200 protein-coding genes (1 of these 200 cut by a window edge) are annotated in these 228,621 nt (G+C 69.9%); 104 read left to right on the top strand and 96 right to left on the bottom strand.

Features of this window, described 5'->3' with window-relative positions:
* Nucleotides 1–298: 298 nt before the first annotated feature.
* Together HNQ07_RS10590 and HNQ07_RS10585 are read right to left on the bottom strand one after the other, a co-directional pair.
* A complete protein-coding gene (locus tag HNQ07_RS10590; protein WP_184111483.1) occupies nt 299–586 on the bottom strand; it encodes a hypothetical protein in 288 nt (95 codons plus the stop codon).
* Nucleotides 583–1,194 (bottom strand): ParA family protein, encoded by a 612-nt coding sequence (locus HNQ07_RS10585; RefSeq protein ID WP_184111481.1) that lies wholly within the window; start codon nt 1,192–1,194, stop codon nt 583–585. The genes HNQ07_RS10590 and HNQ07_RS10585 overlap by 4 nt, the downstream gene beginning before the upstream one ends.
* Before the next feature lie 305 nt (nt 1,195–1,499).
* On the opposite strand from HNQ07_RS10585, the gene HNQ07_RS10580 reads away from it, so the two are divergent.
* Nucleotides 1,500–2,306 (top strand): ABC transporter substrate-binding protein, encoded by an 807-nt coding sequence (locus HNQ07_RS10580; protein WP_184111605.1) that lies wholly within the window; start codon nt 1,500–1,502, stop codon nt 2,304–2,306.
* A 35-nt stretch (nt 2,307–2,341) separates the two neighbouring features.
* On the opposite strand, the gene HNQ07_RS10575 is transcribed toward HNQ07_RS10580, so the two are convergent.
* The 3 genes from HNQ07_RS10575 to HNQ07_RS10565 all read right to left on the bottom strand — a co-directional run bounded on the left by HNQ07_RS10575 (nt 2,342) and on the right by HNQ07_RS10565 (nt 9,182).
* A complete protein-coding gene (locus tag HNQ07_RS10575) occupies nt 2,342–5,281 on the bottom strand; it encodes a sensor domain-containing protein (protein ID WP_184111479.1) in 2,940 nt (979 codons plus the stop codon).
* 261 nt (nt 5,282–5,542) lie between these two features.
* Nucleotides 5,543–6,541 (bottom strand): glycoside hydrolase family 5 protein, encoded by a 999-nt coding sequence (locus tag HNQ07_RS10570; protein WP_184111477.1) that lies wholly within the window; start codon nt 6,539–6,541, stop codon nt 5,543–5,545.
* A 124-nt stretch (nt 6,542–6,665) separates the two neighbouring features.
* On the bottom strand, nt 6,666–9,182 hold the full coding sequence (locus HNQ07_RS10565; protein WP_184111475.1) for a beta-mannosidase: 2,517 nt from the start codon (nt 9,180–9,182) through the stop codon (nt 6,666–6,668).
* A 201-nt stretch (nt 9,183–9,383) separates the two neighbouring features.
* On the opposite strand from HNQ07_RS10565, the gene HNQ07_RS10560 reads away from it, so the two are divergent.
* The 5 genes from HNQ07_RS10560 to HNQ07_RS10540 all read left to right on the top strand — a co-directional run bounded on the left by HNQ07_RS10560 (nt 9,384) and on the right by HNQ07_RS10540 (nt 15,628).
* Nucleotides 9,384–10,394, top strand: a complete 1,011-nt coding sequence (locus HNQ07_RS10560; RefSeq protein WP_221274915.1) for a LacI family DNA-binding transcriptional regulator — start codon at nt 9,384–9,386, stop codon at nt 10,392–10,394.
* A gap of 225 nt (nt 10,395–10,619) precedes the next feature.
* The gene (locus HNQ07_RS10555) at nt 10,620–11,849 is read left to right on the top strand and encodes an extracellular solute-binding protein (RefSeq protein ID WP_184111473.1); all 1,230 of its coding nucleotides are present in this window, start codon (nt 10,620–10,622) and stop codon (nt 11,847–11,849) included.
* A 49-nt stretch (nt 11,850–11,898) separates the two neighbouring features.
* Complete coding sequence (locus HNQ07_RS10550; RefSeq protein WP_184111463.1) at nt 11,899–12,858, top strand: carbohydrate ABC transporter permease; 960 nt, start codon at nt 11,899–11,901, stop codon at nt 12,856–12,858.
* Between the two features lie 19 nt (nt 12,859–12,877).
* The gene (locus HNQ07_RS10545) at nt 12,878–13,777 is read left to right on the top strand and encodes a carbohydrate ABC transporter permease (protein WP_184111460.1); all 900 of its coding nucleotides are present in this window, start codon (nt 12,878–12,880) and stop codon (nt 13,775–13,777) included.
* 66 nt (nt 13,778–13,843) lie between these two features.
* Nucleotides 13,844–15,628 carry a DUF5060 domain-containing protein gene (locus HNQ07_RS10540; RefSeq protein ID WP_184111459.1) on the top strand — a complete coding sequence of 595 codons (1,785 nt, stop codon included), beginning with the start codon at nt 13,844–13,846 and terminating at the stop codon, nt 15,626–15,628.
* 227 nt (nt 15,629–15,855) lie between these two features.
* On the opposite strand, the gene HNQ07_RS10535 is transcribed toward HNQ07_RS10540, so the two are convergent.
* From HNQ07_RS10535 to HNQ07_RS10520, 4 genes are all read right to left on the bottom strand, one after another.
* Nucleotides 15,856–16,734: a ParB/RepB/Spo0J family partition protein gene (locus HNQ07_RS10535; RefSeq protein WP_184111457.1), complete on the bottom strand. Its 879-nt coding sequence runs from the start codon at nt 16,732–16,734 to the stop codon at nt 15,856–15,858.
* On the bottom strand, nt 16,731–17,549 hold the full coding sequence (locus HNQ07_RS10530) for a ParA family protein (RefSeq protein ID WP_184111455.1): 819 nt from the start codon (nt 17,547–17,549) through the stop codon (nt 16,731–16,733). The genes HNQ07_RS10535 and HNQ07_RS10530 overlap by 4 nt, the downstream gene beginning before the upstream one ends.
* Before the next feature lie 309 nt (nt 17,550–17,858).
* The gene (locus HNQ07_RS10525) at nt 17,859–18,905 is read right to left on the bottom strand and encodes a YncE family protein (RefSeq protein WP_221274914.1); all 1,047 of its coding nucleotides are present in this window, start codon (nt 18,903–18,905) and stop codon (nt 17,859–17,861) included.
* Nucleotides 18,902–19,390, bottom strand: a complete 489-nt coding sequence (locus HNQ07_RS10520; RefSeq protein ID WP_184111453.1) for a YbhB/YbcL family Raf kinase inhibitor-like protein — start codon at nt 19,388–19,390, stop codon at nt 18,902–18,904. Before HNQ07_RS10520 ends, HNQ07_RS10525 begins: the two co-directional genes overlap by 4 nt.
* A gap of 110 nt (nt 19,391–19,500) precedes the next feature.
* On the opposite strand from HNQ07_RS10520, the gene HNQ07_RS10515 reads away from it, so the two are divergent.
* The gene (locus HNQ07_RS10515) at nt 19,501–19,692 is read left to right on the top strand and encodes a hypothetical protein (RefSeq protein ID WP_184111451.1); all 192 of its coding nucleotides are present in this window, start codon (nt 19,501–19,503) and stop codon (nt 19,690–19,692) included.
* A 145-nt stretch (nt 19,693–19,837) separates the two neighbouring features.
* Here the strand turns inward: HNQ07_RS10515 and cydB are convergent, their stop codons facing one another.
* From cydB to HNQ07_RS10490, 5 genes are all read right to left on the bottom strand, one after another.
* A complete protein-coding gene (cydB, locus tag HNQ07_RS10510; RefSeq protein ID WP_184111449.1) occupies nt 19,838–20,878 on the bottom strand; it encodes a cytochrome d ubiquinol oxidase subunit II in 1,041 nt (346 codons plus the stop codon).
* On the bottom strand, nt 20,875–22,290 hold the full coding sequence (locus tag HNQ07_RS10505; RefSeq protein WP_184111447.1) for a cytochrome ubiquinol oxidase subunit I: 1,416 nt from the start codon (nt 22,288–22,290) through the stop codon (nt 20,875–20,877). The genes cydB and HNQ07_RS10505 overlap by 4 nt, the downstream gene beginning before the upstream one ends.
* Nucleotides 22,287–23,876 (bottom strand): amino acid ABC transporter ATP-binding/permease protein, encoded by a 1,590-nt coding sequence (locus HNQ07_RS10500; protein WP_184111445.1) that lies wholly within the window; start codon nt 23,874–23,876, stop codon nt 22,287–22,289. Before HNQ07_RS10500 ends, HNQ07_RS10505 begins: the two co-directional genes overlap by 4 nt.
* Nucleotides 23,873–25,516 carry an ATP-binding cassette domain-containing protein gene (locus HNQ07_RS10495; RefSeq protein WP_229831913.1) on the bottom strand — a complete coding sequence of 548 codons (1,644 nt, stop codon included), beginning with the start codon at nt 25,514–25,516 and terminating at the stop codon, nt 23,873–23,875. Before HNQ07_RS10495 ends, HNQ07_RS10500 begins: the two co-directional genes overlap by 4 nt.
* Nucleotides 25,517–25,632: 116 nt before the next feature.
* Nucleotides 25,633–26,952: a CehA/McbA family metallohydrolase gene (locus HNQ07_RS10490; RefSeq protein ID WP_184111437.1), complete on the bottom strand. Its 1,320-nt coding sequence runs from the start codon at nt 26,950–26,952 to the stop codon at nt 25,633–25,635.
* A gap of 94 nt (nt 26,953–27,046) precedes the next feature.
* On the opposite strand from HNQ07_RS10490, the gene HNQ07_RS10485 reads away from it, so the two are divergent.
* The 8 genes from HNQ07_RS10485 to HNQ07_RS10450 all read left to right on the top strand — a co-directional run bounded on the left by HNQ07_RS10485 (nt 27,047) and on the right by HNQ07_RS10450 (nt 35,207).
* A complete protein-coding gene (locus HNQ07_RS10485) occupies nt 27,047–28,165 on the top strand; it encodes an extracellular solute-binding protein (protein WP_184111435.1) in 1,119 nt (372 codons plus the stop codon).
* A 58-nt stretch (nt 28,166–28,223) separates the two neighbouring features.
* On the top strand, nt 28,224–29,066 hold the full coding sequence (locus HNQ07_RS10480; RefSeq protein WP_184111433.1) for an ABC transporter permease: 843 nt from the start codon (nt 28,224–28,226) through the stop codon (nt 29,064–29,066).
* Complete coding sequence (locus tag HNQ07_RS10475; protein WP_221274913.1) at nt 29,063–29,923, top strand: ABC transporter permease; 861 nt, start codon at nt 29,063–29,065, stop codon at nt 29,921–29,923. The genes HNQ07_RS10480 and HNQ07_RS10475 overlap by 4 nt, the downstream gene beginning before the upstream one ends.
* The gene (locus HNQ07_RS10470; protein WP_184111431.1) at nt 29,924–30,955 is read left to right on the top strand and encodes an ABC transporter ATP-binding protein; all 1,032 of its coding nucleotides are present in this window, start codon (nt 29,924–29,926) and stop codon (nt 30,953–30,955) included.
* Nucleotides 30,952–31,740 carry a glycerophosphodiester phosphodiesterase gene (locus tag HNQ07_RS10465; RefSeq protein WP_184111429.1) on the top strand — a complete coding sequence of 263 codons (789 nt, stop codon included), beginning with the start codon at nt 30,952–30,954 and terminating at the stop codon, nt 31,738–31,740. The genes HNQ07_RS10470 and HNQ07_RS10465 overlap by 4 nt, the downstream gene beginning before the upstream one ends.
* 595 nt (nt 31,741–32,335) lie before the next feature.
* Nucleotides 32,336–34,282 carry an HD domain-containing phosphohydrolase gene (locus HNQ07_RS10460; protein ID WP_184111426.1) on the top strand — a complete coding sequence of 649 codons (1,947 nt, stop codon included), beginning with the start codon at nt 32,336–32,338 and terminating at the stop codon, nt 34,280–34,282.
* Between the two features lie 261 nt (nt 34,283–34,543).
* Nucleotides 34,544–34,834, top strand: coding sequence for a hypothetical protein (locus tag HNQ07_RS10455; RefSeq protein WP_184111417.1), 291 nt, complete (start codon nt 34,544–34,546; stop codon nt 34,832–34,834).
* A gap of 136 nt (nt 34,835–34,970) precedes the next feature.
* Nucleotides 34,971–35,207: a hypothetical protein gene (locus HNQ07_RS10450; RefSeq protein ID WP_184111415.1), complete on the top strand. Its 237-nt coding sequence runs from the start codon at nt 34,971–34,973 to the stop codon at nt 35,205–35,207.
* Nucleotides 35,208–35,548: 341 nt separating this feature from the next.
* On the opposite strand, the gene HNQ07_RS10445 is transcribed toward HNQ07_RS10450, so the two are convergent.
* From HNQ07_RS10445 to pxpB, 3 genes are read right to left on the bottom strand one after another with little or no spacing between them, the layout of a single operon-like run.
* Nucleotides 35,549–36,670, bottom strand: a complete 1,122-nt coding sequence (locus HNQ07_RS10445; protein ID WP_184111413.1) for an NAD(P)/FAD-dependent oxidoreductase — start codon at nt 36,668–36,670, stop codon at nt 35,549–35,551.
* Nucleotides 36,667–37,488: an SDR family NAD(P)-dependent oxidoreductase gene (locus HNQ07_RS10440; protein WP_184111411.1), complete on the bottom strand. Its 822-nt coding sequence runs from the start codon at nt 37,486–37,488 to the stop codon at nt 36,667–36,669. Before HNQ07_RS10440 ends, HNQ07_RS10445 begins: the two co-directional genes overlap by 4 nt.
* Nucleotides 37,485–39,080 (bottom strand): 5-oxoprolinase subunit PxpB, encoded by a 1,596-nt coding sequence (gene pxpB / locus HNQ07_RS10435; protein ID WP_184111409.1) that lies wholly within the window; start codon nt 39,078–39,080, stop codon nt 37,485–37,487. The genes HNQ07_RS10440 and pxpB overlap by 4 nt, the downstream gene beginning before the upstream one ends.
* A 154-nt stretch (nt 39,081–39,234) precedes the next feature.
* On the opposite strand from pxpB, the gene HNQ07_RS10430 reads away from it, so the two are divergent.
* The gene (locus HNQ07_RS10430) at nt 39,235–39,972 is read left to right on the top strand and encodes a phosphotransferase (protein ID WP_221274912.1); all 738 of its coding nucleotides are present in this window, start codon (nt 39,235–39,237) and stop codon (nt 39,970–39,972) included.
* Nucleotides 39,973–40,326: 354 nt separating this feature from the next.
* A complete protein-coding gene (locus HNQ07_RS10425; protein ID WP_184111402.1) occupies nt 40,327–41,649 on the top strand; it encodes a nucleotide sugar dehydrogenase in 1,323 nt (440 codons plus the stop codon).
* 39 nt (nt 41,650–41,688) lie between these two features.
* Here HNQ07_RS10425 and HNQ07_RS10420 read toward each other — a convergent pair whose 3' ends face one another.
* Nucleotides 41,689–43,311, bottom strand: a complete 1,623-nt coding sequence (locus HNQ07_RS10420; protein WP_184111394.1) for a BY-kinase domain-containing protein — start codon at nt 43,309–43,311, stop codon at nt 41,689–41,691.
* Between the two features lie 196 nt (nt 43,312–43,507).
* On the opposite strand from HNQ07_RS10420, the gene HNQ07_RS10415 reads away from it, so the two are divergent.
* The 3 genes from HNQ07_RS10415 to HNQ07_RS24370 are packed head-to-tail and all read left to right on the top strand — an operon-like array spanning nt 43,508 to nt 45,865.
* Nucleotides 43,508–43,972, top strand: coding sequence for a hypothetical protein (locus HNQ07_RS10415; RefSeq protein WP_184111392.1), 465 nt, complete (start codon nt 43,508–43,510; stop codon nt 43,970–43,972).
* A 31-nt stretch (nt 43,973–44,003) separates the two neighbouring features.
* Nucleotides 44,004–44,588 carry a hypothetical protein gene (locus HNQ07_RS10410; protein WP_184111390.1) on the top strand — a complete coding sequence of 195 codons (585 nt, stop codon included), beginning with the start codon at nt 44,004–44,006 and terminating at the stop codon, nt 44,586–44,588.
* Complete coding sequence (locus HNQ07_RS24370; protein WP_184111388.1) at nt 44,549–45,865, top strand: O-antigen ligase family protein; 1,317 nt, start codon at nt 44,549–44,551, stop codon at nt 45,863–45,865. Before HNQ07_RS10410 ends, HNQ07_RS24370 begins: the two co-directional genes overlap by 40 nt.
* On the opposite strand, the gene HNQ07_RS10400 is transcribed toward HNQ07_RS24370, so the two are convergent.
* From HNQ07_RS10400 to HNQ07_RS10365, 8 genes are all read right to left on the bottom strand, one after another.
* The gene (locus HNQ07_RS10400) at nt 45,862–46,872 is read right to left on the bottom strand and encodes a glycosyltransferase (RefSeq protein ID WP_184111386.1); all 1,011 of its coding nucleotides are present in this window, start codon (nt 46,870–46,872) and stop codon (nt 45,862–45,864) included. The two genes, HNQ07_RS24370 and HNQ07_RS10400, sit on opposite strands and share 4 nt — an antisense overlap.
* Nucleotides 46,869–48,014, bottom strand: coding sequence for a glycosyltransferase family 4 protein (locus HNQ07_RS10395; RefSeq protein ID WP_184111384.1), 1,146 nt, complete (start codon nt 48,012–48,014; stop codon nt 46,869–46,871). Before HNQ07_RS10395 ends, HNQ07_RS10400 begins: the two co-directional genes overlap by 4 nt.
* Entirely contained in the window at nt 48,011–49,240 is a 1,230-nt protein-coding gene (locus tag HNQ07_RS24365) for an O-antigen ligase family protein (RefSeq protein WP_184111382.1), read from the bottom strand. Before HNQ07_RS24365 ends, HNQ07_RS10395 begins: the two co-directional genes overlap by 4 nt.
* Nucleotides 49,237–50,490, bottom strand: a complete 1,254-nt coding sequence (locus HNQ07_RS10385) for a lipopolysaccharide biosynthesis protein (protein ID WP_184111380.1) — start codon at nt 50,488–50,490, stop codon at nt 49,237–49,239. Before HNQ07_RS10385 ends, HNQ07_RS24365 begins: the two co-directional genes overlap by 4 nt.
* Before the next feature lie 4 nt (nt 50,491–50,494).
* Complete coding sequence (locus tag HNQ07_RS24040) at nt 50,495–51,766, bottom strand: sugar transferase (protein WP_184111378.1); 1,272 nt, start codon at nt 51,764–51,766, stop codon at nt 50,495–50,497.
* Between the two features lie 246 nt (nt 51,767–52,012).
* A complete protein-coding gene (locus HNQ07_RS10375) occupies nt 52,013–52,441 on the bottom strand; it encodes a hypothetical protein (RefSeq protein ID WP_184111376.1) in 429 nt (142 codons plus the stop codon).
* Nucleotides 52,442–52,483: 42 nt separating this feature from the next.
* Nucleotides 52,484–53,935, bottom strand: coding sequence for a PAS domain-containing sensor histidine kinase (locus HNQ07_RS10370; RefSeq protein ID WP_184111374.1), 1,452 nt, complete (start codon nt 53,933–53,935; stop codon nt 52,484–52,486).
* 697 nt (nt 53,936–54,632) lie between these two features.
* On the bottom strand, nt 54,633–55,127 hold the full coding sequence (locus HNQ07_RS10365) for a YciE/YciF ferroxidase family protein (RefSeq protein WP_184111372.1): 495 nt from the start codon (nt 55,125–55,127) through the stop codon (nt 54,633–54,635).
* A 244-nt stretch (nt 55,128–55,371) separates the two neighbouring features.
* Between HNQ07_RS10365 and HNQ07_RS10360 the strand changes: the two genes are divergently transcribed.
* Nucleotides 55,372–58,050, top strand: a complete 2,679-nt coding sequence (locus HNQ07_RS10360) for an EAL domain-containing protein (RefSeq protein ID WP_184111369.1) — start codon at nt 55,372–55,374, stop codon at nt 58,048–58,050.
* A 10-nt stretch (nt 58,051–58,060) separates the two neighbouring features.
* Here HNQ07_RS10360 and HNQ07_RS10355 read toward each other — a convergent pair whose 3' ends face one another.
* Entirely contained in the window at nt 58,061–59,227 is a 1,167-nt protein-coding gene (locus HNQ07_RS10355) for an anhydro-N-acetylmuramic acid kinase (protein WP_229831915.1), read from the bottom strand.
* Between the two features lie 232 nt (nt 59,228–59,459).
* Between HNQ07_RS10355 and HNQ07_RS10350 the strand changes: the two genes are divergently transcribed.
* From HNQ07_RS10350 to HNQ07_RS10335, 4 genes are read left to right on the top strand one after another with little or no spacing between them, the layout of a single operon-like run.
* Entirely contained in the window at nt 59,460–60,974 is a 1,515-nt protein-coding gene (locus tag HNQ07_RS10350; protein ID WP_184111367.1) for an ABC transporter substrate-binding protein, read from the top strand.
* Nucleotides 60,975–60,993: 19 nt separating this feature from the next.
* Nucleotides 60,994–61,944: an ABC transporter permease gene (locus HNQ07_RS10345; RefSeq protein WP_184111365.1), complete on the top strand. Its 951-nt coding sequence runs from the start codon at nt 60,994–60,996 to the stop codon at nt 61,942–61,944.
* The gene (locus tag HNQ07_RS10340) at nt 61,941–62,822 is read left to right on the top strand and encodes an ABC transporter permease (RefSeq protein ID WP_229831916.1); all 882 of its coding nucleotides are present in this window, start codon (nt 61,941–61,943) and stop codon (nt 62,820–62,822) included. The genes HNQ07_RS10345 and HNQ07_RS10340 overlap by 4 nt, the downstream gene beginning before the upstream one ends.
* On the top strand, nt 62,797–63,972 hold the full coding sequence (locus tag HNQ07_RS10335; protein WP_311733222.1) for an MFS transporter: 1,176 nt from the start codon (nt 62,797–62,799) through the stop codon (nt 63,970–63,972). The genes HNQ07_RS10340 and HNQ07_RS10335 overlap by 26 nt, the downstream gene beginning before the upstream one ends.
* 64 nt (nt 63,973–64,036) lie before the next feature.
* Here HNQ07_RS10335 and HNQ07_RS10330 read toward each other — a convergent pair whose 3' ends face one another.
* Genes HNQ07_RS10330 through HNQ07_RS10295 form a run of 8 tightly spaced genes read right to left on the bottom strand, consistent with a single transcriptional unit; the run spans nt 64,037 to nt 72,980 of the window.
* Complete coding sequence (locus HNQ07_RS10330; RefSeq protein WP_229831918.1) at nt 64,037–65,140, bottom strand: M24 family metallopeptidase; 1,104 nt, start codon at nt 65,138–65,140, stop codon at nt 64,037–64,039.
* On the bottom strand, nt 65,062–66,084 hold the full coding sequence (locus HNQ07_RS10325; protein ID WP_229831919.1) for an alpha/beta fold hydrolase: 1,023 nt from the start codon (nt 66,082–66,084) through the stop codon (nt 65,062–65,064). Before HNQ07_RS10325 ends, HNQ07_RS10330 begins: the two co-directional genes overlap by 79 nt.
* Entirely contained in the window at nt 66,081–67,325 is a 1,245-nt protein-coding gene (locus HNQ07_RS10320) for a dipeptidase (protein WP_221274911.1), read from the bottom strand. Before HNQ07_RS10320 ends, HNQ07_RS10325 begins: the two co-directional genes overlap by 4 nt.
* Nucleotides 67,318–68,721: a BPL-N domain-containing protein gene (locus HNQ07_RS10315; protein WP_221274910.1), complete on the bottom strand. Its 1,404-nt coding sequence runs from the start codon at nt 68,719–68,721 to the stop codon at nt 67,318–67,320. Before HNQ07_RS10315 ends, HNQ07_RS10320 begins: the two co-directional genes overlap by 8 nt.
* Entirely contained in the window at nt 68,718–69,602 is an 885-nt protein-coding gene (locus tag HNQ07_RS10310) for an ABC transporter permease (protein WP_184111363.1), read from the bottom strand. The genes HNQ07_RS10315 and HNQ07_RS10310 overlap by 4 nt, the downstream gene beginning before the upstream one ends.
* The gene (locus tag HNQ07_RS10305; protein ID WP_184111361.1) at nt 69,595–70,542 is read right to left on the bottom strand and encodes an ABC transporter permease; all 948 of its coding nucleotides are present in this window, start codon (nt 70,540–70,542) and stop codon (nt 69,595–69,597) included. The genes HNQ07_RS10310 and HNQ07_RS10305 overlap by 8 nt, the downstream gene beginning before the upstream one ends.
* A 46-nt stretch (nt 70,543–70,588) precedes the next feature.
* A complete protein-coding gene (locus tag HNQ07_RS10300; protein ID WP_184111359.1) occupies nt 70,589–72,163 on the bottom strand; it encodes an ABC transporter substrate-binding protein in 1,575 nt (524 codons plus the stop codon).
* A gap of 10 nt (nt 72,164–72,173) precedes the next feature.
* Nucleotides 72,174–72,980, bottom strand: coding sequence for an IclR family transcriptional regulator (locus HNQ07_RS10295; RefSeq protein WP_184111357.1), 807 nt, complete (start codon nt 72,978–72,980; stop codon nt 72,174–72,176).
* A 347-nt stretch (nt 72,981–73,327) separates the two neighbouring features.
* Here HNQ07_RS10295 and HNQ07_RS10290 point away from each other — a divergent pair, with 347 nt between their 5' ends.
* From HNQ07_RS10290 to HNQ07_RS10265, 6 genes are all read left to right on the top strand, one after another.
* Nucleotides 73,328–73,828: an Lrp/AsnC family transcriptional regulator gene (locus tag HNQ07_RS10290; protein ID WP_184111355.1), complete on the top strand. Its 501-nt coding sequence runs from the start codon at nt 73,328–73,330 to the stop codon at nt 73,826–73,828.
* Nucleotides 73,825–75,330 carry an ABC transporter substrate-binding protein gene (locus HNQ07_RS10285; protein ID WP_184111353.1) on the top strand — a complete coding sequence of 502 codons (1,506 nt, stop codon included), beginning with the start codon at nt 73,825–73,827 and terminating at the stop codon, nt 75,328–75,330. The genes HNQ07_RS10290 and HNQ07_RS10285 overlap by 4 nt, the downstream gene beginning before the upstream one ends.
* Before the next feature lie 52 nt (nt 75,331–75,382).
* Entirely contained in the window at nt 75,383–76,366 is a 984-nt protein-coding gene (locus HNQ07_RS10280; protein WP_221274909.1) for an ABC transporter permease, read from the top strand.
* Nucleotides 76,359–77,231 (top strand): ABC transporter permease, encoded by an 873-nt coding sequence (locus HNQ07_RS10275; protein ID WP_221274908.1) that lies wholly within the window; start codon nt 76,359–76,361, stop codon nt 77,229–77,231. The genes HNQ07_RS10280 and HNQ07_RS10275 overlap by 8 nt, the downstream gene beginning before the upstream one ends.
* A gap of 37 nt (nt 77,232–77,268) precedes the next feature.
* Complete coding sequence (locus tag HNQ07_RS10270) at nt 77,269–78,036, top strand: hydroxypyruvate isomerase family protein (RefSeq protein ID WP_184111351.1); 768 nt, start codon at nt 77,269–77,271, stop codon at nt 78,034–78,036.
* 276 nt (nt 78,037–78,312) lie between these two features.
* Entirely contained in the window at nt 78,313–78,540 is a 228-nt protein-coding gene (locus tag HNQ07_RS10265; protein ID WP_184111349.1) for a hypothetical protein, read from the top strand.
* Between the two features lie 27 nt (nt 78,541–78,567).
* On the opposite strand, the gene HNQ07_RS10260 is transcribed toward HNQ07_RS10265, so the two are convergent.
* The 3 genes from HNQ07_RS10260 to HNQ07_RS10250 form a co-directional block, all read right to left on the bottom strand.
* The gene (locus tag HNQ07_RS10260; RefSeq protein ID WP_184111347.1) at nt 78,568–79,881 is read right to left on the bottom strand and encodes an erythromycin esterase family protein; all 1,314 of its coding nucleotides are present in this window, start codon (nt 79,879–79,881) and stop codon (nt 78,568–78,570) included.
* Entirely contained in the window at nt 79,874–80,521 is a 648-nt protein-coding gene (locus tag HNQ07_RS10255; protein WP_184111345.1) for a phosphoribosyltransferase, read from the bottom strand. Before HNQ07_RS10255 ends, HNQ07_RS10260 begins: the two co-directional genes overlap by 8 nt.
* 202 nt (nt 80,522–80,723) lie before the next feature.
* Nucleotides 80,724–83,666, bottom strand: coding sequence for a CheR family methyltransferase (locus tag HNQ07_RS10250; RefSeq protein WP_184111343.1), 2,943 nt, complete (start codon nt 83,664–83,666; stop codon nt 80,724–80,726).
* Nucleotides 83,667–84,119: 453 nt separating this feature from the next.
* Here HNQ07_RS10250 and HNQ07_RS10245 point away from each other — a divergent pair, with 453 nt between their 5' ends.
* On the top strand, nt 84,120–85,406 hold the full coding sequence (locus HNQ07_RS10245; protein ID WP_184111341.1) for a sensor histidine kinase: 1,287 nt from the start codon (nt 84,120–84,122) through the stop codon (nt 85,404–85,406).
* A 100-nt stretch (nt 85,407–85,506) separates the two neighbouring features.
* On the opposite strand, the gene HNQ07_RS10240 is transcribed toward HNQ07_RS10245, so the two are convergent.
* Complete coding sequence (locus HNQ07_RS10240; RefSeq protein WP_184111339.1) at nt 85,507–86,523, bottom strand: chemotaxis protein CheB; 1,017 nt, start codon at nt 86,521–86,523, stop codon at nt 85,507–85,509.
* A gap of 24 nt (nt 86,524–86,547) precedes the next feature.
* Nucleotides 86,548–86,967, bottom strand: a complete 420-nt coding sequence (locus HNQ07_RS10235) for a four-helix bundle copper-binding protein (RefSeq protein ID WP_184111337.1) — start codon at nt 86,965–86,967, stop codon at nt 86,548–86,550.
* A 424-nt stretch (nt 86,968–87,391) separates the two neighbouring features.
* Between HNQ07_RS10235 and HNQ07_RS10230 the strand changes: the two genes are divergently transcribed.
* From HNQ07_RS10230 to HNQ07_RS10220, 3 genes are all read left to right on the top strand, one after another.
* Complete coding sequence (locus tag HNQ07_RS10230) at nt 87,392–87,682, top strand: hypothetical protein (protein WP_184111335.1); 291 nt, start codon at nt 87,392–87,394, stop codon at nt 87,680–87,682.
* A gap of 118 nt (nt 87,683–87,800) precedes the next feature.
* Nucleotides 87,801–88,460: a PAS domain-containing protein gene (locus HNQ07_RS10225; RefSeq protein WP_184111333.1), complete on the top strand. Its 660-nt coding sequence runs from the start codon at nt 87,801–87,803 to the stop codon at nt 88,458–88,460.
* A gap of 178 nt (nt 88,461–88,638) precedes the next feature.
* Nucleotides 88,639–90,069, top strand: a complete 1,431-nt coding sequence (locus HNQ07_RS10220) for a GGDEF domain-containing protein (RefSeq protein WP_184111331.1) — start codon at nt 88,639–88,641, stop codon at nt 90,067–90,069.
* A gap of 42 nt (nt 90,070–90,111) precedes the next feature.
* On the opposite strand, the gene HNQ07_RS10215 is transcribed toward HNQ07_RS10220, so the two are convergent.
* The 3 genes from HNQ07_RS10215 to HNQ07_RS10205 are packed head-to-tail and all read right to left on the bottom strand — an operon-like array spanning nt 90,112 to nt 93,318.
* Nucleotides 90,112–91,323 (bottom strand): M24 family metallopeptidase, encoded by a 1,212-nt coding sequence (locus HNQ07_RS10215; protein WP_184111329.1) that lies wholly within the window; start codon nt 91,321–91,323, stop codon nt 90,112–90,114.
* On the bottom strand, nt 91,320–92,108 hold the full coding sequence (locus HNQ07_RS10210) for an IclR family transcriptional regulator (RefSeq protein WP_184111328.1): 789 nt from the start codon (nt 92,106–92,108) through the stop codon (nt 91,320–91,322). Before HNQ07_RS10210 ends, HNQ07_RS10215 begins: the two co-directional genes overlap by 4 nt.
* Before the next feature lie 13 nt (nt 92,109–92,121).
* Nucleotides 92,122–93,318, bottom strand: coding sequence for a hypothetical protein (locus HNQ07_RS10205; RefSeq protein ID WP_229831920.1), 1,197 nt, complete (start codon nt 93,316–93,318; stop codon nt 92,122–92,124).
* A gap of 196 nt (nt 93,319–93,514) precedes the next feature.
* On the opposite strand from HNQ07_RS10205, the gene HNQ07_RS10200 reads away from it, so the two are divergent.
* The 13 genes from HNQ07_RS10200 to HNQ07_RS10140 all read left to right on the top strand — a co-directional run bounded on the left by HNQ07_RS10200 (nt 93,515) and on the right by HNQ07_RS10140 (nt 108,129).
* Nucleotides 93,515–95,134 carry a peptide ABC transporter substrate-binding protein gene (locus HNQ07_RS10200; protein ID WP_229831921.1) on the top strand — a complete coding sequence of 540 codons (1,620 nt, stop codon included), beginning with the start codon at nt 93,515–93,517 and terminating at the stop codon, nt 95,132–95,134.
* Between the two features lie 48 nt (nt 95,135–95,182).
* Entirely contained in the window at nt 95,183–96,136 is a 954-nt protein-coding gene (locus HNQ07_RS10195) for an ABC transporter permease (RefSeq protein ID WP_184111327.1), read from the top strand.
* Entirely contained in the window at nt 96,129–97,010 is an 882-nt protein-coding gene (opp4C, locus tag HNQ07_RS10190; RefSeq protein ID WP_184111326.1) for an oligopeptide ABC transporter permease, read from the top strand. Before HNQ07_RS10195 ends, opp4C begins: the two co-directional genes overlap by 8 nt.
* Nucleotides 97,011–97,042: 32 nt before the next feature.
* Nucleotides 97,043–98,122, top strand: a complete 1,080-nt coding sequence (locus tag HNQ07_RS10185) for a ketopantoate reductase family protein (RefSeq protein WP_184111325.1) — start codon at nt 97,043–97,045, stop codon at nt 98,120–98,122.
* Nucleotides 98,119–99,279, top strand: coding sequence for a Gfo/Idh/MocA family protein (locus HNQ07_RS10180; protein ID WP_184111324.1), 1,161 nt, complete (start codon nt 98,119–98,121; stop codon nt 99,277–99,279). The genes HNQ07_RS10185 and HNQ07_RS10180 overlap by 4 nt, the downstream gene beginning before the upstream one ends.
* Nucleotides 99,276–100,901 (top strand): DUF885 family protein, encoded by a 1,626-nt coding sequence (locus HNQ07_RS10175; protein ID WP_184111323.1) that lies wholly within the window; start codon nt 99,276–99,278, stop codon nt 100,899–100,901. The genes HNQ07_RS10180 and HNQ07_RS10175 overlap by 4 nt, the downstream gene beginning before the upstream one ends.
* Nucleotides 100,898–101,581, top strand: a complete 684-nt coding sequence (locus HNQ07_RS10170) for an RraA family protein (protein WP_184111321.1) — start codon at nt 100,898–100,900, stop codon at nt 101,579–101,581. Before HNQ07_RS10175 ends, HNQ07_RS10170 begins: the two co-directional genes overlap by 4 nt.
* Nucleotide 101,582: 1 nt before the next feature.
* Entirely contained in the window at nt 101,583–102,371 is a 789-nt protein-coding gene (locus HNQ07_RS10165; protein WP_184111319.1) for an SDR family oxidoreductase, read from the top strand.
* 25 nt (nt 102,372–102,396) lie between these two features.
* Complete coding sequence (locus tag HNQ07_RS10160; protein WP_184111317.1) at nt 102,397–103,473, top strand: aminopeptidase; 1,077 nt, start codon at nt 102,397–102,399, stop codon at nt 103,471–103,473.
* A 168-nt stretch (nt 103,474–103,641) separates the two neighbouring features.
* Nucleotides 103,642–104,196 carry a 2Fe-2S iron-sulfur cluster-binding protein gene (locus tag HNQ07_RS10155; RefSeq protein ID WP_184111315.1) on the top strand — a complete coding sequence of 185 codons (555 nt, stop codon included), beginning with the start codon at nt 103,642–103,644 and terminating at the stop codon, nt 104,194–104,196.
* Nucleotides 104,193–105,164 (top strand): FAD binding domain-containing protein, encoded by a 972-nt coding sequence (locus HNQ07_RS10150; protein WP_184111313.1) that lies wholly within the window; start codon nt 104,193–104,195, stop codon nt 105,162–105,164. Before HNQ07_RS10155 ends, HNQ07_RS10150 begins: the two co-directional genes overlap by 4 nt.
* Nucleotides 105,161–107,374: a molybdopterin cofactor-binding domain-containing protein gene (locus tag HNQ07_RS10145; protein WP_184111311.1), complete on the top strand. Its 2,214-nt coding sequence runs from the start codon at nt 105,161–105,163 to the stop codon at nt 107,372–107,374. The genes HNQ07_RS10150 and HNQ07_RS10145 overlap by 4 nt, the downstream gene beginning before the upstream one ends.
* A gap of 62 nt (nt 107,375–107,436) precedes the next feature.
* On the top strand, nt 107,437–108,129 hold the full coding sequence (locus HNQ07_RS10140) for a hypothetical protein (protein WP_184111309.1): 693 nt from the start codon (nt 107,437–107,439) through the stop codon (nt 108,127–108,129).
* A gap of 16 nt (nt 108,130–108,145) precedes the next feature.
* On the opposite strand, the gene HNQ07_RS10135 is transcribed toward HNQ07_RS10140, so the two are convergent.
* Entirely contained in the window at nt 108,146–109,060 is a 915-nt protein-coding gene (locus HNQ07_RS10135) for an MBL fold metallo-hydrolase (RefSeq protein ID WP_184111307.1), read from the bottom strand.
* Nucleotides 109,061–109,139: 79 nt separating this feature from the next.
* On the bottom strand, nt 109,140–109,358 hold the full coding sequence (locus HNQ07_RS10130) for a hypothetical protein (protein WP_184111305.1): 219 nt from the start codon (nt 109,356–109,358) through the stop codon (nt 109,140–109,142).
* Nucleotides 109,359–109,664: 306 nt separating this feature from the next.
* Here HNQ07_RS10130 and HNQ07_RS10125 point away from each other — a divergent pair, with 306 nt between their 5' ends.
* The 3 genes from HNQ07_RS10125 to HNQ07_RS10115 all read left to right on the top strand — a co-directional run bounded on the left by HNQ07_RS10125 (nt 109,665) and on the right by HNQ07_RS10115 (nt 112,626).
* A complete protein-coding gene (locus tag HNQ07_RS10125) occupies nt 109,665–111,791 on the top strand; it encodes a bifunctional alpha,alpha-trehalose-phosphate synthase (UDP-forming)/trehalose-phosphatase (protein ID WP_184111303.1) in 2,127 nt (708 codons plus the stop codon).
* A gap of 63 nt (nt 111,792–111,854) precedes the next feature.
* Nucleotides 111,855–112,025, top strand: coding sequence for a hypothetical protein (locus HNQ07_RS10120; RefSeq protein ID WP_184111301.1), 171 nt, complete (start codon nt 111,855–111,857; stop codon nt 112,023–112,025).
* A 106-nt stretch (nt 112,026–112,131) separates the two neighbouring features.
* A complete protein-coding gene (locus HNQ07_RS10115) occupies nt 112,132–112,626 on the top strand; it encodes a trypco2 family protein (protein WP_184111300.1) in 495 nt (164 codons plus the stop codon).
* A gap of 9 nt (nt 112,627–112,635) precedes the next feature.
* On the opposite strand, the gene HNQ07_RS10110 is transcribed toward HNQ07_RS10115, so the two are convergent.
* Entirely contained in the window at nt 112,636–113,481 is an 846-nt protein-coding gene (locus HNQ07_RS10110; protein WP_229831922.1) for an ABC transporter permease, read from the bottom strand.
* A 62-nt stretch (nt 113,482–113,543) separates the two neighbouring features.
* On the opposite strand from HNQ07_RS10110, the gene HNQ07_RS10105 reads away from it, so the two are divergent.
* Entirely contained in the window at nt 113,544–113,711 is a 168-nt protein-coding gene (locus tag HNQ07_RS10105) for a hypothetical protein (protein WP_184111299.1), read from the top strand.
* Nucleotides 113,712–113,847: 136 nt separating this feature from the next.
* On the opposite strand, the gene HNQ07_RS10100 is transcribed toward HNQ07_RS10105, so the two are convergent.
* The 6 genes from HNQ07_RS10100 to HNQ07_RS10075 form a co-directional block, all read right to left on the bottom strand.
* Nucleotides 113,848–114,057, bottom strand: coding sequence for a TOBE domain-containing protein (locus tag HNQ07_RS10100; protein WP_184111298.1), 210 nt, complete (start codon nt 114,055–114,057; stop codon nt 113,848–113,850).
* 45 nt (nt 114,058–114,102) lie between these two features.
* A complete protein-coding gene (gene modA, locus HNQ07_RS10095; RefSeq protein ID WP_184111297.1) occupies nt 114,103–114,864 on the bottom strand; it encodes a molybdate ABC transporter substrate-binding protein in 762 nt (253 codons plus the stop codon).
* 41 nt (nt 114,865–114,905) lie between these two features.
* Nucleotides 114,906–116,048, bottom strand: a complete 1,143-nt coding sequence (locus HNQ07_RS10090; protein ID WP_184111296.1) for an XRE family transcriptional regulator — start codon at nt 116,046–116,048, stop codon at nt 114,906–114,908.
* Between the two features lie 155 nt (nt 116,049–116,203).
* A complete protein-coding gene (locus HNQ07_RS10085) occupies nt 116,204–117,016 on the bottom strand; it encodes an MOSC domain-containing protein (protein ID WP_184111295.1) in 813 nt (270 codons plus the stop codon).
* Nucleotides 117,017–117,321: 305 nt separating this feature from the next.
* On the bottom strand, nt 117,322–117,504 hold the full coding sequence (locus tag HNQ07_RS10080; RefSeq protein ID WP_184111293.1) for an EAL domain-containing protein: 183 nt from the start codon (nt 117,502–117,504) through the stop codon (nt 117,322–117,324).
* Between the two features lie 16 nt (nt 117,505–117,520).
* Complete coding sequence (locus HNQ07_RS10075) at nt 117,521–118,234, bottom strand: B3/B4 domain-containing protein (protein WP_184111291.1); 714 nt, start codon at nt 118,232–118,234, stop codon at nt 117,521–117,523.
* Nucleotides 118,235–118,519: 285 nt separating this feature from the next.
* Here HNQ07_RS10075 and HNQ07_RS10070 point away from each other — a divergent pair, with 285 nt between their 5' ends.
* Nucleotides 118,520–119,032, top strand: a complete 513-nt coding sequence (locus HNQ07_RS10070; protein WP_184111289.1) for a GNAT family N-acetyltransferase — start codon at nt 118,520–118,522, stop codon at nt 119,030–119,032.
* 15 nt (nt 119,033–119,047) lie between these two features.
* Here the strand turns inward: HNQ07_RS10070 and HNQ07_RS10065 are convergent, their stop codons facing one another.
* Both HNQ07_RS10065 and HNQ07_RS10060 read right to left on the bottom strand, forming a co-directional pair.
* Nucleotides 119,048–119,308 carry a hypothetical protein gene (locus tag HNQ07_RS10065; protein ID WP_184111286.1) on the bottom strand — a complete coding sequence of 87 codons (261 nt, stop codon included), beginning with the start codon at nt 119,306–119,308 and terminating at the stop codon, nt 119,048–119,050.
* Nucleotides 119,309–119,439: 131 nt separating this feature from the next.
* The gene (locus HNQ07_RS10060; protein WP_184111284.1) at nt 119,440–119,604 is read right to left on the bottom strand and encodes a hypothetical protein; all 165 of its coding nucleotides are present in this window, start codon (nt 119,602–119,604) and stop codon (nt 119,440–119,442) included.
* A gap of 179 nt (nt 119,605–119,783) precedes the next feature.
* Between HNQ07_RS10060 and HNQ07_RS10055 the strand changes: the two genes are divergently transcribed.
* The 4 genes from HNQ07_RS10055 to HNQ07_RS10040 all read left to right on the top strand — a co-directional run bounded on the left by HNQ07_RS10055 (nt 119,784) and on the right by HNQ07_RS10040 (nt 123,789).
* Complete coding sequence (locus tag HNQ07_RS10055) at nt 119,784–120,320, top strand: helix-turn-helix domain-containing protein (protein WP_184111282.1); 537 nt, start codon at nt 119,784–119,786, stop codon at nt 120,318–120,320.
* Nucleotides 120,321–120,396: 76 nt separating this feature from the next.
* Entirely contained in the window at nt 120,397–121,350 is a 954-nt protein-coding gene (locus tag HNQ07_RS10050) for an ABC transporter permease (RefSeq protein WP_184111280.1), read from the top strand.
* Nucleotides 121,347–122,213, top strand: a complete 867-nt coding sequence (locus HNQ07_RS10045) for an ABC transporter permease (RefSeq protein ID WP_184111278.1) — start codon at nt 121,347–121,349, stop codon at nt 122,211–122,213. The genes HNQ07_RS10050 and HNQ07_RS10045 overlap by 4 nt, the downstream gene beginning before the upstream one ends.
* A 43-nt stretch (nt 122,214–122,256) precedes the next feature.
* The gene (locus HNQ07_RS10040; RefSeq protein ID WP_184111276.1) at nt 122,257–123,789 is read left to right on the top strand and encodes an ABC transporter substrate-binding protein; all 1,533 of its coding nucleotides are present in this window, start codon (nt 122,257–122,259) and stop codon (nt 123,787–123,789) included.
* Nucleotides 123,790–123,952: 163 nt separating this feature from the next.
* Here the strand turns inward: HNQ07_RS10040 and HNQ07_RS10035 are convergent, their stop codons facing one another.
* Nucleotides 123,953–125,062, bottom strand: coding sequence for an HD-GYP domain-containing protein (locus HNQ07_RS10035; protein WP_184111274.1), 1,110 nt, complete (start codon nt 125,060–125,062; stop codon nt 123,953–123,955).
* Nucleotides 125,063–125,247: 185 nt separating this feature from the next.
* Between HNQ07_RS10035 and map the strand changes: the two genes are divergently transcribed.
* Nucleotides 125,248–125,991 carry a type I methionyl aminopeptidase gene (map, locus tag HNQ07_RS10030; protein WP_184111272.1) on the top strand — a complete coding sequence of 248 codons (744 nt, stop codon included), beginning with the start codon at nt 125,248–125,250 and terminating at the stop codon, nt 125,989–125,991.
* Nucleotides 125,992–126,466: 475 nt separating this feature from the next.
* Here map and HNQ07_RS10025 read toward each other — a convergent pair whose 3' ends face one another.
* Nucleotides 126,467–126,865: a (R)-mandelonitrile lyase gene (locus HNQ07_RS10025; protein ID WP_184111270.1), complete on the bottom strand. Its 399-nt coding sequence runs from the start codon at nt 126,863–126,865 to the stop codon at nt 126,467–126,469.
* Between the two features lie 513 nt (nt 126,866–127,378).
* Here HNQ07_RS10025 and HNQ07_RS10020 point away from each other — a divergent pair.
* The gene (locus tag HNQ07_RS10020) at nt 127,379–128,293 is read left to right on the top strand and encodes an MBL fold metallo-hydrolase (protein WP_184111268.1); all 915 of its coding nucleotides are present in this window, start codon (nt 127,379–127,381) and stop codon (nt 128,291–128,293) included.
* Between the two features lie 88 nt (nt 128,294–128,381).
* Here HNQ07_RS10020 and HNQ07_RS10015 read toward each other — a convergent pair whose 3' ends face one another.
* The gene (locus HNQ07_RS10015) at nt 128,382–128,897 is read right to left on the bottom strand and encodes a DUF1453 domain-containing protein (RefSeq protein ID WP_184111266.1); all 516 of its coding nucleotides are present in this window, start codon (nt 128,895–128,897) and stop codon (nt 128,382–128,384) included.
* An 84-nt stretch (nt 128,898–128,981) separates the two neighbouring features.
* Between HNQ07_RS10015 and HNQ07_RS10010 the strand changes: the two genes are divergently transcribed.
* Both HNQ07_RS10010 and HNQ07_RS10005 read left to right on the top strand, forming a co-directional pair.
* Nucleotides 128,982–129,404, top strand: a complete 423-nt coding sequence (locus HNQ07_RS10010) for a MarR family winged helix-turn-helix transcriptional regulator (RefSeq protein WP_184111264.1) — start codon at nt 128,982–128,984, stop codon at nt 129,402–129,404.
* A 131-nt stretch (nt 129,405–129,535) separates the two neighbouring features.
* Nucleotides 129,536–130,153, top strand: a complete 618-nt coding sequence (locus HNQ07_RS10005; protein ID WP_184111261.1) for an NADPH-dependent FMN reductase — start codon at nt 129,536–129,538, stop codon at nt 130,151–130,153.
* A 660-nt stretch (nt 130,154–130,813) separates the two neighbouring features.
* Here the strand turns inward: HNQ07_RS10005 and HNQ07_RS10000 are convergent.
* Nucleotides 130,814–132,973 carry an ATP-binding protein gene (locus HNQ07_RS10000; protein ID WP_184111259.1) on the bottom strand — a complete coding sequence of 720 codons (2,160 nt, stop codon included), beginning with the start codon at nt 132,971–132,973 and terminating at the stop codon, nt 130,814–130,816.
* Between the two features lie 537 nt (nt 132,974–133,510).
* Between HNQ07_RS10000 and HNQ07_RS09995 the strand changes: the two genes are divergently transcribed.
* Together HNQ07_RS09995 and HNQ07_RS09990 are read left to right on the top strand one after the other, a co-directional pair.
* Nucleotides 133,511–135,112: a carboxylesterase/lipase family protein gene (locus tag HNQ07_RS09995; protein ID WP_184111257.1), complete on the top strand. Its 1,602-nt coding sequence runs from the start codon at nt 133,511–133,513 to the stop codon at nt 135,110–135,112.
* 35 nt (nt 135,113–135,147) lie between these two features.
* Complete coding sequence (locus HNQ07_RS09990) at nt 135,148–135,918, top strand: META domain-containing protein (protein ID WP_184111255.1); 771 nt, start codon at nt 135,148–135,150, stop codon at nt 135,916–135,918.
* 405 nt (nt 135,919–136,323) lie between these two features.
* On the opposite strand, the gene HNQ07_RS09985 is transcribed toward HNQ07_RS09990, so the two are convergent.
* The 3 genes from HNQ07_RS09985 to HNQ07_RS09970 form a co-directional block, all read right to left on the bottom strand.
* Complete coding sequence (locus tag HNQ07_RS09985) at nt 136,324–137,670, bottom strand: deoxyribodipyrimidine photo-lyase (protein ID WP_184111253.1); 1,347 nt, start codon at nt 137,668–137,670, stop codon at nt 136,324–136,326.
* A 735-nt stretch (nt 137,671–138,405) separates the two neighbouring features.
* A complete protein-coding gene (locus HNQ07_RS09975) occupies nt 138,406–139,554 on the bottom strand; it encodes a diaminopropionate ammonia-lyase (protein WP_184111251.1) in 1,149 nt (382 codons plus the stop codon).
* A gap of 12 nt (nt 139,555–139,566) precedes the next feature.
* Nucleotides 139,567–140,700, bottom strand: coding sequence for an ArgE/DapE family deacylase (locus tag HNQ07_RS09970; protein WP_184111249.1), 1,134 nt, complete (start codon nt 140,698–140,700; stop codon nt 139,567–139,569).
* Nucleotides 140,701–140,737: 37 nt separating this feature from the next.
* Between HNQ07_RS09970 and HNQ07_RS09965 the strand changes: the two genes are divergently transcribed.
* The 3 genes from HNQ07_RS09965 (at nt 140,738) to HNQ07_RS09955 (ending at nt 142,320) form a co-directional block, all read left to right on the top strand.
* The gene (locus tag HNQ07_RS09965) at nt 140,738–141,412 is read left to right on the top strand and encodes a GntR family transcriptional regulator (RefSeq protein ID WP_184111247.1); all 675 of its coding nucleotides are present in this window, start codon (nt 140,738–140,740) and stop codon (nt 141,410–141,412) included.
* Between the two features lie 97 nt (nt 141,413–141,509).
* Nucleotides 141,510–141,710, top strand: a complete 201-nt coding sequence (locus HNQ07_RS09960) for a hypothetical protein (protein ID WP_184111245.1) — start codon at nt 141,510–141,512, stop codon at nt 141,708–141,710.
* Between the two features lie 247 nt (nt 141,711–141,957).
* Entirely contained in the window at nt 141,958–142,320 is a 363-nt protein-coding gene (locus HNQ07_RS09955; RefSeq protein WP_184111243.1) for an SPW repeat domain-containing protein, read from the top strand.
* A gap of 3 nt (nt 142,321–142,323) precedes the next feature.
* Here the strand turns inward: HNQ07_RS09955 and HNQ07_RS09950 are convergent, their stop codons facing one another.
* From HNQ07_RS09950 to HNQ07_RS09930, 5 genes are read right to left on the bottom strand one after another with little or no spacing between them, the layout of a single operon-like run.
* Nucleotides 142,324–143,151: a hypothetical protein gene (locus HNQ07_RS09950; RefSeq protein WP_184111241.1), complete on the bottom strand. Its 828-nt coding sequence runs from the start codon at nt 143,149–143,151 to the stop codon at nt 142,324–142,326.
* A gap of 30 nt (nt 143,152–143,181) precedes the next feature.
* Entirely contained in the window at nt 143,182–144,492 is a 1,311-nt protein-coding gene (locus tag HNQ07_RS09945; RefSeq protein WP_184111240.1) for a CHASE2 domain-containing protein, read from the bottom strand.
* A gap of 26 nt (nt 144,493–144,518) precedes the next feature.
* Entirely contained in the window at nt 144,519–146,120 is a 1,602-nt protein-coding gene (locus tag HNQ07_RS09940; protein WP_184111239.1) for a S1 family peptidase, read from the bottom strand.
* On the bottom strand, nt 146,117–146,698 hold the full coding sequence (locus HNQ07_RS09935) for a hypothetical protein (protein ID WP_184111238.1): 582 nt from the start codon (nt 146,696–146,698) through the stop codon (nt 146,117–146,119). Before HNQ07_RS09935 ends, HNQ07_RS09940 begins: the two co-directional genes overlap by 4 nt.
* Nucleotides 146,695–147,555 (bottom strand): PrsW family intramembrane metalloprotease, encoded by an 861-nt coding sequence (locus HNQ07_RS09930; protein ID WP_184111237.1) that lies wholly within the window; start codon nt 147,553–147,555, stop codon nt 146,695–146,697. Before HNQ07_RS09930 ends, HNQ07_RS09935 begins: the two co-directional genes overlap by 4 nt.
* Nucleotides 147,556–147,780: 225 nt before the next feature.
* Between HNQ07_RS09930 and HNQ07_RS09925 the strand changes: the two genes are divergently transcribed.
* On the top strand, nt 147,781–150,225 hold the full coding sequence (locus tag HNQ07_RS09925; RefSeq protein WP_184111236.1) for a CHAT domain-containing protein: 2,445 nt from the start codon (nt 147,781–147,783) through the stop codon (nt 150,223–150,225).
* Between the two features lie 54 nt (nt 150,226–150,279).
* Here the strand turns inward: HNQ07_RS09925 and HNQ07_RS09920 are convergent, their stop codons facing one another.
* Complete coding sequence (locus HNQ07_RS09920; protein WP_184111235.1) at nt 150,280–150,570, bottom strand: hypothetical protein; 291 nt, start codon at nt 150,568–150,570, stop codon at nt 150,280–150,282.
* A gap of 124 nt (nt 150,571–150,694) precedes the next feature.
* Here HNQ07_RS09920 and HNQ07_RS09915 point away from each other — a divergent pair, with 124 nt between their 5' ends.
* Nucleotides 150,695–152,260, top strand: coding sequence for a choice-of-anchor I family protein (locus tag HNQ07_RS09915; protein WP_184111233.1), 1,566 nt, complete (start codon nt 150,695–150,697; stop codon nt 152,258–152,260).
* A 706-nt stretch (nt 152,261–152,966) separates the two neighbouring features.
* Here the strand turns inward: HNQ07_RS09915 and HNQ07_RS09910 are convergent.
* On the bottom strand, nt 152,967–153,731 hold the full coding sequence (locus HNQ07_RS09910) for a PIG-L deacetylase family protein (RefSeq protein WP_229831942.1): 765 nt from the start codon (nt 153,729–153,731) through the stop codon (nt 152,967–152,969).
* 14 nt (nt 153,732–153,745) lie between these two features.
* On the bottom strand, nt 153,746–154,225 hold the full coding sequence (locus HNQ07_RS09905) for a MarR family winged helix-turn-helix transcriptional regulator (RefSeq protein ID WP_184111229.1): 480 nt from the start codon (nt 154,223–154,225) through the stop codon (nt 153,746–153,748).
* Nucleotides 154,226–154,317: 92 nt separating this feature from the next.
* On the opposite strand from HNQ07_RS09905, the gene HNQ07_RS09900 reads away from it, so the two are divergent.
* On the top strand, nt 154,318–154,827 hold the full coding sequence (locus tag HNQ07_RS09900) for a quercetin 2,3-dioxygenase (RefSeq protein WP_184111227.1): 510 nt from the start codon (nt 154,318–154,320) through the stop codon (nt 154,825–154,827).
* 310 nt (nt 154,828–155,137) lie between these two features.
* A complete protein-coding gene (locus HNQ07_RS09895) occupies nt 155,138–155,611 on the top strand; it encodes a hypothetical protein (protein WP_184111225.1) in 474 nt (157 codons plus the stop codon).
* Between the two features lie 515 nt (nt 155,612–156,126).
* On the opposite strand, the gene HNQ07_RS09890 is transcribed toward HNQ07_RS09895, so the two are convergent.
* Nucleotides 156,127–157,146 (bottom strand): aldo/keto reductase, encoded by a 1,020-nt coding sequence (locus HNQ07_RS09890; RefSeq protein WP_184111223.1) that lies wholly within the window; start codon nt 157,144–157,146, stop codon nt 156,127–156,129.
* Nucleotides 157,147–157,288: 142 nt separating this feature from the next.
* Here HNQ07_RS09890 and HNQ07_RS09885 point away from each other — a divergent pair, with 142 nt between their 5' ends.
* Nucleotides 157,289–157,870: a TetR/AcrR family transcriptional regulator gene (locus HNQ07_RS09885; RefSeq protein ID WP_229831923.1), complete on the top strand. Its 582-nt coding sequence runs from the start codon at nt 157,289–157,291 to the stop codon at nt 157,868–157,870.
* A 301-nt stretch (nt 157,871–158,171) separates the two neighbouring features.
* Here the strand turns inward: HNQ07_RS09885 and HNQ07_RS09880 are convergent, their stop codons facing one another.
* Both HNQ07_RS09880 and HNQ07_RS09875 read right to left on the bottom strand, forming a co-directional pair.
* On the bottom strand, nt 158,172–158,405 hold the full coding sequence (locus HNQ07_RS09880; protein WP_221274933.1) for an ATP-binding protein: 234 nt from the start codon (nt 158,403–158,405) through the stop codon (nt 158,172–158,174).
* A 422-nt stretch (nt 158,406–158,827) separates the two neighbouring features.
* Complete coding sequence (locus tag HNQ07_RS09875; RefSeq protein WP_184111219.1) at nt 158,828–160,897, bottom strand: ATP-binding protein; 2,070 nt, start codon at nt 160,895–160,897, stop codon at nt 158,828–158,830.
* 336 nt (nt 160,898–161,233) lie between these two features.
* Here HNQ07_RS09875 and HNQ07_RS09870 point away from each other — a divergent pair, with 336 nt between their 5' ends.
* The 15 genes from HNQ07_RS09870 to HNQ07_RS09800 all read left to right on the top strand — a co-directional run bounded on the left by HNQ07_RS09870 (nt 161,234) and on the right by HNQ07_RS09800 (nt 180,515).
* A complete protein-coding gene (locus tag HNQ07_RS09870) occupies nt 161,234–162,568 on the top strand; it encodes an FAD-binding domain-containing protein (protein WP_184111217.1) in 1,335 nt (444 codons plus the stop codon).
* 360 nt (nt 162,569–162,928) lie between these two features.
* Nucleotides 162,929–164,200: an ABC transporter substrate-binding protein gene (locus HNQ07_RS09865; RefSeq protein ID WP_229831924.1), complete on the top strand. Its 1,272-nt coding sequence runs from the start codon at nt 162,929–162,931 to the stop codon at nt 164,198–164,200.
* On the top strand, nt 164,201–165,763 hold the full coding sequence (locus tag HNQ07_RS09860; protein WP_184111215.1) for a glycoside hydrolase family 76 protein: 1,563 nt from the start codon (nt 164,201–164,203) through the stop codon (nt 165,761–165,763). It begins immediately after the preceding gene.
* Nucleotides 165,760–166,842: a glycoside hydrolase family 76 protein gene (locus HNQ07_RS09855; RefSeq protein WP_184111213.1), complete on the top strand. Its 1,083-nt coding sequence runs from the start codon at nt 165,760–165,762 to the stop codon at nt 166,840–166,842. The genes HNQ07_RS09860 and HNQ07_RS09855 overlap by 4 nt, the downstream gene beginning before the upstream one ends.
* 37 nt (nt 166,843–166,879) lie before the next feature.
* Nucleotides 166,880–168,049, top strand: a complete 1,170-nt coding sequence (locus tag HNQ07_RS09850; RefSeq protein WP_184111211.1) for a GntR family transcriptional regulator — start codon at nt 166,880–166,882, stop codon at nt 168,047–168,049.
* 51 nt (nt 168,050–168,100) lie between these two features.
* Nucleotides 168,101–169,030, top strand: a complete 930-nt coding sequence (locus HNQ07_RS09845) for a carbohydrate ABC transporter permease (protein WP_184111209.1) — start codon at nt 168,101–168,103, stop codon at nt 169,028–169,030.
* 12 nt (nt 169,031–169,042) lie between these two features.
* A complete protein-coding gene (locus HNQ07_RS09840) occupies nt 169,043–169,927 on the top strand; it encodes a carbohydrate ABC transporter permease (RefSeq protein WP_184111208.1) in 885 nt (294 codons plus the stop codon).
* A gap of 101 nt (nt 169,928–170,028) precedes the next feature.
* Complete coding sequence (locus HNQ07_RS09835) at nt 170,029–171,978, top strand: glycoside hydrolase family 76 protein (RefSeq protein ID WP_184111207.1); 1,950 nt, start codon at nt 170,029–170,031, stop codon at nt 171,976–171,978.
* Nucleotides 171,979–171,997: 19 nt separating this feature from the next.
* Nucleotides 171,998–173,071 (top strand): glycoside hydrolase family 76 protein, encoded by a 1,074-nt coding sequence (locus tag HNQ07_RS09830; protein WP_184111206.1) that lies wholly within the window; start codon nt 171,998–172,000, stop codon nt 173,069–173,071.
* 62 nt (nt 173,072–173,133) lie between these two features.
* Nucleotides 173,134–174,423, top strand: coding sequence for a glycoside hydrolase family 125 protein (locus HNQ07_RS09825; protein WP_184111205.1), 1,290 nt, complete (start codon nt 173,134–173,136; stop codon nt 174,421–174,423).
* 317 nt (nt 174,424–174,740) lie between these two features.
* Nucleotides 174,741–175,649: a cobalamin-binding protein gene (locus HNQ07_RS09820; protein ID WP_184111204.1), complete on the top strand. Its 909-nt coding sequence runs from the start codon at nt 174,741–174,743 to the stop codon at nt 175,647–175,649.
* A 503-nt stretch (nt 175,650–176,152) separates the two neighbouring features.
* Nucleotides 176,153–177,184, top strand: a complete 1,032-nt coding sequence (locus HNQ07_RS09815) for a LacI family DNA-binding transcriptional regulator (protein WP_184111203.1) — start codon at nt 176,153–176,155, stop codon at nt 177,182–177,184.
* Between the two features lie 216 nt (nt 177,185–177,400).
* Nucleotides 177,401–178,447 carry a D-xylose ABC transporter substrate-binding protein gene (gene xylF / locus HNQ07_RS09810; protein WP_184111202.1) on the top strand — a complete coding sequence of 349 codons (1,047 nt, stop codon included), beginning with the start codon at nt 177,401–177,403 and terminating at the stop codon, nt 178,445–178,447.
* Between the two features lie 83 nt (nt 178,448–178,530).
* On the top strand, nt 178,531–179,745 hold the full coding sequence (locus HNQ07_RS09805) for a sugar ABC transporter permease (RefSeq protein WP_184111200.1): 1,215 nt from the start codon (nt 178,531–178,533) through the stop codon (nt 179,743–179,745).
* The gene (locus tag HNQ07_RS09800; protein WP_184111198.1) at nt 179,742–180,515 is read left to right on the top strand and encodes an ATP-binding cassette domain-containing protein; all 774 of its coding nucleotides are present in this window, start codon (nt 179,742–179,744) and stop codon (nt 180,513–180,515) included. The genes HNQ07_RS09805 and HNQ07_RS09800 overlap by 4 nt, the downstream gene beginning before the upstream one ends.
* 266 nt (nt 180,516–180,781) lie before the next feature.
* On the opposite strand, the gene HNQ07_RS09795 is transcribed toward HNQ07_RS09800, so the two are convergent.
* From HNQ07_RS09795 to HNQ07_RS09755, 9 genes are all read right to left on the bottom strand, one after another.
* Nucleotides 180,782–181,825, bottom strand: a complete 1,044-nt coding sequence (locus tag HNQ07_RS09795) for a LacI family DNA-binding transcriptional regulator (RefSeq protein ID WP_184111196.1) — start codon at nt 181,823–181,825, stop codon at nt 180,782–180,784.
* Nucleotides 181,826–181,831: 6 nt separating this feature from the next.
* On the bottom strand, nt 181,832–182,689 hold the full coding sequence (locus tag HNQ07_RS09790; RefSeq protein WP_184111194.1) for an alpha/beta hydrolase: 858 nt from the start codon (nt 182,687–182,689) through the stop codon (nt 181,832–181,834).
* A 5-nt stretch (nt 182,690–182,694) separates the two neighbouring features.
* A complete protein-coding gene (locus tag HNQ07_RS09785) occupies nt 182,695–183,723 on the bottom strand; it encodes an alpha/beta hydrolase (protein WP_184111192.1) in 1,029 nt (342 codons plus the stop codon).
* A gap of 82 nt (nt 183,724–183,805) precedes the next feature.
* A complete protein-coding gene (locus HNQ07_RS09780) occupies nt 183,806–184,675 on the bottom strand; it encodes a Nif3-like dinuclear metal center hexameric protein (RefSeq protein WP_184111190.1) in 870 nt (289 codons plus the stop codon).
* The gene (locus tag HNQ07_RS09775) at nt 184,668–185,738 is read right to left on the bottom strand and encodes an oligopeptide/dipeptide ABC transporter ATP-binding protein (RefSeq protein ID WP_184111188.1); all 1,071 of its coding nucleotides are present in this window, start codon (nt 185,736–185,738) and stop codon (nt 184,668–184,670) included. Before HNQ07_RS09775 ends, HNQ07_RS09780 begins: the two co-directional genes overlap by 8 nt.
* Nucleotides 185,735–187,720, bottom strand: coding sequence for a dipeptide/oligopeptide/nickel ABC transporter permease/ATP-binding protein (locus HNQ07_RS09770; protein ID WP_229831926.1), 1,986 nt, complete (start codon nt 187,718–187,720; stop codon nt 185,735–185,737). Before HNQ07_RS09770 ends, HNQ07_RS09775 begins: the two co-directional genes overlap by 4 nt.
* Nucleotides 187,717–188,658 carry an ABC transporter permease gene (locus tag HNQ07_RS09765; protein ID WP_184111186.1) on the bottom strand — a complete coding sequence of 314 codons (942 nt, stop codon included), beginning with the start codon at nt 188,656–188,658 and terminating at the stop codon, nt 187,717–187,719. Before HNQ07_RS09765 ends, HNQ07_RS09770 begins: the two co-directional genes overlap by 4 nt.
* A 406-nt stretch (nt 188,659–189,064) precedes the next feature.
* Entirely contained in the window at nt 189,065–190,612 is a 1,548-nt protein-coding gene (locus HNQ07_RS09760) for an ABC transporter substrate-binding protein (protein WP_229831928.1), read from the bottom strand.
* Nucleotides 190,613–190,723: 111 nt separating this feature from the next.
* Nucleotides 190,724–191,779 (bottom strand): LacI family DNA-binding transcriptional regulator, encoded by a 1,056-nt coding sequence (locus HNQ07_RS09755; RefSeq protein WP_184111184.1) that lies wholly within the window; start codon nt 191,777–191,779, stop codon nt 190,724–190,726.
* A gap of 374 nt (nt 191,780–192,153) precedes the next feature.
* On the opposite strand from HNQ07_RS09755, the gene HNQ07_RS09750 reads away from it, so the two are divergent.
* On the top strand, nt 192,154–193,185 hold the full coding sequence (locus HNQ07_RS09750; protein WP_184111182.1) for a tyrosine-type recombinase/integrase: 1,032 nt from the start codon (nt 192,154–192,156) through the stop codon (nt 193,183–193,185).
* 21 nt (nt 193,186–193,206) lie between these two features.
* On the opposite strand, the gene HNQ07_RS09745 is transcribed toward HNQ07_RS09750, so the two are convergent.
* Both HNQ07_RS09745 and HNQ07_RS09740 read right to left on the bottom strand, forming a co-directional pair.
* Nucleotides 193,207–194,139 (bottom strand): Kelch repeat-containing protein, encoded by a 933-nt coding sequence (locus HNQ07_RS09745; RefSeq protein WP_184111180.1) that lies wholly within the window; start codon nt 194,137–194,139, stop codon nt 193,207–193,209.
* Between the two features lie 275 nt (nt 194,140–194,414).
* Nucleotides 194,415–194,723: a hypothetical protein gene (locus HNQ07_RS09740; RefSeq protein ID WP_184111178.1), complete on the bottom strand. Its 309-nt coding sequence runs from the start codon at nt 194,721–194,723 to the stop codon at nt 194,415–194,417.
* A gap of 367 nt (nt 194,724–195,090) precedes the next feature.
* Here HNQ07_RS09740 and HNQ07_RS09735 point away from each other — a divergent pair, with 367 nt between their 5' ends.
* The 5 genes from HNQ07_RS09735 to ilvD all read left to right on the top strand — a co-directional run bounded on the left by HNQ07_RS09735 (nt 195,091) and on the right by ilvD (nt 201,252).
* Nucleotides 195,091–196,026: a DUF4388 domain-containing protein gene (locus tag HNQ07_RS09735; RefSeq protein ID WP_184111176.1), complete on the top strand. Its 936-nt coding sequence runs from the start codon at nt 195,091–195,093 to the stop codon at nt 196,024–196,026.
* Nucleotides 196,027–196,078: 52 nt separating this feature from the next.
* Complete coding sequence (locus HNQ07_RS09730) at nt 196,079–196,522, top strand: helix-turn-helix transcriptional regulator (RefSeq protein WP_229831929.1); 444 nt, start codon at nt 196,079–196,081, stop codon at nt 196,520–196,522.
* Between the two features lie 7 nt (nt 196,523–196,529).
* Nucleotides 196,530–196,940: a VOC family protein gene (locus tag HNQ07_RS09725; RefSeq protein WP_184111172.1), complete on the top strand. Its 411-nt coding sequence runs from the start codon at nt 196,530–196,532 to the stop codon at nt 196,938–196,940.
* A gap of 34 nt (nt 196,941–196,974) precedes the next feature.
* Nucleotides 196,975–199,359, top strand: a complete 2,385-nt coding sequence (locus HNQ07_RS09720; protein WP_229831930.1) for an ATP-binding cassette domain-containing protein — start codon at nt 196,975–196,977, stop codon at nt 199,357–199,359.
* 63 nt (nt 199,360–199,422) lie between these two features.
* Nucleotides 199,423–201,252 (top strand): dihydroxy-acid dehydratase, encoded by a 1,830-nt coding sequence (ilvD, locus tag HNQ07_RS09715; RefSeq protein WP_184111170.1) that lies wholly within the window; start codon nt 199,423–199,425, stop codon nt 201,250–201,252.
* Between the two features lie 70 nt (nt 201,253–201,322).
* Here ilvD and HNQ07_RS09710 read toward each other — a convergent pair whose 3' ends face one another.
* From HNQ07_RS09710 to HNQ07_RS09700, 3 genes are read right to left on the bottom strand one after another with little or no spacing between them, the layout of a single operon-like run.
* Complete coding sequence (locus HNQ07_RS09710; protein ID WP_221274907.1) at nt 201,323–202,837, bottom strand: ATP-binding cassette domain-containing protein; 1,515 nt, start codon at nt 202,835–202,837, stop codon at nt 201,323–201,325.
* Nucleotides 202,810–203,733, bottom strand: coding sequence for a branched-chain amino acid ABC transporter permease (locus tag HNQ07_RS09705; protein ID WP_184111168.1), 924 nt, complete (start codon nt 203,731–203,733; stop codon nt 202,810–202,812). The genes HNQ07_RS09710 and HNQ07_RS09705 overlap by 28 nt, the downstream gene beginning before the upstream one ends.
* On the bottom strand, nt 203,730–204,593 hold the full coding sequence (locus HNQ07_RS09700) for a branched-chain amino acid ABC transporter permease (RefSeq protein WP_229831944.1): 864 nt from the start codon (nt 204,591–204,593) through the stop codon (nt 203,730–203,732). The genes HNQ07_RS09705 and HNQ07_RS09700 overlap by 4 nt, the downstream gene beginning before the upstream one ends.
* A 597-nt stretch (nt 204,594–205,190) precedes the next feature.
* On the opposite strand from HNQ07_RS09700, the gene HNQ07_RS09695 reads away from it, so the two are divergent.
* The 5 genes from HNQ07_RS09695 to HNQ07_RS09675 all read left to right on the top strand — a co-directional run bounded on the left by HNQ07_RS09695 (nt 205,191) and on the right by HNQ07_RS09675 (nt 209,929).
* The gene (locus HNQ07_RS09695; protein WP_184111164.1) at nt 205,191–205,616 is read left to right on the top strand and encodes a class Ib ribonucleoside-diphosphate reductase assembly flavoprotein NrdI; all 426 of its coding nucleotides are present in this window, start codon (nt 205,191–205,193) and stop codon (nt 205,614–205,616) included.
* The gene (gene nrdE, locus HNQ07_RS09690) at nt 205,595–207,682 is read left to right on the top strand and encodes a class 1b ribonucleoside-diphosphate reductase subunit alpha (protein ID WP_184111162.1); all 2,088 of its coding nucleotides are present in this window, start codon (nt 205,595–205,597) and stop codon (nt 207,680–207,682) included. Before HNQ07_RS09695 ends, nrdE begins: the two co-directional genes overlap by 22 nt.
* A 34-nt stretch (nt 207,683–207,716) precedes the next feature.
* Complete coding sequence (locus HNQ07_RS09685) at nt 207,717–208,736, top strand: ribonucleotide-diphosphate reductase subunit beta (RefSeq protein ID WP_184111160.1); 1,020 nt, start codon at nt 207,717–207,719, stop codon at nt 208,734–208,736.
* The gene (locus tag HNQ07_RS09680; protein WP_184111158.1) at nt 208,729–208,995 is read left to right on the top strand and encodes a thioredoxin; all 267 of its coding nucleotides are present in this window, start codon (nt 208,729–208,731) and stop codon (nt 208,993–208,995) included. Before HNQ07_RS09685 ends, HNQ07_RS09680 begins: the two co-directional genes overlap by 8 nt.
* A 160-nt stretch (nt 208,996–209,155) precedes the next feature.
* Nucleotides 209,156–209,929 (top strand): LamB/YcsF family protein, encoded by a 774-nt coding sequence (locus tag HNQ07_RS09675; protein ID WP_184111156.1) that lies wholly within the window; start codon nt 209,156–209,158, stop codon nt 209,927–209,929.
* A 13-nt stretch (nt 209,930–209,942) separates the two neighbouring features.
* On the opposite strand, the gene HNQ07_RS09670 is transcribed toward HNQ07_RS09675, so the two are convergent.
* From HNQ07_RS09670 to HNQ07_RS09660, 3 genes are read right to left on the bottom strand one after another with little or no spacing between them, the layout of a single operon-like run.
* Complete coding sequence (locus tag HNQ07_RS09670) at nt 209,943–210,668, bottom strand: 4'-phosphopantetheinyl transferase family protein (RefSeq protein ID WP_184111154.1); 726 nt, start codon at nt 210,666–210,668, stop codon at nt 209,943–209,945.
* On the bottom strand, nt 210,665–214,990 hold the full coding sequence (locus HNQ07_RS09665) for a non-ribosomal peptide synthetase (protein WP_184111152.1): 4,326 nt from the start codon (nt 214,988–214,990) through the stop codon (nt 210,665–210,667). Before HNQ07_RS09665 ends, HNQ07_RS09670 begins: the two co-directional genes overlap by 4 nt.
* Before the next feature lie 25 nt (nt 214,991–215,015).
* Nucleotides 215,016–216,755, bottom strand: coding sequence for a fatty acyl-AMP ligase (locus HNQ07_RS09660; RefSeq protein WP_184111150.1), 1,740 nt, complete (start codon nt 216,753–216,755; stop codon nt 215,016–215,018).
* Nucleotides 216,756–217,809: 1,054 nt separating this feature from the next.
* Here HNQ07_RS09660 and HNQ07_RS09655 point away from each other — a divergent pair.
* From HNQ07_RS09655 to HNQ07_RS09640, 4 genes are all read left to right on the top strand, one after another.
* Nucleotides 217,810–218,436 (top strand): class I SAM-dependent methyltransferase, encoded by a 627-nt coding sequence (locus HNQ07_RS09655; RefSeq protein ID WP_184111148.1) that lies wholly within the window; start codon nt 217,810–217,812, stop codon nt 218,434–218,436.
* 82 nt (nt 218,437–218,518) lie between these two features.
* Nucleotides 218,519–218,731 (top strand): hypothetical protein, encoded by a 213-nt coding sequence (locus HNQ07_RS09650; protein ID WP_184111146.1) that lies wholly within the window; start codon nt 218,519–218,521, stop codon nt 218,729–218,731.
* A gap of 391 nt (nt 218,732–219,122) precedes the next feature.
* A complete protein-coding gene (locus HNQ07_RS09645) occupies nt 219,123–219,290 on the top strand; it encodes a hypothetical protein (protein WP_184111144.1) in 168 nt (55 codons plus the stop codon).
* Nucleotides 219,291–219,336: 46 nt separating this feature from the next.
* Nucleotides 219,337–219,789 (top strand): DUF7452 domain-containing protein, encoded by a 453-nt coding sequence (locus tag HNQ07_RS09640; protein ID WP_184111142.1) that lies wholly within the window; start codon nt 219,337–219,339, stop codon nt 219,787–219,789.
* Between the two features lie 174 nt (nt 219,790–219,963).
* On the opposite strand, the gene HNQ07_RS09635 is transcribed toward HNQ07_RS09640, so the two are convergent.
* Both HNQ07_RS09635 and HNQ07_RS09630 read right to left on the bottom strand, forming a co-directional pair.
* Nucleotides 219,964–220,479 carry a hypothetical protein gene (locus HNQ07_RS09635; protein ID WP_184111140.1) on the bottom strand — a complete coding sequence of 172 codons (516 nt, stop codon included), beginning with the start codon at nt 220,477–220,479 and terminating at the stop codon, nt 219,964–219,966.
* Between the two features lie 93 nt (nt 220,480–220,572).
* On the bottom strand, nt 220,573–220,749 hold the full coding sequence (locus tag HNQ07_RS09630; RefSeq protein WP_184111138.1) for a DUF1540 domain-containing protein: 177 nt from the start codon (nt 220,747–220,749) through the stop codon (nt 220,573–220,575).
* Between the two features lie 300 nt (nt 220,750–221,049).
* Between HNQ07_RS09630 and HNQ07_RS09625 the strand changes: the two genes are divergently transcribed.
* A complete protein-coding gene (locus tag HNQ07_RS09625; RefSeq protein WP_184111136.1) occupies nt 221,050–221,487 on the top strand; it encodes an RrF2 family transcriptional regulator in 438 nt (145 codons plus the stop codon).
* Nucleotides 221,488–221,612: 125 nt separating this feature from the next.
* Here the strand turns inward: HNQ07_RS09625 and HNQ07_RS09620 are convergent, their stop codons facing one another.
* The 5 genes from HNQ07_RS09620 to HNQ07_RS09600 all read right to left on the bottom strand — a co-directional run bounded on the left by HNQ07_RS09620 (nt 221,613) and on the right by HNQ07_RS09600 (nt 228,065).
* A complete protein-coding gene (locus HNQ07_RS09620) occupies nt 221,613–222,425 on the bottom strand; it encodes a nucleotidyltransferase domain-containing protein (protein WP_184111134.1) in 813 nt (270 codons plus the stop codon).
* A gap of 185 nt (nt 222,426–222,610) precedes the next feature.
* Nucleotides 222,611–224,167, bottom strand: a complete 1,557-nt coding sequence (locus HNQ07_RS09615; protein ID WP_184111132.1) for a cation:proton antiporter — start codon at nt 224,165–224,167, stop codon at nt 222,611–222,613.
* Between the two features lie 385 nt (nt 224,168–224,552).
* Complete coding sequence (locus tag HNQ07_RS09610) at nt 224,553–225,566, bottom strand: SDR family NAD(P)-dependent oxidoreductase (RefSeq protein WP_184111130.1); 1,014 nt, start codon at nt 225,564–225,566, stop codon at nt 224,553–224,555.
* A 112-nt stretch (nt 225,567–225,678) separates the two neighbouring features.
* Nucleotides 225,679–226,962: an FAD-binding protein gene (locus tag HNQ07_RS24360; protein WP_229831931.1), complete on the bottom strand. Its 1,284-nt coding sequence runs from the start codon at nt 226,960–226,962 to the stop codon at nt 225,679–225,681.
* Nucleotides 226,963–227,135: 173 nt separating this feature from the next.
* Entirely contained in the window at nt 227,136–228,065 is a 930-nt protein-coding gene (locus HNQ07_RS09600) for a succinylglutamate desuccinylase/aspartoacylase family protein (RefSeq protein WP_184111128.1), read from the bottom strand.
* A gap of 18 nt (nt 228,066–228,083) precedes the next feature.
* On the opposite strand from HNQ07_RS09600, the gene HNQ07_RS09595 reads away from it, so the two are divergent.
* Nucleotides 228,084–228,233 (top strand): hypothetical protein, encoded by a 150-nt coding sequence (locus HNQ07_RS09595; protein ID WP_184111126.1) that lies wholly within the window; start codon nt 228,084–228,086, stop codon nt 228,231–228,233.
* A gap of 12 nt (nt 228,234–228,245) precedes the next feature.
* Nucleotides 228,246–228,621, top strand: partial view of a VOC family protein gene (locus HNQ07_RS09590; RefSeq protein ID WP_184111124.1) — the 5' portion only. It continues 74 nt past the right edge of the window; only the first 376 of its 450 coding nucleotides appear in the window; the start codon lies at nt 228,246–228,248; its stop codon lies beyond the right edge, outside the window.

The following is a 228,621-nucleotide window of genomic DNA, read 5'->3' as shown; positions in this document are numbered from 1 at the left end:
TGGACTCGCCTACCCGTGCATGGTCATGCGGCGTTGATCTGGGACCGACGACGTCCATTCCCAGGCGAGTGTGCGAACTGACGTGGCCGGCGCGGTTCACAGATACAGGAGCCGCAGGGTAGTTCTCTGCGCAGTCTGGCGCCTAGCGTGGGAGCTGTCTTGTGCGTCAGGATGGTCGGTCGCCCTGTCTTCGCCGTACCAACCGTCAACTCCGCAAGCAGCAAAGGATAATTTTGTATGTGCAAAACTATAAATCTACAAAATTCGAACCTGCTGCATGGCTGGCAGGGCCAGTCCCTTAGCGGTTCAGCCAGTCGTTCAAGAGATCATTGATGAGATCGCTGACCTCTGTTCGCTGATCCAGCAGGCGCTTGCGCACCTCCAGGTAGGTCTGTCCGTGCAGCAGGACCGTGACCTGCTGGTACTCCGGGTTCGAGCGCTTGCCCGGTGGCCGTCCAACTTTCCGCTTGGGTGGTTCGGACACTGGCGTGACGTCGGGAGCGGCTTCAGGTACAGATGGTGCCTCCGTCTCCTGGTGACGCTTCTCGCGCATGGCCTTCAGGCCCGAGAACTTGCTGCCGGTCATGCGCTTCCGCCTGCGGCTGTCACGATTTCTGCGGCTGCCCGTTCGTAGTCCAGCCATGCCAGCTTGGCCGACTTCGAGCCCTTGACGTCGTACACCGGCACCCCCTGAGCGCTGGCGTGGCGGAAAGCCGACGTATGCCGGATAGAGGCCCGCATGACCGGCAACCGCTCCGCGGTCAATAGCGCGCGCGCCTCCTCGCCTTCGCGCGAGGGTACTGGGGGAACCAGCGTGAGCAGGATGCGGTAGGTCCCGCCCAGGTTCTGGAGGGCTTCGGTGGTCTGTAGCAGCGCGTCCAGGCTCATCGCCTCCGGATTGGTGGGTAACACGAGCAGGTCGCACCCGCCGACAAGGTCCCGCAGCTCGTCGGCGGTGGGTCGGGCTCCGGTATCGATCACGATGTGGTCGAACTGCCGGGAGTACTTCATGGCCTGCGTTTCCGGCACCACCGTGAACGGCAGGCCGCCCTGCGAGGCCCACAGCGACGCGCTGCGGTTGGTATCTCCGTCCACCAGCAGCGTCGGAGCAAGCCGGTTCAGAAATGCGGCCAGATGCACGGCCGTGGTCGTCTTCGCCACGCCGCCCTTGAATCCCGCGACAGTGATGATCATCATTTCAACTGTACAGCAGGACGCACCGCCATATCGCCGAAAGTCTGAAATTTTGTCTGTGCAGAATTATGAAATTGGGTTGGCTCGAAGATGGTTCGTTGTGGCCTGTGGTGGTTCTGACCGCCGCTCTGCCGTGGTGTAGCGCCGCACTTGTCGGCACTGGCAGCGCTTCAAGACGTTGCCCTGCGGTTCGAGGCGGCATCGACCACAGCCACGGTCGATCTTGCCCACTGGTATGTCAGATCGTGGCGTCCTCGCTAGCCACACGGAGAGCGCGGAATCTGCCGGTCGTCTGAACCGTCAGGCTGTGGCCGTCGCGCAACTGGCTGTGGGAAGCCGCGCAGCTCCCAGGTTACCAGCAGTGCGCCAGGGATTTCACGGCGAAAAATCCCAGCATCACCGTCAAGATCGAGCAGACCGCGTGGGACACCTACTGGCCCAGCCTGCAGACGCGCATGGTCGCGGGCAACGCGCCGGATGTTTTCGCCGACCACCTCGCCAAGTACCCGACCTTCGCCGCCAACAACCAGCTCGTGGACATCGCTCCACTCGTGGCCCGCGATAAGGTGTCCACCAGCGGCTATTACAAGGGCCTGGCTGAATTGTGGACGCATGGCGGCGCGCGGTACGGCCTGCCCAAGGACTGGGACACCATCGCGCTGTTCTACAACAAAGACGCCCTCAAGGCTGCTGGCGTCAGCGAGGCCAGCCTGGCGAACCTGACGTGGAATCCGCAGGATGGCGGCACCTTCGGCAAACTGATCGCGCAACTGAGCGTCGATACCAAGGGCAACCGGGGCACATCGAGCAGCTTCGATGCCAGGAACGTCAAGCGGTACGGCTTCCTCGCCAACTACACCGAAGGCTCCGACCCCTACGGTCAGCACACTTGGAGCGCCCTGGCCGTGTCGACCGGATGGACGTTCAACAACGGCCTGTGGGGCAACACCTACTACTATGATGACGCCCGTCTGGCCAACACCCTGCAGTGGTATGCCGACCTGAGCCTGAAACAGGGTTTCGCGCCGCCCTACGCCTCAGTGCCCACCACCGGCCCCGAGAGCCTGCTGAGCAGGTCAACGCCCTGTTGCAGACGGTCCTGCCACCACTAAGCGGCGCCGGGCGCGTTTTGCAACCGCTCAGGGCGTTACCTCACCCGCTGGTCGGCGGTGTGCAGCCACGTCACCAGGGCGTCGTATGGCAGCGCGCGGCTGATCAGCCAGCCCTGGAGCGCGCCGGCTCCCAGGTCGCGCAGGAGGTCGGCCTGCACCGGGGTCTCCACGCCCTCAGCGGTCAGCGTGAGGTTCAGCGCGGTACCCAGGCCCACCACGGTCCGGATGATCTGCGCGTCCACGCCGTCCGGTTCGGCGCCCAGCAGGGTGACGAAACTGCGGTCGATCTTGAGTTCCTGTACCGGCAGCCACTTCAGGTAGCTCAGCGAGCTGTAGCCGGTGCCGAAGTCGTCGATGCTCAGGCGGACGCCCAGGTCGCGCAGCGCGGACAGCCGGGCCGCCGCGTCCGGCTCCATCAGGACGCCCTCGGTGAGTTCCAGCGTCAGCAGGTCTGGCGAGCACGCTGCGTCGGCCAGGGCGCGCTGAACGGCGGCGCTGAGGTGCGGGTAGTGGAACTGCCGCGCGCTCAGGTTGACGTTCATGCGCAGGCCCGGACTGACCTCCTGAAGCCGCACCACGTCCCGGCACGCCTGCGCCAGCACCCATTCTCCGATGCTGGAGATCAGGCCGCTCTCCTCGGCCACCGGGATCAGTTCTGCTGGAGACACCGGACCGAACTCGGCGCTGGTCCAGCGCAGCAGCGCCTCGACCCCGATCGGCTGCCCATCGGCCGCGTCCACGATCGGCTGGTAGTGCACGCTGAGTTCCGAGCGCTCCAGGGCGCGGTGCAGCGCCGCCTCCAGCGCCACCCCACGCGCCGCCGGCGTGGTGCCCCCGACCTCGCAGAAGGCCCAGCCCAGGTGCCGGTGCTTGGCCTGATACATGCCCGTGTCGGCCAGTCGCAGCAGGTCGCCGGGCAGCGCCGCGTCCTCTGGGTACACCGCCAGGCCCAGGCTGCCGTGCACGAACAGCTCCTGGCTCCCCACCAGGAACGGCTCACCGAAGGCGGCCAGCACCGCCTCGGCCAGCGTGCCGATGGTCTCGCGGTCGGGTTGCGGTGCGAAGATCATCGTGAATTCGTCGCCGCCCATGCGCGCCACGCGACCCCAGCCCACCAGCGCGGTCTGAAGCCGGCGGGCGACCAGCTGCAGCAATTCGTCGCCGACCGCGTGCCCCAGCGAGTCGTTGACCGTCTTGAAGCGGTCGAGGTCCAGCACGCCCACGGCCACCAGCTGCTCCGGCGGGCAGTGGGCGATGGCGTCTTGCAGGTGCCGCGCGAACAGCGCACGGTTGGGCAGTGTGGTGAGCGGGTCGTGCAGCGCCTGCCGCTGCATGTCGTCCAGCGCGCGGTGCCGCTCCAGGATCACGGCGGCCAGCCGCGCGGTGTCCTCGATCAGCAGCACCTCCTCCGGCGTGGCGCGGCGCGGCTGCGGAGCGTAGACCGCGAAGGTGCCCAGCACGCTCCGGTCCTGGCTGAGGATCGGGGTACTCCAGCACGCCAGCAGCCCGTTCGGCAGGGCCAGGTGGCGGTAGGCGGTCCAAAGCGGGTCCGTGCGAATATCCTCGACCACCACGGAACGCCGGTGATACGCCGCGGTGCCGCAGGAGCCCGCGGCGGCACCGATCTCCAGGCCCTCGGTGGCCCGTACGTAGGACGGTGGCAGCTGGTTGGGCGCCCCCTGGTACAGCCGGCCTCCGCGCAGCAGGTGCAGACTGGCCGTGACGTCGCCCAGCTGCCGCTCGATCAGGCTCACGATCGCGCCCAGGATCTCCGGCAGGGGCCGGCCGGCGGCAGCGAGTTCCAGCACGTCCCGGCGGTCGTGTTCCAGCAGGAGCTGTCGGCGCGCCCGCGTGACGTCGCGCAGCACGCCGATCCAGTGGGTCAATTGCCCGGCAGCGTCCGTGACGGGCGTGAGGGCCAGGTCCACCCACAGCGCCCGGCCGGCGCGGTCCGTGGCGAGGTAGACCGCGTCGGTCTGCTCGCCGGCCGCCAGGCCCGCCTGGATGCGCTGCACGGTCGCAGCATCGCTGCGCTCGCCCAGCAGCAGGCCCTGTTGCTGGGTGCGCAGTTCGCTCGCAGAGTATCCGCTGAGCTGCGTGAAGCCCTGGTTGACGTACAGCACCGGAGCGTCCTCCCCCGCGCGCTCGGGCACGCCGCAGATCACGATGGCGTCGCTGGCGTTCAGCATGGCCGACTCCAGCACCCGCAGCCGCTCGTCCTGGGCGCGCTGCTCGCTGATCTCGCGGCTGAGGGTCAGCACGTACTGCACCTCGCCGTCGGTCCCGAACACGGGTGTGGCGCGCGTCTCCATCCATGCCATCGGGTGCCCCGGCTCGCTGCGGCGCCACTCGGTCCGGCCCACCTCGCCGCGCAGCGCGCGGTCGTGCACCTCGCGGCGGAACATGTCCCGGTCGTCCGGGTGGATGAGGTCGTAGCCGCTGCGGTCGCGCAGGTCCGCGAGCTCGGCGGTGTCGGCGCGGATCTCCGGCCGGTTGGTGTACAGCATCTGCCCGTCCCGCGCGTGCAGGGTCACGATCTCGCGCAGGTGGTGCACCACGAGCTGCATCAGGCGCTCGTCCTTGTGCAGCGCCGTGATGTCGCGGACGAACCCGAGCGTGCCGCTGCGGGCTCCGTGCGCGTCATACGTGGCGCTGACGTGGATCTCGACGCGCAGGGTCCGGCCGTCCGGCAGCCGCTGCTGGACGTGCCCCGACCAGCTGTGTCCGGCCTGCAGGGCGGCCGCCGACGCCGCCTCGTCGCCCGGCGCGAGCCACGTGTAGGTGAACAGCGACGACCCCGGCGCCCCGATGATGTCAGGCCCCACGCCGTACAGCTCTCGGGCCGCCCGGTTGATGAACACCAGCCGCTGCGCGTTGTCGAAGGCCAGCAGTGCCAGCCCGCTGTCCTCGAATCCCATCAGCAGCCGGCGCTGCCGGGCGGCCACCCCCTCGAAGTCGTCGGCCACTGGGGTCACGTGGCCATCCGCGCCAGGGGGCGAGCGTGCTGTGCCGTCCAGCGGCGGCGTGCGCTGCCGGCCAGCTCGCCGGCGTGACCGGCGACACCTTTACCTGCCGGGAGCACGTCCGGATGGCCCGCCACCGGCCGTCACTCCGCCGGCCCGGCCGGCGATGGAGCTGAACTCGGGCGCGGGGCAGGGCACATGGCTCCAGTGTATACACCGTCCGGTCGAGTCGGCGTCAGAAACCGGTGGAGGCCGTCAGGGGCGCCGGCCTGGTCACGCCGTCTCCCGCGCGGCCTTCAGGAGGTCGAGGAGCTCCACATCCACGTCGTAGCCGTCCACGCGCTCGATCCGGGCGTCCGGGCGCCCGTGCCCGATGATGCCGAAGTTCCCCGTGAATTCCCACAGGCCGTACCCCCACCCGAACTCGCGGTACACGCCGAGCAGGTCGGCCAGCCAGCGCAGCGCGTCCCCGTTGGGGGTCTCGCGGTAACAGCCGAACTCGCCGATGTGCACCGGCACGCCGAGGGCCTGGACATCGCGCCACGGGGCATAGAAGTCGCGCAGGGCCTGCCGGTCCCAGGTGACGCCGCCATACACGGTGCCGGGGTAGTGCGGTCCGCTGCCCTGCCGCCAGCCGTCCCACCACGTCGCGCCCCAGTGGCTGACGCACATGGGCTGATAGCCCCGGCCCGAGTGCGTGACGCCCAGGTCCGCGAGTTCCGGCATGGCGAGGTGACCGCCGCCCAGACCGTCGATGACGATGGGCCGCGCCGGGTCGATGCCCCGGATGCCGGCGACGACGCTGCGCATCAGGGCGGCGTGGGACTCGCGGGTCATGCCGTACTGGCCGACCTCGGGCGGCTCGTTCAGCAGGTCAAAGGACAGCGCCGCCGGCGTCACGCCCCGGTACCGCTGCGCGAAGGTGCGCCAGATGTGCCGGAACCCGTCCTGCGCGACGTCGTCCGCCCACAGGTTGTGCCGTTCGAGGTCGTTGCGGTTGATGCAGTAGCCCGGCGCGCGGTGGAGGTTCAGACTCAGGTGCAGGCCGCGGGACTGGCACGCGGCGAGGTACGCGTCGATGCACTCAAGCACCCGCTCGTCCAGCTGCGTGTACGCGTGGTCCTTTGTCCAGAAGCGGTAGTCGGTGGGCAGCCGCACGAAGTTGAAGCCGTGCGCGGCCATGAAGTCCAGTGCGCGCTCGTCCGGGGGCAGCGGCGCGGCCATGGAGTCGCTGGAGTACAGCCACTGAACGTTGAAACCGTAGTGGGTCATGGTGGCCTCGGGGCGGCAGAGAGCGTGGTCGGGCAGCGTCCAGCCGGTCGGGTCGACGGGCGTGGTTGCTGGTGCACTGGTGGTGCCCGCGTCGCCGGACGCTGCGCAGGTGCTTGCCGCCGGCTCAGCGGCGCAGGGCCGCCACCGGGGCGGTCGCGCGCACCACCTCCGAGCCGACCGCCCACACGCTCACGTTGCTGGCGGCGACGTCCCGGTCGAGGACCACGCGGACGCGCTCGCCGGGCAGCAGGTCGAGATGGTTGTCGCTCGGGACCGCACTGCCGGCATCCACCCACACCCCCCGGGCCGGGCGGGCCGCGTGGAGGCTCACGCTGCGGTGCTCCACGGTGACGCTCAGACCGGGGTCGGGCACGTCGAACTGCTTGAGCGGTTCGGGCCACAGGGCCGCTCGGCCGAGGTCCTGGCCGGTGCCTAGGAGCCGCAGGACCACGACCGCGTCCGCCGGGAAGCGGTGATCACGCAGGTCGAGGGGTGTCACAGCGTTGGCCGCCGCGTGGCACTCGTGCCGTTCGCTGAGGAGGAGGTCGCCGCCCAGCGCATGGACGTCGAGCTGCACCGTCACGTCGTGGTCGTGCAGCGCCGAACTGACCACCCACCCGTGCACACCGTCGCCCTCTCGCCGCGCCTGGACGGCCAGCGGAGCGAGCTCCCGGCGGATGGCGTGGTACGCCGGTTTCGGCACGCCGTCGACATCGACGATCGCCCAGCTGGTGGCCGGCCAGCAGTCGTTGAGCTGCCACACCAGCGCGCCGGACACGGCCCGCGCGCCGTCGTGACCCCAGCGGCCGCGGAATGCGCGGTAGGCGCTCGCCATCGCGTCGGCCTGCACCAGCCGCGCGTGGTACACGTACTCCTCGAAGGTCCGGGCGGGCTGGAAGGTGTCGGAGAGGTACGCGGCGAGCCGGCGCGAGCCGTCCGGGCGCCCACGTGGGTCCGCAGCCTTGTTGTGGTGTTCGAAGACGCGTCCGTGCGCCCGGCGGTCCTGCGGACGCGTGAAGGACGCGATGGTGTGCAGGCTGGGCGGCGACTGCAGGCCGAACTCGCTCACGAAGCGGCCCTCGTAGCGGCCGTAATCCTGGTGAGGCGCCATGACGCCGTGCCACACCTCCCAGGTGTGCCGGTCACCGATGGTCGGGTCTGACGACGACGCGCCGCCGCTGGGACTGCCGGGCCAGTACGGCACCTCCGGGTTGAACTGCCGGACCACCTCGGGCAACATGCGCTCGTAGATCGACCGGGCGGCGAAGGCGCTGGGATCGGCCCCCGGTCCGGCCGCACCCACGGACTCCGCGATCTGGTAGTCCTCGTTGTTGCCGCACCACAGCGCCAGGCACGCGTGGTGGCGCAGCCGCGTGACGGCGGCGATGGCCTCGGCCCGCACCGAGTCGAGGAAGGCCGGGTGTGCCGGGTACAGCCCGCACGCGAACAGGAAGTCCTGCCACACGAGCAGCCCCAGCTCGTCGCACACGTCGTAGAACACGTCCGGCTCGTAGATGCCGCCGCCCCACACGCGGATCATGACCATGTGCGCGTCGGCCGCCTGTTGCAGGCGGGCGCGGTAGCGATCGGGCGTCACCCGGTTCAGCAGCAGGTCCTCTGGAATCCAGTTGGCGCCGCCCGCAAACACGGGCACGCCGTTCACGACGAAGGTGAAGGACGTGCCGGGCTCGCCGGCGACGCCCTCCTGCACCAGCTCCAGGCGGCGGGCACCCACACGTCGCTGCACGCGGTCGAGTACCGCGTCCTCGCGGCGCAGCGTGACCGTCACCGTATACAGGGGCTGCTCGCCGTAACCGCGTGGCCACCACAGCGCGGGCGCCGGGAGGTCCAGCGTGCCCGCAGCAGCCAGCGCCGGCATGCTGAGCTGCGCGACTGGCCGTCCGTCCGGGGCCACCACATGGACGTCCACGGTGTCGCCGGGAGCCGGGGTGCCGCCCACGGTGGCCTCCACCGTCAGCGTGGCGCGTTGCAGGTCATCGGCGACCGTCAGGGCGGTGCGGACGTCGTCCAGGCGGGCCGCGTAGGCGTGGAGCGTGACGTCCTGCCACGGTCCGGCGGTGAGCAGCGTGGGGCCCCAGTCCCAGCCGTAGTGGTACTGGGCCTTGCGGACATACACGCGGCTGGCGTCGCCGTTCCACACGGCCCGCTTGCCGTGCTCGGCCTCCAGCGCCCGGCCGTACGGCATCACCGGATCAAAGTGCAGGCTCAGAGAGTTCCGGCCGCGCTGCACGTACGGGCGCACGTCGATGCGGTGCGGCACAAACATGTTCTCCGAGCGCAGGACGACCGTGCCGTTCACGCTCGCCGTGCATACGGTGTCCAGGCCGTCCAGGCACAGGTCGAGGTGCGGGGCGTCCAGTTCGGCGTCGCCAAGCTCGAAGGTCGCGGCGTACTCCCACGCGGTCTCGCCCACCCACTGCACCTCAAGCTCGTTCAGGCCGTCGTAGGGGTCCGGGATCACGCCGTGCCGGAGCAGGTCCATGTGCACGGTGCCGGGCACGGTCGCGGGCAGCGGGTCAACGGGCGCGCGGGTGGGCCGGGCGCCCGTGGCGTCGGGACGGGCCTGGACGGTCCAGCCGGCCAGGGGAAAACGGTGGGGAGCGCGGGTGGGCTGGGTCATGGAACTCCTGGGCCGTGGAGGGACTGTCGGGTGGTCACGCGGTGAACGCCAGTGTATTGTTTAGTAAACGTGAGCGAGCTTAACACCTCCCCCTGCGTCTGTCAAAAGGCTCCACCCACGGGCGCACCCGTGCCCACCCGGGTGCTGCCCGGCGCGCCCGGCCGTTCCACGCCGCCGCAGACAGGACCTACACTGGACGCAGTGTCCAAGGCCGACTCCAGCGTGCCCTCCTCCCCCACGATCCGCGACATCGCGGCGCGCGCCGGCGTCTCGACCGGCACCGTCTCCCGGGCGCTCAAGGGCCAGGCCGGCCTGACCCGCGAGACCCGCGAACACGTGCTTGCTGTCGCGGCCGCGCTGGGCTACAACCACACCAAGCTGCGGCCTGTCAAGGCGCGCCGTCTGGGCTTTTTGCTGCACGAATCGCACTCCAATCTGGCCAGCAACCCCTTCTATTTTCCCGTGCTGCACGGCGTCGAGGTCGCGTGCCGCAACTCCGGGATCGCGTTCACGTACTCGTCGGTGGGTTCGCCGCAGGAGGTCAAGGAACTGATCGCCCTGCTGGAGGTCGACGGCCTGGTGTGCGCCGGGTACTGGGAACACGCGACCCTCGCGGAGATCGTGCGCGCCGGCAAGCCGGTGGTGCTGGTCGACCACGACGCGGCGGGCCTGCCGTCGGTGAACATCGACAACGTGTCCGGTGCATACCAGGCGACGCAGCACCTCATCGCCATGGGACGCCAGCGGATCGCCATGATCACCGGCCCCGACGAGCACTACTCGATCCGGCAGCGCGTTGAGGGCTACCACCACGCCCTGCTCGACGCCGGCCGCACGCCAGAACCGCGCCTGCTGGTGCGCCGGACCGTGGATACCGACGAGGGCAACCAGGCGGCCGTGGCGCAGGTCCTGGACCTGTCGCCGCAGCCGGACGCGATCTTCGCCTACAACGACCGCACCGCGCTGGCGGCGCTCCAGGAGTGTGCCCGGCAGGGCCTGCGCGTGCCGGAGGACCTCGCCGTGGTGGGCTTCGATGACATCACCGCCGCGCGGTACAGCCAGCCGGACCTGACGACCATCGCAGTCGACAAGGAGGGCCTGGGCCGCGAGGCGGTGCGTCTGCTGCTGCATCCCCGCCCCCTGGAGCGCGCGCACGTGACGGTGCCGGTGCGCCTGGTGATCCGGGGCAGTTCCCGTGCCCGCCGCGCCTGAGCACAGGTTAGGACCTTTTAGCGCCGCGCTGCTCAGGTGTGGCGGAGCGGCCTGGGCCATGACTGCCGTGCCCGCCGTGTGACGGGATCGACTGACCGCGTGACGAGTTGACACGCGGATTGTTGCTCAGTACACTCATTCCGTTTACTAAACACAGCTGTGTCCGGGGCCACGCAGGTGGACCACCACGGACATCGTCACGTCGCCCCCTACCCAGGAGGAAGCATGCGTCATCTGATCCCGACCGCCCTCACCACCGGTCTGCTGCTGTGCAGCGTCGCCAGCGCCGAGAAACTCACCATCTGGGTGGTCGGCGACGAGACCAGCCCCAAGATCATCCAGCCGGCCGTGGACCTGTACCGGGCTGCCCATCCGGACGTGACCTTCGAGGTGCGCGCCGTGCCCGGCGACCAGGCCTTCACCAAGTATCTCGCGGCGCTGGCCAGCAGGAGCGGCCCAGACATCATCACCGGCTACCTGTCCTACGGCATTGAGATCGGCAAGAAGGGCGGCCTGATCAACCTCAAGCAGAAGTACCCTGCGCTGGTCGCCAGCGTCGCCAAGACGGCAAACAAGGGCATCATGAACGCCATTACCTCCATCGACGGCAGCCTGTACGCCCTGCCGTACGACGTGACGGTGCAGCTCCTGTACTACCGCACGGACCTCGTCAAGTCGCCCCCGGCCACTTGGAGCGACCTGACCGCCACCATGGACAAACTCCGTGCCAGCGGCAACAAGGGCATGATCCAGCAGTGGGGCAACGCCGGGTGGGTCGGGTACTTCCCGTACTTCAAGCAGGCGGGCGGCAGCCTGTACGACGCCAAGTGCACCCAGGCGACCATCAACTCGGCGGCCGGCGTGACCGCCCTGAACTACTACGCGCAGTTCTACACGAAGTACAAGGCGCCCACCGACGGCTGGCCCGACATGGAACAGGGTCTGGAGAATGGGGACTACGCGCTGGGCATGACCGGCAACTGGAGCCTGCAGAGCATCCGTACCGGCCGCCCCAAGCTGGCGGGTAAGTGGGGCATCGCCGCCATGCCCAAGGGTCCGGCCGGGAACACCACAGCCTTCGAGGGCGGCAGCCTGATCGGCATCATGTCGTACACCAAGGTGCCGGATCTCGCTGCGGACTTCATCAAGCAGATGTACACCACGCGCACCACGGTCGCCATGATCAAGGCCGCCAACGACCTGGGCGCCCTGTGGCTCCCGGCGGGCCGTCAGGACCTCGTGCGCCAGGCCAACGTGCCGGCGTCCCTCAAGACGGTGCTGATGAAGCAGCTCGACGCCTCTGCTGGCCCGCCCAACTGCCCCGGCTGGGAGCAGAGCGGTGACTCCGTGCAGAAAGCCATCCAGCAGGTCATCTTCAACGGCCAGGACGCCAAGGCCGCGCTGGACGACGCTGCGAAGACCATGAACGCCAACCTCAGCAAGTACGGCAACTGAACTCTGGCGGCGCCGCGCAGTGCAGAGCGGCGCCGCGCTCCGAGGCCGCATGACGAAATCCCCACCCACCCCGGCCCTGCCGGCCGCCCGCCCCGCCGCGCCCAGGAGCGCGGTGGGCGTGCGCCGGTTTCTGCGCCAGCACGGCACCGCTCTGACCCTGCTCGCTCCCTTCCTGCTGCTGTTCGCGGTGTTCACGCTGTGGCCGGTGCTGCGCTCGCTGTACCTGAGCTTCACGGACTACGACGCGATCAGCGACCCCAAAGTGGTGGGGCTGCAGAACTACCAGACGCTATTGGGAGACCCGCGCTTCCGCAAGGCCCTAGCAAACACGGCCGTGTACATGCTCGGCACGTCGCTGTGCAGCACGGTCCTGGGGCTGATGCTCGCCCTGGTGTTCGGCGGGCAGCGGCTGTTCGACCAGATCATGCGCGCGTGCTTCTTTCTGCCGTCCGTGGCGGGCGGGGTGGGGCTGATCAGCGTGTTCAAGTGGCTGTTCAGCAGCGAGGACTTCGGTCTGATCAACAGCATCCGGCTGTGGCTGCACCTAGACGCCGTGCGCTTCCTGGGCATGCCGAAGTACGCGGTCCCCGTGCTGATCGTGCTGGCCGTGTGGGGCCTGATGGGCTACAACATGATCATGTTCGTGGCGGGCCTGCGTTCGATCCCGCACGACATCTACGAGGCGGCCGCCATCGACGGGGCCACGCCGGCGCAGCGCTTCTGGCGGATCACCCTGCCGCTGCTACGGCCCGTGCTGCTGTTCGTCTTGGTCACCAGCATGATCGGCGCGTTCCAGGAATTCTTCTCGTTCTACTTCCTGTTCAGCGACACCTCCAACGTGGGCGGCATCCTGGACTCTGGCCTGTCGCTGGTCGTGTACCTCTACGACCTGGGCTTCCGGCACCTGCAGATGGGCATGGCGTCCGCCCTGGCGTGGATCCTGTTCATCATGCTGTTCCTGCTGACCGCCCTGAACCTCAAGCTCGGGCGCATCAACGACATCGACTGAGTTCCCCCGGAGGTCTTCCATGGTCGGCGAACGCCCCCATCCCCTGCTGCTGTGGCTCCTGCGCCTGCCGTTCCTGGCGCTGGCGGTCAGCGTGATGATCCCGTACTACTGGATGGCCACCAACGCCTTCAAAACCATTCCGGAGATCATCCGCAACCCGCCCACGTGGTGGATTCACACCTTCACGCTCGACAACTTCTTCAACCCCGACACGGTGCCGGGCGCCGCGCGCAGGAGTGACGAGTTCCAGGGTGTCTTCCAGATCTTCGCGAATACCGGTTTCGCGCAGTTCTACGTAAACAGCGTGGTGATCACGGCACTGACCGTCACCATCAGCCTGCTGCTGGCGTCGCTGGTCGCGTACGTGCTCGTCAAGCACCCCTTCCCCGGCTCGCAGGCGCTGTTCCTGGTGCTCCTGGGCAGCATGATGATTCCCTGGGAAGTCACGATCATCCCGAACTTCCTGACAGTCCGCGACCTCGGCTGGATCAACTCGTACCAGGCGCTGTTGTTCCCGGGGTTGGCGAAGGCCTTCGCGGTGTTCTTCTTCCGTCAGGCCATCCTGGCGATTCCGGACGACCTGGTGGACGCCGCCCGCATCGACGGCGCCGGCGAACTGCGGATCTGGTGGAGCATCGTGCTGCCCATGCTGCGCCCGGCGCTGGCCGCCATCGCCATTCCCGTGATGCTGGGCGAGTGGAACAACTACCTCTGGCCGCTGCTGGTGATCAATGACGACGCGCACCAGACGCTGCCACTCGCGCTGGGCAAGCTTGCCGGCAACCTCACCTACGATCCACGCGGTGCGGGTCCAATGATGGCCGCCTCGCTGCTGGTCTCGCTACCCATGGTGATCATCTTCCTGCTGTTCCAGCGCCAGTTCGTGCAGGGCCTGGCGGCCGGCGCCACCAAAGGCTAAGTCTGGTGCCCGCTCCGGGCGCCTGTCCTCACGCGGGCGCCCATCTCGATGCACTCCGAGGTGTCGATGCGCCGACAGTTCCTGTACTCCGTGCTCGTGACCGCAACCCTGATCGGCGTCATAGATCATGCCGGTGTGGTCGCTGCGCAGCGGCCCCCGCCCATTATTCCTGCCACGCCGCTGAACGCCTCCACCACCGCGGAGCTCACGGGTCTGCCCGCGACATCGGCGCAGTTCACGCGGCTTGACCTGCGCGTGGTCACGGATGGGCGGGCCCTCAACCCCTACGATCCAGCACACGCTGACCTCACGCTGGACGTGACCCTGCCCTCCGGGACGACGCTGAGCGTCCCCGCCTTCTGGATGGTGGACTACGCGGCGGACGGCACACCTGCAGACGCGGGGGGCTGGCATGTACGCTTCACGCCGACCGAACCTGGCACGTATTCGATGATGCCCCGGATCGGAGCTGTGAGGGGCCGGGAGCGCACGCTGACGGTGACGGCCAGCGACGCGCCGGGCTTCATCACCCGCTCGCGCACCTCGCCGCGGTTCTTCGCGGATAGCCGGGGCCGCACGTTCATTCCCATCGGCCCGAACATTGCGTGGAGTACGGGGAATGTCCTGGCCGACTACGAGCGCTGGTTCGACCGGCTGGCGGCCAGCGGCGGCACTTACGCGCGGGTGTGGATGGCGTCGTGGGCCTTCGGCATCGAGTGGAGGGACACCGGCCTGGGCGACTACTCGGCGCGGCAACGGCAGGCGTGGCTGCTCGACCGGGTGCTCGAGCTGGCGCAGGCGCGTGGCATCCACCTCGAGCTGTGTCTGATCAACCACGGAGCGTTCAGCGAGACCACCAATCCCGAGTGGAAGGACAACCCGTACAACGCCGCTAATGGCGGCCCGCTGGCCAAGCCCGGCCAGTTCGTCACGGACGCCCGCGCCCGCGCGCTGTTTCGACAGCGCGTCCGCTACATTGCGGCCCGCTACGCTGCGTTCACGAGCGTGTTCGCGTGGGAATGGTGGAACGAGGAGAACTTCACCCCGATCCCCGAGGCCGAGTTGCGGCCGTGGCTGACCGAGATGAGTACCTATATGAAGTCCCTCGATCCCTACGGCCATCCGATCAGTACCAGCTTCAGCGGCGGCGCGGCCGCGGCGACGTGGCGGGACGGCAGCGTGGACTTCGCTCAGGCACACCTGTACACCGCGCGTGACCTCTCGCTCGAACTGGTATCACTGGCACGGCAATTTCAGGAGTCTGCGCCTGATAAGCCCGTACTGCTGGCCGAACTGGGCTTTTCCGCTGGGAGTGGCGGCGACCCGCTGCTGGAGAGAATCCATTTCCATACTGGGTTGTGGGCGCCGCTGTTCGTGGGTTTTGCTGGGCCAGGTTCTTACTGGTGGTGGGACTCGCTGATCGACCCTCAGAACTTCTGGCCGGACTACGCGCCCCTTGCCGCGTTCCTGAAGGACTCGGCCATTGCCACGCTGCGCCCCGTGACCGCCCGCAGCAGCCGACCGGACGTGACGGCGCGCGTGCTGCGTTCGGACACGTACGCGCTGGCATGGCTGGTCAGCGACGTGTACTCAACGAGTGGAGTGCAGCGCATGCAGACTGACGCTCTGCTGGACGGCACTTTCAAGGAGGGGGAGCCGCCTGTGTTCCCACAGCGGCGAACAGACCTCTCCATCCGCGGCCTGCGCGATGGCCCCTACACCGCCCGCTGGTTCGATCCGCAGACCGGGCACTGGCTGGCTGGTCAAGCGGTGACGGTCATCGGCGGCGGACTCACTCTTCCCTCGCCCACCTTCACGCGCGACTTGGCGCTGCGGGTCGATCCCCGGTAACGGCCGCCTCAGCTGGAGGTGTGAGCCGCCGGCCTAAGGTTGGCAGTCGGCCGACCCACCATGCGTTAGATGACATGCAATAGGTGTCGCGAACGCGATGGTCGGCCTCGACAGAGCTGGCGATGGGCGAATGTCCGAATCTGAAGTACACGTCGGTGACTCACCTTAGGTGTGTCTATGCCACTGCCTCGGCCAACCCGCGTCGGCTGCCACACCTGCTCATAACGTTATGAGCGAAATGCAGCGTCCGACGTCAGGATCTCTTCCAGCTCGCGCAGCAGTTTGTCCACGCGTGCCCTGTCTTTCTTGCCGAGCTGCTCAATGCGTCGCGGCTCGATCAGGCCTTTGATCGTCTGGTAGGGCATTGGGCTTAGCGTGGCCGGCTTGGCGAGCTCGTTGATTTCACGCACGCTGAGCTTGTCGCTGAGTGCTTGCTGTGTGAGCTGATGACGGCGCTCGGCGTCTTTCACCTTGGCCAGGGCCGCAGCACGGGTGTACTCCAGGCGCCCAGTCCTCATCAGGTCTAGGAGTTCTGTAGGAAATTTGAGGACTCCCGTCTTGTTGGCTGTGAACGACTGCCATCCCCCACGACCCAGGCGCCGGAAGACCTGCTCTATGCGGTCGGTGGTCTCCGTATGAGGCTTCCGCCGTTGAGCATGGAGGAGAGGTACGACCTGCTCCGTTGCCACGTCCAGCTCGCGGGCGAGGATCGTCACCGTCGCCTCTACCTCATCCAGAGGGTTGAGATCCTGACGCTGTAGGTTCTCCAGGGCCGCCACCAGAAGCACGTCATCGTCCGGTACCTCCCGTATCACGACCGGAATCTGTGTCAACCCTGCGGCTGTCGCGGCCCGGAGGCGGCGTTCGCCAGCAATCAGCTCGAAGCCGCCGCTCGCCGGGCGTACCAGCACGGGTTGCAACACGCCCTGTTCGCGGATGCTCTCGGTGAGTGACTCCATGGCCTCGACATCGAACACACGGCGCGGTTGGCCCGGCAGCACCCGGATCCGGTCAATCTCCACCGTCTGTCCGGTCTCCCCTGCCACTGGCAGCGCGCCCAGCAGCGATGAGAAGGCGTCGGCGCGGCTTCGTTTGGCTCTGGTCATGCAGGTCTCCCCTGTGGCTTCACTCCGATAGCGTCCAGCAATTGGCGCGTGACGTTCATGATCTCCTCGCTGACCGGATTGCGCCGCGCGAACTCGGGAAGCGGAGCACCGTGAAGCTGGGAGTCTGGGTACAACGCCGGACGGTAGGTCAGCGGACTGCTAATCGGCGCGAGGTGACCGAACTGGGCACGCATCTGGCTCAGGCTCTCGCGGCTGTGGTTCGTGGTGTCGTTGTACTGCGTAACCAGAATTAGAGACAGTTTCAGGGAAGGGTTGGCCTTCTGGAAGCGCGACAACATCACGTTGGCCGTCTGCAGCCCCTTGAGTCCCTTGCCGCTTGCCGGAACGGGAACGACCACGTGGTCAGCCGCGATCACGGCCAGGGCGCTGAGCTGTCCCAGGCTGGGTGGAGGATCGATGAGCACGAAATCGTAGCGGGAGGCCAGCGGTTTCAGGGCTTCCTTCAGGCGCAGGACACCCATCAGCTGGCCTGGCAGCATGGGCTCAATGGTGGCCACGTCGAGGTGGCCGGGGATCAGATCCATGCCATGCACGCGGATGGGCTCTGGGAGCGTCAGGTCTTCGTTGTCATCGCCCAGCACAGCCGGGTAGAGCGTGTCATCCAACTCGATCTCTCGCCGCTCTCCGTCCCGCTCGATGGCCCTCACGCCGAGCCAGTCGGTGAGGTTCGCCTGTGGGTCGGCGTCGATGAGGAGCACCCGGTAACCGAGCTGCCCAAGCGTGAAGCCGATATCACGCACGGAGCTGGATTTGCCAACGCCGCCCGCATGGTTGAAGAAGGTCAGCACGTTCATCAGTGCTGCCATGCTACCCCCACAGCTTGGCCAGGCTACGGCACGCCTCGCTTGACAGGGCTCGCATTCCAAGTCATTTGCATTCTGGGTCAGCTGGTACGTTTTATCGACGCCACCTTCTGGCTCGCTGGATGAGGTCACGGAGTTTGGTGTGCCCTCTGGTCAGGAGCAGGGAAGGGCAGACCGTGCAACTGTTCTAAGCTCAACGCGTGCCCGCTCCTGTTGTGAGCTGGTCCGAGCTCCAATTCACTTGCGGGGCCGACGGATCGTCGACATCGGTGAGCCCACTTACCATGCGGATTGGCAGAGTCAGCGGTAGTTGCCGGTGTGGCCAAGGGAGTATCTGCCGGGCTGAGGGAAGTACGTCAGACCGTGTGGCCCTTTGCCCACGCGGATACGATGCATGATCCTGCCGCTGCGGGTGTCGAACACGTACACCTCGTCGCTGTAACGGCCGGACAGCCACAGTTGTGTGCCATCAGCGGACACACTGCCCATGTCCGGGCTTCCTCCGCCAGGAATGCGCCAGGTGGCGACCACGTGCCGGGTCTGGAAGTCCATCACGCTGATCGAGCCCTCATCGCGGTTCGTGACAAATAGGCGGGTGGCATCCCGGCTCGGGTACAGGCCGTGGGCACCCTTTCCGGTGTGCACGAAGCCCACCTCGCGCGGCTGCGGGCCGGTGGCGTTGATGACGTGCACGCCGTCCCGCTCCATGTCGGCCACGAAGTAGTATGCGCCGTCAGGGGCGATCCGCACGTCCTGTGGCATGCCGCCGATGTGAAGCTCGCCCGTGATCTTCCGCGCCGACAGGTCGATTTTGAGGAGGTCGCCGCTGAACTCGCAGGCAGCCAGCACATGCTGACCGTCCGGACTGAAATCCATGTGGTTGATGCCCTTGCACGGTACCGTGAGGTGGAAGGCCGGCGTCATGGTCCTGGCGTCGAGAAAATCGAGCCGACGCGCATTCTCGGCGACCACTATGGCGTACTTGCCGTCGGGCGTGAAGTACAGGTTGTACGGGTCCGGAGTCGGGATGGGTGTGCCGGGCTTGCCGGTGAGCGGGTCAATAGGGGTCAGCGACTGGCGGCCCTCGTCGCTCGCCACGTACAGCGCGCCCAGCGCGTGGGACGGCACGACATGTTGGGGCTCCTGATCGACCTTGAAGGTCGAGATGACGGAGAAGCTGGCCGGGTCGATCACGCTCACGGTCGCGTCCTTGCCGTTGGGGACATACACGCGGGGTGCCAGATTGCGCACGTTGGGGGCGAGCATGCCGGCGTGCGTGTAGCGGTAGATGTCGGTGGCGTGAGCAGCGCCAGCCGCCATGCACAGCAGGGCCATCAGCCGTTTCACCGCACCACCCACGGCAGATGGGCCTTGGCCTCGAATAGACGGTGCCGTTTGATCAGCGCGTGAACCCGTTGCAGGGAAGAGCCGGCCGCGATGTTCAGGCTGTGGACATCGATGGCATACAGGTCCACGTAGATGTCGTGCGCGCCACGCAGGCACACCGGGCTGTACCCGGGACGTCCGGCCTCATTTGTCGCAGCGTATCCGCCGGCGACGGCCAGCGTCGCGGCCGGCACGCTCGTCAGGGTGCGGGTGGTCGGCGGCAGATCGTAGACCAGCCAGCGGCCACTCAGCGCGTGCGGCTGCTGATCCCAGACGATCAGTGCGAGGCTTTTCGTGCCGGCCGGCGGCGTGCCGGTCACGGTGAGGGCCGGCGTCGTGGTCGCCCCGCAGGGCAGCGCGGGATCGTGCGCGCCCAGCGCCACCTGAAGGGGGCTGGCAACGGCTGTACTGAGCAGGACAAGCGCGGGCAGGGCGAGATGACGCATCCCCGAAGTTATGATCCCCGCGGGTCAATACGGCATGAAAGGGCCGCTACATTCTGGGCGGCGCGGCACATGCGTCACGCTTGCGGAAATGGAGGGTGTACGGTGGCGGGATGGACAGCGAGCCGGACCCCCGGGAGCAACGCTCCCACCAGCAGGCCAACACCGATCTGGTCGGACTGTTGCTCGAGCATCTGTTCATGGTGACCAGTCGCACGTCGGATGACCGGACGCGTGCGGAGCCGACTCTCTCCACACCAAACGACGAGGGCGACCTCCCGGCCGTCCTGATTCCTCCACGCTGATCTGGCATCACGGGCCGTTCGGGCCCAATGCTCGATGGTGCAGGCACGGCATGTCAACAGCATGGTTGCTGGTAGGGGAGAGGACGTGGGCGGCCGGTGAGTGGTCACTCGACCCCCGACCCGAGCGTCCCCTCATTGCCTTATCTCAGTCGTTTGCTCCGCCGGGAATGGCCTCGTCCTGGTCGCGGATGCGCTGCCGGAATACGTAGTAGCTCCACGCCTGGTACGCGATGATCAGCGGCAGGAAGACCACACCCACCCAGCTCAGCAGCCGCAGGGTGTACGGTTCGCTCGCGCTGCCCTGGACCGTGAGGGTGTACTGGGCGTTCAGGGTGCTGGGCAGGACGTTCGGAAACAGACTGACGAAGATGGTGGCGGTGGAGAATACGATGGTCAGGGCCGTGGCGGTGAAGGCCAGCCCATCGCGCCGGAGGGTAAGGGCGAGCCAGATCAGGCCGAGGTTCACGGCAGCGGCGGCGGGAAACAGCCACTCGGCAAATCCGAGGGTCTTGAACAGGTTGACCCGCACAAAGCCCATCACCACGAAAGACAGCACCAGCACCGTCGCCACGGCGCCCCATGACAGCGCCGCACGCCGGGCCCGCGCGTACAGGACGCTGCCGGTGTCGAGCCGCAGCAGCAGGAACGTCGCGCCGTGCAGGACGAACAGACTGAGCGTAGCGAGGCCGCCCAGCACGCTGAATACGTCAAAGGCGACCAGCGGGTTTCCCTGCAGGTGGGCATCCACTCCCAGCGGCAGGCCGCGCACCAGATTGGCCATGATCACGCCCCACAGGAAGGCGGGCAGGACATTGGTGATGAAGGCCGTGACGTCCCAGAAGGTGCGCCAGCGGACGTGGTCCACCTCGGCGCGGTACTCGAAGGCGACGCCGCGGCCGATCATGGCGAGCAGGATCAGGGTGAACAGGGGATACAGGCCGCTCAGCAGGGCGCCGTACCACAGCGGGAAGGCCGCGAAGATCGCGCTGGCCGCCAGGATCACCCACACCTCGTTCGCTGCCCAGAACGGCCCCACGGTGCTGATCAAGGCGCGGCGCTGGGCCTCGTTGCGGGCCAGGAAGGGTTGCAGCATGCCCACCCCGAAGTCGAAGCCGTCCAGGAAGAAGTAGATGGTGAACACGGCGGCTGTCAGGATGAACCACACGGTCGGGAGGTCGAGGGTCACGGGGCCGCTCCTTCCGGCAGGTAGACCGGTGCCGGGACCGACGGGGTTTCCACGTCCGGGTCGTGCATGCCGGCGCGGGCGGTGCGGGTCAGCAGAAATACGTCCAGGCCGATCAGGGTGAGATACACGAGCCAGAACGCGACCAGCGACAGCAGCACGGTGAGGGGGCTGAGGGCACTGACCGCGTCGGCGGTGCGCAGCAGCCCCTGCACCACCCATGGCTGGCGGCCCATCTCCGTGGCGATCCAACCGCTAAAATTCGCCAGGTGCGGCGCGAGCGGCATCACCAGCAGCAGCGGGTACAGGCGGCCGGGGCGGTCCAGCCGACCCATGCGCCAGCGCCACATGTAGTAGAGGCTCACCAGTAGCATCACGCCGCCCAGTCCGACCATCACGCGGAACGCCCAGTACACCGGCCACACGTAGGGGATGTAATTGCCGGGGCCGTATCTGGCGGTGTACTCGGCCTGCAACTGGTTGAGGCCACGGGCCTTCTCGTGGAGGTTGTTGAACGCCAGGAACGACCCGAGGTACGGCACGCTGATCTCGAAGCGGTTGTCACGCTCGGCGTTGCTCGGCAGGGCGACCAGGCTCTCGGGCATGGTGGAGCCCTCGGGGGTGTTCCACAGGGCGCTGAAGGCCGCGTACTTCATGGGCTGGTCCCGCACGGCGCTCTGGCCCTGCACGTGGCCGGCGGCCGTCACGCCGACCGAGCCGACCAGGGCGGCGACCAGCGCGACCTTGAAACTGATGGTGAACGCAGAGACGTTGTGCCGGCGGCGCAGGTGGTAGGCGCTGACGGCCAGTACGAAGAACGCGGCGACCGTCAGGCTCCCGGTCCACAGGTGCGCGAACCACTCCAGTCCCTTGGGATTCGTGACGACCGCCCACGCGTCCGTCATGATGGCCCGGCCGTTCTTCAGGGTGTACCCGACGGGGTGTTGCATCCACGCATTGGCGATGATGATCCAGAACGCGCTGATGGTGGTGCCCACCGCGACGATCCAGATGCTCGCCAGGGACGCCCACGCGGGCAGACGGCCCTTGCCGAACCACCACAGGCCCAGGAAGGTGCTCTCCAGAAAAAAGGCCATCAGCACCTCCAGCGCCAGCGGCACGCCGAAGATGTTGCCCACGAAGTTGGAGAAGCTCTGCCAGTTCATGCCGAACTGGAATTCCTGCACGATGCCGGTCACCACTCCGACCGCGAAGTTGATGAAGAACAGGTGGCCGAAAAACCGCGTGAGGTTCTCGAGTTTCGGGTCGCCCGACCGGTGGGCGAGCGTCTGCAATACCGCGATGATCAGCGAGAAACCCACCGTGAACGCCACGAAGAAGTAGTGGAAGATGCTCGTCGTGGCGAACTGGAACCGTGACAGGTCCAGGGTGCTGAGGCCAAAGATCTCGTTCATATCGCCGTCCTTGTCCCGGCCGCTCCGGCCGTGAGCTGGCCGCCGCGCAGGGTGAGGTGACGCATGACGAGGCCCAGTGGCGCCTCGCGGTGCGTGATCAGGAGCAGGGTGCGTCCGCCGAGTTCCCGCCGGATGACGTCCAGGACGCGCGTCTCGGTGGTCCCGTCAAGGTGGGCGGTCGGTTCGTCGAGGATCAGCACCTCAGACGGCCGCAGCAGCGCACGCGCGACACTGACCCGAGCCCGCTCGCCGCCGGAGAGCCGCGTGCCGCCCTCGCCGACCCAGACGTCCAGCGGCAGGTGCCCCAGGTCGAGCGCGTCCAGCAGTGTGCGAAGCCGGGCGTCCGGGGCGTGGTGGTCGCCGAGCAGCACGTTCTCGCGCAGCGTGCCGTCCAGCAGCGGCGCGTCCTGCTCATGCACGCTGATGCGCGCGCGGACCGCGTCCGGGTCGAGGTCCCGGAGGTCCACACCGCCCAGCGTCACCCGCCCTCCATCCGGATCGACGTCCCGGGTGAGGAGGCGCGCCAGCGTGGTCTTGCCGCCGCCGCTCGGGCCGCTCAGGGACACGCGGTCGCCGGGATGCAGGGTCACTGTCGCGCCCTGCACGACCGTCCGACCGGCCCGGACCACGGAGACGTCCACCAGGGCCAGCGGGCCGCCGCGCACGGGAACCGGCATGGCCGGCGCCCGGACGGCGGGCTGTACCGCATCCAGCATGGCGGCCCGTTCACGTGCCCGGCGGTCGAGGGCGCTCGCTGCGGGCACGGCCGCGAGCGGCGTCAGGGCGTCGAAGGCGGCGGCCGTGCCGAGCGTGACGGCCGCGAGCAGCGGGCCGGGCACCTCGCCGCCGGCGACCAGGGTCGCGCCGCGCCACAGCACGCCGCACACGGCCACCCCGAACGCGAGTTCCCGCAGCAGCGTGACGCGCCAAGCCACGGCGCCCAGCCGCAGGCTCAGGTCCTCCAGGGTGGCCGTCATGACGCCGAGTGCGGGCGCATATACCCGGCCCGCTCCGTCACTGCTAGACGCCAGCGCGTCGAGGAGCGCGGACGCGTGGCGCCGGGTCACGTCGCTCTCCTCCCGGGCCAGCGCCGCGACGTGGGCGCGGGCGAGCCATGTCGGGACGGCTGCCACGACCAGCGGCACGCCGGCCAGTCCGGCCAGGAGGGGATCGAGGTGCAGGAGGACCGCCACGACCATCACCACGACGGCGACCAGCGCCCACAGCGGCAGGGTGACGCGCAGGGCATGGAACATCCGGGCGTCCACGTCCGCGCCGGAGCGCGCGAGCACGTCTCCGCTGCGCTCGAAGGCGAGCAGGTCCCGGCCGAAGCGGGCCACGGTGTCGAACAGCGCGAGCCGCAGCCGCTGGGCGCCGCGCAGGGCCTCGGCGTGCCCGACCACGCGCTCTGCATACCGCAGCGCGGCGCGGCCCAGCCCCAGCGCCCGGACGGTCGTGACCAGCAGCGTGAGGCTCAGGAAATCCTCCGGCCGCAACGCCGCGCGTGAGATCAGCAGGCCGGAGCTGAACGCCAGCCCCACCCCGGCGAGCGCGGCGAGCAGGCCCAGCAGCGCGGCGCCCGTCACGCGCCGGCCTCCAGGCGCGCTTCACGCCAGCCGGCCGGCACCGCGCGGTGCGTGGCCATCAGCACGCTGCGGCCGGCAAACGCTCGCCGGACGACCTCCAGCACGGCCGCCTCGCTGTCCGCGTCGAGGTGGGCGGTCACCTCGTCGAGCAAGATCACGTCCGCGCCCGCCAGCAGCGCCCGCGCCAGGGCCACGCGGGCCGTCTCGCCGCCCGACAGTCCGGTCCCCCCCTCCCCGAGGGGCGTGTCCAGCCCCAGCGGCAGCTGCGCGGGCAACCGTGCCAGGCCCACAGCCGCCAGCGCCCGTCCCAGCGCCGCGTCGTCCGCGTCGGGCTGCGCCGCGCGCAGGTTCTCGCGCAGCGTCGTGGCCATCAGCCGTGGGTGTTGCGGCACGAAGGCCACCCGCGCCTGCCACGCCGTCCGGTCGAGCGCGTCCAGCGGTACGCCGCCCACCTCGATCACGCCATCGTGTGGCACGTGCTTGTGCAGGGCATGCAGGAGGGTCGTCTTGCCGCTTCCGGACGGTCCGCGCAGCGCCACCAGCGCGCCGGGTGCCACCGTCACGCTCAGCGGCGCCATCGGCGTCGTCAGCCGGGCGTGCGCCGCGTGCAGGCGGATTTCCGGGACGCCGGGCGGCACGCGAACCGCGCCGGTCGGGGCCAGCGGCCGGGCCAGCAGCGCCCCGAGCTGCGCGAGCAGGGGCTGGGCGTCCAGCGCCGCGTGCCGGTCCGCGCCGAGCTGCCGCAAAGGTCCGAAAAACTCCGGCACCAGCATCAGCGCCGCAAGCGTCGGGGCGAGCGCCGCCTCGCCGGCGAACAGCCGCACGCCGATCCACACCGCGACCAGCGCCGTGGCCATCGTCGCGGCGAAGTCCAGCACGAAGCCGTTCAGGAAGGCGATTCTGAGCACCCGCATGGTCGCTTCGCGGTGCCGGAGTGCCGAGTCGCTCAGCACAGCCCGGTAGGGCGCCACCGCTCCGTAGGCGTGCAGGGTCGGCAGGGCGCGCGTGAGCGTGAGCAGCCGCGCGGACAGCCGGGTGTGCGCGTGCCACTGCTGCGCGCTCGCCGCGTTCGTGGCCAGCCCCACCAGGACCAGGAAGCCAAGGGCGAGCGGCCCCGTCACCAGCAGGAGCAGCGCCGTCGAGGGGTCCAGCCACAGGGCCGCGCCCAGCGTCACCGCGAATGCCAGACCGGCATGCAGCGCGCCCGGCAGGTACCGGGCGTAATACGGCGTCAGGCGCGGGCCCAGCTCCGAGTCCAGGGTGGCGAGGTCGGCGCCGTGCAGGTCAGCCAGGGCGACCGGGCCGAGGTCCAGCGCCCGGGACGTGAGCCGACCTCGCCACGTGCGCAGCGCCCGCGCGGCCAGCCGGACGCCCAGCCGCTCCCGCGCGGCGGACGCCACTGCGCGCAGGCCCAGCAGCGCGGCGATCCAGCCCAGGTCCGGCCAGCCCGCGTCCGGCACGCTGACGCCCGGGATGCCGTGCAGCAGCGTACCGGCGATGACGCGCGCCAGCACGACATAGGCGCCCACCGTCGCTCCCAGGCCCACAGCGCTCCACACGGCGGTGAGCACCAGCCGGGCGCGGAGGCCAGGCACGTCCATGACCTGGGCGCGCACGGACAGGGCGGGATGCCGGCTCACGTGACCATGGTGGGCGGCCGGCCAGCCACCCACAAGGCCACCTGTCCTCACGGCTCAAGCAGACCGGCCACGGTGAGCGTGTCTGGAGTGCGTCTGAGACGCCGCTGCGCCGAAGGTCACCCGCCCGCGTACACCGGGTTGCTCAGGGTGTGCAGCGCGCCGTCCGGCGAGCGGACCTCGACGTTCAGCCAGCGGCGCACGTCCACCGTGCGTTCGATGGGTTCCAGGCCGCGAACCGGTTCCTCTTCACGCCGGCCGTCGATCACCCACACCAGCGTTCCGGTGACAGGCCGCGTCCATTCCAGGCGCACGTCGAGCGGCCCGCCGGGAAAGGTGCCGCCCAGCCGGATGTCGTGTCCGCCCGCGCGCAGCGAGGGCTTCAGGGCCGCGTCGGTGGACAGGTAGGTCTCGCCGGCGGCGAGCTGCGCGGCCAGCCGGGCAGGATCGGCGGTGGCGGGCGTGCAGGTCAGGCCGTGGTCCGGGCGGTACGTGGGGCCGTGGTTGTCGGTGCCCGCAGTGGCGACGACCCGCCGCCCCGCCGCGACCAGCCCGTACCAGTGCTCCAGCGCGAGGGCGTTGTGGGTGCCGGACCGCTGCCCGTTCCAGACCTCCAGGTGTGTGGCGTCGCCGGGCCGCAGGTCGAAGTACGTCCAGTTGCACCCGGTGCAGAAGGGATCGCCCGGCGCGAAGGGGTGGGCGATGGTCACGTACGCGCCCGCGTCCGCCCACAGCGTGTCCGACAGGGGGCGCATGCCGGACTGCTGGGTGTAGGCGGTCCAGTCGGCGTACTCCGGGTGGCCGATGATGACCCCGTGCCCGTAATACGTGGTGAGTTCCAGGCCAGGCAGCAGGACGCCGGGGTAGTTCCGGGCCAGCTCGCCGCGCCCGCTGACGGTGTTGTGGTCGGTCAGCGCCAGGAACCGCAGGCCGCGCGCGAGGGCCGCCGCCGCCAGGTCCCGGGCCGACCAGCGGCCGTCCGAGTGCGTGGTGTGACAGTGCAGGTCACCCATCATCCACTCGCCAGCCTGGAGCGGCGGCAGGGCCGGCAGGGGGGTGTCGGCCGTGTGCGGGAGCGGGGCAGGGGAGGGGAGGGTCTCGACCACGACCTCCGCGTCCAGGGCCGTCAGCGCCAGGTGCGTATGCACGCCCACCGTCCACGTCCCGGCCTCGATCTCGCCGGGCACGTACCCGGGCGTGGCGTGGTCCGCCGCGATCAGGACCTCCACCGCGTTGCCGTGCCGGTGCCCAGCGCCGCGGAAGCCGCGCGGTCCGGTGATGCTGAGGGTCACGAGGTTCTTGAGGTCGCCGAGCGTCCACGGCGTGAAGGTCAGCGTGACGCGCAGCGCTCCGGCGCCGGCCGGGAGGTCCACCGGAATGCGGCGGTGCGTCTTGGTGTCGGTCGGGACGAGGGTGAACGCGGAGCGGTGCCATTCCATGACACGAGGGTAGGGCAGGGCGGTCAGCCGACTGACAGGGTGATGACCACGCGCAGACCCGCCCGTCACACACCCGGCCTACGTTCAGGGCGCCATGAAAGCCACTCTGCTGTGCGGACTCCTCCTGCTGGGCACGGGCTCGACCGTCGCCTCGGCGCAAGCCCCGACCACGCTGAACCTGTACTCCGAGGGCGACGTGAACGTCAAGGACCTGTGGGAGAAGGACCTGATTCCCATGTTCCAGAAGGCCAACCCGGGCATCCGGGTGAACCTGGTCTTCAGCGCGCACGGCGCCAACTCGCAGTCCACCCTCGACCGCATGGCCGCCGCCAAACAGGCCGGCAAGGTCAGCGGCGTGGACATCCTGGAAGGCCCCGTCGAGGACGCGGCGCAAAAGGGCCTGCTCGACAAGCTGAGCGCGCAGAAGGTGCCGCTGCTCGCCCGCGTGAGCCCCAACGTCGTGGCGCGCGCCGGCTCGTACGGCGTTCCGTACCGCGCGAGCTCGGTGGTGCTGGCGTACGACTCCACCAAGGTCAAGAACCCGCCCAAGACCCTCAGCGCCCTGATCGAGTGGATCGGCAAGAACCCCGGCCAGTTCACGTACAACGCGCCGGACACCGGCGGCAGCGGCAACGCGCTGGTCACGCGCATCCTGAAGCTCGGCATCCCGGCGGCCGAGGCCGGCACCTTCGAGACGGACTACGACGCCAGCAAGGAAAAGTACTGGGAGCAGGGCTTCACGACCCTGAAAAAGCTCGCCCCCAACCTGTACCAGAACGGCCAGTACTCGCAGAACAACGTCGGTACGCTGCAACTGCTCGGCAAGGGCGCCATCAGCATGGGCCCGGTGTGGTCCGACATGGGCCTGAGCTACCTCGCGCAGGGCCTGCTGCCCGCGAACATCAAGCTCACGCAGATCGACCCGCCGCTGTCGGGCGGTGCCGCGTACATCGGCGTGGCCGCCGACAGCGCCAACAAGGCCGCCGCGTACACCTTCCTGAACTGGCTGCTCACGCCGGACGTGCAGGCGGTCGTGGCGAACAAGATGAACGGCTACCCCGGCGTGCAGCTCAAGTACATGCCGGCCGCGGTGCAGGACAAGTTCGGAGACATGGCCGGCGACTACTCCTTCGGCTTTTCCAGCAAGTTCAACGCGGACATGACCCGCATGTGGTACGAGCGCGTCGCCGGCACTCCGCAGCCCCAGAAGTAAGGTGCTCGGTCAGTTCTCAAGGCACACGAACGGGAAGTCCCTGCTGGGGCTTCTCTTCGTGCTTCCGCCGCTGCTCGTGCTGACGCTGCTGGTGCTGTGGCCGGCCGTCGACGCCCTGAGGTTTTCCCTGGGCCTGGTGCCCGCGGGAAATGTCAACTACACGACCGGGCTCGACCTGATCCGCAGCGACCACCCGACGCTGGCGGTGTTCGGGAAACTCTTCGCCAACGCGGCCTTCGCGCGGGACCTGCGCCTGACGCTGTTCGTGAGCGTCACGGCCACGCTGCTGCTGAGTGCGCTCGCGTACGCGCTGGCGCTGTACGGCCGCTTCCACCGGGGCCGCAGCACCGAACTCGTGCGCACTCTGTATCTGCTGCCCATGTTCATTCCCACCATCATCGCGGCGTACGCCCTCACCACCTTCTACGGCGACAACGGGCTGTTCGAGGCCATGCTGGCAAGGGTCAGCATCGGCTACACCTCGCCGATCCGGCAGGCGTGGGGGATCGTGCTGGGGCAGGTCTGGGTCGGCATCCCCTTCGCGGTGCTGATGCTCTCCAGCGGCCTGGACGGCATTCCAGAGGAGCAGATCGACGCGGCCCGTGACCAGGGCGCGCCGTTCTGGACGATCCTCACGCGGCTGGTGCTGCCGCTGAACGTCGTGCCTCTGCTGATCGTGCTGACCTTCTCGTTCATCGGAATCTTCGGGAGTTTCACTGTGCCGTACCTGCTGGGTCCCACCGCGCCGAACATGCTGGGCGTGAGCATGCAGCTGAACTTCGGTTCCTTCCGGCAGCCGCAGCTGGCCGTGGCGCTGGCCGTGTTCAGCTTCGCAGTGTGCGCGGTGGTGGGTTACCTGTACGTGGCCGCGACGCTGCGGCAGAACCGGCGGGCCGCGTGAGCCGCGCCGTCACGCCCGCTGCCCCCACCGGCGCCGGGTGGTTCCTGGGCGTGCCCGCCCTGCGCCGGGCCGTGGTCCGTATCCTGATCCTGGCCTTCGGGGCTTTCCTGCTGCTGCCGATCTGGACGCTGCTGCTGTGGGCCGTCACGCAGCGGTGGCTGTACCCGGGCCTGCTGCCACAGGAGTTCGGGCTGCGCTGGTGGCAGTGGGTGTTCACGAACGCCGATGTCGGCAAGGCCGCGTACTGGAGCTTCACGACCGCGCCGACCGTCACGCTGCTCTCGGCGGTGGTATGCCTGCCGGCCGCGTACGCCTTCGCGCGCTTCGACTTCCCGCTCAAGCGCCTGTTCTACGTGTCGCTGCTCGCGTCGAACGCCTTCCCGAAACTGGGCCTGTACATCGCCATCGCGGCGCTGTTCTTCCGCCTGAACCTGATCGGCACGTTCTGGGGCGTGGTGTTCGTGCAGCTGGTGAACTCGCTGGTCACGATGGTCTGGATTCCCGCTGCCGCCTTTGCCGCCGTGCCGCGCGAACTCGAGGAGGCTGCGCGCGACGTGGGCGCCAGCCCCCTGCGGGTGTTCTTCAGCGTGACGCTGCCGGTGGCGCTGCCGGGCATCATCGTGGCCCTGATCCTGACCTTCCTGGGCTCGCTCGACGAGGCGCAGGCGACCCTGATCATCGGCACACCGGAGATCACCACGCTGCCGGTGCAGATGTACTCGCTGGTGTCCAGCTACCCGGAACCGGTCGGGGCGGTATTCAGCGTCCTGCTGGCCGCGCCGTCCGTGATCCTGCTGCTGCTCGCCCGCCGGTACCTGCTGTCCGGCTACCTCGCCGCCGGCTTCAAGGGAGGCTGAATGTCCGAGATCGATTTTGACCACGTGAGCAAGGTCTATGCCGGGCGCCCCGCCGTGTCGGCGCTGAACCTCAGCATCCACAGCGGAGAACTGGTGTGCCTGCTCGGCCCGTCGGGCTGCGGCAAGACCACCACCCTGCGCCTGCTGGCCGGCTTTCTGACGCCCGATGCCGGGGATGTCCGCATCGCCGGGCACTCGGTCGTGCGCCTCGGCCCGGAGGCGCGGCCGACCGCGATGGTCTTCCAGCGCTACACCCTGTGGCCGCACATGAACGTGTTCCACAACGTCGCCTTCGGGCTCAAACTGCGGCGCCTGCCGCCGGCGCAGATCGTGCAGAAGGTGCAGCGGGCGCTGGAACTGGTCGGCCTGCCGGGGATGGAGCGCCGCAGTCCCGCGCAGCTGTCGGGCGGGCAGCAGCAGCGCGTGGCGCTGGCCCGCGCGCTGGTTCTGGAACCCCAGGTGCTGCTGCTCGACGAGCCGCTCTCCAGCCTGGACGCCCGGCTGCGCGTCACGCTGCGCGACGAGATCCGCGCGATCCAGCGGAACCTGGGCATCACCACCGTGTTCGTCACGCATGACCAGGAGGAAGCGCTGGCGGTCTCGGACCGGATCGCGGTGATGGATCAGGGCGTGCTCCAGCAGCTCGACGATCCCGGCACGCTGTACGCGCGCCCCGCGACGCGCTTCGTGGCGGAGTTCATCGGCCGCATGAACTTTCTGCCGGCCAGCGCCGGCCCGCTGCTGGGCCTCGACGTCCCGGACGGCGCGGAACTCGCCGTGCGTCCCGAGGACCTGCACTTCGGCGCCGTGGGCGCGCCCTTCCGCGCGGAGCACGTGCTCGACCTCGGCCCGGTGCGCGAGGTGCGCGGCCGCCTGACGCTGCCCGGTGCCGCCGGTGAGGTGCCCCTGACCGTGCAACTCGCGCGCGGCGAGGCGCCGGATATGACCGCCGTGCGCGTGCGCCGCGCCCTGACCTACCGCGACGGTGCGCTGCTGGGCGACGCGGCCCCGGTCATGGGGGTGGGCGCGTGACGCGCTGGCGCAGCACGAACGGGGCCCTGCTGGAGCGCCGCGCGGCGGGCGTCCTGCGGACCGCTCACGGGGGGGCGGCGTGGGCGGCCGGGCCGAACACGGCCGAGGCGCTGCGCGCCGCGCTGGCGGTCCGTCCGGACTATGTGGAACTCGACGTGCACGTCACGCGTGACGGCGAACTGCTGCTGTGGCACGACGAGCACATCGTCACGCCGGCCGGCGCGTTCGCCATCGCCGCGCACCCGCTGGCCGATCTGCTCGCGCTGCCCACGCCGGACGGCACGCTCATGACCCTGCCACAGGCCCTGGAGGAAGCGCGCGGAAGATCCGGCGTGATGATCGACCTCAAGGCGCCGGACCTGTACGCCCCGCTGATCGCGACACTGGACACGCTGGACGTGCACGACGCGCTGGTATGCGGCGGGTACGTGGACACGCTGCTGGCCCTCAAGGCGCGCCGCCCGGACCTGCCCGTCTCGCTGACGCCGGACGCGGCCGCGTACGCGTCGTTCGGCGTCACCCTGCGGCGCCTCGGGTCGTTGGACGCCGTGACCGTGTACTGGCGCACCGTGGACGCGGCGATGGTCGAGGCGGCGCACGCGCTGGGCGTGATGGTGCTCGCGTGGACGGTGGACCATCCGCCCGTCGCGGCGCACCTGCTGGCGCTGGGCGTGGATGGCCTGACGAGCAACTCGCCCGCTGTGCTCAGCGCCCTCAGGCGCCACCCGGCCCCCGGCCCAGGCACCGATCCGCGCCTTCTGGTGCCCGGTTACCTGGAGTCGTGAGCGTGGCTGCGCGTCGTGCCACGGTCCAGACAGGGCCGGAGCTTGAGAGCGCGGTGTCGACGATTCCGCGGGCTGCGGGCAGCGTACTCGCTGGACTCGCGCCGGGCGGCTGCCCCACCACTCCGCACGGTAGGGGCGTGGACGCCAGCCAGACCATCCCCTCCAGCGACCTGAGGGTCAAAACCGTCACGCGGTTCGGCAGGACCTCCACACACCTCGAGATGTCCGCAGCCGGCGCCGTCACCTGGACGTAGGCTTTTGCCAACGTGCAGGGCGCCGCGCCACTGCTGGAGTCCTGCTCCCGGTTACCGGTCAGGCCGTACGCCGCACCGAACTGCCTCTCACCCCTGCCCTTGACGGCGAGGTCCGGGACCAGCGCCGGAACGTGCCCGGCCGTGTGGCATAAACCGCGCACCCCACAGACCCGTACTGGCTGGCAGTTTTCACGGACCGCCGAAGTGCGTTGCCTCTGCTCGACCCGGTGACGCTGACCCGCCTCCCCGACACGCCCGTCGCCAGACACGTCAGGCCGCGGCACATCCTCCACGGTCCTGTCAGGGCGCTGCGAGAGCGTGGTGACTATGCTCCGGGCACTGTGACCCTCCACGCCTCCACCGGCGGTTCCAAACCGTACAACTGGCCGACGCTGGTGGTGACCTTCACGGGATACGCGCTGACCCTCCTGGGCATCGTCTTTCTGGTGCGTGCCGATCCCCTGGCGCACTGGCATCCGTCAATGCCCGGTCTCCTGAGCATGGCGGGCGGTGCCGGCGTGGTGCTGTGCACGCTGTGGACGATCAGCCTCGCCAACGGGTTCCGCGCGCAGATGGCGGTGGGGCTGTCCATCAGCATGGGCATGCTCGCCGATCTGCTGTTCCTGCGCGGAATCACGATGGCGTATCAGGTGCCGCACTTTGGCCAGATCGAACTGGTGTTCACTGCGTGCGCCGCCCTGACCCTGCTGTGGGTGGCCATCGGCGGCAACGCGGACGGTCTGCGCCGGCTACAACACGAACGGCATCTGCACGAGACCGATCCCCTGACCGGCACGCTGAACCGGCGCGGCCTGACCCGCCGCTATCTCGAGCTGCGGCTCACGGAGCGGGTGTCGGTCGCCATGATCGACGTCAACGACCTCAAGGCCGTCAACGACCGCGGGGGCCACAGCGAGGGGGACACGTACCTGCAGCACATCGCCGCCACGCTGCGCCAGCACCTCCCGGCGGGTGCCCAGCTCAGCCGCTGGGGAGGCGACGAGTTCGTGGTGCTGGTGCCCGGTGACGTCGACCTCCAGGCGCTCCTTGCGCCCGCCGCCCTGACCGTGCCGCGCCCGGACCCGGCCCTCCCCGCCTACGCCGTCGGCACGGTCAGCATGCTGGCCAGTGAGCCGCTGGAGCGGGCGCTCGTCCTGGCCGACGAGGGCATGTATGGGCAGAAGGCCGGGCACTACGCGGCGCGTTCCGCCCAGCGCGACGACCCCTACGTCGGCCTGGCGTCGTTTCCGCACTTCCTGCAGTCGCTGGCGACGCTGGACGCCATCCTCGACCTGGGTCTGCGCAAGGCCGCCGATCTGGCCGACTTCCGGACGTGGCTGTACATCCCGGTGGCCGACCCCCTGGTCGTCACGTACCACGAACGGTCCGACCGCCACCCGGCGCAGGGCCGCCGGACCCTCACGTTGCCCTCCAACCGCGTCGTCGAGGCCGTGGTCCGCGAGCAGGCCACCGTGTGGTCGTCGGACTACGAGCACAGCAGGTACGCCGAGCCCTCGCTGGCCGACCTGAAGATCAAGAGTTTCGTCGCCGCTCCGGTGAAGGTCGATGGTGTGGTGACGGCCGTCGTCGCCTTCACGTCGTCCGACCGCTGGCGCACCATCTCCCCGGAGGTGCGCCAGGTGCTCGACGGCGTGGCCGCCCACCTCGGCCACCACATGGAGCGCCAGAATGTCTACCGCAAGTTGCAGGCGTCGGTGGAGGCGGGCATCACGGGCATGGGCGTGCTGCTGGAGATGCGCGACATGGAAACTGCCGGGCACACGCGGCGGGTGGTCGACCTCGCACTGGCCCTGGGCCGCGCCGCCGGACTCGATGACGACGCCCTGAACGCCCTGCGGATGGGCGCGTACCTCCATGACATCGGCAAGCTGGCGATCCCGGACGCGGTGCTCCTGAAACCCGGCCCACTGGACGCCGCCGAGTGGGCCCTGATGCAGACGCACGCGCGGGTGGGAGCGGACATGGCCGCGCGCGTGCCCAGCCTGCCGCAGGCGGCACTGGATGTGGTGCTGAGCCACCACGAACGCTGGGACGGCGGCGGGTACCCGCATGGCCTGTCGGGTGAGGGCATTCCGCTGCTGGCACGGATCTTCGGCCTGTGCGACGTGTACGACGCCCTGACGCACGCGCGGCCCTATAAGGAGGCGTGGAGCGTGGACCGCGCGTGGCGGGAACTCGAGACCCAGGCCGGCCGGCAGTTTGATCCTCACCTCACCGCCCTATTCCTGCGCCTCGTGGCCGCGCCGGAGCGGCTGAAGGTCGGCTGAGCCCTGGCCGGGCGTGGGCCATCCGGCGCCGTTCCGAACACGACTTCAAACCAGTGTGCCTTGATCACGTCTCTCTCGATGCAGTGCATTGCTGCCGTGCTGCGACAGGCGCGCGTGGCTTCGGGCGGGATCTGCCCCTCGCGTGCTACGGCTTTGATGACGGGGTCTTGATCTGACCCGGAGACGACACCCAGGAGTTGACATCGAAATGTTGGCCGCCGTCGTGTCCTGGCCGGAGGGTGCTGGCGTACCCTCGGGGGTGTGGTCACCCTCTATGACGTCTGGGACAGAGAATCGATGATCGTCTCGGTCCTGCAAGTTGCTGTGGCCCACGCAATTGCCGGCGCCGAAGCGGATCTGTACGGAAGCGCCTCCATGGTCAAGCGCCTGCACCGGGCCGTGCGCGACGGTCACCTGGAAGCGACTGACCGCCTCCTTGCCCTCGGCTTCGAGCAGCAACAGATCGACACCGTGCTGGGCCGCTGTGATGCCCTTCCATGTGGCACTGCGCCTCTGGGACCGCACCTGCCGCCCATCAAACCCTGCGCGTGATGTGGGCCAAGGCGGAAATGAATGTACACAGGTGCACACTCCGTCATGAGACCGATGCCCAGCGTCCGTAGGGGGTTCCCTTTGCATGCCTTGATGAACCGCCGGGCACCAGATGAACCGGCGTACAGTTGACGACGTGGTCGGAGATTATGGCTCCTGGGGCAGCAAAATCGTGATCATCTCGGCCTTCCGGGAGGCCGAGGAGCAGGCGGTGGCCGCCGCATCGAGCCATCCGGACGTGCAGACCCTGGCTGCCCGCACCGACGTGGCAATCAGAGATGCGCGCACCCGAACGCGCATGCAGTTGCACGCCCGCGGCTACACAGACACGGAGATCGACGACGCCCTGATCGAATTTTCCAGGCTCCAATAGGGGCAAAACTTGCTGCCTGAGTTGGGAGCTGTGTGCTTGCAGGCGATTAAGACCATGCAGACGGCTTGAGCAATGTCTCGTGGACCGTCGGGTTCAAGGATCCCTGGTACGGCACAGGCTGCTCAGCGGGATACTTGCGAAACGCGCTTCAGGAGGTTTGGTCTGTCTCAAAGGGCTGCTCCAGAAGATGTCTACGGCAGAGTTCGCCTATAGAGGCTTTGAGGAATGAAGCTGCTGTTCTGGTCGTGAACTAGACCGACGGGCGATTCGCAGGGACTGTCCAGAATGAGCGAGTTGCAGCAACCAGGCCTGGGGACGGATCAGGACGTGTGGTCGGCGGATCACACCTGGATATCCCGCGCTTTCCCTGTGGGCCCCAGGAAACGCTCGTACCGGAGAGGCCGAATGTCGATGAAGGGCTCCTCGCCGCACGCCACCTGCGCCATGACACGCGCGGTGGCGGCAGCGTGCATCACGCCGTGACCGGAGAAGCCGCAGGCGTTGAGCCAGCCGTCCACGCCGGGCATTCGCCCCAGGATCGCCTGGTGGTCCGGCGTGACCTCGTAGTAGCCCCACCAGCTTGCCCGGCGGTCCAGTCCTGCTGTGTCCAGCCACGGAAAGCGGGCCAGCGCGGCTTCCAGGGTGGGGTCCAGCCACTCCCAGTTCAGGCCCTCGCGCCAGCCCTCGTCGGCGGGATCGGCGCGGCCGAAGATCAGCCGCTCGCCCTCAGAACGCAGCCACACGCCGCTCTCCAGGTCGAAGGTCATGGGCAGTCGGCGCGGCGGGTCCAGCGGACCGGTGGTGAACACCATCCGGCGCGCGGGCCGGACCGGGATGTCCAGCCCGGCCAGCGCGCCGACCTCGCCGGACCACGCGCCGGCCGCGTTCAGGACCTGGCCGGCGCGCACCTCACCCCGGGTGGTGTCCAGATGCCACTCCGTTCCCGCGCGCCGGATGGCCGTGACGGCCGTGCCGGTCTGCACGGCAGCCCCGGCCTCGCGCGCCAGGCGGACATAATCGAAGGTCAGCGAGTGGGCGTCCACGAACCCGTCCGTGGGGCAGTAGCTGCACCCGCCGAGGCCCGTGGGGTCGAAGGCCGCGTACTGCTGCGCTCCCTGCGGCGTCAGGAGTTCGCTGGGCACGCCGAGACGCTGCTGCAGGGCCACGCCCTCACGGTGCTCCGCCCACTGCTGTTCAGGCACCAGCATGAGGTAGCCGTCCGCGTGGTAGCCCGAGCGGGGCATGGCGGCGTACTCGGCGATGCTCTCCTGCGACAGCCGGATGTTCGTCTCGCCGGTGAACTGTGCCCGCACGCCCGCGGCGCTGCGGCCCGTACTGCCGCCCGCCGGCTGGTCGCGTTCCAGCACCCGGACCGTCAGGCCGCGCTGCGCCAGCCGCCACGCGCACGCTGCGCCGACGATGCCTGCGCCGATCACGGCGACGTCTGCGGTGGTGGCGCTCACGCGAGGTCTGCCGGGATCACCGGGAAGCCCTCGACCGGGAAGGTGTCCACGTTCGCGCTGCGCTGCTGCGCCAGCACGCCGCCGTCCACCGCGATGAACTGCCCCGTGATGTATGCCGCGTCGTCCGACGCGAGAAACAGCGCCGCGCCGACCATGTCCGCCGCCACACCGTAGCGGCCGAGCGGCACAGTCTTCTCGCGCACGCGCAGCTGCTCCTCGGTCAGGCCGTAGGTGTTGATGAAGCCCGGCACCACGCCGTTGACGCGGATGCCGTACGGCGCCAGGTCCAGGGCCATCGAGCGGGTCATGGCCTCGATCCCGCCCTTGGTGGCGTCGTAGGCCACGTTGCCGCGGTGGGCACGGGTCGCCCCACCCGACGACGTACTGATGATGACGCCCCGTCTGCGCCGGGCCATCACCGTCGCGGCGCGGTGCGAGCACAGGAACACGCTCTTCAGGTTGACGCGCTGGATGCGGTCCCACCACGCCTCGTCGGCTTCCAGGAAGTGGCGGGCGGTGTCGATCAGGGCCGCGTTGTTGTACAGCACGTCCACGTGGCCGAGCGCGGCTTCGGTGCGGGCAAACATCGCCTCGACCTGCGCGGCGTCCGAGACGTCGGCGGGGACGGCCAGAGCTGTGCCGCCCGCGGCGGTGATGCCCGCGACGACGGCTTCCACCGTGTGCGGGTGTAGATCGTTCACGGCGACGCGGGCACCCTCGGCCGCGAAGCCCTCGGCGACCGCGCGGCCGATCCCGCCGCCCGCGCCGGTGACCAGGACCACGCGGTTCTCAAAACGCTGTGTCGTGTTGCTTGTCATTGGGAACTCCCTTCGGGTGAATGGGGGAGAGCGGGCAGGAACCACGGTGCCGCCCAGGTGTCGGGCGGTCCGGAGACGAAGGGCTGGAAGCGCACCCGCTGGTTGGGGCGCAACTGCGCGGCGCGTGGCAGGTCGTCCGGATGCAGCACGGCCGGCTTGTGGTACCCGCCGATTCGCCCCCGGTCGTTCAGCAGCAAGATGGGTTGCCCGGCGGGCGTGACCTGCACCGCGCCGTGCGGTGTGCCCTCGCTGACCACCTGCCCACCCGGTACGGGCGGTCCCTCGAAGCGAACGCCCATGCGGTCCTGGGTGCCGACCGTGAATACTCCGTCCGCCAGGGCACGCAGCGCCTCCAGGCTGGCCTGTGGCCCTGGCCTCAGCCGCAGGGTGACCACGCCTGAGCGACCCTCTGCGCGGTCGCCAGGTTCCGGCGCTGACGGCCGCAACGGAGCGCCGGCGTCCAGCCCCGCCGCGCCCAGCACGTCACCGCGCGCCAGGGGCCGCCCGATCAGGCCGGTGCGGTCCACGCTGCTGCTGCCCAGGAAGGGCACGGTCTGCACGCCGCCCGCCACCGCCAGGTACGCCCGCACGCCGACGGGGGACGGCGCGAAGGACAGCACCTGACCCTCCCGCAGGCGCACGCGGCCCGCCTCTGGCACGGGCTGGCCGTCCACCAGCGGCGTCATGCCCTGGCCGGCAATCCCCACGGTCACACTCCGCAGGGCGCGCAGCACCGGTCCCAGTAGCGTGAGTTCCAGCAGCGGCGTTCCTGGCGGGTTGCCAGCAGACCTGTTTGCGTTGTCCGCGGCCGGCGCGTCCAGCGGACCGCTGCGCGCCATGCCCGTGTGCGCCTGGTGGAACCGGCCGCCATCGACCAGCACGTCGAGCAGCCCGGGCCTCACCACCTCAAGGATGGGCGTGTGCGGCCGGGCGGGCCACAGCTCGCGCACGGCGGGCAGGGTGGGCGTGGCACCCTCCGCAGGTACGAAGCGCACCCGGTCGCCCGGCGCGAGCAGGAAGGGGCCGGCGCGGTTGGGGTCGTAGAGCAGCGTCAGCGCCGTGCCCAGCAGGTTCCACCCGCCCGGGGAGGGCAGCGCGTACACGCAGGACTGCGCCTGCGCGATCGCCACGGCGTTGAACGGCACCTGAGCGCGTGGCGTGTCCCGCCGCGGCAGGCGCAGGGCAGGGTCGACCTCACCCAGGAAGGGAAAACCCGGCGTGAAGCCCAGGGCGTACACGTGGTAATCCGCACCGCTGTGCCGCCGGATCACCTCGGCTGGGGTCAGGCCGGTGCGCGTGGCCACGTCCGGCAGGTCCTCGCCGTCGTAGCGCACGGGGATCTCGACCTGTCGCCCCTCTGCGCCGGCGGTGGCCGGCAGGCTTGCCAGCGCCCGGCGCACCCACTCCTGCACCTCTTCTCGGCGCAGGCGCTCGGCGTCAAATTCCACGTACAGGTTCCCGTACCCCGGTTGCAGCTCGGTGACGCCGTCCGGAATCTGCTCGCGCAGCCGGCGGTGGAGGGCGTGCAGCCGCAGGTTCTGCGCACTGTCGATCACCGGCGAGAACTGCACGTAGAAGCCTTCCAGACGCATGACGATCAGCCTAGGGCAACGGGGCCATGGGCGGTACCGGTTCATGCGGGCGGTGTGGCACGCTGACGGCATGGCGGACTCCCCGGGTGAACACGCGCTCGTCACCGCTGGCAGCGGAACAGCGCCCTCGAGTGCGCGGCGTAGAGGCGACGTCGTGCTGAAGGAAGCTGGGCCGTGGTCAGGCGCGGTGCTCGGGCTGCTGCGGCACCTGGAGAGCGTGGGCTTCGGCGGTGCGCCCCGGGTGGTCGGCAACGGGTACGCGCCGGACGGCCGCATGACCGTGACGTTCATGCCGGGGGTCAGCGCGCATCCCGGTCCGTGGCCGGAGGACGTCATGGAACGGATCGGCGGCCTGCTCCGGAGCGTCCATGAGGCCACCGCGTCGTATGTTCCACCACCGGACGCGGTCTGGCGGGAGACCTGGCTCAGAACGGTCGGGGACGGCATTCGGGTGTTCGGGCACGGCGACGCCGCGCCGTGGAACCTGGTGGGGCCAGGGCCGGGACCGTCGGCGCTGATCGACTGGGATTTTGCCGGGCCAATCGATCCGCTGACAGACCTGGCGTACGCGGTGTGGCTCAACGCCCAGCTTCACGATGACGACGTGGCCGAACGCCATGGCCTGCCCGACGCCGTCACGCGGGCGCGGCACGCCCACCGGATCATGGACGGGTATGGACTGCCGGCCGACGGCCGGGCCGACCTCGTGGACCGCATGATCGACGTGGCCGTGCAGAGCGCCCGCGCGGAGGCGATTCTGGGCGGGGTCACCCCGGACAGCACCGAGGCGGTATCGGCCGAGGGCTATCCGACGCTGTGGGCCATCGCGTGGCGGGCGCGCAGCGCATCGTGGATGTTGCGCCACCGGCGCGTGCTCTGCCGCCCGGCATAGGGCTGCAGATCACGCCGGGTGGGAACCGGGGAACGGACGGCCGGACGGTCAGGACCCGCCAGTTCAGTCATCCTGCATCTCGACTAAGAGTTTGATTTAAATACACTCGAGCCTTGCAAATACCTTACAAGACGGCAGCAGTAGCTATTTTGGAGGACTGAAAACGACTTACAACTCTCTTACTTCAGTGTAAACCCACCTGATTGGGTTGAAACGGCCCGTGTGTGTTAAATTTTCGCTCCACCACGTCTCCAGCGGTTCCGTAAGGTAACCCGGTACCCGAGCACGTCATTGTCCAGAGCAATGGCGTCCCACTCGCCGCCGGAGCACACGCGGCAGGAGGCCCACACCGTGATGACCCTGACCACCACCGCCGCCGCCCTCGACGTGAAACTCGCGCAGCGCACCGCCAGAATCGCCGTGCTCGGCCTGGGGTATGTGGGCACCCCGCTGGCGGTGCACCTGGCACGCAGCGGCTTCGCCGTCACCGGTTTCGATCCGCAGGCGAGGAAGGTCGACGAGATCAACGCCGGCCGCAGTCCCGTGCAGGACGTGGCGCACACCGATGTCGCTGAACTTCTGGGTCTGGACACGCTGCGCGCCACCAGCCGCGGCGCCGACCTGGCTGGACACGACGTGTACATCCTGTGCGTGCCCACGCCGCTCGACGAGTCCAAGCAGCCGGACATGAAGTACATCGAGCGCGCGGCCAGCCTGGTCGCCGAGCACGTGCGACCCGGCACCCTGGTCGTGCTGGAGAGCACCACGTACCCCGGCACCACCGACGAGATGCTGGTGCCCATGCTCGCGCAGGGCGGCCTGATCCCCGACGAGGACCTCTTTGTGGCGTTCAGCCCGGAACGCGTCGATCCCGGCAACGCGAAGTTCAACACCGGCAACATCCCCAAACTGGTCGGCGGGATCGGTCCGCGCAGCACCGAGTTGGCGACCGCGCTGTACCGCGCGTTCCTGCCGAGCGTCCACCCGGTCAGCTCCGCGCGCGTGGCCGAGATGGCCAAGCTGCACGAGAACACCTTCCGGGCCGTAAACATCGGCTACGCGAACGAACTCGCCATGATCTGCCAGGCCCTGGGCGTGAACGTGTGGGAGGTCGTGGACGCCGCCGCCACCAAACCCTTCGGCTTCATGCCCTTCTACCCCGGCCCCGGCATCGGCGGGCACTGCATTCCGCTTGACCCGCACTACCTCGCGTGGCGCGCCCGCAAGGAGGGCTTCGCGACCCGCTTCATCGATCTGGCCGACCAGGTGAACAGCGGCATGCCCCGCTACATCGTGGGCCGCCTGATGAACGTGCTCAACGCGCGGGCCAAGGCGCTGCGCGGCAGCCACGTGCTCGTGCTGGGCGTGACCTACAAGCCCGACGTGGACGACGCCCGCGAGAGCCCCGCGATGGACGTCATCCGGGAACTGGAGCGCCACGGCGCGCAGGTGCGCTACGTCGATCCCTATGTGGAGGAACTGCCGCACCACCACGGCCCGCACCTCCAGGCCGTGAGGGCCGAGCTGGACGACGAGACCTGCGCGTGGACGGACGTCGCCGTGATCCTCACGCACCACTCGTGCTTCGACTTCAACGCGCTGAGCCTGCGCGTGCCGCAGATCTTCGACACGCGCGGAGCAGCCCGCCACGCGCCGGGTGCGGTGGAACTGCTGTAACCACGGAGCCCGCACTCACGCCATGCCACCTGAGACTGCTCAGGTGGCGCGCGTGTACCGGTACGCCGAGTAGAAGTACGACTGACCGCCGCGCCGGACCTTGTTCAGCACCGCGCCGATCACCGGGGCGCCGCTGGACTGGGCGGCGCGCAGGACCTGCTCCACCTCCGGCACAGAGGTTTCCTGGCTCTCCACGACCAGCACCAGGCCGTCGGCGTTGCGGGCGATCACGTAGCCGTCGGACAGGGCCAGCAGGGGCGGCGTGTCGATCAGGACCACGTCGTATGCCGTGGCCCACTCCCGCAGGATCTGGCCGAAGCCCTCGGCGCTGAGGAGCGACGCGGCGCGCCGCCCGGTCTCGCCGGCCGGCAGCAGGTGGACGCCGCCGCCCAGGTCGACCACGCTGGCCGCGTACGGGTTCTCGAGGGCCTGCACCACCGTCGTCTGCCGCGAGTCGTGGCTGCCCGGCAGGGCCACGCTGGGCCGGCCCATCACCTGCCAGAACTCGTGCTGCGTGGGCCGGTGCAGGTCCAGGTCGATGATCAGCACGCGTTTCCCGGCGACCGACAACGAACTCGCGGTGGCGGCGGTCACGCTGCTCTTGCCCTCACCGGGCCGGGAACTGCTCACGGCGATGATCGAGCCGCGTTCCCCGGCCGCCATGCTCAGGTTCACCCGCACGAAGCCGGCCGATTCGTACAGTTCACCGCTGCGCGCCGCGCCCACCACCTCGTTGCGCTTGATGCGCCGCAACCGGGGCAGTTCGCCCAGCACCGGCACGCCCACGGCCAGCAGGTCGCCGGCGTGCTGGATGCGGCGGCGCAGCGCGTCTCCGATCAGGATGGCGGCGGCCGTGAGGAGCAGCGCCACCAGCGCAGCCAGCCCCGCGGTCCGGACCGGCCGGGGGTACACCGGCACCCGCGGCGCGTTCGCTTCGGCCAGCAGCGTCAGGTTGCCGCGCGCGCCCTCCTCGAAGGCGGCCGTCTGCGACAGATTCAGCAATAGTTGACCACGCGCGGCGATCAGGCTCTGGTGCTCCACGGAGCCGGCGGTCGTCGCGGCCAGCCGCTGGTTGATGTTGTCGAGCTGCTGCTGCAACGTGCGCCGCGCGCGCGTCACGCCTTCCTGAGCGCGGCGCAGGTCCCACTCCAGCAGCGCCTGAGCCGCGCTGGACGCGAGCAGCTGGGCCGCATCGGGCGTACCCGCGCTGGCGCGCAGCTCATACACGCCGCGCTGGTTGGTGTCGAGCTTGGACCGCACGGTGATGCGCTTGAAGCGCTCCATCGCCAGCTCGTTGTCCAGGTCGCTGCGGATGGTCTCGACCGTGGCGGGCGACAGGTCCGAATCGCTGAGCAGTTCGTCGATCCGCGTGACGGTGCCGCGGCTGTGGATCACCTCGTCCACCGCGCCCTGCGGCAATTGCGACGCAGTGAGCGACGCGCCGCTCACTATGGCGTTGCTGCTGTCGGGCATCGAGGACATCAGGCTGGTCGAGGCCTCGAAGACCGGCGCCTGCCGTCGCGCGAGGGCAAAAGTCAGGCCACCGACCAGCAGCGGGATCAGCAGCAGCGCCGGCCAGCGGCGACGCAGCGCCGCGTACACCTGCACGAGGTCGATGTCTGCCGGCGAGCGCGGAGCCGAGTCGGCTCCCAGGGCGGTCACGAGGAGTTCTCCTGCATCCGAGGTTCGGTCACGCCCGGCATTATCTACCATAAGTGGGGGGAGGCCCCCCCCAGTTCGGGCGGTCAGGACGTGAAAAAACCCTCCGCCTCGGGGGCCGCGACTTGCTACGGTGAACACCTGGTCACGCCTCTCTGGTCCGTGATCGTCACGCGGCTGGCCGCGGCAAGGAGAGCGCATGAACTTCACCCCCCTGCTACTGACCACGGCGGCGCTGGTCACCACCGTGGCCGCCGCCCAGACGTCCACCATCAGCGGCTTCGCGGCGCTGGCGCTGATCGGCAAGGCCCGCGGCGTCGCGCTGAACCCCGCCGCTCTGCAGGCTGTCAAGGCCGGCACGCCCGCCTACGACGCGCTGCTCAAGAGCCTGCGGGTGTCGCCGGCGGTGCTCAGCAACCTCCTGACGTACGGGAACAAGCCCGCGCCGACGCTCCTGCTCACGCGCGCGGTGCTGGAGTCGGCCAGCGGCAAGGTCCTGACCGATGCCCAGGTGGGCGCCCTGATCGCGGCCAATCCGGACATGGCCGTGACCTCTGCCGAGAGCCTGACGTCCGCGATCAGCAACCCGACCACCCTGGCCCTCGCCAACTCCGCCGCGAAGAACGCCACCTCCCCGGTCACGCCGCGCGGCGCGGGCGACTGAAGTCCGCCGGCCCCGGGTCCGGTCCACTGCCGTGACCGCGCGCGCCGCCGTCTCCCCCCTGCATGTACTGGTGCGCGTGTGGGTGGCAATGCTCGGCGCCCTGCTGGCGTGCGTGCCGCTGGTGGTGGCCGTGACCGACTGGCGCGGCCAGAGCCGGGCGGCCGCCGCCGACGCCGCGCAGCGCCGCGGCGATTTCGACGCGGCGCTCGCCCTGCGCCGGCAGGCCACGCTGGTCAGTCCCCGCGACGCCGCGCTGCAGCTCAGCTACGCCACGGCCGCCCGGAGCCTGTGGTTCTTCCGCGACACGCCCGCCCTCCAGCACGCTGCCGACGTGGCGTACACGCGGGCCGCGCAGCTCAGTCCGCACTGGGCGGCGGTGCCCTTCGAGCATGCGCGCATGTACGCCTTCAAGGAGCGCTATGGTCGCGCCGTGGCGCTGCTCGACCCGGCCCTGACCCTCGATCCGGCCAACGCGGGCCTGTGGCTGGAGCGCGCGGGGTACCTCGAGCAACTCTCTCGCTTCGCCGAGGCGCGCGCTGCCTACGAGCGCTGCTGGGCCATCGACGTGGTGTGGCCGTGCGACGCCGGCCTGCGTCGCGTGCGGGGTCGCTCCTGAGCGCCGTGCGCGGCCTGCCCGACGTCCTGACACTGCTGCTGGCCGGGGTGACTGTGGCGTGGGCAGTGCTCGCCCAGGGCAGCACCGGGGGCTGGGGGCTGGACGGCCTGGCGGCGCTGGGGAGCGTGACCGTGCTCAGCGCGGTCCTGGCGGCCTCGGTGCGCGGGCGGTGGCCCACGACCCATCCGGCGTGGACCCTCGCCGCGGCGGCGCTGCTGGTGTGGATCTGGCTCAGCACCACGTGGGGGCCGGACCACTGGCAGGCGCTGCGCTGGGCGGGTGCGTGGACGGCCATCGTGGGCGCCGCCGTGTGCGTGCACGGGTTCGCGGACACCCCCACACGCCGCCGCGCGGTTCTGGGCGGCGTGATCGCCACCGGGGCCGCCGCACTGCTGCTGGCGGGGCTGCAACTCCGCGGCGTGGGCGTACCGGGCTTCGCGTACTATCCCGGCGCCGGGCCCGCGCTGCTGACCGGCCCTTACTTCAATCCCAGCCACTTCAGCGGCCTGCTGATTCCCGTGGCGGCTCTGTTGAGCAGCGCCCTGCTGTTCACGCGCCCTGGGTGGTTTACTCCGCTGCTGCTCGCGCTGCTGGTCGCCCTGCATGTGGCCGATTTCCGGACGGATTCCAGCAGCATCCCGGCCGTACTGCTCGCCACGGTGCTGCCCGGCGTGGTGTGGCTGTGGCGGCGCTCTCCCCGCGGCGGCGCGCTGCTGACTGCGGCGCTGCTCACGGCCGCGCTGGGCACCGGCACGTACTTCCTGAGTCCGGCCGGACAGGCGCAGTTCGCGGCCCGCCAGTCGGCGATCGGGCTGTCGAACTCCTGGACGCGTTTCCTAACGGGCCGGCAGGCGGTATGGCGCTACGGCCGCGAGATGTGGGCCGCGTCCCCGGTGACCGGCGTGGGCGTGGGGCAGTTCGTGCGGGAGGCGCCCCGGTTCCGCGCGGAGGAGCGCAGGGTCGGCGCCAACATCGACCGACAGCTCGTGAACTACGCCCACAACGACACCCTGCAGATGGCGGCCGAGACCGGCGCGGTGGGCGCGGCCCTGTACTGGCTGACGCTGCTGCTTCCCCTGACATCCCGCTCGGGCCGGCTCGCAGCCCTGACGTGGTGGTCGGCCCTGCCGGCCCTGGCCTTCGCCGGGCTGTACGACGCGCACCTCACGGCCATTCCCGGCACGGCCGCCGTCGCGTTCACGCTGCTCGGCCTGGCCGCCCAGCGTCAGGAGCGCGCTTCATCGGACGCCGCGGCGCCCCCGGTGCACGCGTCCTAGACGGACGTCACCCGCCGCCCACGCAGCAGCGACGCCACCACGTAGTGGACGTTTCCTGCCAGATACGCGGCGTGCACGACGAGGTACACCAGAAAGACCTTCAGCAGCGGCGCGCCCTCGCCGCCCCGTTTCAGTGAGGCCCGCCACAGGAAAACGGCGCAGTAGCCCAGCACGGCGCCCAGCAGCGCCGGCCACGACCACGGCGCTGTCACGGCCAGGGCGAGCAGCGCCGCGAAGCCCGCCAGGGGAGCCTTCTGCCGGATGGTCAGGGGCATGCCGTGCTTGCGGATGAAGGCGTAGCGGTAGTACGCGTACCCGTGAAACTGCTTGAACGCGTCGTGGTAGCTGCGGCGCACGAAATACGTGGCGGCGGCCTGCGGCACCAGCACGATCGTGTGGCCCAGCGCGCGGATGCGGTGGTTGTAGTCGGTGTCCTCGCTACGCAGCAGCCGCTCGTCGAAGGCGCCGACCTGCCGGATCACGGCGGTGCGGTACACGCCCAGGTACACGGTGTCGATGAACTGTTCCTCCTGGGCATAGCGGTAGCGGGCCGGCCCGACCAGCCACGGGTCGTTGAACACCCGTGCCCACGAACGGCTGTCGGTGCTGTCTCCACTGGGTTCGAAGCGCCCGCCCGCCACGGCCGCCCCGGGATGACGGGCCAGCGCGTCCATCAGCACCCGGAAGTACCCCGGCCCAATGCGCGACTGCGCGTCCACCTTCGCCATGAACTGCCCGCGCAGGTGTGGGATGGCCTCGTTGAACGCCGCCGCCAGGGTCAGCCGCTCGTTGTCGATCACGCGCAGGTTGGTGATGCCGCGTTCGCGCACGTACGCGCCGATCTCGGCCACGGTGCCGTCGCTGGAGCGGCCGTCGGCGACGATCACCTCGAACTCCTCGGGGCGCAGACCCTGGTCGTAGATCTGGTCGAGGCAGCCCGTGATGTGCTGCCGGCCGTTGCGCACACCGATGACGACACTCAGGACAGGCGGAACGGTCGTGGTCATGCGGACACCTCGCGGGTGGGGGGGGTGAGCTGCATGGCGGCGGCGGTGTGCAGCGCGGCCCGGTCCCATGTGCGGTGGGTGGCGATCCAGTCCCGGGCCAGGGGCGCCGGGAGCGGCCGGGCGGCTCGCTCCTCGATCGCCTGCGCGAGCGCTTCGCTGGTGGCGGGTACGATCGTCACGAAGTCGCCCAGCACGTCCATGAGTTCGGGGTCCTTGAACAGCGGCGTCGTGATGACCGGCAGGTCGAAGGCCAGGTATTCGTAGATCTTCAGCGGAGAGAACCCGACCATCAGGTTGCGTTCGTTCGGCACGAAGGGCGCCAGCGCCACGTGCGCGTCACGCAGTGCGGCGTGCACCTCGGCCCGGCCGACGTGGCCGCACAGCTCGACGTGCTCCCCCAGCCCCAGGTCCTCGACCCGCGCCTGCAATGCCGCGCGTTCCGGGCCGTCGCCCAGGACCTTCAGGTGCACCGCCGCGCCGCGCTGCGTGGCCAGATGCACGGCCTCGATGGCCAGGTCCACGCCCTGCCACGCGTGCAGCGCGCCGATGAACACCAGGCGGTGCGGACCGCTGGGTGCCGGGCGCCGCGTCGGGGTGGGCGGCAGGTCGTCGTCGCCCACCCCGTTGATCACCTGGAGGACGCGGGGCTGGCCCAGCGCCGTCACGAGCTGTCGCAGCTCGGCGGACACGACCGCGCACAGGGCCGCGCGGCGCACCTGCCACGCGAACAGGCGCCGGATCAGCTGCTCCAGCGCTTTCGGGAAGCGGCCCTCCAGGTACGGCAGGCCGTTGATCTCCGTGGCGACCGGCGCCCGCGCCAGCCACGCGTACAGGGGAGAGAGCATGAACGACCCGGCCCTCACGTAGATCCAGTCGTACTGCCCGCGGCGGCGCCACAGGTGGGTCAGCACGCGCAGCTGGTAGCGCAGGTGGTCGGCCGGCGTGCGCGGCTGCGCGTCCGCCAGGGCCGTGAGGGTGCCGCCGAAGTCGGGGCGGCGGCCGGACGCGCTGGCGAGCAGCTCGACGTCCACGTCCAGCCGCGAGAACCCGGTGGCGATGCCGAGCATGTGCTTGGTGGGGCCGTTGACCGCGCTGACGTCCAGGTGGGTCACGGAACACACGCGCTGTGGGCTGGGGCTCATATGGCCTCCTTGCTCAGGGCGCCGCGCATGGCGGGCGCGGCGTGGCTGACGGCGGCAATGGCCAGCATCAGCAGGACGAAGCGGTTACTGGAGATGTCCCCGCTGAACTGGCTGTTCACCAGGAAGTACGTGAGCGTGACGGGCACCAGCACCTGGGTGCCGCCCACCGCCCGGCGGCTGGTGCGGTACGCGACCGCGATGGCCAGCACCAGCAGCGCCGTGACGGCCACGCCGCCCTCGAGCTGCACCTCCAGGAAGAGGTTGTGCGGGTACTTCAGGTCGTAGGCGGTGTACACCTGCGACGCCGCCTGCCCCAGGCCGAGCAGGTGCTGTGGGATGGCCTGGAGCACGTCGAGGTACATCTGGCTGCGGATCTCGGCGCTGCGGTCCACGTTCAGGTCGCCCTGCAGGAACGACAGCACCCGCCCGGTGGAGGCCACGTCGTTCTGGAGCAGGTAGCTCACGCCGACGACGCCCAGCAGCAGGGCCAGCGCCGCGAAGCTCAGCACCCGGAGGCGGTAGCGCACCGTGCGGATCAGCACCGCGCTGCTGAAGAACGCCACGGCCAGCGCGATCAGCGGACCGCGCGACCCCGACGCGAACATCACGCTGCCGCAGAACATCAGCGCGGGCACGTACATCGCGGCGTGCCGGCGGCGCATGTCGGACGTGGTGGCCATCTTGACCAGCGCGTACAGCGTGCAGAAGCCCGCTGCGCGCCCCAGGCTGATGGGGTCGATCCCGAACGACTCGTCGCGCGACACGTAGCTGGCGCCGCGCAGCAGCTGGTACGATCCGTCCGCCAGCACCACCAGCAGCATCGCGTTGAAAAACCCGAAGGTCCGCCCGGCCAGCGCAGGGGTCCAGCGGACATAGTTGAGCGCCAGGATGGACGGCACGCTGATCAGCAGCAGCTTGCTGATCTTGCCGGCGTAGAACTGCGGCAGATCGGTGTACGGCGTGAAGACCAGCGCCACCACATACGCCAGCACGAAGCCCAGCACCGGCAGCAGCCGCAGGTCGAAGCGCAGCGGTGAGCCGCTCTGTGCGCGGAGCAGCGACAGCACCGCCACCACGGCCAGCAGGACAATCGAGACCGCGTTCTTGACGCCGTCGTTCATGAATGGGAGCAGCGCGCTCGCATCGAAGTAGAACAGCACCTGCATGATGACGAGGCCGTACATCACCACGAGGTCCGTGCGGGCGGGGCGGGCCTCGGCGGTCACGGGCGGGCCCCACGCAGCACGCGGTCGATTACCCGCAGCAGCACCACGTACGACACGGTCATGACCACCGTGTACGCCGTCAGCACGTGCATCAGCGGCGCGTGCATCCACGCGGCCCCCGCGAACACCGCCGCGATCAGCAGCAGCCGGCCGCCGTCCCACAGCAGCTGGGTGCGCTCGCCACGGTAGAGGTTCAGGGCCTGCGACACCGGGTTGACCAGCAACTGCGCCGCGTATCCGCACGCCAGCGCCGCGTAGACCTGCCCGGCGGGCGCCCACGCGGGGCCCAGCAGCGCCGTGAACAGTGCCGGGGCGACCGGAATGAGTGCCACGAGCAGCACCGCCAGCGCGCCCAGCACCCGCAGCTGCCGCACGAACAGCCGGTGCGCGTGCCCGGGCTCGGCCGAGGGTCGCAGCAGCTGGGCGGTGAACACCTGCCCCACTGCCTGGCCGACCAGCGCCAGCGGCAGCCCCAGGACCTTCTGGGTCATGGTCACGTACCCGACCTGCGACGCCGGGTACGCCACGCTGAGCAGCACCGGCAGGGCGTACACCACGGCGCTGTTCAGCAGGGCGGCGGGCGTGGCGAACCACACCAGCGCCCGGTCCTGCCGGAAGATCCGGGCGTAGCTGCCCAGACCGGCCGGCCGCCACCCGGCGTGCGCGCCCGCCTGCCGCAGCGCGAAGCCCAGCGCGAGCGCCCGCGCCACGACGTCCGCCACGATCAGCCCGGCAGCGGTCGGCGCGGCGTGCCCCACACCCACCTGCGCGGCGACGATCAGCGCGGCCACCGCCACGCGGTTCGAGCTGATGGCGCGGTGGTCCTGCTCGCGCAGCAGCACGGCCGTCACGACCTGCTGTCCCGCCATGACCATGCAGTACCCCGGCACCAGCCACCACAGCTGCTCCAGGTGCAGCGGCCCCCGCAGTGCCCACGCCGCGGCGGTGGCCACAGCGGTCGCGGCGGCCGTGTTGCCCAGGGCCGCCGCGACGGTGGCCGGCAGGTCCTGCGGCGCGGCGCGCTGCACGGCCACGTCGAACTTCAGGGACGCGACGCTCGCGAGGATCAGGCACAGCGACAACACCGCCACGTACGCGCCGATCGCGGCGGGTGAGTACAGCCGGGCCAGCAGCGGCGTGGCCAGCAGCGTCAGCCCCTGGCCGAGCACCGTGCCCAGCACGGCCTGTGTCAGCGGGCGGCGCGCGTGGCGGCCCAGCGCCCGGCCCGCGTGGGCGACGGCGTGACTCACGGCCTCACCGCGCGCCGAAGCCGGTGGCCATCGTCCACAGCGTTCTCGCGACGATGCGGGCGTCCAGCCAGAAGGAGAAATGCTTGATGTAGTACACGTCGTAGCGCAGCTTCAGGTAGGTCTCGTCGGCGTCCGCCGCGTATCCCTGCGTGACCTGGGCCCAGCCGGTGATGCCCGGCTTGACCCAGTGCCGCACCGGGTACAGGTGGAGCTTCTCGTTGAACTGCTCCACGAACGCCTGCTGTTCGGGCCGCGGCCCGATGATGCTCATCTCGCCGCGCAGCACGTTCCAGAACTGCGGCAGTTCGTCCAGGCGGAACTTGCGCAGGAAGCGGCCCACCCGCGTGATGCGGGCGTCCCCGGCCGTGGCGAAGACCTGACCGTGCCGCTCCGAGTCCGGGCGCATGGTGCGGAATTTGGCGATGCGGAAGGGCGCGCCGTTCTGCCCCACGCGTGTCTGCCAGAACAGCACCGGCCGCCCGGCGTCCAGCAGCACCACCAGCGCCACGGCGGCCATGATCGGCAGCAGCAGTGGGCTGAGCAGCGCCACCGCCGCCACGTCCAGGATGCGCTTGAGTGGCGCGTACGGCGCAACGAACTGCCGGCGCGTCATCTGCCCGCTGTTCAGGTACTCCAGCGACACGCGCCCCCTCAGCTCCTCCAGCAGGGTGGCCGGCATCCACACGTGCATGCCGCTGGCCTGGGCGTGCATCATGACCTCCATCCACCCCCTGTCCGGCAGGCGCGACGGCTCGAGCAGCAGCGCGTCAATGGTGTTCAGGCTGGTGTCCGTGGCCCGGTCCAGCGGCACGTAGCGGATCAGGTCGTGCTCCACCACGGACGCCTCCGCGCCGGGCAGCACGCCGACCAGCAGTGGCGGACTCTGTCGCCGGTAGAACACGCGGGCCAGCATCATGCACACGGACCACAGCGCGGCGAGCCCGCACGTGAAGCCCAGTGTGATTGGCGTGCCGGTGATCACGTGTAGCAGCGTGAACACGGCCGCCGCGAGGACCGGCACCCTCAGGGCGCGCGAGTACGGCTCCAGAGGAATGATGTGCGCCGGCGCCTTCGTCAGCGTCCACGCCAGGCCGGCGGACATGCACCACAGGCCGGTGTTGATCGTGAAGTCCGCCGGCTGAAGCACCGCCCCGACGACCACGCTGCTGACCAGCGCGCCGGCCGCGTCGGTCAGGCCGAGCGCGAACCGCAGCTGGTCCCGCAGCAGCCCGAACGGATTGGCGTGGAAGTGGTTAACGTACATGGCGACGGTCATGGCGGGGAGATGGAGGAAAGGTGGTGGCCATACCTCCATCTTGGAAGCGTCACTCTGACGAAACTATGAACGTGCAAAATTCGTCTGAGACGGCAAAATCGTGCAGAGCGACGTGGGATTTGTCACGTCAGTTGCTGCGGGCGGCGCGTCTATTGCAGGCGACAGCAGACAGGGTCGGCTGGGGCTGAACCCGCGTGTCCATGTCCAGGCGGCAGGAAGGCCGCACACCCGTGCTCCGGACCGGCCTCACGTCAGGGCCACAGACAGCCACCAGCCCACCAGCACGCCCCGCGCCAGCCAGAGCACGGTGCGCGCCCAGTTGGACGTGACCAGGCGCGTGTGCAGGGCCGCATCGAAGCCGTGGGAGAGCCGTCCGTGAACCGGCGCCTGCACCGCGGCGGTCGAGAGCCAGATCATGACGATCAGTGCCAGTCCCAGCGCGGCGGACGCGGCAGGCACGGTAGGAGGGGGCCGCAACGCCAGGGCGGCCCCGGTGGCGAGTTCGGCCAGCATCAGCGGCGCGACCAGCCACGTGATGCGTGTGACATGCTCGCGCTGATACTCGGCGTACCCGGCCGCTCCGACCCGCGCGAACAGGGGGTAATGGACGACCTGGATCGTCAGGATGAGCCCCACCAGGACCCACGTCACCGCGGCGTGCAGGACGAGCAGCATGGACCGAGTGTGACAGCCAGGGTCAGCCGTGGTGCGGCGAGCTCACGCGCCCGGCAGGCCCAGGTAGAAGGTCGCGCCCCGGTCTACGGCCCCCTCGGCCCATACCCGGCCGCCATGGCGCGTCACGATCCGCGCCACGGTCGCCAGCCCGATGCCGAGGCCCTCGAACTCGTCAGCGTGGTGCAGGCGCTGGAACACCCGGAAGAGTTGGTCGGCGTAGCGCTCGTCGAAGCCCACGCCATTGTCCCGGACCCACAGCGTGACGGCGCCGTCGTGCTGCGTGGCGCCCACCTCGATCCGGGCCACGTTGCGGGTCGAGGTGTATTTCAGCGCGTTGGACAGCACATTGATCAGGGCGAACTTCAGGAGTTGCCGGTCGCCGCGCACGGCGGGAAGCGGCGCGACCTGCCACTCCACGTCGCGGTCCTCGTGCTCGGGATGCAGCGCGGTGCGCACCTCGTCCACCAGCTGGTCGAGCGGCACCTCTGCCGTCTTGAGCGGCGCCTGCGAGAGCTTGGCAAAGGAGAGTAGACCGTCGATCAGGCTGCCCATGTGCTGCGCGGCCGTCTCCACCCGGCCGAGCAGGGTCTGTTCGGCCGGGTCGAGCTTATCCTGTGCCCTGCGGCGCAACAGTTGCGTGAAGCCGAGCACGTGGCGCACCGGCGCGCGCAGGTCGTGCGAGACGCTGTAGCTGAAGGCGTCCAGTTCGGCGTTCGCCTCGCGCAGCGCCCGGGTGCTGTCCGCGACGCGCCGGTCGAGGTCCTCGTTCCAGCGGCGCAGTTCCTGCTCGGCCCGCCGCAGTTCGGTCACGTCGCTGTGCAACCCCACCCACTCGCGGATACGTCCGTCGTCGTGCAGCAGCGGCACCCCGCACACCAGAAAGTGGCGGTAGGTGCCGTCGCCCACCTGCACGCGCTGCTCGACCTCGTACCGGTCCCGGCGGGCCACGGCGTCGTTCCACGCTCTCACGGCGTGGTCGCGGTCGTCCGGATGCACCCGGTCCGACCATCCGAAGCCCTGGTATTCCGCCGGTGACTGACCAGTGAGGGCGGCCCAGCCGGGCTGCTCGCCGCGCATCTCGCCTTCCGGGGAGTTGGTCCACACGTACTGGCGGGTCGCCTCGGTCAGAGCCCGGTACCGCGCCTCGCTGGCCCACGTCGCGGCGAGCAGCGTGTCGTACGCCGAGTCGCGCCACGTCACGGCGCTCCAGCCGTCCAGCTGCACCACCGTCGCGTTCACGGACGCGCCACCCACGGGATCGGTCCATGACACGGGGCCGGGCACCACGCCCGCGCCCTCCACGAGGTCCAGGCCGGGCAGCACGCGGTGCAGCGGCCGGCCGTGCAGGGTCTGTGGGTCCGTCACCAGTGCCCGCCCGGCCGCCGCGTTCGCGTGCCACACGTGACCATCCCGGCCGATCAGCAGCATCGGGGTATCGGTCGCCTCGCTGAGTGTGACGAGCGGCGGTGGTGGCACGGCGGGCCGGGCGCTCATGCCCAGGCTCGGCCAGTGGAGGCCCGCGTTCCGGCGCGGGGAGCGACGCGATAAGTCAACACGCCGAAGGATAGCCCGGCCGTGCCGAACCACCTCCACGGCCGTGTAATTGAGACAATCTTGATCTATGCGCGGCGCGGGTCCGGCGATCGGGGCGTGAAGCCGGGTGAGCCTTCGCCGGATCTTGCCCGTGTCCTCAGTCGCCTCGGCGCGAGGGTACATGCCGCATCAACGTTCTGGGAGTAGAGCCAGCGTCGGACTCAAGTCCAATGGGATAAAGATCGTCGTCTGTGAAGCGGTGATCGGGGTACGTCTGATGGGAACGTGGCCGGGGCGTGGGTCTGATCCGGGGAGGGGCTTTTTCACGCCGCCGTCGAATACCCCCGCAGGCATTCGCCTGGAGATGATCGACACCAAGCTGTTCTGGTGTAATCGTCGGATTCAGCCCGTCCCAATCGGGGATGGGGACAGCCTTGACACGAGATGCCATGTGGACAGCATGACGCCCCACCCCAGGCGTCTGGAGTGAGGCGGACTGTGACGTCACGTCGGCTGGCAGTGTGTTTAGTGGTGGCGATGACGACGTACCGAAGTGTTCAGGCACAGCGCGAGGCTGTACCTGCTGACACAACGTCATGCGCCGTGTGGAGGCAATCTCCCAGCTGGTTTAAATGACGCTCTGCCGAAGGCTCGCGCGTCAGGCGTTGAGCGCCGAAGTGTTGATCGTGCCGGCGAGGTCCGTGAGGAGGGCGTCGGTTTTCTTCTCCTCGCTCTCGGTCATACGCAGGGTTTCCACATGCTGTGACTTGCCGAGCACCTCGGCGTAGCGCGCGACGGTGCCGTACCCAGCGATTTCGTAGTGTTCCACCCGCTGCGCGCACGCGATCAGGCCGGCGTCCTTCACGGCGTCGGCGGCCTGCTGTTCGATCATCTCGCTGCCCTCGGCGATCAGGCCTTTCATGGCCTTGCAGGTGTGTCCGCCGGGCTGCTCACCCAGGTCCGCGAACACACTTTCCAGGCGGCTGACGTGCTGGCGGGTCTGTTCCAGGTGCGTGCGGAAGCCGTCCTTGAGTTTGGGGTCGGTGGCCGCCTGCTCCATCTTGGGCAGGGCCTCGACGAGCTGGGTTTCGGCGGAGTACAGATCCTTGAGCTGTTCGAGGTACAGGTCCTGAAGGTTCTTCAGTTGGGTCATACGTCCTCCTGTGTGGGTGCTCCCAGCATGCCGACGCCACCTTCACAGGCCACAGGAATCACGTGAACCGGAGTTCATGGGGGGTGGCTCAAGGCCGAGCTGTCCTGTCCGGGGGAAGGCGACACAAACGCGGGACTTCTCACATCGTCGCCGCTCGCGGAAAGGGGCCTGACAGAAGAGCTGCTCTACCGTGAGCTCGTTCATGACGGCCCACTCCACCAGTCCTCCGCCATTGAATGACGCTGTGACCGGTCAGAACGAGGTCAACGTGCATCCCGTGCCCACCGGGTCACCGGACGCCCGCACCGCGGAAGCGGCGACCGTCGCGGACCGGCGGGAACTGGCGCTGCTCAACCGGGCGCTGCGGGCGCTAGACGTCGCGCTCGACCGGGACGCGCTGTTTCAGGAGGTGATCGACGCGGTCCACGACCTGCTGGAGGTCGAGCACGTCGGGATTGGCCTGGTGAACGGTGATTGCCTCTCGCTGCGCGAGGTCGCCGGAAACGGAGAGTGGATCCAGCACTTCCCGCTGGGCTCCGGCGTGGCCGGGCAGTCGATTCGCAGCGCCCAGGCCGTTCTGGTCGAGGATGTGGCAACGGACCCGCATTACTACCCCATGCACCCGGGGGTGGTCAGCGAGATCTGTGTGCCGCTGCTGGACGCCGGGCGAGTGGTGGCGCTGCTCAACGTGGAGAGCGTCGCCCGGCGCTTGAACGAGCGGGACCTGCGCCCGCTGGTGACGCTGGGCACGTGGCTGGGCCGCGCCCTGGAACGCCGCCGGGTGCAGGTGGAAACCGAGCGTCAGCGCCGGGCGCTGGACCTGCTGCACGAGCTGCGCAACGGATTCGATGCCGCGCCGGACCAGGGCGCGGCCATCCGGGTGGTCGTGGACGGCCTGAGCCGCACCTTCGGATACCCGCATGTGAGCGTGTACATGCTGGAGGGGGACGTGGCCACGTTGCAGCATCAGGTGGGCTACACGCGGGTCATCGAGCACATCGCGCTGACGCAGGGCGTGCTGGGCCGATGTTGCCGCAGCGGAGAGGTGCAGTGGCTCCAGGACGCCGTGCACGATCCGGTGGTGCTGCGCGCTGAGGACATGGTCACGTCGGAACTGTGCGTGCCGCTGGTGCGGGACGGTGAGGTGATCGGAGCGCTGAACGTGGAGACCCTGCGCGACGCCCCGCCCCTGCAGGACTGGGACTATCAGGTCATCGTGTCCGTGGCGGGGTACCTGCAGCAGGCGCTGGAACGGCACCACCTGCACGAGCGGGCGCGGCAGCAGGAGGCCACGTACCGCCTGCTGGCCGAACACATGACGGACCTGGTGTGCCTGCACGAGCCGGACGGCACCCTGACATACCTCAGCCCGAGCGTGCAGTCCCTGCTGGGTTACGCGCCCCACGAACTGCTGGGCCGCTCGCCGTGGCCGGTGCTGCCCCGGGATGCGCGCCGCAGCCTGGCGAACCTGCAGCCCGGCGCCCCGGAGACCCGGCGCTGGCGGGCGTGGCACCGGGACGGCCACGAGGTGTGGCTGGACACGACCGTGTCCCGCATCGCCAGCGACGATTCCGGCGTGTTCCTGTCGTGCTCGCGCGACGTGACCGAGCGCCAGCGCGCCAAGGAGCGGCTGGAGTGGGAGGCGACGCACGACAGCCTGACCCGCCTGACCAACCGCGCGCAGCTCTACGCCAGCCTGGAACTCGAGATGGCCCGCGCCCGGCGCTCCGGGCGACCGGCGTACGCGGTGCTGTACCTGGACCTCAACCGCTTCAAGGTGGTGAACGACAGCCTGGGCCACAGCGCCGGCGACGAACTGCTCAAGGCCTTCGCCGGCCGCCTGCGGGCCACCATGCGGCCCGACGACCTGGTGTGCCGCCTGGGCGGGGACGAGTTCGCCGTCCTGATGACCGGGCTGCCCCTGCCGTGTCTGGAGGAGGTGCAGGCGGCGGCGGGCCGGCTGCTGCGCGCCCTGGAGTCGCCGTTCAGCCTCCACGGGCACGCGGTGCGCGTGACGGTCAGTATCGGGATCGCGCCGGGAGAACTGCACCACGCCACGCCGGCCGACATCCTGCGCGACGCCGACCTGAGCATGTACCGCGCCAAACGCGATCCGCACCACGCGGTAGCGACCTTCAGCGCCGACATGCACGACCACGCCGTGCGCCAGCTGACCCTGGAGGGCGACCTGCCGCACGCGGCCCAGCGCGGCGAGCTGGAGGTGCTGTACCAGCCGATCGTGTGCCTGGACACCGGCGAGACGTCCGCCATGGAGGCCCTGGTGCGGTGGCGGCACCCGGTGCTCGGCATGGTGTCGCCGCTGGACTTCATTCCGCTGGCGGAGGAACTGGAGATCATCTCGGGTCTGGGCGCCTTCGTGCTGGAGGACGCGTGCCGCACCTTCGCGCGCGTGCCGGGGACCTGCCGCGTGCAGGTGAACGTCTCGCCGCGCCAGTTCCGGGGATCGTTCGTGCGGACCGTGCAGGACGTGCTGGCCCGCACCGGCCTGGCGCCTGCCCGGCTGGGGCTGGAGATCACAGAGAGCGCCCTGGTCGAGGACGTCGAGGAGGCCGCCCGCACCCTGGGCGAGCTGCGGCACATGGGAATCAACGTGCAGATCGACGATTTCGGCACCGGGCACTCCAGCCTGGCCTTCCTGCACCGCTTTCCCGTGGACGCCCTGAAGATCGACCGGGCGTTCATAGCCAAGCTCGGTGAGGACGACGTCAGCGCGGACCTGGTGCGGACCGTGCTGCTGCTGGGGCAGGCCCTGCGGGTGCCGGTGATCGCCGAGGGCATCGAGACCGCCGCGCAGCGCGACCAGCTGATCGCCCTGGGCTGCCGGCGCGGCCAGGGCTACCTGTTCTCGCGGCCGCTGGACCGCCGGGCGGCGCTGGCGTGGGCCGGCGCTCTGCCGGGCTGAGCCCCGCGCCTCAGCGCCCGGCTGGGGCGGGCCGCGACAGTTTGCCGGCGATCACCGCGTGACGGGCGCCGGTGGTGCCGGGCAGGGTGTTGGGCCAGCCCTGGTAGGCGTGGTAGCCCAGCACCGCGAAGGCGGCGGCCTCGCGCGCGCCGGAGTTCCAGCCGCGTTCCTCGAAGGTCAGCACCGGAACCGGCGCCAGGGCGGCGCGCAACTGCGCCATCAGGGTGGGGTTCAGCGCGCCGCCCCCGGCCACGACCACTTCATCCAGGCCCAGCGGCAGCACGAACTGCTGGTACGCGCGGGCGATGGTCTGGGCGCTGAAGGCCGTGACGGTCGCCGCGACGTCCTCGGGGTTCAGCTCGAACACGCCGGGCAGGCCCTGGAGATTCCAGCGTTCGCGCCCGGTGGACTTCGGCGGGGGCGCGAGCAGGTACGGGTCGTCCAGCCACGTGCCGATCAGGGAGTCCGCGACGTAGCCGCGCGCGCCCAGGCGGCCGCCGTCGTCGTAGCGGCGGTGAAAGAGCCCGGCGGCCTCGTCGATCAGGGCGTTGGCGGGGCCGGTGTCGAAGGCGATCACGCCGCGCTCGTCCAGGCCAGGCAGGTACGTCAGGTTGCTGATGCCACCCAGGTTGTGCACCGCGCGGCGCACGCCGTCCTCGGCGTACATGATGCGGTCGGCGAAGGGCACCAGCGGCGCGCCCTGCCCGCCGGCGGCCATGTCCGGTGGCCGGAAGTCCGAGATCACCGGTTTGCCGGTGCGCTCGACCAGCACAGAAGCCTCGCCGATCTGGAGGGTCGAGCGCGTGTGCCACCCGCGCGCGGCGTCCGGTGCAGGGATGTGGTGCACCGTCTGCCCGTGGCTGGCGATCAGGTCAGCGTCCGCAGCAAGGTCCGCGGCGGCGTCCGCGAGGACCTCGCCCAGCCAGAAGTGCGCCTGGGTGATGTCGCTGGTGCGCGCCTCGTCCCGGCCGGCAGCGAGCAGCGCGGTCCGCAGGTCGTCGCGGAAGGGCGTGTAGCGGTGCTCCAGCACCGTGACGCGCGGCACGGGCGCGGTCAGAAGGGGCGGCCCTCCGGAGTCGCCGAGGGCGGGCCAGCCGGGCAGCTCCACCAGCACGGCGTCAATGCCGTCCACGCTGGTGCCGGTCATCAGGCCCAGCACGCGCGGCGCGCGGCTCACGCGGCCGCCCGGGTGGAGAGGGGAGCAGGGAACGGGTCGTCGTGGAGCACAGCGCCTTGGGTCACGGTGGAGTACCTTCCTGATGGAGCCGTCCGGGTGGGGCACGGCGAAGCGTCCTGATACCACGACTATACCAGTTGAATACCAGAATGGAACCTACTACACTCCTCTCGTCGCACCAATCGCACCAGTGGTCTATGCCCGTGTCACCCCTGCGGGCAGGAGGAAGGACATGAAAACGTTCCTGAGAGCCGCCCTCGTCAGCAGCATGCTCCTGGTCACCGCCTCGGCGCAGCAGGTCACGCGCGGGGGCACCCTCCAGCTCGCCGTGGACCAGTCGCCGGTGGGCCTCGACCCGCACGTCGCCACCGCGTTCTCGACCTTCGTGGTGACCGGCCAGATCTACGAGGGCCTGCTCGACATCGACCCGGCGCTCAAGATCCGCCCGCTGCTCGCCAGCAAGTACACCCGCAGCGACGACGGCCTGACCTACACCTTCACGCTGCGCTCCGGCGTGAAGTTCCACAACGGCGATCCCTTCACGGCCGCCGACGTCGTGTACTCCATGAACCGCGTCAAGGACTCCAAGACGGCCTCGCCGCTGGCCAGCCGCCTCGCGTCCGTCACGTCCGTGAAGGCGAGCAGTCCCACGCAGGTCACGTTCACCCTCAGCAAGCCCTACGCGCCCTTCCTGAGCGAGGTGGCGACCATCGCCATCGTGGATCAGAAGTACGTCGAGGGCGGCGGCAACCTCCAGCGCGCGGCGGTCGGCACCGGGCCCTTCGTGCTCAAGCAGTGGATTCCCGATACCGCGCTGCTGCTCGACAAGAACCCCAGCTACTGGGCCAAGGGCCAGCCGTATCTCGACGGCCTGAAGTTCAACATCGTCCCGGACGCCTCGACCAGGCAGCTCGGTCTGCAGAGCGGCACGTATCAGTTCCTGCCCAACATCGACGCCAGCGTCGCCGTGACCCTCAAGGGCGCCCGCAGCGTGCAGCTGCTGCGCTCGCAGGACCTCGCGTACAGCCTGCTCGGCATGAACGTGACCCGCAAGCCCTTCGACGACCCGCGCGTGCGCGAGGCGCTGAACTACGCGATCAACCGCCCGGAGATCGTGCAGGGCGTGTACTTCGGGGATGCCCAGCCCGGCGGCCCGATCCCGCCGGCGCTCAAGGCCTACGCCACGCCGGTCAACAACTTCCCGTGCTACAGCTACAACCCCGCCAAGGCCAGAGACCTGCTCCGGCAGGCCGGCTACCCGAACGGCGTGGACTTCTCGATCCTGACGTTCTCGACCATCAAGACGGTGGCCGACACCGCGCAGGTGTTGCAGGCCGAACTCGCCCCGGCCGGCTTCCGCGCGAAGATCGACATCCAGGAGTTCGGCTCCTTCGTCCAGAACTGGCGCAACTCCAACTTCGACGCCTTCGTGTCGCAGAACGGCGGCTCCATCGACCCCGACGGCCAGCTGTACCGCACGGTCGTGTCGGGCGGCTCCACCAACGTCTTCAAGTACAAGGACCCGGCGGTGGACGCGCTGCTCGAACAGGGCCGCTCGACCACCTCGAACGGCAGCCGCGTCCGCACCTACGCGCAGCTCCAGAAGACCCTGGCGTGCCGCGGGCCGCTGGCCTTCCTCGCCTACGGCGCGCTGTACTCGGCCGCCCGCAGCGAGGTCAGGGGCTTCACGCCCAATCCCACCCGCTCGCTCGCGGCGCTGAAGACCACGTGGATCAGCAAGGAATGACTGCCGGATCTGTGCGGCCATGCTGAGCTACGCCGCCAGACGGCTGGTCGATCTGCTGGTCATCCTGCTGGGCGTGTCCGTGCTGGTGTTCCTGATGATCCGCCTGATCCCGGGCGACGCGGTGCAGATCCTGCTCGGCGCGAACACCGAGGTCACGCCCGAGCAGATCGCCCAGATGCGCCACACCCTGGGCCTGGACCAGCCGCTGCTCACGCAGTACGGCGGCTGGCTGGCCGGGGTGCTGCGCGGCGACCTGGGCAAGAGCGTGTGGACCGGCGCGCCGATCAGCCAGGAGATCCTGGCGCGGCTCCCGGTCACGCTGGAGCTCACGGTGCTGCCGCTGCTGCTCGCCAGCGTCCTGGCCGTGCCGCTGGGCCTGCTGACCGCGTCGTGGCGCAACTCCGGCGTGGAACGCACCATCCGCTTTTTCACCATCGCCGGGATCACCACGCCCGCGTTCTGGCTCGGCACGCTGTTCATCTACGTGGCGTTCGTGGTCGCGCCGGACTGGGCGACCATCGGCTACGTGCCCTTCACCACCGATCCGCTGGGCCACGTGTCGCGGCTGGTGCTGCCGGTCATCGCGCTCGCCCTGCCGCTGCTCGCGGGCCTGATCCGCATCCTGCGCTCGTCGCTGCTGGAGGTGCTGGGCCAGGATTTCATCCGCACCGCGCGCTCCAAGGGCCTGTCCGAGCGCCGGGTGCTGTACCGCCACGCCCTGCGTAACGCCATGGTGCCGCTGCTGACGGTGCTGGGCATCCAGGCCGGCTACCTGTTCGGCGGGGCCATCGTGGTCGAGCAGGTCTTCGCCATCCCCGGCTTCGGGCGCCTGATCGTGGGCGCCATCAATGAACGCAACTACGCGCTGGTGCAGGGCGCCATCCTGGTCGTCACCGCCGGCTTCGTGCTGATCAACTTCGTGGTGGACCTGCTGTACGCGGCCGTCGATCCCCGCGTGGAGTATCGGTGAGCGCCGCGACGCAGCCGGAGACGGTCCCCATTCGGCGTGTCTCAAACGGCCTGCTGGCCCGGCTGTGGCGCGACCCGCTGGGGCGCCTGGGCTTCGTGCTGAGCGTGCTGGTGCTCGTGCTGGGCGTGTTCGCCGGTCCTCTGGCGCCGGTCGATCCCTTCCGGCAGGACATCCTGCACCGCCTCAGCGGCCCGTCGGCGGGGCACCTGCTCGGCACGGATCAATTCGGCCGCGACACCCTGGCCCGGCTGCTGTACGGCTACCGCTCGTCGCTGGGCGTGGCCTTCGGAGCGGTGGGGATCGCGCTGCTGATCGGCGGCACGCTGGGCATCCTGGCCGCGTACGTGGGCGGGTTGCTCGACCGCGTGGTGATGCGCGTAATGGACGTGCTGCTGGCCTTCCCGGTGATCCTGCTCGCCATCGGCATCGTCGCGGTGATCGGGCCGGGGCCGGCAAATTCGGCGCTCGCCATCGGCATCGTGTACATCCCGACCTTCGCCCGGCTGCTGCGCGCCCCGGCGCTGGTGCTCAAGTCCAGCGAATATGTCAGCGCCGCGCAGGCCCTGGGTGCCAGCGACGGCCGCGTGATCTTCCGGCACATCCTGCCGAACATCGTGGCCGTGCTGCTGGTGCAGACGTCGCTGGCCCTCTCGACCGCCATCCTGGTCGAGGCGTCCTTGTCCTTTCTCGGCCTGGGCACCCGCCCACCCACCCCCAGCCTGGGCCTGATGCTGTCCGAGGCCCGCTCGTACCTGACGCTGCAACCGTGGCCGGCGGTGTTCAGCGGCCTAGCCATTCTGGTCGCGTCGCTCGGCTTCAACCTGCTCGGCGACAGCCTGCGCGACGTCCTCGATCCCCGGCTGCGCGGGCAGGACTGACCTGAACACCCCGGCCTTCACCCGCGACCGTCAGGCCGGGCTCGGGTACGCCGGCTTCGCGCTGTACACCTATGCCGTCGCCCTGCTGGGGCCGGCCGTGCCGTTCCTGCGTGCAGAACTGCACCTCGACTACGCGCTGGCGGGCCTGCACGCGACCATGTTCGCTGCCGGAGCAGTGGCCGTTGGTGCCGCGGGCGAGCGCCTCACCGCCCGGGTGGGCCGCGCCGGCAGTGTCCGGCTGGGCGCGCTGGGTACCGGGCTGGCGCTCGCGCTGCTCGCGGCCGCGCACAGCCCGGTGCTGAGCCTGCTGGCCGCCGCCGTGCTGGGCGTGGGCGCCACGGTGCTGGTCACCACCGCGCAGACGCTGCTGGCCGACCGGGACGCGGCCCACCAGCGCACCGCGCTCGTCGAGGCGGGCATCGTGTCCAGCGTCAGCGGCAGCGCCGCCGGCTGGCTGATCGGCACCCTTCAGCAGGCCGGCGCCGGCTGGCGGGCCGCTCTGCTGCTGCCGGTGCTCGCGGCCGTGGCGCTGTCGGTGTGGAGACCGGGCACACGACCGGAGGTCGCGGCCGCTCCTGCTTCCGGCCGTCCATCGCAGCCCCTGCCACGCGCCTTCTGGCGAAGCTGGGGTCTGGTGTTCGCCATCGTGACGGTCGAGTGGGGGCTGTCCTTCTGGGGCGCCGCCTACCTGACCACCCGCGGCCTCGCGCCGGAGGCGGCGGCCCGGACCTTCAGCGCGTACCTGCTCGCCCTGCTGGCCGGTCGGCTGCTGGGAGGCGTGGTGATCCGCCGGGTGCGGGCCTCAACGCCCCAGGTGATCGGCGCGGCGCTGGCCGTCACGGCCGCCGGCTTCACCGTGTTCTGGCTGGCCCCGGTGTCCGGGTGGCGGGCGGCGGGTCTGATCGTCACGGGACTGGGCGTGGCGAACCTGTATCCGCTGGGCCTGTCGCTGGCGCTGGCAGCCGCGCCGGACGCGCAGGACCTCGCCAGCACGCGGATCACGCTGGCGGTCGGCGTGGCGATCCTGCTCGCTCCGCTGGCGCTGGGGGCGCTGGCCGACCGGTTGGACCTGCAGGTGGCGTACGGTCTGGTGCCGGCCGCGCTGCTGGGCGCTGCCCTGCTGCTGGACCGCCGCCCGCCGCCGGGCTGATTTCACGACACAGGGCACGGCGGCCGGAGGATGCTCCCCTCGGCCGCCGTGCCCCCATTCCCGCTCAGCCGATGATCAGGTCGTCGAGCTGTCTCGGGTAGAACGTCAGGATCTCCATACCGCTGTCCGTGATCAGGATGGTGTCCGAGTGCCGGAAGCCGCCCAGGCCCGGCACGTACAGCCCCGGCTCGACGCTCAGCACCATGCCGGGCCGCAGCACGCGCGCGTCGCCCCGGTCGAGGAACGGGGCCTCGTGGATGCGCTGCTCCAGCCCGTGCCCCACGTGGTGCCGCCAGTACGCCTGGAGGCCCTCGCGGTCGATGTACGCCTGCACCGCGACGTCCACGCTGGCACATGTCGCGCCGGGCTTCAGGGCCTCGAAGGCGATGTCCTGGAGCGCCAGCATGTGCGCGAAGAAGGTGCGCTGCTCGGCCGTGGGCTCGCCCATGAACATGGTGCGTTCGAGTTCGCTGAGGTAGCCCCCGACCCCCGCTCCGGCACCGGTCACCAGGGTGTCGCCGGCCTGGAAGCGCACGCCGCTGGTCATGGCGTGCGGCAACGCGCTGGCCGCTCCGATCTGCCCGCGGTACAGCGCGACCGCGCCGCTCAGCCAGCGGTTGGGGGTGCGGCGCTGCTCGCCGATGGCCGCCACCATGGCGGCGGTCGCCTCGCGGGTCGCGCGCGCTTCCACATCGGTCTCGCTCGCGCCGATCTCGGTGTACTTCTGGAGCAGGCGGTGGGCGTGGTCGCCCCAGCGCACGCTCTCGCGGATCAGCGCGAGTTCCGCCGGCGATTTGAGCGCCATCTGCTCGTCGATCCCCGGCGAGACCCGCAGCACCGTCGCGTCCGGCAGCACCTCGCTGACGGGCGGCCCGCTGTAGCCCATCACGGCCGGGTAGCCGTCGTGGTCCACGCCGATCCGGCCGCGATCCAGCCCCAGGGCTTTCAGGTGTACGGCGAGGCGCTGCATGGGGTGGACGTCGCCGGGGTACTCGGGGTAGTCCACCACGCGCTCGGCCTGCGCGAAGGTCTGCGCGTGCTCCCGTTCCAGACGGGGCACGAACAGGTGCCGCTCCCCGCCGGGCAGGATCAGCAGGGCGATAGGCCGCTCGGTCGCGTGGAACGCGAAGCTGGCAAAGTACTGGATGAACTGGTCGTCGAACAGCACGGCCGCGTCCGTGCCCGCCGGCAGGTGCTCGAAGACGGTCCGGGCGCGCTGGGCGCGTTCCTCCGGCGTGATCGGCTGAACGACCGGGTCCGCCGTCGTGCGGGCGCGGGGGCCGGCACGTGCCGCGCCAGGAAGTCCCGCACCACGCCCAGGTAACGCTCGCGTTCCTCGATGTGCGGCGAGTGCCCGCTGTGCTCGAACACCACGAACTCATTGTTCGGCAGGCCTGCCGCCAGCTCTTCTGAGGCCTCCAGCGGCGTGATCCAGTCCTCGCGCCCGACCGTGACCAGCACCGGCACCCCGATCTCGTGCAGGCGGCCGGTCAGGTCGTAGTCCGGCTGGTTGCGGCTGAAGGCCCAGTTGTGCGTCTCGTACCGGAAGGGAATGCGCGCCAGGCGCTCGGCCTCGGCGGCCGGGTCGCGCTCCACGGTGTACAGCGGCTGGATCATGGCGAAGCTCTCGCGGAACTCGTCGTCGCTGGCGACCTTGCCGGCGAACAGGCGCTCCAGCCGCTCCTGATCCATCGGGAAGCCGCTGCTCATGGCGCGGTCCATGCTGGTGCCCTGGAAGCGGTTGCTGGCGGCGGTGTCGCGCAGGATCACCGCGTGGACGTGCTCCTGGTGGGCCAGCGCGTACTCCAGCGCCAGAAAGCCGCCGTAGCTGCCGCCCAGCACCACGATCTTGCCGAGCTTCAGTTCCACGCGCAGGGCCTCCAGATCGGACACGAACTGCGCGTGCGAGTACGGCTCGCCGGCCCCCGACTCGCCGTTGCCGCGCTGGTCGTAAGAGACCAGACGGTAGGAGTCGGTCAGCGGCTGGAACGCGGCCCAGTCGCCGGCGCGGCTGCCCATGCCGGGCCCGCCGTGCAGGGTCACGATGGCCGTGCCCTGGCCGCCGTCCTCGTACACGAGTTCCACGCCGTTCACGGTGACGCGGCGGCTCACTTGTACCACGCCTCCTTCAGCACGCGCATGATGTTTCCGCCCACCGCCTTGCCGATGTCCTCGTCGCTGTAGCCGTGCGCCACCAGCCAGCGGACGATGTTCGGGAAGGCCTCGGCGGGGTTCTCGATACCGTCCACGAACGGCACCTTGTCGTAGCTCAGGTGCCCGCGCGACGCGCCGATGGACAGCGCCTCGGTCAGGGCGTCGTGCAGACCGACGTGGTCACCGAACAGCACGTCGGGGCCGAAGGCCACGTGGTCGATGCCGACGAGGTTCACGCAGTACTCGAAGTGCTCCATGAACGACTCGATGGTGTGCCGCGAGTGCTTCTCGGTCAGGGTGGTGTGCGGCGCGGCCTCGATGCCGATCACGCCGCCCTTCGCGGCGCAGGCCCGGATCACGTCGTCGGGCTTCAGGCGGTTGGAGTTCCACAGCGCCCGAGCGCCTGCGTGCGTGATGAAGATCGGCTTGTCGCTCACCTCGATGGTGTCGAGGGCCGTCTGGTCGCCGGAGTGGCTCACGTCGATGGCGATGCCGAGCTTGTTCATGCGCTTCACGGCCTGCCGCCCGAAGGTGGTCAGGCCACCGTCACGCGGCTCCTTCAGGCCGCCGCCGAGCTGGTTGCCCTCGCTGTACGCGATGCCCAGGCAGCGCACGCCGAGTCCGTACAGGATGTCCAGGCGGTCGAGTTCGTTCTCGATCATCGCCGCGCCCTCGATGGACACGATGAACGCGATCTGCCCGTTTTTCTTGGCGTTCACGATGTCCTCGGTGGTGCGGCACAGCACGACCATGTCCTGGTGCGCGATGTCCGACAGGCGCATCCCGAGGTCGTAGATGATGTCGTCCCACTTCCAGCCGCCGCGCGACGTGATCATCGCGGTGCCGTTCATCAGGTTGTCGAACACGGCGTCCAGACCCGACACGCTCAGGCCCTCGTAGCCGGTGAAATCGCGGCCCCAGCGACGGAATTCCAGGAACTGGCTGAGGTCCTCGGGCGCCACGAAGCAGTGGTCGTGCAGCGAGATCATCAGCTGCTCCTGGAACAGGCGCCGGACGCGGGCCTCCTGCTCGGGCGTGACCTCGGGGCGGCGGCTCTGGACGCGGTTCAGTTCCTGCGCCAGCGGGTAGACCTTGTAATCCTTGCCGGGCTCCAGGTACGAGAAGGACTTGTAGCCGGTGTAGTTCTTCTGCTGCATGGGGGCGTCTTGCGGGGCCGTTTTGTCTTTCACGTCAGTCATGGTCTTTCCTCTCGGGGCTGGTCCACAGGGGGCGGAACATCGGGTGGGGTGGTGGACGGTCGGTGCCGGACAGGGTGCCGAGGGTGCCGGCGGCGAGGCTGGCGGACGCGCTCAGGCCCGCGGCGCTGAGGTACGAACTGGCGAGCAGATGGTACGGGTGCCGATCCCACTCGCCGTACGGCGACGTCACCGGCGGTGGGGGAGACCGCAGGTGCTCCTCGGCCTGATCGAGCAGGCTGAGGATCTGCGCGGCGAGCTGCCGCAGCCCCACGAAGCCGTAGTCCTGTCCCGGCGCGGCCGGCGAGTCGAGCCACGGTCCGTACGCGGTCGGCACGGTGGTCAGGGCCATCACGTACTCGGCCGTGTCGGCGCTCAGGGTGGCGGCCTCGCTCAGCGCCGCCGTCCACAGGGCGGTGGGAGTGGAGCCCAAGAAGGCCGGCGCCCCACTGAGGTCCGGGGCCAGGGTCGTCAGGCGCTGGAAACGCTGGGAGGCGGTGCTCAGCGCATCCGCCACGTCCGTCAGGTCGGTGGTCATGGCGCTCACAGAGACAGACGGCTCGGCCCGGCGCCGGCGTCCGGACTGATAGAGCAGCGCGTTGCCGAACAGCCGGGCCGCTTCTCCCCAGCCGAGTTGAAGCGCGTCGAAGCCGAACTCGGGGTGCGAGCCGAACAGCACCACCGTGCCGTCTCCGAAGGGGCCGGCGACGACGTTCGCGGCGCGGGACTCGATCAGCGTGTCCACCAGCGCCGGGGCGTCGCCCGGCAGGCTGCGTTCCCACGGAGTGAAGGCCTCTCCAGCGGCCTCCACTCGTGTCACGGCGGCCACGTCCGAGCCGACCGTTGGAGTGAAGCACGGCCCGTTGTAGTGCACGACCTCGAAGTGCGGGGGCAGGCCCCGCGTCAGCCAGTGTGTCGGGGCGCTGACCGCGGCATGCAGCACGCCCACGCCGGGCGAGTCGAGACCGCCCAGCCCACCGTCGGCGCCGTTGGCGAGGGGCACGTCCAGCAGGTGCAGCGGGAGGATGGCCGGGTGCTGCTCGGCAAAACTCGTGGGCACGCGGGCCGGCAGGTACGCACCGGCGCAGGAGCCGACGTACATGCCGCCCCCGGCCACCCACTCGCGTATCTGGGTACTGCCCTCGACCCCCAGCGCCGCCAGCAGGCCGCCCATGCCCAGTAGACCGCCGCCGGGCATGACCAGCACGTCGTATCCGGCCAGGGCGCCGGCCTGGATGCGCTCGGCACTCAGGGGCTCCGGAACGCCGCCCCACTGGGCGACCAGCGCGGCGTGGTGGTACGGCGCGCCGCCCGAGGCGTACACCGCCACCCGCAGGCCGGGCAGCAGCGGGGCCAGTTCGGCGCGCAGCGCCGTCCACCACGCCGGTGCGGCGCTCACCGGCTCCTCGGGTCGGTCAGGTCGCGCAGCACGTTGCCGATCAGGTTGAAACACAGCACCGCCACCGCGATCATTAGCCCCGGGTACACCGCCAGGGCGGGCTTGACCCAGAAGTACGTCTGGGCGTTCTGGAGCATGTTGCCCCACGACGCCAGCGGCGGCTGGATGCCCAGGCCTAGGTAGCTCAGGCCAGTCTCGGTCAGGATCGACCACGCGATGCCCAGGGTGGTCAGCACCGCTGTGGCGGGCAGCGCCTGCGGGAAGATGTGCCGCCAGATGATGCGGCTGCTCGACGCCCCCAGCGCACGCTCGGCTTCCACGAAGTCGAAGTTGCGGATCTTGGTGACCTCGGCGTGCACGATGCGGGCCACCTGCGGCCAGAAGCCCAGGCCCACGACGATCACGACCACCGGCGGGCTGTTGCCCAGCACCGCCAGCGCCGCGAGGATCAGGAAGAAGCTGGGGATCGCCATGAAGGTGTCCACGACGCGCATCAGCGTGGTCTCCAGCCAGCCGCGGTGGTAGCCGGCCAGCGCGCCCACCAGCGAGCCGATGGTCAGGGCGACGACCATCGAGATGACGCTGATCATCAGCGTGATGCGCCCGCCGTACATCAGCCGCGCGAGCACGTCCCGACCGAGTTCGTCGGTGCCCAGCAGATGCTGCGCCGACGGCCCGGCCGTGGTGTTCAGCGGATCGGCGGTGATGGGCGACGCGGTGTACACCAGCGGCCCCAGGAATGCGGTCAGGTACAGCAGCGCCAGCACGGTCAGCGCGAGTGCCCCGACGGGATGCCGCACCAGCCGGGCGACCAGCCCGGCCCGGCGCTGGACCCGGCGCGGCGCGGCGGTCGGCGTGGCAAGTTCACGCGCCTCAGTCATGGCGGATCCTCGGGTCGACCAGCGAGTATGTGAGGTCCACGAGCAGGTTCGTGACGATCACCACGGCCCCGGCCACCAGCGTCACGGCCATGATGGTGTTGTAGTCGCGGCCCAGCGCGGCGTCCACCGCGAGGCGGCCCATGCCGGGCAGCCCGAACACGCTCTCGATGATCACCGAGCCGCTCAGGAGTGCCGGCAGGATCAGGCCGACCATCGCCACGATGGGCACGAAGGCGTTACGCAGGGCGTGCTTGCCGATCACGCGCTGCTCCCTCAGACCCTTGGCACGGGCGGTGCGCAGGTAATCCATGCCCAGCACCTCCAGCAGCGACGAGCGGGTGAAGCGCACCAGGTTCGGCAGCATCACGAAGGCCAGCACGCCGGCGGGCAGGATCATGTGCTGGAGCCATCCCACCGCCGAGAAGCCCGCGCTCGCGTCGTACAGCCCGGACGACGGCAGCACCTTCCACACCACCGAGAACAGCAAAATGGCCATGATGCCGGTCCAGAAGTCCGGGATGCTCATGCCCAGCGTGGTGATGGCGTTCACCACGTGGTCGAGCACCGAGTTGCGGCGCATGGCGGTCAGGATGCCCAGCGGAATGCCGATCACCACCGACAGCAGCAGCGCCGAGAGCCCCAGCTGCGCGGTGTTGCCCAGCCGCTGGCGCAGGATCGGGCCGATGGGCTGCCCGCCGTTGAGGGTCACGCCGAAGTTTCCCTGGACCACACCGCCCGCCCACTGCCCGTAGCGGCTGACGAGCGGCTGGTCGAGGCCCAGCTGTTTGGTCAGCGCGGCGCGTTCCTCGGCGGTGGTCTCGAAGCGCGACGCGGCGCTCGGCCCGCCGGGGGCGAGGTTGATCAGGAAGAACGTGATCAGCGAGATCAGGACGAGGACGAGCACGCCCTGCCCGAGGCGGCGAACCAGAAAACCCAGCATCAGTGCACCTCATGGACACGGGCGCCCGCGTGGGCGCCCTGTCCGCTTACTTCGTGACGAACCACTCGTTGGCGTACTGGAAATCGGCCGCCTGCGTGATGCCGCGCATGCCCTGGACGCGCTTGTTGTACGCGGTGATGCTCTGCGGGTACCACAGGTACAGGTACGGCAGCTCCTTGGCCATCAGCGCCTGCGCCTCGTTGTACACGACGCGGCGGGCGAGCTGGCTGCTGGCCTTGCGGCCGTTCTCGAGCAGCGTGTCCAGCTTGGGGTTCTTGTAGTTGGGGATGTTGTTGCCCACGTTCGCAGCCGAGGAGTCGTAGTACGGCAGCACGTCCGGGTCGGCCGGGGTGGACCACCACGCGGCAGACGCCTGGTAGTCGCGCTTGACGATCACCTGCTGGATGTACGAGTTCCAGTCCATGGTCTTGATCTCGGCCTTCACGCCGATGTCCTTCCAGTACTGCTGCACCAGCAGCGAGATCGGCACGAGCTGCTGGTACGACGCGGTGGGCATGCTGATCACGAAGGGCTTGCCGTCCTTCATCAGCGTGCCGTCCGGGCCGGGTCTCCAGCCGGCCTGCGCGAGCAGCGCCTTGGCCTTGGCGGGGTCGTAGGGGTACTGCTGGACGCTGGCGTTGTAGTACGTCTTCTGGATGGGTGCGATGGGACCGGTGGCGACCTGCCCGTAGCCCTTCAGGACGCTGGAGATCATGGCCGGGCGGTTGATGGCGTACAGCAGCGCCTGGCGTACGCGGGCGTCCTGGAAGCGAGCGTCGTCCTGGTTGAGCGCCACGAAGTAGTAGATGTTCGCGGTGGCGATGTCGATGGCGAGGTTCGGGCTGCTCTTGACGCGGTCGACCGTCTCGGGGTTGCCGATGGCGATCAGGTCCACGTCGCCGGACAGCAGCTGCGCGAGCTGTGCGTTGCTGTCCGGCACGACCTTGAAGGTCACGCCCTGGAGTTTGGGCTTGCCGCCCCAGTAGTTGTCGTTGCGCACCATGCGGACCGTCGCGCCGGACACCACCTGCGAGATCTTGAACGGCCCCGAGCTGACCGGGTTCTGCTTGTTGAAGGCCGTGAACTTCCACGGGTCCGTGACGCCCTGGAACGAGTGCTTGGGCAGGATGCCCGCGTAGTACGCGAGGTACGTGGGCAGCGACGCCCACGGGCGCGACAGGATGAACTCGACGGTGCTGGGGTTGACCACGTTCACCTTCGTCACCGAGTTGCGCCACGTGCTGCCCTGGTTGGCGCCGAGTTCCTTCTTCAGCACCAGGTCGTTGAAGGTGAAGGCCACATCGTCGGCCGTCAGGGGCTGCCCGTCGGACCACTTCACGTTCTTGCGCAGGTTGAAGGTCCACTTCAGGCCGTCGGCGGACGCCTTCCACGACGTCGCCAGGTCCGGCACCGGCTTGAGGTCCTTGTCCCAGCGGGTCAGACCGGGGAACAGCAGCTCGTTGATCAGGTTGGACTCGACGAAGGCGTTCGGGCTCCACGGGTTGAAGGTGGGGTCCGCGGTCGTCACGAAGGTGACGGTGCCGTTCGGGTCGGCACTCTGGGCGCCGGCCGCGCCGGCCAGAAGGGTACCGAGAATCAGCGTCATGGTGCGTCGTTTCATAGCTGCCACCTCACTCAAGGGGGAACGATGGGGACCGGTTGTGACCGAGCTGCCGGGAGATGCGCTGCGCGGCCGAGCGGATCGTGTCGCCGAGTTCCGCCAGCCGCGACGGAGTCATGCGCGACGCCGGACCGCCGACGCTGATCGCGCCGATGGCGTGCCCGGACGCGTTGAAGATCGGCGCGCCGACCCCGCGGGCCTCCTCGTCGATGTCGAGGTCGCTGATCGCGTAGCCGCGCAATCGGGTGAGGCCGAGTTCGGCCCGCAGCGCGTCCGGGTCCAGTTCGGTATGGGGCGTGAAGCGGGGCAGGGACGGCAACTGCGCCAGCAGGGCGTCCTGTTCCGCCGGGGGCAGGTAGGCCAGCACGGCCTTGGGACACGCGCCGGCGTGCAGCGGCGTGCGGCGGCCGGGCTCGGTGACCAGCCGCACCGGGCGCACCCCGTCGCGGTGATCCACGCTGGTCATCTGGTCGCCGTCCAGCACGAACAGGTTGACGGTCTCGCCGGTGGACTGCGAGACCTCGTCCATGAACGGCTGCGCGGCGCTGACGAAGGTCGGCTGCGGCTGAGACGCGGCGGCCAGCTGATCGACGAGCGTGGTCAGCACGAAGCGGTCGTCCTCGTCCATCCGGATGAAGCCCACGTGCTGGAGGGTCCGCAGGCAGCGGAACGCCTGGTTGCGGTCCAGGTCGAGCTGCTGGGCCATCTCGGAGGGTGTGTAGCGGTAGGGCGGGCGGCCGAACACCAGCAGGACTTCGAGTGTGAGGGCGGCGGACTGAATGAGGTAGCGCGGAACGTCCCTGGTGGCTTGGGTCACCGTGGCCTCCTGGTTGATCTTCTCAAACCGTTTGATTGATCCTAACGACATCATGAAGTCGGCGCAAGGCCCAGCGGGTCCAGCCGAGCCCACTCGCGTAGACAACTGTCGTCGAGCTTGTCCAATCGGAATGGCCACCGGGCACGTGACGCGCGTCGTTCGGCTACAAACCACTTCATGTCCGTCGCGTCTGGCGCGGCCCTCCACCGGGGCCGGTCCGGACCGCCATCCTCAGTTCTGACCCTGTTCTGCTACGCATTGCATACAAATTTTGAAATCTGTCGAAGGATCGCGTATTCTTTGGCCATACGAACAGCGCACTTCATCACTCGCCACCCAGGAGGGACATGCTCTCGCTCGATGATCTGGACTGGAAGATCCTGCGGTTCCTGCGCGCCGACGGCCGGACGTCGTTCCGGGAAATCGCCCGGCAGGTCGGCGTCACGGAGGGCACGGTGCGCAACCGTGTCAACGCCCTGACCGATTCGGGATCGGTACGCATCATCGCGGTGGCCGATCCCATCAGCCTGGGCGTGCCGATCCTGGCGACCACCTACGCCCGCATCCGCCCGGACGCCCTGGAGCGCTTCTGCACGCGCATGGAGGAGGCCAGCGAGGTCTGCTACCTGGGCGTGGGCCTGGGGCAGAAGAACGTGGTCGTGGAATCCATGCACCAGGATCTGCGCGGCCTCTTCGACTTCACGCAGCGGTACCTGAACCACCCCGACGTGCACGAGTACGACACCGTGCAGGTCATCAACATCCGCAAGACCGTGTGGGACTGGGAAACGGTCAACCCGTCCGCCCAGCCACAGCCCGATTCGAGTTCCCTGGAGGTCCTGAAATGAAACGATCCCTGACCCTGGCCCTGTCCCTCGGCGTGATCCTGCTCGGCGCGGCGCATGCCCAGACCCCGGTGCGCGGCGGCATCCTGAAGGCCGCGTGGACGCAGGAACCCGCCAACCTCGACCCGCACGTCACGTCCGCGTACTCGTCGTTCCAGATCCTCGAAAACGTGCTCGACACGCTGGTCACGGTGGACGCCAAGGGCAAGATCATTCCGTCGCTGGCGACCGCGTGGAAGGCCAGCGCCGACGGCAAGACCTGGACGTTTACCCTGCGCCAGGGCGTGAAGTTCAGCAACGGCCGCGCCCTGAGCGCCGCCGACGTCGCGTACTGCCTGAACCGCCTGCGCGATCCCAAGACCGGTTCGGGCAACGCGTACCACCTGTCGGGCGTGACGGCCGTGACCGCCCCCAGCGCGAACACCGTCGTGCTGACGCTGAGCAAGGCACGCACGAACATCCTGGGCGACCTGACCAGCAAGGCCACCGGCATCTTCGCCAAGGAGGGCGTGGCCGACAAGTCCGTGGCCACCCGGCCGGTGGGCACCGGCCCCTTCAAGATCACGTCGTACCAGCCGGGCGTGGGCGTCAAGCTCGCGCGCAATACCAACTACTGGCAGGCCGGCCTGCCGTACCTGGACGGCGTGGACATCCGCGTCGTGCCGGACGAGGGCGTGCGCCGCTCCTCGCTGGTCAGCGGCGACGTCGACTGGGTGATGGCCGTGCCGCCCCAGGACATCCCCACCCTCAAGACCAACGCGGCGCTGAAGGTCGACTCGATCCCGGCGTTCTCGTACTGGTACATCGGCGTGAACACCAAGCACAAGCCCTTCGACCAGAAGCCGGTACGCCAGGCCATGGCCGAGGTCATCAACCGCGACCAGATCGTGCAGGGCGCCATCTTCGGGCAGGGCGTCGCCAACCAGAGTCCCATCCCGGCCGTCAACGAGTTCGGGCAGACGTACGCGCCGTACACCGGCAGCCTCGAAAAGGCCAAGGCCCTGCTCGGCAAGGGCGGTGCGGTCGCCGGCTTCGAGACCAGCATCATGGTGACCGGGCAGTACCCGGAATCGGTGCGCATCGCGCAGATCCTCCAGGCACAGCTCGCGCCGCTGGGAATCAAGGCGAACATCCGCACCCTGGAGTGGGCGCAGTGGCTGGAGGAAGAGGGCAAGGGCAACTACGACCTGTACGTCCTGAGCTGGAACGCCATGATCGACCCGGACGAGTACTACTACGCGCAGCAGCGCACCGGCGAGGGCTTCAACTTCACCGGCTACAGCAACCCCGCCGTGGACAAGCTGCTCGACACCGCCCGCGTGGCGACCAGCGACGCCCAGCGCAAGCCGCTGTACACGCAGATCAACAAGCTGGTCGTGGACGACGCGCCGTATATCTACCTGTACAACCCGTCGAACGTGAACGCGTACTCGACGAAGGTGCACGGCTACGCCGCTCGGGCCGACCAGGCGATCAAGTTCGTGAACACCTGGCTGAGCAAGTAAATCTACTCTGTGTCCCGCCCCGGCCGGGCACTCCTGGCCGGCGGCGGGACCCGTGTTTCGCCGCCCCGCGCAAAGGAGGGTTCCCCTGACCGTCGCCTATCTCGTCCGCCGCCTGGGCAGCGTGGCCCTGGTGCTGCTCGGCGTCAGCGTCATGACGTTCTTGCTGGTGCAGTTCATTCCGGGCGATCCGGCCCGCGTGGTGCTGGGCATCCAGGCCACCGACGCGGCGGTCGCGCAGCTCCGCGAGCGCATGGGCCTGGACGCGCCGCTGTACGTGCAGTTCGGCCGCTGGCTGGGCGGCGTGCTGCACGGCGATTTCGGCACCAGCCTGGTGACCGGGCAGGCCATCGGCAGCATCGTGCAGCCGCGCATCTGGCCCACCACGGCGCTGGCCCTGAGCGCCCTGCTGATCGGCCTCGTGATCGCCGTGCCGCTGGGCATCGCCGCCGCGCTGCGGCCCGGCGGCAAACGCGACCTGCTGGCCGGGCTGGTCAGTCAGCTGGGCGTGTCCCTGCCGGACTTCTGGCTGGGCGTCATGCTGATCTACCTGTTCTCCGAGCGCCTGCGCTGGCTGCCCTCCAGCGGGTACCAGAGCGTGCAGGAGGGCGGCGTGGCCGGCTGGGCCGGGCACCTGCTGCTGCCCGCCGTGACGGCCGGCGTGGTCAGCGGCGCGATCATGATCCGCTTCGTGCGCGGCGCGCTGCTGGAGGTGATCCGCCTGGACTATGTGCGGACCGCCCGCGCCAAGGGGCTCGCGGCCCGCGTGGTGATGGCCCGGCACGTGCTGCGAAACGCCGCCATTCCCATCGTGACCATCATCGGGTTGCAGCTCGCCACGCTGATCAGCGGGGTCGTGACCGTCGAGATCGTGTACGCGTGGCCGGGCCTGGGCCGGCTGGCGCTGGAGTCCACCCTGAACCGCGACTACTCGATCCTGCAGGCGGCCGTGCTGCTGACCGCCGTGATCTACTCGGTGTCCAGCTTCCTGATCGACCTGCTGTACGGCGCGCTTGACCCCCGGGTGCGCTATGGCTGAGGTGGCCCTGACCGCTCCGCCCCGGCGCACCGGTGTCCTGGCCCGCGTGCTGCGCCACCGCACCATGCTGCTGGGCGTGATCCTGCTGGCGGTGGTGCTGCTGGCGGCCCTCGCCGGTCAGGTCGCCACGCCATACGATCCGAACAAGATGGACTTCACGGTGCCGTTCCGGCCGCCCAGCTCCGCGCACCTGCTGGGCACCGACAATTTCGGGCGGGACATCCTGTCGCGCGTGCTGGCCGGCGCGTGGACGTCCCTGCGGGTCGCGCTGATCGCCGTGAGCCTCGCGGCGGCGGCCGGGGTCACGCTGGGCACGCTGGCCGGGTACTACCGCGGCTGGCTGGACGAGGTGATCATGCGCGTCATGGACATCTTCATGGCGTTTCCGGCGCTGCTGCTGGCCATCGCCGTGATGGCCGTGCTGGGCCGCGGCGTGGAGAACGCGATGATCGCCATCGCGGTCGTGTACATGCCGATCTTCGCGCGCATCACACGCGGCAGCATCCTGACCGTGCGCGAGGAGGAGTACCTGGTGGCCGCGCAGGCGCTGGGGCAGAGCGACCTGCGGACGATGTGGCGGCACATCCTGCCCAATGCCCTGGGGCCGATCATCGTGCAGACCTCGCTGAGCCTGGCCTTCGCCGTGCTGGCCGAGTCCTCGCTGAGCTTCTTCGGCCTGGGCACGCAGCCCCCGGCGTCGAGCTGGGGCCTGATGCTCTCCGAGGGGCGCTCGTACCTGCTCCAGGCGCCGTGGCTGGGCCTGTTCCCCGGCGTGGCGATCATGCTGACGGTGCTCGGCTTCAATCTGGTCGGCGACGGCCTGCGCGACCTGCTCGACCCCAGGCTGCGGCAACTGCTGCGCTGAGCCGGGTCCAGGGCCCATGCCGGGCTACAGTGACGCCATGACCATCGAGCAGTCCTTCGCGTGGTGGAGTTTCGCCCAGGACCATGCCGATCCCCGTACGCTGCTGCGCGCGGCGGCGGACATCGGCTACACCGGCGTGGACCTGCTCGACCCGGCCCTGTGGCCCGTCGCGGCCGACGTGGGCCTGCGCCTCGCGGCAGTGGGCGGCCACGCGTCCCTCACGCAGGGGCTGAACGACCCTGCGCAGCACGCGCGCATCCACGGCGAACTCCTGGCGTCCGTGAAGCTGGCCGAGCAGCACGGCATCGCCACCCTGATCGTGTTCAGCGGCAACCGGCCCGGCGCCGGTCCGGAAGGAGGCCTGGATGCCACGGTGGACGCGCTGGGCGCCGTCGCCCCGCACGCGGAAGCGGCCGGCGTGACGCTGGTGCTGGAACTGCTCAACAGCCGCGTGGACCACCCGGACTACGCGGCCGACCGCACCGCGTGGGGCGTGCGGGTGGTGGAGGCAGTGGCGTCGCCGCGCGTGAAGCTGCTGTACGACGTGTACCACATGCAGATCATGGAGGGTGACGTGATCCGCACCATCCGGGCGAACCACCCGCACATCGCCCACTACCACACGGCTGGAAACCCTGGTCGGCACGACCTGGACGACGAGCAGGAGATCGCCTACGGCGCGGTGTTCCGGGCGGTGCAGGGGACCGGCTTTGACGGCTTCATCGCGCACGAGTTCGTTCCGAAGGGCGAGCCGGTCGCGGCCCTGCGGAGCGCCTTCGAGCTGTGCCAGGCCGCTATGGGGTGATCCCACTGGGTGTCGTCCTGCCCGCGCACCTCGGTGGGGTTCAAGGTCGATGTCATCGGCCACGGCGCCAACAGCGCACCCAGGTGGAGCAGTGCCACGCGGCCCTGGAGGCGGCCAGCGCAGTCAGCGTGAGCACGGCGAACAGCCTTTCAGCCCGCCTCCCTGAGCATCCACACCAGTTCTTGGTGGGTTCCCCACCACGCTCATGGTCCACATGCGACGATGCCGGCGTCCGCACCTGTCCAACCGTTCCGATTCTCCCGGAGGTACCGCACCATGGAAGACTCCACCCCGCTGGGCAAGTCCGTCGAAGAGATCGAGCGCGAGTCCGGCAACCTCGACCCCGACCACCAGAGTTCCGGTGAGCCCCGGCCGCATCTGGGCGTGATCATCCCGCCGACCGGGCTGGGCGGCGCCGGCGGCACCGCGACCGGCACCGGCATGGGCATTCCCATGATCCCCATCGACACCGACCGGCCCAAAGACGAGGACACCTCGAGCTGACCCCGGTCCGCCCCGCGAGCGCCCGGCTTATTCCCCGGTGGGAAAGGTGTCGGGCGCTTCGCCGTCGCGGTGCCCGTCGTCGCCGGCGCTGTCGAGCGGCGTCAGGGCGCGCGTGGTGTCGTGGTGCAGGACCGCGTCGTACATCTCGGCGGGCCGGGTCTCCACGTAGTGGCTCCAGCGTTCGGTCTGCGGGCGGTAGATCACGCCGATGAAGCGCTGGAGCAGCTCGGCGCCCAGCGCGTCCTGCACCGGGGGGTCGCGCAGGTCGAGCCAGAACGCGGGCAGATTGACGGCGCGGAGATGGTCCTCCACGCTCCCGCGCAGCGCCGGGACCACCGTCTTCACGTGGCCCGGCCCGTCCCAGGTGTCGGCGGCGAGCACGCTGCCGCCCGCCGTCGTCTGGCCCAGGATGAAGGTGTGGTCCGGCCACATCTGCCGCGTCAGCTGCCCCAGGTTCAGCTCGCCGCGCTGCCAGCCCATCGCGCTGCCCCGCGCGTCGCCCAGGTGGGAGTTGTGCGCCCACACCACGGTCCTCGCGGGCGTGCCCTGCGCGCTGAGGTGCTGGTCCAGCGCGCCCAGCGACTCGGCCATGTGCATGTCGCGGATGTTCCACGACTCGTCGCGGCCCCGGAACATCGAGCGGTAGTACGACTCCGCGTTGCGGGCCAGCCGCGCGTTCTGCTCGGCATAGAAGTGCTCGTCTCCGTCCGGGTGCCCGCCCTCCGTGGCCGCGCCGTGGCGCTGGAGTTCCAGGAGCTGCTGCACCGCCTGCTCCTCGCACGGGTCCACGCGGCCCAGACCGGTCGCGTATCCGTAGGCCTGCGGGTCCGGGCCGAACAGCTCGAAGCACGAGTAGCGCTCGCGTGCCCGCCGCGCGGCCTCCGGATCGACGTCCACGAGGTAGTCCACGACGGCCTTCATGCTGCGGTGCATGCTGTACAGGTCCAGGCCGTAGAAGCCCGCGGCCGCCTCCGGCCGGGCGTGGTTGTGCCCACGCAGCCACGTGACGAACGCCTCGACCTCGGTGTTGCGCCACATCCACCGCGGGAAGCGCTGGAAGTCCGCCAGGGCGTCGCGCGCGCTCGCGTCGTGGCCCTGGCCGCGCACGAAGCGGTTTACGCGGGCGGCGTCGGGCCAGTCGGCCTCCACCGCCACCGCCGTGAACCCGTGGCGCTCGATCAGCCGCCGGGTGAGGCGGGCGCGCTCGCGGTAAGCCTCGTGCGTGCCGTGCGACGGTTCCCCGATCAGCACGAACCGTGCCGGCCCGATGGCGTCCACCAGCGCGTCAAGATCGTCATCTGCGCCCGTGACGGGGCGGGCGTGGGCGCGCAGGTCACGCATGGGCCACCTCCCGCAGCGCGTCCATGACCTCCGCGTCGGTCGTCTGCGGGAACGACGCGTAGAACTGCCCGACCGCCCGCAGCGCCGGCGAGGTGAGCACGCACACCACCTCGTCCGCCAGCGCCCGCAGGTCCCCACACACGTCCGGAGCCGCCACGGGCACTGCCACCACGGTGCGGGCGGCCCCCAGCGCCCGCGCGGCGAGCACGGCCGCCCGCATGGTTGCGCCGGTCGCCAGGCCGTCGTCCACCAGCAGGGCCGTGCGGCCCGTCAGGGTCAGCGGCGGCCGGCCGGCGCGGTAGACCCGTTCCCGGCGCCGCAGCTCCTGGCGCTCGCGGGCCTCGGTGTCGGCCAATGCGGCGGCCGTCACGCCCAGGCGGCGGATCAGGTCGTGGTTGAGCCAGCGCACGCCTCCCGGAGCGACGGCGCCCACCGCGAGTTCCTCGTTCCCGGGGCTGCCGAGCTTGCGCACCACGCACACGTCCAGCGGCACCCCGATGGCGTGGGCCACCGCCGCGGCCACCGGCACCCCGCCGCGCGGCAGGCCCAGCACCACCGTGTCCGGCCAGCCGTGCCGGCCGCGCAGGTGCGCGGCGAGCTGCTCTCCGGCGTCCGAGCGGTCCCTGAATCCCTCCGTCATCCTCCGCCTCCCCACCGGGACAGCTGGAACGTGAGCGTCCTGGCCGTCCAGCGTGGCGTCCAGTCAACTCCGCGCGGCGGGCCGGAGCATGACAGGTCGCTGAAGGCGGCCGGGGCGTGGCCCGCGCGTGGCGTGAGAAAACGGCGGGCCGACGTCCACGACCGGTTCACGCCGGCCGGTCGTGGTGCTCCGGTCCTGGCGCTTACGCGTTGTTCATGTCGCTGACGTCGCCGGCCTGCCCGGTGAACTCGGCGCCCTGCTGCTCGACCGAGTCCATCAGCGGTGTCACGTCCTCCAGCTGGAGCACGTGCAGGGCAGGCGTGTGCTCGGTCACGATCGACCACGCCTCGGCCTTGAGCTTGCGCACGCGGCGTTCGGGCGTCACGAAGTCCAGCACCAGATCCCTGAGCGGCGTGTCGGCCAGCACCAGGGCGTCCAGGCCGTCGCGCAGCCGCCACTGGTCGAGCTGCCGGTCGCCCAGGTCCGGCAGCCGCTCGCCCACGGCGCTGTCGGGCACCAGCCCCATCAGGTCGTACAGCGCGCGGTTGGCCGCCTGGATTCGCAGGTCGTCGTCGAAGACCAGCATGGGGGATGGACTGCGCTCCAGCAGGGCGTCGGCGTAGTCGCGGTAGCGGGTGACCTGCTCCTCCAGGGCGCGGATGGCGTCGATGTTCGTGAAGGCCACCACCGCGCCCTCGATATGGTTCTGTGCCGTGCGGTAGGGGCTGATGCGCGTCAGGAACCAGTGCCCGTCGGTGGACTGCAGGGGCAGCTCGACCGGCGACAGGGTCAGCAGCGCCTCGCGCACCAGCCGGTCCAGGGCGGCGTCGCGCAGCTTGAGGTTGATGTCGCTGATGTGCCGCCCGATGTCGGACGGAATCAGGTTGATCAGCGCCGTGACGCCCGGCGTGAAGCGCTTGATGCGCAGGTCGCTGCCCAGGAACAGCGTGGCGATACCAGCGCTGTCCAGCAGGTTGGTCATGTCGTCGTTCGCCTGCGCCAGCTCGAAGATCGTCTGCTGGTGGCTGGTGTTGGTCGAGACGAGTTCCTCGTTGACCGACTGCAGCTCCTCCTTGGACGTCATGAGTTCCTCGTTGGTGCTCTTGAGTTCCTCGATGGTCGTCAGGTATTCCTCGTTGGTCGTCCGGAATTCCTCGTCGGTGATCAGCGTCTGTTCCCGGTTGGCCTGCAGCGCCGCGCGCAGCGCCTGCATCTCGCGCTGGAGGGCGCGCGCCTCGTCGAAGTGCTCCACGGACCGCACCGGCGCCTCGGCCGACTGGTGGTCCACGAACACCACCAGCAGCAGCCCCTCGACGTCCGGGTGGCTGAACGGCTGCACGATGATATCGGTGGTGACATACCCCCCGCCGCCGCTGGGCTGGCGGTCGTCGCGCAGCGTGAACTCGCGTTTTTCCTGCGCGGCCCGCCGCAGGGTCGCGGCCAGCTCGTAGCGCAGGCCGTCGCGGGTCATGTCCAGCACGTTGTTGGTGTTGTTCAGGCCCGGCGCCAGTTCCAGGTGACGCCCGGTGCGGCCGCTCACGTACTGGACCTCACCGCTGATCGTCACCACGACCGCCGGAGGCGTGAAGGTGTTCAGCAGGGCCTGCTGCGCGTGCAGCGACAGGTTCATGCGCGCCGCGGGCCGGCGACCCGCCCACGACGCAAGGCGCGACATGGGATCGTGGGTCTGCACGCTCAGGCCGCCGACTGCGGTGGCGGGCGCGTCGCCGCGGCGGTACAGCTTCCAGCGCGCGTCCACCGAGCGGAAGCGCTCCTCCTGCAGACCGATCGTCTCGCTCGCCCCGAGAAACAGCAGGCCGCCGGGCAGCAGCGCGTAGTGGAACACGGACAGGATTTCCTTTTGCAGGTCCGTGTTCAGGTAGATCATCATGTTCCGGCACGACAGCAGGTCCAGCCGCGTGAAGGGCGGGTCGTTGAAGGTGTCGTGCACGGCGAAGACCACCGACTCGCGCAGCGAGGGAATCACGGTGTACGTGTCGCCCTGCCGAGTGAAGTAGCGGCGCAGCAGATCCGGGCTGAGCTGCTGCTCGATGGACAGCGGGTACTCGCCGTGCCGGGCGCGGTCGATGGCCCGCTGGTCGATGTCGGTGGCGAACACCTGCGCGGGCGGGCCGGCCGTGCCCTCCTGCAGTTCGCGCAGCAGGATCGCCAGCGAGTACGCTTCCTCGCCGGTCGAGCAGCCCACCACCCACGCGCGCAGCGGCGGGGCGTCGCGGTCGCGGCTGGCGATGGTGGGCCGAAGCTGCGCGCGCAGGCTCTCGAAGGCCTCGGGGTCGCGGAAGAAGCTGGTGACGTTGATGGTGAAGTCCTCCATCAACGCGACCACCTCGTCGGTGTGGCGCTGCAGGTACTGGTGGTACGTGGCGAGCGAGTCGAGGTGCAGGCCCTTCATGCGCCGGTCGATGCGCCGCAGCAGCGTGGTCGCCTTGTAGCGCGTGAAGTCCAGGCCCGTCTGGGTGCGGACCAGCAGCAGGATCTTGTGCAGGAAGGGACTGTCCTGCGCGCTGCGGCTGAGCTGCAGAAGCGGCTCGTGCGTGACCATCTGGTACAGCCGCGGGGCGAGTTCCTCGGGCGACCACACGCCGTCGGCCAGTCCGGTCTCCACGGCGCTCTGCGGCATGGCCGGGTAATCGGCGCTGTCCGGCGACTGCACCAGCAGCAGGCCACGGCGCTTCTTGATCTCGTGCGCGCCCTCGGTGCCGTCGTTGCCCATGCCCGAGAGAATCACCGCGACCGCGTGCTCGCCCTGGTCGGCGGCCAGGGCACTGAGGAACAGGTCGATGGTGTGCCCGCGCGCCTGCTCCAGGTCGTCCAGCAGCAGGCGGCCGTTCAGGATTCCCAGGCTGCGGTTGCTGGGAATCATGTACACTTGGTCCGCCTGCACCTCCACGCCGTCCTCGACGGTCTGCACGGGCAGCGGCGTGCAGCGGCGCAGCAGGTCCGGCATCAGGCTGGTGCCCTCGGGGCTCAGGTGCGACACGACCACGTAGGCCATGCCGCCCCCCGGGGGCAGGCCCAGGAAGAAGCGTTCAAAGCCGTCGAGCGCTCCGGCAGAGCCGCCGATGGCAACCACCGCGCGCGGAGCGAGCGGCAGATCGGCCTTAGGGAAAGATTCGTCGGACATACTGCTCCTGGTCGTGTGGTGCGGGCGCCGAGCATCCACTGTACCGTGCGGCGTCCGGTCGGCGCTGCCGGGCCACCACACGCTGGCGGCCACGCGGTTCAGACGTGCGGTCGGAGCGGACTCCACACTTCCGTACCGGGCCGTGGCCGTGACCCTCCGCGCATGAAGACGCCTTAACCATTCACTTACCGTAGCCACAGGGCTGCCGCTGCTGACTTCATCGCGCAATCATCTCCGGGCCGCTGTCTGACGCAAGATTTATGGTGTGTTCCCGAGTCCACGGGTGCAAGACCCCCGGCCACGGACGTTCACCCGGGTCGGCCGGCCGCCGATGGTGGGCCCAGATGCCGCGGCGCGTTCCCCTGTGTTCCGGGCACTCCCCGCGCGGACCACTCTGCCCGTGGTCTGCTTCTACCCTTTCCCGGGCTTCACTCGACCCGCCAGGACGTGCCCATGGATGACCCCGCCACCCCCCCGACCGGCCCCACCCTGCGTGAAGAGGCCGAGCGGCGCCTGCACCAGCGCACCCGGCTGGGTGGCAGCGGCTCCAGCGACGCCCTCCAGCACGAACTCGACGTGCACCAGATCGAGCTGCAACTCCAGAACGAGCAGCTGCGCGAGACCGTCTTGCAGCTCGAGCAGGCCCGCGACAACTACGCCGCTCTGTACGAGTTCGCGCCGGTCGGTTACCTCAGCCTGGACGCGCAGGGCCTGATCACCGACGCCAACCGCCGCGCCGCGCTGCTGCTGGGCATCGACCCGGCGCGGCTGCGTGGCCGGTCCATGGCCCAGTGCCTGGCGCCCAGTTCGCGCGGCGACTTCGCGCTGATGCGCGCCCGGCTGCCGGGCAGTCCAGAAACACTGCTGGGCGAACTGCTGATCCAGCGGCCCCAGGGACCGTCCTTTCCCGCGCGGGTGGAGGCGCGGGCGCGGCCCGGCGGCGTGGCGCTGCTCGCCCTGATCGATATCAGCGCGGAACGCGCCGCGCAGGACCACCTCCTCAAACTCACCGAGACCCTGGAGGAGAGCGTCAACCAGCGCACCGCGCGTATCCGCGACCTCAGCCAGGAATTCCAGACCTTCGCGCTGGCCGTGGCCGAGGACCTGATGGCCCCGATGCGGCGCGTGCCCGCCTTCGTGCACGTGCTCCAGCAGGACGCGCCGGAACTCGCCGCCCAGCACCCGGAGCATTTCGAGCACATCGCCCGCGCCGTGACACGCGTGGAGATGCTGGCCAGCGCGCTGCTGAGCTACACCCGCGCCAGCGCCATGCGCCTGCGGCTCGCCCCGCTGGACCTCAACCGCGTGGTGCTGGAGGTCCGCAAGGCCCTGCACCACGCCGGCCACGCCGTGCACGTCACCACCGAGCCGCTGCCCACGGTGCTGGCCGACAGCACGGCCATGCAGCTCGTGTTCACGGAACTGCTCGAGAACGCCGCCAAATTTGCCGCGCCCGGCCGCCCGGCCCGCGTGCACATCAGCGTCGAGGAGCAGGACACGAAGTACGTGCTGCGCTTCGAGGACAACGGCGTGGGCTTCAACCCGCGCCACAGCGACCGCCTGTTCGCGCCGTTCCGGCGCCTGCACCCCGAGTCCGCGTATCCGGGCGCCGGCATGGGCCTCGCCATCGCCCGGCGCATCTGCGCGCGGTTCGAGGCGCGGCTGTGGGGGCAGGGCCGGGTGGGGGACGGCGCGACCTTCTGGATCGCGTGGCCCAAACAGCCCACGGTCCTCGAATAAGGTCCGCCCGGCGGGCCGTGCCGGTGGCGGTCATGCCACAGTGCAATTCAGCGCCGACCGGCCCGCGGGTGAAGCCCTCCCGCGGGTTCTGGCGTGATGCTCAGCGCTGGGCGCGGCGCGCGGCGGCCTCCGTCAGCGCGCGGATGAGGTCGCGCAGGTCCGGCGTCCACGCGGCCAGTTCCTCCTCCTCGGCGCGGCACGCGAACTCGCGCTCGGGCTCGCGCGCCGCGGCGAAGGTGCGGGCCTGCATATCCAGCAGGATGCGCTGCTCGTCCAGGGCGCGCAGGGCCTCCCACAGCCGCGCCTCGGTCGCGTCGCGCAGTTCGGCGTGCAGGGTCTCGGCCGAGTACGCGTGCCCGGTGTGGCAGCGGAAACGCACGTGGCGTCCCTCCGTGATGCCGACCAGGGCGCCGTGACACTGCGGGCAGGTGAGGGCGACGGCCTCGCCCATGCGCAGGACGCCGGCCTCCAGCGCGGGCGTGCCCCCCGCGATCCGCACGTCCAGTTCCAGGCTCCGCCGCACCTCCGGGTCCACATCGGGCATGCTGGCCTCCAGGGGCGCAGAGGCCGCATGCCGCACCGCCTCCGCGAGCGCGCCGACCGGCAGGATCCGGTCGACCGGAACGGACCGGACGGCGTTCAGCGGCATGGCGGGGGAGGCCGCGTCGTCCGGGTGCTGCACCAGCGCGTGCCCGCCGAAGACCTTGACCGCCCACAGGCCGGCGGTGCCGTCGTCCAGTTCCCCGCTCAGCAGCACGGCCGTGACATCGGGGCCGTAGGCGAGCGCTGCGGACCGGAACAGCACGTCGATGCTCGGCCGCGATCCGTTCTCCTTCGGGCCGCGCCGCACCTCGACCCGCCCCGCGCCGACGATCAGGTGATGGTCCGGCGGCGCCACGTACACGCGCCCCGGGAGCAGGGGTTCGCCGTCCTGGGCATGCGCGGCCGGATATCCGCCGCTGCGGGCGAGCAGCGCGGGCACGTACCCGGCGGCGTCCGGCGTCTGGTGCAGCGCCACCAGCACGGCGGCCTGGCCATCCGCCGGCAGTGCCGAGACGACCTGGAGCAGCGGCTCCAGCGCCCCGGCCGACCCGCCGATCACGACCACGTTCATCATGTGGGGGCCTGCCGGGCGCGGCGCTCACGCACGTTGCTCGCCCAACAGTGCGTGGCACGCCTGCGCGGTGCGGGCACACGCGTCCGCGCACGCCGCACATATGTCGAGGTTCAGGTTGCGGGCATGCATCGCGCACTCGGCCCGGCACGCGCGGCACGCGACCACACAGGCCTCCAGCAGCGCGCGGCGCACCGAGGGGTCCGCCCACGTGCGGCGGGCCAGCATCCGGCCGGTGGCCGCGCAGATGTCGGCGCAGTCCAGAACCGCCTGGATGCACGGCGCGAGCTGCGGGTAGTGGGCGAGTTCGGTCAGGCAGCTGTCCACGCAGGCCTGGCCTGCCGCCAGCAGGTCGAGGCACGCGGCCGCGCAGGCCGCCTGGGCGTCCGGCACGGCCGGCAACACCACGGGAATGGAGGACGGCAGCGGGCGGTTCGTATGGGTCATGCGGCCTCCTGGGCGGCGGACGCCGCGGCGTGGTTCCTGCCGCCCCGCAGTGTGGAGACCCCGCGCGGGTCATGCGTGCTCCAAGCCTCAAGCGCCGCTTAACCGCACGTCCTGTCAGATGGGAGGACCCTTCACTGGCCTTCATCCAAGGCACACCCGGCCACAGAGGAGCCGCTCTGGCGCGTCCTGCAAGAGATCTTCTGCGGTCAACAGGGGCTGAGCCCGCGCCAGGTGCTCAGCACCCGCACTCCGCCACCACTCATCGGCGTTCCAGATGCATGAGCCTCAGATGAAGCTTGGTTCACGGTCCTCTCAATCCGCCGTTCATTTGGGTGGCGGCGACCTTCAGAAAACGTTGATCTGCCGCCCCGCGTCATCCGGCACGCTGTCCTCACTTCGCCCAGTTCACATGCAAGGAGCCTGCATGCCCCAGGACAACCTGACAGACCACCATGTCGACCAGCGGCGCGACCTGTACGCCGCCGCGAAGCGGATCGACGCGCCGCCGCAGTGGGCCGGGCAAGCCACCGCGCCGCCGTTCTGCTGGGGCGTCTACCCGCACTTCACGCGGACCTGGGACCACGTGCAGCCCCCAAGTCAGAGAGTGGGTCGGCCGCGCCACGGCTGGACCAGCGTCAGCCTTCACCCGGGCAGTCGGAGCGACCTTGGCACACTGGCCGCACGCATCATCGTCGGGACCCCGGGGTCCGCGTGAGGAGACCACATGACATGACGACCAGCCGATTCCGTCCCCACGTCCGGCGCCGGGCGGGCCGTTCCGGGGGGAACGCCGCCTGATGGCCGGGACTGGACGCACGCCACTCCTGGGAAGGATGGGAGAACACAGCCAGACCACCACTGCCGCCCGGAAGCCGCCGCGCCTCCGTGACGGCCCCGACGCCCCGCTGGACGAGCACGACCGCCACGTGTGGTTCGACGCGTCTCCCGTGGGCCTGCTGTTTCTGGACGGCGCAGGTACGGTCGTCCAGATCAACCCGGCTGGCTGCGCGCTGCTGGGCCGCACGCGCGCTGCCCTGCAGGGCCGGCCCCTGGTGGAACTGGTGGCCTCGCCGGAGGCCGAGCACATCACGGCGTTCCTGCACGGCGCGGCGCGCGTGCCCCGCACGCCCAGCGTGATCGTGGACCTGCGGCCGCCGGGTGGCACGCACCGTCACGTGCAACTGGAGGTGACGCGCTCCGGCGTGGGCCGCGCCACCTGCGTGGCGCTGACCGACGTCAGCGCGCTCGTGGTGGACCGGTTCCGCCGCCCGGAAGCGGCAGAGACGGCCCGGCCGGCCGCGGCGGACGTTCTCCAGCCGCTGGAACGCGCGGCGGCGCTGCTCCAGCGCGGGCTGGCGGCCGCCACGCCCAGCGCCGAGGTCCTGGCGGGTCTCGACGCGCTGGAAGCGCTCATCGCCGACCTCTCGGGCCGGGTGCCCGCTCCACCACCCACGGTCGCGGCCGACCCACCGGCTCCTTCATCATTGAAGTGAAAGGGCCGGGCTGCCGTCGGACACGTCACTGCAACACTCCGGGCTGTGCGCCTCGCGGCGGCCCGGATCGTCCGGTGGCGTGGGCAGGGCCGGCCCTCCCCGGCGCCCTGTAAGAAGAGCGTCACTCGACCTCTGCTTGACTGGGGACAGTCTCGTTCAGAACTGTGGAGGTAGGGCCTTGACACACCCGGTCACCCGACAACGCCAGGGAAGCGCGCCATCACCGACGGGCGCGCGGCCGGGCGGTGACCATGATCCGCGCGTCGCGCACGCGTCCGGCCTGCTGGACGCCGGCGTGCCGCCCAACGAACTGTGGATCGGGGCGCTGATCCTGACCGCGCTCGTCACGCTGATGATGCTGGTGACGTGGGGCGGCATCGGGTGGTTCGCCACGGTGCCGCTGGTCACGCTGTACGGCGCGCTGTGGCCGCGCCGCGCGCTGCTGATGCCGCTGCTGGGACTGACCCTGAGTGCGGGCCTGTACGTCCTGGCGCGGCGGTTCGGGGCGCCGGCGGTGCACGTCCTGCCGACCGTCCTGCTGCACCTCGCGCTGACGGGCACGGTGATGGTGGTGCTGCAACCCATCGTGAAGCTGCGCGACCTGCTGCACGAGACGCTGGGGCGGGCCGCCGCCGACCAGCTGAAACTCGAGGTCATGGCGGACCTGGCGCAGGTGTCCGCCCGCGGGCAGCTGGGGGCGGTGTCGGCGGCGGAGGCGGCCGAGGCGGTGCTGCGCCGGGCGGTGCCGCTGGGCGGGCTGATGCTCGTGACCACCTGCCCGGACTCGTCGGTCACCGCGAACGTCGTGGGCCTGCGGCCCGTCCACCTTCCGGAGGTCCGGCCCGGATCGCCGCTGTGGGACGCGCACTCGGCGTCGCAGCCGACCTTCGTGAACGGGGGCGCGGTCCTGCCCGCCGGCCCGCGGGCGGAGGGCGAGCGGCCCGGGTGGGCCATGCTGCCGCTGCACCTGCCGGGCGACGCCCGCGTCAGCCTGCTGGCCCTGGGTTCCGACGCCACCGGCCAGCGCTGGGGCGTGCAGGACCGCCAGCTCCTGACCGCCGCGGCGCGTGCCGTCCGGGCGGCCACCGAGCGCCACCTGCACCTGACCACGCTGGATACCCTTGCCAACCACGACGCCCTGACCGGCTGCCTGAACCGCCACGCCTTCACCCGTACCCTAGAACAGCTCGACTCCACCCCGCTGCGGCGCGGCTACGGCCTGGCGCTGATGGACCTGGACGGCTTCAAACGCCTCAACGACCGGGCCGGGCACGCCGAGGGGGACGAGGCGCTGCGCGTCTTCGCCGGCGTGGTGCGCCAGACGTTCTTCGCGCGCGATTCTCTGTACCGCCTGGGCGGCGACGAGTTCGCCCTGATCCTGCGTGACGTGCCGCCCGAGGACCTGGCCACCCTGACTGCCAAGGTGAGCGCCCTGCCGGGCGAGGACGCCGTGATGGCCCGGCAGGCGGTGGGCGTCAGCGTGGGCGTGGCGCACGCGAGCGAGGCCCCGAGCGCGGCCGAGGTGCTCGCGCTGGCCGACCAGCGGATGTACGCGAACAAACGCGCGAAGACCCGCGTCCCCGCGTCACACCCGCGCACACAGGCGTGAGGGCCGGCACGGATCTCGTGCCGACCCTCACGCCTGTGCCACTCACGCGGGAATGATCAGGTCGGCCAGCTCGCGGGGGTACACGCTGAGGAGTTCGGAGCCCGTCTCGGTGACGAGCACGGTGTCCGAGTGGCGGAAGCCCGCCAGGCCCGGCACGTACAGGCCCGGCTCGATAGAGAAGATCATGCCCGGCTCGACCGGCGTATGGTCGTCCAGGTCCAGGAAGGGATGCTCGTGGCCCTCCAGCCCGAAGGCGTGCCCGGTGTGGTGCCGCACCAGGGCCGTCATGCCGAGCTGGTCCTCGATGAACGCGCGCACGTCGGCCTCGACCTGCGCGCAGGTGCGGCCCGGCCGCAGCGCCGCCAGACCCGCGTTCTGCGCGCCGAGCATCGCCGCGAAGTAGCGCTCGAACTCGGGCGTCGGGTCGCCCACGTGCATGGTGCGTTCGAGTTCGCTCTCGTAGCCGCCCACGGTGCCGTACGCGCCGGTCACGAGCACGTCGCCGGCCATCACGCCCACGCTCTGGTGCAGGCCGTGCGGGTGCGCGGTGTTCGCACCGCTGATGAACATGGCGTTGGCGGGCAGGCCCTCGCGGCTCTTGGGCACGTACCGCTCGCCCAGCGCCGCGAGCATGTCGCGGGTGGCCTGGAGGCTGGCGCCGTGCGACACCAGCAATTCGTTCGCGCCGGGCGCGATGGAGTTCTGCATCACCCGGTGCGCGTGATCGCCCCAGCGGCAGGCCTCGCGGATCAGCTCGATTTCCGCGGCGCTCTTGACCATGCGCAGGTCGTCGATCAGCTCCAGGCCGGGGTGCACCGGCTGGCCCAGCAGGGCGGAGAGCGCCGGGCCGCGGTAGCCCCAGCGGTTCTCGTAGCCGTCGTGGTCCGCGGCGATGCGGCGCGCCGCCGGGAAGCGGGCGCGCAGGTGGTCGGCCAGCACGCTCAGGGGATGGCGGCCCGTGCCGCCGCCGGGGTACTCGGGGTAGGTCAGGGGGGCGGGCAGGTCCGGGCACTGCTGGGCAAAGTGCGTTTCCTCCAGCGCGGGCAGCAGCGTCGTCACCTCGCCGGTGTCGCTCAGGACCACGCCCACAGGGCGCTCGGTCGCCGCGAAGTGGAAGCCGGTCAGGTACGCGACGCGCACCGGGCCGAACACGCAGATCGCGTCCAGGCCCTCGTCCTGGAGCCGCTGCGCGAGCCGGGCGCGGCGCCCGGCATGCTCGGCGGCGGTGATTTCGAGGCGGGTGCTCTCGCTCATGAGCCGTGGGCCTCCGGTTCGGACTGGGGTTGCAGGATCAGCTCGGTCGCGGCGCGGTCCGCCACCTGCCGGACGTAGGTGGCGAGTTCCGGCACGCGTTCTTTGAGGAGCCGGCCGCTGGAGCCGGCGATCCCCACAGCCGCGATGACCTTGCCAGCGCCGTTGAGGATCGGGGCCGACAGGCAGCGCACGCCGATCTCGCGCTCCTCGTCGTCCTCGGCGTAGCCCTGCTCGCGCACGACCTGGAGGGCCGCCTCGAGGTCGCCCACGCTGGTGATGGTGTGCGGCGTGCGCGGGCGCAGACCCGTCTTCTGGATGATGTCCGCCACGCGGGCGGGGGGCAGGTCCGCGAGGAACAGCTTGCCCACGTCGCTGCAGTACAGCGGCGCAATCGACCCCGGCGTGGTGAACATGCGCACCATGCTCAGGGGTTCGAGCTGGCTGAGGTACATGGCGCCGGTGCCGTACAGCTCTGCCAGGTGCGCGGTCTCGCCGGTGAGGTCCACGAGGTCTTGCAGGTACGGCCGCACGCGCCGCACCAGGTCGTAGCGCAGGTACAGGGCGCGGCTGATCTCCACGATCTCCGGGCCGATGTCGTAGCGCTTGCTGGCGTGGTCCTGGTGGATGTAGCCGTTGGCGGCCAGGGTCTGCACGATGCGGTGGATGGTGCTGGGCGCGAGCCCGGCCGCCTGCGAGAGTTCGGCGATGCTCAGCGGGCGCTGCGCGTCCACGATGGCGTTGATCAGGGTCAGGGCCCGCTCGATGCTCTGGACGTTTTCGCTCATGGTCGTCTCGTGCTCACGCTTGGAACATCATGAGGCTCCGGGGCGAGTGCATCTGACCGTACAGGGTTTCGATAAAGGCCGCGCGCTGGTCGGGGCGAATGCGCTCGCGCACCGTGCGCACCGCCTCGTCGCCGTGCCAGTACGACGCGATGAAGGGTCCCCGGAAGCTGTAGCTGGCGAAGCGGATGCGGCCGTCGATCCACACGCGCTGCCCGAAGCTCGACGCCTCCAGGAACGCGCGCACCCGGTCCTCACTCCAGCCGGCGCCCATCTGGTACCACGCGGCGCTGGTGGCGCTCGACGAGCGCAGGCGCCGCAGCGTCATGTGAATCGCGTCGTTGGTGTCCTCCACCCAGTCGATCAGGTGCACGCCCTGGTCGCCGATGCCCTCCTGGACACAGCCGGTGACGGCGTTGGCGGTGCACAGCAGCACGTCGGCGGTACTCTCGCCGCGCTCGGCCGCGTCGCGGGTATACAGCAGCTGCGTGGAGTGGCCGGGGAAGACCTCGTGGCACACCAGATGCTTGAGGGCCGAGCGGGTGAAGTTCAGATCGACATTCAGGTCCATCTGGCCGGCGTTGAAGTTGCAGCGGGCGGTGAAGGGCACGCCGCGCACCTCGTTCAGCGCCATGGTGTAGTCGCCGGTGGGGTAGATCAGCGCGTCGGTGCGCTCCTGGGCCTCGCGCATCAGGGCGGTGAAGGTGCTCCCGAGGTCGCCCGCCGCGACGGCGCCGTCGGCCTCCCAGCGCTGCACCCGCTGGGCGAGGGTGCCGTCCACGTACCCGGCCTGCACCAGCAGGGCGTCGATGGTCGCCTGCAGGTCGTGGATGACGTCGTCGCTGACCGGTTCGGCCGGCACGCCCACGAGCTGCTCAAGCTTCTCCTTGAAGCTGAGTTCCTCGCCCTCGAACAGCCGCGCGGCGGTGCGCAGGGACCGCAGCATGTCCTCCAGGAAGGCGCGCCGGGGGCCGGTGCCGAGCTGGCGGGTGGCGTCGTCCAGCGCGGCGAGTTCGCTGTGCACTTCCTCCCAGTCCTGGTAGTTGGGCGTGGGCACCAGGTCCTGGCCGAGATAGATGGGCACCAGGCCCTCGCTGTCGAGCACGCCGTGGCCGCGCGACAGCCGGCGCTCGAGCTGATCCATGCCGATGGTGAGCGCGGTGAGGCGCTGGCCGAGTTCCTGATCCTGGACCGTCATGTCTTGGGTGGGCATTGTGACCTCCGCTCCAAGCGTAGCGCAAATTCCGGATCGTGGAATGACTTCGCCCTGCTCTCATTCCGCATCGTGAAATTGGCCTTGAGCGGATGTTGACTTTGTGCTGCAATGCTCCCTACAATTCAGGCGTTTCACGAGAAACCCGTCGGCCCTGTGGAGATTGATCACTGCCCCATTTTGTGGAGGTTTCATCATGTCCCGGAACATCCGTTTCACGCATTCCGCATCCCGAAATGCCCTGCGCACCCTCACCGCGACTGCCATTCTGCTGGGCGGAATGGCGGCGGCGCAGCAGCGCGGCGGCACCCTCACCGTCGGCCTGGGCTACGACATCGACACCCTGAACGTGTACTCCACCGGCTTCCTCGGTGACGTCCAGGCCGCGGTGGTCGAGGGTCTGGTCGCGCCCGACGCCAAGGCGAACTACGTGCCGGTGCTCGCCACCCAGGTGCCCACCGTGCGCAACGGCGGTATCAAGATCGCGCCGGACGGCAAGAGCATGACCGTCACGTACCGCCTGCGGAGCGGCGTGAAGTGGTCCGACGGCGAGCCCCTGACCTCCGCCGACGTGAAGTTCACGTGGGAAGCGGTCAAGAACCCCAAGTTCATCGCGGAGAGCAAGGACGGCACCGAGGACATCGCCTCGATCGACACGCCCAACGCCACCACCGTGGTCGTGAACTACAAGCGCGTGGCGCCGGATTTCATGAGCACGCTGTTCACCTTCGGCATCCTGCCCAAGCACACGCTCGACGGCAAGGACCTGAACACCGACACCTACAACGAAAAGCCCCTGGGTACCGGGCCGTTCAAGGTCAAGGAATTCAAGCGCGGCCAGTACGTGATCCTGGAGCGCAACCCGTACTACTGGCGCAAGGACAGCAAGGGCGTGCAGCTCCCGTACCTCGACGGCATGGTCTTCAAGATCATCCCCGACAGCAACACCCTGGTCACGCAGCTGCGGACCGGCGAAGTGCAGCTCGCGTACGGCATTCCGTACTCGCAGGTCACGCAGCTCGACAACGTGCCCGGCCTGAAGGTCGTCAAGAACAGCGTCCTGAGCTGGCAGCACCTGGACTTCAACCTCAAGACCATCGACGCGTTCAAGGACCCCAACGTCCGCAAGGCCTTCGCGTACGCGCTGAACAAGTCGGCGGTCAGCAAGGCGCTGGGCGGCTACCCCACGCCCATCAACACGGTGGTCGTGCCGGTGTTCTCGTACACCAACCCGGCCGTGCCCAAGTATGACTACAACCTCGCGCGCGCCCAGCAGCTGCTCGACGCCGCCGGCTGGAAGGTCGGCTCCGACGGCATCCGCGTCAAGGACGGCAAGCGCATGAGCTTCAAGATCATGGCCCAGGCCGGACGCTCCACCGACGAGGACGCCGAGCAGGTCATCATCGCGTCGCTCAAGCAGGCCGGCATCGAACTCCAGCCCGACAACAAGTCCGGCGTGGCGTTCCGCGACGCGCGCTACAAGGGCAACTACGACCTGTTCTACGGCGGCTGGATCACGTCGGCCGACCCCACCTACAGCGTGTTCTTCGGCTCCAAGGGCGTGAACAACGGCCAGGGCTACGCCAGCGCCAAGATCGACGCGATCCTGGCCCGCGCCGAGAGCACCCTCGACCCGGCGCAGCGCACCGCCGCCCTGCGCGAGTTCCAGACCGAACTCATGACGGACCTGCCCAGCATTCCCGTGACCAGCAACCCCTCGATGATCGCCGTGACCGAGAAACTGGGCGGCTTCGTGCCCAACCCGACGAACATGACCAACTTCGTGAACACCAGCGGCTGGTACCTGAACAAGTAGGACTAAGGGGGTGGGCGGACCTGGCCCGTCCACCCCAGAGGACTTTCTGTGAACGCGACGCACCTCCTCAAACGCCTGCTGGGCACGGTGCCCCTGCTGCTCGGCGTCTCGCTGCTGCTGTTCGGCGTGCTGCACCTCGCGCCCGGTGGGCCGCTCGACGTGTACGCCGACAACCCCTCGGTGAGTCCCGAGGCGCTGGCGCAGATGCGCACGGCCTTTGGGCTCGACCAGCCGCTGCCGGTGCAGTACGTGTCGTGGGTCACGGCGTTCTTCACCGGCGAGTGGGGCTATTCCATCCGCACGGCGCGGCCGGTCACGCAGGAGATCGCCGAGCGCATCGGGCCGACCCTGATCCTGGGCGGCACCAGCTTCGTGCTGTCGCTGCTGATCGCGCTGCCGCTGGGTATCGTGAGCGCTGTGCGCCGGTACAGCGGCGTGGACTACCTCATCACCTTCCTGTCGTTCCTGGGCGTGAGCATGCCGGTGTTCTGGCTGGCGCTGATGCTGCAACTGCTGTTCGCCGTGCAGTGGCGCCTCCTGCCCTCGGCTGGCATCCAGACCATCGGCAGCGACTCGGTGCTCGACCTGATCCACCACCTGATCCTCCCCGCGTGCATCCTGGCCTTCGCGTCGGTCGCCGGCTGGAGCCGCTACATGCGCTCGAGCATGGTCGAGGTGCTGGGCCAGGACTACGTCCGCACCGCCCGCGCCAAGGGCCTGACCGCCGGCCGGGTCGTGGTGCACCACGCCCTGCGCAACGCCCTGATTCCGATCATCACGGTGGTCGCGCTGGACTTTGCCACCATCCTGTCGGGCGCCGTGATCACCGAGACGATCTTCGCGTGGCCCGGCATCGGGCGGCTCTTCATCGAGAGCATGAACGGCCGCGACTACCCGGTGCTGATGGCGCTGATGATGGCCGGTTCCTTCGCCCTGATCCTCAGCAACCTGCTCGCGGACCTCGCGTACGCGGCGGTCGATCCCAGGATCCGTTATGAGTGACGCCACCCTGCCCACCACCCGGCGCCGGCCCGCCGACACCCCGTGGCGGCTGTTCCTGCGCCGCTTCCTGCGGCACCGGCTGGCCGTGACCGGCCTGGTCGTGCTGTGCGTGCTGGGGCTGCTCGCCATCTTCGCGCCGCAGATCGCGCCGTACGCCTTCGACGGCCAGGACCTGAACATCATGGGCCAGCCGCAGCCGCCCAGCCGCGCCCACCTGATGGGCACGGACCAGCTCGGGCGCGACGCCTTCACCCGCGTGCTGTACGGCGCCCGCGTGTCGCTCGCGGTCGGCCTGGCCAGCGCCCTGCTCGCCACGCTGGTCGGCACCCTGATCGGCTCGCTGGCCGGGTACTACCGCGGCGTGATCGACAGCGTGCTGATGCGCGTGACCGACGTGGTGCTGTGCATCCCGCTGCTGCCGCTGGTGATCCTGCTCTCCGGCATGCTGCGCCCCAACGTGGCGCTGCTCGTCGGCATCATCGGCATCCTGGGCTGGATGGGCACGGCGCGGCTGGTGCGCGGCCAGTTCCTCAGCCTGCGCGAGCGCGAGTTCGTGGAAGCGTCCCGCGCGCTGGGCGGCAGCAACAACCGCATCATGTTCCGCCACATCCTCCCCAACGCCCTGGGGCCGATCATCGTCGCCACCACGCTCGCGGTGGGCAGCGGGATCATGCTCGAATCCGCCCTGTCGTTCCTGGGCCTGGGCGTGCAGCCGCCCACCCCCACGTGGGGCAACCTGCTGAACTACGCCAGCCAGTGGCTCCAGAGCGCGCCGTGGCTGGCCCTGTTCCCCGGACTGATGATCCTGATCACGGTCCTGGCCGTGAATTTCCTCGGCGACGGCCTGCGCGACGCGCTCGACCCGCGCAGCTGAACCGTATTCAATTTCTACAGGAGAACGCACCCATGAAGATCACCATCATCGGCGCGGGCGCCATCGGCGGGCTCGCCGGCGCCTGGATGACCGAGGCCGGGCACGACGTGACGCTCGTCGACCGCTGGGCTGAACACATCGACGCCCTCAAACAGCACGGCCTGCGCGTGGACGGCGTGCGCGGCGAGCGTCAATACACCGTCAGGGCGCTGCACCCCCACGAACTGCAGGGGCCGCTGGAGGCCGTGCTGATCGCCACGAAGTCCCAGCACACGCTGGACGCGCTGGAGAGCGTGCTGCCGCACTTCGGCCCCGACACCTTCGTCGTGTCGTACCAGAACGGTTTCAACGAGCCGGACATCATCGCGCGCCTGGAAGCGGCGGGTGTGGGCGGCAGGGAACGCGTGATGGGCTCCATTCCCAACTACGGCGGCGCCCTGGTCGATCCCGGCTATATCGAGTTCGTGCACGAGGGGCCGATCCAGCTCGGCGAGATGACCGGCGAGCGCACACCGCGCCTGGCGGAACTCGCCGCCGCGCTGGGCGCCCTGACCGAGGTGCAGCTCAGTGACAACATCTGGGGCCAGATCTGGGCCAAGGAGGTCTACAGCGCCCAGGTGGTGTTCAGCGCACTGGCCGACGCGTCCGTGACCGAGACGCTGGGGGTGGAACGCTACGCCCGCGTGGCCGGCGCGGTGGTGCGCGAGGCGCTGGAGATCGCGGAGGCGAACGGCATCACCGTCGAGGCCTTCGACTTCTTCGACCCCGCCAACTACAAGCCGCAGACGCCCGAGGACACCGAGAAGCTGCTGGCGAACATCCGGCACGCCATCTGGCTGCTCAAGAAGGACCAGAAGCCCGCCACGCACCAGTTCAAGAAGAAGGGCTCGGGCATCTGGTGGGACATCGTGTACCGGGGCCGCCCCTCCGAGGTGCGCTCCTCGAACGGCAAACTGGTCGCGTACGCCGAGCGGGTCGGGGCCGACGCGCGGCTGAACGCGAAGCTGTGCGAGATGATCTACGAAATCGAGGACGGCACCCGACCGCTGGGCTTCCACAACTACGATGAGCTCGAGGGCTACGTGCAGAGCCTCGGCAAGGCGCTGCCATGAGCGGCCAGGAATCGGGGCAGCGATTGGGGGTCGGCGTGATCGGCGCGCACGCGTGGGCCGAGTCCGCGCACCTGCCCGGCTACCATGCATACGACCGCGCGCGGCTGGTGGCGATCTGCGACACGGTGCCGGAACGCGCCCACGCCCTGGCGGCGAAGTTCGGCATCGAGCGCGTGTACACCGACCACCGCGACATGCTGCGCGACCCAGAGGTGCAGATGGTGGACGTCTGCACCCCGACCGACACCCACCTGCCGCTGAGCCTCGACGCCATCCGCGCAGGCAAGCACGTGCTGTCGGAAAAACCTCTGGCGCACGACGCCGCCGACGCGTTCATGGCGGCGAGGGAAGCGCAGAAGGCCGGCGTGCGCACCAAACTGGGCTTCACGTTCCGCTACTCGCCGGCCATCCGGCAGATCCACACGTGGATCAAGGACGGCACGCTGGGCGAGATCTACCACGTGCACGGTCTGGAGCAGAACTCGCAGTTCCTCGACCCGCATTTCCCGCTGCGGCAGGTGCCGCGCGGCGCGGACTTCGGCGCGCTGATTCCGTCGTCCATCGTGGGCTACGGCTCGCACCTGATCGATCTGGTGCGCTGGTGCGTGGGCGAGTACGCCAACGTGATCGGCAGCATGAGCAACTTCGTGCCCGAACGCGTGGTGCGCGGCCATGGTGACGGCCTGCAACGCATCCGGGTCGAGGACGGCACGGTCGCGCTGGCCGAGTTCGCCAGCGGCGCGCAGGGCATGCTCCAGACCTCGTACATCGCGGTGGGCAACTACCCCGGCGTGGAACTGCGCGTGTACGGCAGCAAGGGCGCGGCGGTCGCCCGGCTGGTCGAGGAGAACGGTGTGGCCGAGACCCTGCGCTTCGCCACGCCCGATCAGGTCGAGTTCCGCGACGTGACGCTGCCGGAGAGCGCCCTGCCGCCCGGCACCACCCTGAACACGCCGTGGCCGGAGCTGTACTACCGCAACCTGGTGCGCCATTTCGTGGACGAGATCCTGGACGGCACCCACGCCGAGTGCACCTTCTATGACGGGGCCAAGAGCCAGGAGACCGTGAACGCCATCGTGCAGTCGTACCGCGAGCGCCGCTGGGTGTCGCTGCCCCTGTACCCGGACGAGCACCAGCCGGAGGGCGAACGCGCGTGAGTGACGCGCACGACGCTGCCCGCGCGTACCTGAAGGTGCACGCACAGTACCGGCCGGTGGACGCGACCTTCATGGGCCTGCCCGGCCACGACCACCAGCTCCCGCCGGCCGGGGCGGACAGCGTCGAGGCCGAACTCGCGGCCCTGACGGCCCTGCAGGGCACGCTCGGCCGGCTGGACGCGCCGCGGACGGCCGCCGCCCGCATCGACACGCGGATGCTGGACGCGCAGCTCACCACCGTGCTGGCCGAGCAGCGCCGTTCGCCCCGTCAGCACAACCCCGCGTGGTACACCGGCGAGGCCGCGTTCAGCGTGATCTCGCTGCTGCTGCCCGGCCACCACGGTGACGCGCAGGACACGCGGGACGCCCTGCGGGTGCGGCTGGAGGCGATTCCCGCCTTTCTGGCACATGGCCGCTCGCACCTCCAGGGCCGTCCGCGCCCGGACGACGTGGCGGAGCGGGCCCGGCGGGAAGCGCGGGCGGCGGCGCACCTGCTCACCTCGGGGCTCCCGAAGCACCCCCTGTGGGACGACGCGCTGCGCCTGCCGGCCGCCCGCGCCGCCCGCGCGCTGGTGGGCTTCGCGGAGGATCTGGCAGGCCCCGGCGCGCCGGTCGCATGCGGCGAGAACCACCTCGACCTGCTGATGCGTGTCACCCACGCCCTGCCCTTCGGGCCGCGCGAGGCGCTGGAGCGCGCCACCGAGGCCTTCGAGCGCCTGACGGGAACGCTGGAGGCCCAGGCGGCGCGGCTGCCGGGCGACCTGCCCTGGACCGAGCACCTCGCCCGGCTGGAGCAGATCGGCCCCGAGCCGGAACGCATGCTGGACACCTTCCGTGACCTGCACGAGCGCGCGCTGGACGCCGCCCGGCCACTGCTGACCCCCGCCGCCGACTACGGCCTGGACTTCCGCCTCCTTCCGGAGTGGGCGGAGGGCACCGGCGACCTGTACTTCCTGTTCTACCGCTCGCCTGCGCCCGACCGCCCCGGTCAGGGCAGCGTGTACTGGGTCACGCCGCCCGGCGCGGACCTCGCCGCGTACCGGCGCGCGAACAACAGCGCCTTCGTGAAGCTGGTACACGCTGTTCACCACGGCAGCATCGGCCACCACACCCACAATGCCCGCGCCCGCGAGGCCGGGTCGGTGCTCGCGCGCGTGGCCGGCACCGACTGCGCCTCGGGCATCGCGCTGCTGGGCGGCGGCACCATGGTCGAGGGCTGGGCGTGCTACGCCGAGGACCTGCTGGCCGAGGCGCCCGGCTTCTACACCCCGGCCGAGGAGCTGCTGCTCACGCAGTTCGAGCGGCGCAACGCCGCGTCGTGCATCGTGGACCTCAAGCTGCACCTGGGCGAGTGGTCGTTGGACGAGGCCCGGGCGTTCTACCGTGACCGCGCGCACTTCGCTCCGGCCCGCGTCTGGGCCGAGACCACACGCAACGCCATGTTCCCCGCCAGCCGCGTGATGTACTGGCTGGGTACCGAGACCATCAAGGAGCTGCGCCGCGAGCTGGCCCTCGATCCCCGCACCTTCCACGACGCCCTGCTGTCCTACGGCCACGCCCCCGCCACGGTCGTCGCCGACGAGATGCGCGCCGCCCACGCCCCCCCAGGAGCCCCCGCATGACCCTCTCAGCCGACCACAAACTCACCCTGCGCGACCGCTTCCTGAAGGTCGACACCGCCAACGTCGCCGACGTGCTCGACGAACTCGGCCTGCCGGACTTCGGCCTGTCCAGTGACCTGTGGCCCATCCGCCAGCGCCTGGAGAAGATGGGCGGGTGGGCCTACACCATCCGCGGCCAGATGACGCCCTACCCCGGCACCGGCGACGCGAGGAAGATGGAGGCCGTCAGCGGCCTGACGCCCGGCCACCTCAGCGTGTGGAGCGGCGGCGGGGCCGAGGGCGTGTGCTTCTTCGGAGAGCTCATCGCGCGCGGCATGCAGTACCGCGGCTGCGTGGGTGCCGTGGTGGACGGCGGCATCCGCGACATCGAGTGGCTTGACCGCATGGACTTTCCGGTCTATGCCCGCTACCGCACGCCGGTGCAGTCCATCGGCCGCTGGGCGGTGAACGCCTGGCAGGTCGAGGTCTACCTGCCGGGGGCCACGGCTGCGCGCGTGCGCGTGCGTCCCGACGACTTCATCCTCGCGGACTTCGACGGGGCCATCGTGATTCCGCAGGAGGTGGTGGATGAGGTGCTGACCCGCGCCGAGGCCCTGACGGAAAAGGAACGCCTGATCCGCGCCGATCTGGAAGCCGGCGCGACCCTGCCCGACGTTCTCGCCAAGTACGGGCACGTCTGATATGGACCTTGGACTCAAGGATCAGCCGGCCGTCGTCCTGGCCGCCAGCGCCGGGCTGGGGTTCGCCACGGCCCTGGCCCTCGCCCGTGAGGGCGCGCGCGTCGCGCTGTGCTCGCGCGACCTGGAGCGCGCCCAGGACGCCGCCCGCCGGATCGAGGAGGCCACCGGCACCGCCGTTCACGCCTACGCGGCCGACGTGGCCGACGCGCACAGCCTGACGGCGTTCATAGACGCGGCCGCCCGCGACCTCGGCGGCCTGAAGATCCTGGTGTGCAACGCCGGCGGCCCCCCGCCCGGCAACTTCGCGGCCCTGGGCGAGGCGCAGTGGCAAACGGCGTACCAGCTCACGCTGATGAGCGTGGTGCGCAGCGTTACGGCCGCCCTGCCGCACCTGAAGGCCGGCGGGGGCGGGCGTATCCTGGCCCTGCTGAGCAGCAGTGTCAAGCGCCCACTGGACAACCTCACGCTCTCCAACGCCCTGCGCCCGGCCGTGATGGGTCTGTGCAAGTCGCTGAGCGTGGAACTCGGCCCCGACAACATCCAGGTCAACGGCCTCGCGCCGGGCCGGGTGCTCACCGAGCGCATCCAGCAGCTCGACGAGGCCGCCGCGGCGCGCCGGGGCACCACGTGGCAGGCGGTGCGCGAGGCCTCCGAGCGCGAGGTGCCCATGGGCCGCCTGGGCACGCCCGACGAGTTCGGCCGCGTCGCCGCGTTCCTGTGCTCGCCGGCCGCGCAGTACGTGAACGGCAGCACCCTGCTCGTGGACGGCGGCGCGGTCACGGCCCTGTGACCGCCCACCGCCCCAGGAGATCCCGATGACTTACGATCCTGTCCGCCACGCCGTCCTGCTCGCCGACTACTGCGTCACGGCCCGCCCCGGCGACCGCGTGCTGATCAGCGGCAGCACCCTGGCCCTGCCGCTGATCGAGGCGCTGCACCGCACGCTGCTGGAACGCGGCGCACGCCCCGTGCTGCGCCTGAGCTACCCCACCCAGCAAGAAGACGTGCAGCGCCTCGCCAGCGACGACGTGCTGGACTCGCTGCACCCGGTCGAGATCGAGGACGCACGCGCGCTCGACGCCTCGATCCGCATCCTGACGCCGACCCCGCCGGTCGCCGACGTGCCGGCCAGCCGCGCCGCCCGCTGGCGCGCCGCGCAGGCGCCGGTCGCCCTGAGCCGCCTGCACCCGCGCTGGAACCTCACGCTGTACCCCACGCCCTTCGGGGCCGAGGCCGCGGGCATGACGCTGCCCGAATACGAGACCTTCGTGGCGCGGGCGATGTTCCTGGACACCCCGGACCCGGTGCAGAAGTGGGGCGAGATCCGCGACTTCCAGGCGGGCCTGATCACGCGACTCGCGCTGGCGGACGACGTCCACATCGTGTCCGCCGGCACCGACCTGCATCTGAGCGTGAGGGGCCGGAACTGGAGCAACAGCGACGCCAAGCGCAACATGCCCTCCGGCGAGGTGTTCACGGCGCCGCTGGAACGCAGCGCGAACGGCGTGGCGCACTTCGACCTGCCGACCCTGTACGGCGGGCGCGTGGTGCGCGGCATCGACCTGACCTTCAAGGACGGCGAGGTCGTCGAGGCCCGCGCCGAGGAAGGCGAGGACGTGCTGCGCGCCGCGCTGGAGACCGACGAGGGCGCGCGCTTCCTGGGAGAACTCGGCATCGGCACGAACGCCGGCATCCAGCAGCCCAGCATGAACATCCTGTTCGACGAGAAGATTGGCGGCACGGTCCACCTCGCGGTCGGGCAGGCGTACGCCGAGAACGGCGGGACGAACACCAGCGCCGTGCACTGGGACATGATCTGCGACCTGCGCAAGGGTGGCCGCGTGACCCTGGACGGCGAGCCCTTCCAGGTGGACGGCCACTTCGTGTCGTAACAGCGGCCCGCCCGGACCGTCCTGCCTCGCAGTCCTCGGCGCCGCCAAAGGTCCGCACCTTCGGCGGCGCTGGGGACTGCCATGGGGGCACGGCCGCCGGGCATCACTAAACCCGGCTTTAGCGTTTCGGGCTGATCCGCCGCGCGGGATGCGGGAACGTACGCTGCGATGACACCTTCCCGTCCGCCCTCCGGGGGCGCCGACCCGGCCCTGCTGCCACTGACCCTGACCGTGAACGGCGAGCCGCAGACCCTTGCCCTCGACCCGCGCGTGACGTTGCTGGATGCGCTGCGCGAGCACCTCCACCTGACCGGCACCAAGAAGGGTTGCGACCACGGCCAGTGCGGGGCGTGCACGGTCCTGGTGGACGGCACCCGCATCCTGAGCTGCCTGACGCTGGCCGTGATGCATGGCGGCCAGGACGTGACCACCGTGGAGGGCCTCGGCACGCCGGACGCCCTGCATCCCCTCCAGGCCGCGTTCGTGGCGCACGACGGCTATCAGTGCGGCTACTGCACGCCGGGGCAGCTGTGCTCGGCGGTCGGGGCGCTTGACGAGCTGGAGCGCGGCGTGCCCAGCCACGTCACCGCCGACCTGGACGCCGTGACCTTCAGCCCCGATGAGCTGCGCGAACGCCTGAGCGGGAACATCTGCCGCTGCGCCGCGTATCCCAACATCATCACCGCCGTGACCGAGGTCCACGCCGCCGGGGACCGCGCGTGAGGGCCTTCACCTACGAGCGCGCCGCCACCCCGCAGGCGGCCACCCGCGCCGCGCAGGCGGACGGCGCGAAGTTCATCGGGGGCGGCACCAACCTGCTCGACCTGATGAAGCTGGAGATCGAGACGCCCTCGCATCTGGTGGACGTCGGCGCCCTGCCGCTGCGCGAGGTGCAGGACACCCCGGACGGCGGTCTGCGCATAGGAGCGCTGGTCACGAACACCGACCTCGCCAGCCATCCGCGCGTGCGGGCCGAGTACGGCGTGCTGACGCGCGCCATCGTGGCCGGGGCGTCCGGGCAGATCCGCAACAAGGCCACCACCGGCGGGAACCTGCTGCAACGCGCGCGCTGCCCGTACTTCTACGACCCCAACCTGCCGTGCAACAAGCGCGAGCCCGGCAGCGGCTGCGCGGCCCTGCGCGGCTACAGCCGCACCCTGGCGGTGATCGGCACGTCGGACGCCTGCATCGCGCAGCACCCGTCGGACATGGCGGTCGCGCTGCGCGTGCTGGACGCGGCCGTGGAGACCATGCGGCCCGACGGCCATACCCGTAGCGTGCCCCTGGACGACTTTTACCGTCTGCCCGGCGACACCCCGCACGTGGAGACCACCCTGGACCCGGGCGAGCTGATCACCGGCGTGACCCTGCCGCCCCCGGTGGGCGGGCGTCAGCTGTACCGCAAGGTGCGCGACCGCTCGTCGTACGCCTTCGCGCTGGTGTCCGTCGCGGCCATCGTGGACGGTGATTCGGTGCGGCTCGCGTTCGGCGGCGTCGCTCCGCGCCCGTGGCGGGTCGAGGCGGCCGAGACGGTGGCGCAGACCGCACCTCCGGCCGAGCGGGCCGGGGCCATCATCGACCGCGCCTTCGACGGCGCCCGGCCCACGGCCCAGAACGCGTTCAAGCTGCCGCTGCTAGGCCGCACCCTCACGGCCGTATTCGAGCAGGCCACCACGGAGGACCAGGCATGAAATTCGATCAGGCCTCGCCCCCCAACCCCATCGACCAGGAACGCGTCGTCACGCGTCCGCACACGCGCCTCGAGGGCCCCCTGAAGGTCAGCGGGCAGGCCACGTACGCCTACGAGTACGACGTGACCGGCACGCCCATCTACGGCTCTGTGGTGGGGGCGGGCGTGGCGCACGGCCGCATCACCCGTATCGATACGGCCGCCGCCGAGGCCGCGCCGGGCGTGCTGCTGGTCCTCACGCACGAGACCATGCCCGCGCAGGGCGGGTCCGACACCCCGGTGCCGCAGCAGCAGGAGGCGTCCCCGCAGCTCGCCGGGCCGGACGTGCGCCACTACCACCAGGCGGTCGCGTTCGTGGTCGCGGAGAGCTTCGAGCAGGCCCGCGCCGCCGCCGCGCTCATCGAGGTCGAGTACGACGTCACGCCCGGCCAGTTCACGCTGGCCGACACGCTGGACGCCGGCGAGGAGCCGGAGGACGCCGCAGACAGTGTCGTCGGGGACTTCGAGCGGGCGTTCCGGGACGCTGCCGTCTCAGTCGACCTCACCTTCACCACTCCGGACCAGTCGCAGGCGCCCATGGAGCCGCACGCGACGGTGGCCCACTGGGACGGCGACCAGCTCACGGTGCACACCGCGCACCAGGTGGTGCACTGGGTCCGGCGCGGGCTGGCGCTCACGCTGGGCGTGCCGCAGAAGGACGTGCGGGTCGTCAGCGCCTTTGTCGGCGGGGGCTTCGGCACCAAACTGCTGTTCTTCTCGGACGCGGTGCTGTCGGCCGCCGCCGCGCGAATCCTGGGCCGCCCCGTCAAGACCGCCCTGCCCCGGCCGCTGATGTTCAACCACACCTCGCACCGCGCCGCCACCATCCAGCACGTCCGCCTGGGCGCGGACACCGACGGAACCCTCCACGCTGTCGGGCATGACACCTGGACCGGGAACCTGCCCGGCGGCGACACCGAACCGGCGTGCGAGCAGACGAAGTACCTGTACGCCGGCGAGCACCGCCTGATCCGCACCCGCAAGACCGAGCTGGACCTGCCGCCCGGCGCGTCCATGCGCGCCCCCGGCGAGGCGGTGGGCATGCTCGCGCTGGAAGGTGCGATGGACGAGCTGGCCGAAGCACTCGGCCTCGACCCGGTCGAACTGCGGGTGCTCAACGACATCCAGTTCGACCCCGAACAGGGTCCCAAGCGCCCGTTCTCGTCGCGGCGGCTGGCGCAGGCGTTGCGGACCGGCGCCCGCGCGTTCGGTTGGGCGGACCGGCCCCGCGCCCCACGTGAGCGGCGCGACGGCGAGTGGTTTGTCGGGTACGGCGTCGCGTCCGCGTTCCGTACCAACCTCGTCAAGCCGTCCGGCGCGGCCGTGCGGCTCGAGCCCGGCGGCACCCTGACGGTCGAGACGCAGATGACCGACATCGGCACCGGCAGCTACACCATCCTGGGGCAGGTCGCCGCCGAGATGCTGGGCCTGACGCTGGAGCAGGTGCGCGTGCGCCTCGGCGACTCCGAATTCCCGCCGGCGTCCGGCTCCGGTGGCTCGTGGGGCGCGAACAGCGCGTCGGCCGGGGTGTACGCGGCCTGCGATGAACTGCGGCGCGTTCTGGCCCGGCAGGCGGGGTACGTGCCCGCGAATGCCGTGTTCCGGAATGGCAAGGTGTGGCAGGGAGCCGAGTGCACCGAGCTGCGCGACCTCGCCGGCGCCGACGGGGTGAGCGCCACCGGGCGCATGACCTACGGCGACCTCACCGAGCGCTATGTCCAGGCGGGCTTCGGCGCGCACTTCGTGGAGGTCGGCGTGAACGTTCATACCGCCGAGGTGCGCGTGCGCCGCGCCCTGAGCGTCGTCGCCGCCGGACGCATCCTGAATCCCGTCACTGCGCGCAGCCAGTGCCTGGGCGGCATGACCATGGGTATCGGCTCGGCGCTCATGGAGGAGCTGCATGTCGATCACGACCTGGGCCTGTTCGTGAACCATGACCTGGGCGAGTACCACGTCCCCGTGCACGCGGATATCCCGGACCTGGAGGTGATCTTCCTCGACGAACTCGACGACCAGTCCTCGCCGCTGCGCGCCAAGGGGCTGGGAGAACTCGGGATCAGCGGGGTGGGCGCGGCCGTCGCCAACGCCGTGTACAACGCCAGCGGCGTGCGCGTGCGCGACTTCCCGATCACCCTCGACAAGATCCTCGCGGGCTGGGACGCCCGGGCCTGACGCCGGCACGGAGGGGGACGTTCCCACCACGCAGGCGGCGCCCGACTCGGATACCGTAGGTCATGGCCACCGACGATCCCGTCTTCGCCTTCAGCGTGGAGCAGGAGCTCGACAAGGCCGGCGCCCTCCTCGCGCGGGGCCTGGCCGGACAGCGGGCCCCGCACTACACCGACACCGCGCGCTTTCTGGTCATGCTCGACCTGGCCGGCGGCCTGCGGCAGCTGCTCCAGCTGGCGGCCGCCCTCTCGACTCACAGCGAGGGGCCGCCCGACCGCACCGTGCCGCTCCTCACGCTGCTGGAGGCAGTGGTGAGGGTGTGCCCGGTGCGGCTGCTGCGCACCGACGAGGGCGAGCGCCTGCACGGCTTCCTGGCCGGCGACCCCCTGCTGCGGGAAGCGGTCGGCCTGCTGGACGCGTTCGAGCGCTACCGGGCCGGGGACGTGCTGGTGTGGCCCGGCGCCGAGCGGCGGCCCCGGGCGCCGGAGTTCGCGTGGCGCGACATGGAGCACGCTGTGGCCGAACGGCTGTTTCCTGACGCGCAGGAGCGGCAACAGCGGCAGCTGTCCGCGGACCCGGCGGCCTACCAGCAGCCGGTGAACGACGAGGTCGCGCGGGTGCTCACCACCTGCGTGGATGGGCTGTACACGCTGCTCTCGGTGACGTCGAACGTCAAGGCGGTCCGCACCGGCCCGGCGCGCTGGCGCCAGCAGCTCGAGCACGGCCGCCGCGAGCGCGCTGGGCCAGGCCGCGGGTGAGCGCCTGCGAGTGTCGTCAGACGTCGATGCGCATCAGGTCGCGCCCGACGGTCACGCGGCCCCCGTACAGGTCGGCCATGCCCGCGGTGTAGGCCGCCTCGGCCTGGGGCGTGCGGCGCGGCACCGGGATGTGGTGGGTCAGCACCAGGTGACGGACGCCGGCTTCCTGGGCGATCCTCGCGGCGTCCAGCGTGGTCGTGTGGTACTTGGCGGGATTGGTCACCTGCACGGCATGGTCCGGGTTCTGGTCCCTGATCTCGTCCAGCCACGCGGCGTTGTACGCGTCGTGGATCAGGACGTCGGCGCCGCGGGCCGCCTCGACTGTCGCCGGGACCGGGCGGGTGTCGCCGGAGATCACCAGCACGCGGCCCCGCCACTCGATGCGGTAGCCGACCGCCGGCTCCACCGGGCGGTGGTCCACCTCGAAGGCGCTCACGCGCAGGCCGCCTTGGTCGAGCACCAGCCCGGGGCCGCTTTCCGTGACCTCCATCAGCGCGCCGTCCACGTCCGACTTGTTGTAGGCCACCCGCAGCCCGATGTCGTACTCCAGCGCCGCGTGGAAGCGTCCGATGATGTCGCGGGTGCGGGGCGGCCCGTAGACCCGCAGCGGCACGGCCCGGCCGGCGATGACGCCCACATGGGTACGCCACGAGCTGATGAACAGGTCCGGGAAGCCGGCGTTGTGGTCGTAGTGGTGGTGCGTGAAGAACACGTCCAACACACGCTGGGGCATCACGCCGGACGCGATCAGCTGCCGCACGGTGTCCGCGCCGCAGTCGAACAGCAGCACGCGGCCGGCGACGACCACCGCGACGGCCGGCTTGGCCGCGCCGGGGTACGCGCGCGGCGTGCCGGTCCCCAGCAGAATGGCCGTGAACTCGTCCGGGTCAATCCGGTACAGGGGGGTTTCCTCGATCCACGGATTCGTCATGTGGTCGGCAGTCTGATCCGCAGGACGCGCCGCCGTACCGCGCCTGTCCAGGCCACCCGCCGCGCCGTGGAGCGGACGCTCACGCGACCCGGCCGGCCACCGGCTGGGCGAAGGACTGGTGCGGCAGGGCTTCACAACTCACGGCGGTGCGGCCGCGCAGGTACAGGTCGGCGATGGCGGCGGGGCCGAAGCGGCGCCGGAAGTCGCGCGCGGTCCACTCGACCACGCCGCGCGGCGTGGTGACGAGGAGCGTGTCCAGCGTCCCGGGTTTCCAGCGGACGTGCAGGGTCTCGGTCATGGCCTACTCCGGTGGGATGACGGAAGGGGTGGAGGCCGGAATGGCGCCAGGGCGCTCCGGACCGGGGGTGCGAACAGGGCCGACGGCGTGGCCGCGCGGCGGTGGGGTGGAGCGGCGACCAGCACAGCACCGGCCGGTCAGGGCCGCGTCAACGACCAGGGCGGGGGAGGTGACGGACGGGGTGGCAGGAGCCGGGCATGGCCGGTGTGCTGGGCACCGACAGCCGGCGCGCGGACACACCGACCACGCGTCTTTACGCGCCTCTGCACTGCCTCATGCGCTCACCTGGCAGGGTGACGTTCACCCATGGCCGTCATCGTCGTGTCGAACCGAGAGCCCTACGCGCCCAGCGTTCAGGACGGCCGCGTCACCTGGACCCCGTCCATCGGCGGCCTGACCAGCGCCCTCGATCCCGTGATGCAGCGCGAGGGCGGCACGTGGATCGCGTGGGGTGAACAGCACCCCGAACTCGGCCATGCCGACCTTCCGCCCGCGGCCCCGCGCTACCGCGTGCAGCGCCTCGCCCTCAGCGGCGACGAGGTGCAGCGCTACTACCACGGCTTTTCGAACGGCGCGCTGTGGCCTGTCAGCCACTACTTCGTGGAACGCGCGCAGTTCCGCGCCGACGAGTGGGCCGCGTACCGCGCCGTGAACGCGCGCTTCGCGCAGGCGGCCATCGACGCGTACCGCCCCGGCGACCTGCTGTGGGTGCACGACTACCAGCTCGCGCTGGTGCCGGGCCTGCTGCGCGCTGCGCTGCCCGGCGCGCGCATCGGCTTTTTCTGGCATATCCCGTGGCCCGCGCAGGACGTGTTCCGCACCCTGCCGTGGGACCGGGAACTGCTCAGTGGCCTGCTCGGCGCGGACCTGATCGGCATGCACACGGCGGCGTACGCCCGCCACTTCCAGGACGCATGCGAGCGCACCCTCGGCATCGAGACCGGACCAGGCACTGTCGCCGTGGACGGCCGCACCGTCCGGATCGAGGCGCGGCCCATCGGGATCGACGTGGGCGCCTTCGAGACGCTCGCCGCCGCCCCCGAGACCGCCGAACGCGCCGGGCGCCTGCGCGACAACCTCCGCACGCTGGTCCTGCTCGCCGTGGACCGCCTGGACTACACCAAGGGCATCCCCGAGCGCCTGGACGCCTTCGAGGCCTTTCTCGACGCCCACCCCCGCGCTCGCGGCCGGGTGTCGCTGGTGCAGATCGCCGTGCCCAGCCGCGAACGCGTCGAGGCGTACCTCCAGCTGCGCCAGCAGGTCGAGGGCCGCGTCGGCCGCATCAACGGCCGCTTCAGCCGCGACGGCTGGACACCCGTCCACTACGTCTTCCGTGGCCTGGACCGCGAGGAACTCGTCGCGCACTATCGCGCGGCCGACGCCATGCTGGTCACTCCGCTGCGCGACGGCCTGAACCTCGTTGCCAAGGAGTTCGCGGCGAGCAGCGCCGACGGCGTGCTGCTGCTCTCGCGCTTTGCCGGCGCGGCCGGCGAGATGCCCGGCGCCATCGAGGTCAACCCCTATGACCGTGACGGCCTCGCCGAACGCCTCCTGGCCGCCCTGCGCATGCCACTGGAGGAGAAAAAGGCCCGACTGGACGGTCTGCGCCGCCACCTGCGCGACAGCGACCTGCGGACGTGGACGCAGCGCTTCCTGCACGACCTCGCCGGTCCGGACCTGCTGCCCGCCGCGCTGCTGGATCTCGGCTCCCGGCCCCTGCTGATCATGTGTGACTACGACGGGACCCTCGCACCCATCGCCCCGCGCCCCCGCGACGCCGACCCGCAGCCCGGCGCGCACGAGGCCCTCGCGCATCTGCTGCACCATCCCGCCCACCACACCGTGATCGTCACCGGCCGCCGCAGCGTTCAGGTGTACGGCTACCTGCCGCTGCCGGACCTGCCTGTGATCGGCCTGCACGGCATGGAGTGGCTGGGCCGCACCCCCGACGCCCCGCAGCGCGGCGTGATCGAGACCCTCGCCCGCCACTTCCCGGTCGAACCCGGCGTGCGCGTCGAGGACAAACGCTGGACCGTCGCCGTGCACTACCGCAATGTTCCCGCCGACCGGCAGGCGCACGTCCAGCACCACCTCGAAACCCTGTCCCTGCCGCCCGGCTGGGAGATGATCGCCGGCAAACTCGTGCGCGAGTACCGGCCCGCCGGCTTCGGCAAGGGCCGCGCCGTGACGTCCCTCATCGCGGCGTACCCCGGCCACCATCCCGTCTTCATCGGCGACGACGACACCGACGAGGAGGCGTTCCACGCGGTGAACGCCGCCGGCGGTACGGCCATCAAGGTCGGCCCCGGCTCCACCGCCGCGCCCTACCGTCTGGACAGCCCGGCGAACGTCGTCGCCCTTCTCACCGCGTGGAGCCGCAGCGACGCCCGGCCCGCCGAGGGCCGCGCCGCCCGTGGGAACGTGACGGCCTGAACGGTCATCACGGGTCACCGTGCATTCCATGTTCCCGACCGCTGACTGGGCTTATCGTGGGCCATGAACCTCAGAAGCTGGGGATGGGTCCTGATTGCCGTTGCTGTTGCCATGACCGTCTTCTTCGCCGCGTGGCACCCGCGCGCCCTGGTGGTCGGCCTCGCCCCGGCGGTCCTGATGTGCGTCGCCGGCGGCCTGATGCTCACCGGACGCTGGCCCGTTCCCCCACGCTAGGGCACGGCATGGGCCTGAGCCTCAGCTCCGGGGCGGCGTGGCCGTCGGCAGGTTCAGTACATGGATTTGGGCGAAGCAGGACCGGTGGCCCGGATGGAGGAGAGGGATGCCAACCAGGGCGGTGTCTGTGCTGGACGTCGTGACGGCCGTGCAGGGCGCGGTCGCGCAGGATTTTGGCCGGGAGAACCGGGCGGGAAACGCGCTCGTGGTGTCGAAGGTCGAGATCGAACTGAAGACCGCCCTGGAGACCACGCAGGGTGGGGAGGTGGAGTGGAAGGTCGTGAGCGTCGGCGGGCAGTACGCGAACTCTCAGACACAGACCCTGTGCCTGTCGTGGGAGCGCACGGCCAGCAAGGCCCTCACGGCGAGCGACGCGGAGGATCTGGGCTACGAGCTGCTGACGGGGCTCGACGCGCTCCGTATCGGGGCGGAGCAGTGGAGCCGCCTGTCCGGCCACCTGCCGTTCGTCTCGACGGGCGGCACCCTGGCGTTTCAGGTGGCGGTGACGGAGGACGGTCACCTGACGGTGCTGAAGCTGGGCGCCGGGCAGGTAGAGGCGCTGACGCATACCGTGACACTGACCCTTCAGCCCCTGGACTGAGCGCCGCGCTCAGGCGGTGTCGGGTCGCCGGGCCGCGAGGAGGCGGACGGTGAGCAGGACGGCGAAGGACACCAGCACCATGACGGCGGAGAGGACCAGCGCCGGGGCGAGGTCGGATTCGAGGGCGCCGTAGATGGCGAGGGTGATGGTGCGGGTCTTGCCCTGGAGGGAGCCGGCGAAGAGGATGGTGGCGCCGAACTCTCCGAGGGCGCGTGCCCACGTGAGCACGAGGCCCTCGAGGAGGAAGGGGAACGCGAGGGGCCACGTGATCCATCGGAAGACGCCCCACGCGTCCGCGCCGTCCGTGCGGGCGGCCGCCTCCACCTCGCGGTCGATGGCGGCGAATCCAGCCTTCGCGGTGCGGAGGTAGAACGGCGCGGACGTGAAGAGCTGCGCCATCACCACCGCGGCCGGCGAGAAGGCAAGCCCGATGCCGGCGACTTCCAGGGGCGGGCCGAGCAGGCCGCTGCGTCCGAAGGTCAGCAGCAGGCCCACGCCCGCCACCACTGGCGGGAGCACGATCGGCAGGTCGAGCAGCGTGTCCAGCACGGTGCGGCCGGGAAAGCGCGAGCGGGCCAGCAGATACGCCACCGGCGTGACCAGCAGGATGGTCAGGAGCAGGGTGGCGCCCGTGGTGAGCGCGCTGACGCGCAGGGCGTCCGTGACGGCCCGGCTGCCCAGCGTGGGCCAGAAGTCTGCGGTCAGGCCGCGCGTGAGCAGCACCAGCGTGGGCAGCAGCAGGAACGCCGCCATGACCACACTCAGCAGGGCCGGCACGGCCGAGGTGCGGGGACGGCCCGGCCGGCGCCGACCCCCACGGGCGGGCGTGCCCGCGCGGCGCAGCGGGTGGTTCAAGGGCACGCTCCGGCCGTGGGGCGGTCGGCAGGAGCTGGCCGTCCTGCCGGTAGGCGGGCAGCATGTTGCGGTTCCCGGAGCCCGGATCGAGTTCGCCCCAGGAGAACACGGCGGCGTACCCGTCGGCCCCGCGCGCCAGCACGTCGCTCAGCAGCGCGCCTTTGAAGGTGTGGGTCACGCTGTGGCCCACCGTGTATGTCAGGGTGACGTCGTGGCTGGGTATGGCCTGAAGGTCGGCCAGGAGCAGGGTGCGCGGGGTCGTCAGCTGGACCTGCACCTCGGCCGGAGGGCTTGCGGTCGTCAAGGGCGCCGGCCGGGCCGAGGAGCAGGGTGCCCACCACCAGGGCGGTCACGGCGCGGCGCACGTCAGTCCACTCCGATCATCACGTCGCTGGACTTGATGACTGCGTGCGCGGCCGTGCCCACCGCGAGGCCCAGCCGCTCGGCGGAGTGGCGGGTGATGGTGGAGGTCAGTTCCACGCCATTGCCGAGGTCCAGGACGATCTCGGCGTTGACCTCGCCGAGGGTGATGGTCTTGACGGCGCCGGTCAGGGTGTTGCGGGCGCTGATTCGCATGGCGGAACTCCTTGGGGACGGCGGCGAGGGCGGGGGCGGCGCGGGTCACTGCGGGCTGAGGAAGCCCCACTTCTTCAGGATCTGCTGGCCCGCGGCGGATTTCACGAAGGTCACGAAGGCCTGGGCCGCGTCGGGACTCGCGGACGCCCGGAGCACCCCGATGGGGTAGGTTGCGCTCTGGTTGAAGCGGCTGGGCAGGGCGATCACGCGCACCAGCGGCCGGAGGGTGGGCGTCACGTCCGTGGCGTACACGACGGCCGCGTCGGCCTCGCCCAGCTGCACCTTGAGGGCCACCTGCCGCACGTTCGTCTCCTCGCTGACGACGTTTCTCAGCACGCGCGCCGAAAAGTCCCTGCCATACGCGTTGGACCTGTCGATGGCACCCAGCATCCGCCGGGTGTAGTCCCCGACCGGCACGGTCTTGTCCGCGATCACGAGTTTCAGGCCGGGCTTGGCGAGATCCGCCAGGGTCTGGAGGGCCGGATTGCTCTTCGGCGCGATCAGGGTCAGGCGGTTGCGTACAAAGGGCTGTCCGGCCGCCACCATGCCCTTCGTGACCAGCGGGGTGTACTGGGCGTCGTTGGCGCTGGCGTACACGTCCGCCTTCGCGCCGTTCTCGAGCTGCGTGCGCAGCGCCTGCGAGCCGGCGAAGCTGAAGGTGGTCGTGTTGCCCGTCTGGGCGTCAAAGGCCCTGCCGACCTCGGTGAAGGCATCGGTCAGCGACGCGGCGGCGAACACCGTCAGGGTGGCGGCCGAGGCGCTGCCGACGGTGAGCAGCAGGGCGGTGAGCGTGACGGTTCTGAGCATGTGACCTCCAAGGGGAAGCGGAACGGAAGGCGGTGGAGACGTCAGCCAGTGGTCTGCCAGTGCTCTCCGGCGTGGGACGGGTCGTAGCCGCCCAGCGACGCGATCTCGGCGCGGAAGGTGGGGTGCTGCACCACGGCGATCAGCGCCGTGATGGCCGGATGGGTCACGTGCTCGTCCGGCACCGCCAAGTCGAAGCGCTCGGTCTGCACGGGAACGAACTCCAGCCCCAGCGCCAGCGCCGCCGAGCGCGGCCCCGGCGCCACGTGGGCCGCGCCGGCCGCCACCAGCCCCGCAGCCTCCAGGTGGCTGCCGGCCTCGTCGCGGTAGCCGGGCAGCCGGCGGCGCTCGGTGCCAGGCAGGTTCAGCCCGGCCAGCCACGCGTCCAGCAGCACCCGGCTGCCCGAGCCGCGCTCCCGGTTCACCAGGCGCAGGTCCGGCCTGGTGAGGTCTCGCACCCCCTGGATGCCGTGCGGATTGCCCCGCGCGACCAGCAGGCCCTGCTCCCATGACCACAGCGTGTACACGTGCACTCGCCGGCCGGGCAGCTCGCGCTCCACGAAGGGGACATTGGACACGCCGGACCGTGCGTCCCACAGGTGAATGCCGGCGGCGTGCGCCTCGCCGCGGGCCAGCGCCCCCAGAGCACGCGAACTGGACGCCGACTGCCACAGCAGCCGCGTGTCCGGATGGTGCCGCCCGACGTGGCTCGCCGCGACGCCCAGCGAGGGATCGCACCCGACCAGCACAGCCGTGCGGCGGGCCTGCCCGTGGTCGGCAAAGGGGCGCACCGCGACGTGCCCGGCCGACAGTCCGTGCGGCGTCGTGAAGGTGCCGTCGGCGGGCTGGCTCCACCCGGCCTCGCCCGTCACGGGGAAGGCCAGCAGGCGCTCGCCCACCCACGCGAGCTGCACGCGGCTGCCCTCCGAAGGCGGCACTCCGACCACGCGGGCCGTCACGGTGCCCTCGGCCAGCGTGAACAGGTCTTCCACCCGGCACGACAGCGCGTGCGCGAGCCGCAGGGCCACCACGGTGTTCGGCGCATACGCGCCGGTCTCGATGGAGTGCAGTGCCTGCCGGGTGATGCCGCACTGCGCCGCCAGTTCGGTGGGCCGCAGATGTAGCGCCTCGCGGCGCGCGCGCACCTGACAACGCAGCGGCGCGGCGCTGTGGACGGGGGAGGGCATGCCCTGAAGGTAAACCGGAGACGACGTGACGTCAACGTGACGCGACATGCTGCGGCGCCCTGATCACGACCGGTCCGCTGGGGACCGACCTGGCTGACCCTTGGGAAGCGGTTGCTCCAGCGGTGCCCGGGCGTCCGGTGCTCGCCGGGTGGGCGTCAGCCGTAGGACGGGTTGGGTTCAGGCGACCAGTCGAGCACCGTCACCGAATCCCCGACAGTCAACGTCAGGCCGGGCGTGCCCTCCAGGATGAGGTGCTGCCCGAACAGGATGGCGTGGCCCCGCCGGCGATGCCGGGCCAGCGTGCGCAGCGGCTCGGCCGTCATCCGCCCGCCCGGATCGACGTTCACGACGCTGCACCGCGCGCAGGACTCGACCACCTGGAACCCGACCGGACCCACCTGCACGCGGCGCCAGCCGTCCTCCGCGAAGGGAAGTGCGCCCTCCACCACGAGGTTCGGGCGGAAGTCGAGCGGCGAGCGCGACGCGTCCCCAAGCGTGTCGAGTGAGGTCGTGGAGATCAGGTGGTAGGGGTTGCCGTCCGCGTACCCGAGCGGCGCGCGGAACGGTTTGCCCTCCTGCCAGCGCGACGCATCGGCCGGCAGGGCCACCAGATCGCACGGTGCGTCCAGGAACGCCTCCAGCCACGCCTCAGCTTCGGGGGAGACCCGCAGGCCGCCGATGGCCTCACCCCACAGCGTGGCCGGGACGCGCGGGCCGGTCGCCTCAGCGGGCAGCGGCAGGTCCGGGAGGCCCGGCGCCCGCAGGCCGCGCAGCGTGCCGTCCCACACGGGCTCTATCAGTCGCATGCGCGGCAGCTCGCGCTGGGTGAGAAGGCGGCCGTCCGGTCCGACCAGCGCCCAGCGGCGGTCGCCGGCCAGCCCGCGCGGTTCGGCCCGCGCCGCGTCGAGCCGCACCTCGGCGCAGGACTTGACGGGGTAGATGTACAGCGCGGCGAGGGTGACCGTCATGCGGCGGTCCGTGACACCGGTGCGGGCGAGTGTCGTCTCGGGGAGCCAAAGCCGGTGTGTGGGTTCGTCAAGATCGCTGCCGTCCGGGGAAGTGGAGTGAGGAGGCGGGAAGCTCGGGTGCAGACAGGGCTCGTGCGGGTCCCCAGGATCATAGGCAATCCGCTACTCACAGCGGGCATACGAACATAGCCAGGTTCGGTACGCAGAGCCGGATGGTTGTCCTTGGCACGCCGCGATCACGTCGTCCGGTACCGCGGGCAGCGACTCGAAGCCTGGCCGCGCGAGCAACAGCGTGACCTGGCGGCCTACGTCCTGGCCCCGGCCACGGTCTCGACACCCTCTGCGATCACCCGCAGGCCGCTGTGGGCGGCGAACCCGACCATGTTGCGGATACGCAGGGTCTGCCCGGCGTGTTCGTGGACATCGCGCACCAGTCCCCGGTCGAGCTTGACGATGTCCGGTGGGAGGGCGAGTAGCAGCGCCGCCACCTGCGGGCTTCCCGCCTCAGCTCCCGGCGCCGATGTAGGTGCGCTGGGTGGTGCAGCCGGGCGATAGCGTCCGGAGCATGGCCTCCAGCGTGTCGGCGGCCCGGTCCAGGTCAGCGCGGGTCACGGGAGGCAGGGCGTCGAACAGGAAGTACGCGGCCGTCGTGGTGTCTGTCAGGCGGGTGCGGGTGCCCTGGCGCCAGTTCCATGCCCGGCATGTCACGCCCGCGGCGTCGGCCCACACCACCTCGCCCGGCGCGGGGTGGTCGATGAACGGCGCGCCGTCCCTGACAGTCTCGAAGGGCTCGTCGCCGTCAGCGACTGTCAGGATCACGTCCCCAACCACGCGCGCAAGGTCCTCGCCGCCGCACGGCACCGCAAACTGCACGCTCACGGCGTTGTAAGCGTCCACGAGACGATTGATGGCCGGCAACTCTCCGCCCTTCACCACGCGGGAGATCAGGGCCTCGGCGGAATTCAGCATGCGCTGGGGCTTGACGCCGAATGCGCGGAACGCGTCCCGCCACGCCGCCAGATGGGGATGCTCGGCAGGCGCCGACGCACCGAACGCTGCGCGGGCGTGCGCCTCGGCAGTCCGCAGCCACGCCGCGCTCCGCTCGTCGCTTGGGCCGCCCTGAATGCCGTGGGCGAACACGACGAGGCCGTGGTAGCCCGGGAAGCGCCCGGCGACGGCCGGACTCACGTGCAGGGCGGGGGAGGTATCCCCGGTCATGCGCGTCCCGTCCCGGTCCGGCAGGTGGGCGTGGGGGATTGGAAAGCGTAGGGATGGCGTTCAGTCATGGAGTCCTCGTGGGCCACGTGTGGGCTGCCTCCAAGCATGCCGGGTAGGTGGCCCGCCACGAAGGGCCACTTTCATGCCGGGTGCCAGGTCCACTTCCCTGTGCGGCGCCCCCTGCCTGTGGCCCCACTGCCGCGGTGGGAAGTGGCCCTGTGCGCCGGAGACGGGGCCGCGCAGCATGGCCCCATGCGGGAGTCCACGTCCCCCAGGAGGAGTTCCATGACCACCATCCGGCACGCCACCGAGCACGACATCCCCCGCCTCCTGCCCCTGATGCGCGGCCTCGCAGTCTTCGAGCAGTACATCGACGTCTTCGCGGTCACGGAGGACGTGCTGCTTCAGCAGGGCTTCCGGCAGGCACCGCCCGACTTCCACGCCCTTGTCGCGGAGCGGGGCGGCGAGTTGCTGGGCACGCTGGTGTACTACGTCATTCCATTCACGGCGACCGCGCGGCCGACGCTGTACATGAAGGAGCTCTACGTCCGGGACGACGCGCGCGGTCAGCAGCTCGGCGAGCGCCTGATGCGCGCTGCGGCCGAAGAGGCCGTACGGCGCGGCTGTGACGCGATGAAATGGGCGGTGGCCGAATGGAACACGTCCGGCCGCCGCTTCTACGAGCGCCTCGGTGCCCACGCCAATCCGGTCTGGGTGGACTACGGCCTGGACTGGGGCGCCCTGACCGCGCTGGCAGCCGGTCAGGATGCAGAAATGGCCCCCGTCGGACCGGACTGACGCCAGCCGCGCTTCTCAGAGGATGTCGCGGCGCAGGTAGGGCTCGAGCCGGACATTCAGGTCTGTCATGAGGTCCTGGCCCAGTGACCGGTGCTCGCGCGTCGTGACGGCGTCCTCACCCACCCGGCCGTGCATGACATACATCACGCCGCCCGGCAGGTGGCGCCGCCGGCATGTCAGGGTCGCGCCCAGCCGCAGCGCCCGCATGATGCCCTTGCCGTCGTGCACGGACAGGGCCATCAGGACCTCGGTGAGCGGGACGGGTTCCTCGTGCATCGCCGCACCGTAGCGTCCGCCCGGTGACAGGGCGCTTCGGCCCAAGGCTTCCTCAAGACGCGGGGCCGTCCATGAAGGTGGCCTAACGGTCTCGCCGGTCTCACTGGTCGCCGGCGAGCAGCGTGCCCCGCTCAGCTGTGCCCGGGATCGCTGTCGTCGCTGGGCCGGCCGTGGTGCTCCGGCCTGGGCGTCTGTTCCGGCGTATCGGTGGTGGGCGTTTCCGGTGCCGGCGTCTTGTCGGGCTGGTGGTCGGACGGAACGACGCCGGACTGCGGCGCCTGGGGGGGCTGGGTCATCGGGGCCTCCTGGGTTCGGGTGGGGTGGCGGTCCCGTCCACCATGCGCCGCGTGTCTGTCAGGACGACCAGAGCGGCGTGAAGTGGCCTTGGCACTTCCCCGGCCGCGGACCTGTCCAGCGCCCGCGAACCGCGATCATAATTTTTCTGATACGGTGGCTCATCTCAACAGGAGGGGTGATGCAGCTAGGGTCCAGAATTCGTGCGAGACGACGTCACCTCAGCCTCACCCTCAAGGACGTCAGTGCCGGCAGCGGCCTGTCCGTGCCGTACCTGTCGCAGATCGAGCGGCACCAGGCCAATCCCACCGTGACCTCCCTGGCGTCCATCGCGCGGGCGCTGGGTGTCACCCTCACCTACTTCGTGCCCGACGACACGCCGCACACCAGCGTGACCCGCCGGGGCGCCGGCAACGTCCTGCACTTCCAGGAGCTGCCCTACCGCGTCGAGAGCCTTGCCGGGCAGGGCGGCGACCTGAACCTCGAACCCCTGCTGATCTGTATCCACCCCGGGTTCACGTCCGATCCGAACAGCCACCTCGGCGAGGAGTTCGTGCACGTCCTGCAGGGGCACCTGCGCCTGACGGTCGGGTCCGAGCACCACGAACTCGGCCCAGGAGACAGCGCGCACCATCCCAGCACCACGCCGCACACCTGGGCCAATCCCGGCGACACCGACACGTTGCTGCTGTGGGTCGGCACGCCCCGCCTGCTGTGACGCCCCCACTTCACCCACCCGGAGGAAGCATGAACCGGCCGACCGTCCTTTCCGTTTCCGCCGCGCAGGAGCGGGCATGAGCCCCGGCTGGCTGCTGCGCCGCGTCCTGCTGGCGCTGCTCGCGGCCTTCGGGGTCAGCGTGCTGGTCTTCGTGCTGCTGCGGCTGGTGCCGGGCGACGTGGTCACGCAGCTGATCGGCCTGGAAGGCAACGTCAGCGCGGCGCAGCAGGCCGAGATGCGCCGGCTGTTTGGCCTGAACGAGCCCATCTGGCAGCAGTTCGCCCACTGGTTCTGGGCGCTGCTGCACGGCAACCTGGGGATCAGCCTGCGCACGGACCGCCCGGTCTTCCAGGATCTGCTGCTGCGCTTTCCCGTCACGCTGCAACTCACCGGGCTGGCCCTGCTGTTCGCGGCACTGATCGGCCTGCCACTGGGCATCCTGGCGGCCCTGAAGCGCGGCAAGTCGGCCGACCTGCTGTCGAGCACCTTCGTGCTGGTCGGGCTGGCCGCGCCGGAGTTCTGGCTGGCGATCCTGATGATCCTGCTGTTCAGCCTCAAGCTCGGGTGGTTCCCGCCGAACGGCTACGTGACGCCCGCCGAGTCGCTGGCCGGCAACCTGCGCAGCCTGTTCCTGCCGGCGCTGGCCCTGAGCTTCAGCCTCGCGGCGGCCACGACCCGGATCGTGCGGGCCAGCCTGCTCGACGTGCTTGGGCAGGATTACATCCGCACCGCCCGGGCCAAGGGCCTGCCCGGCCGCGCCATCGTCGTCCGCCACGCCCTGCGCAACGCCCTGATCCCCGTGGTGACGGTCATCGGGCTTCAGGTGGGCAACCTGCTCGGCGGCGCGGTGATCATCGAGCAACTGTTCGGGCTGCCGGGCGTCGGCCGTTACGCGCTGGAGGGCATCAACCTGCGCGATTACCCGGTGGTGCAGGGGGCGGTGCTGTGGATCGCGGTGAGCTACGTCCTCGTGAACGTGATCGTGGACGTGCTGTACGGCGTGATCGACCGCCGGGTGGTGTACTCGTGACCGCCGCCGCGACCGTCCAGCCGCGTTCGCCCGCCCGGCGCGCCGCCCAGGTGTTCTTCCGCACGCCCAGTGGCGTGGCCGGCCTGGTGCTGGTGCTGCTGGTGGTGGTGGCGGCCCTGTTCGCGCCGCACCTCGCGCCGTACGACCCCGTGCAGTACCGGCCCATCGACCGCATGCAGGGGCCGTCCGCCCAGCACTGGCTCGGCACCGACCTGTACGGCCGCGACCTGTTCTCCCGCGTGGTCTACGGCAGCCGCATCAGCCTGGCCGTCAGCATCCTGAGCGTGTCGCTGGCCCTGCTCGTCGGCGGCACGCTGGGCGCGCTGGCCGGCTTCTACCTGAAGTGGGTGGACACGCTGATCATGCGCGTCACCGACGTCCTGCTGGCGTTCCCGGCCATCCTGCTCGCCATTGCGCTGCTCGCCTTCCTGGGTGGCGGGTTCTGGAACCTCACCATCGCCATCGCGGTCGCGTATGTTGCCCCGTTCGCGCGGGTCGCGCGGGCCGCCGTGCTGCGCACGCGGGACACCATGTTCGTGGAGGCCAGCACCGCCCTCGGCGCGTCCGACCTCCGGCTGCTGCTGCGCCACGTGCTGCCCAACGCCACCGGCCCGATTCTGGTCGAGGTCACGCTGCGCCTCGCGTACGCCATCCTCGGCGAGGCCGCCCTGAGCTTCCTGGGCCTGGGCACGCAGCCCCCGGCGCCCGCGTGGGGCCAGATGATCGCTGACGGCCGCCCCTTCCTCGAAACCAACCCCTGGATCTCGATCGCGCCGGGCCTGGCGATCATGATCACCGTGCTCGGCTTCAACCTCCTCGGCGACGCGCTGCGCGACGCCCTGGACCCCCGCCTGGGCCGCTGACGCTCCACCCACATCCGTTACTTCACTCCCCTGGAGGATCACCATGCGCACGAACACCCGGACCGCCGCTGCCCTCACGCTTACCCTCTCGCTCGCCGCGCTGGGCAGTGCCTACGCCCAGACGACCGGCGGCACCCTGCGCGCCGGGATGCAGGCCGACCCCGTGGGCCTCGACCCGCACGTCACGCAGGCCACGTCCACCCGCAACCAGCTGGAGAACGTCTACGACACGCTGGTGGCCTTCGACGCCAGCGGCAAGGTCGTGCCGTCGCTCGCCATCCGCTGGACGACCAGCAAGGACGGCCTGACGTGGACGTTCACCCTGCGCCCCGGCGTGCGGTTCCACAACGGCCGCGCCCTGGAAGCCAGCGACGTGGTGTACTCGATTGGCCGCATCAAGGACCCCGCGACCAAGTCCCCCCGCAGCGGCGACTTCGAACTCGTCAAGAGCATCACCGCGCCCAACAAGAGCACAGTCGTGATGACCCTCAGCAAGCCCTTCTCGCCGCTGCTGAGCAAGCTCGCGTTCAGCCTGAACGTGATCGTGCCCAAGGAAGCGGTCGCCACCCTGAACACCAAGCCGGTCGGCACCGGGCCGTTCACCTTCGTCGAGTACGTGCCGCAGACGCGCATGGTGCTGAAGAAGAACCCGAACTTCTGGGGCCGGGACGCCAAGGGCACCAAACTGCCGTACCTCGACGGCATCACCTTCACCTACCTGCCGGACGCCACCGCCCGCGTGACCGCCCTGCGCACCGGCACCGTGGACTGGATCGAGTACGTGCCGTCCACGGACATCACCTCCCTGAAGGGCAACGCCGCCGTCAACGTGATCGGCGGGCCGGCAGCGAACTACCGCTCGCTGTTCCTGAACGTGAACCAGAAGCCGCTGAACGACCCGCGCGTGCGCCGTGCCCTCGCGTACGCCATGAACAACCAGGAGATCGTGGACGTGGCCCTGCTGGGCGTGGGCGGCCTGCCCTCGGCCGGCACCGTGCTCCCCAACGGCAGCTACTACGGCCAGCCCGACGCCACCTACGGTAAGCCGAACCTCGACAAGGCCCGTGCCCTGCTCAAGGAGGCCGGCTACCCGAACGGCTTCACGCTGGAACTGAAGGTCACGTCCACCTACGACTTCCTGCGCACGCCCGCCGAGATCATCCAGGCGCAGCTCGCGCCGCTGGGCGTCAAGGTGAACATCACGGCGCTGGAGTGGAGCGTGTACCTGCCGGACATCCTGAAGAAGAACTACATGGCCACCATCCTGGGCGAGAGCGGCCAGGGCGACCCGGACGACTACCTGTACACGCCCTTCGCGTCGGACAGCGGCGGTAACCTCACCAACTTCAAGGACGCCACCATCGACGGCCTGCTCGACCAGGGCCGCCAGACCTCCGACCCGGCGGCGCGCAAGGCCATCTACGCCAAGGTGCAGCAGCGTCTGGTGGAGCTGAGCCCGATGGTCTTCCTGTACTCCAGCACGCAGTACGAGGCGGCCGTCAAGGCGGTGCAGGGTTACCAGCACTTCCCGAACACCAGCTACGTGGGTCTGCGCACCACCTGGCTGAGGCGCTGAGCCGGACCGGCCCGCGACCGCACGGGACGCCGGCCGGACCCCGATCTGAACCCGCCGACAGCGGCAACGAACGCCACCTCTAAACCGCCCACCCAGGGCGGTTTTCTGGTACACGCCGCGGACGGGCGCTGGTTGCCAGGTGGTCGTCCGCAGCGGTCCAGCGTCAGTTGAGGGCGGCCATCATCTCGTGGAAGGCGTCTACCAGCGCGGGGTCGAACTGCCGGCCCGCCTGGGCACGCAGTTCGTCCATCGCCTCGCCGTGCGTCCACGCGCGCTTGTACGGGCGGGCGCTGGTGAGTGCGTCGTACACGTCGCACAGCGCGAACAGCCGGCCCTCGACCGTGATCTCCTGGCCGCGCTTGCCCGTGGGGTAGCCCTGGCCATCCCAGCGTTCGTGGTGGTCGTGGATCACGGCCAGCGCCACGGCCGGCAGGAACGTCAGGGCCGTGGCGAAGCTCACGCCGGCCTGCACGTGCGTTTCCATGACCGTGCGCTCGTCCGGCGTGAACGGGCCCGGCTTGAGCAGCACGGCGTCCGGGATGGCGATCTTGCCGATGTCGTGCAGGTACGCGCCCCAGCGCAGGGCCCGCACGCGCGCGTCGTCCCAGCCCAGGTGCGTGGCGAGGCGCACCGCGAGGCCCGCCACCCGGTCGGTGTGGCCGTGCGTTTCCCGGTCGCGCGCCTCCAGCGCGAGCCCCAGCGCCCGCAGCGCCTCCTCGCGCGCGGCCCGCGCGGCCTCCTCGGCCGTGAGCCGGCCGGCCAGCGACGCGATGGTGCCGGCCACCAGCGTGAACAGGTCAGCTTCCCACGGCGCCCACTCGTGCGGGGTGAAGGTGTGCATCAGGAACGCGCCGAGCAGCCGCCCCTGGCCGTCGCGGACCGGGGCGGCCGCGAGGCTCGCCACGCCCAGGTCCGGGAAGCCGGCCGTGACGGGTGACGTGCCCGTGTCCGGGAAGAACATCGGCGCCGGAGCGACCTCCAGAGCGCGCATCAGGGGCGTGTCGGCGGGCAGGCCGTGGGCGGCGATGGCCTGCATGCCGGGTGTGGCCGGCATCTCGCCGGTCGCGGCGCGCACGTGGTAGGCCAGCGAACCGCCGCCCACCTGGAAAAACGCGGAGCCGACAGCCGCGGTGCTGCGCACGAGGTGTTCGAGGGTCGGCGTCACGCCGTCCGTGAGGTCGCTGGCAGCGATGGCCGTCTGCGTCAGGTGCACCACGGTCTGCGTCAGGTCGGCCGGCAGTCCGGCAGCCGCGCCCGGCTGTACGAGGGTCATGGCGTGAGCATGCCATCCTGTCCCTTACGGCACCCTGACACGAGATGCGGCCTCATCGCGGGTGCCAGTGCCGGTCTGGAGGCATTCAGCGGGTCCTGTCGTGCCCGGTTCCCCAGACACGATCAGCCGCAGCGCCTCGCAGGGCCGTGAGCGCGCCGCGGCGCCGCGGTCGCCTACAGTGAGGCATGACCGTCACCACCGAAGCTGATCTCAAGGGCATGCAGCGGGCCGGGCACGTCGTCGCGGAGACGCTGCGCACGCTCCGGGCCGCCATCCGCCCAGGCATCACGCCGGCCGAACTCGACGCCCTCGCCGGGCGCGTCTACCGCGCGCACGGTGCGCGGTCCGCGCCGCGCATGACCTACAACGCTCCGGTGAACGTCTTTGTCAGCGTGAATGACGACATCGTCCACGGCCTGCCCACGCGCCGGCCGCTGGCGGCTGGGGACGTGGTGAGTCTCGACGTCACGCCCTTCGTGGACGGCTTCATCGCCGACGCGGCCGTGACGGTCGCGGTACCGCCGGCCTCGCCCGTGGCGCTGCGGCTGATCGGGTGCGCCGAGGCGGCCTTCCACGCGGGCCTGAGCGCCGCGACGGCCGGACAGCCGGTGCACGCCATCGGCCGGGCAGTCGAGACCGAGGTGCGGCGCCGGGGTTTCACGGTGCTGCGCGATCTGTTCGGACACGGCGTGGGCCGCGCCATCCACGAGGCGCCGAACGTCCCGAACTACTACCGGCCGGTGGACCGCACGGCGCTGCACGAGGGACTCGTGATCGCGGTCGAGCCGATGGTCTCCACCGGGAAGTCGCCGCGGGTCCGGACGAGGCGTGACGGCTGGACGCTGAGCACCACGGACGGCGGCCTGGCGGCCCACTTCGAGCACACCGTGATGATCACGCGCGGCCGTCCCGTGATCCTGACCGCCTGACCGGCTCGTGCAGCCCACGCAGCCGTCCGCCCTGGCCGCGGGGCCGTGGATGTGACTGCGCTACCAGCCTATCGTCGGTCCGGGCCGCCCAGTTTGTGCAGGCGCGACGTCCCGGGAGGGGGCGCTGCCGGATAGCCGGTTGAGGTGAACACTGCTTCCCGCTCGTTCTGAACATCAGCAGTCGGGCCGCCGCGCTCTCGGCGGCGTTGGAGTGGGTCAGGTGCATGCCGTTGACGTGCGTCACCCGGAAGGGGAATGCGGATTGACGGCGCACTCCATCAGCCGCCAGGGAGCGTCCTCGGAGGCTTCTAGACCGACGTTCCGCACTTGTTGCCCTGCGCCACCACGCACGGCGCTGCGCGCGGGGCCAATTCTCCGTCATGCGGAGCGCAGGCGCGGATCAGTTCGGCCCGCCGCGACAGGCCGTCAGGGGAGGAGGACGGTCACGCGCCCGCAGGAAGCAGGGCCGGGTCGATCATGATCCATGGTACTGCTCGTCGGAGACGTGCTCCAGCCACACCACCGCGGTGCCGTCCTGGGCTTCCTGGATGGCGAGGTGGCTCATGGCGGTGGTGGGCGCTGCGCCGTGCCAGTGCTTCTCGTCCGGCTCGAACCACACCACGTCCCCGGGGCGGATCTCCTCGATGGGGCCGCCGTCGCGCTGCACGCGGCCGACGCCGCTGAGCACGATCAGGGTCTGGCCCAGGGGATGGGTGTGCCACGCGGTGCGGGCGCCGGGCTCGAACGTGACGGTAGTGCCGGCAGCGCGCGCCGGGGAGGTGGCGGTGAACTGCGGGTCCAGGCGCACGGTGCCGGTGAACCATTCGGCGGGGCCGGGCGCCGACGGCCGCGTTCCAGCTCGTTTGATGTCCATGACTCATCCTTCTGGAAGGGACTGGGAGTGAGGTGAGCGGGCGTTCACATCCCTGGGGAATTGCTTGGCCCGTTCCGGGCACGGCAGCGTCTGGACCGCCACGCGGTAACCCTTGCCCACAAGGTTGATCGGATGCGGCTGGGAACGGCGCACTTGGGCTGCGCCGAGTGGGTGCTCAGGCTGTCTGCCATCTCCCTGATGCGCGTGGTGCTCGTCTGCCGGGCAGGCAGCACGTCAAGCAGACCGACCGCGCCATCCCCGACGACTACTGCCGTGTGCCCGGCGCGTCCACCACGGACCATCCGGTGCCCAACACGTCGGACGTCGAGGGAGGGCTGGTGAATAGGGCGTCGCCCCGCACCTCTGCCTTGACGCTGACTTCACGCGGGAAGCGGGCGGCCGGGCGACGGGAATAATGGTCGCACAGGCGTGGGCCGGGCTCGGCCCTGCTGCGGCACCACCCGGCGCCGCACACCCTCCCTCGGTTCCCCCTGGCCTGCTGGAGGACCCTCCATGACTGTTCCACACGCCCTCGCCGTGCCGACCGGCCGGTTCCACTTCCTGCGTTCCGACGTGGTGCGGCTGCGGCTTCCCCTCGCCAACGTCTACTTCCTGGGCCGTCCCGGTGATTCCTGGGTGCTGGTGGACGCGGGCGTGCCCGGCACCGCCCGCACGATCCGGAACGCGGCCACGCAGGTCCACGGGGACCGGCCGCCAGAGGCCATCGTCCTGACCCACGGGCACCTCGACCACATCGGCGCGCTGCACGCCCTGCTGGAGCGCTGGCCGGTGCCGGTGTACGCGCACCCGCTGGAACGGCCATGCCTCACGGGCCGCGTGCCGTATCCCTTCCCGGACCCCAGCGTGGGCGGCAGCATGAGCGTACTCTCGCCCGCGCTGAGTCCTGGACCGTTCTCGTTTCAGCCGGCCGTGCAGGACCTGCCGGAGGACGGGACGGTGCCGGGACTGCCCGGCTGGGAGTGGCGGCACACGCCCGGCCACGCGAACGGCCACGTGTCGCTGTGGCGCGGGTCCGACCGCACCCTGATCGCCGGGGACGCTGTGGTGACCACCCGGCAGGAATCGCTGCTGAGCGCCCTGACCCTGCGGCCGGCCGTGGTGCACGGCCCACCGGCGTACTACACGCCCAACTGGGACGCGGCGCGCGACTCCGTGCGGCGGCTCGCCCACCTGCAGCCGGACCTGCTGGCGCCCGGGCACGGCCATCCCCTGCGCGGCGAGGGGGTGGCGACGGATCTGCACCGGCTGGCCCGCAATTTCGACGAGGCGGCGCGGCCCAACCAGGGCTGGTACCGCCGCCATCCCGTGCCGGTGACCCTGCCGCAGCCAGGCCGGCGTGACCCGGTACGGTGGGCGGTGCTCGGCGCGCTCGCCCTGCTCGGGAGCGCATGGTTGCTGCAACCCTGACGGGAGGAACCCTGGCCGCGGGGTGAGAGGCGCCTGTCGGCCTGCATCCGGCTGTGACGGTGAGACGTCCGTTCAGGCCGCGACCGCGTCAAGAACTGGGTGTCAGCACGCCGGCCGACGGTCGGGCGACATGCGCGCGTTTCCACAGCAGGACGGCGGCGCGGCCCATGACCTCCAGCAGGGACATCAGGAGCAGACTGCCGGCCCACGCGTCCATGGTCAGATGGTGCGTTTCGCTGAAGCGGGCGATGGCCGGGCCGCCGCCGTGCGTGGCGTACAGACCGAAGCCGACGCGGGAGCCGATGCCGAGCACCCACAGCAGCGCGGCGGGTCCACTGGCGCGGGCAACGACACGGCCGTCCGAGGTGGGGGAGACCTGCGTGAGGACGCCGCAGAGCGCGCCCAGCATCACGCCAACAGCGCCGCCAAGGAGGGTGAAATCCAGGGCCGGGCCGCCGCTGGGGACGTGAAGTGTAGTCGCGGCGGCGAAGAGCACCAGCGGCACAGGCCACAGCACGCCGGTCAGGGTGAGCGGCCGGCCGCGTAACTGGCGCACGACCAGGGCGATGAGGGCGAAGCTGATCAGGGTGTCGGTGAGGGTCATGGAACCTCCGTGGACCGTATGCCCACTTGCATCTCCGTAGACATATCACTAAAGATGTATCACCGCAGGATACACTGGATTCCTATGGATGCTGGCGCTCTCCACCGCCTCGCGCGGCACCTGCGCGACCTGGCCACCCAGGCGACCGCCCGCCCCGGCGAGCCGACACCCTCTCCCGGCCTGATCGCCGTCGTCGAGGACGTGGCCCGGCACCCCGGCAGCGCCGTGGGTGAAGTCGCCGCCCGCACTGGCCTCGCGCAGAGTTTCGTGTCGAAGACCGTCGCCGCTCTGCGTGATGAGGGACTGCTCGTGAGCGTCCCGGATGCGGCGGACCGGCGGCGGACCACCGTGACCCTCGCCCCGGGTGTCCGGCAGGACGTGCTGCTCCCGCGTGCCCGCACGCCCCTGGCCGAGACGCTCAGGACCGCGCATCCCGACCTGAGCGCTGAACAGCTCGACCGCGCCGGCGAACTGCTGGACGAACTCGGCACGCTGCTCCGCCCCTGACCCACCGGGCTGCGGCGCTACTCAGGCGTTCCAGATGGCTTAATCCAGATTGCTCCTGTCGCCTCCGGCCGCACTATGATCGGTACTCGGTCCCGCGGCCCTCCGCCCGTTCAAGCACGCAGGAGACGAGTATGACGAACCCGAGAATCGCTGTGATCATTGGCAGTACACGCAACACCCGCTTTGCGGACAAGCCCACCGCATGGTTCATGAAGCGCGCGGCGGCGCGTCCGGATCTGGACTTCGAGGTGATCGACCTGCGGGACTTCCCGCTGCCGCTGTTCAACGAGGTGGCGTCCAACGCGTGGGCACCGACGCAGAACGAGGTGGGGCAACGCTGGCAGCGCACCATTGGCGGGTTCGACGGCTACGTGCTGATCACGGCGGAATACAACCACGCGCCGACGGGGGCCCTGAAGAACGCGCTGGACTACGCATACCCGGAATGGAACAAGAAGCCGGTGACGTTCGTGGGGTACGGCTCGGTGGGGGCGGCGCGGGCGATCGAGCACCTGCGGGGCATCGCGGTGGAGTTGCAGATGGCACCGCTGCGGACGGCCGTGCATATCCAGGGGGCGGACTTCTTCGGGGCATGGCAGCAGGGCCAGAGCCTCGATGACCTGGGCCACCTGGAGCCGGGGGTAACGGCGCTGTTCGAGGAGCTGGCGTGGTGGACCCGGGCACTGAAGACAGCGCGCGAGACCACGACGCCACCCCAGGAGATCCAGGTCTCGTCCTCCGGAGAGTGAGGCTCGCCGTGTCCTGAGGGCGATAGACGCTCCAGACGACTGCTGAGGTCGGGGATGATTCTCCGACCTCAGCGGCGTAGAGGGCGTCATTGCGCTGGTGTTAGGGCAGGTTGCGTTTTGCGTGCCGGCAGGGTCCAGCAGACAACGGGTGCAATCCACGCCCACTCACGGCTGAGGCACGTCAGTTTGAATCCGGAGGTGCGTCCTCTGGCTGTGGTTGATTCGGTCTTCAGCGCCGCAAGTGGCGGAACAGAGCACACTCCACACCGATAAATACGGGACTTCAGTGGCTTCCGCGCCTTCTGTGGACCTTCTTAGGCTGCTGCAGATGGTCCACTCGGTCTTGTTCGACGGCGGGGAGTGCCACGACAGCACGGCATTGTGTCCAACAAAGTCAGGTTTAACGTCGAGCTGGTCGACAATCCGGACTCGGGCATCTTGTTTGCGGCCAGATTCGGCAACATGGCAGGCCAGCGGCTTAAAGCGCCGCGCGGCGTGAACTCAGGCCTCACTCCGCCCGACGGCACAAGCAGCATCACTGGCTTGGGCACCCTTGTATCAGCCACCCGCCCCCGTGCACGAGGGCCTCTTCAGCCTCTTGCAGGCCCGGCAAGCAGCCGCCGGCGCGTGCAAACCGTTTTGACTGGACGTGCCTCCATGTCAGGACACTGCGGGGCGGGGCAGCGTCACCCCGAAGGTCGCGCCGTGCCCTTCCTGACTGTCCGCGAAGACCCGGCCCCCGTGTTTGAGCACAATGCGGCGGACCGTGGCCAGACCGACCCCCACGCCCGGAAATGCCGTCTGGGTGTGCAGCCGCTGGAAGATGCCGAACAGCTTGCCAGCGTACGTGGGATTGAAGCCCACCCCATTGTCCTGAACCGTGACGACCCACTCGGCGTCTGCTTCCTGCACCTGAACGTCGACTTTCGAAACCGGCCGTCCGCTGGAGTACTTCACGGCGTTGCTGATCAGGTTGGTCATCACCTGCTGGATCAGCGTCGGATCGCCCCACACCTGCACGGGACGCGGTTCCTGCGTCGCAATGGTGTGCGCCGGGTACTCCAGCCGGACATCCTGAATCGCCTGCGCGATGATCGGGGCCAGGGCCACCCAGCGCGGCTGCATCTCGCGCCGCCCGACCCGCGACAGCATCAGCATGCCGTCGATGAGCTGTTCCATGCGCACGCCGCTCTGCTGCACAGTTCCCAGATTGCGCCGCACCTTGTCCATGTCGCCCTTGGTCAGGGCGGCGGTGGCCAGGTCGGCAAAGCCCATGACATGCCGTAGTGGCGTGCGCAGGTCGTGGGACGCGGAGTACGCGAACGCCTCGAGATCCTCGTTGGCCGCCACGAGTTCCTGGGTGCGCACGGTCAAGGCGTCCCGCTGGTCCAGCAACTGCCGGGACAGCTCGGTGCGCTTGAGGGCCAGATCCAGGGCGCTGGTGACCGCGCGGATGATGGCCTGCTCCCGCGCCGTCCACACCCTGGCCCCCAGCGTGCCGACGGTAAACAGACGCGGGGTGACGCCGTCTAAAAGCGGAATGATGGCCACCGTGCCGTAGCCGGCGGCGCTCGGCACCACGTCATCCTCCACCTTCCGGCCGTCGAGAAAGACCCCGACCCCGGACCTTGCCACCTGGGCCAACGCCGGGGCGTCCTGAAAAACACCCTGCCGCATCTCAGCCACGACCTCGGCCGGAATGGTGTCCGACCACAGCCGGGCCGTCCACACCCCATCGTCGAGTTCGTACACCGCGACACTGACCTGATCCAGCGCCGTGCGCAGCACCTGTTCTGCCTGCCGGGCGAGGGCCAGGCCGTCCACCTCCATCCCGGTGGCCTGGGTGAAGTCCACAAAGGCGTCCAGGCTGGCCGTGCGCTCCTGAAGCCGCCGCGTCTGCTCCGCGCGTTCGAGGGCCAGCCCCAGGCCGCGCCCCACGGATTCGATGACGGCCCGGTCCTGCGCCGTCCACTGCGGTCGGGTGTGGCCGGTCGCGAACAGGGCAAAGGGCCGGTCACCGCTGAAAAACGGCGTGACGCTCAGAGCGCACGCGTAGCCCACGGACTGCGCGCGGCCGTGATCGCCCTCAGCGAAGGCCGTGCGGCGGCCGGCCAGCGCTTCAGCGATCAGCGGCGAGCTTACCGAGATGCCATCTTGCCTGGCGGTCCGCACCTCAGGGGGCGTATTTCTGGAGAAGGCCAGCGGGACCGCGGTCGGGCCCTGAACGACATACAGGCCGCTCATGGCCCCGCTGACGGCATCCTGGAGGATGTCGCCGGCCGCCAGTGCCAGTTCCGTGAGGTCCGTGCTGCTGGCCACCTGGGTTGTGAAGCGCACGAAGGCTTCGAGCGCACGTTCCTGCTGACTGACCCGGACCTCCAGCGTCTGAGCGTGGTCCCGCAGCAACTGCTGCGTCTCGCGCAGTTGCTGCTCGGCAACCTTGCGCGACGTGATGTCCCGGGAAATCGCCAGCAGGCGGGTCACACTGCCGTCTGCCGCCCGCAGCGGAACGACCCGGACCTCCCACCACTTCGGGGTCCCCGCAAACGTCCTGGCCACACCCTCGAACGCGGAACTGTTCCCCGACCGGGCCGCGTCCAGAGCGCGTTCCACGTGCTCGCGGTCTAGGCCCTCCCAGAAGGTGGGCCACGGCGCGTTCTGGCAGACGCTGAAATCCCCGATCTCCATGACCTCCAGGCCGCCCGTGTTCATGGACAGCACGCGGGCGTTCAGGTCGAGCACCTTGATGCAGTCCGGACTGCTGTTGATGATGGCCTGGAGGTCGGTGGCATTCAGCTGGGGATCTGGGGGCAAGGTCATGACTCGGCGTTCAGTCTGACATCCGGCTCAAGCGGCGCGCGGTAGGGAACTGTTCACGAAACGTGACGGCGGCTGCGATGATCCTGTCGAATGACGCATGAGGGCCGAGCCGGACTTGCCTGCGGGACCCAGGCCGGGAGTGGGCAAAACCGGCTGACTTCGTCCGATGACTCGGCCAATGCACTCGCCGAGATGGCGGCTGAGGATCATTCGACGCGACTGGGAGCAGTGGCCAGCACCTGATGACCGACCTCGAACGTTACCTCTACAACCAGCGCGTGCTCGGCTCATTCATGGCCACGCCGTCCACGCTCCGCAGCGTGCAGGGTGGTGCCGCATGACACCGGCATGGGCGGGCTACTGCTGACCTTTCAATACTGCAGAGCCGCTCTGCCGCGAGTCACGTCCGGGTCGTCCATCGGCCACCGGAATCAGCTTCAGCAGCACACGCGGCGGTGCTGTGACAGAACGTTCGTGGTCAATTCCTGCAGTTCCGGAGGGTAACATCACTCACACTGAACGGGCGGAGGTTTCTCCATGAATCCACTGTCCGTCGTCCGTGCCTCTGTCGTGCTCCTGCTCCTCGGTTCATCGGCCCACGCGCAAACGCCCGTCACGGTACAGACCGACCACGGCCCCGTCGTGGGCCGCGAGTCCACCGTCCGCAGTTTCCTGGGCATTCCGTACGCGGCGCCCCCGGTGGGCGAGTTGCGGTGGAAATCGCCTCAGCCGGCTGCGCCCTGGACCGCGCCCCGCGACGCCTCCACCTTCGGAAACGTCTGTCCACAGGTCGTGATCGCCCTCTTCGCGCGACCAGACGAAACGCCCGGCACGCTCAGGGGCCAGGAAGACTGCCTCACGCTGAATGTCTACACCCCGTCAGGCGTCACGGCGCAGAGCAAGCTTCCTGTCATGGCGTGGATTCACGGCGGGTCGTTCATTACTGGATCGGGTGCTGCCTATGACGGTGCAGTCCTGGCCCAGAAATACGGCGTCGTCGTCGTGACCATGAACTACCGCCTGGGGGCACTGGGCTGGCTGTCCCTCCCGGCGCTGAGCACCGAAGGCGGCGGGCAGTCCGGAAACTATGGCCTTCAGGACCAGCAGGCCGCCCTGAAGTGGATCCAGTCGAACATCACAGCCTTCGGGGGCGACCCGGCCAAGGTCACGGTGGCGGGGGAATCGGCGGGCGGCATGAGCGTGTGCGCGAACCTCGCGTCTCCGCAGTCGGCCGGTCTGTTCCGGGGCGCAATCATCCAGAGCGGCCTGTGCACCAGCCCCGGCAACGGCGTTACGCTGACCCAGGCGGAAGCGCGGAACACCCGCTACGCCACCAACCTCGGGTGTTCGGCCACGGACCTGGCGTGCCTGCGCGCGCTCGACCCCTTGAAGGTCCTGACGACCAAGGTGCCCGGTCTGCGTCCCGCCAGCGCCCTGGTGTGGTCGCCCGTCTACCGCAACCCGTCCCTGCCCCTCCAGTTGCGCGACGCCTTCGAGAGCGGGCAATTCAACCAGGTCCCGGTGCTGAACGGCACCACGCACGACGAGGGCCGCCTGTTCGTGCAGGTGGCCTCGCCGGACGGCAAGCCGATCAGCCCGGTGCTGTACTGGGGCGGGACCGGTCTGACCGTCGGGGTCGCCAACACCACCCGCACCCTGGCCCGCTACCCGTACCGCCGCTACGACACGCCCGCGCTCGCGTTCGCCACCATGTTCACGGACGCGGTGTTCAGCTGCACGGCGCTGCGGGTGAACCAGGCTCTGTCCAAGCACGTGCCGGTGTACGCGTTCGAGTTCAACGACCCGCAGGCGGCCACCCTCATGAAGAGTCCGAGTGATCTGCCTGGTCTGGGTTCCTATCACTCCAGTGAGCTGTCCTATGTCTTCCAGGCCCCGATCGCAGGCATGTCTGACCCAACCCTCTTCACTCCCGCGCAGCGCACGTTGTCGGACGCCCTCAGCGCCGCGTGGATGACCTTCGTCAAGACCGGGAGTCCCGCAGTGGCCGGCGACGGCTGGGCGCGTTTCGCCACGGCGCAGGGCAATGTGCAGGCCTTCACGCCGACCGGTGTTCGGCCGATCCCCAACTTCGCCGCCGACCACCAGTGCGAGTACTGGCTTCCCCTGAACCTGCAGTGACCGCGGGGGTTGGGCCCCGCCCAGTGAGGTGACCTATGAACAGACCACGACGTGGGTACCTGCGCCTGTTGGCGGTGGTGGGCGTGCTTCTCAGCCCATCCGGCCTCGCGCAGAGCGGACAGATCGCCGACGGCACGTGGACGCTCCGGGAACTGCGCGACCCTGCGGGCACGGTGTCGGTGGGCGGTCTGGACGCGCCGACCCTGCGACTCCTGGGAACCGGGATCAGCACCGCCGAGGGCACCCAGGTGTCCGGATTTGCCGGCTGCAACACCTTCAGGACCACGGCTATCTTCACAGCGCAGACCCTGAAGCTCCGGCCCATCGTGACCACGCGCCGGGCCTGCCCCGAGCCGCAGATGACGCTGGAGCGGCGGTACCTCCAGGTGCTCTCGGGCGCCCGGGTGTACGTGCGTCAGGGCTCGACGTTGACCCTCACCACCGGAAAGGCGAGGGCCGTGTTCGTGTACGGCAGTGAGGCCTCGCGCCGGCTGGTGGCCACCTGGCGCCTGGTCGGGGCACAGGGCGACACGCCGCTGACCGTGACCTTCGCGGCGGACGGGCGGATCAGCGGCACGGGGGGCTGCAATACCTTCATGGGTCGCTACGACATCGACGACCAGACCCTGTCGGTGGGAGCGCTGGCCAGTACCCGCCGGGCGTGCCCGACGCCTGAGCTTCAGGCGCAGGAGCAGCGCTTTCTCCGGGAGCTTCAGAACGCCGCGCGCGTGGAGGTCAGCGGTGCCCAGCTGACCCTGATCACCCGGGACGGTACCCAGCTCCAGTTTGCGCGACCTGTGAACTGAGCCCTGGCGGCGTGGGGTTCTGTGACCGCCATGCACGGCCTACCAGCCGAAGCAGGGCCGGTCGGGCTACGTCCTGGCGCAGGCGATGACGTGCTTCCAGCAAACCTTGAGGTATGGGCCGGTGTCCAGGCGTCCGGCACTGACCAAGTGCACCCCGGATGCGCTGGTCGGCCGGCCCGTTCCACGCAACCCAGCGTCCGCTAGCCACGATGTTTTTGGCATAGCGAATCGGGGAGGCGCTGGCCGCAGGCTGGCATGGCCGGACTGTGCCTCGCCACTGACCGTGCTACAGCTGTTCGGAGCCGCTACCGGGACTGCCTGGATGCACCATGACGCCGATGCACGGCCGCGGGTCGCCGTCAGCCAGCAGAGGAATGGTCGCCCGGAGATGGTCGTGGGTCAGCGTCAACCCTCTCCGGTCCACATACGGACATAGGCGTCCATATCAAATTTGCGCTCCAGGCCGGACGCGCTCATGCTCCGGACCATGCCGTAGACCGGACGACGCGCCCACGGCCGGTCGTGGAGTCCCAGCACCCAACTGATGCCGACGAAACTGTTGGCATCTCGCCCGTCCTGTTCGTAGCGGTTGTTCAGCACGAGCATCCGGCTATGCGCTTCCCGCGCCGTGGCGCTCCACTCCAGGAGTTTCTTCCCCCAGTACATCCGCAGGTAGTTGTGCATGCGCCCGGTCTGCACCATCTCACGCTGCGCGGCGTTCCAGTACGGATCGGCCGTCCGTCCGGCCTCCAGTGTGGCCAGATCGTACAGGGCCGGGCGGGGATCGTCCTGATGCGCTTCCAGGGTCGCGCGGGCCCAGTTGGGAACACCCTCGTACGCGTCGTAGAGGGGCTGATACCAGCAGAAATTGAAACTGAGTTCCCGGCGCACCCCAAGCTCTTCCATCAACGCGTCGGTGCCTGGCCCCGGGTGCTCCTGGGCGGCCAGGGCCACGGTCAGCGGAGACAGGTGACCGTAGTGCAGAAACGCGCTCAGACGGCTCCCGCCGTCCTGGGTCGGATCGTTGCGGCGCACGTGGTAGGTCTCCAGAACATCCGCGACAAAGGCCCGCAACCGGGCCAGCGCGGCCTGTTCTCCCCCCGCCTCCCGACCTGCGCCGACGGTCTGGTCGATGGGCAGCCGTGCGGTGAGCCGGGCCGGATCGTCAACCGCTTCGCCGGGCGCCCAGTCGGTCGTCGTGTGCTTCAGGTCCTGGGCATCCAGGGGCACCACATACTCGGGCCACAGGCGGTGGAGCTTGGGGCGCAGCGTCCGGGCCGCGTACTCCTGCTTGGTGCTGGCCGTGCGGATGGGCACCAGCGCCTCGGACTCGACGGCGACCAGGGGGACCGGCACCGTCTCGGCCAGGAGCGCCCGCCACTGCCGCTGAAGCCGCAGGTAGCCCACGTCCGTCACCACCAGGGCAGCGTGGTGGGCCGCGGACTGGACCGTGGTCACGGGGTCGCCCAGCTCGACGCGGAGGGGGATTCCCCGTGCGCCCAGCGCGGCACGCAGGTCGCGCAGACCCTCCAGGAGGTACCGGTAGTGTCGGGCGTTGGCGTCGGGATAGCTGGGCGTCAGGCCGAACACGGCGACGACGGGCAGCCGCCGGGTGTTGGCCTCGCGGATGGCGTATTCAAGGGCGTGGTTGTCGGTGACGCGGACGCTGGCCTGGACCCACAGCAGCACGTACTGACCAGTAGAGGCAACGGCATGGGCGTTGAGCCGAGACACCCGTGTGTCGTGGATCATGACCAGAGCATAGGAGCGGCCTGCTGTGGCACCTTGAGGCTGGCCTACAGTCTGCGGAGCGTGGAGGGTGCGCCGCGCTGACCCAATGGACGGCGCATCAGGCCATGTCGCGGCGGCCGAAAGCTGTTGTTTCCAGGCAAGTGCCCTAGTTCACGCTGCTGGCTGACACAGCAGACGTCCTGCCCCGCTCTACACAGTGTCCACGTGGGCGCTCTGCGCGACCTCCTGTCGAAGGTCCGGGACCGGCCGGCAGCGCTGCCCAGCGTGCCGGTCGGCCTGCGCTACGCCCTGAGCGTGTCGTGACTGGTGCTGGTCGTGAGCGAATCGTTCGGGGCGAGCAGCGGCATCGGCTTCCTGGCCATGGACGCCCGCGAGTTCTTCCGCACCGATGTGACCGTGCTCGCCAACGTGATCTGCGCGCTGATCGGCAAGGAGGCCGACCTGCTGGTCGCGGCGCTGAAACGCCACTTCGCCGGGCGCACCCCGGACGACGTGGGCCTCGGCCCGCACCCGACCGCCTCCCCGTACGAACTGTGCAGTGGGCAGCGCCAGCGGGTCGCGCTCGCCCGCGCCATCGCCTACCGCCGGTCGCTGCTGCTCGGCAGGCCCTTCGGCGCGCTAAACGTCCTGACCCGCGCGAGCATCCGGAGAGGCGGCTGCACTAAAGGATCGGGCGCGGCGCCGGGCGGTGGAACTGCGAGTCCCCACAGCCCGGTGCCGGTGTCGTGGGTGCCTTCAGATCTCCTTGCGCACGATTCGGGCGTAGGCCTCAGGATCGGTCGCGCCCTCGGTCGAGATGACCAGGACCGTGCTGTCGGGCGTGAAGCCCAGGTGGGCGCGGGCCAGCGCTGCGCCCTCGCCGCTCAGCAAGTCCAGCAGGCCCCCCGCGCCGGCCGCCCCGCTCTCGCCGGACACCACGCCGTCCTCGGCCAGCAGCCGCATGGCCTCCTCGGCCCGCGCGTCGGGGATCGCCACGGACGCGCTCAGGCCGCCCCGCAGGTACGGCCACGCCAGCGGCGAGGTGGTGCCGCAGTTCAGGCCCGCCATGATCGAGGTGTGGGGTCCGGGTACCTCCGTCAGCCGGCCCGCCTCCAGCGAGCGCCGCACGCAGTCGGCCCGGGTCGGCTCGGCGCCCACCACGTGCGCGCTCCGGCCCGGCGCGCGGTAGTGCTTCACCACCGCCATCGCCAGCGAGCCCACGCCCATCTGGGCGGCCACCACGTCCGGCGGCTGCCCGCCCGCCGCGGCGAGCTGCCCGTCGATCTCCTGGAAGATGGTGCCGTAGCCCTCGACCACCCAGCCGGGCACGCGGGTGTATCCGTCCCACGCGGTATCGCTGATGACCAGATGCCGGTCGTCGGCCAGCCGGGCCGACGACACCACCGCGTCGTCGTAGGTGCCGTCCACGACGTCCACCCGCGCGCCCTCCTCTTCGATGGCCCGGATGCGGGCGGGCACCATGTCACGCGGCACCAGGATGTGGGCGTCCAGACCCAGCCAGCGGGCCATGCGCGCCACGGCGCGGCCGTGGTTCCCGTCGGTGGCCGTGACCAGCGTCAGGGGGTGGTGGGGGCGGAGCTGCGCGGCCACGTCGTCCACCGTCGCCCACGCGGCGAACGGCCCGTAGCGCGCCTCCAGTTCGCGGTAGACGGCCCAGGACGCCCCCAGAATCTTGTACGCGGGCAGGCCCAGGCGGTTCGACTCGTCCTTGACCCACGCGGCCCCGACACCCAGGGCAGTGGCGAGGTGAGGCGCGCGGACGAGCGGGGTGGGCGCGTACCCGGGCAGCCGCCGGTGGAAGGCGAGGAGCGAGGGGTCCGGAAGCGCGTCCACGGTCATCGGCGCCGCTGGGTTGAAGTACTTGCTTGAACGCTCGGTGGTCATGGGGAACTCCTGTCAGGCGCAGATGGCGCGGAGGGTGGCCGTGTACACCTCACGGCACTGCTGGACGGAGTCGAGGTCCACCCATTCCTCGGTGGCGTGGGCGCCGCCTCCCGCCGGGCCGAACACGACCGTGGGGATGCCGGCGGCGGCGAGAAACGCGGAGTCCATCCAGAAGGTCTGGCCGATCACGGCGGGCGGAGTGCCGAGCACGGTCGTGGCCGCGCCGAGCACGGCCTGCACGATGGGCGCGCCCGGATCGATGCCGAAAGGATCGCGTGCCAGGGTGACGCGGTGCTCGGCGTGGAAGGTGGGGTCGGCGCGCAGGCGCGACAACAGGGCCTCGATCTCCTGCGTGACTCCGTCCGGGGTCTCACCGGGAAGGGTGCGCCGCTCCACGTGCAGCGTGGAGCGCTCCGGGTAGCTGGACAGTTCCTGCCCGCCGGTGATCAGCGAGGCGTGCACGCTGCCGTGCCCGAGGAGCGGGTGGGCCGGCCGGCTGGCGAGGGTCTGTCCGAGCGCCTCGAGTTGCCCGATCACGCGGCCCATGTGCGCGATGGCGTCCACCCCGAGGTCCGGGCGCGAGCCGTGCGCGGCGCGGCCGTGCGTGGTGATCTCGTGCCACGTGAAGCCCTTGTGTGCGGTGCACACGCTCAGTTCGGTGGGCTCCGCGACGATGGCGGCGTCGGCTCGCACCCGCTGGAGGACCGACTGCACGCCGAGGCTGGCGTGTTCCTCGTCGGCCACGGCGGTCAGGATCACGTCTCCGCGCAGCCCGGCGTCTCTGGCGTCCACCAGGGCCAGCAGGCACGCCGCGAGCCCGCCCTTCATGTCGTAGGTGCCGCGGCCGGACATGCGCCCGCCCTGCACCACCGGATCAAACGGCCGGGCCATGCCCTCGGTGCCGACGGTGTCGAGGTGGGCATTGAGCATCACCGAGCGGCCGCCGCCCGTGCCGGGCACGCGCGCGATCACACTGACGCGGCCGGGGGCGGCCTCGTCCAGTTCGGCGGCGATGCCGCGGGCCGCGAGCCACCCACCCACGAAGCGGGCGATGCCGCCCTCCCCCGCGCCACCAGGCACCAGCGAGGGATTGGTGGAGTCGGAGCGGACCAGCGCCGCCAGCAGATCGGAAAGCGTCTCGGACACAGTGATATATTACATATCATATAGACTCGGGGCGACGATGCCCATTCCCCCCACGGCCCCGAAGCGCGCCCGGTCCCTGGCCCGCGACGACGTGTACATGCAGCTCAGCACGTGGATCATCGACGGCACCCTCCAGCCCGGCGAGGCGCTGCGCGACCTCGACATCGCCGGCCGGCTCGGCGTGAGCCGCACGCCCGTGCGCGAGGCCCTGCGCCGCCTGGAGGACGAGGGCCTGATCGAGACGGCGCTGAACCGCTGGACCCGCGTGGCCCCCCTGGACGCCGCGCGGGCCGCCGACCTCTACCCGGTGGTGGAGGCGCTGGAGATGCTCGCTCTGCGCCTCGCCATGCCGGCCCTCACTGGGCCGGATATCACACACCTGCGTGACCTGAACGCCCAGCTCGGGGCCGCCCTCCAGCACGGAGACGCCCGCGCGGCCGTGGAGGCGGACATGGCCTTCCACGGCGTGTGGACCGAGCGCGCCGGCAACCGCGAGCTGCACCACACCCTGCATGCCCTCAAACGCAAACTGCGCCGCATCGAACTCGCGTACTTTCACGCGGGCAGCGCCGGCACGGAATCGGTGGAGGAACACGCGGTCCTGCTGCATGCCCTGCACGCCGGGGACGTGGAGGCCAGTGTCCGCGCCCTGCACGCCAACTGGCAGGGAAGCCTGCGCCGCCTCCAGCACAGCGGTCTTGGGCTGACGTGAGCCGGTCGGGCAGAGGCCAGCGCGGACCGCCGCGTGCACCGGGTCCAGCGGGCCGAGCGGCCTCTCCCGTACCCTGACCCGGACCGAGGAGGACGTCATGGCCGAACACACACACGAGGGCACGTCGACTGCCGGCAACTTCCAGGAAGCGCTGGACCGGGCCATCCACGCCGCCCACGAGCGAGCGAACACGGGCGGAGCGGACATCCAGGTGCACTGGCGCCTCGACGAGGTGACCGGGGTGTCCGGCGGCATCACGGGTGACCGCTCCATCAAGGTGAAGATCCGGACGACGTGAGCCGCGGTCGAGCGGCTGGATGTCCGTTCTGCAGACCAGGTGGGGCCGCCATGCAAATTGGCTGAACTCGCGTTGAGGAAAGTCGGGCCGTGTGGCTGGGCCGGGCCAACGCGGCTCCACGCCCGTGTCATCGCCGGACCCACCGGATACGCGACGGTGGCAGGGCCGAGCGTCCGGCGGCGGCCACCAGCGAAGGCAGCGGGCCTCTGCGGTCCGGCCAAGTCGGCCCCGCTCACCGGAGGGAACGATGGCCAGACCGATTTCCAGACCCGTGCATGGAGTCGCGGATTATGCGTACGTCGCGGCCGTGTTCGCGGCCCCCAACCTCCTGGGCTTCGAGGACGAGCCGCGCGCCGTGCTGCTGTGCCGGGCGCTGAGCGCCGGCATCCTGGTGTCCACCGTCCTGACCCGGGCGGAGTGGGGCGTCGTGCGCGTCGTGCCGTTCCGCGCGCATCTGGCGCTGGACATGCTGGTCAGCGTCGCCACCGTGGGGGCGCCGTGGCTGCTGGGGTTTGCCCACCATCGCCGGGCGCGGTCAACCGTGGTGGCCGTCGGGCTGTTCGGGCTCGGCGTGGCGCTGCTGTCCCGGCCGGAGGAACTGCCCGAGTAGCGCCTACTGGCCGCCGGCCGCGGCGGGTGGCTGAACCACGAAGCACGTCCGGATGGCGGCCAGGAGCTGTGTGGCCGCGTCGACCTCATCGGCCTGAAGGAGCAGCGAGTACGCGGGCAGGGCATAGTCGATCAGGCCGGTCTCCAGCAGGCGCTGGGCCTGCTCGGCGGGCGGCGTAGCGCGGCTCGCGTCGTCGAAGACCACGCGGGAGACGGCACCGCGGTACAGCAACTTGCCCGTGCCGTCGCGGACGACTATGTGGTCCGCGCGTTCGAATGCTGTCACCGGCACCGCGAAGCCGAGGCCGGGCCGTGCCTGCTCCGCGCGGTACAGGGTCTCGTTGCCGGCCCCGACGACCTCCACGGTGTTCGGGTACGGACGGGACGCGACCGGCACCATGACGGCGTCCAGGGTGTAGGTGCTGGGCAGCGCCACGCGCGGCGGCTGGTCGCCGCAGCGGCCCTCGCCGCGCGACTCGGCGTTCACAGTGCCGGCCTTGCGGCTGGTCGGCAACCACGACGCGGCGAGCGACACCAGGCTGGCGAGCAGGGACCGCGGGGCCGGCACCTGGTAGCACTGCCCCGCGGTCAGCGGGTGGCGCACCCCGCCGTCCGACACGCCTGCCGAGCCGGTGCTGACGCACACCTGTGTGCCGGGCTCCAGCGGCCGCTGCTGCGGCCCTGTGATCTGCACCGCGCTTGGCTGGAGGACGGCCACCGCGCCCGCCGGCAGCGTGAGCTGCGGCGACGCGGCGGCCGCCGCCGGGCTGCACAGCAGGAGCAGCCCCACGAGGAGCGGGTGCGGACGGCAACGTGCGGCGGGTTGGGGCATGACGGGTCCTCCTGGCGGGCGGAATGACGCTCAGTTGAGCAGTTTGGCCATCTTGAGGGTCTTGGTGGCGAGCTGGTTCAGGCGGCGGCCCAGCGCCAGCCGGGCGAGTTCCAGACTGACGATCGGCAGCGCGAAGTCGAGGAAACGCCCCGCATAGCGGTAAGCCAGGAACGCCGCGCCGAACAGCAGGCCCCACATGATCGGGTGCTCGAACACGTCGCCCACCTGGCGCCGCACGCCCAGCCGCGTCAGGCCGCGGGTGAGCAGACCACTCAGCAGCGGTGCGGCCAGGATCGCCAGCAGCATGGCCGCAAAGGCCAGCAGCGACGACGCGATGGGATCGAGCGCGACCACCGGGTGGCGGTAGGCGAGCAGGGTCATCAGGGCGTTGAGGTGGAGTTCAACGCCGGGCAGCGACCCCACGGCGCTGCCGTGCATGTCCAGGTTGTCAGCATCGGTGCGGCCGACCACGACGAGCGCGCCGGGCTCGAGGACCGGCGCGTCCTGCGCGAGCACCGTGCGGGCGCTGATCACGCTCAGGCCGGGCCACGCGTACGTCCGGGCGCCGCTGGTCGGCACCTCGTGGAACACGATGGGCTCGCCGTACAGCGCCGTGCGGTAGACGTCGCGCGGGGGCGAACTGCCGCGCCGCGCGTCCGGACACTGGAAGCCGCCGGGCTGCGACGCCTGGAACAGCGCCTCGGACACCGGATACGGCCCGTCGGCCCAGCGGCGGGGCACGCGCCGCACCGTGTCACCGCTGTCGGTGATCACGGCCGGCGTCACCCAGCACGCGGCGCCGAAGCGGCTGAGCGGTTCCCCGAACACCGCCGGCTGCGACAGCAGGACGGGAAAGGCGTGGGGCGCGCGCAGCGCCGTCAGCAGCGCCTCGTCGCCGGCCGAGCGCGGAAAGCGGGCGGTCCCCCGCCGGTCGAGCACGGGTTCCTGGCTGGGCGCGCTGAGGTTCAGGTCCACGTACACGGCGCGCGGCTGCGTGGCCGCCACCCGCGTGAGCAGGTCCGCGAGCACGCCGCGGTGGAACAGGTACGGGCTGATGTTCGCGGCCTGGACCGTGTCGTCGTCGATATCGACGAACACCACGGGCGGCGTGCCGGCGGGCGGGGCGACCGGGCTGGCGAAGTGGTACTCCAGGGACGCGAGCGCGTCGTAGGCCTGGTCCTGCGCGTCGGCCAGCGTGTCGGAGAACCAGCCCAGGCGTCCCTCGGTGACTGCCCACGACAGGAACAGGAACACGACCACCGCCACCGCGCTTTCCCGCACCGCCTGAATCCACGGGCGCGGCGCAGGCGTCGCTGCGGCGTCCGCAGCGGGAGTGTCCACGGCAGGAGGCGGCGTCCGGGGCGCGCTCATTGGGAGCGTTGCAGGGCGACGGGCTCCAGCGCCAGCGGGGTCGGATCGTCCGCCGTCACGTCGACCGGTCCATCGGTGATGCGGTAGTCCTTCGCCGCGAACACCGCGTGGTACGTCTGCCCGCGCGGCAGTGGGGGCGTGGTCTGGTACGCCCCGGAGGCGTCCGTGGTGGCCTGCGCGGCGACCTGGGCGGGCGGGTAGCCGGCCGCCGTCCAGTCCTGGAGCTGGACGCCGGGTTTGAGCAAGATCACCAGCGCGTCCGGAATCGGCTGCGAGCTGTCGGCGTCCTGCACGGCGCCCCGGATCACGACGTCCGGGGCCACCGGCGCTGGGGGCGCGGCCGGAGGCGCCACGGCGGGTGTGGCCGCGCCGATCTGGAAGGCGCCCTGCGACGTGAGCTGCCCGGCCACGTAGACCGACCACCCGTAGCGGCCATCCGGCAGCGTGCGGCCCTCGGCGGCGCTGAGGGTGTCCTGCAACGTGCCCTTCTGGCCGAGCGTCCACGCAGTTCCGCCCGTCGCGCCGGCCGCCGCCTGGCCCTGGTAGGTCCACACGCTGCCCCAGTCGGCGCCGGCTGTCATGCTCTGGAACGGCGCCAGCGCCACCACCTGCCGCAGGCCCGACGGCAGCGGCGTGCCCTCCGGCGCGGCGGGGCTGGCCGCGTCCGCGTGGAACGTGACCGGCCCGATCCGCGCCGTCCCGGTGGCCGGGGCCGCAGCCGGGGGCGGCGTCGCGGCCGTGCTAAGGCCCGGCGGCTGGGCGGGCGTCTGGGCGTCGGCCAGGGTGGGGGCCGGCAGCGCGAGGGCCTGCTGGAGGTACGGCACCGCCACGTTGATCATGCGGATGCGGCTGATCTTGCCGGACCCGCCCTCGTCCGTGCGTGCCCACGTGGGAATGCCGATGTGTTGCCCCTGGTCGTTGATGGCCAGGCCGCCGGAGTTGCCGTGGTTGACCTCCGCGTCGGTCTTGAACGCGTCGGGAGTGCCGTCGTGGTTCTCGTCGTCGAAGCCGGAGATGCGGCCCTCGGTGAGCGTGATGGTGTCGCCGCCGAGCGACGGGTAGCCCAGCACGCGCACGTTCTGCCCGAGCCGGACGGCGTCGGAGTTCGCCAGCGGCAGGGGCAGCAGCGGCAGCGGCCCGGCCGGCAGGGGACCGGGCCGGTCGGGGTCGCCGCTGAAGGTGCCGAAGATGCGGATCACGGCCACGTCCAGCGTGGGTTCGCCCACCACCACCCGCGCCACGTACGCGAAGGCCGGCGCCTGCCGCGGGTCGCGCGTGGGGGCCACGAACACCCAGCCGCGCGCGTTGTTCAGCGCGCGGCTCTTGGACTGCAGGCCCGCGTCCTTGCCCACGCAGTGCCAGTTGGTGAGCAGGGTGCGGTCGTCCCCGACCACCACGCCGGTGCAGCCGGCCCCCTTGTCGCTGCCCTCCTGCAGCGTGAAGAGGTGCGCGGTGGACAGCAGCGCCCGGTCCAGGCCGTCGCCCGGATCGGCCCCGACGCCCTGGGCCGGCACCGGCGCGCCGCTCAGCCCGACGGCCAGCAGCACGCCCAGCCACGCGGCCCCGCGCCCGATTCCCCGCGTGCGCCCTGCGCTCACGGCTGCCCCCACGCCGCGACCAGCCGCTTCGTCAGGGCATCGAGGCCGGCTGCGCCGCCATCCGCCCGCCCGGCCACCGTCAGGACGTACACGCCGTCCTGGGCGACCACCAGCGTGTCGGTCGCGCGGATCACGACCGGCAGCGCTCCCGGCGGGGAGTCCGCTAAGTAGGCGTACTCCAGCCGCGCTCCCGGCCGGCCCAGCGCGGTGGTGCGCGTCTGGCTCAGGATGCGGAAGCCGGTCATGGCCTGGCCACGGGTCAGCGACCACACCGACAGGGCGGCCATCGCGTCCTGCGGCGCCGCCTGGTCCACGGCGATCAGGTCGCCGGCACCCAGCCGCCGGACCTCCACGCGGTCTCCATACGCCCCGGCCGCGAGGTCTGCCGCCGCGAAGGTGCCGGCATCCGCGGCGCCCTGCGGCGCCCAGCGGGCCGGGTACGCGAGGTGCGTGCGGCCCACGCTGGCGGTGGCGGTGCGGCCGGCCTCGGCCCGCTGCAGGACGCTGCCCAGCAGCAGCGACGCCGCCACCAGCACCCACACCGGCCAGTCCAGCCGACGCCGGATCGCGGCCGTCACGGAGCGCTCCCGCCCGCCGGGTGCTCGGCGGCCCAGCGTTCGTCCGCGGCGTTCAGGCCGCGCATGCGGGTGAACAGGAACGCGAAGGTCGTCCCGGCGACAAGCACAGCCAGCACCAGGCCGTACTCGGGCCGGAAGTCCAGCCCCCCGACCCACGGCAGGTCGCGCAGCATGACGCTGACCGCGCCGTTCAGCAGCGCCGCGCCGCCCACGGCAGCCGGCAGCCACAGCGCCGGGCGGCGGTCGAACTTCGCGCGTCCCAGCGCGTACCCGCTCAGCCCGGCGAAACTGGCCTGAGCGAGCGCCGTGATCGCCACGCGGATCGCGCCCACGCCCAGGTCCACGCCGCCGTGGTCCAGGATGTACTGCACGTTCAGCACGGTCGCGTAGCCCAGGCCCGCCGACGCGCCGTACAGCACGCCGTCGATGCGGTGGTCGAACTGCGGCGTCGTGTAGACCGTATAGCGCACGGCCGCGTACTTCAGGAACTCCTGCACCATGCCTACCACCAGCACCGCCGTCGCCACGCCCACCAGCCACGACGGGTCCGGCCCGGTCAGCAGCCGGATCAGCGGCTGCCCGACCGCCTGCGCGAGCAGCGCCGCGAGCACGAAGACGCCCAGCACCAGCGTTTTGGGTTCGGGTTCCAGCCGGTCCTCGCGGTAGAACGCCAGAAGCCACAGGACCGCCGGCACCGCGGCCATGACCAGCCCGACCGCGACCAGGCCGGCGCCCGTCAGCGTGCCGCCGAGCGCGCGGTCGGCCAGGGCGGCCACGAGGACGAACAGCGGAATGCCGATCACCTGCGCCCACACCGAGGTGACGGTCACCTTCAGGCGGCGGGTCGGCGCGGTCATGGCCGCGCTCCACGCGGCGTCGCGGGGGGTCGGGTCGGGAGGGAGGCGGCAGAGCGGGAGCGGGCGGTGGCGGATGTGGGATACAAATCGGCCCTCCAAGAATCATGACCGTGGGCTGAGCGTGGCATTAAGATAGCGGTGATGCCCCACCCCCTCAAGGCGCCTTGCCCTCCACCAGGTCGCGCCCCTGTCGGGGGTGGGCGGGGGAGACGGCGGCCCCGGTCCGTGTGGACGCTGGCCGTCACGGCGCTGCTGTGGAGCGCTCCAGCGGCGGCGCAAGTGCCCTCCACGCAGGGCGGCGTCACGGCCACCGTCCCCGCGGCAGCCGACGAGGCACTTGAGGCGCAGGGGCTGTCCCTGCTGGAACGCAGTGACCTGACCGGCGCGCTGTCAGCATTCCAAGCGGCGCTGCCGCTGCGCGAGGCCCGGCTCGGCCCCGACGCTGCCGGGCTGGGCGCGCTGCTGGAGCGCGTGGGGGAGACCCAGTACCACCTCGGCCGGACCGCGGAGGCCCTGGTCACCTTCCAGCGTGTGCTGGCCGCTGCCGAGCGGCGGGATGGAGCGGCCTCACCCGCGGCGGCGGTCGCGCTGGCCACCGTGGGCCTGGTGCTCCTCGACACCGGCGACCTGATCCAGGCCCAGAGCACGCTGGGCGCCGCACTGGCCCGCCTGGACGCGCTGAATCCGGCGGGGACCCTGGACACCGGCGTGGTGCTGTTCGGCCTGGGCCGCCTGGCCGTCCGTCAGGGCGACGACCTGCGGGCGCTCACGTCCCTCCTGCGCGCGCTGCCCCTGTATGAGGCGGCCCACGGCCCCGGCGCGCCGGAGACCGCTGCCCTCCAGGAGACGCTGGGGCTGGCTGAACTGCGCCTGCGGCTCACGCTGCCCGCCCGGCAGCACCTCGTGGCCGCCCTGGATACTGTCCAGCGCCGCTACGGCCCGGACGCTCCGGCCACCGGCCGGCTCGCGGCCGCGCTGGCCGTGGCCTACACCGACAGTCCGCCCGGCACCCAGGACTACGGGCAGGCGATGACGTACCACCGGCTGTTCACCCGGGCGTTCTTCGCCAGCCAGCAGGCGGCGTTCCGGACGCTCGACAGTGCCGGCAAGGTGCAGTTCAACGCGCAGGCCCGCGAGCAGTTCACGCGGTACTTCGAGGCGGTGTTCATCGAGCGCATGGTGGACGAGGCCGCCAGCCGCCCGCTCGTGCGCGAGGCCTTCGACAGCTGGCTTTCCTTCAAGGGCTCGGCGTCCGCCCTGGAAAACGGCCTCTCGGCGCTGCTCTCACGGGCCGACGCGCCGCTGCGGGCGCAGGTCCAGACGTACCTCGACCTGCGCGGCGAACTGGCGACGCTCTCCACCGCCCCGCCGCTCACGGTGCAGGACGCGGCGCGCACCGCCGCCCGCCTGGGCGACCTGCACGCCCGCATCGCGGCGCTCGAGTCGGCGCTCTCCGGTCAGCTCGGCCGCTTCCAGGACACGCTGCTGCCCGGCCGCGTCACCCTGGACGACCTGCAGGCCGTCCTGCGGCCCGGCGAGGTCTACCTCGACTATGTCTGGACCGACACGAACGTGTTCGCGTACGCCCTGACCTGGGACGGGCGCTTCGAGGTGCAGTGGCTGCCGCTGATGGGCAAGCTTGCAGCCACCTACGAGGAGCTGCGGCGCGGCGCCGAGGCCGGACAGAGCCTGGACGCCCTGCGGCCCCAGGCCACGTTCCTGTACGACATGCTGATCCGGCCGCTGGCGGGCACCTTCCAGGGGGCCACGTCCGTGATCGTCTCGCCGGACGGCCCGCTGAACTTCCTGCCCTTCGAACTGCTGTCAGACGGCCAGCAGCCGCTGCTGGAGCTCTACGCGCTGCGCTACGTGCCCAGCGGCCGCGACCTGCTGCGCCTGCGGCGCCGGCCACCCGCGACCGGCGCCGGCCCCGCTGCCGTCTTCGGGAACCCCGCGTACTGGGCGGCGCCGGCAGTCCAGATGCCCGCCCCCCCGGCCACGGGCGCCCGCAGCGCGACCACGCCCGCGGCACCCACCGAGCCGGCCGCCACGCTGTCCGAGGTGCTGCGCGGTACGGTCTTCGCCGCGCTGCCCGGCACCGAGACGGAGGCGCGCACGGTCGCCACCCTGCTGGGCCGCGACACGCGCGTGTACCTGAACGCGGCGGCCAGCGACGGCAACCTCTTCGCGCTCACGTCGCCCCGCGTGCTCCACATCGGTACGCACGGCTTCTTCCTGCAGGACGCGTGGGAGCGCCAGGCCCTGCCGGACCCCATGCTCCGTACCGGTCTGGCGCTCGCCGGGGCGCAGACGGCCGTCAGCGAGGGCGACAGCGAGGGCCTGCTCACCGGCCTGGAGCTGGCGGGCCTGCACCTGGAGGCCACGGATCTCGTGGTGCTGTCGGCCTGCGACACCGGGCTGGGCGACGCTGTGGCCGGCGAGGGCGTGGCCGGCCTGAACCAGGCGTTCCTGAGTGCCGGCGCCCGGCACATCGTGCTCAGCCAGTGGAAGGTCCCGGACGCCGAGACCGCCCAGCTGATGGCCGCGTTCTACGCCGAGTACGCGCGCGGCACCGAGGCGGCCGAGGCCCTGCGAGACGCCAAGCTGACCCTGCGGCGCCGGGGTCTGCCGCCGCGGGACTGGGCGGCGTTCCTGCTCAGCGGCGGGTAGGGCACGTCATCTCGGCGCCGGCCGTGGGGTTCGCCCGACGGCGACCCCGGACAGTCACGCTGGCCACGCGGCCCGGATCACCCGCGCGCTGAAGAACACCTGCAGGGCGACCAGCAGCCACAGGGTCACGGTCGCCAGCACGGGCAGCGGCCTGGAGCGCAGCGGCCCGGCGATCACCCACGTGAACCCGGCCTGCGCCGCGACGCGCAGGACCATGGCCAGCACCGTCCACAGGAAGCCGCGGTTAATCCCAATCGCGGCCGACGCGAGCAGCGCGAGCCCACACGCCACCAGAATGGCGCCCTGAAGTTGCCTCTTGGAGAGGCCGGAAGGCTGGAAGCGCATGGCTCAGTCATACCAGTTCCCGCGCCGGCCGGAACGTCCGCGACCGGTACTCCCCCCGGACGCCGTGGCTCCACCGCGCCGCTTTCCTGACGCTCCCCTGACGCGCGGACCGTAGTTCAGGGGCATGCGTACCCCCGCCCTGACGGCACTTGTCCTGAGTCTGAGCCTGACCGCCTGTGCCCGCATGGAGGGGCCGAGCCTGCCGCTGGTCACCACGCTGGACTTCACCTCGTTCGACGCCCAGCAGGGGACGTTGAAGCTGCGTGGCGGCACGCCCAGCGGCCTGCTCTCCAAGGACGCCGAGCCCGAGTACATCACGGTCAGCGCCGACGGCCGCGCCGCCTACGTGACCCTCCAGGAGAGCAACGCCGTCGCGACGGTGGACCTCACGTCGGGCCGGATCACCAAGGTGTCGAATCTCGGTCTCAAGGACCACTCGGTGGCGGGAGCGGCGCTCGATCCGAGCGACAAGGACGGCGGCGTTCACATCGCCACGTGGCCCGTGTACGGCGCGTACATGCCCGACGCCATCGCCAGCTTCACCGGCGGCGGAAAAACCTATCTGATCACGGCCAACGAGGGAGACTCCCGCGGATACACCGGCTTTACGGACGAGGCGAAGGTCAGCGCCCTCAAGCTCGACCCGACCGTCTTCCCAAACGCGGTCGCGTTGCAGGCGGACAGCGCCCTGGGCCGCCTCACGGTGAGCCGCGTGGACGCGGACACCGACGGTGACGGCGACGCCGACCGCCTCGTCGCGTTCGGTGCGCGCAGCGTGAGCGTGTGGACCACGGACCTGACGCGGGTGGCCGACACCGGTGACCTGTTCGAGCGGAAGACGGCCGAACTCGTGCCCAGCGCGTTCAACTCCAACGGAACGGCGAGCACCTTCGACACCCGCAGCGACAACAAGGGCCCCGAACCCGAGGGCGTGACGGTCGCCACCGTGGGCGGTCGGCCCCTCGCGTTCGTGGGCCTGGAACGTACCGGCGGCGTGATGGTGCTGGATCTCAGCACCCCGGCGCAGCCGACGTTCGTGTCCTACGCGAACACCGTGGACGTCACTGCCACCCCGGCGAGCGGCGCCGCGGGCGACCTGGGTCCCGAGGGCCTGCTCTTCATCCCGGCGGACCAGAGCCCGGACGGCCAGCCCATCCTGGTGGTGGCGAACGAGGTCAGTGGCAGCACGACCCTCTACCGGGTCTCGACCACGGGCACGTTGACCCGGATCGGGCGGTACCAGGTCACTCCCTACGCGTACGACCAGGGCGCTGCGGAGATTCCCGCGTACGATTCCGCCAGTAAACGGCTGTTCGTGGTGAACGGGGCGACCAAGGGGCTGGACATCCTGAACATCGCCGACCCGACGGCGCCCGCGCTGGCCGGACAGGTGAACCTCGGCGCCTACGGCGCGTCGGCCAACAGCGTCACCGTGAAGAACGGCGTGGTCGCGGTGGCGGTGCAGGCCGCCGTCAAGACCGATCCCGGCAAGGTGGCCTTCCTGAACGCGGACGGCAGCGAGCGGGCGCCGGCGGTCACGGTCGGAGCGCTGCCCGACATGCTGACCTTTACGCCGGACGGCTCGCTGCTGCTCACCGCCAACGAGGGTGAGCCGAACGACGACTACAGCGTGGACCCGGCCGGCAGTGTCAGCGTGATCAACGTGGCGAAGGCCCTGGCCAAGAAGTAGGGACCCGGCCGCGACGCCGCTTCGGTGGTCATCATTGGCACGTCACCAGGGCCTGATGCCACTGGTCTCGACGTGCTTCACCCACAAGCGACTGCCGGCAACCACGGTGGCTCGGGTCGTGGGCGATGATGCATCCCGCTCGGATGGATTCCCGGGTGACGCAAATCCCGTGTTGCGGCAGCGGTTTCCCGGCATCCCGGTAGCTCGGCTTGAGCCAGTGAAGGAGCCACACGGCGTAGCCGGTTACGGCAAGGGGGAAGCGGTGGTCGGCAGGCGTTTGACCGCTCAGTACCGGATCACGCCCGGCCAATAACTCGCCACGACCCTCTGGAAAAATGTGCCGCTGGAGTCCTGCTTCATTGTGACCCGGACTTGGTTTCCGTGCACGACTGCACGTCGGCGCTGCTTGGCAGGACCCTGCGCACGTGGCTGGACGTGCCCCAACTCAGGCCCGCGCCGCTGCGCTGAGCACCAGGGCGCTATGAGCCCGAATGTGTCCAAGGTGGTGATCACATCCAGCGCATGATCCCAGCGCCGCCCCTACGGCCCACCAAGCGATTGAAGCCGCGCGGGGCGCGGTCGAGTTGCTGGCAGAGAGCCCGGCCCTGACGCGGGCGGATCACGTCGCGCCGGGGACTGACACCACCCGTTGGCGTGCCCTGTCCCACGCTTCAAAACGGGTCATGCCGACCGGCTTCTACGGCCTTCACAGGCCCTCGAAGACGTCCTCGACCGGCCAGCGTGGCAAGGGGCCCCGGCTCCCGGCCAGCACGAAGATTCCCCAGTCGAGGGCCACCCCGTACACACCGTTCAGCACCTCCTCAGGCAGCCGGCTGAGGGCCTGTGAGGTGTGCGCGCGTGCGGCCGCGATTACAGTAGGCCGCTGGCCCCGGGTGTCAATCCGCGCGGCCACGCCCGACTCGGCCGTCGCGTACTGCCGGGGGTCCAGATCGACCCACGGACCCGTCGGCAGCGACGTCAGGCCTTCCATCAGTGCCAGTGACCGCGCCGCCAGGAACAGCCGCTGGGGTGGGTCCGGCAGGTACCCGCTGAACTGGAAGGCTGCACACGTCGCCTGGAACATCCGGAGTTTGTCTGGGTGGCCGTTGCCGCCTCTGGGATCGAAGGTGAGCAGGACCTGCGGCCGTTCCTGCGCGATCACCGCGAGTAGGCGTTGTTCGATCTCCAAGTGCGGAGCGTTCACCAGGGCCAACGGGTCCGTCCTGTTGGTGGCGTTCAGCCCTCCGGAGTCGTGATAGTCGAGAAATACTGGTGGGGGAAGGCCCAGAGCCGTGCAGGACTCACGGAGTTCGTGTTCGCGCACGGCAGCAGCGTCTGACGGTCCAAGGAGCGGCTGACCTTCCCCACGGGTGGCGCAGACCACGGTGACCTTCACGCCTTGCGCTGCGTAATAGGCCAGGGTGCCACCAAAATTGAACACCTCATCGCTGGGATGAGCGATCACGGCCATGAGCGCTGGTGGGCTCATCGGGAATCACCTGTCTGAAGCTGGGCATTCAGGCGCCGCAGGAGCTGGATCAGGAGGTCGAAGTCGCCCTGGCCCATCTCGCGTGCCCAGTCGTTCTGGAGCTCGGTGATGGCCGCGCGGGCCACGCCCTCCGCCGCGCGTCCCAGGGGCGTGAGCTGAAGAATCTTGGCCCGGCCGTCCAGGGGATCGCTGACACGTTCCACGTACCCTGCGCCTTCCAGGTGATCGACGAGATAACCCATCGACTGCTTGGTCATCAGTCCCCGGGCAGCGAGATCGACCAGCCGCGCGCCCCCGCCCCCCAGGAGACGGAAGACGATCTGGTGGGCGGGTCGGATGTCGGTGTGGCCCGCCCGGTGGAGGGCGGCATTGACCCGTTCATCGACCACCTGGAAGGGCCGGGACAGCAGCAGCCCGATCAGAGGTGCCTGGTTTTGGTCAGAAGACTTGACTATCGGATCGGTTCCCCGTACCATTTCGTCAGACAATCTTACTTCTTTTGCGCCGTCCCTGCAAGCCGCGTCCATTGCTGACGTGGGCCGTCCCTGTGCCGTCCAGGAGGACATCCATGACGCTTCCCTACATCCGCCGCGCCGCTCCGGACACGACTCACCTGTACCTGGGTCAGCCCCAGACGGTCCTGGCCCGCACCCTGGACACCGGAGGGGCATTCGCCGTGGTCGAGGAAGTCATGCGGGCCGGACTGGAGCCCCCCCTGCATACCCACACCCGAGAAGACGAGGCCTTCTACGTGCTGGACGGTCAGCTCGACTTTCAGATCGGGAACGAGCATCGCCGCGCCACCCCAGGCGACTTCGTGTACCTGCCCAGGGGAATGCCTCACGCCTTCAAGGTCGTCACGCCGACCGCCCGCATGCTGGTGCTGCTCACGCCAGGCGGCTTCGAGGCCTTCTTCGGGGCGATGGCTACGCCTCTACAGGACGATCCGCTGCTCCCCACGCCAGCAGACTTCCAGCGCCTGGTGAGCGAGGCCCCGGCCTACGGTATCCAGTGGGCGATGCCCGCCACCGCAGATCAAGCCCCGCAGGGGTCGATGTTCCCGGAAGGAGCATCATGACCACGCTTCTGCGGCTGAGCGTCGTGGGCCTTGCGCTTGCTTCCGCCATGACGGGGTGTGCCCCGACGGTGCTGGCGCACACGCTCCAAGACGCGTCCTCTCCCTTCAACGGATCGGTGGTGTCGACCATGGCCACCGTATCGGCCGCCGGCGAAATTCAGAGCGTCAGCGTGAGGGCGCCCTACGCCGCCCTGGTCGGCGCGCCCATGACCCAGCACATGAACGCCGCTCCCAGCATCGTCGCGGTGGACTTCCCCGACGAGGTCAAGGCCCAGACCTTTTCGATCACTTCGAGATTGACTGGATGCCGATGGGCCACGAACCGGATCGCTACGGCCCTCCCCACTTCGACTTTCACTTCTACGGCGTGGACACCGCTGCCGTGGCCGCTGTGGACTGCCAGGATGCCACTCAACCCGATCCGGCCACGGTACCTGCGGGCTGGGCGCCGCCGGTGCCGCCAGGCGTGCCCGACCCCACGGTCATGTGCGTTCCCCACATGGGGTATCACGCCCTCCCGCTGACGGAGTTCAGCGGCCCGGGCCAGTTCCAGGCCGGGGCGTTCGATCAGGTGATGGTCGCCGGGTTCTACCGGGGCCAGCTCACGTTCATCGAGCCGATGGTGACCCTGGCGGCGCTTGAACGGAAGAGTGACTTCGTGCTGCCGGTGCCGCGGCCGCGGCTGGGACGGCCCACCCGGTATCCCACCACCTTCAAGGGCACGTACGATGCTGGCACGGACTCGTACACCCTGACCTTCTCCTCTTTCGAGTTCAGGGACTGAGACCAGGATGCGGCTGATCACCGCGCACATGGATGAGGTGGAACCTCAAACGCGCCGGTCGTGTTGGTCTGGAATGGAAGAAGGCGACCCGAAGATCGCCTTTGATTTCTGAAAGATAGCGCGGTATGCAGCTCCAGTCAAGGTATGCATCCCGATCTTTCACCAGCGTTGGCGCAGGGTTCAGCTCGCTACTCCTCGCGGCGCTGGAAGTACCTATACGGTTCCAGCTGACTCCCTGCGGACATGATCTCTTCATTGTCAATCGGGGCGGCCAGTCGGCCTGGGGAGGCGTTGCTCACGCCGATCGAGCGAACTCGGCCGTCCCGCTGGGCGCCGCCCTTACATGACGGACCGCATTGTCCGGACGCCTGGCCGGGGATCGGCACGATCTTGCCGAGCGTGTGGCGCCTTCCGCCGAGGGCAAAAGCACCGGGCTGACCGAGCGGATGGGCGTGCGTACGCTGCCGGGCAGCCGGACATCAGTCGGGTATGGGTCGCCCATGTCGGCATCTCCCTCAGCGGCGGCGCAGCGACGCGTCGAGCAGCGCAGGTGGCGTGTCGTACTTCTCCTCGGGGGCCAGGTCGGTGCCCGGCGGCACGATGCGGTCGATGGCGTCCAGCACGTCGGCCGTGAGGACCGTGTCGGCCCCGGCGAGCTGCGAGTGCAGGTGTTCCACGGTGCGGGGGCCGATGATCGCGCTGGTCACGGCAGGGTGGGTGGTGACGAAGCCCAGCGCGAGCTGGATCATGGTCAGGCCTGCTTCATCGGCCAGCTGGGCCAGCTGTTCCACGGCGTTCATCCGGGCGCGGTTGGACGGGCGTGACAGGTCGAAGCGCTGTGGCATGAGTGCGGCGCGGCTGGTGGTGATGTCCTGTCCTTCGCGCACGGCGCCCGATAGCCACCCGGACGCCAGCGGACTCCACACCAGTACCCCCAGGCCATACTCCTGCGTGACGGGCAGGACGTGGGATTCTACGCCGCGCTGCAGGATGGAGTAGCTGGGCTGTTCGGTGACGTGTCGGCCCAGGTGGTGCGTCCTGGCGGCCCACTGTGCCTGGACGATGCGGTACGCCGGGAACGTCGAGGTGCCGAAGTACCGGACGGTTCCGGCCCGTTGCAGGTCCGTGAGGGCCCCGAGCGTCTCCTCATCGCTGGTGGTGGGGTCCCAGCGGTGGATCTGGTACAGGTCGATGTGGTCGACCTTCAGTCGGCGCAGGCTGTCCTCGACGGCCCGGATGAGCCATCGGCGGGAGCCGCCGCGGTGGTTGCGTTCCTCGCCCATCGGCATGACGGCCTTGGTGGCCAGGATGAGGTCGTCGCGCCGGCCCGCGATGGCCCGGCCGACCATCTCCTCGGACTGGCCCTGGCTGTACATGTCGGCCGTGTCGATGACGTTGATGCCGGCGTCCAGGGCGGCGTCCACGATGGCGGTGGCGTCGGCCTGGGTGGTGCGGCCGATCTGTCCAAAGTTCATCGCGCCGAGCGCGAGGGTGCTGACCTGAACTCCGGTGCGGCCAAGGGTTCGGTACTGCATGGTGTTCCTCCAGTGGGTGTAGTGACCGCAGCCGTCCTGTGGCCACACGGCGTCCACTGCCCTATGATGGAAAGCGGAACGCGGTTCCAGAAGTATGCGGAACAATGTTCCGTTTGTCAATCTCGCCCAGAGGAGGCAGACCGTGACGGAGTCGGACAGCCCACCGAAACACGCTTCGCCGCCCAAGCGGGCGGACGCCAGGCGCAACGAGCAGACCGTCCTCGACGCTGCCGCGGCGCTCTTCGTGCAGTCCGGCGTCGAGGTGCCGGTGCGCGACATCGCCGCCCGGGCCGGCGTCGGTACGGGCACGATCTACCGCCACTTCCCGACCCGCGCCGACCTCATCATCGCCGTGTACCGGCATCAGGTCGACGGATGCGCCCAGGCCGGCCCGGACCTGCTGAGCACCTCGGCCAGTCCCCACGCGGCGCTCGACCAGTGGATGCAGTTGTTCGCTGACTTCCTCACTACCAAACACGGCCTGGCGGCAGCGCTTCAGGCGGACAACGCCAGCTTCAGCGCCCTCCACACCTACTTCCTCGACCGTCTCGTACCGGTCTGTGCCGCGCTGCTGGACGCCGCTGTCGCTGCGGGGGAGATCAAACAGGACGTGGACGCCTACACGCTGATGCGCGGAGTGGGCAACCTTTGCATCGGCACCGACAGCCACTACAACGGACGCATCCTGGTCAGGCTCCTCATCGCCGGCCTGCGTTCGCCTTGAGAGGTGTGGCGGGTCCTCAGTGGACTGTCTGCCCCAGCGGTCCACGCCGTAGCGTGAACGCCCGTTGCTGTTCGTGACGTCGGCGGTGTGATGCGGGCCGATGGCACGCCCAGAGTGTTGCAGCGCGCTGTGGTTACGATCTGAACTTGCCCTATGGAGTGGCGCACAGGAAGCGAAAGTCTGGACCCCAACTCCAGAGCTTGTCAGCGTGCACGCCGATAGGGACGACGTGCTCGCCCAAGAGCCGACCGAAGTAGGCCGTTGCTTCCCTCATCGGCCGGGATGGAGTACCGGTGCTGCCTCAGCCCGGCAGGGTGAAGGCGAAGGTGGCGCCCTCGCCAGGTTGACTGACCGCCCACACCCGGCCCCCATGCCGCTCCACCAGCCGTCTCACGATGGCCAGGCCCATCCCCCGCTCCATCAGCCCGCCCGGCAACGTACGCTGTTCTGGCTCGAACAGCAGCTCCGCGGACGCTGGCTCGAACCCCTCACCGGTATTCCGGACGGGGCCGGGTGTGGGCGGACGGCCGACCAGGGCAGGGCGCCACCATCGCCTTCCTGTTGCCGAGGTGATGGCGAGGTGGAGTGGTCTGCGATGACGTGTGCGGCTTGGATCAGGGCCACGTCATTCAACTGGGAAACGGCTCGCTGGGATGGGACTCCGCGCCGAAAATAGGCGGCTAGGCCAGCGCTCCTGAAGGGTGGAGATCCGCGGTCGTCCTCAGTAAAACCAGGAGCAGTTCGCGCCGTTGCCAGAGGGATTTCGGGAGCCCGCTCACGCCCGACATGGGCACGGGAACACTGACGACGTTCATGACATCGGCGCGCGCAGGTCCGCCAGGGCAGTGGGTGCGAGGAACGGCGGCCGGGTGGTGCATAACTCTTTCCAAGGCTCAGCACTGTGGCTGGCCCTGGTGCTTGGTGCGCAGCGATGTCAGGTTGCCCCGTCTGAGAGCCTCAGGAACGCAGGGGTGCGGCGGGCGGCTTGGGCAGGGTGAAGCTGAAGGTCGCGCCCTGATCGATGGCTCCCGTGATGCGGACCGTGCCCCCATGCCGCGCAATGATGCGCCGCACCAGGGACAGGCCCACGCCCGTCCCCTCGAACTCGTCCTGATGGTGCAGGCGTTGGAAGATGCCGAACAGTTTCTCGGCGAAGCGGGCATCGAAGCCCGCGCCGTTGTCTCGCACGTGGACCGTCCACTCCTGCCCGCCGTCCTCGGCCCACACCTCGATCACGGCCGGCGCGCGGTCCCTGCTGAATTTCACGGCGTTGTCCAGCAGGTTGGTCATCACCTGCTGCAGGGTCACCCGGTCCCCCTGCACCAGTGGCAGGGAACCGAAGTGCCACTCGACGGCGCGACCATCGACCCGGGGCAGCACGTCCAGCCGGGCCTGCCCGGCCAGGGCGCCCAGGTCCACCACGCCCATGGTCAGCTCCCGGCGCCCGGTGCGTGACAGGATCAGCATGGCGTTGATCAGCGTCTCCATGCGTTTGGCGGCCTGACTCACGACCTCTAGGGATCGTCGGGCCTTGACTGGATCGTCCAGATGCCGCGCGGCCATGCTGGCAAAGCCCTCCACGTGGCGCACCGGGGTCATCAGGTCGTGCGACACGCTGTAGTTGAAGGCTTCCAGTTCCTCGTTGGCGACCTGAAGGGCGGCGCGTTCGTCCAGGAGTTCGCGGGTTCTCTGTTCGGTCCGTTCCTCCAGGGTCCGGTTCAGATTCTGGATCATCGCCTCGGCCTGTTTGCGCTCGGTGATGTCGTAGGACACGACAAGGACGCCGTCGATGGCTCCCGCCGCTCCGCGCAGTGGCGTTCCCCTGGTGATGAAGACGCGGCCGTGCGACGCGTGCTCATATTCGAAGGCCTCGCCCACGAGCGCCCGGCGGTAATGCTCCTCGTATTCGGCAATGACTCCGGGCGGCATGGCCTGCGCGACGGTGCGGCCCACGAGGTCCTGTGGCGCGTAGCCCGCCAGGGTCAGGGCCTCGCCCTGGGCCAGGAGGTACCTCAGGTCATGATCCACCACGAAAACGGCGCTGCGGGGCAGGTGTTCGATCAGCGCCCGCAGACGCGCCTCGGACTGGATCAGGGCGTCCTCGGCCCGCTTCCGCTGGCTCACGTCATTGAAGATCACCGCGACACGGCGCTCGTCCGGGTGGCCGACCCGGAAGGCGAACACGTCGTAAAACCGCCCCAGTGCCGCCGCGATGTGTTCGAAGCGCCTCGCCTCACCCGTCGTGGCGATGTGCCCGTACACCTCGAACCAGAACGCCTCGTGCTCGGGGGCGAGCGATCGCATCGTGCGGCCGATGGCCCCTTCCAGGCCGGTCTGCCGGACGAAGGCTGGGTTCATGTCGAGAAAGCGGTAGTCCACCGGCTGCCCGGCGTCGTCGAACAGCACTTCGATGGTGCAGACGCCCTCGTCCGTGGCATTGAACAGCGTGCGGTACTTCTCCTCCGAAACCCGCAGGGCCTGTTCAGCGTGAGCACGCTGTATGGCTTCCCCGAGTCGCTCACCAACCTCGCGCAGCAGGGCCACGTCACCCTCTGTCCAGACCCGGGGCGAGCTGGCCGCCACACACAGCGCGCCCACCAGCTGGCCGTGCGCGACGAGAGGCGCCCCCATGCATGCGGTGATCCCGAGGGCCTCCAGCGCGGAGCGATCACCAGCAGGGATCAGCGCAGAGGTCTGGGTGTTGGAGACGACGGCGCAGTCACCGCGCCGCATGATCTCGACGAACCAGCTGACGGTGGTCAACCGGTACGCGCTGGCAAGTGTGGGGACGCCGTCCCGCGTCCAGTCGGAGGCGACTCGGGCGATGCCGGCCTTCTCATCCACCTCGGCGTAGGTCGCGCGGTCGACGCTGAGGTACTCTCCCAGGAGCCGGCAGGCTTCACCGTGGATGGCGACCGGGTCGGTGAGGGCGCGCAGGGTGTCCCTGAAGTGGATCAGAAAGCGCTGCTGGGCGAGGAGCACCCTGGCCTGCTCGATGGTGATCTCGGGGGCCTCGGACTCCAGCATGACCCAGTGTACGAAGGTGGCCGGACCGACCGGGATGAAATCGTCTTGGCCTCGTGTGAATGGCGACTTGCCCGTGTCTTAGGGCGGACCCGGTGGTGGCGCCCCCTATGGTCACGAACCGTCATCGACGTGGCGTCGGCAGGCCCGGCCCCGGTCCTAAGGCCACGCCCGGCTGACCCATGACGGACACGTGCCCTGCCACCACCGCACACGGGGCAGCCTCATCAACTGTGCCGTGTGCGGCGTGGACGTGTTGCTAGGCTTGACTGGCGGAGGTCCGGGCGACCTGCACGCCACGCTACCGTGCCGCTGGACCACGGATGACACACTCCACGCATGCCCAGCCTGCCCCCGGATCTGCGGGACGTGCCTCCTGCCCAACTGTTTCCCGAGGTCTTCGCCCGCGACCCCCACCATCACGGTTTTGCCCGTGGAGGCCGCACGGCGGCGCTGGAGGCCCTGGCGCGGCTCGATCCGGTGCAGTACGGCCGAGACCGCTCGTCTCTGGACGGACATGTCAGCCGCGTGTCGCCGTACCTGCGTCACGGCGTCCTGACGCTGGCCGAGGTGCGTGACGCCGCTCTCTCGAGGGTGCCGGCCAGCGCGCCCAGCCGCGCATGGAAGTACGTGAACGAGTTGAGCTGGCACGACTACTTCACCCGCGTGTACGCGGAGGTGGGCGACCTCGTGTGGCAGGACTTCCAGCCGTACAAGACCGGATGGCCGGCCAGCGCCTACACGCACGACTTCCCGGAGGACATCGCGCAGGGACGTACGGGCCTGGCCTGCGTTGACGCGTGGTCCCGCGAACTGCGCGAGACCGGATACCTGCACAACCACGTCCGCATGTGGCTCGCCGCGTACGTGGTGCACCACCGGCGCATCTGGTGGCAGGGCGGAGCGTCATGGTTCATCACGCACCTGCTGGACGGTGATCCGGCGAACAACAACCTGAACTGGCAGTGGGTGGCGAGCACGTGGCGGGCGTTCCCGTACATCTGGAACCGCGGGACCCTCCAGAAGTACGCCGGCGAGCGCTACTGCGCCGCGTGCCCGCTGGCGCAGGGCGGCTGCCCCTTCGAGGACACGTACGCGGCACTCTCGGACCGGCTCTTCCGCGGCAAGGCCCCCGCGCCGGGCGAAACGGGCCGCGTGAACCCCGCCCGCTTGAAGGCGGTGCCGTGGGAACCGCCCCCGACGCCGACGACCGCTCCTGACGCGGTGGTGTGGGTCCACGGCGACCGGCTGTCACCGACCCACGAAGCGCTCACGGCCTACCCGGACCGTCCGGCCGTATTCGTCTGGGACGACGACCTGTTGCGTCACTGGGCGGTCAGTGCCAAGCGGCAGACCTTCATCCACGAGTGTGTGCAGGAGCTGCCGGCGCATGTCCTGCGCGGTGACGTGGCGGCCGAGGTCATCCGGTTCGCCCGCGCCCACGGGGCAGGAACGGTGGCGACCACACCCAGCCCCAGCCCGCGCTTCCGGACCATCGTCGCGGCCCTGCAGTCCGAGGGATTGACCGTCCAGGTGTGGCCGGAACCCGCCTTCGCCGCGAGTCTGTCCCCACTTGACCTGCGTGTGCACGCCAACTACTGGCAGCAGGTGAGCGCCAGCGCCTTTGGGAGGCCGCCAGCACTCCCCAAGAAGAGAGCGGCTCGGCAAACCTAAACCTCGACGGCCAGCGCAACCGTACCTACGCATCGCGGTCGCTCAAGGTGACCTCGTACGGCTGCTAGACGGCGTCACGGGTGGCGTGGGGGTGGCATGACTCCGCAGCGAGCCAGCGAGCGCCGGATTGCCGCACCTTGCAAAGAACACTGAACAGGCGTCCACACTGCTGAAAGTTGTTATGCTATTTCGTCGAGTTGTTATGTTGACATACATTGTCGGCGCATCTACTATCAAGTCGTCCCCCAACCAGACCGCGGTGCTGCGAATACCGCGCGTTCACGTGTGCGCCGACTCGGGCGCTCCGGTCAGGCTGCCATGGTGCGTAGCCAGAGCGGACGGGACCCATAGGAGGCATGCATGAAGACCACCCGTTCGCGTACCGTCATCACGCTGGGCGCCCTGCTGGCAATGGCCAGCGGCGCCACCCACGTTCTCACTGCCCACGCGCAGAGCGCCACGGAACTCGTGTTCTGGGGCGGCTGGACGGGGGAAGGTGAACAGCAGATCCAGACCATGGTGCGTGCATATAACAAGTCGCAGAACAAGGTGCACGTGACCTACGTGCCGCAGCAGGATGTCGTGACCAAGTTCCTGACCGCGTCGGCCGCTGGGAATGCTCCGGACGTCATGATCTGGGACCGTTTTGAAACGGCGCTGTACGCTCCGAAAAACGTGCTGGCCCCCGTCAACGCCTACCTGACCCGCGACCGCATCGACACCAGCGGGTTCTACGGCGAGGCGCTGCGCGAACTCAGCGTGGGCAACACCGTCTACGGCCTGCCCCTCACGGTAGACGCCCGCGCGCTGTTCTACAACAAAAAGCTGCTCACGGCCGCCGGAGTGCAGCCGCCGAAGACCTGGGCGGACCTGCGCGCCGCCGCGATCAAGTTGACCAAGCGCGACGCCAGCGGCAAGCTCCTCGTGTCCGGCTTCGCGCTCGACGACGTGGGCCTGTTCAGCATGTGGCTCAAGCAGGCCGGCGGCAGCATGCTCACGCCGGACGGCAAGAAGACCGCCTTCAACAGTCCGGCTGGACTCAAGGTGCTGGAATTCTGGGACACCCTGCTGAACAAGGACAAGGTCTACGAGATCGGCTTCGGACGCGGTGAGGGCAACGCCCAGGACCCGTTCGTGACGGGCAAGATCGCCATGGGCTACAACGGCCCGTGGAACATCAGCTCGTACCGCAAGTACGGCAAGGAACTCGACTTCGGCATCGCGCCGCCGCCCAAAGGCCCGACCGGCGCGCAGGGTGCCGGCATGGGCGGCTTCGGCCTCGCGCTCACACAGGCGTCCAAGAACAAGGACGCCGGCTGGGACTTCATCAAGTGGTGGCTGGCCACCCCCGCCAACGCGCTGATGTGGGGCAAATCCAGCAACAATATCCCCGGCAACCTGCGCGCCGCCGGCGACGCGTACTTCCAGAAGGACGCGTTCTGGAAACCCATCACCGACACGCTGAAATTTGCGACCATCCGGCCGCCCGTGCCCGGCTATCCACCCATGGAAGGCCAGGCGCTGATTCCCAACATTCAGCTGTTCCTGGAGGGCAAGCAGGACGCCAAGACCGCGCTTCAGAAGGCCCAGATCGCCGGCGACCGCATTCTCGCGGACAACGCCGCCAAGTAGGTGGCCGCGTCCGCCGCCAGCAGGGCCACGCGCCGTCACCTGCTCCTGGCCCTCGCGCTGCTGACCGGCGTGCCGTCCGGCACCGCGCGGCAGCCCGGTGACGTCCCCACGGCGCCGCAGCCCGCGCAGGCCATGCAGGACTTCCTCGCCGCGTACTGGGACGCGGACGCCGGCTACTTCCTCGCATGGAACCGCGGCGCGCCCTTCCCGCGGCCCACCGGGGCCGGCCCCGCCGGTGGCCGGTACAGCGACTTCTGGTGGGAAGCCCAGCTGTGGGACCTGGTGCTGGACGCCGCCACCCGCGATCCGGCAGACGCGCGAGCGCGCTCGCTGATCGGCGCGGTGTACGACGGCTTCGACCGGGCATATCCGGAGTGGTCGAACGATTACAACGATGACCTGGGCTGGTGGGCGCAGGCGGCCATGCGGGCGTACGTCCTCACGGGGGAGACCCGCTACCTCGACCGCGCCCGGTCGCTCTTCGCAGCGATCTGGGCGTCGTGGACGCCGGACGGCGGGGGCGGCGTGCTGTGGCGGCGCAGCGGCGGCGACCAGAAGAACGTGGCGACGAATGCGCCGCTGGCGGTCACGGCCGTTCGGCTGTACCAGGCCACGGGCGATTCCACGTACCTCACGCGGGCACGCGCGCTGTACGCTTTCGTGGACGAGCACCTGACCGACGGCGGGGCGCGGGTGTACGACAACATCGAGAACGGTGAGCTGCGCCGCTGGGAGTTCACGTACAACATCGGTAATGTCGTGCTGGCCGCGCTGGCCTTGCGCGAGGTCACGGCCGAACCGGCCGAGCGGGCGGACCTGCTGTCCCGCGCCACGCGGGCGACCGACTGGGCGCTCGATACCCTCACCAACGCCGGCGTCCTGCTGGACGAGGGTGCCGGCGACGGCGCGGCCTTCAAGGGCGTATTCCTGCGGGCGCTGCACACGCTGTCGCTGGTGCCGGAACTCGGCGCCGCGCCCCGGGAGCGCTACGCCGCCAGCCTGCGCGACCAGGCCACGCAGGTCTGGAACGTGCGCCGGCCCTCCGACGGTCTGGTCGGCAGCGACTGGAGCGCTCCGCAGGTGCGTGGCGTGATCGAGAGCGTGGCGGCGGCGTCCGCGGTGACCGCCCTGGTACTGGCGCCGCCGCCGCTGACTGCGCAGTTCGTCGAGGGTGACCGGCGGTACGAGGCGGAGAACAGCGCTCGGGCGGGCGTGGCCTCCAGCGCGGTGGCCGCCGGGTATTCCGGACGCGGGTACGTCAACGCCTTTTTCAAGGACGGTCAATTCGTGGACTTTCATGTGACGGTGAAGTCCGCCGGCCCGTACTGGGCGCACCTCCGCTACAGCGCCGGTGGCGGCACGGCCACCCGCACCGTGGTCGTGAACGGAGCGCCGGGTTCACAGGACTTTCCGGCCACGTCCGGCTGGCTTGCGTGGACCGAGCAGGTGGTGCCCATGGCCCTCAGCGCCGGCGTGAACCACGTCCGTGTGGCGTTTGATCGCCATTCGGGCAGCCGCGGATGGCTCAACCTCGACCGGCTCGTGCTAGGAGACCACCCATGACCACGCACGACACTCCCCCCACACCCACGTCGGCCGATCAGGCCCAGGCGGCCTTCAACGCCCTGTGGACGGGGTACTGGAACGGGGACGATGGTCTGTTTGCCATCCGCCGGCCGCTCGCGCCGGCCGGGTACGACCTGGCGTTCGATCTCTTCCACTACTGGTGGCAGGCCCACGCACTCGACGCACTCGTGGACGCCTTCGAACGGGATGGCCGGCGCGAGCACCTGGAGCATGCCGCCCACGTGCTGTCGGCCATCGTCCGCGTCAACGGCGGTCTCACCAACGACTATTACGACGACATGGAGTGGCTGGCCCTGGCGTGTCTGCGCGCGTGGGACGCCGGCGCGGGCGACGCCTTCAGAGAAGCGGCACTGACGCTGTGGGCAGATATCCAGAACGGCTGGAACGCGGCGTGGGGGGGCGGCGTCGCGTGGCGCAAGTCACAGCTGGACTACAAGAACACCCCGGCCAACGCGCCGGCTGCGATCCTGGCCGCCCGGCTGTACCAGCGCTTCGGCCGGCCCGACGACCTCGCGTGGGCCGAGCGGATCTCTGCGTGGCTCGACATACATCTGGTCGATCCGGCGAGCGGCTTCGTGTGGGATGGCATCAACCGTCTAGGCGACGGCGCCATCGACCGGGAGTGGACGTTCACGTACTGCCAGGGCGTGACGGTCGGCGCCGCGCTGGAGCTGTTCACCGCCACCGGCGACGACCGTCACCTGGCCCGGGCCCGCCGCACGGCCCTCGCCGCGGTGCAGCGCTGGCCCCAGACGCTGCCGGACGAGGGCGTGGGCGACGCCGGACTGTTCAAGGGCATCCTCGTGCGCTACCTCGGTGCGCTGGAGCGTGTCAGCCCGGACGCCGACCGGCGCGCGTGGCTGCGTGCCCAGGCACACGCGGCGTGGCGCTGCCGTGACCCGGTGACGGGCCTGAACGGCACGTCGTGGACACGGCGTCCCGGTGACGCTCCCCTCGACCTGAGCACGGCGCTGTCCGGCGTCTTCGTGTACGAGACTGTGGCTGCACTGGACCGCGCCGACGCCGCGCGCCCGCCGCACGGGCAGACGACGTGACGGGCCGCGCGCCACCCTGGGATACGCTGTGCTGAGTGTGACCACGCACCTGTACGAGCGCATCGTCGCCAGCATGCTCGACGATCTCCGGGCGGGCCGGCTGCGTCCCGGCGACCGGGTGCCCTCGGAACATGTGCTGGCACAGACCTTCGAGGTCAGCCGGATCACGTCGCGCCGCGCGCTGGATGTGCTGGCGCAGGCCAGCGTCCTCGAACGTGCGCAGGGCCGCGGCACCTTCGTCGTGCACGATCTGCCGGATCTCGAGCGGGTCGGGGCAGCGCTGGGCATGAATCCCGAACCGGCGAGCGTGGTGGCCGCGCCTGCCAACACCCGCTCGGGTCTGGTCGGGCTGGTGCTGCCGGACTTCAACGACAGCTACGGCCTGCACCTGCTGTACGCCATCGAGCAGCGCTGCGCCCAGCAGGGCCTCGACCTGATCCTCAAGAGGACCTACGGCGGGCAGGGCAACGAGGAGCGCGCCATCACGACCCTCATGCGCCGCGGGGTGGACGGCCTGATTATCTTTCCGGTCCACGGCGAGCACTACAATCCCGTGCTGCTCAAGGCGGTGCTCGGCGATTTCCCGGTGGTGCTGATCGACCGCTACCTGCGCGGCATCTCCGCCCCGGCGGTCGTGACGGACAACCACGCGGCGGCGGCGGCCCTCACGACCTACCTGATCAACCAGGGGCACCGGGACATCGCGTTCGTGTCACCGCCGGTCGAGAACACCTCCACCCTGGAGGAACGCTTCGAGGGCTGGAGCACGGCGCTCGCCGGTCACGGGTTGCTGCGGCGCCCGGAGCTCATTCTCAGTAACCTGCTCTCCACCCTTCCCACGCCGTCCCAGGCGCACAACATCGCCGCCGACCAGAGCCTGCTGGAAGCCTTCGTACACAGCGTCCGTGCCACCGCCTTCGTCTGCGTGGAGTACAGCCTCGCGCTGGAGCTGATGGCCACCCTGACGCGCCTGAACCGGCGTATCCCCCAGGACGTTTCGGTGGCGTGCTTCGACGCGCCGCGCGCGCCGTTGCCGCTGGACGGTGGCCTGCCGCCCTTCACGCACATCCAGCAGAACGAGACGGGGATGGGCCACACGGCCGTGGAGATGATCCTCGCCCGCCTCGGTGGCCAGACACTGGCGAGCGTCACCCACGTGCCCTTCACGCTGATCGAGGGCCGCTCGACTGCCGCGCCCGGCGCCTGAGCCCAGCCGCCGTTTCCCCCCCACGCGCCGCGTCCTCCCACGAGGTAAGTCATGCTGCACAGTTCATCCGCCGCGCCCACCCGCGCGGCTGGGCCTCCTGCCCGCCGGTCCCGGCTGCTGCGCCACGAGGCGCGCATGGCCTACGTCTTCATCACCCCGGCCATGGCGCTGTTTCTGGTGTTCACGCTGCTGCCGGCCGTGATCGCGTTTTTCCTGAGCTTCACCGACTACGACATCCTCACCCCGATCCGCTGGGTGGGGCTGGCCAACTACCAGCGCCTGCTGACCGACGAGCTGTTCCGCCGCGGCGTGCTGAACGTCGGCTTCTATGCGCTGCTGTACGTTCCGCTGATGATCGCGCTGTCGCTGTCACTCGGCCTGGCCCTGAACCGCCGGCGTCCCGGCATGGCGCTGTTCCGCACGCTGTTCTATCTGCCGGCCGTCACCTCCAGCATCGCGGCGGCGACCGTGTGGAGCTGGATGTTCCAGAAGGACTACGGCGTCGTGAACCAGGCGCTGGGCACCGTCGGCATCGCCGGACCCAACTGGCTGGCCAGCAGTGACACCGCCATGTACGCCATCGTGATCGTCACGCTGTGGCAGGGCCTGGGCAGCAACATCATCATCTACCTCGCCGGCCTGAGCGGCGTGCCGGGCTACCTGTACGAGGCGGCGGCGCTCGACGGGGCCAGCCCGCTCCAGCAGTTCCGGTACATCACGCTGCCAGCCCTGCGCACCACCACCTTCTTCGTGGTGTTCATGTCGCTGATCGGCGCATTCCAGCTCTTCGATCAGGCGTACGTGATGACCCAGGGCGGGCCGGGCTACGCCACCACGACTGCCGTGTACCAGATCTATTCCAACGGCTTCACGCAGCTGCGCATGGGCTATGCCAGCGCCCAGGCCTTCGTGCTGGCCGTGGCGATCCTGTGCGTGTCGCTGCTCAGCATGCGCCTGAACCGCGATTCGGGCCTGGGCTGAGGGGGAACCACGATGCGCAACCTCAAATGGACACCATGGGTCATCGTCCGGGAAACGCTGTTCTACGCCATGCTCGTGTTTGTTGCCGCCGTGATGGCCCTGCCCTTCTACTGGATGGTCGTCACGTCCCTGAAACCGGATGCGGACATCTTCAGCGACCCCATCCGCTGGTGGCCGCAGCGCGTGACCTTCGAGCACTACGTGCAGGCCTTCACGGTCGTGCCCTTCGCGCGCTACTTCTGGAACTCTACGGTCATGGCCCTGCTCGGCGTCGTGGCGAACCTCATCCTGGGCAGCCTGGCCGGGTACGCCTTCGCGCGCATGCGCTTCCGCGGCCGTGAGGGCCTGTTCCGGATGAAACTCGCGTCGCTGCTGATCCCCGGCGTGGTCACCCTGATCCCGACCTTCATCATCCTGCGGTCGTTCCCCCTCATCGGCGGGAACGACGTGCTCGGGCACGGTGGCCACGGGCTGCTGAACACCTACTGGGCCATCGTGTTGCCGGGCGCGGCGGGCGCGTTTGCCGTGTTCTTCATGCGCCAGTTCTTCCGCACCCTGCCTGACGACCTGATGGACGCCGCGCGGGTGGACGGCGCCAGCGAGTGGCGGACCTTCTGGAACATCTACCTGCCGCTGTGCGGCCCGGCGCTGGCGACCCTGGGCATCTTCACCTTCCAGGCCGGCTGGAACGTCTTTCTGTGGGCGCTGATCGTGTTCAACGACCCGAAGATGTCCACCGTGCAGATGGGCCTGCAGTCGTTCAGCTTCAACCACCAGACCGACTACGGCCCCTTGATGGCCGCCAGCGTCGTGGTGTCGCTCCCCGTGCTGATCGTGTTCCTGTTCGCCCAGCGCTATTTCACGCAGTCCATCTCGTTCACCGGGGTCAAGGGCTGAACACGTCTGGCGCCTGAGTCAGCCCCCACCGCACCGAATCCGTCAACCCGAGTTCCAGCGAAGTCGCCTGGAACGGTGTCCATCTCCGAGGAGTGCGAACCATGAAACCGAAGTCCTGGGCTGTATTGCTCCTGATCTCGCTGACGCTGGCCGCGTGTAGCCGGCTGCCGGAACCTGATACCGTCACTCGCCCGCAGCTCTCGGCCCTGGCCACTGCCGCCAATGCCGACACTGCCATGAGCAGCTTCGTGAACGTGTACTGGAACCCGACGAAGAAGTACTTCTACACCAACAGTGACCGCCAGATCCACAGCCACAACCCCGGCCCGGAGGGCGGCCTGTACACCGACTACTGGTGGGAAGCCCAGCTCTGGGAGACCGTGATGGACGCCTACGAGCGCACCGGCTCGGCCACCTACCGGCAGATGATCACTGACGTCTACGACGGTTTCTTCGCCGCGTACCCGAACTGGTCGGACAACGCCTTCAACGACGACATCGGCTGGTGGGCACTAGGCAGCATTCGGGCCTATGAACTGACTGGCGACGTGCGCTACCGCACGCGGGCCAAGGAGATGTTCGATTTCATCTATGCCAATGGCGCATATACCAGCGACTACGGCGGCGGCATCTGGTGGAACCGCATCAACTTCCTGACCCAGAAAAACGTGGCCACCAACGCCACGGCGGCGATCATCGCCATGCGCCTGAAACGGGCCCTGAATGACGCGTCGTACGCCACCAAGGCCCAGAACCTGTACGGCTGGGTGCGCAGCCGACTGTACGATGGGAACGGCAAGGTCTACGACAACGTCTCGGGGAGCGGCAACGGCACGGTGGCGACGTGGGAGTACACCTACAACTTCGGCACCTTCCTGGGCGCCGCGCTGGAGCTGTACCGCGATACCGGCCAGACAGGCTACCTGACCGACGCCAAGGCCGCCGCCGACTGGGCCACCACACGCATGACCCTGGACGGCACCCTGCTCTATGAGGGCGAGGACGACACGCCGGCCTTCAAGATGATCTTCGCCCGCAACCTGAACGCGCTGCGCGTGCTGGGTAACCAGCCGCAGTACCTGGGCTTCTTGCAGAAAAACGCCACCCAGGCGTGGAACCACCGCCGCACGTCGGACGGGATCATCGGCCCCGACTGGACGCGCACGCCCGACGGCAGCTTCATTCAGAGCGCCGCGGCGGCGGCCGGGGCCTCGATCCTGCAACTGGCGCCGCCCGACGGCTTTTCCGGCGTGGTGGTCGGCACGGGCGCCTACGAGGTCGAGAACGCCCGCCGCAACGGCATCAACAACGAGAACACGGCGAGCGGCTACAGCGGACGCGGCTACCTGGCCGGCTGGAACAGCGACAACACCTCGGTGGACATCGCGGTCAACGTGGCCAGCGCCGGCACCTACCGGCTGGACTTCCGCTACGCCGCCGGGGCCGGCACTGCGGTGCGCCAACTCAAGGTGGGCGGCACGGCGGTTGGCAATCTGACCTTTGCAGGCACGGGCGGGTGGAACACCTGGAACACGGTCGGCACCACCGCCACCCTGGCGGCGGGCACGAACGTGGTCACGGTCGCCTACAGCGCGGGCGCGGGCAGCAGCAACTACCTCAACCTCGACCGGCTGAACGTGGCCAGCACCGCCGCCTTCTCGACCACGCTGGAGGCGGAAAACGGTACGCGCCACAGCCTGAATATAGAGAGCACGAACGCTGGCTACACCGGCAGCGGCTACCTGGCGGGCTGGAACGCTGGCGGCCAGTGGGTCGACCTGCCGGTCACGGTGCCCACGGCTGGCACCTACACCCTGACGCTGCGCTACGCCGCCGCTGCGGGCACGGCCAGCCGCTACCTGTACGTCAACGGGGCCGGCGTGGTGGACAACCAGTCCTTCCCCGGTACGAGCACGTGGAGCGACTACCGCACCGTCACCGTGCCGGGCGTCAATCTGAACAGCGGCAGCAACACCATCTCGGTCATCTTCGACAGCGGCCGCGGCAGCAGCACCTACCTCAACCTCGACAACGTCGTGGTGAGCCAGTGACCACAGGCAGGAGCGAACGATGATCCATCCACTCTCCACCCTGAACTGGACACAGCGGGCCGAAGCCGCCCAGCACACCCTGCGCGAACGCTTCTGGAACCCCACCCAACACGTCATGAACCAGCGCTTTCCATGCGAGGGCGGGTGCAACGAACCCTACATCTACTGGTGGCATGCGCACACCCTGGACGTGCTGGTGGATGCTCTACTCCGCACTGGCGACTCGCGCTACACCTCGACGCTGCGGGAGGCCTTCGAGGGTGCCCGGACCCTGAACGGCGGCACGCTGCTTCACAACTGGTACGACGACATGCAGTGGATGGCGCTGGCCCTGCTGCGGGCCTTTGAAGCGACAGGCGAGCCGGCGTACCTGGACGGCGTGCGCGACCTGTGGGCCGACATCCAGGGCGGCTGGAACGACCACTGTGGCGGCGGCATCGCGTGGAAGAAGGACCAGCCGGACTACAAGAACACGCCTGCGAACGCCCCAGCCGCGATCCTGGCCGCCCGGCTGTACCGGCGTTTCGGGAAGGACGCCGACCTGGCGTGGGCACGGCGTATCTACGCGTGGACCCGCGAGCATCTGGTCGATCCGGTCAGCGGCTTTGTGTGGGACGGCATGAACCGGCTGGGCGACGGCCAGCTCGAAGACGGCTGGCACTTCACCTACAACCAGGGCGCGTACCTGGGCGCCGGGCTGGCGCTGCACCGGGCGACCGGCGAGACGGCGTATCTAGACGACGCGATCCGCACCGCCGAGGCCGCCCGCGCGCGTCTGAGCGACCCCACCAGCGGCGTGCTGCCCGACGAGGGCGACGGCGACGGCGGCCTGTTCAAGGGCATCTTCGTGCGGTATCTGACCCTGCTGATCCGCGAACAGGCCCGCCCTGAGTGGACAGCGCTGCTCCATCGCAACGGCAACGCGCTCGTCCAGAACGGAATTGACCCGGACACCGGCCTGTATGCCCTGAGGTGGGATCGACCACCGCCACGGCCCACGTCCGATCATCCGGTGTCCCTGAGCGGACAGCTCAGCGGCGTCATGGTGTTTGAAGCGCTCGCCACCCTGGAACGCCGGAACCTGCTGTCCTGATCCGGCAGACTGCGGGCGACTGTTCATACCACCCCCATTTCCCTCGATAGGAGCCCTTAGTCATGTCCTACCCGTCCGTTCACCGCCTGATGGCCCAGATGCAGCGACAGTTACAGGACAGGCCACAGCTTGCCGAGACCTTCGCCAACTGCTTCCCGAACACCCTCGACACCACCGTGCAGTTGCTGGACGACGGCACCACCTTCGTGTTCACCGGCGACATCCCCGCCATGTGGCTGCGGGACTCCTCCGCGCAGGTCAGTCCGTACGTGCCGCTCGCCGCGCACGATACCGAACTGCGGCGGCTCATCTCCGGGCTGATCCGGCGGCAGGCCATGTACCTCGCCATCGACCCCTACGCCAATGCCTTCAACGCCCAGCCGGACGGCCGGGGTCACGTGGACGACCGGCCGGGGCAGGGCCCGTGGGTGTGGGAGCGGAAGTTCGAACTGGATTCGCTGTGCTATCCGGTGTGGCTGCTGTCCCGCTACTGGGACGCCACGCACGACCGCGCCGTGTTCACGCCGGAGGTGGTTGGGATGCTGCGCACCGTCCTGGACGTGATGACCGCAGAGCAGCGTCACGACACGTCTGCGTACCGCTTCGAGCGGCCTGATCCTCACCTGCCCAGTGACACGCTCCCCGACGGCGGCCGGGGCATGCCGGTGGCGTACACGGGCATGGTCTGGTCGGGCTTCCGTCCCAGCGACGACGCCTGTACCTACGGCTACCTGATCCCGGCCAACATGTTCGCGGTGGTCGTGCTGGGGCATCTGGCGAACCTGGCCCGCAGCGTCCTGGACGACGGAGCGCTGGCGGCCCGCGCGGAGGCTCTGCGTGCCGAGATCGAGCACGGTATCCAGACGCACGGAGTGGTCGAGCATCCTACCCACGGCCGGATGTACGCCTACGAGACCGATGGCCTGGGCCGCCACCTGCTGATGGACGACGCGAATGTGCCCAGTCTGCTGTCCATTCCGTACCTGGGGTACCGGCCGGCGGACGACCCGACGTACCTCAACACGCGGCGCTTCATCCTCAGCGCCGACAACCCGTTCTATTTCGCGGGGGCGTCCGCGGCGGGCGTGGGGAGTCCACACACGCCCGGCGGGCTGATTTGGCCGATTGCGCTCGCCATGCAGGGGCTGACCGCCACCGACCGTCGGGAGCAGGACGCGCTGCTGGACGCGCTGGTGAGCACCACCGCCGGCACGCAGTACATGCACGAGGGCTTTCACCCGGACGACCCGGCCCACTACACCCGGCCCTGGTTCGCGTGGGCCAACTCGCTGTTTGCGGAATTCGTGCTGCACTGGGCAGGGGCATCTGCCGAGGACAGGCCGTCTGCGTGACGGCAAGACGGACAGACGACGAACGCGAACGGAGCGCGGTCCGGGGTTGGGGTCGGGTGACGCGGGTCCGAGCAAGCAGTAGTGTCGCGGCTGCCGATCCCCGTCTCTGGCGGCATCACCGGTTGGATCCCCCCGCAGGTGGTCGTTGTGCCGCTCCCACCGGGTGTTGAGGTTATGAATCAGGTTCCACGGATCGGCTGCACCGCGTCATCTGACCCTGACACTCGGCCACAGCTACGGCGTCGAGAGTGTGGCCCAGTGGGCTGCCCAGGATCTGGAACCCAATCCGGGCGGGCGCGGCCGGTTAGGCTCACTCTGTGACCTCCGCTCCGTTCGCTCCTCGCCGCATTGCCAGCTTGCTGCCCAGCGCCACGGATCTGCTGTTCGCGCTCGGGCTGGGCGAGCAGGTGGTCGCGGTCAGCCACTCCTGCGACCACCCCGGCGCGGTGGGCCGGCCTGTCCTGACCCGGTCCATCGTGGACACGTCCGCGTCCCAGGCGGACATTGACCGCGCCGTGAGCGAGGCCGTGCGCGCCGGCCGCGCCCTGTACGCGGTGGACGGCACCCTCCTCGACGCCCTGCGGCCCGACCTCGTCGTCACCCAGGGTGTGTGCGAGGTCTGTGCCGTGACCCCGGAAACCCTGGAGACGGCCGTGCGCTTCCTTCCCGGCTGTCTGCCCGCGTCTGGGGTGCTGAGTCTGGAAGGCAAGTCGGTCGCCGGCATCCTGGAGGACCTGCGTGCGTTGGCACGCGCCGCCGGGGTGACGGACCAGGGCGAGCGCCTGGCCGAGGATGCGCAGGCCCGGTGGAACGCCATCCGCCCGGCTCCCGGCGCGAGACGCGTCCTGACCCTGGAGTGGACTGACCCGCTCTTCTACGGGGGCCACTGGGTGCCCGAGCAGGTCTCCCGCGCCGGGGGCATGAATGTCCTGGGCGCGGCGGGCACGGACTCGGGCCGCACGACCTGGGACGCGGTGGCGGCCCTGGACCCGGACGTGATCGTGGTGATGTGCTGCGGGTACGGCCTGGCCGACAATGCCGCCTTTGCCCGCGGTCTGCTCGGCCGCACCGAGATGCGCGCGGTCAGGGAGGGCCAGCTGTGGGCGGTGGACGCGAACGCCCACTTCAGCCGGCCCAGTCTGGGCGTGGTGCAGGGTGCAGAGGTGCTCGCGGCCCTGCTGCGCGGCACTGCGTTGGATGGCGAGAGCGTCCGCATTGGCGTGTAAGGGGCGGCGGGTGTTGACGCGCGCCAAGTGGTCGGTTCAGCCCGACCGGGTGCCAGGATGAATGGGCGGACTGAGGTCACGTCGGCCGTGTGCGCGCTGCATGGGGTGATCCTCCAGCAGGGGTTGAGGAGCAAGCTCAGCGACGTCCGCCTGACCAACCGTGGTCAGGGGAAGTAGAGGCCACCGTGCTGTAAGGATAAATGCAGCCCTGGAGTCGCCTTTGAGTTCCCTGAGATGGCAAGGGATGCAGAGGTGATCCACGAATGCATCCGTGTGACATGCGGTCGGCCCTTGACGAAGGTGGGTTCTGATCGCCGCCAGGATTCCTCAGTGACAGGAGCTTGTGCCGTGCAGTCGGCGGGAGCTCAACTCGTCAGACCTCTGCCTCAACCGGTCACGCGCTGGAATCCAGTTCGACGTCACGGCGACCACCTCGATCAACCAGCACTGCCTTAACCACCCGAACATGGCGCCCTGAACGACTGGTGGACTACGCTGGGACGGTGAAGGTGAGGATCAAGGAGGTGGCCATCGCGGCTGGCGTCAGTACAGCGACGGTGTCCAAAGTGCTGTCCGGCCGCGCGGATTACCAGGTGCATGCCGAGACCGCGGAGCGGGTGCGCCGCGTGGCGTATGAACTCGGCTACGTTCCCGACGTGGCAGCACGCAACCTCAGGACCCGGCAGACGGGTCAGCTGGGCGTGGTCCTCGAGGCCGTGGGGCCGTCCGAGCCGGACTCGCTGCTGACGGGCGTGGCGGTGTCAGACGCGGTCAGGCGCACCTTCGACGGGGCGATCATGGCGGGTCTGAGCGAGGCGGCCCGTGAGCTGGAGGTTCCGGCCCTGGTGGTGTATCCCAGCGGTCAACTCGATGCCCGGACACTGCTCGACGGGCGGGTGGACGGGCTGCTGGTGAGCTGTGATCCACTGCGCGGCCACGGACTTCTGCACGGCCTGCGAAGTCCGCCGGTCCCGGTCGTGGCGCTGTGGACGCAGCGGGCGCCAGAGGGGATCGGCATGGTCGATGTCAACCACGCGCAGGGAGCGGGCATCGCGGTCCACCATCTCGTCGAGCTGGGGCATACCCGGATTGCGTTTTACGGTGGGGGAGTGAGGAGTGGCGTCGAGCATTTTGCGCGGCGCGAGCAGGGCTACCGCTCGGCGCTCGAGGAAGCCGGACTCCTGCCGCAGAGCGCCATACACGATGGACCGCGGCTGCTGCAGGCCGTGCAAGGCGGCGTGACGGCCGTGTTCGCAGAGACGGATCTGGGTGCGGCGGCGGCATTCCATGCGCTTGACAGCGCCGGGTTGAGTGTGCCGGCAGACGTATCACTGGTGGGCTTCGATGACATCCAGGGCGCCGAGTACATCGCCGGCGGGCTGACCACGGTGTACCAGCCCGCCGCGGAGATGGCCGCAGCGGGTGTCCGTGCCCTGCTGGCGCGGCTCGATGGGGAGGCGCCCCAGACCGCGCTTCTGCGGCCGAGGTTGATCCGGCGGCGATCGACGGCGCCAGTACGTGTGGTGAGCGGCTAAAGCGCGCGCTGGCGAGCGACAGGCAGCGGCCTACCTGTATAGATGGATCTGTCTTGGCAGTGCGTGTGGCAGGGTGTACCATCAACTCACCGAAATCGATTTCCCTGAAGGACCGATGCGTTCGCGCTCGCTTCAGGCAGGACTGATGGTGCCGTCCATCACCGGTTCTGGGTACCGTGCCCACCGCCGCGGGGTTCGTCCCACGCAAGGAGATCCATGAAACGACTTGGCATGATCTTGACTACTGCGCTTGGCCTCTCCCTGGTCGCCGGCCCTGCTATGGCCCAGAAACCCGTGGTGGTGGGCGTCAGCTGGTCGAACTTCCAGGAAGAACGCTGGAAGACCGACGAGGCGGCCATCAAGGCCCAGCTCGACAAGACCGGCGCGAAGTACCTCAGTGCCGACGCGCAGAGCAGCAACGAAAAACAGCTCTCCGATATCGAGAGTCTCATCACCCGCGGCGCTACCGTCCTGATCGTGCTTGCCCAGGACAGCGAGGCTGTGTTGCCGGGCATCGCCAAGGCCAAGGCCGAGGGCATCCCGGTCATCTCCTATGACCGCCTGATCGAGGACCCGTGGGCGTTCTACATTTCGTTCGACAACAAGGAAGTCGGCCGCCTCCAGGCGCGCATGATCCTGGCGGCCAAACCCAAGGGCAATTACGCCTTCATCAAGGGCAGCCCCACGGACCCGAACGCCCAGCTGCTGTACGACGGCCAGCTGGAGGTCCTGGCGAGCGCCATCAAGTCCGGGGCGATCAAGAACATCGGAAACCAGTTCACGGAAGGCTGGAAGCCTGAAGTCGCGCAGCGCAACATGGAGCAGATCCTGACGGCCAACGCCAACAAGGTCGATGCCGTGGTCGCGTCGAACGACGGTACGGCCGGCGGCGCGGTCGCTGCCCTGGCGGCCGTCGGTCTGGCCGGCAAGGTGCCGGTCTCCGGTCAGGACGCCGACAAGGCCGCCCTGAACCGCATCGCGCTCGGCCAGCAGACTGGGACGGTCTGGAAAGATTCCCGGACGCTCGGCACGGAAGCCGCCAAGATCGCCGTCCTGCTCTCCGGCGGGACCAAGGTCGCCGCCGTGTCGGGTGCGAAGCCCTTCAACGGTGGACCGCGCAAGGTCAGCGTGTCCGGCATGCTGCTCAAGCCCGTCGTGATCACCAAGGCCAACCTGGGCACGCTGATCACTGCGAAGTGGGCCACCAAGGCCGAGATCTGTAAGGGTGTGACGGGCGCCGCCGCACCGGCCGCGTGCCGCTGACCACGACCTGATTCGCGTTGCCGGGGCTGCGGGCACCATACCCGCGCCCCGGCAACGTGGGTCTCATCCCCCGGAGTACTGGCATGCAGAGTGTTCGAACCCCCCCACGCCCCGCCCGCCTGAACCAGCTCGGACTGGACGGCCGGCTAGTTTTCATGGTGCTGGCCATCGCCGGCATCTGGCTCCTGTTCGACGTGTTCACCCAGGGCATCTTCATCAGCGCCCGGAACCTCTGGAATCTGTCGGTTCAGACCGCGTCGGTCGGCGTGATGGTCAGCGGCATGGTGCTGGTCATCGTCATGCGGAACATCGACCTGTCCATCGGCTCGATCCTGGGCTTCACCGGCATGTTCATGGCCGTCGTCAACACCCGCCTGGTCACGGCCGACACGTGGTGGGGTACGGTGCTGACGCTGCTGCTGGGCCTGCTGCTGGGCGCGCTGCTTGGCGCCGTGCAGGGCACGTGGATCGCGCGCCTGAGCGTGCCGTCGTTCATCGTCACGCTGGGTGGCCTGCTGATCTTCCGGGGCGGCGCGTGGCTCCTGACCAGCGGCCAGACGATCGCACCCCTGACCGAGTCGTATCAGGTGCTCGGCGGCGGCCTGAACGGCGCGATCGGCGGCCCGGCCAGCTGGGCGGTCGGGCTGCTGCTCATGGCGGCCATCGTCGCCTCGGACCTGGTCACCCGCCGGCAGCGCCAACGCCGGGGCCTGCCCAACCGCAGCCTGGGCCTGCAACTGCTGTTCACGGGCGTCAGCCTGCTGGTCGTGCTGGGCTTCGTGCTCGTCATGAACGGCTACGCCGATCCGCGCACCGGGCTGCCACGCGGCATGCCGGTGCCCGTCCTGATTATGCTGGGCGTCACTGCGATCATGATGTGGGTCGTGCGGTCGACCCGCTTCGGCCGGTATGTGTACGCCTACGGCGGCAATCCGGAAGCCGCCCGGCTCGCCGGGATCAACACCGAGCGCCTGACGGTCACGGTGTTTGCCCTGATGGGCATGCTGGCAGCGCTGGCAGGCGCGATCCAGACGGCGCGGCTCAATGCCGGCACGAACTCCACCGGGACGCTGGCAGAACTCAGCGTTATCGCGGCTGCCGTCATCGGCGGCACGTCCCTCTCCGGCGGTACGGGCAGCATTCCGGGCGCCTTCCTGGGCGCCCTGCTGATGGCGAGTCTCATCAACGGCATGCTGCTCCTCGACCTGTCCAGCGCGTGGCAGAACGTCGTGCAGGGACTGGTGCTCATGCTGGCCGTCACCCTCGACGTCATCGTGCAGAAGCGGAGGACCCGATGAGCGCGCCGTCCGTCCGGGACGGCTCTATCGTGCCTCTGATCGAAACGCGTGGCCTGTCGAAGGCCTTCGGTGGCGTGCACGCGCTGGAAGGCGTCGACGTGCAACTCTACCCGGGCGAGGTACTGGGATTGCTGGGCCACAACGGCGCCGGGAAGTCCACCCTGATCAAGATGCTGTCCGGCGCTTACACCGCCGACAGCGGTCAGGTGCTCATGAACGGCGAGGAAGTGCGGCTGTCGTCTCCACGTGCCGCCCAGAACCTCGGCATCGAGACGATCTATCAGAACCTCGCGCTGGCCGACAACCTCGATGTCGCGGCGAACATCTTCCTCGGGCGCGAACTGTTGCGCGGAGGTCGTCTGGACGAGGACACGATGGAACTCGAGGCCCGGAAGGTCCTCGACCGCCTGAAGGTCAATATCCCGGATCTCAAGAAGCCCGTCTTCAACTTCTCGGGCGGCCAGCGGCAGTGCATCGCCATCAGCCGCGCGATCTACTTCAAGGCGCGCGTCCTGATCATGGACGAGCCCACCGCCGCGCTGGGGCCGCAGGAAACCGCCCAGGTGAACGAACTGATCGCGTCTCTGAAGGAGGAGGGAGTCGGCATTTTCCTGATCAGCCACGATCTGCACGACGTGTTTGATCTGGCCGACCGCGTGACCGTGATGAAGAACGGCCGCGTCGTCGGCAGCGCGCCCACGAACCAGATCACCCAGGATGAAGTGCTGGAAATGATCATCGCCGGCAAGCTGCCACTCCGAAACCGCTGAGCAAGGCCGCGAAGAATGTCTCGGCGGGCAGTACGGCGAGTTGCTGGCCCACAGCATCGGCCGGAGGAGCGGAAGGGGTGAGGTGCGGCGAGGACGACCCGACCGTCTTGACGTGTTGCGGCAGGCGGCGTCCTCGTACCGCGGCGGCACCGCAGCGGTCGGTCGGGCCGCGTTCTGCTGGACGCCGTGTCCTGGGTCTTGTCAGTGGCCGGGTGTGCGACTGGTTTCCCGCCGGGCATCCCTGTCAACTCATCGGGTGAACGCTGTCACGCCGTGGCCCGGACGACGAGGTGTGGTGCCAGTCGGGCTTCGCGGGGCGGGCCACTGTAGCCGTTCAGTCGGCTGAGCAACAGGCGTCCGGCCTCGGCACCCATCTGCCCGACCGGCTGATGCACGGTGGTCAGGCCGCGCTCGGCCGACCACGGATGATCGTCGAAGCCGATGATCCGCAGGTCCTCACCCACGCGCAGGGCGCGCCGGCCCGCTTCATCGAGCATGACCGCCGCGATCTGGTCGGCAGCCGCGAAGACCGTACACGGGAAGACAGCGTCGTCCAGCAGCGCGCACACCGCCTGGTGAATCGCCAGCGAGTCGTAGCGGGTGAACATCTCGTGGCGGATGGACCGTCCAGCAGCGGTGACGACGTCGTGAAACCCCGCACGGCGGTCCTTGAACACCCGGGTGGAAAACAGGGCGTCGAGATCGGTCGCGACCCAGATGGCGTACAGCTCGCCTGGCCGGGTCACGGCGTGCTCTCCAGCCAGACGGCCGCCCAGGTGATTGTCGACATACGCGCAGTCCAGCTTCGGCGTGAAGGCGTTGGCCAGCACGACCGGCTGCCGAATCTGCGTGGCCGACGGGTCGAACATTTCCGTCAGGTCATAGGTCACCATGACCAGGCCGTCCGCCTGGCCGACCAGGGAACCCGGCGTCAGTAGCCGCGCCAGACGCTCCTGCGACAGCAGCGGGAACAGGGCCGTGTCGTAATGCGCGGCGTGGCAGGTGTCTTCCAGGCCGGTGAGGAGCCGCAGATAGAAGTCCGTCGCCACCACGGGCAGCACGGTCGCGATGCTGTAGCTCCGTCCCCCCGCGAACTGCCGGGCGTGCGGATTGGGCGTGTACTTCAGGTCATGGATCGCCTGCGTGACCCGGGCGCGCACGGCGTCGGACACCTTGGGGTGTCTGTTGAGGACCCGGGAGACCGTACCCGCTCCCACGCCAGCGCGGATAGCCACGTCGTGGATCGTGGGCACCGGCGCCGCATCGTGCTCCTGCGACCCCGCGGCTCTGCGCGTGGCAGATCGCGCCATCGGCACTCACCTGCCCGCGAGCAGCCCTTCAGCCTGCAACCACGCGTAGAACTGTTCGGTCCAGTGGTCACTGGGAAGTCCCTGGGCGTGCAGGCCGAAGCCGTGGCCGCCCCGGGTGTAGGCGTGCAACTCCACCGGGCGGCCTGCCGCGCGCCACGCGTCGTACAGCGTCCAGTTCGCGCCGATCACCAGGTAGCCCAGCTCGTCGTCGTTCGCGTACGCGAGGAACAGGGGAGGGGCGCTGGGCGGGGCCGTCACGTCCCCCCACATCGACCCGTAGATCGGCGCCAGGAAGTCCGGCCCGGCTCCGTCAGCCTGCAGCGCGGTCAGGACCGCCAGGTGCCCACCGGCCGAGAAGCCCAGCATGCCGACGCGGTCCGGCGCGATGCCCCACTTGGCAGCGTGCTCTCGCACGAGCTGAACGGCGCGCTGGCCGTCCGCGAGCAGGTGGGGGAGATGGGCCTGGATACGCGGCACCAGGGTCGCCGTGTTCGACATCAGGTCGCGCATGTGCAGCTCGAAGGCGTCGTCATCGTCCGGCGTGGGGAGCACGCGGTTTTTGAGTACGAAGGCCGCGACGCCGCGCGTAGCGAGCCAGCGCGCCACATCGTTGCCCTCATGGTCGATGGCGAGCGTGTGGTGCGCGCCGCCGGGACAGATGATCACGGCCGTGCCCGTGGCCGACTCAGGCTCGGGCAGGAACGCCGTGAGCGACGGCTCGGTGACGTTGCGGACCTGACGGTAGTGAAACGGAGCGTCGGGAGGGCTGGTGAACCAGCGCTCCGGGCGCGCGTCACGCACGACGGTGGGCGCGCCGTCCGGCCACAGGAGCACCTCGAAGGCGGCTTGCTGGGGCAGCGTCATCGTGGTCACCGGGCAGCGGGGACGCTGAGCGGTGACGGCTCGTGTGCGGCGTCACCGCTCAGTCCGACAGCAGCCGTGGGGCGAAGGGCGCGGCGCAGCGCCTCGAGACGGGTGCGGCTGATCCGTCTGCTCAGGTCTGCGTCGGGCGCCACGAACTCCGAGGCGTGGAACGCGCCGGGGTACACGTGCAGCTCTGTCGGCACGCCGGCCTGCATCAGCCGCAGCGCGAAGGCCACGTCCTCGTCCCGGAAGACGTCAAGCTCGCCGACGTCGATGAAGACGGGTGGCAGGCCGGTGAGCTGTTCGGCGCGTGCCGGGGCCGCGTAGGCGTCGGCGCGCTGCCCGCCGAGGTACCACGCCCACGCCTCGACGTTCCGCGTGTAGTCCCAGATGGCCCCCAGGTGGTCGAACTCCCGGGCCGAGGCCGTCTCACTGCGGTCATCGATCATCGGGTACAGCGCCATGACGTAGTGGAGGCGAGGGCCACCCTGGTCGCGGGCCATGAGTGCCACGCCGAGCGCAAGTCCGCCGCCCGCACTGCCCCCGATGACGACGAGGCGCGATGGATCGACCCCCAGGGCGTCCGTGTTCGACGCCATCCACGTCAGCGCGCCGGAGCAGTCGCGTACGGGAGCCGGGTGGGGATGCTCGGGGGCCAGGCGGTACTCCACCGACACGACCACGGCATTCAGGTCATCCGCCAGCGATACGGCGCGCAGGTGCTCGTGAGCGATGCTGCCGCCCCACATCCCGCCCCCGTGGATCAGCAGCACGCCCGGGCGACCTGCATCGGCACCACGGGGACGGTAGATGCGGATGGGGACGTCCGGTTCGCCGGGCAGGCCGGGCACCGCCTGATCGTGCCACGTCACGGTCTCGGTGGGGGGAACGTGGGCTGTCATGGCCGCCAGGAGGGCGTCACTGGCCTGCCGGCGGGCCACGGGACTGGCGGCCCACAGGTCGGCGGGGAGGTGGGCGCTGGCGGCGTCGAGCACGGCCCAGGACTCGGGGTCGACGCGATCATGGAAGGTCATGCAGAGACATCCTTTGGGAGGGAACGGGCCGGGGAACACGGGCGTTCGGTGGCTCCGTGCCGCCCGGCTGGGACGAGGGGCGTCAGAGCGTCCGGAACGGGTCGCCGCTGGGAAGGTGCGTGATCCGAACGTCCGGCAGGAGCGCGCGCAGCCACTCGGCTAGGTATTCCATGCCGGGCTCCTCGCTGGTCGCGTGGCCGACCACCACCATGCCCTTGGGGCGTCCGAAGAACGCGGCGTCGCGCAGGTACTCGCACGTCTCCCACTCGCGGGTCTCGCCGCAGAGCACCACGTCCACGTCGTCGCGTTGCAGGGTGCCGATGGTCATCTTGCCGGGGAGGGCGCCGACCGTCAGGCCCACCCGGCGCACGGTCAGGTCGTCCGGGCCGAGGACGCGCACGCTGGGCGCGCCGAGCTGCTCCTTGACGTGCTGGGCGAAGGCCCCCAGGGTCATGGGGGGGACGCTGGCCACGCTGGTGGCGGCGGCCGCCCGCTTGATGTCCCCGCCCTTGCCGGCGGTCATGGCCTGGATGGCGTCGTCCATGGAGACCGACGGCGGGTCGACCGTCCAGCCGAGGCGCTGCGCCAGGCCCGTCACGATGCCGTCGGGGCGCATCATGTGCCAGTAGTCGTGGAACCGCCAGATCACGATGCCGTGCTCCTCGATCAGCCGCCGTTTGTCCTCGTAGGTAGGATCACTGTCCAGCCACGCGACATCATCGGTGTCCTCGGCGGAGTAGTACGTGGGCTCGTGCGTGATGATCAGGTTGGCGCCCTGGGCGGCCGCGTGACGGATCACGTCGGCCGTGGCCAGGAAGGTGGTGACGACGCCGGTGAGGGCCGTGTCCGGATCACCGGTCTTGAAGGTGTCGGCCGTGTGCGACAGCGGAGCAACCGCAGCGGCGGCCAGCAGCGTCTCGACGGCGTCGCGGATGGAGAGGGTATCAGTCATGGGTCGAAGCTCCTTGGGCGTGCAGGGCCTGCCATTCCGGGTAGCGGTGGCACGCGGTCAGACCGCCCGCGTTGGTGGGAACGAGCGGCGGACGCTCGGCCCAGCAGATGTCGATGGCATACGGACAGCGCGGCGCGAACGGACACCCGTGGCTGGGCTGGGACGCGGTGGCGGTGCTCGCGGTGAGCCGGGCCGAGCGCCGCTCGGCGTCCAGGGCGTTCCGGCGGCGCTGCACCCGTGGATCGGCCACGGGCGCAGAGTCGAGCAGTTCCCGTGTGTACGGATGGGCCGGGGTCCCGGTCACGGCGCTCGCCGGGCCGGTTTCCATCACCTGACCGAGGTACAGCACATAGATGCGGTCGGAGAGATACCGCACGACCTCGATGTCGTGGGAGATGAACAGGTAGCTGAGCTGCCGGCCGCGCTGCTGCTCGGCGAGCAGGTTCAGGATCTGCGCCTGGATGGACAGGTCGAGGGCACTGACGGCCTCGTCGCACACCACGAGCTGCGGGTCGACGATCATGGCGCGGGCGATGGCGAGGCGCTGCTTCTGCCCGCCGGAGAACTGGGCGGGGTACCGCTCGGCCGCCTCGGGCGGCAGACCCACCCGTTCCAGGGCGTCCGCGACACGCTGGCGCAGTTCAGGGCCGGCGCGCATCCCGTGCACTTCCAGCGGTTCGGACAGCGACCGACCAACGGTGAGGTAGGGGTTGAGGGACGCGTTGGGGTCCTGAAAGACGACCTGCATGATCCGGCTGAGGTCCCGCCGGCCTCGTGGGCCGAGCTGGGTAATGTCCCGTCCGGCGAGGTGGATGGAGCCGGCGTGCACGGGGGCGAGACCCAGGGCGGCCTTGGCGACCGTGGACTTGCCGGAACCGGACTCACCGACCACGCCGACGGTCTCGCCGGGGTACACATCCAGGCTGACGCGGTCGGACGCTTTCAGGACGGGGTCACCGCGGCGCCGGCGGTACTGCACCTCCAGGTCGCGGATGTCCAGCAGCGGGGTCGTGGGCTGTGGAGGGGACTCGGGGGGCGTGGCCCTGGCTGCGGAAGATGTCATGACGCCTCCTGCTGCCCTGCGCCCGCGGCGGTCGAGGTGAACTGGGGAGAACTCTGGGGATTGAGGAACAGCTCGTCGATGCGGATACAGCGGCTGGCGTGGTGGTCGACCGGATGCAGCAGGGGGACGGGGCCGGCGAGACATTCGGGCGCGGCGAAGGCGCAGCGGGCCGCGAAGCGGCAGTGCGCCGGCCACGACCCCGGAGGCGGCACCCGCCCGGGAATCACGGTGAGGGGCTGGCCGGGCTGGGCATGCGCTGGATTGGCCCCCAGCAGGCCCAGGGTGTAGGGGTTGAGCGGCCGGTCGAACAGCTCGTAGACGCCGGCGTCCTCGAACACCTGCCCGGCGTACAGCACGATCACGCGGTCGCAGATGTCGGCCACCACGCCCAGGTTGTGCGTCACGATCAGCACGGCCATCCCGGTGTCCCGCTGGAGGTCGCGCAGCAGACTCAGGATCTCCTTCTGCACCGTCACGTCGAGTGCGGTGGTGGGCTCATCGGCGATGAGCAGTCGGGGTCGTCCCGCGAGCGCCATGGCGATGGCGACCCGCTGCGCCATGCCGCCCGAGAGTTCGTGCGGGTAGGCCTGCAGGACACGTTCCGGCTGGCGCATCTGGACCTGACGCAGCAACTCCAGGCAGCGCTCCCGGTTCTTCGCGCCGCGGAGGCCATCATGAAGCTGGACGAGTTCTCCAAGCTGGCTGCCGATGGTGAAGGCCGGATCGAGACTGGACAGCGGTTCCTGCGAGATCAGGCCCAGGGCTGAACCCCGTAGCCCTGCAAACGCGCGGTCGTCGAGATCCGTCAGCTCCTGGCCGTCGAAGATCACCTGACCGCCAGAAATGCGACCACCTCGGGCCAGCAGGCGCAGCACCGCGAGGGCGGTCACGCTCTTTCCGGCGCCGGACTCCCCGACCAGGCCGACCGTCTCGCCGGCGCGCACGTCGAAGCTGACGCCGTCCACGATGAGCGTGTCCTGCCCGCGGCTCTCGAAGACCACGCTGAGATTCCGAACGGACAGCAGCGCCGCCGGGTCGGGCAGCCGGGCCGACTCGGACGCGTGTTCACGGGGCATTCTGGCGGACTCCGTTCCGGTTTTGACGGGCCTGACCTCCGCACCGCTGCCGACGTCGGCCGTGGCGTCGCGGAGCGCATTGCCGAGGAGCATGAGGGCGAGGGCCATCAGGGCGATCAGGCCACCGGACGGCACGAGCAGCCACGGCTGCGTGCTGATCTGCTGCGCCGCCGCCGCGACGATCTGGCCCCACTCCGCCTCACCGGGCGTGGCGGTCAGTCCCAGGAAGCCCAGCCCGACCGCAAACAGCAGGGCGTTGGCCGCGACGAACGACGCCTGCACGATCGCCGTGCGGAGCACGCCCGGCAGGATGTGCCGCACCATGATCGTCCCCTCGGATACGCCAGCGACCCGCGCGGCGGAAACGAAATCCGCTTCCTTCAGCGGCAGGGTCACCCCGCGGATGATGCGGGCGAATCCCGGGGCGACCAGCACCCCGAGGGCAACCATGGCCGCGTGCAGGTTGGCGGGGAAGACGGTGAGGACGACCAGCACCAGGATGATGGCGGGAATCGCGAGGACGAGGTCGGTGACGAAGGACACGGCGCGGTCGAAGGCGCCGCCCACATATCCGGCGAGGATGCCAACCGGCAGCGCAATCAGCACGGCGGTCAGCACGGCTTCCACGATGCCGACCAGGGCCTTGGTACCGCCGTACAGCAGGCGGCTGAGCATGTCGCGGCCGAGTTCGTCGGCCCCGAGCAGGTGCCGGGCCGTGGGCCCACTGAGGCGGTTGGGCAGGTCGAAGGCGTCCGGGGCGTATGGGGCAATCTGGCGCGCGAATAGTGAGGTGACGATGATCAGGAGCAGGAAGACCAGCGGGATGACGGCGGTGGGTTGCCGGAACAGGGCGCGCAGCAGTGGAAACCGCCGCGTGTGTGGGGAGGAGGCTGCGATGTGGGTCATGACACGCGGATCCTCGGGTTGAGCCAGGCGTACAGCAGATCGACGAGCAGGTTGACCACGACGACGATCACGGTGAAGTACAGGACGATGCCCTGGATGACCGGCAGGTCGTGCCGGCCCGTGGCCTCGACCGCCAGACCACCGAGGCCCGGAAGGGCGAAGACGTTCTCGGCGATGATGGTGCCGCCCAGCAGGCCAATGAACACCAGACCGATCACCGTGAGGATGGGCACGCCGGCGTTGCGCAGCGCGTGCCGGTAGATCAGCGACAGGGGCCGGACGCCGCCGGCCCGCAGCGTGCGGATGAAGGGCCGCTCCAGGACGTCGAGCATGGCGTTGCGGGTCTGCTGGGCGATCAGGCCGATGGCCGGTCCGGCGAGCACCGCCACGGGCAGCACGAGGCTGCGGAGCCAGCCGGCCGGATCGGCCGCCGGGTTGACATAGCCGATGGCGGGCAGCCAGTGAAGGCGGACCGCGAAGATGGCGACCAGCACCAGTGCCACCCAGAAACTCGGCAGCACGATGCCGAGCAGGGAGATGACGTCGACCGTGCGGGCGAGCACGCCGCGCCGCAGGGCACTGGCGATGCCGAGCGCGACGCCGATGACGCTGGAGACCACGGCGGTGAGGGTGACGAGCGACAGCGTGACGCCGAGCCGCGCATTGAGTTTGGCGACGACGGATTCGCTGTTGAAGATGGAGGTGCCGAGGCTGCCGTGGGCGAGGGTGGCGACCCAATTGGCGTACTGAACCGGAACAGGTTGAAGCAGCCCGAGCTGTTCACGAAGGCGCTGATACTCCTCGGGGGCGCGGTTCTGACCAAGGATGACGACGGCCGGATCGCCGGGGGTCAGCGACACCAGGAAGAACGTCAGGGCGGTCACGAAAATCAGCAGTGGCACGGACAGCAGCAGCCGGTGGACGAGAATTCTCAGCATGTCACGCTCCCGCGAGCCCAGACGCTGGAGGAAGGCATGCGCCGGGGCTGGTATCCGCAGAGGCCAGTGCCCTGGACCGGACGCGTGGAGACCCTGACGGGCATGCCCACCAGCCGCGGATGCCCGGGACCTGCGCCTCCACGTGCGCGCGCCGACGACTCGGGTGGGTGGGAACTGGTGGGAGTCCCCCGGGAACCCGTATTGCGACCCGTGCCACGTCGTCCGGGCATCCCTTCACGGGCAGGCCCGGCGTCCCACGCGGCCCGGGTGGGTCCGGTGGCCTCCGGACACTGGGATTGCAGAGGTGCGGTGCGGGGATCGACAGGCATCTGGAACTCCTCGTGCTGGTGGGGGAGCGCGGTCTCACGTGGTGATGCTGAGTGCAGTGAGACCGCGATAACCCGGTTTACTTCGCGGGCTTGACGTCGAGGATGTCGATGACCGGCTGAGCGCCGGACGGGGTGGCCAGCGTGACCTTCTTGGGGTCGTAGACGTAGTTCAGCTTGCCACTGTAGACGGGGACGAACCACGCGTTCTTGGTCATGTAGCTGTTGATCTGCTTCGCAACCGGCGCGGCCTTCTCGGGGTCCGTCACGCGCAGCTTCGCGACCAGCGCCTCGAACGCCGGCACCTTCGTGGTGTCCGGGTTCCACACGGCGCCCGGGTGGAAGCAGCAGTTCCACGCGAGCAGGGTCGGGTTGGTCGCGCCGAGGGCTGCCGCCGCCACGCCGTATTTGCCGGAGGTCAGGCCGGCGAAGAAGTCCGACGCCTGGGGCTTGGTGTCGACCTTGGCCTTCACCCCGATGGCCTGCCAGTACCCCACGACCGCCTGCATCAGGGTGTCGAGGCCGGCAATCGGTGTGGACAGGATGGTGAGGTCGAAGCCCTGCGGGTAGCCCGCGGCCGCGAGCAGCTGCTTGGCCTTGGCCACGTCGTACGGGTAGGCGTTGGTGAGGCTGGCGTCGTAGCCGTCGGCGCCCTCGAGGAACTGCGTGGAGACCGGATCGCCCTGCCCACCGCCGAGCGCGGTGGCGAGGGCCTTGCGGTCAACGGCGTAGTTGAGGGCCTGGCGCACGCGGACGTCCTTGAGGGCCGGAACCACCTTGCCGCTCTTGTCGAGGAAATCCAGACCCAGGATGTTCTGCGACACCCCGGCGCTCTTCAGCCCGGCGGACGTCGCGGACTGGATCAGGGACGCCTGGGCCGGCCACGCCACCTGGGCCTGGCCGGCGCGGACGGCGTCGAGTGCGGCCTGCGGGTTATTGACGACCTTGAGGATGACTTTTTTCCACTGCACCCTGGCCGGGTTCCAGTAGTTGGGGTTGGCCACGTAGGTGTAGGTGTCGCCCGTGACCGTCTGCTTGGTGTCGAGGACGTACGGGCCGGTGCCGCAGGTCGCTGCCTTGAGGATCGCCGGGGTGGTGGAGGCCTTGGGGCAGGGGATGACCCCGGACAGCCACGTGCGCGAGAGGAACAGCAGCGTGAGCGGGTTGGAGTTCGCCATGGTCAGGCGGATGGAGGTCGGGCTGGTGACCTGGACGGACTGCGTGCCCAGGTTGACGGCCACGGGCGACTTGTTCTTCATCTGGAGGTCGAGCCACGCCTTGACGGCGTTCGCATCGAAGGTGCTGCCGTCGCTGAACTTCACGCCCTTGCGCAGTTGGATGTCGATGGCCTTGTAGTCGCTGCCGACCCATTTCCAGCTCGTGGCGAGGGCCGGCTTGTACTTGGCGTCGTAGTCGAAGTTGATCAGGGAGTCGTAGGCGAGGGTGTAGTAGTACTCGTTGCTGGCTTCACCGCCCGACGGGTCGAGCGAGGCCGGCGCGTTGCCGATGGCGACCGTGAGCGTGTCGCCGGGGGGAGTCACGGCGGCGGTTGCGGCGCCGAAGAGCAGGCCCACGGTGAGCAGGGCGGCGGTGGACGTGGTGCGCGGCGTGGGCATGCGGGTCTTCATGGGAATCCTCCGGGGAGTGAGATGCGGGTGGGGTGGTCAGGACCGGGAGCCGGGCGGTGAATTCATCGTGGGAACTCCTTTGGCAAACGTTTGCCTGAGCTGGAAAAAAAATCAGAGACGGCGCACGGTGTCTCTCAGGACCAGGCGGTATGGCGACAACTGAACGGGCGCGGTGGCGGCCTCGCCGTGCAGCAGCTCGATGAGGGTGCGCGCGGCGAGCACCCCGAGATCATGGAAGTCGAACGCGACGGTCGACAGGCGCAGCATCGGATGGGCTGCGATATCCAGGTCGTCGAATCCCATGATGGACACGTCGCCCGGGATCGACCGACCCTGCTCGATCAGGTATTGCATGGCCCCGATCGCCAGGTTGTCCGAGGCAGCGAGAACGGCGGTGGGCTGGTGCGCCATCAGCTGTGCCATCGCCGCGTACCCGCTTCCGCGCGACGCGATATCCCGTCCGTGGGCCGAGACATCCCCCCTCACCACGAGGTCCGGGGCAACGGTCAGCCCATGCGCCGCGAGCGCGTCTTCAAAGCCCTGGAAGCGGGCGAGGCCCACGGCGCGGTCGTTCAGGTCGCCGGTGATCATGGCGATCCGGCGGTGTCCGTGACCGATCAGATGTTCGGCCGCGTCGTAGGCCGCGTGGTAGTTGTCGACCAGAACGCTCGGTAGGCCGTAGGGGGAAAAGTCCTGCGCAAGCACGACCATCGGGAGGGTGTGGTGCTGCTGCCACTCACGGTGGGCGTCGGTGTACGTCGCCGCAGTCCACAGCACGCCGTCGATCTGCTGCTGGCGCATGATCGAAAAGCACTCGAGTTCCCGCGCCGTGTCTGCCGCGGTGGTCATGAGCAGCATGGTGTAGCCGGCCTCGCGTGCGTAGGACTCGGCGCCTTCCAGGAATTTTGCCGCGCCGGAGCTGCCGATCTCGGGCAGCATCATGCCCAGGCACCGGGATCGCCGTGTCTGGAGTCCACGCGCAAGGGAGTTGGGCACGTAGCGCAGTTCTGCGATGGCCTGCATGACCCGCTGTCTGGTGGGTTCATCCACCGGTTTGGAGTTGTTCACGACGCGGGAGACCGTCGAGAAGGAGACGCCCGCCACCCGCGCGACGTCCTTGATGGTGGCAGACTTTTCTTGCGTGCGGACACGTGACAGGGCTCTCACCTCCTGACGGTGGGATGCGAAATGTGCCCGCCCAGTCGGCAGGACAACGTTTGCTTGAGTTGGCCCATGATGACCGAGGTGAGGGGGCGATGTCAAGGCGAGCGACTTGAGAGTGCTTGCTGGATGCTCATAACCGGGTGCGGCCCACGGCCCGCGGATCAAGCGCTGAAGGTCACGCTGGACTTCTGTCGCCGCTTCGCCGGCGGCAGGAACCACCGAGGGCGTTCGTGTGGAGGGCGGCCGAACTAGGTGTGGGTCCGGGCGATGGCCTCTCCCCAGTCAGCGAAGCCAGCAAACTATTCATAAGCCGTGTTGTGTATAGTTTGAGCAATGCAACTGCTGACGTCCCTGATCTGCCTCCGGCCGGTAGTCCGATGACCCTCGACGTCTACCGCTCGGCCCTCGGTGACCGGGCGCGGTCGTGGCTGGCCCTCCACGCGGACGAGCGCCGGCGCCGCGCGGTGGAGGCCGCTGCACAGAAGGACGCGGATGGACTGTGGAGCCTGACCGAAGCGTACCTGGGCCTGTACGGCGCGAGCGGCATTCTGGTGAGTCCGCACACCCTCAGTGCGTACCGCACCGGCGTCACGCAGTTTGTGCAGTACGCGCAGGAGCACGCCCTGAACGTGCTGCGGCCCAGCCTGGACGACGCGCAGGCGTACGTGCTGGCCCTGCTCGAGCGCCGCAAGATCGCCACCGTGCGCGGCAAGGTGGCCGCCGCCGCCTCCTTATATAAGGCGCTGCGCTGGGCCGGGGCGAGCGACGTCACCCCGTTCGCCGGCGTGCGGGTGCCCAAGGACCACGAGCACCCGCTGACGAAAAACCCGCCGTATTCGCCGGCGGTGCTGCGGCGCGTGTTCGGGAAGGTGGACGAGGCGCTGTTGGCCTCGACGGGCCGTGAGCGATTGAAGGTCCAGGGCGCCCGCACCCTGCTGCTGCTGCTGTCGCACACGGGGCTGCGGATCCAGGAAGCCCTCGACCTCGCGTGGTCGGACGTGTTTCTGGATGAGGACGAACCGTACATCACAGTTCGTTCTGGCAAGGGCCGCAAGAGCCGCACTGTGGGCCTGTCGGACCGGCTGGCCGTCGCCCTGCGCTCGTACAGAGCGCTGCCCCGGCGGCGGTCCCACGCGGCGGCGATGGTGCTGCCCTTCCGCACACGCGCAGCCGCCGCCAACCTGCTCAGGCCATACTTCGAGCGTGACGGTGTCGATGAGCATGGCCGGCCGGTGACCGACTGGCGGGGCTGCCACGCGTTCCGTAAGGCGACCGGCACGCGGCTGTACGAGGCGCTGGGCGACTTCGTGGCAGTGGCGGAGGTGCTGGGCCACGCGGACATCAACGTCACGCGCTCGTACGTGCGGGTCGGTTCGGGCCGCGCGAACAAGGCGATGCGCGACTGGTAGCCGGGCCGGTCTCCACCGCGTTTACTTGACCGACACGGCCACGCGGGTGACGGCCGGAACGTTCGACGCGTTCTTGCCGGCGATGTACAGGTTCTGGCCATCAGTCAGCATGGCGCCGTAGCTCGGCAGTCCGGTGACCTTGACCGGCGTGGTGGCCCACACATCGTTCGCGGGGTCGTAGATCTGGATGGAATCGTTCTGGAGCAGGTAGATGTAGTTGCCGAGCGCCGCGCCGAATACTGTCTCGTAGCTCGTCATGACGGTGAACGGAACATCCTTGACTGGCGTCCAGGTGTTCGAGCTGGTCGAATAGTAGGCCATCTTGGTGGGGGCGCCGGTTCCGCCGATCGCGTAGATCCGGTCCTTGAAGGCCACCAACTGGCTGGAGGTCGTGGCATACAGGGCGTTCGGCGCCGTGAACCACGCATTCTGGCTGACGCTGTAATACTTGAAGAGGTTGCTCGCCGTCCGGCCGCCCACGAAGTAGATGTTGCCGTTGGCGTACGTGACGCCGGCCTCGCCCGCGTTGTCATGGGCCGTCGTCGGATAGTTGATGGTCGACCACGCGTTCGTCGACGCCGTGTACTTCGTGGCGTCGTTGGCGATGTAGTAAATATTCGTGCCGTCGCTGACCAGTTTGCTCGTGTACCCGCAGCCGCAGACGTTCATTGAGGTGGCCAGCGGTGACGAGAACGTGTTGGATGCGATGTCGTACCGGACGAAGAACTGCGTTTTGGCGGTGTTGGAATAATTTCCGAAATAGATGCTGTTGCCGACCATCACGGTCTGCACGGGGTAGCCGCCGATATCGAAGGTGCTGAGCGGCACGCTGAGCTGTGTGGGCGTCAGGACGACGTCGTTCACAGTCTTCTGGGTGGGTTTCGGCGTCGGCGTGGACGTACCCCCACACGCGACCAGGCCGAGCAGCAGTCCACACATCACGATCCGGTTCATTGTCCTTCCCTCCTCAGGGTGGCGAAGTGGTGCCCGGCGAATTCGCGCTGGAGAGTGCGGCCGGGCCGGGTGCAAGGGCTTGCCCTGTCTGCCGTGCACGCGTCCAGTGCTTCGTGTCGCTCCGGCGCCCCAGCTGCATGGCCGGCAACCGAAGTCGATCACCCGACTTTGGGCACCGACACGGCCTCGTGGACGACCGGGCGACACTTCAGGGTAGGAGGCCGTTCATGATCGGCCCATGATCAGCGCACTGGCGCGATACGGCAGCTGCGCGCTCAGCGCCCACCGACGTCAGCCGGTACCAGCGCCAGGCGGTCGTAGCACCGCTTGCCGATGCCCAGCACCCACGTGCGCGCGGACAGGTGCGAGCTGGGCCACGACGAGCAGCCGGCCCGCACGTCGAGGAACGCGAGATACAGCGCCTCCTCGGGGTCCGGGAAGGCGTAGCGGTGCGCGAGGGTCAGCAGCAGTCCGCCGTACATCTGAATGCAGGGCCGCAGGTCACGGCCGCCGCCACTCGCCAGCTGGTCCAGCACCGCCGCGCACGGGTCGTGGTGGGGCCGGTTGGCGTTCTGGGCGGGCACGCCTTCAGTCTGTCGTGTCGGTCCGTCGTGACATGTGGAGGGGATTGAGCGCTTGCGAATACTGATGAGCTTGGACGCTCAAGCGGGCGCGTCCGGAGTTTGATTCAGACCAGAAGGGCGGCGTCTCGCACGCATGTAATTTTATCGTCTGGAGCGTGGTTGTATCCCCTTGTTTTATGCCGTTGACACATATACCCTGACACAATTGCAGAATTTCAGGTGTGCAAAATTCTACCGTCGTGTTCAGCTTGATCTCTCTTTGGTCGCCTGACCTGTGTCCGAGTTTGGGGAGTCGCCGGCCGCTTGTCTGACCGCCGGGACAGCCCACCCTGCCGCAGGTGCGGAGTGGACGCGTAGGCTGTGGACCGTGACCGGCACGCCGTCCCCGACAGCCACTATCCTCACTGGCCTGCTGCTGCCCGGCGACAACAGCCTGCCGATGCTGCTCGACTACCTTCACCAGTGTGGTCGGACCGGCGCGCTGCTGATCCACACACCGTACGGCATGGCGCGCGTGTACTTCGATGAGGGGCAGCTGCACCACGCTGCGTTCCAGCAGCACACCGGCCTGCACGCCATCGCGGTGCTGATGCAGGTACACGACCGGGCAGCCTTCATGTTCCAGCTCGACCAGCGGACCGCCGACCGGTCCATCACCACCTCGCTGGGCCACCTGCTGATGAACGCGGCGCAGATCCTGGACGAGGGGCACGCGCCGCCGCTCGACACGACGGCCACGCCGGACGCCGGCGGCGCGACCACCGCGCAGCCGTCCACCCCGCCGGTGGCCCTGGCACCCAGCGTGCCCGACATCGGGTATGACCTCGTACCGGCCCTGACCGTGACCATGAGCGCGCTCGGTCCCGTGGATGACGCGCACCGGCACCTGCTCAGCCTCATCAACGCGCGGCGCAGTGTCGCGGAACTCGCCCGCGCCACCCGGCTCAATCTCGACGAGGTGACGGCCTTGCTGCGGCCGTTCGTCATGCGTGGCGAGATCACGCTGGGGCCGCCGCTCCTGCACCAGACCTTCTGGATCGAACTGCTGCGCCTGATGAACACCGTGGCCGGCAAGGACGGCGACCGGATCATCGCTGACGCCCTGCGCCGGGTCGACGCCAGCCCCGGCGCCATTCCAATCGCGCGGGGCCGCGCGTTCCTGCAGGGCATCGAGCAGGATCTGGGGCCGGTGGGCTCGCCCCGGCGGACGGCCTTCGGTCGGGGCACCTACCGCCTGCGCATGATGATCCTGAACGCCACCAACACGACCGAGGAGGAGTGGAACACGCCGGAGGTGTCGTGATGGTCCGCCGGACCTGGGGGACCCCGGGCGGCGACGTGGGACAATCGGGGTGGTGACCACGTCTGCGCCCACCCCGAGTCTGCGCGACCTCGCGCGGCTGCGGCGTGTCCGCGACCGGATCGACCGGGAGTACGCGCAGCCGCTGGATGTCGAGGCGCTGGCCCGCGGGGTGAACATGTCGGCCGGGCACCTCAGCCGCCTGTTCCGGCTGGCCTACGGCGAGTCACCGTACGCGTACCTGATGACCCGCCGCATCGAGCGGGCGATGGCCCTGCTGCGCCGGGGCGACCTGAGCGTGACCGAGGTGTGCTTCACGGTCGGCTGCTCATCGCTGGGCACGTTCAGCACGCGCTTTGCAGAACTCGTCGGGGTGCCGCCCAGCACATACCGCCACCAGCACGCGGGCGGAACGGCGGGCCTTCCGGCCTGCGTGGAGCAGCAGGTCACCCGGCCCGTCAGGAATCGAGAAGCGGAGCCGCCCACCCCCGCCGAATAATGCCGGCATGGACCTCACCATTCATTCCACGTTCCTGCCCCACACCGACCCCGCTGCCTCGCTGGCCTTCTACCGCGACACCCTGGGCTTCGAGGTGCGGAATGACGTCGAGTACGGCGGCCTGCACTGGATCACGGTCGGCCCGACCGGTCAGCCCGGCACGTCCGTGGTGCTGTACCCACCGGCCGCCACGCCCGGCCTCACCGACGGCGAGCGCCGCACCATCACCGAGATGATGGCGAAGGGGACGTACGGCACGCTGCTGCTCGCCACCCGTGACCTCGACGCCACCTTCGAGACCGTTCAGGCGGGCGCCACCGACGTCGTGCAGGAGCCGACCGAACAGCCCTACGGCGTGCGCGACTTCGCCGTGCGCGATCCCGCCGGCAACCTGATCCGTATCCAGCAGGTGCGCTGAGCGCCGCGGGGTGGTCGCCTACCATGGAGGCACGATGAGCGACGGGACGATGACGCAGACCACTCCCCGGAGTGCCGCAGACAGCCACGACGTGATCCGCGCCCACGGCGTGCGCGTGAACAACCTCAGGAACGTCAGCATCGAGCTGCCGAAGCGCCGCCTGACGGTGTTCACCGGCGTGTCCGGTTCGGGCAAGAGTTCGCTGGTGTTCGGCACGCTGGCCGCCGAATCGCAGCGCATGATCAACGAGACCTACAGCGCCTTCCTGCAGGGCTTCATGCCGTCGCTCGCGCGGCCCGACGTGGACGTGCTGGAGGGCCTGACCACCGCGATCATCGTCGATCAGGAACGGATGGGAGCCAACGTGCGCTCCACGGTGGGGACGGCCACCGACGTGAACGCGATGCTGCGCATTCTGTACAGCCGGCTGGGGCAGCCGCACATCGGGTCGCCGCAGGCGTACTCCTTCAACGTGGCGTCGGTCAGCGGCGGGGGCGCCGTCACCTTCGAGCGCGGCGGCAAGACGGTCAAGGAGGGCCGCCAGTTCAGCGTGGTCGGCGGCATGTGCCCCCGCTGCGACGGCATGGGCACGGTCAACGACATCGACCTGGGTGAGCTGTTCGACGACTCGAAATCGCTGGCGGGCGGAGCGCTCACCATTCCCGGCTACACCGCGGGGAGCTGGAATTCGCGGCTGTACGCCGCCTCGGGCTTCGTCGATCCGGACAAGCCGATCCGCGACTACAGCGCGCAGGAACGCCACGACTTCCTGTACCACGAGCCGGTGCGGATGAAGATCGCGGGCATCAACATGACCTACGAGGGACTGGTGCCGCGCATCCAGGCGTCCATGCTGTCCAAGGACCTCGAGGCCCTCCAGCCGCATGTCCGTGCCTTCGTGGAGCGGGCGGTGACCTTCAGCACCTGCCCCGAGTGCGGCGGCACCCGCCTGAGCGAGGCGGCCCGGTCGTCCAAGATCCGCGGGCTCAGCATCGCGGACGTGTGCGCCCTGCAGATCAGCGACCTGGCGACGTGGGTGCGGGGGCTGGACGATCCATCCGTCGGGCCGCTGCTGACGTCGCTGCGCCACACGCTCGACTCGTTTGTGGAGATCGGCCTGGGCTACCTTGCGCTCGACCGGCCGTCCGGCACGCTGTCGGGCGGCGAGGCGCAGCGCGTGAAGATGGTGCGCCACCTCGGCTCGTCGCTCACGGACGTCACGTACATCTTCGACGAGCCCACCACCGGCCTGCACCCCCACGACATCGAGCGCATGAACGGCCTGCTGCTGCGCCTGCGCGACAAGGGCAACACTGTGCTGGTGGTGGAGCACAAGCCCGAGGTAATCCGCGTGGCCGACCACGTGGTGGATCTTGGCCCCGGCGCGGGCACGGCGGGCGGCGAGGTCGTCTTCGAGGGCAGCGTGGACGCCCTGCGTGCGAGCGGCACCCTGACGGGACGCCACTTCGACGACCGGGCGGCGCTGAAGCCCGTTGTCCGGACGCCCACCGGCGCGCTGGAGATCCGTGGGGCGACCACCCACAACCTGCACGGCGTGGACGTGGACATCCCGCTCGGGGTGCTGGTGGTCGTGACGGGCGTGGCCGGCTCCGGCAAGAGTTCCCTGATCCACGGCTCGGTGTCGGGCCGCGAGGGTGTGGTCGCTATCGACCAGGGCGCGATCCGCGGCTCGCGGCGCAGCAACCCCGCGACGTACACCGGCCTGCTCGACCCGATCCGTACGGCCTTCGCCAAGGCGAACGGCGTGAAACCTTCCCTGTTCAGCCCGAACTCGGAGGGCGCGTGCCCGGCGTGCAACGGCGCCGGCGTGATCTACACGGACCTCGCGATGATGGCCGGCGTGTCCACGGTGTGCGAGGAGTGCGGCGGCAAGCGCTTCCAGGCCGACGTGCTGGCGTACACGCTGGGCGGCCGGAACATCAGCGAGGTGCTCACCATGACGGTGACGGAGGCGCTGGCGTTCTTCGGCGCGGGGCCGGCGAAACTCCCGGCCGCCCAGCGCATCCTCGCGCGCCTCGCGGACGTCGGGCTGGGGTACCTCACGCTGGGGCAGCCGCTCACCACGCTCTCCGGCGGCGAGCGCCAGCGCCTCAAGCTCGCCACGCACCTGGGCGAGGAGGGCGGCATCTACGTGCTGGACGAGCCCACCGCCGGCCTACACCTCGCGGACGTGGCGCAGCTCCTGGGGCTGCTGGACCGGCTGGTGGACGCCGGCAAGTCGGTGATCGTGATCGAGCACCACCAGGCGGTGATGGCGCACGGCGACTGGATCATCGACCTTGGGCCGGGCGCGGGCCGGGGCGGCGGCCGCGTCGTGTTCGAGGGCACGCCGCGTGGTCTGGTCGCCGCGCGCTCGACCCTCACCGGCGAGCACCTCGCGGCGTACGTGGGCGAATAATCCACGCGATTGTTTGGACGCCTCGGCGCCAGCCACGCCGTCTTGGCGCAGAATCGACCGGTTATGCCGACGTACCGCTCCAGAACGACGACTGAAGGCCGCAACATGGCGGGAGCCCGTGCGCTGTGGCGCGCGACGGGCATGCAGGACGGGGACTTCCAGAAGCCGATCATCGCCGTGGTGAACTCCTTTACCCAGTTCGTGCCGGGGCACGTGCACCTCAAAGACCTCGGCCAGCTCGTGGCGCGTGAGATCGAGGCGGCGGGCGGCGTGGCGAAGGAATTCAACACCATTGCCGTGGACGACGGCATCGCCATGGGCCACGACGGCATGTTGTACTCGCTGCCCAGCCGCGAACTGATCGCGGACAGCGTGGAGTACATGGTGAACGCCCACTGCGCCGACGCGATGGTGTGCATCTCCAACTGCGACAAGATCACCCCGGGCATGCTGATGGCGGCGCTGCGCCTGAACATCCCGGTCGTGTTCGTGTCCGGCGGGCCGATGGAAGCCGGGAAGATCCTGCTGAAGGACACGCTGCATTCTCTCGACCTCGTGGACGCCATGGTGATCGCGGCCGACGACGCGGTGAGCGACGACGAGGTGCTGGCCGTGGAACGCTCCGCGTGCCCCACCTGTGGCTCGTGCTCGGGCATGTTCACGGCGAATTCCATGAACTGCCTGACCGAGGCGCTGGGCCTGTCGCTGCCGGGCAACGGCTCGGTGCTCGCCACGCACGCCGACCGCCAGCGACTGTTCAAGCAGGCCGGGCACGTGATCGTGGATCTGGCGAAGCGCTACTACGACGGCAACGAGGAGGGCGTGCTGCCGCGCAACATCGCCACCTTCCAGGCCTTCGAGAACGCGATGACGCTGGACATCGCCATGGGCGGCAGCACCAACACCGTGCTGCACCTGCTGGCGGCAGCCCACGAGGCCGGCGTGGACTTCACCATGGCCGACATCGACCGGCTGTCGCGCCGCGTGCCGGTGCTGTGCAAGGTCGCGCCCGCCAAGAACGACGTGCACATGGAGGACGTGCACCGCGCCGGGGGCATCATGGCGATCCTGGGGCAACTGGAGAAGGCGGGCCTGCTCAACACCGACGTGCGCTCGGTGCACGCGGACAACCTCACGGACGCGCTGGACCGCTGGGACGTGTCGCGCACGCAGGACGCGGCGACGCACGAGTTCTACCGCGCCGCGCCCGGCGGCGTGCCCACGCAACTGGCCTTCTCGCAGGCGCGGCGCTACACGGCCCTGGACACTGACCGCGAGATGGGCGTGATCCGCAGCGCTGAGCACGCCTTCTCGCAGGACGGCGGGCTGGCCGTCCTGTACGGCAACCTGGCGGAGGACGGCTGCATCGTCAAGACGGCCGGCGTGGACGACAGCATTCTGAAGTTCACCGGCACCGCCCGCGTCTTCGAGTCGCAGGACGCCGCGGTGGACGGCATCCTGGGCGGCGACGTAACGGAGGGCGAGGTCGTCGTGATCCGCTACGAGGGCCCGCGCGGTGGCCCCGGCATGCAGGAGATGCTGTACCCCACCAGCTACCTGAAGTCCAGGGGCCTGGGCAAGGCCTGCGCGCTGGTCACCGATGGCCGCTTCAGCGGCGGCTCGTCGGGCCTGTCCATCGGGCACGTGTCTCCGGAGGCGGCCGAGGGCGGCACCATCGGTCTGGTCGAGACAGGCGACACCATCGAGATCGACATCCCGAACCGCACCATCCACCTCGCGGTGAGCGACGCCGACCTCGCCGCCCGGCGCCAGAAGCAGCAGGAAGTGGGCTGGCACCCGGCCGAGGCGCGGCCGCGCAAGGTCACGGCCGCCCTGCGCGCGTACGCCAGCATGACCACCAGCGCGGCGCGCGGCGCCGTCCGCAGCATCTGAACTGACCTGGCCGGCCCGCCGCCCACGGTGGGTCTCTTCGTGGGCGGCGAACCGCCTTGGGAGGGCGCCCCTAGACCCCCAACAGCGCCTGTATCATCGCCCGGTCTCCGGCGAACTGGGCGGCATCGCCCTCGAAGGCCACCGTGCCGTGCTCCAGCACATACACTCGGTCGGCCACCGCGAGCGCGAGGTCGAGGTGCTGCTCGGCCAGCACGATCGTCTCTCCACCGGCCCGCAGGGACTGCAACACCTCCCGCAGTGCCGAGACCATGGCCGGGCTGAGGCCCTCGCTGGGTTCGTCCAGCAGCAGCACGCGCGGATTCTGCATCAGCGCCCGCCCGATGGCGACCAGCTGCTGTTCGCCGCCCGAGAGGGTGGTGCTGGCGCTCCGCTGCCGCTCGCGCAGGCGCGGAAAGACGCCGTACACGCGCTCGGGCGTCCACGGTCCCGGCCGGGCGGCCACACTCAGTTCCTCCGCGACGGTCAGGCCGGGCAGCATGCGGCGGCCCTGTGGCACCAGCGCCAGTCCCCGCGCGGCGAGCGCGGCCGGTGGCAGGCCGGTCACGTCCTGTCCCTCCAGGCGCACGTGCCCGCCCGTCGGTCGTCGCCAGCCCATCAGCGTGGTCAGCAGCGTGGTCTTGCCCATGCCGTTGCGGCCCAGCACCGCCACCACCTCGCCGGGCCGGACGTCCAGCGACACGCCGCTCAGGGCGCTGGCGCTGCCGTATGCAGCGTGCAGGTCCTGTACATCCAGCACCGGCGGCCGCGCGGCGACGGGTGATGCTGCCGGCCGGTCAGCGCCCCGCGCGGCGCCGACGTACGCCGCCTGCACGGCCGCGTCGGCGCGGATGTGCTCCGGGGGGCCGGTGGCGATCACCTCGCCGTTGCTGAGGACCGTCACGTGGTCGGCGAATTCCAGGCAGAAGGCCAGGTCGTGCTCGATCAACACGGTCGTCACGTCGCGCGGCAGGGAGTGCAGCAGGGCCATCACCTCGCCGCGCTCGTGGCCGTCCAGACCGGCCAGGGGCTCGTCGAGCAGCAGCAGGCGCGGCGACTGGGCAAGCACCATCGCCAGTTCGAGCTGCCGCCTGGCGCCGTGCGGCAGCTCGCCCGCCCGGCGCGGCGCCGCGCCCAGCAGGTTCACGCGGGCCAGCACGTCGTCGGCGCGCTCCGCGAGATCGCCCTGACCCGCGAGAGGTTGCCACAGCTTCCGGCGGCGGGGCGTGTGGGCCAGCAGCGCCAGGATCACGTTGTGCCGCACGGTCTCCTCGTCGAACACGCTGCTGGTCTGGAACGAGCGGGCCACGCCCAGCGCCGCGATTCGCTCCGGCGGCAGGCCGCTGACCACGCGGCCGTCCAGCGTGACTCGGCCCGCGCTGGGCCGGTGCTCGCCGCTGATGACGCGGAACAGGGTGCTCTTACCGGCGCCGTTCGGACCGATCACCGCGTGCCGCTGGCCTGGCGGCACGTCCACGCTCACGTCCCTCAGTGCCGTGACGCCCCCGAACTGCCGGGTGACGCGCTCGGCCCGGAGAGAGATGCCGCCTTGCATGCCGGTCATGGCGCCCGGCGCATCAGCGACCACAGGCCTCCGCGTCCGGCCAGCACCACGGCGATCAGCAGCGCGCCCACCGCGCCCGCCCACAGGTCGGTGCGCGAGCTGACGACGGCCTGAAGGGCCGTGTACAGCACCGCACCAAGCACCGGCCCCCACAGCGAGCGGGCACCGCCCAGCAGCACCATGATCAGGAGGACCGCCGACTGCAACCAGAAGACGTCACTGGGCGTCACGATGCCGCGGTGCACGGCGCCCAGCGCGCCCGCCAGCCCGATGAACGCGGACGCGATCAGCACCGCTCCGAACTGGTACGCGAGGACCGGGTAGCCCAGCGCGCGGGCCCGCGGCGCGTTCTGCCGGATCGCCTCCAGCACGCGGCCGAAGGGCGAGCGGGTCACGCGGGTGAGCGTCCACAGCGTCAGCGCCAGCGCGGCGACGCTCAGCGCATACAGCGGCGTGCCGCCCACGGCCGGCGTGAACGTCAGGCCGTCGGTGCCGCCCGTGACAGCCGTCCACTTCGCAGCCAGAGAGGCGAGCATCTGCGCGAATGCCAGCGTGAGCATCAGGAACCCCAGACCGCCCGCCCGCAGCGCCAGCGGGGCCGTGAGCGCGGAGTACACAGCAGCGCTCGCCGCGGCCACCGCGAGCGTCAGCGGCAGAGGAACGCCGGCGCGTGTGAGCAGTGCGGTCACGTATCCGCCCAGACCCCACATCGCGATGTGCCCCAGCGGTGTGAGCCCCGCGTATCCCACCAGCAGGTCCAGTGCGGCCGCGGCGATCGCCCAGCACAGCGCCTCTGTGGCGAGGTACAGCGGGTAGCCGCCCAGCAGCGGGGGCATGACGAGCGCCGCCCCTGCCAGGGCCAGCAGCACGGGGCGCGGCACGCGCAGGTGCGCGGCGGGTGCGGTGGCCGGCACGCTCACGCGGGCTCCAGGCGGCCCAGCAGGCCCTGTGGCCGCAGCGCGAGCACCAGCACCATCAACGCGAACATGGCGATCTGCACCAGCGCCGGGAAGTACACCGCCCCGAAGCCGCTGACCAGCCCCACCAGCAGCGCGGCCACGAAGGCGCCCTCGACGCTGCCCAGACCGCCGATCACGACCACCGTGAGCGCCAGGAGCGTCATGGTGCTGTCCAGCGTGGGCGTGAGGGCCAGCTGCGGACTGCCCACCGCGCCGCCGAAGGCCGCCAGCCCGAGGCCCGCCGCGAAGGTCAGCCGCGACACCCGCCGGACCGGCAGCCCCAGCGTGCCGCTCATGACGGGATCGGCCGTCACCGCGCGGATCATGGCGCCCGCGCGGGTGCGGCGCAGCACGGCGAGCATCGTCACGAACACCGCCACGCCCAGCCCGATCAGCACGAACGGGTACGCGGGCACGAGCACGCCGCCCAGCGCGACCGGCCCTTCGAAGGGCGCCGGCGGCGACACGCTCTGGATGTCGGTGCCCCACACCTGCCGGATGACGTCGGACACCACGAAGGTCAGCCCCAGCGTGAGCAGCACCTGCCGGAGCGGCTGGCCCTGCACGCGCGCGAGCAGCAGCCGCTCAGCCAGCACGCCCAGCGCCGCTCCGCTGGCCGTGGCGGCCAGCACGCCCAGCCAGAACGGACCGCCCGCCCGCGTCACGCTCAGGCCCAGATACCCGCCCAGCACGTAGAACGCCCCGTGCGCGAGGTTGGCGACCCGCGCCACCCCGAAGATCAGCGAGAAGCCCGCCGAGAGCAGGAACAGCAGCATGCCGTATGCCACGCTGTTCACGAGCTGGAACGCGATCAGCTGCATCACGAACGCGCCCTCCCTGGACCACTTCGTCCCCGGCGGGAGAAGCAGAGTCCGGGGCTCACCGCGGCGACCGTCATCCCCCGAGTATGCCGGGTGGCGGGCGGGACCGGGCTGCCTGGAGCAGACTGGCGCGCACGACAACGGCGTTTCTGACGCGCTGAGGCGTCCTGACCTGAAGCATGGGTCCGTCCCCCACCGCCTCCCCGGCACCACATCTGGCGTGTGTGCTGCGCTCCCCTACCACATGGTGTACAGTGACGGCGCTGTTCCCCGAACAGCCTCCGCAGGAACAGAGGGAAGTCCGGTCACACCTGCACCTCCTCACGGAGCCAGGCTCAGTCCGGCACAGTCGCGCTACGGTTTCAGTCCGAACGCTCGCCTCGCGGAGTTTCGCCTTCTCGTGCTGCTCCCGCGTCAGGAGCCAAGGGTGTCCGCCATGCCGAACTGAGTGTGTTCACGTCCCTGCCGCGCAGCCGCGCAGGACGTCTTTTTTGATGATTGCAACGGGTCGGCGTGGAGGAACGCGCCGGCGACGTGGCCCCCTGGCTTGAGGTGCCGGGCCACGCGGACGCGGGCGCCGTGCGCCCTGGAGGACGAATGCTGTTGGCCTACGACTCGTTGACGGGCAATGTCCGGCGGCTGGCCCTGGACCTCGCGGCCACGCTGGGCGCGCCCTTGCTGGACGTGCGGCACCCGGACAGCGCGGCGCCGGGGCAGCCGTACCTGCTGCTGACCTACACCTTCGGCCGGGGCCAGATGCCGGACTCGACCCGGGTTTTTCTGGAGCAGCACGCGCCGCTGCTGCGCGGCGTGGTGGCGAGCGGGTCGTACCACTGGGGCCAGCACTTCGCGCGCGCGGCGGACGTGATCGCGGCCGCGTACGGCGTGCCGGTGGTCGCCAAGGTGGACAAGGGCGGCAGCGCCGCCGACCGGCAGCGCGTGCTGTCGTGGATCGGCGCGCAGCGGCATGGGCCGCATGACGTGCACGCGGGAGGAATGACGTGGAACGCTGGATCGAACTGAACAACAGGGTGCTCGCCGGAACCGTGGCGCAGCCCGAGCACGACCACGAGGCGTTGCGCGCGTACTTCCAGGACAGAGTCAATCCGAACACGGTGGAATTCCCGACCCTGGAGGAGAAGGTCCGTGCGCTGACCGGTCAGGGCGTGTGGGACGCCGCGGTGTTTGAGCGCTACGCCCCGCACGAGGTGCGAGCGGTGTTCGACCGTGCCTACAGCTACGGCTTCCGCTTCCAGTCGTTCATGGGCGCGTCGAAGTTCTACGGCGAGTACGCCACCATGACCCCGGACCGCACCCGCTGGCTGGAACGCTACGAGGACCGCCTGAGCGTCACGGCCCTCGCGCGCTCGGAGAGTGTCGAGGAGGCGCTGGAACTCGTGCACCACCTCGTGACCCAGACCTTCACGCCGGCCACGCCCACGCTGATGAACTCCGGCAAGGCGAACACCGGCCGACTGGTGAGCTGTTTTCTGCTGCAGGACTGCACCGACAACCTCGACTCGATCACCAAGACGCTGTCGTTCGTGGCGGAACTCAGCAAGGGCGGCGGCGGCATCGGCGTGGAACTCAGCAACCTGCGCGCCCGTGGCGAGAGCCTGCGCGGCATCCAGAACGTCACCAAGGGCGTGATGGGCGTCGCCAAGATGCTCGACAACATGCTGCGCTACGCCGATCAGGCCGGGCAGCGGCCCGGCGCGGGCGCCATCTACCTCAGCGTGATGCACGCGGACTTTCTGGATACCCTCAGCGCCAAGAAGATCGCCACCGACGAGGACGCCCGTCTCAAGACCCTCAGCGTGGGCGCGACCCTCCCCGACATCTTCCTCGAGAAGGTGCGGTCCGGTGAGGACATCTGCCAGTTCTACCCGCACTCTCTGTGGCAGGAAACCGGCCAGGAGTTCGCGGACATCGACTGGACGCGCGACTACGCCGCTCTGGCCGCCAACCCGCGCATCCGCAAGAAGCGGGTGTCCGCCCGCCGTGTGCTGGAGGAGATCGCGGTCACGCAGGGCGAGAGTGGGTACCCCTACCTGCTCTTCGAGGGCCACGCCAACCGCGCCAACCCGATCCCGAATGTGGGCACCATCAAGATGAGCAACCTGTGCTCGGAGATCCTGCAACCCACCCAGCCCAGCTATTTCCACCCGTACGGCCGCGAGCACGAGGACCGCGTCGGGCTGGACGTGTCGTGCAACCTCGCCTCACTGGTGATCGAGCAGACCATGCACAGCGGCGACATCGGGCGGGTGGTGGGGGCAGCGGTGCGCATGCTCGACAACGTGGCGCGCTCCACCAGCATCGCGGAGGTGCCGGCGGTGCGGCGGGCCAACGACGAGATGCGCTCGGTCGGCCTGGGCGCCATGGGCCTGCACTCGTTCCTGGCCGGTCAGGAACTCATCTACGGCAGCCCCGAGGCATTGGAGTTCGTGGACGTCTTCTTCGCGGCCGTGCACTATCACGCCCGCCGGACCAGCATGCAGATCGCGCGCGACACCGGCTTCGTGTTCACGGGATTTGAGGGCAGCCGCTACGAGTCGGGCGAGCACTTCGCGCAGTACCTCGAGCGCGACTTCACGCCGACGTTCCCGGAGGTCGCCGCCCTGTTCTCTGGCCACGTCCTGCCCACCCGCGCCGAGTGGCAGCAGCTCGTGCAGGACATCCGAGCTCACGGCCTGGCCCACTCGTTCGTGATGGCGGTCGCGCCCACCGGCAGCATCAGCTACGTGTCGCATGCCAGCGCGAGCATCATGCCCATCACGGAACGGGTGGAGACGCGCACCAGCAACAAGGCGCGCACCATCTACCCCATGCCGCACCTGAGCGAGCGCACCGAGTGGTACTACGAGGAGGCCTACGACATGGACCAGCGCCGCGTGCTGGACACCGTGGCGACCGCGCAGCGCCACGTGGACCAGGGCATCTCGTGCACGCTGTTCGTGCCCAGCAGCGCCACCACCCGCACCCTGCAGGCGTACTACCTGTACGCCTACCGCCGCGGCCTCAAGACCCTGTACTACACCCGCCTGCGCAAGACCGGCGTGCCGGAGTGCGTCAGCTGCGTCGTGTAGGCCGCCCCACCCTTTCCCTGCGCCCTGGAGGCCTATGACCCACTCCACCTTCACCGCCACCAACTGGTCGGAACCCGAGGACAGCTTCTCGGCCACGTTCTACGAGAAATACACGTCGCAGCTGTGGTTCCCGGAAGAGATCCCGCTCACGAACGACGCCCTGGTGTGGGCGACCCTGACGGACGCCGAGCGCTGGACGTACACGCACGCCTCGGCGGGCCTGAACGCACTGGACACCCTGCAGGGCGAGGTGGGCATGCCCACGCTGCGCGGCGTGGTGGCCGGCCACATCCGCAAGGCCACGCTGCAGTTTCAGGGCATGATGGAAGACGTCCACGCCCGCAGCTACAGCCTGATGAACAAGACCTTCCTGACCACCACCCAGGAGCGCGAGGTCTTCGCGTGGATCGGCACCCAGCCGCACCTGCAGGTCAAGATCACCTTCATCCAGGGTGTGTTCCACGATCCGGACGCCACGGCCCTGGGGCTGTGGAAGAAGCTGACGGTGTCGTGCATGCTGGAAACGGCGCTGTTCTACAGCGGCTTTTTCTATCCGCTGTACCTGGCTGGCCAGGGGCGGATGGTCTCGGCGGGCGAGATCTTCAACCTGATCATCCTCGACGAGGCGCTGCACGGCGTGTACGTGGCCCTGCTGGCGCAGGAGACCTTCGCGGGCCTGTCCGACGCGCAGCGGGCCGAGGCGCTCGCGTGGTACGACGAGACCCTGCACACCCTCTACCGCAATGAGCTGGCGTACACCGACGTGCTGTACGCGGACGTGGGCCTGACGGCGGAGGTCGCGCGCTTCGTGCGGTACAACTTCAACGTGCTGGCCGACAACCTGGGCCTGCCCCGCTCCTTCCCCGACGAGGAGGTGCATCCGGTGGTGCTCAACGGCATCCGGACCCGCGGGACCACCCACGACTTCTTCAGCGCCAAGGGCAGCAGTTACAGCAAGATCGCCACCGACACCCTGCGGGACGCGGACGTGGAGGCGCTGTGGGCGGGCGGCTTCCCGGACCTGGCGCCCACCGCGTGGGGGCGGCATGACTAGGCCCTATGTCCTGCTGACCCAGGACGACTGCGCGGCGTGCGAGCGCCTCGGGCGCATGCTGGCCGGCCCACTCAGGGGCCAGTTCGCGGACCGCATAGAGGTGGTGCACCGCCAGCAGGACGCCGAGGCCTTCGCCGCCCTGTGCGAGGCCAGCCACGTCCGCAGCACACCCGCGCTGCTGAACCGGGCCAGCGGCGCCGCGCTGCGCGACACGGGCAGCCTGGGCGCCGTCCGGGCCTTCCTGTCGGCCGCAGACTGAGCCCGCCAGCCAGGAGGGGGCCGATCACAGTGGCGCGGCCGGGCGGCCGTGGCATAGAACAGGGCGTGCCGAGAGGAGACTCCGTGAACCGAGCCGGCGTGAGCGCCGTTCCCGTCCTGCCTCTGTTCTGCCCGTGCAGGCTGCTGGTCCGGTGCCGCGCGTGACCTGGCAGGTCGACCTGAACGCCGACGCGGGCGAGTCCTACGGCGCGTGGACGATGGGCGACGACGGGCGGCTGTTTCCGTCGCTGACCAGCGTGAACATCGCATGCGGCTTCCATGCGGGCGATCCGCTGACCATCCAGCGCACGCTGCACCTGGCCGCGGAGCACGGCCTGGGCATCGGGGCGCACCCGGGCTACCCGGACCTCCCGGGCTTCGGGCGGCGCGTCCTGGAGGCCACGCCGGAGCAGGTCTACGCGGACACGCTGTACCAGATCGCGGCGGTGGCGGGGATGGCGCGGGCGGCGGGGCTGACGCTGCGGCACGTGAAACCGCACGGCGCGCTGTCCACCCGCAGCTGGACACACGCGCCCACGGCCGCGGCGATCGCGCGCGCCACGCGGGAGTTCGATCCGGCCCTGCCGCTGGTGGTGCTGCCCGCCACGCTGCTGGAGCGTGAGGCGTGTGACCTGGGTGTGCCCGTGGTGCTGGAGACCTTCCCCGAGCGCGCGTACCTGCGCGATGGCCGCCTCGCGCCGCGCTCCATGCCGGGCTCCAGCATCCACGACCCGCAGGAGGCCGCGCGCCGCGCCGTGATGCTCGTCACCGAGGGCCGTATCGAGGCGCTGGACGGCGGCGTGTTCGAGTGCCGCACCGATACGCTGTGCATCCACGGAGACAACCCCCACGCCGTCGAGATCGCCCGCGCCGTGCGCGCGGCCCTGGAGGCTCGCGGCGTCGCGGTCGCGCCGTTCCCCATACCCGGAGCGTGAGCTGGAGCGGCCGTCAGCGTGTCGCTGCGACGTCACGCTCCGGTGGCACTCTGGGACCTCCCTCCACGGCGATGTGCCCGGGCACCGTCCAGCGCACGCGGTTCACCGTCCCGTGCGTGGCAAGCGCTGCCCGGTAGCTCCGCCGTCCGCCCGTGTCCTTCAGCGACCAGCCCGCCTCGTGGATGGCGTGGGTCGGCAGAGCCTCGGGGGACCAGCCAACGGCGAAGCCTTGCCCGCTCAGCTTCTGCCGGGCTTCGAGCGCCGTCCAGGCGTCGAAGAACGCGCCCGTGCGCGCGGCGCGGTCGAGCGAGGCCAGCCGAGTCCGCTGCCCTTCCGTCAGCACCTGGGCGGCCACATCGTCGAGTTCGGGGTACGCCCGCACCTCCTCGATATCCACGCCCACGTCCGCAGCGCACGTGAAGGCCAGCAGGAGCAGTGGGCCGGCGCTCGACACGCTGAACCGCACGTCGGGAGTGCGTGGCACCGGGGTCAGCTCGGGGCGGCCGTGAGGCCCCGTGGTGTAGTTCACCTCCGCGGGCGGCCGGCCCGTGAGGTCGGCCAGCCGGCGCCGCAGCGTCATCCGCCGCCGGACGAAGCGCTCCCGGTCGGGCGCCGCCACGAACTGCCCGGCCCGCTGCCGCTCCGCGTCGTCCAGCCACGACGCGTCGTCCGGGTCCGGTGGGCACCGCGTGAGGTCGCTGAGCTCCAGCCATACCTCGCCCACTGCCGGACGCGTCACGCGGAGTCGTCTGCCCAGGTGCCGCTCCCGGCCTGCGCCGCGATCAGGCTGTGGTGTAGCGCCTCGCCCAGCTGCCGGACGTGCTGGGGACCCACCATCGAGACGTGGGTGCCGCCGACGGTGCGGACGCGGATTGGGCCCTGGATCAGGTCGGCCCACGCGAACAGCGGCTCGATCAGCTTGCGCTGCTCCGCCTGAACGAGCAGCGTCGGCACGTCCAGCGGCCGCGCCCGGTACCGCGCGACCGCCTGCAGGTTCGCTTCCCGCACCGCCTGGAACCACACCGGCAGGCCGTTCCGCTGCGCCCGGCCCGCCTGGTTCGTGAAACGGTCGCGGGCGGCCTCGGTCATCAGCCGGGCGGCGACCTGGATCCGGCGCGCGTTCCAGCGCAGGGCGGCGGCCGGAGAGCGGCGGGCGCGCGTCAGCTCGGTGCGGGCCACACGCTTCAGGCCGCGCAGCACGTGGCGCGGCGTGATGTCCTGCGGCCGCGGCGTCCAGGTGTCCAGCAGCGCCAGCAGGCCTACCGCCTCTCCCGCGTCGCGCAGCTGCTGGGCGAGTTCAAAGGCCACCACGCCCCCGAAGGAGTGCCCGCACAGGAAATACGGGCCGTGCGGCTGCACCCGCCGGATCTCGTGGAGGTAGCGCTCGGCCATCGCCTCCACGCGGTCGAGCGGGGCGGTGACGCCGTCCACACCGACCGCTTCCAGGCCATACAGCGGCTGGTCTGCGCCCAGCGGGCCGGTCAGGTCACGCAGGTCCGTGAGGTGCCCGCCGATGCCGTGCAGGACGAACAGAGGTGGACGGTGGCCGTGCGGGTTCAGCGGCACCAGCAGCGGCGTGTCCGCATTGTCGGTCGCCGCGTCGAGGGCGGCGGCCAGGTCGGCAATCGTCGGGCCGCGGAAGAGGGCTGCCAGTGGCACGCGCACGCCAAAGGCCGGCTCCAGGCGCGCGACCAGCCGCGCGGCGAGCAGCGAGTGCCCGCCGAGGTCAAAGAAGCTGTCGTGCCGCCCGACGTGCTCGACCGGCACGTCCAGCAACTCGGCCCACAGCTCGGCCAGCCGGCGTTCCAGCGCCGTGCCGGGCGGCACCGCGGCCGCGCTGCCCGCGGCGGGTTCGGGCAGGCGCTGCCGGTCGAGCTTGCCGCTCGCGGTGCGCGGAAGCTGCTCCAGCACCACGACGTGCGCGGGCACTGCCGGCGACGGCAGCTGTGCCGCCAGATACGCCCGCAACTCGGTCGGCGTGGCCGGCGAGCGCAGCACCACGTACGCGACCAGCACCGGGTCCTGGCCGCGCGACAGCGTGACCGCGCAGGACTCGACCTGCGCGTGGGTCAGCAGCCGTGCCTCGACGTCCTCCGGCTCGACGCGCACGCCGCGCACCTTCACCTGCCGGTCGAGGCGGCCGAGCACCTGCAGCCGGCCGTCCGGCAGGAACGCGGCGCGGTCGCGCGTGCGGAACACCTGCCCCGGTCCGTGCGGGTTGGGCACGAAGCGCGTGGCGGTGAGGTCCGGCTGGCCGTGGTATCCGCGTGCCAGACCGGAGCCGCCCACCAGCAGCTCGCCCGGCGTGCCCGGCGGCACCTGCCGCAGCGCGGCGTCCACCACGTACACCAGCGCGCCGGGCAGCGGCTGGCCGATCGGCTCGAAGGAGGTGCTGGGCGCTACGGTCCCGTCCGCCGTCACTTCCGTCCACGTTGCGTCGCCCGCCACCTCGGTGGAGCCATAGAGGTTCAGCAGCCGGGCGTGGGGCAGCGTCTGCCGGAACTGCGCCACCACGTCGGTGCCGAGCGGTTCGCCGCTGGCGGTCCACAGCGTCAGGCAGGGCAGCGGCGGGCCGTTCTCCAGCGCCTCGAGCAGCACGCGCAGCAGGCTGGGCACGAGCACCACCCGCGTGACTTCCTCGCGCGCCAGCAGGGCCAGGAAGGCCGGGGGGTCCTGAAGGAGCTGTTCCGGCACCAGCACCAGCGGTACGCCGGCCAGCAGCGGCCCGAACAGCTCCCATACGCTGTCCACGAAGCCCGCCGAGGTCTTCAGGCAGCACACCTCCCCGGCGGCGAAGGGGAACGCGTCCCACATCCAGCGCAGCCGGTACGTCACGCCGCGGTGCAGGCCCTGCACGCCCTTGGGGGTGCCGCTGGTGCCCGAGGTGTACATCACGTAGGCGAGTGCGTCCGGAGCGGTGACCACGCCGAGGTCGTCCGCGGGGTGTGCCGCCCACGCGGCACCGGTGTCGTCCCCGTCCAGCGGCACGACCAGCACGGGCATCTCGCCGGTGGGTACTTGCCCAGCCACTTCCGCCGTGCCGAGCAGCAGCCGCGGCACGGCGTCGTGAAGGAGCTGCGCCAGCCGGGCCGGGGGATGCGCGGGGTCGAGCGGCACGTACGCGCCGCCGGCCTTGAGCACCCCCAGGGTGGCCACCACCGCGCCCACCGAGCGGGGCAGGCAGATCGCCACAGGCGTCTCCCCTTCCACACCATGCGCCCTCAGGTGCCGGGCGAGGCGGTTGGCCCGGGCGTTCAGCTCGCGGTAGGTGATGACCGCGGACCCCGAGCGCAGTGCCACGGCGTCCGGCGTCCGCCGCACCTGCGCCTCGAACAGCTCCGGTACGGTGTCCATCGGCTCGTCGCCCAGGTCGGGCTCGCCGCTCCATGCGGCCAGCTGCGCGCGCTCCTCCCCACTGAGCAGCGGCAGTTCGCTGACCACGCCGTCGGGGTGCCGGCTCACCTCGTCGAGCAGCCGCAGGAAGCGGTCCAGCAGGGCCTGCATGGTGGCCTCAGCGAACAGGGCAGTGTTGTACTCCAGACTCACGCGCTCCTCGCCCGAAATCTCGGTCACGGTGCAGCCCAGGTCGAACTGCGCGCCGCCGCGGTCCAGCTCCACAAACCCCAGGTGCAGGCCGGGCAGGGAGCGCTCCGGCATGGGCACGTTGATCTGGTTGAACATCACCTGCACCAGCGGCGAGCGGCTCAGGTCGCGGACGGGTTGCAGGTCCGTCACCAGCTGCGCGAACGGCATGTCCTGGTGGTCGAAGGCACCGACGGTGGTGTCGCGCACGCGCCGCAGGGCCTCGCGGAAGCTGGGGTCCCCGGCCAGGTCGCTGCGCATCACCAGGGTGTTCACGAACACGCCGATCATGCGCTCCACACCGGGTGTGCTCCGGCCGGCGACCGGCGTGCCGACCGCCACGTCGGTCTGCCCGGTCCAGTGTGACAGCAGCACCTTGAAGGCGGTCAGCATCACCATGAACAGCGTGGCGTTCTCCGCAGTCGCGACGCGCCGCAGGCGCTCCAGCAGTGGGGTGGGTAGGGTGGCCCACACCGTGGCCCCGCCGAAGGTGAGGCTGGGGGGGCGGGGCCGGTCGAGCGGCAGCTCCAGCGCCGGGAGGTCCTGCAGCGCCGCGCGCCAGTAGGTCCGCAGCCGCTCGAGCGTGTCGCCGCGCAGCCACTCGCGCTGCCACACGGCGTAATCGCGGTACTGCACCGGCAACTCCGGCAGCGCCGGAGCCCGGCCGGCGAGCTGCGCCTCGTAGCCGTGGATGAGTTCCTCCAGCAGCACGCCGAGCGACCACGCGTCCGAGTTGATGTGCGGCAGGTCCAGCAGCAGGATGTGGTGGTCGTCGGCCAGATCGAACAGCGTGACACGGATCATCGGCCCCTCGCGCATGTCGAAGGGCCGCTGGAGGCACGTCTGGAGGTCGCGTGTTGCGGCCTTGAGCTGCGCGGCGGAATCGGCGTATCCGCGCAGGGACCGGCGCTCCACCGTGAATTCGGGCGGATTCACCCGCTGGTACAGCAGACCGTCCCGGTCCTCGAAGGTGGTCCGCAGCGGCTCGTGGCGCTCCACGATGTAACGCAGGCTGTCCTCCAGCGCGGCGACGTCGAGCGCGCCGCGCAGGTGCAGCGCTCCGACCACGCTGTACGCTGTGCCGCCCGCGTCGAGTTCATGCAGCAGCCACATGCGCTCCTGTGACAGCGACGCGGGCACCGGGCCGGTCTCCAACCGCGCCGTGAGGGGCGCTGCTGCGGCGTCCGGCGCGTCGAGAGCACTCTGAAGCCCGGCAGCCATGCCGGCAAGGGTAGGTGTGCCGAACAGCGCGGGCAGCGAGACGCGCTGACCGGTGCGGGCCTCGATGCGGGCCGCCACCCGTCCCACCCCCAGCGAGTTGCCGCCCAGCTCGAAGAAGTGGTCGTTCGGCTGTGTGGGCGCCCGGCCCAGCACCTCGTGCCAGATGCCGGCCAGGTCGGCTTCCAGTGCGGTCAGGGGCCGACTGGCAGGCGCGTCAGTGGGGGAATCGTGGAGATGGCTGATCCCGATGATATGCACGGAGGTCCTCCGGAACGGGCGGCGCTCAGCGGGCCGCGGCTGGCGTCGGTGCGGGCGGGGCCACGCTGGCGAGGTAGGCCTCGCGGCAACGGTAGCGCTGCAATTTGCCGGTGTGCGTGCGCGGCACGCTGCCGCTCGCCACGAGCACCACGGCGTGAACCGGCAGTTGGTGGACGTCACCGATGCGGCGCCGCACCGCCGCGGCCACCTCGTTCACGTCCACGTGCAGGTCCGGCCGGACCTCGTGGACCAGCACCAGCTGCTCTTCCCGGCCGACCGGCACCGAGAACGCGGCGCTCGCAGCCGGCAGCAGCGCCGGGTGCGCCTGTTCGGCGGTGTGCTCCAGGTCCACTGCGTAGAGGTTCTTGCCGCGGATGATCAGCATGTCTTTGAGCCGCCCGATGATGAACAGTTCGCCGCCGTGCATGAAGCCCAGGTCGCCGGTCCGCAGGTACGGTCCGTCACCGCCGGCCAGGTGACCACGGAACGTCTGCTCGGTCTGCTCGGGCTGGTTCCAGTACCCGTCGGCGACCAGCGGGCCGCGGTTCCAGACCTCCCCCACCCGGCCCTCGCCCAGTGGCATGAACTGCTCCGGATCGACGATCACGATCTCCTGGCCGGGCATCGGCGCGCCGCAACTCACCAACTCCTGCGCGGCCGCAGCGTCTGCCGCGGGCTGGACCCGGTCCGCCTCCAGCGCCGTGCGGTCTGCCAGGAAGCGGCGCGGCTTGTCTCCCTCGACCTCCAGGTCGAAGGTTGCCATGCCCTCGGACATCCCGTAGGCCGTCCGGAAGGCATGCCTGGTGAAGCCGTAGGGCGCAAATCTCGCGGCGAACTGCTCGAGCGTGTCGGCGCGGATCGTCTCGGCTCCCAGGGGCGCCAGCTGCCACGTACTCAGGTCGAGCCCCGCGCAGTCCTCGTCGCTCACCGCGTCCAGGCACGCCTGGAAGGCAAAGTTGGGCGCGCCGCTGCTGACGGCCCGGTAGTGCGAGATGGCGCGCAGCCAGCGCACGGGCTTTTGCATCACCGCGCTGGTGGGCATCACGATTGCTGGCAGGTCACGGTACATGGGCTGCAGCAGAGCGGCCGTCAGGCCCCAGATGTGCTGCAGCGGCATCCACGACACGGTGGGACCGTCGAACGCACTGTTCAGGGAGGGAATCGCGTCCGTGGCGATCAGGCGAGACATCAGGTGACCGTGGCTGAGCATGACGCCGCGCGGCCGACGTGTCGAACCCGAGGTATACAGCAGCGACGCCAGGGCCGACGGCGCCACCGCCACCGGGACGAAGGTCGAGGAGTCCTCCCCGTCGTCGGGCTGGTCCGTGACCATGACCTGCACGCCGGTGCCGGCGAACAGCGCGGCGGCCAGGGGTTCGAGGCGCTGTTCGGTCAGCACCAGCGTTACACCTGCATCCTCCGCCAGCCCCCGGACCTCGTCATGCGGCTGGTTCGGCCGCGGAGGGCTGACCGGCACCGTGACCAATCCGGCATACAGGGCTCCGAAGAATGCCGTGGCGATCTCCACACCCTCGCCGTACAGCAGCAGGGCGCGTTCCCCCGGCTGGGCCACCGAAGTGAGGCGCTGTGCCAGTCGTCTGGCTCCGAGGTCCAGCGCGGCGTACGTGAGCGGCCGCTCTTCCCCCTCCCCGGCCGGCAGATAGGTGATGCCTCCGTCCGGATGCTGCTGTGCCCGGTACTGCAGCAGGTGCGAGAGGCTCGTGACCTGCGGTGGAACCCGGAGGGACGTGACGGCGTTACTCATAGTCTGCTCAGTTTAGGGAGGCCTCCAGTACAGCGCCTTAACAAGTGTGGGGTGGGGTAACCCACGGTCCGCCCGGAGTACTGCGCACAAGTCTAGAATAGTTTACAGGAATAGATATGATATGTACGGGCAGGTCACCTGGCGGAGGTTGGCTCAGAATATCCTCGCTGAACACGCTGCAATAAACGCCCAGACAATACGCAGCTTGTGCACCAGCACGAGCTTGAATTCGCCAGCTGCGTGACACTGGACTGACATACAGAAAAACGTGGCGAGCGAGCACCAAGCCATTCATATCCAGTTCGAAATACGCGATCTGCGGCTTCTACGTGTTCACGCAACTGCCACTCCCGCTCCCGAGGCAAGGGCCGAACAAAAGTTATGACCCGGAGAGGACCATACGGCACTCTCCGGATCAAATGGACGGGTGACTGGCCTCGAACCAGTCCGGAGCCGACACTGACCCGCTCGCACGCCCGTTTTGAGAAGGTGGGCGCCCCCCTTCTGTCCTGGTAAGACGGGCCAGAGTATGGCTCCAGGGAGCCGGCCAAGCATGGCGCAGCGCTCAACGCACGTTGACCCGGACTTTCCATTGTCTGAGGCGATCCTCAATCATTCTTAAGGACGGTGTCATGGAGTACATCGCTTTATGGTCAGGCAAGCAGGACCTTCTAACGTCGAGGTAGGTGTCCAGCAACAGCCCACAAACGCCTCTCGGTCCCTTATTCCAACAGGCTCAAGCACCGGCGGCGTTCGAGGAAAGCAACTGTATAGCGTGCAAAAACAGAACTGACCACACAGTTCCCGTCAGAGCAGATCAATTCACGACAGAAGCGAGCTGTAGGCCGACCAATTGGCTTGTGCGTGAGACTCCAGGGAGGCTTTGTGGTTGCCGAGAGCAGATGCACCGTCATACCGGCAGTCGGCACCACCGCACTGATTGAGCAAGGGAGTCACGACCCCGCCCTGATCATGGTGTCCGGCGAGATCCGGCACGGCGTAGAACCTTGGCGACCCTGACGGTGTTCCGGTCACACCGTGCCCACACTGGCCTATGGACGACCTGCCGCCCACCTTCTTCCGCCGCCAGGACGAGACTCCAGACGAGCAGTTCTACCGGCACCCACGCTTCGTCACGCACATCGACGACGCGGCGATCGCCGCCGTCACGTCCCTGTACCGCGAGTTCTTTCCGCGTGATGCCCGCGTCCTCGACCTGATGAGTTCCTGGATCAGCCACCTGCCACCGGAGGCGCCCTACCCCGAGGTGGTGGGCGTGGGCCTGAACCACGAAGAGCTGGCCGCCAATACCCGGCTGTCCCGATTCGTCGTCCAGAACCTCAACACCACCGCGCACCTGCCCTTCGCGGACGGCTCCTTTGACGCAGCGGGCATAGCCGTGTCTATCGACTACCTGACCCAACCGGTCGCCGTGCTGCGTGATCTGCGCCGCGTGCTGAGCCCCGGATCGCCTGTGGTGATCACGTTCTCGAACCGCTGTTTCCCGACCAAGGCCGTGCTGGTGTGGCAGCACCTGGACGACGCGGGCCACGTGGCCCTGGTCACGCAGTACCTGGAGCGCGCCGGATACACGGATCTCCGGGCACTGGACCGCAGCCCGGGCGGCGGCGACCCCCTGTACGGCGTGATCGGGTTCGTTCCAGCGCCCTCGGAAGGGTGAGGACAGCAGCCGGCCGTCTCACGCCCGGTCACGTGTGAACCCGCACACTGGGGACAGTGACACCGCATGACTCGAGGTCAGCATGACCCACCGCATCAAACCCGCGCCCTGCCCCCGCTACCAGCAGACCTATCCCGAACACCTCGCCACCGGCGCGGAACTGAGCGCCCTGGGCCTGCGCCCCGGCACCAGCGAACCCGACGCCATCCTGGAATACGAACACAAGGACCGCAGCGGCCTGTGCGCCCTGTACGACCGCCGGCACGCTGTGCCCGCCAATGACCGCCCGGCATAGTGAGCGCATGGCTGCGATCGCCTCACTCAACTTGCACAGGAACGCCACTTGCCCGGGTAGAGATGTGGCACGTTTCTGATTGCAAGCAATAAATGGTCGGAATGTCTCAACAGGAAAGCGTCCGACACAGCGCTACGGTCATCGATGACCATCCACAGCCAATGTTCGACCTCACCGAGGCCTAAATACGTCTCGTCCCAGCTCTACCGACGGGATTCCATTGCGATGTTTTAGTGGCACAGGCCAAGCAGCAATTGAGCAGTTCTGCCATAACTGCATGGCCCTCCCGGGAGTGCTGGTCATATTCGTTCTCACTTGACCCTAAGAACAGCTTAAGATCGGAATGCAGATCGAGTGCGCCGTGATGGGCAGCGGTCTTGAGGAGGCACGCATGAGGAAGCCGCCGACCCATTCCCGCGCCCCCAGTGGTGCTCAGCTGATGCTGGGCGCCGCGCTCGCTCTGGTGCTGCTCACCGCATGCAACACGTCCTCTGGAACACCCCAACCGCAGAAGGCCACCTTCGACCAGAGCGTGTGGGACCAGGCTGTCTTTCTGTAACGCGACCTCCACTCACGTCACTGCCCCGTTCCAGAGGAGTCCGTACATGAAACAGACCACAATAACTGTCCTGCGCTCCCTGCTGGTGTCCATCGCTCTCGCCGCCGCCGTTGCCGTGGCAGTGGACTTCAGCACCCCGCACACGTTCACGGCCGGCACGACCATCAAGGCAAGTGAGATGAACGACAACTTTCAGGCAGCCCAGACCGAACTCCGCCGCCTGGACAGCAAGATCGTGGGCTTCGTGCACACCAGCACGGCGGGGAACAGTGTCAACAACTGGACGTGCATCGACAATCCCGCGACGAACGACAAGCCGAATGCCGTGGTCACTGTCACCCACAACTACAATCCGGGTGGCGATTCAACCAAGTCAAATTACGACACAAACCTGACTGGCGTGTGGTACACGACCAACAAATGGTGCATCTACCACGAGGACCCCAGCAAGGCGATGACGGCAGGCAAGACATACAACGTGGTGGTCGTCCAGCCATGACGCTGTACCGGTCAGGACTCTGAACCTGAGTCTGCCAGGACAACCCACGAGCGCCAAACAGGTGATTCGGGTCGTCCGTGGCGGCCGTTGCAGCTGGTGAAGGCACACCGGGTGGTCTGCCTTGTCTCCACGCAAAGCAGACCGCACCCATCTCCTCTGTGTGCTATGGATCGGTCAGTTCAGGAGCGTGCCGCGAATGCCCTGAGCACAGCGAATGCGGTGCTTGACAGCTTCCGCGTCCAGGGCTCCATGCTCCCTCAGTCCGGCGGCCACAACCTGCACCTCGGACCACGAGCGCCTCAGCAGGGCGCGGGCACGGGCTTCGAGGACGCGCACATAGTCGGGGATGGTGCTCTGCTCCTCGGGTTCGACCAGAGCCGACTGCAGCAGGTCCAGCGCATCGCGCTCAGGCGTTCCCGGGACAACGGGCACTCCAAGCATGGACGCGGCCGCGTGCCGGGCGAGCGCCGTCATGACCACGTCCTCCAGCAGGCTCCGGTTGCGGCGCAGGACGTCCAGGTCGGGCGACAGCGCGTAGCGGACGCCCTGGATGCTCACCTGCACCAGCCGCAGGGGGGCGCGGGCGGTCAGGGTGGCCAGAACCGCTTCCGCGGCGACCACTTGCTCCTGAACATGCATGTCCAGCGCCTGAGCAACTCCGTGCGGGGTGGGTGAGGGCAGTCCAGCCATTAATCCGAGTGTAGCACTCAGGATTCAGCTGGAGCGATGTGGATGTACAGATCGGACCGCCCACACGTCGGTGGGAGGCCCGGTGCCATGAAGTTACTGCTGTGCGCTGGGCTGGGTGCCCTGGGCATCGCTCCGGGGCGTGAAGGTCAGGCACTCGGCCTTCTGGGCGGTCATGCTGACCTCGATCTGGCCCGCCGTGCAGGTCCGGTCCGAGTTGAACCGGCAGCTCGTGGCGTCGCACCGGGAAACGACCGTCGTGTTCTCGTTCATGACCGGAGTGTAGGTTCAGACAGGGGACCCGGTCCGTAAGACAGCGCGTCATGTAAACCGACCAGAGTACTCAACCAGAGCGGTTTACTCGGAATACGTGGGGCTGCGCTCATGGCGTTTCCAACTTCAACACCGGATATGCCGAGATGAGGGCACGAGAACTGCTCCACCTTCGTGCGGGCCGGCAGAAGCTGGAGGAGTACCGGCCAAGCCAGTCCCCCAACCATGGTGGTCGACGGTGCTGACGTGTCCCGATCAATCCTATTTGACTAATCCGAGTGGTTAAGTCAGCATTCTGGCATGTGGGTATCGACCCGAGCCCAGTACGGCCTGCGAGCGATGATCGAGATCGGCCGCCAGGACGGTCAGCCCGTCACGCTGAAGTCCGTGTCCCAGCGGCAGAACATCAGCCTGCACTATCTGGAACAGATCGTCGCGACGTTGCGCCGCGCCGGTTATATCCAGAGCGTCCGCGGCGCGAAAGGCGGCTACCGCCTCAGCCGCTCTGCGGGCAGCATTCACGCCTACGAGGTCGTCACGACGCTGGAAGGCAGTCTCGCGCCCGTGGCCTGCGCCGAGAAGGACCACGTCTGCGACCACGACACCGTCTGCGGCACCCAGGACCTGTGGAAACGGGTGGATCAGGCGCTGCGGGACGTCCTGGGCAGCACGACCCTGGAGCAGCTCATCCTCGAAGCCGAGCAGCTCGACCACCAGCAGCTTCTCCAACTTCGCTGAGCACGTGTGCGGCGCGCAGACAGGGCAGCGACGTCGGGGAAATGCGCCGTCGTCCAGGTGCGATCTGGCACACTCCTCTCCCCTGGTTGCGGGAACCGGCCCGCTTCTGCGTGAACCACTTGCAGCTACTGGCGGCCGACGCCGGCTCGCGCGACCTCGGCCGCCAGCTGGTGAAGGGCGGGCAGATCCGGTTCTGCGACGGCCGCATTGACCCTGCGGGCAAAGTCGTCTGGGGCGCCGGCGCAGGTGGCCGCGCGCTGCACGGCTCCCTTCTCGTTGAGCACCCATACCCGCGCACGCGCACAGATGACCTGGACCAGGGCCATGACCGCCTGGAACACACAGCCCTGGACGTACGCCAGGTCCCCCCGCCCGATTCCCTTCTCGGCGCCCCCCAGCCAGAATGTGGGCGACCAGGCGTACGCCTCTTCCAGGGCGCGGCCGAGGGCCGGTGGGTAGGTGCCGATCTGTGCCTGGAGCGCCCGCAGGCCTCCTGTCAGATCGTCGAGGATCACGCAGGACGCCAGCTCTCCGGCGTAGTGATGGCCGTGGATGCCGTGCGGGTGGCCGGGCTGAACGTGGAGGGTGACGCGGCCCGCGCAGGCATCCTGGACACTGTGTCCGACCCGGCCGAGGTCGCGGTAGATGAAATCAACCCGCTGCCCCTGGATGGTGAGCCACGCCCCGCCGTCCACCCACGGCCCCCAGCCACCCAGGTCACTTGCCGTGGCCTCGCCGGAGTCGTCGAGATCGCGGCACAGGGCAGTGAGGGCGGGAATATCCAGCGGGCTGGCATGATCGTAGTACAGGCCCAGGTCGAGGTCGGACATCGCCGTGGCCGTACCCGTCGCGTGCGATCCACCCAGCACGACGCCCTGTACACCCGGAACGCCGAGCAGCCGCTGTGCCACGCTGGACGCCAGTTCAGGGAAGGGCATTCCTGATTCTAGGCACTGGGCCGTGACAGGCGGGATGTGACCGCCGTTGCGTTGACCTCGGCAGTGCGGCTCGTGTCTGGCTTCACCCCAGACCTCGGAGACGGTGCAGCCGTACCACCCACATGCAAGAGGGGGTGGGTGCACCGTCCAGCGGATGGACCTGGTACTCGGGCCGCCGGGCCGGTTCACGTCCCGGCGTAGGGCACGGTGCTCGCGGCGGTCATCAGTTCCAGCGTGTCCAGCTCGGCCTCCACCTGACGGTACGCATCGTCCCCGATGGTGCCGGTCCGCCGCAGGGTTTCGAGAGCGTCCCGGGAATGCGTCAGCGTCTCGCGGCGCAGGGCGTTGTCCGGTGACCGCGACAGGTCGCCCCCCTGGCGCGCGATGGAGAGGGCGGCCCGGTACTCCTCCCGCAGACGTTCGGCGGCGGGGGTGGTGTCGTGTTCCAGAGCCTTCAGGGCGGCTTTCAGGGCGACGGAGCGGGCGAGGCTGGTCTCGGATTCCACCGTGGTGTCCACCGGAAAGTTCAGCCACAGCAACAGTGGACGCAGCGTGAGGCCCTGGATGACCAGGGTGCCGAGCACCACCACGAAGGCCGCGAGCTGAATGAAATTGCGGGCCGGGAAGGTGTCCGGAAGGGCCAGGGCCGTGGCCAGCGTGACGATGCCGCGCATGCCCGCCCAGCCGATCACCAGCCCGCTCTTCGCGCGTGAGGGCTCCGGGGCAGTGGGCGCGCCGGAGCCGACGTCCGCGGCGCGCCGTCCCCCTGTGAGGGCGTAGCCGACGGCCCACACCAGCCGCACCACGATCACCACGCCCAGAATGACCAGCGCGGCGCCCAGGAAACGCAGGAGTTCACCGTCTCCGAGCGCGTTCAGGATCGGGCCGAGTTGCAGGCCGATCAGCGTGAAGGCCAGGACGTTCAGCAGGAAGGTCACGGCGTCCCAGACGGCGAAGGTGGGCACCCGCAGCTGGGCGGTCTGGGCCACAGCCGGCCGCTGCCCCGCCGCCAGACCGAACACGACCACGGTGACCACCGCAGACAGCCCGAGCCGTTCGGCCAGCACCCACAGGGCGAAGGTCAGCACGAACTGGAAGATCACGGCCGTGGGCGCGTCCGCGATCTTCCCCACCAGCCATGAGACCGGCCACGACAGCCCCCACCCGACCGCCGCGCTGCCGAAGACCGTGAGCAGGAAGGTGGGCAGCACGCCCGCCACGCTGAAGCTGCCCCCCACGACGGCCCCGACCGCCAGGGTGTAGATGAGCAGGGCTGAGGCGTCGTTGAGCAGGCTCTCGCCCTCCAGCACCTTGCGCAGCCGGTGCGGCGGACTGACCTGCCGCAGAATCGCCAGGGCCGCCACAGCGTCGGGCGGAGCGACCAGCGCCCCCAGCGCGATGGCCGCCGCCCACGGCATCTCTGGAAAAAGCACCCGGACGGCGCACGCCACCGCGACGGTGGTCAGACCGACCGCCACCACCACCAGCGACAGCACCGCCTGCCAGTTGCGCCGCAGGTCGCGCAGTGAGGTGTCGTAGGCGGCGTCCAGCAGGACCGGCGCGACGAACAGGGCCAGGATCAGTTCGGGGGGTAGGTCGAGCCGGGGAATGCCCGGCACGAAGGCGACCACCGCCCCGCCCACGGCGAGGAGGGTGGGGTACGGAATGCGCAGCCGCCGCGCGATCACCGACAACACCGTCGCGCCGAACAGCAGGGCCAGCAGGGTCTCGAACAGGTGCATGGGTCCGGCGCCTCCCCGGGAATCGAATCCCCGCCGATGATGTCAGATCGCCGGTTCAGCCGCGCCCCACCCGGCAGCGGCGTGCATAGCTTGACCGGACCTGCATACCGCGCTATGTTTGAGAAATCAAAGGCGGTCTTCGGGCTGCCTTTTTCCATTGTGCGCGGGTGGAACCCGGCGACCGGCTGAGGGAAGCACGAGGACGGAGACGGCTGGGCGGCCCCAGCACGTGTCAGGCCGGTGCCGGATAAGGGATCACGGACCCGCCGGAGTCGTCGGCGCGCGTACGTGGGTTGACCTCAGCCTTCGGGTCACGGACGACACCACGTCAACTGGTCGTGCTGCGCACCTGAACTCGAACGAGGGCTCCTTCACCCCTCGTGGCTTACGTGCGTTCCTGGTCGGCTGCGCCCGTCTGGTTGAGGTCGCGCTCTGCCGCGCGTTTGATCGGGTTGGCCCGGGTCACGGAGGTCTCGACGTCCTGCCCACGGGCCGCGCCTCCGTGGGCGACTGGCTCCGGCAGCAGACGGTTGCCGAGGGCGAGCGCGTCCGCTGTGAGCTGCGGCGCCAGGGCCTGCGCGTATTTCAGGAGGTGCGCCGGACCGCCGATCATCGTCTCGGCGTCCCCGCGCACCAGGGCGTCCACGATGCGCCGCGCGGCCACCCGCCCGTCCAGCGACACGAACGGCAGGTTGTCGAGGGTGGCGAACAGGGCGTATTCCTTGTGCTGCTGCCCCTTCACCTGCGCCTGGCGGGCACTGCCGGTCCGCATCAGGCCGGGGAGCACCGTCGTGACCGTGACGCCCTCGCGGGCCAGCTCGGCGCGCAGGGCCTGCCCCAGCCCCGCCGACGCGAACTTGCTCACGGAATACGGCGCCAGGTGCGGCACGGCCACCTTCCCGCCCACCGAGGACACGATCAGCACCCGGCCCCGCGAACGCCGCAGGTGCGGCAGGGCTTGGCGGGTGAGCCGGAGCGGAGCGTACGCGTTCACCTCCATGATCCGGCGGAAGTCCGCCTCGGTCATGTTCGCCAGCGGTCCCGTCTGGATCAGGCCGGCGTTGTGAACGACCACGTCCAGCCGGCCGAAGGCGTCCACCGTCGCGTCCACGGCACGGACGAGATCGGCCTCGACCGTCACGTCGGCCATGACCGTGTGCACGCGCGGCCCGGCGCCGAGCTGCTGTCCGGCCCGCTGGAGTTCGGCGCCGTCGCGGGCCAGCAGCATGACCCTCGCGCCGCGCTCCAGCAGCTCCCGGGCCAGCGCGAGTCCCAGCCCCCGGGAGCCGCCGGTCACGAGGACCACCCTGCTCCCCAGATCGAACGGCGCGCGCCGCGCCCGGCGCCAGACCGCGGCACCGAGTCCGAGCAGGAGGAGTGTCCGGAGGGAAGGTCGCATCCACGCAGTGTGCCCGCGCCGCGCGCCAGGACGCCGGATTATGAATCCACGCTCAACTCGACAGGAAGACATCCTGCTCCTGCGCCGGACCACGGCCCCATGCCGCGGCCCCTCAGTCCGTGCCGAGCACCTGCGTGTCGAGGAACGCGTTGCGGAACATGCCGCCCGGATCGAGCGTGAGCATCAGATCCCGGAACTCGGCCAGCCGCGGCTGGGCGCCCGGCCAGCGGTGCGCCGGGGTCACATACACCTTGCCCCAGTGGGGTCGGGCGCTGAGGGGGGCCAGGATCGCCTCGATCTCGGGCAGCACGGCCCGGACGGCCGGCTCGTCAAGCCGCCACGTGAAATGCACCGCGGCGCAGTCGTGCCCGTAACACGGGCTGAGCCAGTGGGAATCGGCCGCGACCGTCCGCACCTCCGACACGAACAGCAGGGGCGCCAGCCGGGACCCCACGGCGAACAGGGCGCGCAGCGCGGCGGGGGCGTGCTGCCGGGGCAGCAGGTACTCGCTCTGGATCTCTGCCCCGCTGCTCGGCGTGTGCTCCATGCGGAAGTGCGGCCAGCGTTCGTACCACGGTCCCGGCACGCCGCCCTGGGGGGTGCACGGCGTCGCGGAGGCCCCGGGTACCGGGTGAACGTCGTGCGCGGCCCGCGTCGCCCCGAACCACGTCGGCGGCGCGGGCGCGAGGGGCCGGTCGACCCGCCGTTTCAGCCACGCGTGGTGAAAGGTGTCGTCCTGCCACGTGGTGAACAGGCTGACGCTGTCGGCCGCCGACATCACCTCGTCGAAGTGGGCGGCCACGGGCGCCAGCGGCACGCGCTCGTAGACATCCTGCCGCACGTCGTAGGTCGGCTCGACGGCCAGCGTGAGGGCCGTGACGATGCCGAGCGCGCCCAGCGACATCACCGCGCCGTCGAACACGTCGGGCATGTGGTCGCGTGACACGGTCACGAGGTCGCCCCCGGCAGTCAGCAGCTCGAGCCGGGTGACTGCCGAGGCGAGCACTGCGGCGGAATTCCCGGAACCGTGCGTGCCGGTGGCGCACGCGCCCGCCACCGACAGGTGCGGCAGCGAGGCGAGGTTGGGCAGCGCGAACCCCTGGGCGTGCAGCGACGCCCCCAGGTCGCCGTACCGCACGCCGCCCTCGATCCGCACGGTGCGCTCGGCGGTGTTCACTGCGCCGATGCCGCGCAGCCGCTCGAGCGAGACCAGATCGCCGGCGGTATCTGGCAGCCGGTTGAACGAGTGCCGGGTGCCGAGCGCCCTCACCCGCGAGCCGCGGTGGACGATGGCCTGAAGCTCCTCGACACTGGCGGGGCGGTGGAGGCGTGCCGCGCCGTACACCACGTTGCCGCCCCAGTTGCCCTCGGCAGCGGGCCGCTCCTGAACGATCACGCGCGGGTCCCGGTCATCCGTTCACCGCTCGGGACTGGATCGGCCGCGCCCTGGGGTGGCCCTTGCCGGCGCGGGTCGAACGGCTGGGCGGTTGGGGCATGCGGCAGCCTCCTGCTTTTCGACTTCGCCGTCAAGGCACGTGTGGCCGGCGCGCGGTGGGCCGCTCCGGCGCGTCACGGGGCCGGAACGCCGATCCCGACCAGGGGATCTCCCTCGTTCATGGCGAGGCTCGTCACCACGAACAGCACCACGCCGCCGTCGGGCGCATGGAAGGAACGCGCTGACTGTCCGGTCAGGTCGCGCAGGGTTCCGATCTCATCCCCCTTCGAGACGACGGCTCCCGCCGCGACGTGCGGCGTCCACAGGCCGCTGGCCGGCGCCGAGAGCCAAGCGAGCCCGCTGTGCTCCGTGATCGCCGCCGGGCGCTGCGGCTCACCTGGCCGCATGCCGAGGGCGTGCATCGCGTTGTGCACGCCCTGCACCAGCGCCGTCACGTCGGCCTCACGGCGCTGGCCCTGGCCGCCCGCCTCGGCGATGATGGCGGGACGGCCGTGCGTGCGGGTGACCTCGACGGTCATGCCGCGGCTGTCGCTGGCGATCAGGTGCGGCAGCCCGAACGCGAGCGCCAGCTCACGGGACGGCCCGTGCCCCCGCGCGTAGATGGAGAAGGGCTCCAGGGCCTCCACGAGATCGCCGCCGTGCAGGTCGATCACGGCGTCCGCGCGGGACAGGAACGTCTCGTGCAGCCACGCGGCGAGACGTTCCGCGTAGGTCCCCTGCGCCCGACCGGGAAACACCCGGTTCAGGTTCCGACCGTCCACCGGATTCACGTAGATGCTGCGCGGCCAGAACGCGCCCGGATTCACGATGGGCAGCACGACCAGCGTGCCGCGCAGGGTGTCCGGCGCCGTGTCCGCGACCGCGTAGGCTGCGTCCATGCTGGCGTACTCCGCGCCGTGCACGCCCGCCGTGATCAGCAGGGTCGGTCCGGCCTCCACGCCGCGCACGACGATGTAGGGCAGTCGGGTCTCGGGCGCGAGGGGCGCGTCGAGCACTCCCCGTGTGGCCGTTCCGGGCGGCGTGGACTGGATCAGTTCATGCATGCGGTCACCTGTGGACGCGTGAAGCCCGGGAGCACTCCGGTCGGCGGCGTGGCCGGAAAAACCGGCGTGACGGCCGGGCGGGCGGTGGATACCGCCGCACTCTACGGCACCTCCGGGCGACGCTCCTTCCGTGGGGCCGCGCGCCGGGCCGACAACCGGCGCAAGTAAGATGCGGGGATCATGACGGTCAAGCGACTGGACCACATTAGCGTCGTCGTGGAGGACCTCTCGGCCGCCACGGCGTTCTTCACCGCCCTCGGCATGACCGTCGCCGGCCGGGCTCCCGTGGAGGGACCGTGGGTGGACCGCGTCAACGGCATCGACGGGGTGCAGGTCGACATCGTCATGATGAGGACGCCGGACGGGCACGGGCAGCTCGAGCTGACGCGGTTCCGCCACCCTGCCCTGGCCGAGTCCCATCCGGCGGTCGCGCCGCCCAACACGCTCGGCCTGAGGAGCGTCATGTTCGAGGTGGAGAGCGTCGAGGACGCCCTTGCGCGGCTGCGCCCCCAGGGCGCGGAACTCATCGGCGAGGTGGCCGAGTACGAGGACAAGT

Origin of the sequence: Deinococcus metalli, from assembly GCF_014201805.1 — a bacterium.
GTDB lineage: Bacteria > Deinococcota > Deinococci > Deinococcales > Deinococcaceae > Deinococcus > Deinococcus metalli.
This window is presented reverse-complemented; position numbering and strand designations above follow the sequence as displayed.

Excerpts from the sequence above, each read along its gene's own strand:
- HNQ07_RS10590 (WP_184111483.1), bottom strand. The coding sequence starts at position 586 with ATGACCGGCAGCAAGTTCTCGGGCCTGAAGGCCATGCGCGAGAAGCGT.
- HNQ07_RS10585 (WP_184111481.1), bottom strand. The coding sequence starts at position 1,194 with ATGATCATCACTGTCGCGGGATTCAAGGGCGGCGTGGCGAAGACGACC.
- HNQ07_RS10570 (WP_184111477.1), bottom strand. The coding sequence starts at position 6,541 with ATGACCCACTACGGTTTCAACGTTCAGTGGCTGTACTCCAGCGACTCC.
- HNQ07_RS10565 (WP_184111475.1), bottom strand. The coding sequence starts at position 9,182 with ATGACCCAGCCCACCCGCGCTCCCCACCGTTTTCCCCTGGCCGGCTGG.
- HNQ07_RS10555 (WP_184111473.1), top strand. The coding sequence starts at position 10,620 with ATGCGTCATCTGATCCCGACCGCCCTCACCACCGGTCTGCTGCTGTGC.
- HNQ07_RS10550 (WP_184111463.1), top strand. The coding sequence starts at position 11,899 with ATGACGAAATCCCCACCCACCCCGGCCCTGCCGGCCGCCCGCCCCGCC.
- HNQ07_RS10545 (WP_184111460.1), top strand. The coding sequence starts at position 12,878 with ATGGTCGGCGAACGCCCCCATCCCCTGCTGCTGTGGCTCCTGCGCCTG.
- HNQ07_RS10540 (WP_184111459.1), top strand. The coding sequence starts at position 13,844 with ATGCGCCGACAGTTCCTGTACTCCGTGCTCGTGACCGCAACCCTGATC.
- HNQ07_RS10535 (WP_184111457.1), bottom strand. The coding sequence starts at position 16,734 with ATGACCAGAGCCAAACGAAGCCGCGCCGACGCCTTCTCATCGCTGCTG.
- HNQ07_RS10530 (WP_184111455.1), bottom strand. The coding sequence starts at position 17,549 with ATGAACGTGCTGACCTTCTTCAACCATGCGGGCGGCGTTGGCAAATCC.
- HNQ07_RS10520 (WP_184111453.1), bottom strand. The coding sequence starts at position 19,390 with ATGCGTCATCTCGCCCTGCCCGCGCTTGTCCTGCTCAGTACAGCCGTT.
- HNQ07_RS10515 (WP_184111451.1), top strand. The coding sequence starts at position 19,501 with ATGGACAGCGAGCCGGACCCCCGGGAGCAACGCTCCCACCAGCAGGCC.
- HNQ07_RS10505 (WP_184111447.1), bottom strand. The coding sequence starts at position 22,290 with ATGAACGAGATCTTTGGCCTCAGCACCCTGGACCTGTCACGGTTCCAG.
- HNQ07_RS10490 (WP_184111437.1), bottom strand. The coding sequence starts at position 26,952 with ATGGAATGGCACCGCTCCGCGTTCACCCTCGTCCCGACCGACACCAAG.
- HNQ07_RS10485 (WP_184111435.1), top strand. The coding sequence starts at position 27,047 with ATGAAAGCCACTCTGCTGTGCGGACTCCTCCTGCTGGGCACGGGCTCG.
- HNQ07_RS10470 (WP_184111431.1), top strand. The coding sequence starts at position 29,924 with ATGTCCGAGATCGATTTTGACCACGTGAGCAAGGTCTATGCCGGGCGC.
- HNQ07_RS10440 (WP_184111411.1), bottom strand. The coding sequence starts at position 37,488 with ATGACAAGCAACACGACACAGCGTTTTGAGAACCGCGTGGTCCTGGTC.
- pxpB (WP_184111409.1), bottom strand. The coding sequence starts at position 39,080 with ATGCGTCTGGAAGGCTTCTACGTGCAGTTCTCGCCGGTGATCGACAGT.
- HNQ07_RS10425 (WP_184111402.1), top strand. The coding sequence starts at position 40,327 with ATGACCCTGACCACCACCGCCGCCGCCCTCGACGTGAAACTCGCGCAG.
- HNQ07_RS10415 (WP_184111392.1), top strand. The coding sequence starts at position 43,508 with ATGAACTTCACCCCCCTGCTACTGACCACGGCGGCGCTGGTCACCACC.
- HNQ07_RS10400 (WP_184111386.1), bottom strand. The coding sequence starts at position 46,872 with ATGACCACGACCGTTCCGCCTGTCCTGAGTGTCGTCATCGGTGTGCGC.
- HNQ07_RS10395 (WP_184111384.1), bottom strand. The coding sequence starts at position 48,014 with ATGAGCCCCAGCCCACAGCGCGTGTGTTCCGTGACCCACCTGGACGTC.
- HNQ07_RS24040 (WP_184111378.1), bottom strand. The coding sequence starts at position 51,766 with ATGACCGTCGCCATGTACGTTAACCACTTCCACGCCAATCCGTTCGGG.
- HNQ07_RS10375 (WP_184111376.1), bottom strand. The coding sequence starts at position 52,441 with ATGCTGCTCGTCCTGCACGCCGCGGTGACGTGGGTCCTGGTGGGGCTC.
- HNQ07_RS10370 (WP_184111374.1), bottom strand. The coding sequence starts at position 53,935 with ATGAGCGCCCGGCCCGCCGTGCCACCACCGCCGCTCGTCACACTCAGC.
- HNQ07_RS10365 (WP_184111372.1), bottom strand. The coding sequence starts at position 55,127 with ATGACCCAACTGAAGAACCTTCAGGACCTGTACCTCGAACAGCTCAAG.
- HNQ07_RS10350 (WP_184111367.1), top strand. The coding sequence starts at position 59,460 with ATGAAAACGTTCCTGAGAGCCGCCCTCGTCAGCAGCATGCTCCTGGTC.
- HNQ07_RS10345 (WP_184111365.1), top strand. The coding sequence starts at position 60,994 with ATGCTGAGCTACGCCGCCAGACGGCTGGTCGATCTGCTGGTCATCCTG.
- HNQ07_RS10320 (WP_221274911.1), bottom strand. The coding sequence starts at position 67,325 with ATGACTGACGTGAAAGACAAAACGGCCCCGCAAGACGCCCCCATGCAG.
- HNQ07_RS10310 (WP_184111363.1), bottom strand. The coding sequence starts at position 69,602 with ATGACTGAGGCGCGTGAACTTGCCACGCCGACCGCCGCGCCGCGCCGG.
- HNQ07_RS10305 (WP_184111361.1), bottom strand. The coding sequence starts at position 70,542 with ATGCTGGGTTTTCTGGTTCGCCGCCTCGGGCAGGGCGTGCTCGTCCTC.
- HNQ07_RS10300 (WP_184111359.1), bottom strand. The coding sequence starts at position 72,163 with ATGAAACGACGCACCATGACGCTGATTCTCGGTACCCTTCTGGCCGGC.
- HNQ07_RS10290 (WP_184111355.1), top strand. The coding sequence starts at position 73,328 with ATGCTCTCGCTCGATGATCTGGACTGGAAGATCCTGCGGTTCCTGCGC.
- HNQ07_RS10285 (WP_184111353.1), top strand. The coding sequence starts at position 73,825 with ATGAAACGATCCCTGACCCTGGCCCTGTCCCTCGGCGTGATCCTGCTC.
- HNQ07_RS10275 (WP_221274908.1), top strand. The coding sequence starts at position 76,359 with ATGGCTGAGGTGGCCCTGACCGCTCCGCCCCGGCGCACCGGTGTCCTG.
- HNQ07_RS10270 (WP_184111351.1), top strand. The coding sequence starts at position 77,269 with ATGACCATCGAGCAGTCCTTCGCGTGGTGGAGTTTCGCCCAGGACCAT.
- HNQ07_RS10265 (WP_184111349.1), top strand. The coding sequence starts at position 78,313 with ATGGAAGACTCCACCCCGCTGGGCAAGTCCGTCGAAGAGATCGAGCGC.
- HNQ07_RS10260 (WP_184111347.1), bottom strand. The coding sequence starts at position 79,881 with ATGCGTGACCTGCGCGCCCACGCCCGCCCCGTCACGGGCGCAGATGAC.
- HNQ07_RS10255 (WP_184111345.1), bottom strand. The coding sequence starts at position 80,521 with ATGACGGAGGGATTCAGGGACCGCTCGGACGCCGGAGAGCAGCTCGCC.
- HNQ07_RS10250 (WP_184111343.1), bottom strand. The coding sequence starts at position 83,666 with ATGTCCGACGAATCTTTCCCTAAGGCCGATCTGCCGCTCGCTCCGCGC.
- HNQ07_RS10245 (WP_184111341.1), top strand. The coding sequence starts at position 84,120 with ATGGATGACCCCGCCACCCCCCCGACCGGCCCCACCCTGCGTGAAGAG.
- HNQ07_RS10240 (WP_184111339.1), bottom strand. The coding sequence starts at position 86,523 with ATGATGAACGTGGTCGTGATCGGCGGGTCGGCCGGGGCGCTGGAGCCG.
- HNQ07_RS10235 (WP_184111337.1), bottom strand. The coding sequence starts at position 86,967 with ATGACCCATACGAACCGCCCGCTGCCGTCCTCCATTCCCGTGGTGTTG.
- HNQ07_RS10230 (WP_184111335.1), top strand. The coding sequence starts at position 87,392 with ATGCCCCAGGACAACCTGACAGACCACCATGTCGACCAGCGGCGCGAC.
- HNQ07_RS10225 (WP_184111333.1), top strand. The coding sequence starts at position 87,801 with ATGGGAGAACACAGCCAGACCACCACTGCCGCCCGGAAGCCGCCGCGC.
- HNQ07_RS10215 (WP_184111329.1), bottom strand. The coding sequence starts at position 91,323 with ATGAGCGAGAGCACCCGCCTCGAAATCACCGCCGCCGAGCATGCCGGG.
- HNQ07_RS10210 (WP_184111328.1), bottom strand. The coding sequence starts at position 92,108 with ATGAGCGAAAACGTCCAGAGCATCGAGCGGGCCCTGACCCTGATCAAC.
- HNQ07_RS10205 (WP_229831920.1), bottom strand. The coding sequence starts at position 93,318 with ATGCCCACCCAAGACATGACGGTCCAGGATCAGGAACTCGGCCAGCGC.
- HNQ07_RS10200 (WP_229831921.1), top strand. The coding sequence starts at position 93,515 with ATGTCCCGGAACATCCGTTTCACGCATTCCGCATCCCGAAATGCCCTG.
- opp4C (WP_184111326.1), top strand. The coding sequence starts at position 96,129 with ATGAGTGACGCCACCCTGCCCACCACCCGGCGCCGGCCCGCCGACACC.
- HNQ07_RS10185 (WP_184111325.1), top strand. The coding sequence starts at position 97,043 with ATGAAGATCACCATCATCGGCGCGGGCGCCATCGGCGGGCTCGCCGGC.
- HNQ07_RS10180 (WP_184111324.1), top strand. The coding sequence starts at position 98,119 with ATGAGCGGCCAGGAATCGGGGCAGCGATTGGGGGTCGGCGTGATCGGC.
- HNQ07_RS10170 (WP_184111321.1), top strand. The coding sequence starts at position 100,898 with ATGACCCTCTCAGCCGACCACAAACTCACCCTGCGCGACCGCTTCCTG.
- HNQ07_RS10165 (WP_184111319.1), top strand. The coding sequence starts at position 101,583 with ATGGACCTTGGACTCAAGGATCAGCCGGCCGTCGTCCTGGCCGCCAGC.
- HNQ07_RS10160 (WP_184111317.1), top strand. The coding sequence starts at position 102,397 with ATGACTTACGATCCTGTCCGCCACGCCGTCCTGCTCGCCGACTACTGC.
- HNQ07_RS10155 (WP_184111315.1), top strand. The coding sequence starts at position 103,642 with ATGACACCTTCCCGTCCGCCCTCCGGGGGCGCCGACCCGGCCCTGCTG.
- HNQ07_RS10145 (WP_184111311.1), top strand. The coding sequence starts at position 105,161 with ATGAAATTCGATCAGGCCTCGCCCCCCAACCCCATCGACCAGGAACGC.
- HNQ07_RS10140 (WP_184111309.1), top strand. The coding sequence starts at position 107,437 with ATGGCCACCGACGATCCCGTCTTCGCCTTCAGCGTGGAGCAGGAGCTC.
- HNQ07_RS10135 (WP_184111307.1), bottom strand. The coding sequence starts at position 109,060 with ATGACGAATCCGTGGATCGAGGAAACCCCCCTGTACCGGATTGACCCG.
- HNQ07_RS10130 (WP_184111305.1), bottom strand. The coding sequence starts at position 109,358 with ATGACCGAGACCCTGCACGTCCGCTGGAAACCCGGGACGCTGGACACG.
- HNQ07_RS10125 (WP_184111303.1), top strand. The coding sequence starts at position 109,665 with ATGGCCGTCATCGTCGTGTCGAACCGAGAGCCCTACGCGCCCAGCGTT.
- HNQ07_RS10120 (WP_184111301.1), top strand. The coding sequence starts at position 111,855 with ATGAACCTCAGAAGCTGGGGATGGGTCCTGATTGCCGTTGCTGTTGCC.
- HNQ07_RS10115 (WP_184111300.1), top strand. The coding sequence starts at position 112,132 with ATGCCAACCAGGGCGGTGTCTGTGCTGGACGTCGTGACGGCCGTGCAG.
- HNQ07_RS10105 (WP_184111299.1), top strand. The coding sequence starts at position 113,544 with ATGTTGCGGTTCCCGGAGCCCGGATCGAGTTCGCCCCAGGAGAACACG.
- HNQ07_RS10100 (WP_184111298.1), bottom strand. The coding sequence starts at position 114,057 with ATGCGAATCAGCGCCCGCAACACCCTGACCGGCGCCGTCAAGACCATC.
- modA (WP_184111297.1), bottom strand. The coding sequence starts at position 114,864 with ATGCTCAGAACCGTCACGCTCACCGCCCTGCTGCTCACCGTCGGCAGC.
- HNQ07_RS10090 (WP_184111296.1), bottom strand. The coding sequence starts at position 116,048 with ATGCCCTCCCCCGTCCACAGCGCCGCGCCGCTGCGTTGTCAGGTGCGC.
- HNQ07_RS10085 (WP_184111295.1), bottom strand. The coding sequence starts at position 117,016 with ATGACGGTCACCCTCGCCGCGCTGTACATCTACCCCGTCAAGTCCTGC.
- HNQ07_RS10075 (WP_184111291.1), bottom strand. The coding sequence starts at position 118,234 with ATGACCGGGGATACCTCCCCCGCCCTGCACGTGAGTCCGGCCGTCGCC.
- HNQ07_RS10070 (WP_184111289.1), top strand. The coding sequence starts at position 118,520 with ATGACCACCATCCGGCACGCCACCGAGCACGACATCCCCCGCCTCCTG.
- HNQ07_RS10065 (WP_184111286.1), bottom strand. The coding sequence starts at position 119,308 with ATGCACGAGGAACCCGTCCCGCTCACCGAGGTCCTGATGGCCCTGTCC.
- HNQ07_RS10060 (WP_184111284.1), bottom strand. The coding sequence starts at position 119,604 with ATGACCCAGCCCCCCCAGGCGCCGCAGTCCGGCGTCGTTCCGTCCGAC.
- HNQ07_RS10055 (WP_184111282.1), top strand. The coding sequence starts at position 119,784 with ATGCAGCTAGGGTCCAGAATTCGTGCGAGACGACGTCACCTCAGCCTC.
- HNQ07_RS10050 (WP_184111280.1), top strand. The coding sequence starts at position 120,397 with ATGAGCCCCGGCTGGCTGCTGCGCCGCGTCCTGCTGGCGCTGCTCGCG.
- HNQ07_RS10040 (WP_184111276.1), top strand. The coding sequence starts at position 122,257 with ATGCGCACGAACACCCGGACCGCCGCTGCCCTCACGCTTACCCTCTCG.
- HNQ07_RS10035 (WP_184111274.1), bottom strand. The coding sequence starts at position 125,062 with ATGACCCTCGTACAGCCGGGCGCGGCTGCCGGACTGCCGGCCGACCTG.
- map (WP_184111272.1), top strand. The coding sequence starts at position 125,248 with ATGACCGTCACCACCGAAGCTGATCTCAAGGGCATGCAGCGGGCCGGG.
- HNQ07_RS10025 (WP_184111270.1), bottom strand. The coding sequence starts at position 126,865 with ATGGACATCAAACGAGCTGGAACGCGGCCGTCGGCGCCCGGCCCCGCC.
- HNQ07_RS10020 (WP_184111268.1), top strand. The coding sequence starts at position 127,379 with ATGACTGTTCCACACGCCCTCGCCGTGCCGACCGGCCGGTTCCACTTC.
- HNQ07_RS10015 (WP_184111266.1), bottom strand. The coding sequence starts at position 128,897 with ATGACCCTCACCGACACCCTGATCAGCTTCGCCCTCATCGCCCTGGTC.
- HNQ07_RS10010 (WP_184111264.1), top strand. The coding sequence starts at position 128,982 with ATGGATGCTGGCGCTCTCCACCGCCTCGCGCGGCACCTGCGCGACCTG.
- HNQ07_RS10005 (WP_184111261.1), top strand. The coding sequence starts at position 129,536 with ATGACGAACCCGAGAATCGCTGTGATCATTGGCAGTACACGCAACACC.
- HNQ07_RS10000 (WP_184111259.1), bottom strand. The coding sequence starts at position 132,973 with ATGACCTTGCCCCCAGATCCCCAGCTGAATGCCACCGACCTCCAGGCC.
- HNQ07_RS09995 (WP_184111257.1), top strand. The coding sequence starts at position 133,511 with ATGAATCCACTGTCCGTCGTCCGTGCCTCTGTCGTGCTCCTGCTCCTC.
- HNQ07_RS09990 (WP_184111255.1), top strand. The coding sequence starts at position 135,148 with ATGAACAGACCACGACGTGGGTACCTGCGCCTGTTGGCGGTGGTGGGC.
- HNQ07_RS09985 (WP_184111253.1), bottom strand. The coding sequence starts at position 137,670 with ATGATCCACGACACACGGGTGTCTCGGCTCAACGCCCATGCCGTTGCC.
- HNQ07_RS09975 (WP_184111251.1), bottom strand. The coding sequence starts at position 139,554 with ATGACCACCGAGCGTTCAAGCAAGTACTTCAACCCAGCGGCGCCGATG.
- HNQ07_RS09965 (WP_184111247.1), top strand. The coding sequence starts at position 140,738 with ATGCCCATTCCCCCCACGGCCCCGAAGCGCGCCCGGTCCCTGGCCCGC.
- HNQ07_RS09960 (WP_184111245.1), top strand. The coding sequence starts at position 141,510 with ATGGCCGAACACACACACGAGGGCACGTCGACTGCCGGCAACTTCCAG.
- HNQ07_RS09955 (WP_184111243.1), top strand. The coding sequence starts at position 141,958 with ATGGCCAGACCGATTTCCAGACCCGTGCATGGAGTCGCGGATTATGCG.
- HNQ07_RS09950 (WP_184111241.1), bottom strand. The coding sequence starts at position 143,151 with ATGCCCCAACCCGCCGCACGTTGCCGTCCGCACCCGCTCCTCGTGGGG.
- HNQ07_RS09930 (WP_184111237.1), bottom strand. The coding sequence starts at position 147,555 with ATGACCGCGCCGACCCGCCGCCTGAAGGTGACCGTCACCTCGGTGTGG.
- HNQ07_RS09920 (WP_184111235.1), bottom strand. The coding sequence starts at position 150,570 with ATGCGCTTCCAGCCTTCCGGCCTCTCCAAGAGGCAACTTCAGGGCGCC.
- HNQ07_RS09915 (WP_184111233.1), top strand. The coding sequence starts at position 150,695 with ATGCGTACCCCCGCCCTGACGGCACTTGTCCTGAGTCTGAGCCTGACC.
- HNQ07_RS09910 (WP_229831942.1), bottom strand. The coding sequence starts at position 153,731 with ATGGCCGTGATCGCTCATCCCAGCGATGAGGTGTTCAATTTTGGTGGC.
- HNQ07_RS09905 (WP_184111229.1), bottom strand. The coding sequence starts at position 154,225 with ATGGTACGGGGAACCGATCCGATAGTCAAGTCTTCTGACCAAAACCAG.
- HNQ07_RS09900 (WP_184111227.1), top strand. The coding sequence starts at position 154,318 with ATGACGCTTCCCTACATCCGCCGCGCCGCTCCGGACACGACTCACCTG.
- HNQ07_RS09895 (WP_184111225.1), top strand. The coding sequence starts at position 155,138 with ATGGGCCACGAACCGGATCGCTACGGCCCTCCCCACTTCGACTTTCAC.
- HNQ07_RS09890 (WP_184111223.1), bottom strand. The coding sequence starts at position 157,146 with ATGCAGTACCGAACCCTTGGCCGCACCGGAGTTCAGGTCAGCACCCTC.
- HNQ07_RS09875 (WP_184111219.1), bottom strand. The coding sequence starts at position 160,897 with ATGCTGGAGTCCGAGGCCCCCGAGATCACCATCGAGCAGGCCAGGGTG.
- HNQ07_RS09870 (WP_184111217.1), top strand. The coding sequence starts at position 161,234 with ATGCCCAGCCTGCCCCCGGATCTGCGGGACGTGCCTCCTGCCCAACTG.
- HNQ07_RS09865 (WP_229831924.1), top strand. The coding sequence starts at position 162,929 with ATGAAGACCACCCGTTCGCGTACCGTCATCACGCTGGGCGCCCTGCTG.
- HNQ07_RS09855 (WP_184111213.1), top strand. The coding sequence starts at position 165,760 with ATGACCACGCACGACACTCCCCCCACACCCACGTCGGCCGATCAGGCC.
- HNQ07_RS09845 (WP_184111209.1), top strand. The coding sequence starts at position 168,101 with ATGCTGCACAGTTCATCCGCCGCGCCCACCCGCGCGGCTGGGCCTCCT.
- HNQ07_RS09840 (WP_184111208.1), top strand. The coding sequence starts at position 169,043 with ATGCGCAACCTCAAATGGACACCATGGGTCATCGTCCGGGAAACGCTG.
- HNQ07_RS09835 (WP_184111207.1), top strand. The coding sequence starts at position 170,029 with ATGAAACCGAAGTCCTGGGCTGTATTGCTCCTGATCTCGCTGACGCTG.
- HNQ07_RS09830 (WP_184111206.1), top strand. The coding sequence starts at position 171,998 with ATGATCCATCCACTCTCCACCCTGAACTGGACACAGCGGGCCGAAGCC.
- HNQ07_RS09825 (WP_184111205.1), top strand. The coding sequence starts at position 173,134 with ATGTCCTACCCGTCCGTTCACCGCCTGATGGCCCAGATGCAGCGACAG.
- xylF (WP_184111202.1), top strand. The coding sequence starts at position 177,401 with ATGAAACGACTTGGCATGATCTTGACTACTGCGCTTGGCCTCTCCCTG.
- HNQ07_RS09805 (WP_184111200.1), top strand. The coding sequence starts at position 178,531 with ATGCAGAGTGTTCGAACCCCCCCACGCCCCGCCCGCCTGAACCAGCTC.
- HNQ07_RS09800 (WP_184111198.1), top strand. The coding sequence starts at position 179,742 with ATGAGCGCGCCGTCCGTCCGGGACGGCTCTATCGTGCCTCTGATCGAA.
- HNQ07_RS09795 (WP_184111196.1), bottom strand. The coding sequence starts at position 181,825 with ATGGCGCGATCTGCCACGCGCAGAGCCGCGGGGTCGCAGGAGCACGAT.
- HNQ07_RS09790 (WP_184111194.1), bottom strand. The coding sequence starts at position 182,689 with ATGACGCTGCCCCAGCAAGCCGCCTTCGAGGTGCTCCTGTGGCCGGAC.
- HNQ07_RS09785 (WP_184111192.1), bottom strand. The coding sequence starts at position 183,723 with ATGACCTTCCATGATCGCGTCGACCCCGAGTCCTGGGCCGTGCTCGAC.
- HNQ07_RS09780 (WP_184111190.1), bottom strand. The coding sequence starts at position 184,675 with ATGACTGATACCCTCTCCATCCGCGACGCCGTCGAGACGCTGCTGGCC.
- HNQ07_RS09775 (WP_184111188.1), bottom strand. The coding sequence starts at position 185,738 with ATGACATCTTCCGCAGCCAGGGCCACGCCCCCCGAGTCCCCTCCACAG.
- HNQ07_RS09770 (WP_229831926.1), bottom strand. The coding sequence starts at position 187,720 with ATGACCCACATCGCAGCCTCCTCCCCACACACGCGGCGGTTTCCACTG.
- HNQ07_RS09765 (WP_184111186.1), bottom strand. The coding sequence starts at position 188,658 with ATGCTGAGAATTCTCGTCCACCGGCTGCTGCTGTCCGTGCCACTGCTG.
- HNQ07_RS09760 (WP_229831928.1), bottom strand. The coding sequence starts at position 190,612 with ATGAAGACCCGCATGCCCACGCCGCGCACCACGTCCACCGCCGCCCTG.
- HNQ07_RS09750 (WP_184111182.1), top strand. The coding sequence starts at position 192,154 with ATGACCCTCGACGTCTACCGCTCGGCCCTCGGTGACCGGGCGCGGTCG.
- HNQ07_RS09745 (WP_184111180.1), bottom strand. The coding sequence starts at position 194,139 with ATGAACCGGATCGTGATGTGTGGACTGCTGCTCGGCCTGGTCGCGTGT.
- HNQ07_RS09725 (WP_184111172.1), top strand. The coding sequence starts at position 196,530 with ATGGACCTCACCATTCATTCCACGTTCCTGCCCCACACCGACCCCGCT.
- HNQ07_RS09720 (WP_229831930.1), top strand. The coding sequence starts at position 196,975 with ATGAGCGACGGGACGATGACGCAGACCACTCCCCGGAGTGCCGCAGAC.
- ilvD (WP_184111170.1), top strand. The coding sequence starts at position 199,423 with ATGCCGACGTACCGCTCCAGAACGACGACTGAAGGCCGCAACATGGCG.
- HNQ07_RS09700 (WP_229831944.1), bottom strand. The coding sequence starts at position 204,593 with ATGCAGCTGATCGCGTTCCAGCTCGTGAACAGCGTGGCATACGGCATG.
- HNQ07_RS09695 (WP_184111164.1), top strand. The coding sequence starts at position 205,191 with ATGCTGTTGGCCTACGACTCGTTGACGGGCAATGTCCGGCGGCTGGCC.
- HNQ07_RS09685 (WP_184111160.1), top strand. The coding sequence starts at position 207,717 with ATGACCCACTCCACCTTCACCGCCACCAACTGGTCGGAACCCGAGGAC.
- HNQ07_RS09680 (WP_184111158.1), top strand. The coding sequence starts at position 208,729 with ATGACTAGGCCCTATGTCCTGCTGACCCAGGACGACTGCGCGGCGTGC.
- HNQ07_RS09660 (WP_184111150.1), bottom strand. The coding sequence starts at position 216,755 with ATGAGTAACGCCGTCACGTCCCTCCGGGTTCCACCGCAGGTCACGAGC.
- HNQ07_RS09655 (WP_184111148.1), top strand. The coding sequence starts at position 217,810 with ATGGACGACCTGCCGCCCACCTTCTTCCGCCGCCAGGACGAGACTCCA.
- HNQ07_RS09650 (WP_184111146.1), top strand. The coding sequence starts at position 218,519 with ATGACCCACCGCATCAAACCCGCGCCCTGCCCCCGCTACCAGCAGACC.
- HNQ07_RS09645 (WP_184111144.1), top strand. The coding sequence starts at position 219,123 with ATGAGGAAGCCGCCGACCCATTCCCGCGCCCCCAGTGGTGCTCAGCTG.
- HNQ07_RS09640 (WP_184111142.1), top strand. The coding sequence starts at position 219,337 with ATGAAACAGACCACAATAACTGTCCTGCGCTCCCTGCTGGTGTCCATC.
- HNQ07_RS09635 (WP_184111140.1), bottom strand. The coding sequence starts at position 220,479 with ATGGCTGGACTGCCCTCACCCACCCCGCACGGAGTTGCTCAGGCGCTG.
- HNQ07_RS09630 (WP_184111138.1), bottom strand. The coding sequence starts at position 220,749 with ATGAACGAGAACACGACGGTCGTTTCCCGGTGCGACGCCACGAGCTGC.
- HNQ07_RS09625 (WP_184111136.1), top strand. The coding sequence starts at position 221,050 with ATGTGGGTATCGACCCGAGCCCAGTACGGCCTGCGAGCGATGATCGAG.
- HNQ07_RS09620 (WP_184111134.1), bottom strand. The coding sequence starts at position 222,425 with ATGCCCTTCCCTGAACTGGCGTCCAGCGTGGCACAGCGGCTGCTCGGC.
- HNQ07_RS09615 (WP_184111132.1), bottom strand. The coding sequence starts at position 224,167 with ATGCACCTGTTCGAGACCCTGCTGGCCCTGCTGTTCGGCGCGACGGTG.
- HNQ07_RS09610 (WP_184111130.1), bottom strand. The coding sequence starts at position 225,566 with ATGCGACCTTCCCTCCGGACACTCCTCCTGCTCGGACTCGGTGCCGCG.
- HNQ07_RS09600 (WP_184111128.1), bottom strand. The coding sequence starts at position 228,065 with ATGCATGAACTGATCCAGTCCACGCCGCCCGGAACGGCCACACGGGGA.